Below are 224,347 nucleotides of genomic sequence, written 5' to 3' on the forward strand. Positions count from 1 at the left end.
CTCGGGCTGTTGCTGACCCGCTGCCCCGCCAATCGCGACGGCATGCCCGGGCAGCTCGCGTCGGCGATGGAGGAAACGGTTTCGGCGGCGCGAAGCGCAGCCATGGCACTCGACCTGCGGCAGCAGAACCGGTCCACACCGCAGTTGGCCAGCGTGCAGATCTCTGATGCGCGTAGCGATGTGGTCAAGGCATACCAGGGAATTGCCGAGCTGAAGGCCGATGACCCTGCCGATGTCGCGCGGCAGAAGTTCCTCACCGAGTCGATGACCACGATCATCAGCCGGCTCAACGCCGCTTCGGCGACACTGCGCGAAGTCTCCGCGACGCCCGACCTCGGGAGACTCCGCGCCGACCTGGTGGCGGCCGCCGATAAACTGGAAACCGGATACCGCTGATGAAGAGAGTGTTTGCGGTAGCCCTCGGCATCCTGACCGCCATCGGCGGATTCCTCGACATCGGTGACCTCGTCACCAACGCCGTCGTCGGATCCCGGTTCGGCCTCGCACTGGCTTGGGTGGTGGTCGTCGGAGTCGTCGGGATCTGCCTGTTCGCGCAGATGGCAGGCCGGGTGGCCGCGGTCAGTGGCCGGGCCACCTTCGAGATCATCCGCGAACGGCTGGGCCCGCGGACCGCGGCCGCCAATCTCAGCGCGTCGTTCCTCATCAACCTGATGACGTTGACCGCCGAGATCGGCGGCGTCGCGATCGCGCTCGAGCTCGCGACCGATGTGGGCCCGATGATGTGGATTCCGGTGGCCGCCTTCGCGGTGTGGGTCGTGATCTGGCGGGTGAAGTTCAGCATCATGGAGAATGTCGCCGGGATCATGGGGCTGTGCCTGATCGTTTTCGCGGTGAGTATCTTTCTGCTGCAACCCAATTGGTCCGACCTCGCCCATCAGGCGACACAGCCGGTCATCCCGCAGTCCGAGTCGTCGGCAACCTACTGGTATTACGCCATCGCGCTGTTCGGCGCGGCCATGACTCCCTACGAAGTTTTCTTCTTCTCGTCCGGAGCCGTCGAGGAGCACTGGAAGACAAAGGATCTCGGCGTCTCGCGGCTCAACGTGATGGTCGGTTTCCCATTGGGCGGCATCTTGTCGATCGCGATCGCGGCATGCGCCGCGGTGGTACTGCTGCCCAACGGGATCGAGGTGACGTCCCTGTCCCAGGTCGTGATGCCCGCGGTCGTCGCGGGCGGAAAGCTCGCGCTGGCCTTCGCGATCGTCGGCATCGTGGCGGCGACCTTCGGAGCGGCCTTGGAGACGACGTTGTCCAGCGGTTACACGCTCGCGCAGTTTCTCGGCTGGCCGTGGGGCAAGTTCCGTCGGCCCGCCGAAGCCGCGCGATTCCATGTGGTGATGTTCGTGAGCATCGTCGCCGGTGCCGCCGTCCTGTTCACCGGCGTCGACCCGATTCTGGTTACCGAGTATTCGGTGGTGTTCTCCGCCATCGCGCTTCCGTTGACCTATCTGCCGATTCTCATCGTGTCCAACGACCCGGAATACATGGGCGACAAGACGAACGGAAGGGTGACGAACGTGTTGGGATCGATCTATCTGGTGATCATCCTGGCGGCATCGCTGGCTGCCATTCCACTGATGATCGTGACGGGAGCGGGGCAATGACGAGACTGGACGCCCGCCTGCATCTGCTGGACCGCCAGTTGGTCGACCACAATGGCGATCCGGTCGGCATCGTCGACGATCTCGAGCTCGACGGTGTGGAGGTCGACGAGGAGATCGAGCCGGGAAGCCCGGCACCTCGCGTCACCGCACTGCTGTCCGGACAGGTCGTGGCGACTCGCATCTTCGGCGGTACCCCACCGAGATCGCGATTGCAGGAAATCCCCTGGAAGCTCGTCGCCTGCATTGGCGTGACGGTGCAACTGACACCCACTGACATGAAATTCGACGTGCAGTGGATGGAGAGATGGCTACGAGATCACATCGTGTCCCGAGTCCCGGGAGGTACCCATGCAGCTGAGTAGACTGCTGGGGCTGCAGGTGATCGACGCGGGGCACCACCCGGTGGGCATCGTGGTCGACGTGCGGCTCGGCTTTGCCGGGGACCGGGCCGATCATCCGCCCGCGCCGGAAGTCATCGGGCTGGTGATCAGCCCGCGCACCCGATCGTCCTATCTCGGTTATGAGAGAACCAGTCTCGATGCCCCCGCGCTCATCGCGGCCATCGCGCGCTGGCGCCACCGCGGTACATTCCTGGCGGCTTGGGAGGATGTGGGGCGCGCGGCGTCCGACCACGTGACGCTACGGCCCGGCTACCGCCGCCACTCCCCCCTGCTCCGTGACGGTGACGGATGACCGGGCCGGCTAGCGGCTGTCACGGCCGCTGTTCATGCACTTCCGGGTGAGCGGCATTCCATGCGCGTTCCTTGCGGCGCACTCGCCAATGCTCGATGCCGAACCACAAACCCGAACCCACGAACAACGCGGCGGCAACGCACGCCAGCACAATGCCGACACTGTGGTGGCTCGTAGCGAAGGCTGCCAGACATGCGACGAATGACGCCCCGCCCAGATACAGCATGATCAAAGCCGGAAAGTTCGCGGTGTCCTTCATCGTCTCGCCGGCGTGCGGACGCGTGGTCCTGGCATGGTCCACCGGGTCCTTTGCGTTGTCGCCCATCGCTACTCCTCTCGGCACGCTGCTGCTGCCGCCACTGCGGGGCAGGCGTTGCATAACAGGTACCCGTGCCGGGGATGGGCGAAACTCGACCGCCCGGCCTGCGGCTCGGCTTAGGACCGGTGGGGAACGGGCATAGGTGTAGCGACCCGATACCGACGACGGGAGCCGACATGACGATCTCGGCAGATGACGTCCGCCGACTACTGGCCTCAGACGCATCCGACGCAGTGCTGGTGCTCGTGCAAGGCCGAACGGAAGTGGTGCCTCAAGACCAGCTGGAGTCAGACCGATACCGCGGCGCGTTGCAGGTGGCGTCGCGCGCCGAACTGCTCAGCCGGACTGGCGACGCCCAGCTCTCCGAACACGAGATGGCCGAGGAAGCCGCCAAATTGGAGTCTACGATCGCCAATCTTGGCGGCTAGCGGTCATCGCCCGCGCCAGTCTCTTCCGGGTCGTCCGCGCCTTCGGCCTGATCGGGTTGGGTGCGCTTCGCTTGGAGCATTTCGGGGTCGGCGTCGGGATCGTAACCGGCGTCATCGCCTTCGCCCGGGCGTTTCGCATTCATGTGCCCTCCAAATGTCTTAGCGCGGTGCACTTGTCACGAGCCACGGTTCTCGCCGAGCTCCTCGACGATGGGGTTCGCGGCTGTCTCGGGCAATCGGAGCCACCATGCTCAGTTCTCCTTTGCGCTCGTTCTGGCACCGTCCAGCCCGGCTACCCGTTCAGCGCTCCCCCAATCCAGCTCGGGCGTCAGTTTCGGCCCGATGAGCCGTGGGTAGTGGCAACTCATGCCTGGTTCAACGAGGCCGCAGCCAAGAGTCGGCCTGGTGACCGATCCGGGTTTGTCCACAACGGTCGTCGAATCATTGACGGCGACCCTGCCCGCCTTGTTGGCCCGAACCGTGAGCGATGAGGTGTGCTGGACGGTCGCCGTCCACAGCTACGCCCTGCCGCTCGAAGCCGACGGGAACATCGAGATACGCAAGCACAGCGACGAGCTGAAGTCCCGTCACGGATGGGACTTCGTAGTGTGTGTGACGGAGTTGACCAGACGTCTCGACGAGACATTGGTGGTCTCCGAGGTGAACGTCGCGGAGGGCACGGCGTTGATATCCCTGCCTGCGCTCGGGCCGGTCCGGCTACACCGCCATGTCGCCAGAGCGATCGTGCACGTCGTCGGTGCGCTGACGATGGACACGACGAACCGTCACCGCATCGCCGTCGGCCCGCTCTTGGAGCCGACCAAGCGGGAAACCACCGACGGCGGGAAGAATGCGTACCTGGAGCTCACCCGCGTGCACGGCAGGCTGCGCCTGCTGCTCGGGATGGTGCGGGTCAATCGGCCGTGGCGGCTACTGCCCAGCCTGTCGAGCGCGATCGCGGCGGGTGTCGCTGCCGCGGCTTTCGGAGTGTTCTACTCCAGCATCTGGACCATGGCCGATTCGATGAGTACGACGCGGCTTGCCGGGGTCAGCATCGTTGCGATCCTGGCCATGATGATGTGGCTCATGCTCTACAACGGCCTGTGGGAACGGCCACGAGACCTCGATCAACGCAAGAACGCCGTGCTGTACAACAGCGCGACCGTGCTGACCCTGGGGGTGGGCATCGCGGCCATGTATGTCATGTTGTTCTGTGTGGTGTTGCTCGGAGCGCTGACGATAGTTCCGCCCGCCTATCTGGCCGCGACGTTGGAGCACGACGTCACGTGGCGCGACTACGCGGAGCTGGCGTGGCTCGCCAGTTCGCTGGGTACATTCGCCGGTGCCCTCGGATCCAGCTTCGAAAGCGACTACACGGTCCGCAATGCCACGTACGGGAAACGTGAGCAGGAGCGGCATGCGCGAGCCGCGGCGGCGAGCTGATCACGTGTCGGTCCGCGAATTGGTTGTGCTCGGTACTTCCAGCCAGGTGCCCACCCGTAATCGCAACCACAACGGATACCTGCTGCGGTGGGACGGCGAGGGATTTCTGTTCGACCCCGGCGAAGGGACGCAACGCCAGCTCTTGCTCGCCGGCCTGCCCGCAAGCACGGTCACCCGGTTGTGCCTGACCCATTTCCACGGTGACCACTGCCTCGGTGTACCCGGTGTGCTGCAACGCATGTCGTTGGATCAGACGCGCCATCCGCTACACGCGTACTTTCCGGAGTCCGGTCAGGAGTTCTTCAGCCGGCTGCGCAACGCGAGCATCTTTCATGACGTCACAGAGGTTCACGAGCATCCGACAGCGGCTGACGGCACGGTGGCCACCGGGCCGTTCGGCATCCTCGACGCTCGGCGGCTCGACCACTCGGTCGAGTCCATCGGCTATCGGCTGGTCGAACCAGACGGTCATCGTATGGTTCCTGAATTGTTGGCGCGCTTCGGTGTCAGCGGTCCAGCGGTCGGAGAAATACAACGGACCGGGTCGGTACGGGCGAACGGACACCTCGTGCGGCTCGCGGACGTCAGCGAGCCGCGACGTGGTCAGCGGTTCGCATTCGTGATGGACACCAGAATTTGTGAAGCCGTGTACGCGCTCGCCGACGGCGTCGACCTGCTGGTGATCGAGTCGACGTTCCTGGCCGAGGACGCCGATCTCGCGAGCCGCTATGGGCACCTGACGGCGGGTCAGGCCGCGCAGGTCGCGGTCGAGTGCAACGTCCGCCGGCTCGTACTCACTCATTTCTCACAGCGATACACCGACACGAGCGGGCACCGCGCCGAAGCTGCCGAGGTGTTCTCGGCAAAGGGTTTCGACGGTGACCTCGTGGTCGCCGAAGACCTGGCGCGGATCGCGGTCCCGAGGCGACGGTCAGCCTGAACTCACCGACCCGCCCGCCAGTGCCGGTTCGGCCGCACGGACCGAAAAGTCGAGATCCAGCTGGTTGAGCGTCATCGGTAACGGCGCGCCCGGCGCCGGGCGCGGCGTGGACCGAAGCTCGAAGTGCAACCGGCTCAACATATTCGCCGTAAGCATGCTGGTGGTGAACAGCACCAGGTTGCGGCCTGGACACTCAGCGGGGCCTGCCGAGAACGGCACCAGCTGTGGGTACCGCTCGGCTCGGCCGTCGAGCCAGATGTCGGGCGTGAACTCGTGTGCGAACGGCAGTAACGACTCGTCGCGATGAAAGGCCGGCGTCACGATCATCACGCCTGCACCTTGTTGGATCGTGAATCGATCGGAGCCGTCCCGCCAGTGGGTGTCCTCGGTGGTGTCGCGCAGGATCGTGGGCGTCGTGGGCCACAGCCGTACCGATTCCAGCACACAGCTTCGAAGGTAGGGCCGCGGCAGGGGGCGCTCGGGATCGGCACTGTCGTCGACGGCGCGATCCAAATGGGCGGGGTGGGTTGCCAGCACCGCGATCGCGCGGAACATCGCCATGCCGGCCGCGTCAAAGGCGAACAACCACTGCGGCATCTGGCCGACCGGGTCCACAGCGCCGCCGGCAGGCGTATCGGCGAGTGCACTGACCAAGGTGCCGGGTTCAGGGTCCTCGGCATAGCCGTACAGGCGCTCCGTGAATTGAGCCCTGGCCCGGTAGTGCGGAAGCGCCAGGAACGACCAATTGCCTGCCTTACGCAGCCTCAGCAGATCGTCGGTGATCGCCTCGTCGTCGCGGCCCCGTTCGCCCAGCGCCAGGCGACGGACCAGGCGCCACCACGCCGACATGAACGTCGACGAATTCAGATGCCCGAGCGATGTGGCTTCGGTGACCAGAACGCTTGCCTCGTCGGCGATTTTCGCCGCGAACGCATCGGCCAACCGGTGTAGTTCCGATCCGGAGTCGAGAGCGGACTCGTTGACGGCGCGCCGTCGAGATCTGATGGCTCCCTGCGAGATCAGCACACCGTGTGGCTGAAACCACTGCAGGGCCTTGCGCTTCTCGCGATTGGCCGGGTCGAACGGTTCGGGCGATCGGGTGAGCACCGCCGCGACATCATCCGGATCGAGTATCACGACAATGCGCCGACCGGGTATGACGAGTTCGACCGGACCTCGCCCGAACTGGCGGCGCAACCGTTGTAACCGCTTCACCGCGCGGCGGTCGGCCTGCATGCGTTCCAGCAGCCGAACCACCGGCCTACGCCGGGCGATCGCCCCGGCCGAGATGGAGGCGAAGCCGAGATCGCTCAACGTCATGAGAGCGGCAGCCCCGTGCAACCGGGGTCCATCGATAGGCATGCGAAGCATTTACCCGTCGCGGATCGCGCCAAACCTGACTACCCGCCGGCCGACACCACCTCGATATCGGCCGGTTCGATGTCGCACACCACCATCGCCTCAGGCCGCCGTATAGAGCCGGGCTCGTAATCGAGCAGCGCAACGACCTGTTGCCAGTAATCGCATGCGAGACGTCGGCATTCGTCATCGGCGTCGCCCGATTCCAGCGCCCGCTGCACGCGGTCGTATCGATCGAGATCCGAGACGAAGCACCGGGCCGGATCGACCGTGATCCGCAACAGAATCTGGGGGCGGTCCCGGTCGAAGGTCGCGACGTCGACGTCCGCACCCGTGCTGATGTCGACGATGCGGTTGCCTGCCGCCAAGAATCCGTAAACCACGCCCTGGCGGCTGAGTTGAGCCCGGACCGCGGCAGCCGGTCGATGCGCGTCCAGGTACGCGTCAGCCGTTTTCGTCTCGGGATCGCTCTTCTCGCCGTCATCGTTGCGTTTGAGACCGTTTCGCTCGACGTCGTCAAGCGTCTCGGGCTCGACTTCGTGATACAAGGTCGTCTTCATCTGGCAGCAGCCTTCGTCCGCAGCACCGCCGTCGCCGCATGGCGCGTGTCAGAGGAAATTTCCGGGGACCGCGGCCGGTAAACCTGCGGCCAGTATCCGTACGGCAAATTCCGGAGCCCGGCGGAGCGTGTGGTGTGGGGCCGTAGAGGGTAACCCGTCACGAGCGGGAGCGCTCGCGGCGCACCCGCAGATACGTTCGGTCACCCGGCGGCTATTTGCCGCGGCCGACATAGGAGAAATGAGGGTTGCATCATGACTACACCGAATCCCCGTAGTCGCGGCAAAGTGACGAGGTCGACACCCGTGCAGGTGGCCGCGCTTGTCGTCGGTGCGACGTTCTTGCTCGTCGGAATCCTCGGCTTCATCCCTGGGATCACGTCGGACTACGGCGACATGACCTTCGCCGGCCATCATTCCAACGCGATGCTCCTCGGAGTGTTCGCCGTTTCGGTGCTTCACAACATCGTCCACCTGCTGTTCGGCATTGCCGGCCTGTTGATGGCACGGACGGCGAACGCGGCGCGGGCCTTCCTCATCGGCGGCGGCGTCATCTACGCGGTGCTCTGGCTGTACGGTCTGGTGATCGATCGGGACAGCGCCGCGAATTTCGTCCCCGTCAACAACGCCGACAACTGGCTGCACTTCGTGCTGGCACTCGTCATGCTCCTGCTCGGAATCGCTTTGGGACGCCAGACCGCGAGTTCGACAGCGCGCGGCCTTGGCACCGGTGCGCCGGGGACGATCGAATGACCACCGGAAGCGGCCTCGACACGGCGCTGTGGGACGGATTCCACCGCGCCGCCGACCTGTCGTCGCGCGAACTGTCGGACTGGCTGCGATCCGAATCCGGCAGCGATCACGCCGCGGCATACCAATCGGCAGGCGCCGACCACACGAACTCGAAGGAGGCCGGCGATGGAACGCGAAAGCGCCAAACACAGCCCGCGTAAAGACGATCAGCTGAAGGACGAGCTGCGCGGGACGTTGCAGGGCAACCGGTCGAGCCGGGTCGAGGAGTGGCGCGACCCTGAGCCGCCCGCCGATGACGACCCAGACGTGGGCGTGCGTTAGGGCTTCGCTCCGCGACCGAGTTCACGCGTGGCCGCCGACCGGCCACGAGACGTTTGCCGTTTGCTTGGAAGGGAATTCACCGCGTGATATGACGACTCTTCCGCCGGCAATGGCACAGCCGCAGCTCCCCGACGCACAGGGCCGAGTCTCCGCGGCTGTCATCGAACAACTCAAGGGCAGGCCACCGCACAACCACCTCGAGCCGGTATGGGTCCCGTTGCGGGACTCAGATCCGTTCGGCATAGATGTGCAGCTGGCGCTCTACGTCTGCTACGAGTTGCACTATCGGGGGTTCGCCGGCGTCGACCCCAGCTGGGAGTGGAACGCCGGGCTTTTGCATTTGCGTTCGCAGTTCGAGCGGGTCTTTCTGGCCGCGGTCCGTAAAGAGGTCGGGGCGATACCGCCGGACGTCACCGCGGCACGTGAGTTGGACCGGCTCTCAACGGAACCGATCGACGGTTCGGGCCCCTCCCACCATCTGCGCGACGGCGGGACCTGGGAGCAGATGCGGGAGTACTTCGTCCATCGTTCGCTCTACCACCTCAAAGAAGGCGACCCGCATGCGTGGCTGATTCCCCGGCTGGCCGGGCAGGCCAAAGCGTCGTTGGTCGCGGTCGAATTCGACGAGTACGGCGCCGGGCGCGGCACCCATGGCCACCAACAGCTGTTCGTCGATCTCATGCAGGCAGCCGAGCTCGACAGCACCTACCTCGGGTATCTGGGCGCGGTCACGGCCGAATCGCTTGCCGTCGTGAACCTGATGTCGCTGTTCGGATTACACCGCCGCCTGCGGGGCGCGGCGGCCGGTCATTTCGCCGCGACCGAAATCACGTCGTCGCCGCGGTCTCGGCACATGGTGACGGCGCTGCAGCGGATGGCTGCGCCCGAGGCCTGCATACGCTTCTATCGCGAGCACGGGAAACACGACGCGGTGCGCGAGCAGGTGGTCCGATTCGACGTGATCGGTGATCTCGTGGCGCGCGAGCCCGCGTTGGAAGCCGACGTGGTGTTCGGTGTCCGCGCATTTGCCGCGCTGGAAGACCGGCTCGCCGACCACCTGCTGAAAAGCTGGTCAGCCGAACGCACTTCGTTGTGCCGGCCGCTCGGCTGATTTACTGAAACTCGCTGTTCGTCAGGTCACGTTTCGGCCTTGGCGCGGCCGGGAAAGCTACGGGTGCGCGCGAAGATGCGTGTGGAAAACCACTCCACTCGATGTAGCGGAAAGGTAGCCATGACCGAGAAGAACTCAGGACCTGAAGAAGGCATCAAGGGCGTCGTCGAGGACGTCAAGGGCAAGGCCAAGGAGGCTGTCGGTACAGTCACCGGCCGTGACGACCTGGTCCGCGAGGGCAAGGCCCAGCAGGACAAGGCAGACGCCCAGCAGGACGCCGCCAAGAAGGAAGCTGAAGCCGAATCGGCCCGTGCCGGTGCGAAAGCCGCCGAGCAGCGCCAGCAGGCCAGCCAGCGTCCGTAAGCCGCAAAGAAGATGACCCAGCCATGTCGGCTGGGTCATCTTTGTGTTGGCGCACTTGGCGCCGTCAACCGCTGTGTCCCTGGCGCACCGCGCTGGGATGGTCTTCATACCAACGATCTTCGACGCGCCGCACTCTCAGGTGCTCGACCCCCAACCAGACCGCGCCTGCACCGACGCCTGCGGCGGCCAGCGCCGCAAGCACCACACCGACTCCGGCATTGCCGGTCGCGAAAGCCACCAGGCAGCTGACGAACAACACCAGACCGATGCCGATGAGTACGAGTGCGGGCATCGCGAGATTGTCCTTCATCGACTCACCGGCATGCGGCCGGGTCGTTCGGGCATGGTCGACTGGATCGCGCGAATCGGTCACCACTTTCTCCTTCACTTGTTTACGTATTTCATTGTCCGCCATGGCTATTGGTAACGCGGATATTGGTCCGCCTTCAGCAGCCGGGCCAGATGCGCGGCGTTGCGCGCCGCCGCCGCGGTGGCGCTCGCGACCGGGTCGGGAACCTTGTCCAGATCCTTGTAGTCGACGCCCTGCATGGCCTCGCCGTTCCAGTAGGTGCACCCCTGCGCGGGGATGCTGAACCCAATGTCGTTGAGCCCCTGGAAGATATCGGCGACGGTCTTGTGCGCGCCGTCCTCGTTGCCAACGACGGACACCAGCGCGACCTTGCCTGTCACCACCGGACGGCCGGCGTCATCGGTGTTCGACAGTTCGGCGTCCAGCCGCTCCAGAACCCGCTGCGCGATGCTCGACGGGTGCCCGAGCCAGACCGGGGTCGACAGCACGAGAATGTCGGCATCGAGGATCTTGTGCCTGATGTCCGGCCACTGGTCGCCGCTGCCCATGTCCGCCTCGACGCCCGGATCGATCTTGAAATCGGCACACCGTAGGCACTCGGTACTGGCTCCGAGCGACCCGAGTTTGTCGAGCACCTGCTCGGCGAGCAGCTCACTGCTGGACTCCGCCGGGTTCGGCTTCAGACTGCACACCAGGGCCAGCGCGCTCAATGCCGGCGACGCGGTCATAGCGTCACCCCCGTTCCGCCGAAGGCGGGTAGCGACATGACGAGCACCAACAGCGTCAACAGCATCAGGAACCACCCGGCGCCGTGCCACGCCCACCAAGCATCCCGCCTCTTCCAGGCCTGGTAGGTCTTGGCGAATGCGCGGACCCCGGCGATGAACAGGATCATTGGGGCCCCGAGCGCCAACGCGGTGCGCTGGGGCACTCCGCACGCCGCCGTATCGACCGTGGCGCCCGCGCAGGTGCTCACCCACATGACAGCCATCAGGAGGAAGCCCAAGCCGGCCGCCGCGGCAACCAACCCGAACCGCGCCGCCCGCCAGGCGTCGACGTCGTCGTTACGTAAGTTTTGCGCCTCTTGTGCCTCGTGGTACATCGCAGCGCGGCCTACGTGGCCACCGCTTGGCGGTCGACGAGCTCGGAGTGCCCGGACTCACGGGCGCAGTGCGCACAGCAGTACATCGTGTCGCCGGCCTCGACACCATGGCCGAGAATCCGGCATCCGCAGTGCGCGCATTCGGGGGCGATCCGCACCGCTGCGCACTCAACACTGTCGAACGTCTCGGTGTGACCGCCCCAGCTCACCGTGAACGCCTTGTCGTAGTCGTTGCCGCACGTGGCGCACGTCGCCATTGCTCCATCTCCCGGTTCGCGTTTGATTCAGGCGACCCGAGCGTTCCCGGTACGGGGACCGGTTAAACCTCGCCGCCGACGCGCAGATGGGCGGTGAGCAGCAGACGGTCGAACACGACGCGGTTGGGAAGAATCTCGTTGTAGTCGAGATCCAGGAAGTCTTTCGCGATCTGCTCGGCGAGCAGGCGCAGCTTGGTGTTGGTCTCCTGCGAGCGCCATCTCAGCAGTTCGAACGCCGCGTCGGCGTCGATCCGGTAGATGAGCATGAGCATGCCCTTGGCCTGTTCGATACCGCTTCGGGCCTCGGCGATCTCGGCCACCGCTTCGGTGACGACCTGTTGCCGCGCTTCGGTCATCGAGGGCGTGACATCGACGTAGAAGCCGTGGGTGCCGATGACGCTGCCGTCGTCGCCGAACAGTTGATCGCCGACGACGACCACCTCATGGACGGCGCCGTAGGTGTCGACGATCCGGTGGCGCGTGCTGAACGCCCCCGACGTACGACGGATCTCGTCGAGCGTTGCCGCCACCTGCCCGTAGTCGTCAGGATGCTTGTGCGACAGCACCAACTCGGTGGTGGGTTGCGCGGTGCCCGGATCGTAGCCATGCATACGTTCGACCTGGGGCGACCACTCCCAGCGCTCGTCGGCGAAATAGAACCGGAATGACCCGACCCGCTGGGGCTCTCCCCCGGCCAGGGCGTGCTCGACGGAGGACTCCACGCCGAGCTGGACCGGTTCGTTCGTCATGGCAGAAGATTATCGCGCCGACCTGGGAATTGAGTGATCGTTTGTCGCACAGGCCATCTAGCATTCGGCCCGTGAACCGACTCCGGACCAAGTTGTACCTCGCGGCGGGCGCGTCCTCGGCATTCGCGGGTTACGCGGTCGGCGTCGACGTGCCGTGGAGCCTCGCGATCGGGGTTGCTGTACCACTCGTTCTCACGGCCGCGCCGCGCTTCCTCGCCGGGGCGTGGGACGGCGCCCGTACCCCGAGCCCGCGGGAGCAGGCCGGCGCCGACATGTCCGGGCTCGAGTTCGAGGATTACGTGGCGCGCATAGCCCGTTCGTGCGGGCTTCCGGTGATCATGACGCCGGTGACCGGCGACTGGGGCGTGGACCTGATCGTGGGCCGTCGCCCCAATCGGATTGCGATCCAATGCAAGCGGCAGTCCCGGCCGGTCGGCGCCGGAGCTGTCCAAGAGGTGGTGGCAGGCGCGCCGATGCAGGACTGCGCCAAGACGATGGTGGTGACCAACCACGAGTTCACGCCTGCCGCCCACAAACTCGCGGAGCTGCACGGTTGCGAACTGGTCGGCGGGACCCAGCTACCGCTGCTGAGATCGATCATCCGCCGAGTTATCTCCGACCCGTTGCAAGACCAGACGGTTTGACGTCGGCACACGTCGACGAGATCGATTGCTAGGCGCCAACCGGCGCTTTGCCACCTAAGAAACGGCGGTCACCGGGCCGCGAGGTCGCCGAAACCGCCATGATCGGTCACCATGCCGAGGTCAGCATGCCACGTCAGCCCGGCGCCATTGTTAGCTAGATTTACACATTCGGGCACGAAATACGCGCCCGGACACCTGGCCGGCGAGCGAGGGTTAGCTGGCTTTCTCAGGTTTCTACATAAGCGTCAGTTGTCGCGGGACGGCACCAGGCGCACCGAGAACGCGTCGGACCGTTATAGACACGCTTCTGGGCAAAATCCCAAACAGCGAACGGTCGCATCTCGCACGAGTGACACAAAATTGATTGCAGACTTCCCGACAGCATCCACGCACACCTGTCGACCCTTTGGATGCATATGTGGCGCTACGCGAAACTCGCAAAGCCCGATTCGAAAAACCATCGCCTGACAAGCGCGTTTTGCCCGTCAATCGATTGATTCAGCAAAATTTGTATGAGTTAACTAACCATGTCGAGGAGATGTCCAGCGCCGTCCGCCGCAAGATTCAGCAATCTCGCGCGGCATTTGCCAATTTCATATGTTCGACGCACACCCGCATTAATGGCAAAGCGACGAAACGGGTAATCACAAGCGGTACATCGGTTAACACAAAACTTCTTCGAGATTTTTTCTTAATAAGTTGGGCGCTAAGGTTCTTCTCAGGTACTGTTTGCCGCATTCGGGGGTTCTTGAATTCGTCTAGAGGGGAATGCAATGCACTTAGCTGTCCGCCCATACGCCACAGCGGGAATCGCGATGCTGGCTGCCGGTGCGATCATCGCCAGCCCGATCGCGCCGCCGCCGCCCGACATCAAGGTCGCAGCCGTGACGCCGGCCGCGTTCAGTTCGCCGACGACCAATCAGTTGTTCGCGGCGACGTTGGAGAACGCGCCGACCGCCGCTCTCGCGGCCGTGCCCGGGGCAGCCGCGACCAACGCCCAGCAAGCCTTCCGTGAGCTCGCGCTGGCGCTGTGGACCGCCACCGGCGGCACCCTCGACGCCTTCAAGAGCGGACTGGTGGTGTCCACCGCCGCAGGCGTGACCCTGGTCAACGGCGGCATCGACACGTTCAAGCAGGCCTTCGATCTGGTCGGCGGGACGATCCTCAACGTCATCGCGCCCGAACAGGTCGCAGGCAGCGGATTGTTCACCGGCGCCCAGCAGGCGTTCCGTGACCTGGCGCTGGCACTGTGGACCGCCACCGGCGGTACCCTCGACGCCTTCAAGAGCGGGCTGATCCTCGCGGCGACCACCGCGGTCACCCTGGTCAACGCGGGCATCGACACCTTCAAGCAGGCGTTCAGCCTCGTCGGTGGCACCATCCTCGACATCATCGCCCCGCCGCAGGAGGCGTCGGCCGCAACGGCTCTGCTGCCCTCGCCCTCGGACGCACAGCAGGCGTTCCGGGCGATCTCACTGGCGACGTGGACGGCGATCGCGGGCAGCCTCGACGCGTTCAAGAGCGGCCTCGTCCTCGCGACCGCCACCGGGCTCACGCTCGTCAACGGCACGATCGACACCTTCAAGCAAGCCGTCGACCTGGTCGGCGGGACGATCCTCAACATCATCGCTCCGCCGGCCGCGACCACGGCAGGCGGCGTGGTGTCCGGGGCACAGCAGGCCTTCCGGGCTGTCGCACTGGCACTGTGGACCGCCACCGGCGGCACCCTCGACGCCTTCAAGAGCGGGCTGACCCTCGCGACGGCGACGGCGGTTTCGCTGGTCAACGGCGGCATCGATGTGTTCAAGCAGTCGGTCGACCTGGTCGGCGGCACCATCCTCGACATCATCGCCCCGCCCGCGCCCGATCCCGAGGGCGCCTCCGTTGCGTCGACCGGATTGATTTCCGGTGCGCAACAGGCGTTCCGCGCCGTCGCACTGGCACTGTGGACCGCCACCGGCGGCACGCTCGACGCCTTCAAGAGCGGGCTGACCCTCGCCGCGGCCACCGCCGTCACCCTGGTCAACGCCACGATCGACGTCTTCAAGCAGGTCGTCGACACCGTGGGCGGGACGATCCTCGACATCGTCGCGCCGCCGGTCGAGCAGGAACCGGACGAGACCGGTACCGGCACCGAAACCGGGACCGTCACACCGGTGGCCGCGGTGGAGACCACGTCCGAGACCGACTCGACGACGGCGTCGCTGCCCACGACCACCGATCTCCAGCAGGCGTTCCGGTCGATCGCACTCGCGGTGTGGACGGCCACCGGTGGCACCCTCGACGCCTTCAAGAGCGGGCTGACCCTGGCCGCGGCCACCGCCGTCACCCTGGTCAACGCCAGCATCGACGTCTTCAAGCAGGTCGTCGAAACCGTCGGCGGCACCATTCTCGACATCGTCGCGCCGCCGCAGGAAGAAACCGAAACCGACTCGACCGCAGCCACTTTGGCCGCCGCGGCCAAGGCGGGCAAGTCGGGTTCCGGTCCGGCGTCGCTGCCGGACGGGGCCGCATCACTGGTCAAGGTGTCGGTGACCGACAAGGCCGCCGAGGAGACCGAGGTCGCCCCAGAGGAAACGGTCGTGACTGCGCCGGAAGCGGAAACCAAGCCCGCCAAGCCCGTCGTGAAGCCGGCCGAAGAGCTCAAGAAGACGATCGACGGCGTCGCCGACGCCGTCAAGAACGTCTTCTCGCCGAAGGAGCGCGACGCCGACAAGGGCGAGTCGGCCAAGCCGGCCAAGCCGTCGAAGCCGTCTTCGGACAGCGACACCAAGGATTCCGGCAACAGCTCGACCGGTTCGGACGCCAAGTCTGATTCGAAGGCGTCCACCGGAGCTTCGGATTCCAAGGGCTCCAAGGGCTCGGACTCCAAGGGTTCTGACTCGAAGTCGTCGGCTTCGAAGAGCTCGAAGTCGGATTCCGGCGACAAGTAAAACCAATGGCTGGCAACCGGCGGTGACGCGGTAGCCACGCTCAGTGGGGGGAAAGGCGGCCCCGCTTCCCGACGATTCGGGAAGCGGGGCCGACCATTTGTCGGCTAGTGCAATTCGGTCAGCACGTCACGGACCATGCCCACGCACGCATCGATCTCGTCACGTGTCACGGTGAGCGCCGGCCGAAACCGCACCGCGTGTGATCCGCAGGGCAACATGATGACGTGGCGATCCCACAGCCTGCGGATGAGCTCGTCGCGGTCAGCGGCCACGGGCATGCTGAAGGCACACATCAGTCCGCGGCCCCGCGGATCGAGCACAAGGTGCGGGAATTCCGTTGCCAGACGGTGCAGTTGATCGAGCAGGTAGCCGCCCATCGTGGCGGCGTTCTCCAGCAGCCCGTCGGCCTCGATCACCTCGAGGATGCGCCGTGACCGAACCATGTCGACGAGGTTGCCGCCCCACGTCGAGTTGATGCGCGAGCTGACGCTGAACACGTTGTCGGCGATCTCGTCGACGCGCCGTCCGGCCATCACGCCGCACACCTGCGTCTTCTTGCCGAACGACACGACATCCGGGGTGACGCCCAATTGCTGGTAAGCCCAAGCGGTTCCGGTTATCCCGCAACCGGTCTGCACCTCGTCGAAGATCAGCAATGCGTCGAACTCGTCGCACAGGTCGCGCATCGCCGCGAAGAACTCCGGCCGGAAGTGCCGGTCGCCGCCTTCGCCCTGGATCGGCTCGGCGATGAAACACGCGATGTCATGCGGGTCGGCCTCGAACGCCGCTCTCGCCTGACGCAGCGATTCGGCTTCTATCTCGGCCATGTTCGCCCCTGGCCGAATGTATGGCGCATCGATGCGCGGCCAGTCGAACTTCGGGAAGCGGGCCACTTTGACCGGGTCGGTGTTGGTCAGCGACAGCGTGTAGCCGCTGCGGCCGTGGAAGGCGCCACGCAGATGTAAGACCTTGGTGCCCAATGTGGGATCCACGCCGCGCGACTCGTTGAGCCGGCTCTTCCAGTCGAACGCCACCTTGAGTGCGTTCTCCACCGCGAGTGCCCCTCCGTCGACGAAGAAGAGATGCGGCAGCGCCGGGTCGCCGAGCACCCGGCGGAATGTGTCGACGAACCGGGCCATCGGGACGCTGTAGACGTCGGAGTTGCTCGGCTTGTTCACCGCGGCCTGCGCGAGCTCGGCAAGGAAGGCACGGTCGTCGACGAGCGCCGGGTGGTTCATGCCGAGCGCCGACGACGCGAAGAACGTGAACATGTCGAGGAACCGCTCACCGGTCCTGGCGTCGACAAGATGTGCGCCCGACGAGCGGTCCAGATCGAGGACGAAATCGAATCCGTCGGCCAGGATGCTGCGGGCCAGCACCTCGCGCACATGGTCGGGCGTGAGGGATCGCGACGGTGTCAGCATTGCGGTCATGCCGACACCTTATCGCAATTTTTACGGCATCTATGGTTGACAACCGTAACGATTACGGAATGTAGTCCCTACCTGTGTAAAATGTCTGCAAGATGACGGTGCTTCGCGTGCGGACATTGGCGGCGGTCCTGATCCGTTGCAGCAGGTCCTCCAAGGCCCGCGCGGAAGCGACCCGGACCTGCAGGATGTAGCTCTCCTCGCCGGCCACCGAGTGGCACGATTCGATTTCGGGGATGTGCTCCAGCCGCGCGGGCGCATCATCGGGTTGAGAAGGATCGAGAGGAGTGATGGCCACGAACGCCGACAGCATGCTGCCGAGTGCTTCCGGGTTGAGCCGCGCGGCATACCCGATCACCACACCACGCGACTCGAGCCGCCGTACCCGTGCTTGCACCGCCGACACCGACAGGCCCGCGATCGACGCGAGGTGCGCAAGGGTCGCGCGACCGTCGGTCACGAGTTCGCGAACCAGGATCCGGTCGATCCCGTCCAGCGGCTGTTCGTCCGGTTCACCCATGGCCCGCACTGTAGCCGTTCGATTTCTCCATACCGGGGTTGCCGACCAGAGAGGCGCGATATGACACGAACAGATCCGACGACCGAGCAGACCATGCTTCCCACCGCCGACGATTTGCGCGAGCAGGTACGACGAGCGTTCGATTCGATCGGCGCAAACGTCACATTGGGCGCACCCGGCCAGCACGGCTTGCCCGCGAGCACGCCGATCACCGGAGAAGTGTTGTTCACCATGCCGGAGGACACCGCGGAGCAGGCCGACTCCGCGATCGACGAAGCAGCACAGGCCTTTTCGACGTGGCGTACCACCCCGGCGCCGGTTCGGGGCGCCCTGGTCGCGCGCCTCGGCGAGTTGCTCGCCGAGCATAAGTCCGACCTCGCGACACTCGTGACGGTCGAGGCGGGCAAGATCACGTCCGAGGCCCTCGGTGAGGTGCAGGAGATGATCGACATCTGCCAGTTCGCCGTCGGGCTCTCCCGGCAGCTGTACGGCCGCACGATCGCCTCCGAGCGGCCCGGTCACCGCCTGATGGAGACGTGGCACCCGCTCGGCGTCGTCGGCGTCATCACCGCGTTCAACTTCCCGGTCGCGGTGTGGTCGTGGAATACCGCGATCGCGTTGGTGTGCGGCGACACCGTGGTGTGGAAACCCTCCGAGCTGACCCCGCTGACGGCGCTTGCCTGCCAGGCGCTGATCGAACGCGCCGCCGCCGACGTGGGTGCCCCCGCGGCGGTATGCCGTCTCGTGCAGGGCGGCCGCGAGCTAGGCGAACGACTCGTCGACGATCCACGCGTCGCGCTCGTGAGCGCGACCGGCTCGGTGCGGATGGGCCAACAGGTCGGCCCGCGCGTGGCCGCGCGGTTCGGCAAGGTCCTGCTGGAGCTGGGCGGTAACAACGCGGCGATCGTCACCCCGTCGGCCGATCTGGACCTGGCCGTACGCGCGATCGTGTTCTCGGCCGCGGGCACCGCCGGACAGCGTTGCACGACCCTGCGTCGATTGATCGCGCACTCCTCGGTGGCAGACGAATTGATCCAGCGGATCGTTTCGGCCTATCAGAGCCTCCCGATCGGCGCTCCGGCCTCCGAGGGCACCCTCGTCGGCCCGCTCATCCACGAGCGCGCCTACCGCGACATGGTCGGCGCACTCGAGCAGGCGCGGGCCGACGGCGGGAAGGTGTTCGGTGGTGACCGGCGCATGTTCGCCGGCGAGACCGGTGACACGTCGTTCTATGTCGCACCCGCGGTGGTCGTCATGCCCGCCCAGACCGCCGTGGTGCACACCGAGACGTTCGCCCCCATCCTCTACGTTCTGACCTACGACGACCTCGACGAGGCGATCGCGTTGAACAACGAGGTCCCGCAAGGTCTTTCGTCGGCGATCTTCACAACCGACGTCCGCGAGGCCGAACGCTTCATGGCTGCCGACGGCTCGGACTGCGGCATCGCCAACGTCAACATCGGGACGTCGGGCGCCGAGATCGGCGGGGCGTTCGGCGGCGAGAAGCACACCGGCGGCGGCCGCGAATCCGGCTCGGACGCGTGGAAGGCCTACATGCGCCGCGCCACCAACACTGTCAACTACTCATCGGAACTGCCACTGGCGCAAGGCGTTCACTTCGGGTAGGCACCGCGACCGACCGGCTGGTCCTGCTGACCGACGCCAGCCGTCCGCGGCGCAGCACGATGCGGTCGTGGGGTGCGCCGGCGACCGCTTCCTCCAGGCTGGCCGCGCGGATGGCCAGGAGCTCTGCCGCGGCCCCGCGCCGCACCCCGGCGACCGGAAGCCCCATGACGTCGCGCGCGCCGTCGCTGACGGCACGGTACGCCTCGCCGACTGACAGGTGCCCCGCCGTGACCATCAGCATCGCGGTCTCGAATGCGTCGCTGCGCCCGAGTGGGTTGTACGGGTCGCGCACGTTGTCGGCGCCGCCGGCCACTCGCACCCCGGCATCCAACAGCGCACGCAGGGCGGTCAACCCGCGGGGCGTCGCGACCGGATCGTTCCAGCCCTGCAGGTACAGGTTGGTGATCGGCAGGCTCACGATTCCGATGCCGCTCGCTCTCACGGCACCGATCACCCGGTCGAGCACATCGCGTTCGACCATGCCCAGGCTGACACAGTGCCCCGCGGTCACCGGCATCGACTCCGGCCAGTCCCGCACCGAGTGCGCCAGTTCTTCCAGCGTGAGCATCCGCGGGTTGAGTTGCTCATCGGTGTGCATGTCAACGCCGACGTTCCGGGTTTCGGCGATCGCCAGCAGTCGCTGCAGGTTTCCGCTCGGATCGGGGGTCTGGTGGGGATGGCCGCCGACGAGATCGGCGCCGACATCCAGCGCCGCGTGCACAGCCTCGTCGGTGGCGAAATACGGTGCCATGGCGACGATCTGGATGTCGATGACGTCGGCGAGTTCTTCGCGCACTGCCACCAGGGCACGAATACCGCGTAGCGGATCGTCGCCACGCAACAGGTTGACGTGGGTACGCACCGCCGTCGTTCCGTTGCCGAGCAGCAGCAGGGCCGCGCGACGGGCCCGCTCGGCGATACCCTCCACGGTCAGGGTCGGGGTGTGGCTTTCCCACGCGGCGATCGCCGCGTCGAGATTCCCCATGGGTGGCCGAATCTCGTCGAAGGACAGGGCCTTGTCCAGATGCGCGTGCGGTTCTGCCGGTGCGGTGAGCAGCAGATGGCCGGTGAGGTCGAGCTCGTCACCGACCGGTGACCGGCCCGCCGCGGGGACGATGTCACGCACGCGCCCACCGTCGAGGTGTACGTCGACCAGCCGCCTGTCCGGCAGCGTCGCATTGTGCAGTGTCGGTACGGCCCGACCGTGGGCGATCGTCGGCGATGGTTCAGACACGGCACTCCTGACGGAAATCGCTCTTGCGGATCGAGCAGTGCACGCCTTTGACGATGTCGACCACCTGGGTCACCGAAAAGTCGCCCGCGGCACTGAGATAGAGATACGCCTCACTCGGCGTCATGCCCGTCCGCGCGGACAGGAAGTCGACGGCCAACTGGGCGCACTCGCGCATCGCCTCGTCGAGGCTCTCGTTCATACCGAGGATAATCCAGTGGTCGTCGGTGTCGACGAACGGCATGGGTGCCCGCGCCGGGGTCAGGGCCTTGACCACACTCAACCGCGCCGTGACCCGCAACGACCCCTCCAGTGCGGTCAGCGCGATCTCGCCGTTGCCCTGCGCGAAATGCGGGTCACCGAGGTAGAAGCCGGCCCCGGCGACCTGTACGGGCAGATACAGCGAGCTGCCTGCGACGATTTCGCGCACATCCATGTTTCCGCCGAACGGGCCGGGCGGAATGGTGCTCAGTGGTTCGGGACCGGCCGGCGTGACGCCGCACAGTCCCATGAACGGCCGCACGGCGATCGTGGCCCGGCCGCCGGCGTACTCGAACACCGCGCGGGTGCCGGTGCCGTCGAGCCGGCAGAACTTGCTGAACACCGCGGGGGTGCTGCCGTCGGCCGCGCGCGGCAGCCGGTCGGGCAACGCGCCACGCTGGTGCCTGCTCGATACGACCCCGTACGGAACCCGCGGCCGCAGGTCCAGGAAATCGACCCGCAGCCAGTCCCCCGGCTCTGCGCCGCGCACGTCGACCGGCCCGAGGACGATGTGCGGCGCCTTCGGCGGTTCGGGTTTACGAAGATCCGATGCCGCGAGCTCGACCGCATCGTCCAGCACATCGGCGCGGCGGACTCCGTGCCTGCCGAAGTAGGCGATGGGGTCGCGGCCCTGATCCTCCATCAGCCCTTCCTGCGACACCGTGTCGAATGTGACGGTCGAACCGCTCTCGACGGCGAGCACTCGAACCGTGCCCGGCGTGGGAAGCGTTCCCCAACTGACGGTTTCGGGGGTGCACCGCAGATAGTGGTCGGTGGCAGGCGGGTCCGCGCAGGCCTGCAGAACCCGCGTCATCGCGACGCGGCGGGCTCGCCGAGATGCTCGCGCCAGCCCCCTGGCGCGGTGATCTCATGTGCGTGGGTGCCGTCGCCCGGATACGACCGGCACACCATGCTGAGTGCGCCGCGACCGTCTTCGAGTTCGATGACCGACAGCTCGAGTTCGGCGGGTTCGCGCGGCAGCAGCTTGTCGCGCAACTCGGCGTACGTCACTTCGTAGACCTCACCGGGCACCGACCAGCCACCGTCCCGCACGGGCGCAAGCCCGGGGAATACGTCGCCGAACGAGAAGAACCGGTATCCCGGCGCGGTTCGCACCGGGCCTACGAAGCGCGCTGATGCCAACGCGTCATTGAGCGGGCCACCGCTCATCGCCTGGCCGTTGACGAACATGAGGACAGTGTCGTGGGACATGAAAGACTCCGTGTCGTAGCGAAAAAGGGTCAGCTCAGCAGTCAGGAAAGCGTGGTGTTGCCATGACCGCGGAGCGCGTGCACGCGCATCGCGGTGGCGGCACGCTCAAGGTCGCCGCTGGCGAGATCGTCGAGCAGCGTGCGGTGCTGAGATATCGGCTCGTGGCCGGATTGCTGGACGTAGTCGTCCGTCGGATACAGAAACGCCTGGCGCTCGAGGAACGAAGACGTGATCGGGCAGAACGCGGCCCGGTTGATGGCCATGTGGAATTCCAGATGCGCCATCGCGTACTGCGGGCTGCTCACGCCGTACTCCCGTAACGCGGCTTCCAGCGGAATGAGCATCCCGTACAACGAATCCCAGTCCACCTCAGCACTTTTGGCCGTGATGAGTTTCGCCGCGACCTGGTCGAACGCGACACGCAGCTCGTGTAGTTCGGCACGGGCGGTCGCGTCGACCTCGACCACGATGAGCTGACCACGCCGAACCCGCTCGACGAGACCCTCGCTGGTGAGGCGTTGCAGCGCTTCGCGTATGGGCGTACGGCTCACTCCGAGATCTTCGGCGATCTCCTCCTCGGTCAGCCGGATGCCTCCGCCGTACTCGCCGGTGGTGATCTGCTGACGTAGATATCGGTACACGCGTTCACGAACGCTCAACGGCTCGCCGGTCGGCGTCGTGGTTGCCGCGGCACTGTCCAAGGGGCTCATGTCATCCTCGCTTTCGACAGTGCGGCGCGGCAGGCATTCGTGGCGCGCTGCATGAACGTGCCCGACATGACGTTCATACCCGCTTGCAGCGCCGAAGTCTGCAACGCGCTGACGCGATTGTTCAGGTCGAAGAACTGGTTGCCCGGTGAGATCAGCCGGTCGAAGTCGAACACGAACGGTGTTTCCTCGGATGCGTCGGTCTCACCCCATGTCGTGGTGTTGACGAGCAGCGACGGTGGTTCTGTCGCCAACAACCCGCCGAGTTCCTCCGGGCGGGCATGATCGGCGGCGAACCGCTGCGCCCAGGCCGTCAGCGCCTGCTCGTTGCGCGCCGAGCCGATCAATCGCGCACCGGGCCATGCCCGTCGGCACGCCAGCGCCACCGAGTTCGACGAGCCGCCAGACCCCAGTACCACCACCGAAGCGGGGGTCCGGCCACCCATCAGAGTCTCCATGGCCGCCTGCGCGGCCCAGCTGTTGGTGTTGACGCCGACCAGTTCGGCCGAGGCCCGGACAATGGTGTCGACCACGCCCGTGCGTGCGGCCGACGGCACCAATGCCTGCAACCGCGGGACGACGTCCTGCTTCCACGGGCTGAGCACGAGCGCCAGGGTCCATCGCGAATCGTCGAGAAGCTCGGCGGGACCGTCGAAATGGACGGTGTCGGCGAGTTCCACGTTTTGGACGGCCAGTGCATCGTGCAAAAGCCTGCCCTTGAGTGCATGTGCCGCAGTCGTACCGATTCCGGCGATCACTGCCGGACCGGACGACGCCAATTCGGATGTGACGCTTGCGACCTCGTCGATGCACTGCCCGACAGCCGCACGGATTGTCGCCGCGCCGTCGGTGCCCAGCAGCGTCATGTGGGTCATCTGGCTCCTGCCGATCCGCTGTGCCGGGCCGGCTTGACCTGGCGGCCGGTCGGCTCACCGATCACGTTGCCCTTCTCGTACACCAGCCCCCCGCGCAGGTATGTCGCCACCACACTTCCCGTGAGTTCCCAGCCGTCGTAGGGCGTGACGTTGTGCTTGGAGTGCAGGTCGCGCTGATCGAGCACCACCTCGGCCTCGGTGTCGACCAGGACGAAGTCGGCGTCGAAACCCGGTACCAGTTGCCCTTTTCCGGCCATCGACCACCGCTTGGCCGGCGTGTACGAGCACAGCCGAACGATGTCCTCCACGGTCAGCCTGCCCTGCGCAGCGGCCGTGAGCATCAACGGGAGCATGGTCTCCACGCCGATGAATCCGCCGTAGGCCTTCCACACGTCGGTCTCGGCTTGCTCGGTAGCGGTGTGCGGCGCGTGATCGGTTGCGACGACATCGACATCGCCCCGTTCGATGCCCACCCACAACGCGGCGACGTCGGCGGCAGGCCGGATCGGCGGGTTGAGCTTGATGAGATTCCCGTAGGTGTCATAGGCACTCTCGTCGAGGAAGAGGTGCGACACAAGCGTCTCGATGGTCACCCGATGGCCCTGCGCCCGCAGATCGACCACACGGCCAAGGCCGGCGGCCGTCGACAGGTGGTGGATGTGCAGTTTGGTGTTGGCCTCGGTTGCCATCGTGATGATCCGGGTGATGGCTTCGACCTCGACGAATGCCGGCCTGCCCTCCAGATGGGCGCGCGGGTCCCGGCGGCCCTGCGCCTGTAGCCGGTCACCGAACATGCGGAGCAGGTGGTCGTTCTCGGCGTGGACACCGACGACCAGATCCGCGTCGGCCGCGGCTTCCAGTCCACGAAAGATCGCGGCGTCGTTGGGGCAGCGGTTGTCACCGGTGGTCTGCCCCATGAACAACTTGAAACCCATGGCGCCGAGTTCCGCCATCGCACCGATCTCATCGGCGTTGTCGTGATCGAGCATGCCGTAGAGCCCGAAATCCACATACGCCTTGTTCTTCACGAGATCCAGCTTGTGCGCGTACCGCTCGGCCGTGGCGACCGGCGGCTTGGTGTTGGGCATGTCGACGACCGTCGTCACCCCGCCTGCCGCCGCGGCCGACGTGCCGCTGGCGAAGTCCTCTTTCTCGGTCATTCCCGGCTCACGCAGGTGCACGTGGACGTCGACCAGTCCGGGAAGAACCAGCAGACCGGTGGCGTCGACCGTCGGCACGCCCTCGGTCGCGAGGTTGTCGCCGACCGCGATGACACGGCCGTCTGCGACGGCGATGTCCTGGCGGCGACGGCCGTCGTGCGACACCACGGTTCCCCCGGTGACGACGATGTCCGGAGTGATCGGAGCGGTCATGTGAACCTTTCTGGTTGTGGGAAAAGCCGGCACGGATTCGGCGTCAGGTCAGCGCCAGGTCCGGGTTCTCTTCGTACACTTCGCGGATCGGTCCGAGCTCGAACAAGTCGCCGACCGAGAGGTTGAGACCGCCCGCGGCGATCGCCTCGATGTTGGCTGCCGCCGTCTCGTCCGAGATCGCGACGAGTTGTTGCGAGGCTTGGCCGTTGCGGATCAGATCGTTACCGGCCAGGCAGCAGTCGTAGGTGGCCTTGGGGTTCAGGTGCAGATCCTTGCCGTACTCGTTGACGGTCAGATCGGTTGCCATCTGCGGGTCGTCGAGAACCTCGCGCCAGCCCCGGATCTCGGCATGCAGGAAGGCCTTCAGCTTGTCGCGGTTCTTGTCGATGTTGTCCTGGGTGGTGATGTAGGTCTGCCCGACGAGCGGGAACCCGACGTCGGCGAGCAGCATCGTGTTGATGTCGAAACCCTTGTGCCGCAGGTCGACCACCTGGCTGTTGATGAATCCCAGGTATCCGTCGATCTCGCCGACAGTCATGCCGATCGGATCGCCCTGCACCGGAACGGTGTTGATCTTGGACTCGTCGAGCTTGAGCGCGGCGATGAAGTTGCGCCAGACCGGCTCGCTCGACGATGCGCAGCCGATGGTCTTGCCGTACAGGTCCTCGGGGGTGTTGACGGGCTTGTCTGCCATGGTCATGATGCAGCCGGCGTAACGGCTGTATACCGCTCCGACGATCTTGAGCGGCGCGCCCTTCGCGACCGCGGAACCGACGATCGGTACCTGGGACACTCCGGCGAACGTGCGCGACAGCACGTCCGACTCGATCGGCGGAGCGGTCGGACCGCCCGAAACCAGCTCGGACCCGCTGAAGCCGGCGTCGCGGTAGTAACCCTTCTTGTCTGCGATGTAGCTGCCTGCGAACTGGGTGTTCTTGATCCAGGCCAACCGCTGGGAGGCCACGCCGAATCCGTCGGCGGCGCCGCTGGATTCAGCTGATACGCACGCGGACAGGACGGCCGGGCCGGTCAGGGCGAGACCACCGAGTGCCAGTCCCCTGGTGATGAACTGCCGGCGATCGAGGTGCTTGCTCATTGGATGTCCGTTCAGATGGGAGGTGGGCGTACTCAGCGGGGAGCACTCATGCGGGCGGTGACAGCGGCTTCGATGACGCTGACGATCTGGTAGATGACGATGCAGGTGATGGTGAGAACCACGACGGAGGACCAGAGGCGCGCGAACTCGAATTCGTTGGCGTCGCGCAGCATCTGACCGCCCAGGCCCTGCCCGGTGGCCAGCCACTCGGCGAGCAGAGCGCCGACCACCGAGGTGGTCACCGCGACCCGCGCGGCCGCGAACCACGTGGGGATGGCATGGGGCAGTGCGACTTTCCAGAACGCCGTCAGCGTCGAGCCGCCGTATGCGACGACCATCTCGACATCGGTCCTCGGAGTACTGCGGATCCCGTGCAGCATGGTCAGCAGGGCCGGTACGACGACGATTGCTGCGCCGATGACCGCCGTGCCGACCACGCCGCGATCGAAGATCAGCACGAGGATGGGCGCGACCGTGACCATGGGAATCGCGTGCAGTGCGGTGACGGTCGGCAGGAACATGTTCTCGACGGTCCGTGAGAAGTAGAACAACAGCGAGACCCCGGCCGCCAGGATCAAACCCAGCACGAACCCATATGAGGCATCACCGAGCGTCCGCACGAGGTGCGACGCGATGTCGGCCCGGTTGGTTGCGGCGTCAGCATCGGCGACCAGGTAATTCCACACGTCGGCAGGAGATTTCGCGACGTAAGAGCTGACGTCGACAACGCCGATGAACACTGTCCAGACCACGAGGATCGCCACCACGGCACCGAACGTGGTGATCAAGCTACGCGCTGCACTGCGCATGGCGGGAGTGCGGGCCTGCAGGCTTGTCGTCATGCCTTGCCTCCCGCCACCGCGGCCGCCCATGGCGTTGTGACTTTCTCGACGATGTTGACCACCGCGAAGGCAAGGCCGGCAATGAGACTGGAAACCAGCGTGATGCCCCAGGTTCGAACGACGTCGCTCGAGGACTGGGCGACGACCAGCGCTGCGCCGAGTCCGCGTTCCTGCCCCATGAACTCGCCGATGATGGCACCCAGGATGGCTGCGGGCACCGCGACCTTGAGCGCGGTCAGGATGTTGGGTAATGCCGAGAGCAGCTCGACCTTGCGCAGCACGAGGTATTTGCCTCCGCCATATGCTCGTACGAGGTCCTTGCTGAGCGAATCCGCTTGGCGCAGGCCGTTGATGGACCCGACAAGGGTGGTGAAGAAGACCGAGACCGCCGCCATGATCGCCGAGGTGACCATGCCGTCGAAGCACGCGGCGAGGATGGGCGCAATGGCGATCAGCGGTATGCATGCCGAGGCTATTCCAGCCTGCAGCACCAGTTTCTCCAGCGCGGGGACCGTGGTGACCAGAGCCGCGCAACCGATCGCGACGAGATTGCCCCAGAAGTAGCCCACCGACGCAGAGGCCAGGGTGACCGGCACATGGATGCCATAGAACGCCGGTCCGTCAGACATCACACCCGCCAGAATCTCGGTCGGCGATGCGATTGCGGGGCCGAGAATTCCCGTCACCCCGACGAGTTGCCAGACAACCAGCACGAGAACTGAGCCGACGAGCCCGGTGAGGCGGCCCCGTTTCATCGCTGCCCGCTGTCGACGGGCACGCGTGGCTGCGAATCGTCCGCACGCGTGCCGAACAGGATGGACGACAGCAGATCGACATACTCGTGAAACTCGCTGGTGCGCATCATTTCCGGGAGCCGGGGTCGGGGCAGGTCGATCTGTACCGACTTCACCACCCGGCCGGGCCGGGGGCTCATGACCACGACGGTGTCGGAGAGAAAGACGGCCTCGGCAATGCCGTGGGTGACCATCAACGTGGTGGCGGGGCGCTCAGTCCAGATTCTGAGCAGTTCGATGTTGAGCATCTGGCGGGTCATGTCGTCGAGTGCTCCGAACGGCTCGTCGAGCAGCAGCACACGCGGCTTGACCACGAGAGCGCGGGCTATGGATACCCGCTGACGCATACCACCCGACAGCTGGGCGGGGCGGGCCGATTCGAAACCTGTCAGCCCGACGAGGTCGATGAGTTCTTGCACGAACTCATCGGGAACCGTCTGCTTCGACACCTCCAGCGGCAGCCGGATGTTGGACCGAACCGATCGCCACGGCAGCAGCGCGGAATCCTGGAATGCGATACCGAGGTGGTGGTGTCGCCGCATCTCCTGCGGGGTTTCGCCGTGCACCAGGGCGGTCCCCTCGTTCTGGACTTCGAGGCCGGCAAGGATCCGCAGCACCGTGCTCTTGCCGCATCCGGATGGTCCGAGAAGCGTGACGAACTCACCCTGCTCGGAGTGAATGTCGACCCCATCCAGTGCCGTGACCTGCGATCGGCCGACCTTGAACTGCTTAGTCAGCCCACCTATGTGAATTCCGGGTGCCGTCGGGGCGACCATGTGTTCTCCTCTGATCGGAAGGCCATCGCTTTCGGATCCAAACTTGGATCCATAACTTAGGGACGGTTTGTTTCCGCCCGATGAACTCCGGACACAGTCGGGTTACAAGTGCCTCGCGGACGTGTCGCGTGTCCACGCGCGGTCGCCGCCGAGATTCGGTAGGCACAGGACATGGACATCGAACAGCGGGTTGCAGTCGTCACCGGTGGCGGCTCAGGCATCGGGCGCGCACTGGCCGAGGCTTTCGCAGCGAATGGTGCACGCGTAGTGATCGGCGATCTGGACGAGGCAGGTGCGAACGAGACGGCAGCGCGGATCACCGCAACCGGTGGCTCGGCCGTCGCGCTGCGCGCCGACGCCGCAGATTCGGCCGATATCGAAGCGTTGGCCGACAGCCGGTTCGGGCCTGCGGACATCTACATTGCCAACGCCGGGATCATCGGCGCGAGCGGGCTCGGTACCGATGCCGACTGGGATCGGATACTCGACGTGAATCTGCGCGCGCATGTCCGGGCCGCGGAAGTGCTTGTCCCCCAGTGGTGCTCGCGCGGCAGCGGCTATTTTGTCTCGATCGCGTCGGCGGCCGGGCTACTGTCGCAGATCGGCGCGGCCGGCTACGCCGTGACCAAGCACGCCGCGGTCGGATTCGCCGAGTGGCTGGCGATCACCTACGGCGACGACGGGATCGGTGTCAGCTGTGTATGCCCGCTCGGAGTCGACACCCCGTTGCTGCATGCCGTGCGCAACGCGGATGAATCCGATGCACTGGTCGGCGCCGAATCGATCGTGCAATCCGGCGCCGTCATCAGCGCGGAGGAAGTTGCCACGGCGACCGTCGAGGCGGTGCGTTCGGAGCGGTTTCTCGTGCTGCCCCACCCCCACGTTCTCGACATGTATCGCCACAAGGGCGCCGACTACGACCGGTGGATTGCCGGTATGCGCCGCTACCAGCGATCTCTGCGAGAGGGTTAGCCCGCGGACGGATCGGGTAGCGCTGCAAGAGGGCGATAAACCGAAGGTGACCGCCCGCTAGGAGGGCGGCCGCCGCCCGAACGATTGGAGAAACCATGAAGTTCAGCAAGACGGCGGCAATGACTTCAGCAGTGCTCGCCACCACGGCCGCAGCGGTGTTCAGTGCGTCGCCGGCATCGGCTTACACCACTGTGCGCAGTTTCGGCATGCAGCAGAACCTGCCCGACGCCACCGGCGCCACCGTGACCGGTTGGACGGTCAGCGATCTGCGACCGAGCGATGATCAAATTCCGCACCCGGTTTCTGGGCAGCTATGGGAGGCCACGGCGACCGCAACGGCGGTGCAGGGCACCGCTACCCCGGTCGTCTCGGACTTCAATGCCAGGGCCGAGAACGGACAGAACTATCGCGCGATCTTCACTGCGCCCACCGCGAACGGGGTCAATCCCACGCCGCTGCCTCAGGGCAACGCGACCACCGGTGAGGTGTACTTCGACGTCGTCGGACCGGCCCCGGACACCGTGGTGTTCAACAACGGCGCACAGGATCTCCTGATCTGGAAGTAGACAACGCAACACTGTGTCCCCGCCGGTCGATCGCCCTCGGCGGGGATTCACGCGCGCGTCGACTTGTTACTCGCGCCCGGCAACGCCACCGGCCGCAGGTAGTCACCGAGCAGGGTCCGTTCCCACCACACGTGGTCGCGACGAAGTTCATGCCACGTGCTGAACCGATAGCGGTACAGGCGCGCCCGCACGTAACGCGGCGGCTGGTCCGGGAAGGGATTGTGCCGCAACAGCTTCAGAGTTTCCCGGTCATTCTCGAGCAGGCGGATCAGAAAGGTACGCAACCACTGCTGGGCGTATGCCGGCGAGATTGCCGCGAACCACATGAGCCAGTCCAGGCGAAGGTGGTATGGCGCGAATTGGCGGGGCCACCGGCGCACGTCCCCAGGTTTGCCCTTGAACTCGTACTCGCGCCACACGGTGCCGCCCGTCACCACGTCATCGTCGGTGCCCTCGATCACCACTTCGTCGCGGCTGCGCCCCACCGCTCCGAATGCTCCGTAGGAGTTCACCAGGTGATAGTTGTTGTAGGAGGCGTTCATTCGCTGCCGCCTCGACACCAGATTGCGCAACGGCCAGAAGCTCAGGACAACGGTGACTGCCGTGAACGCAAGGACCGCAACGACGAACCACAGCGGAGTGTCGGAGAACTCGGGTGCGGTCACGGGAAGAACCGTGGACACGGCGGAGTCGGATATGGCACTGGCGGCCAACACGATCGTCACCCAGTTCAGCCAGGCGAAGTTGCCGGACGCGACCAGCCACAGCTGCGTCACGATCACGATCGCGGCGGCACCGGATGCCACCGGCTGCGGAGCGAAGAGCGCGAAGGGCACGACGAGTTGGGCAAAGTGGTTGCCGGCGACCTCAATCCGGTGCAGTGGCCGCGGCAGATGGTGGAAGAACCAGCTCAGCGGCCCGGGCATCGGCTGCGTCTCGTGGTGGTAGTACAGGCACGTCAGATCACGCCAGCACCGGTCGCCACGCAGCTTGATCAGCCCCGCACCGAACTCGACGCGGAACAGCAACCACCGGCTCAGCCACAACACCAACACCGGCGGGGCGATGTGGTCGTTGCCGAGGAAGATCGCGAGGAATCCGGCTTCCAGCAGCAGCGATTCCCACCCGAACGAGTACCACGTCTGCCCCACGTTGACGATCGACAGATACAGCACCCACAGCAGCAGCCAAGCCAGCATCGCCGCCCACAACGGCACCAGGTCACCGGCTCCGGCCACGAGTGCGGCCGAGATGGCCGCGCCGGTCCAGCACACCGCGGCGAAGAAGCGGTCGGAATAGTGGAGGTGGAAGATGCTGGGGGCGCGGCGGAATGAGGTACGTGCCAGGAATCGGGGTATCGGCAGCAAGCCTCGCTCACCCATGAGCGGCCGGAACTGCCGGGCGGCGGCAATGAAGGCGACCAGATAGATCGCCGCGGTTCCCCGCTGCAACACCTGCCTGGCGAACCAGTATTCGGGTGCCGTGAACCACTCCATGTGCTGACCTTTGAAGACACCGGTCTGACGAGTTGAAGGTACCCCGTTTCGCGGTGTTTCACTCCGCCTCCGGCGGGGTACGCGGGCTGCATGTCAGGACGCAGTGGCGACAACACCGACGACAAGTCCGAATCCGACGTCGACGAGGACGACAAGGTGGCCGGATCCCGCGCGGGCGGGCGCTATGTCGGGCGAACCACCTCTGACGATGCGTTCGACGCAGGCGAGACGGGTGCCGAGGCGCGTAGCGAGGACGACAGCTAGCGCCGTCGTAGGCCGAGCCGAAAACCGAACGGCATCATCGTGAGCCGTTCCTGGATCTGCAACCGGTAGTCCGGGTCTGCGTCCATGTCGTAGCGGCGGATGATCACCGCCAGCAGCAAGACCGCCTCGTGCAGGGCGAACTGGCGTCCGATACAAGATCTTTCGCCTGTGCCGAAGGGCTTGTACAAGCCACCGGGCCGGGCCCGGACCTGCTCCGGCGCGAACCGGTCGGGATCGAAATCCTCCGGTTCGGCTCCCCATCGGGGATCGCGGTGCAGGGTCGAGGTCAGCGCCAATGCCCAGTCTCCCTTGTGCATCGGGTGAATCCCGGCCAGCACGGTGTCCTCGCGGGCGGCGCGGTAGTAGCCGGGCACCGTCGGCTGCAGCCGCAGCGACTCGTCGAGAACCCGCCGGACATAGCGCAGTTTCGCGATCTTCTCGAATTCGGGCCGCTCCTCGTCACCCCATACCTCGTCGACCTCGGCGCGGGCACGGGCGAACACCTCCGGGTGGCGAGACAGGAAGTACAGCGCGAAAGACAATGCGCCCGAGGTGGTCTCATGGCCGGCCACCAGGAAGTTGATCAGCTGGTAACGGATGTTGGCGGCGTCGAGATCTGAGGCCAGCATGATGTCGAGCAGGTCGCCGTGGTGCCCCGGGCCGAGTTTCCGGCGCTTGGCGACGATATCGTCGGCCAGGTCATGCAGGTACGCCGCGTCGCGGCGGACCCGGCGCTCGAAGATCCGGGCGACGAGGCCGGGCAGAAGCGTCTCCCTCAGCACGCCGGCCCGGTCGGCGCCTTTGAGCGCGGACACCATGTGCTCGACGAACGGATGGGTTTCGTCGGATTCGAAGCAGCCGAACGAGTATCCGGCCGCACAGCGTCCGATCGTCTCCAGCGTGACGCGCGTGGTGTCCGCGGAGACGTCGACCGTATCGCTGGCGTCCCAGCGGTCGGTCAATTCCCCCGCGACCTCGAACATCACCGCGTGGTAGCGGCGCATCGCGGCCTGGCTGAAAGCCGGCATCAGCAGCTGATGCGCCTTGAGCCAGTTCGGTTCATCGTTGTACGCGGTGAACAGGCCGTCCCCACCGATGATCCGTAGGGCCTCGATATCGGGGCCGACGTGCTTGCAGAAGCGGGTCTCGTCGTTGAGATCCATGACCGCGTCGGCTCCGGCCGCCACCACATACCGCGCGCCGAGAAACGTGAATTCGAAGACGGCCCCGAGGCGCGCGAGTTCCATCGCCGACTGCGAGGGAGAATCCGCGTCGAATCCGAACACGTCACCGAGCAGAGGGATCCGCCGTGGAGGATGCGGCAGTTTCGGGTAGCGATGCCGTTCGTCGAGGACGGTCATGCTGTCAGGCTGCCCCGTTATTCTACATGTGTCAAGTAATGTCGCGGCACGCCTTACCAGGTGCCGAACAACTGCCCGGTTAAGCTGGCCAGGTGGGTGCTGAGTCGAGACGACGACTCTCCCCCGCCGACCGGCGTAGTGAGCTGTTGGCGTTGGGGGCCGAGGTGTTCGGCCAGCGACCGTACGACGAGGTCCGCATCGACGAGATCGCCGAACGCGCCGGAGTCTCCCGCGCGCTCATGTACCACTATTTCCCGGACAAACGAGCATTCTTCGCGGCGGTCGTGCGCGCCGAGGGTGAGCGACTGTTCGAGGCGACCAACACGCCGCCCGATCCCGGCCAGAGCCTCTTCGGGCAGCTTCGCGCCGGAGTCCTGGCCTACCTGCGCTACGACGAGGAGCATCCGCACGGCGCCTGGGCCGCCTACATGGGCATGGGCCGCGCCGACCCGGTGTTGCGCGGTATCGACGACATCGACAACGACCGGCAGGCCAACCGGATCATGAGCCGCATCGGCGAGGCGGCCGCCGAACCCTTGGACCCCAAACTCGAGCGCGACCTGCGGGCCACGATTTACGGCTGGCTCGCGCTGACGTTCGAGATGTGCCGCCAACGTCTCGTCGACCCGTCGATCGACGCCGGCTTTGTCGCCGATACCTGCGCGCATGCCCTGCTCGACGCGGTCGGCCGGGTGCCGGGGCTGCCGCCCGAACTGGTGGATGCAGCCGCTCCCGAGCACCGCTGACCGGTGATCTGACCGACTTGTCGGTGGTGCGCGGCACTATGGGTGGATGGCCCGCACCGATCCGCTGGCCCGGTTCAGCACACTGACCCGGGAGTGGTTCACCGCTGCCTTCCCCGCGCCCACATCGGCCCAGGCGCAGGCCTGGTCAGCCATCGCCAAAGGCGACAACACCCTGGTCATCGCGCCGACCGGGTCGGGCAAGACACTCGCGGCGTTCCTGTGGGCCATCGATCAGCTCGCGGCCGAGCACCGGCCGGGCACCCGGGTGCTGTATGTGTCACCGCTGAAGGCGCTGGCCGTAGACGTCGAGCGCAACCTGCGCACGCCGCTCACGGGCATCACGCGCGTCGCCGAGCGCCACGGGCTGTCGCCGCCGGAGATCAGCGTCGGCGTGCGCTCCGGCGACACCCCGCCCAACCAGCGGCGCGCGATGATCAGCAAGCCACCCGACATCCTGATCACCACGCCGGAATCGCTGTTCTTGATGTTGACCTCGGCCGCCCGGGAAACACTCGCCACGGTGCAGACGGTCATCGTCGACGAAGTCCATGCGGTGGCCGCCACGAAACGCGGCGCGCACCTGGCGCTGTCCCTGGAGCGCCTCGACCAGCTCCTCGACAAGCCCGCACAGCGGATCGGGCTCTCGGCCACCGTGCGGCCCCCCGAGGAGGTGGCGCGCTTCCTGTCCGGGCAAGCCCCGACCACGATCGTGTCGCCGCCGGCCGCCAAGACCTTCGACCTTTCGGTCCAGGTACCCGTGCCGGACATGGCCAATCTCGACAACAACTCCATCTGGCCCGACGTCGAGGAGCGCATCGTCGATCTGGTCGAGGCGCACCAATCCTCGATCGTGTTCGCCAACTCACGCCGGCTGGCCGAGCGGCTCACGTCCCGGCTCAACGAGATTCACGCCGAGCGCAGCGGTACCGAGCTGCCGTCCACCCACAACCCTCGGGTCGGTGGCGGCGCACCCGCGCAATTGATGGCCAGCGGCCAAGCCAACGGCGCACCGCCACTGCTGGCCAGGGCGCACCACGGCTCGGTCAGTAAGGAACAGCGCGCGCAGGTCGAGGACGACCTCAAGAGCGGTCGGCTGCGGGCCGTGGTCGCGACCTCGAGCCTCGAACTCGGCATCGACATGGGCGCGGTGGACCTGGTGATTCAGGTCGAGGCACCGCCGTCGGTGGCCAGCGGGCTCCAACGCATCGGCCGCGCGGGACACCAGGTCGGTGAGATCTCGCAAGGTGTGCTGTTCCCCAAACACCGCACGGATCTGATCGGCTGCGCGGTCACGGTGCAGCGCATGCGTTCCGGCGACATCGAGAGCATGCGGGTGCCGGCCAACCCGCTCGATGTGCTCGCCCAGCACACCGTCGCGGCGGCCGCGCTCGAGCCGCTCGACGCCGACGCGTGGTTCCATGCGGTGCGCCGCAGTGCACCGTTTGCGACGTTGCCGCACAGCGCGTTCGAGGCGACGCTCGACCTGTTGTCCGGGAAGTACCCGTCCACCGAGTTCGCCGAGCTACGTCCCCGGCTGGTCTACGACCGCGACGCGGGCACCCTCACCGCCCGCCCCGGCGCGCAGCGCCTTGCGGTCACCTCGGGCGGAGCGATACCCGATCGCGGGCTGTTCACCGTGTACCTCGCGACCGACTCCGAAAAGCCTTCCCGGGTCGGCGAACTCGACGAGGAGATGGTGTACGAGTCACGGCCCGGCGACGTGATCTCGCTTGGCGCCACCAGCTGGCGCATCACCGAGATCACCCACGACCGGGTACTCGTCATTCCGGCACCCGGCCAGCCCGCACGGCTGCCGTTCTGGCGCGGCGACAGTGTGGGGCGTCCGGCCGAGTTGGGCGCGGCGGTCGGCGCGTTCACCGGGGAGCTGGCGAGCCTCGACCGTAAGGCGTTCGACGCGCGCTGCCAGGAAATGGGTTTCGCCGGCTACGCCACCGACAATCTGCACCAGCTGTTGCGCGAACAGCGTGAGGCCACCGGTGTGGTTCCCAGCGACACCACATTCCTGGTGGAGCGGTTCCGCGACGAACTGGGCGACTGGCGGGTGATTCTGCACTCGCCGTACGGCCTTCGCGTACACGGCCCGCTCGCGCTCGCGGTCGGGCGCCGGTTGCGCGACCGCTACGGCATCGACGAGAAACCCACGGCATCCGACGACGGCATCATCGTGCGCCTGCCCGATACCGGTGAAAACCCGCCCGGTGCCGACCTGTTCGTGTTCGACGCCGACGAGATCGAACCGATCGTCACGGCCGAGGTGGGCGGTTCGGCATTGTTCGCCTCCCGGTTCCGCGAATGCGCGGCCCGCGCGCTGCTGCTGCCCCGCCGCCATCCCGGTAAACGATCCCCGCTCTGGCATCAACGGCAGCGGGCCGCGCAACTGCTCGACATCGCCCGCAAGTATCCGGACTTCCCCATCGTGCTGGAAGCGGTACGCGAATGCCTGCAGGACGTCTACGACGTCCCCGCACTGACCGAGCTGATGCGCAAGGTGGCTCAGCGCCGGCTGCGGGTTGTCGACGTCGAGACCCCCACGCCATCGCCCTTCGCGGCCTCACTGTTGTTCGGCTACGTCGGCGCGTTCATGTACGAGGGCGACAGCCCGCTGGCCGAGCGTCGTGCCGCCGCACTCGCGCTCGACACCGTTCTGCTGTCCGAACTGCTGGGCCGCATCGAGCTTCGTGAACTGCTCGATCCGGCGATCGTCGCATCCACGGCGGCGCAATTGCAGCACCTCACCGAGGAACGCGCCGCGCGCGATGCCGAAGGTGTCGCCGACCTGCTGCGACTGCTCGGGCCGCTCACCGAGGCCGAACTCGCCCAACGGTCGACCGCCGACAACGTGGGCGGCTGGCTCGACGGTTTGCACGCCGCGAAGCGAGCCCTTCCGGTGACATTCGCCGGGCAGACATGGTGGGCCGCGGTCGAGGACATCGGCCTGCTGCGCGACGGTGTCGGGGCGCCCGTTCCGATCGGCGTCCCGGCGGCCTTCACCGAGTCGGTGGCCGATCCGCTCGGCGACCTCATCGGCCGTTATGCCCGCACCCGCGGCCCGTTCACCACCGAGGAAGCCGCCGCCCGGTTCGGCCTGGGTCTGCGGGTGACCGCCGACCTGCTGGGCCGCATGGCCGTCGACGGCCGGCTGGTACGGGGCGAATTCGTCGACGACCTGCCCGGCGATCAATGGTGTGACGCCGATGTACTCAAGATCCTGCGGCGCCGGTCCCTTGCCGCGTTGCGGGCCCAGGTGGAACCGGTCAGCACGGCGGCCTACGGTCGCTTCCTGCCGGAGTGGCAGCACATCGGCTCGGCGCACAGCACCGGCATCGACGGGCTGGCCGCCGTCATCGAACAATTGGCCGGGGTGCCGCTACCCGCGTCCGCGGTCGAGTCCCTGGTGTTCCCGCAACGCGTCGGCGACTATCAACCCGCGATGCTCGACGAACTGCTGGCATCCGGTGAGGTCACGTGGTCAGGGGCCGGACAGATCGGCGGTGGTGACGGGTGGATCGCGTTCCACCCGGCGGACTCGGCACCGCTCACGCTGGCCGCGCCGACCGAGATCGAGTTCACCGACACCCACCGCGCGATCATGGAAACCCTCGGTCACGGCGGAGCGTATTTCTTCCGTCAACTCACCGACGGCGCGCCTGTCGAAGAGCTCAAAGGTGCGCTGTGGGAACTCATTTGGGCCGGGTGGGTCACCGGGGACACGTTTGCGCCGGTGCGCGCGATCCTGTCGGGCACGCGGCGAACCCCGGCACACCGTCAGCAGAAGCGGCCGCCGCGGTTGAGCCGATACAGCGTCGCGCACGCCCAGACGCGATCCAGCGACCCCACCGTGTCGGGCCGATGGTCGGCACTGCCGGCGGCCGAGCCCGACTCCACGGTGCGGGCTCACTTCCAAGCCGAACTGCTGCTGAGCCGACACGGCGTCCTCACCAAGGGCGCCGCGGCGGCCGAAGGCGTACCAGGAGGGTTCGCGACGCTCTACAAGGTGCTGAGCGCGTTCGAGGACGCCGGCCGCTGCCAACGCGGCTACTTCGTGGAATCGCTCGGCGGGGCACAGTTCGCAGTGGCCTCGACCGTCGATCGGCTCCGCTCCTACATCGACGGTGTCGACCCGGAGCGGCCCGAGTACCACGCGGTCGTACTTGCCGCGACCGACCCGGCCAACCCGTACGGGGCCGCACTCCCCTGGCCCGAACGCGCGGGTGACGGTGAGGCGCACCGGCCCGGCCGCAAAGCCGGCGCCCTCGTGGCGTTGGTCGACGGCCAGTTGGTGTGGTTCCTGGAGCGCGGCGGACGGTCCCTGCTCAGCTTCGGGTTCGACGACGAGGCGCAGCGGGCCGCGGCCGGCGCGCTGGCCGACCTGGTGAGCGCCCGACGCATCCCGGCGCTGCTCGTGGAGCGAATCAATGGCGTTGCGGTCCTCGACCCCGATGTCGACGCCGCGCGGGCCGCCGTGCAGGACGCGTTGGCCGGTGCCGGCTTCACCCGTACGCCGCGTGGCTTGCGATTGCGCTGACTGCGGGGAACAGCGAAGGGCCGCGACCTGTTCGTGTGAGTCGTGACCACTCCCATCACAACACCCTTCAATTCCGAATCGACAGCCGCTGACGTGATCGACGGCGTCGACCTGTCCGGCAGTACGGCGATCGTCACCGGCGCCGCATCGGGCATCGGTGTCGAAACGGCCCGCGCGTTCGCCGCTGCCGGAGCGGCGGTGACATTGGCGGTCCGCGACGTCGCCGCGGGCGAACGCGTAGCTGCCGACCTTCGTACGTCGACCGGCAACGACGCCATCACTGTCGGTGCGCTCGACCTGACCGACCTCGCCAGTGTGGCGGCGTTCATCAGGGCATGGAGCGGGCCGCTGCACATCCTTGTCAACAACGCGGGTGTGATGGCGGTGCAGCAGCTGACCCGGTCAGCGGGCGGTCACGAACTACAGTTCGCCACCAACCACCTCGGCCACTTCGCCCTCACGACCGGTTTGCACCGGGCACTCGCCGCCGCAGGCGGTGCCCGCGTGGTCTCGGTCAGCTCATCCGGACACCTGCGCTCCCCCGTGGTGTTCGACGACATCGACTACGCATTCCGCGACTACGACCCCTTCGGCGCATACGGCCAGTCGAAGACCGCCAACGTGCTGTTCGCGGTCGAGGCCAGCCGACGCTGGCGAGACGACGGCATCACCGCCAACGCGCTGATGCCCGGCGGAATTCTCACCGCCCTGCAACGCCATCTCGATCCGGCGTACGGCGAACAAGCAGCCGAGCGATTCCGCCAGGCAGGCAGCAGACTGAAAACAGCCGAGCAGGGTGCGGCCACGTCGGTGCTGCTGGCCGCGTCACCGCTGTTGGAAGGCGTCGGCGGACGGTACTTCGACGACTGCAACGAAGCGGTCGTGGTCGATCACCGCGACGAGTTCGGGATCAGCGGTGTCGCTCCCTACGCCCTTGACCCAGGCAACGCGCTACGGCTGTGGGAACTTTCGCAACGGCTGGTTCAATAGGGCATGCCCGAAGGCGACACCGTCTTTCACACTGCCGCGGCGCTCCGCACGGCACTGGTGGGTAAGACGTTGACGCGCTGCGACATCAGGGTGCCGCGCTACGCCACGGTCGACCTCACCGGGCAGGTGGTCGACGAAGTTCTGAGCCGCGGCAAGCACCTGTTCATCCGGGTCGGGCCCGCCAGCATTCATTCCCATCTGAAGATGGAGGGCAGCTGGCGCATCGGCTGGTCTGCCGGCGCGGCACATCGCATCCGCATCGTGCTGGAGACGGCCGACAGCCGCGCAACCGGGATAGACCTCGGCGTGCTGGAGGTTTTGGATCGGGCCGCCGACATGGATGCCGTCGCACATCTCGGCCCCGACCTGCTCGGGCCCGACTGGCATGCCCGCACCGCGGCCGCCAATCTGACCGCCGATCCGGATCGGCCGCTTTCCGAGGCGCTGCTCGACCAACGCGTCATGGCCGGCGTCGGCAATGTCTACTGCAATGAACTGTGCTTCGTCTTCGGTCGCCGCCCCACGTCCCCGGTCAGCTCACTGAACGATCCACTGCGGGTCGTGCAACGTGCACGGGACATGCTGTGGCTCAACCGGTCCCGATGGAATCGAACGACAACCGGCGACACCCGCCGCGGGCGGCAGCTGTGGGTCTACGGCAGGGCAGGCGAACCGTGTCGCCGGTGCGGAACACCCATCGAGACCGACAACAGCGGCGAGCGGGTCACGTACTGGTGTCCGGCCTGTCAGACCTAGGGTGTGCCATGAGCAATGCCGCGAAGCAAGGGGCGGCGCCACGGACTTCAGAATCATTTCCCTATACGTATCGACGTCGCGTTGTTGATAAAAGTCCCGTTCTCTACCACAATTCCCCGCGGAAGCGTCATACGCGTCGGATCAATGTGGATGCCAGGACCAAGCAAACGCATACTCACTACGGCAAGCGTGATTGGGTAGATAGTTGGAGGCAGCGATCCGATCGGCGCCTGCGGAAACTTACCCAATAGATCTTGGGCCGAGCCGCATTCGCGAAACCGAATTTCGATCTGGTCACTATCATGGTAGTCAATCTTGAGATATGCCCCGTTAGGAGGACTTTCAACGTCGAAAGGCTCGCCCCTAACAAACCACTCGTTATTTACGAGCAATTCTCTCCGCCGACCGTTACGGTCCAAAGTCGAAATATTAAGAAGAAGATAGCCTTTGTCGTCGCGGTTGAACCAAATGAGACGATGGTCACCGTATGTGAGGATCGCGCCGTTTCCATAGTGATACCCTCCAGCTACTCCAAGTATCTCTTTTCGCATCCAATCGAATTTTCCTTGAACGACTCGATTCCGCATCGCACCATTTTCCTTGAATTCGCGGCATTGGGCGCGGGTAAAGGCACGCGCTTTCGCGTGATGCTCCCCGCAGATTGCCACCATGCGCGCGGGATCGTGATGGCGCTCGATATGCCATTCTGGGTCGAAATGATGGTACTGCAGGTAAGGGTTACCACATCCAGGCACGGGACAACCAAACGCCACCTCTTGGCGCAGAAATCGCTTCACAGCGGCTGGAGGGTCGCGTCGGAGCACCCGACTGGAGTGCGCCTTCTTTGCCCGCCGCTTGTCCCCACGCCCACTGCCCATTGTCACGCCTTGCCGATTGCGATTTGAGGCTAGGCTACTTGGACGGCTGGCTCGCCTTCAACCTGATCGGCGCCATGATTCGGTTCTTTCGCAGGAGTGACACTGACGATTCCTCTGCTAAACCATTCGAGCCGCACCCGTAACGTAAGCGGTCGGCCCGATTCTTCAACTCCCTAATACGACTCAGGAGATACCTTTCATCCACCCGAACAAGTTGAGACCTAGGGTGAATTCATGACCAACGCCGCCATCCGCCCCACGTCAGCGGATGACCTCGACGCGATCGCCGCGATCTACGCGCACCACGTCGAGAGCGGCGTCGCGACGTTCGAGCTGACCCCGCCGGACCGCGCGGAGTGGGACCGGCGCTTGACGACGGCGCGCGACCTCGGATTGCCTTTTCTCACTGCGACACTCGACGGCAGCGTCGTCGGCTATGCCTATTGCGCGCCGTGGAAGACCAGGCCCGCCTACCGGCACACCGTCGAGAACTCGATCTACCTCGTGCCACACGCGGCCGGCCGGGGTATCGGGGCACAGCTCATGGCGGCGCTGCTCGACGGCTGCGCGGCGGCGGGCATCCGCGAGGTGATCGCGGTCGTCGTGGACACCGACGACGCAGCCGCCTCGTTGGCCCTGCACCGCAGGCACGGTTTCGTCGAGGCCGGGCGGCTGCGTGCAGTCGGTTTCAAGCACGGCCGCTGGCTGGACACCGTACTGCTGCAACGCAGCCTGCCCGTCAGCAGTTGACGAGTTCGGGCTCACATATCGGCTGCGGAGCCGGTTCGCGCACGGGCTCCTTGACGTCCGCCGGCTCGGGGTCTTTCGGCTTGCCGCCCCACGGGAAAGCGAGCTTGACGATCTTGCGCACCACGGTGCCGAACTGCTTGTAGAGCGGGCCGGTGTTGTACGGCAGGCCGTAGCGCTCGCAGATCTCGCGGACCTCGACCGAGATTTCGGCGTGCCGGTGCGCGGGGATGTCGGGGAACAGATGGTGCTCGATCTGGAATGACAGGTTTCCGCTCAGGATGTGGAACCACTTGCCGCCGGTGAGATTTGCCGAACCGAGCAGCTGCCGGAAATACCACATGCCGCGCGTCTCGTTCTCGGTCTCCTCGATGGAGAACTCCTGGGTGCCGTCCGGGAAGTGACCGCAGAAGATGATCATGAACGACCACACGTTGCGGGTGAGGTTGGCAGTCAGGTTGCCGGCGAACACAAACGGTGCGAACGGACCGGCGAGGAGCGGAAAGGCGACGTAGTCTTTGAGGGTCTGCTTCTTGGTTTTGCGCCAGATACCTTGCAGCACTTCGCGTTTGTCGGCGATGCTGATCTCACCGGCGCGGATCCGCTCGGTTTCCATTTCGTGCAGCGCCACACCGTACTGAAAAAGCACCATGAGCAGGAATGCGTAGAGCGGGTTACCGAGGTAGTACGGCGACCACTTCTGGTCCTCGCTCATCCGCAGGATGCCGTAGCCGATGTCGCGGTCCATGTCGACGATGTTGGTGTAGGTGTGGTGCATGTAGTTGTGCGAGTGCCGCCACTGATCGGCCGGGCAGGCGGTGTCCCATTCGAACGCCTTGCTGGAGATGGCCGGATCACCCATCCAGTCGTATTGGCCGTGCATGACGTTGTGGCCGATCTCCATGTTGTCGAGGATCTTCGAGACCGCCAGCATGGCCGTTCCCGCGAGCCAGGTCGGCGGGAAGAACAGCAGGGCGCGGCCACCGACTTCGAGTGTCCGCTGGGCTTTGATGACTTTGCGGATGTAGGTGGCGTCGCGTTCGCCGAGGTCGGCGATCACGCGTGCGCGAATGGCGTCGAGTTCGCGGCCGAATGCCTCGGCCTGTTCGGGGGTCAGCGAGTACTTGGGTGCATTCATTACAGAGCCTTTCGGGTCAGAGTGCTCAAAGGTCGATGGCGACGTCACCGACGGGCGCGGTGACGCAGATCTGGATGTCTTCGCAGTCGGCGGTCGAGACCGCACCGGTGATCAGGTTGCGAACCGCGCCGCGGGTCTTGAAACGGGTGCAGCTGTGGCAGATCCCCATGCGGCATCCGCTCTCCGGCGTAAGCCCGGCCGCTTCGGCCTGCACGAGCAGCGGCCGGCCGTCGTCGACGACGTCGACGCCGCTGGTCCTGAATGTGACGGTGCCACCCGTCGATTCGGCCGGAACCGAAAACGTCGGCGGCACGAAACTCTCCGAGCTGACGTTGCGGCAGTGCGCGCGAACCGCGTCGACGAGTGCCGGCGGACCGCACGCGAACACCGCGTCCGGTTCGCCGTCGGGACACGCCGCGGCCAGATGCGCCGGCCCGAAGTGACCGTCGAGATCTGACCCGGCGGCGCTGCGGGTGTAGCCGTGCAGTACCCGCACTCCCGGTGTCGTGGCGAGCTCGTCGCGATAGCAGGCCTCATCGGCGCCGCGCGCGTAGTGCACGAATGAGATGTCACCGGTGAACGCCTGTGCACGCAGAGTGCGCAGCATCGACATCACCGGCGTGATGCCGCTGCCGCCGGAGACGAACAGGATGCGGCGCGGCCGGATCTCGGGCATGACGAACTCCCCGCCCACCGCGTCCAGACCGAGCACCATGCCCGGATAAGCGTGGTCGCACAGATAGTTCGACACCAGACCGCCGTCGTGGCGGCCGATGGTGAGCTCGATGTGGCGGGCGCCCTCGGCGCTGGCCGGCGAATAGCAGCGGGTCCGGCGTCTGCCGTTGATCTCCACGGACAGGTTGATGTGCTGGCCCGCCCGGAATCCGGTGAATGCCTCGTTGGGTTCCAGCGTCAGCGTCACGCTGCGTGGCGTCTGCCGCCGCACCGCGAGCACCTTTGCGCGGGCATCGCCGCGCGTCCAGGTCGGTTCGACCAGCTCGGTGTAGCGGTCGACGCCGTGCGGGCCCGTGAGCAGGTTCGCCAGCGCGCTCACCCGCCGACTGGCGAGTAGGCGTCGCCCGACACCTTCGGTCAGTGTTTGAGTGAACATGTGTACACAGTGCGCGCATACAGTTCGACCTGTCAACGATGAATTTGCTGCTTGTGGTACGGTTCACATCAGTGAACAGACGTACGCCCAATACCCGAACACGACGCGCCGAAACATCTCGATCGTCGCGTTCGCGGGACACCCTCTCCCGAGATGAACGCAAGGAAGCGACCCGTCGGGCGATCATCGCGGCCGCGCTCAAACTCCTGGAGGACCGCAGCTTCAGCGCGCTGAGTCTGCGTGAGGTGACCCGGGAGGCCGGCATCGTTCCCGCGGCGTTCTACCGCCACTTCGACTCGATGGACGCGCTCGGCCTCGTGCTGATCGACGAATCGTTTCGCTCACTGCGCGACATGTTGCGCGGTGCGCGCGCAGGCAAGCTCGATCCGCACCACGTCATCGAATCCTCGGCCGAGATTCTCATCGGCAGCTTCAACGAGCGCCGCGAACACTGGCGCTTCATCGCCAGGGAACGCTCCAGTGGGGTGTCGGTGTTGCGGTATGCGATTCGCACCGAGATCCGCCTGATCACCTCCGAGCTCGCGATCGATCTGGCCCGCTTCCCCGCACTCAAGGACTGGAGCAGTGAGGATCTCAACATCCTCGCCAATCTCTTCGTCAACGCGATGATCTCCATCGCCGAGTCCCTGGAAGACGCGGGGGACGCAGCGGCCATCGGCGCCATCCACCGCACCGCGGTCAAACAGCTGCGAATGATCGCTGTCGGCGTCCAGGGATGGCACAGCAGCGGTTAGGGTCCGGTCATGCCTCTCGAGCTGACCTTCCCGCGTCCCGACATCGCCGTCATCACGCTGAACCGGCCGGACAAGCTGAATGCGCTGTCGTACGAGCTCGTGGAGACCCTGCACGCGACGCTCGATGACATCGCCGCCAACAACGAGTGCCGCGTCGTCGTACTCACCGGTGCGGGCCGCGGGTTCTGCTCCGGGCTCGACCTGGGTGCCCCGAATCCACCGGAAGCGGCCGGCGGCACCGAGTTCCCGCGCTCCGGGATGCGTTGGCAGGAACGCATCGCCAATCTCACGGTCAAGCTCCACCGTCTCCGCCAGCCCGTGATCGCCGCCGTCAACGGCCCGGCATACGGCGGCGGGTTCGCACTCGCCGCGGCCAGCGACATCCGGCTGGCCTCGGAGTCCGCCCGATTCTGCACGCAATTCATCAAACTCGGCATCGGGGGCTGCGACATCGGGGTCAGCTACACCCTTCCGCGCATCATCGGCGCAGGCCCGGCATTCGACATGATCCTGACGGCACGCACGGTCGACGCAACCGAGGCGCTGCGGCTCGGCCTGGTGTCGCGGGTGTGCCGCAACGTCGTCGACGATGCGCTGGAAATCGCCGAAACATTATGCGGCTATGGCAAATTCGGCTTGGAGTCGACCAAGCAGGTGTTGTGGGCCAACCTCGACGCCGGCTGCCTCGAAACCGCACTTCAGGTGGAAAACCGCAGCCAGATCCTCGCATCGTCGGGCGGCGGCGTTACCGAGTTCAGCGAGGCGTTCCGCCACCGTCCACGATGACCACCTGACCGGTGATGTAACTGCCGGCATCCGAGCAGAGCAACAGCGCCGCACCGACCATCTCGTCCGGAGTGGCCAGCCGTTTCATCAGTGTGCCGCCGACCATCATGTCGATGGCCTCCTGCGGGTTGTTGCGCATCATGTCGGTGTCGACCGGTCCGGGTGCCAGCGCGTTGACGCGGATGCCGAACGGTGTGAACTCGGCAGCCATCGACCGCGTGACCGACATCAGCGCGGCCTTGCCCGAGGCGTAGATGGACAGCGCGGGTGCGAAGTTGAACGCGCCGACCGACACCATGTTCAGCACCGCGGCCTTGGGGCTCGCCTTCAGATGCGGCAGCGCGTGCTGGACGAGAAACACCGGGCCGCGCAGGTTCACGTCGTACGACTTGGCCCACGCTTCGGGAGTCATCTGGCCGAACGGCTGAGCCAACGCATTCGCGGCGTTGTTGACGACGACGTCGACGCCACCGAACTCCGACACCGTGCGCTCGACCAGCGCGCCGAGGTCGTCGATGTTGCCGCTGTGGGTCGGGACCCCGATCGCCTGGCCGCCGAGTTCACGCAAGTGCGCGGCCGCCGCCTCGCACGCGTCGGCCTTACGGCTTGCGACGACGACGCGCGCGCCGGCAAGCACAAAGCCCTCGGCAAGGGCGAGTCCTATGCCTCGGGTACCGCCGGTGACGACGACGGTTCGGTCGGTCATGTCGAAGAGGTGATCGAATTTCTGGCGGTCCACCCCGTCAGTAGAACACGTTCTAGCTGGATGTGACGTTGGCCTCCAAACCCCCTGCAAACTGGCATGTCCGGCGGCCGCGGTGCCAGCATGGATATGTAGCCGTAACACGAACGAAACAGGCTGGTAGAAAGTGTCCACGTTGAGCCGGCGTCGCTGGTGGGTCCTGCGGGCCCTCGGCCGCAATCCCTTGGTTCGGCGATTCGACCGCATCGAGGCGATGGCCGTGGTGCTCGCCACCGTGTTCGCAGTCCTCGTCATCCCCTATGCGGTGAGCGTCGGCGAAGACGTGTACGGGGAAAGCCTTCGCTCGGCGCGCGAACAGGCGCAGACGCGCATGCCAACCCAGGCGACCGTCGTCGCCGACAGTGCACCGGCCGCCGACAACGCCGCCGTCAGCATCGTCAGCGTCAAATGGACCGCCGCGGGTTCTGAGCACACCGGTGTCATCCGGCCGTCGCAGCCCGTCAGCGCCGGCGACCAGGTGCAGATCTGGGTGGACGGGAAAGGCCGCCGCGTCCCACCACCGACCAGCCCGGCAACCGCGACCGGGTACGGGACTGCGGCAGCGATCGGAATCTGGCTGAGCGCCGTCGCCCTTGGCGCGATGGCGGTCGCCGCCACCCGCAAAGTACTCAACCGTTATCGGCTGAACGCATGGTCCGATGAGCTGTACGTGCTGCTCGACCGCGGCGACGGCCGAACCAAGTGGCCGCGCTGATTACACGCAACCACTGATGTTGATGCGCCTGCCGACGTTCGCGCACACACTGACGTTCGGAGGCGGCGGCGGGGGCGGCACATAGCCCGGTGGAGGCGGCGGAGCCAGCGCGTCGTTGAGTTCAGACATCGGATCCGAGCAACCGGTGACGTCGACATGCCTGCCGCCGATCGATCCGCAGATGGTCGCCTGGGCGGTGGGCGGGCCGGTCACCGCGAGGCCGGCGACGAACATCCCCGCAACGGCTAGGGCTGGCCATAATTTACGCACGGGCTCATGCTGCGCCGTTCGCCGGGTCTTTGCCAGCCTTATCGAGAAGTTGCCGTCTCGGCATGCGTTCACAAAGTTTGCCACGCAACTGGCGCACACGATGCCGTCAGGTCCGGCTCTTCACCGCAGATTTGCCAGAACTCACGCCGCCTACGTCGCATGAGTGTGACGTATCACATTGTGATCATTGGATTTTCCTGCCGTTCGCGCCGGGGTCGTCGAATGCGGCCAGGATAGCGCGAGGCGCGTGTAACGATGCGGGGTGACCAGCCGATATGTTTGCTACATGCTGACAATTGGGGGGTGGTGACCATCGCGTGGCTTCGACGGTTCGCGATAGTGGCGCTGGTGCCGTTGATGGGTTTCGTGATGGTGAGTACGCCGGCCAAGGCCGTCGAGATCTGGCAACGTAAAAAGCCTCCGTTGTCCACGCCGTGGACGCACCTGGTGGGACCGGGAAACGCGCTGCCGGAGTACCCGCGTCCGCAGATGGTGCGGCAACGCTGGCTCAACCTCAACGGCGGCTGGAGTTACACGGGACGATCGCTGCAGGATGCCGAGAAGGAACCGCCATCGGCGAGCGAGTACACCGAACGGATCCTGGTCCCCTATCCCACGGAGTCGGCACTATCCGGCATCCAGCGCCACGACGATCAGATGTGGTACCGCAAGCTCGTCAAGGTGCCTGCCGATTGGCGGGGGCAACGCGTGCTGCTGCACTTCGGCGCGGTCGACCAGGTCGCAACCGTCTGGGTCAACGGCCAGCAGGTGGCCCACCACGAAGGCGGCTACACCGGGTTCAGTGCCGACATCACCGGCGCGCTGGTGCGGTCACCCGTCCAGGAGTTGACCGTGCGGGTCGAAGACCGCAACGAGGCCGGCGCGTTCCCGGTCGGCAAGCAACGCAACTCTCCCCGCGGGCTTGCCTACACCGGCGCGTCGGGCATTTGGCAGACGGTCTGGATGGAGCCGGTCAGCGCCGCGCACATCGAAAAGCTCGACATCACCCCGGACCAGACCGGTTTCACCGTCACGCCCAGGCTCTCGGGAACGACCTACCAGCGGGTCGAGGTCGTCGTCGCCGAGCCCGGCGGTGGCCCGGAAGTGGCGCGCGCATACGGGAAACCCGGTCAGCCCGTCCGTCTCCCGGTGGCGAATCCACACCTGTGGACACCGGACGACCCCTACCTCTACGACCTCAAAGTCCGCCTTGTCAGTCCGTCCCGACGCGTGATCGACGAGGTATCCAGCTACGGCGGGCTGCGCACCATCGGCACGGTCAGGGACGCGGCCGGCCGACCGCGCATCGCGTTGAACGGCAAGATCACGTTCCTGCACGGCCCGTTGGATCAGGGCTACTGGCCGGACGGGATCTACACCGCCCCCACCGACGATGCGCTCAAGTTCGACCTCGAGCGGACAAAGGAGCTGGGGTTCAACTTCGTTCGCAAGCACGCCAAGGTGGAACCGGACCGCTGGTACTACTGGGCCGACAAACTCGGGCTGATGGTGTGGCAGGACATGCCGTCGCTGGGCGAATCGATCAACGGCCCGATGACGGGCCCGTCCCCCGACCCGGCTCCCGTGGCGAAGGCACGCTTCGAGAAGGAACTCGCCGCGATGGTGGATCAGCTGCGTAGCTTCACCTCGATCATCGGCTGGGTGCCGTTCAACGAGGGCTGGGGCGAGTTCGACACGGCCCGCATCGCCGACAAGGTGAAAGCGCAGGACCCGTCGCGGATGGTGAACGCCAACAGCGGCGTCAACTGCTGCAAATCCCGTCCGGACAGCAGGGCCGGGGACGTCTACGACAATCACAACTACGTGGGCCCCGTCCGCAAGGAGGGCCCCGAACACCGCGTGATCGTGCAGGGCGAATACGGCGGCCTCGGCCTGACGCTCGCCGACAACCGGTGGCCGGGCCGGCCGGAGGCGTACGAGATGACCGACAGCCCGGCCCGGTTGACCCAGCGGTACGTCGAGGTCAGCCGCGATGTGGAGAACCTGGTGCGCAGCGACGGCCTGTCGGGCGCGGTCTACACCCAGACGACCGATGTCGAGAACGAGGTGAACGGATACCTCAGCTACGACCGGCGGTTGGTCAAGGTTGACCTGCCGATAGTCGCCGAACGCAACCGGGCGGTGATCGCCGCGGGCGCCGGCTGACTCGACGGCTCCGGAAAGGGCCGCACACAACAGCGTTTATGCCGCCTCACCCCGGGTAGTCTCCCGCGACGCCCAGCCGAGGAGGCCCTATGAACGTTGTCGACACCGCCAAACGGCAGGCCAAGCAGCTCGCGCATAAAGTCGTCGAGAAGGTCGGCGAGGCGGCCACCACCGACTCGCGCGTCCAAGCCATCACGATCGCCCGCCCGCGCGGCGAGGTCCTGGCCCTCTTCCAGGATTCCGGGCGCCTGTCGCAGATTTTCGGCGACATCGCGCAAGTTGCCGACGCGGGGCCCGAGCGTCTCCGCTGGACCTTCGCCGGCGACGACGGCCCCGTCTGGGACTGCGTCGTGTCCCGCGAAGGCGACAACCGCATCCGATACGTCGACGTCGATCCCGAGCGCTCCACGGGGATCACCTTCGACTTTTCCGAGGCCCCGGGGGACCGCGGCACCGAAGTCGTCGCCCGCGTCACCGCGCCAGGACCCGGCGCCCTCACCGGCCTGCTCACCTACAAGGCCCTCTATCGCGCCCGCGCTCTGCTGCAGACCGGCGAAGTGCCCACCATCGCACGCAACCCCAGCGCCCGCGACTCCTCACGCTGAAAGGCTCTCCATGAAAGCTCTCGTATGGAACGGCGTCAACGATCTCGCCGTCGAAACTGTCGACGACCCAGCGATTCTCAATCCTCATGACGTCATCGTGGCCGTGAGGCTCACCACCACGTGCGGCTCCGACCTGCACTTCATCGACGGCTACCTGCCCGGCATGCGTGCAGGCGACGTCTTCGGCCACGAGTTCATGGGCGAGGTGGTCGAAGTCGGCGCCGAGGTCACCGAGACCAAGGTCGGCGACCGCGTCGTCGTGCCGTCGTTCATCGCCTGCAACCGGTGCTGGTACTGCGACCACGACCTCTACTCGCTGTGCGACACCACCAACCCCAATGCCGAACTCCAGCGGCCCATCCTCGGCTCCCCCACCGCCGGGATCTACGGCTACACCCATCCGTTCGGCGGATACGCCGGCTCGCACGCCCAGTACATCCGCGTGCCGTTCGCCGACGCAAACTGCTTCGCCATACCGGATTTCGTCACCGACGAACAAGCCCTGTTCATGTCCGACGCCGTCCCCACCGGCTACATGGGCGCCGACTTCTGCGACATCGCCGGCGGCGACACCGTGGCCGTCTGGGGCGCGGGCGGCGTCGGTTTGATGGCCGCCCGCAGTGCCCTGCTCAACGGTGCCGGACGGGTCATCTCCATCGACCGCTACCCCGAACGCCTCACGCTCGCACAACAACTCGGGGCCGAGACGATCAACTACAGCGAGGTCGACAGCGTCCAGGAGGCCCTCGGCGAAGCGACCGGCGGCCGCGGGCCCGACGCCGTCATCGAAGCCGTCGGGATGGAAGGCCATTCCACCGGCGTCCAACAGGTCTACGACCGCGCCAAACAGGCCCTCCGCATGGAGACCGATCGCGCCGCCCCGCTGCGTGAAGCCATCCTGGCCTGCCGAAAGGGCGGCGTCGTCTCAGTTCTCGGCATCTACGGCCTCACCGACAAGTTCCCGATGGGCATGCTCACCAACAAAAGCCTCACCCTGCGCACCGCCCAACAGCACGGTCAGCGCTACATCCCGCAGTTCTTCGACTACGTCGCACAGGGCGACTTGGACCCGTCGATCCTGATCACTCACGACCTCCCCCTCCACGAGGGTGTCCGCGCCTACGACATGTTCAAGAACAAGACCGACGGCTGCATCCGCGCCGTCCTACGTCCCTGACCCGCCCGTCAGCTCGCGTGCACTGACGAATACGCGTGCCCGGCCCGTGATCGGGTCGTCGAACTCGAGGCGGTGGGCGAGCAACTGCAGCGGGTTGCTGAAGTCGTCGGGTGCCACGTCGAACACGTTCGGGTAGAACGGATCACCGGTGATCGGCACTCCGATCGCGGCCATGTGCACGCGCAGCTGGTGGGTGCGGCCGGTGCGCGGGGTGAGCCGGTAGCGGCCGTCTTTCAGCGGTTCCACGTAGGTTTCGGCGTTCGGTTCACCTGGCTCCTCGACCGCCTGTAAATGACCGCGGCGCTTGACGATACGGCTGCGCAGCGTGGTGGGCAGCGCGACGGCCGGCTCGCCGTGGGCATGGGCGAGGTACGTTTTGGCGACATGGCCCTGCGCGAACAGCGTTTGATACCGGCCGCGCAGCTCACGGCGAGTCGTGAACAACAACACCCCGGCGGTCAGCCGGTCCAGCCGATGGGCCGGGCTCAACTCGGGCAGATCCAGTTCCCGGCGCAGTCGCACCAGTGCGGTCTGCGCGACGTGATTGCCGCGGGGCATGGTGGCCAGGAAATGTGGCTTGTCCACCACGACGATGTCGTCGTCGCGGTACAGGACCGGAATGTCGAACGGCACGACAACTTCGTCGGGCAGCTCGCGGTACAGGTAGACGTGCGCACCCGCGGGCAGCACGGTCGATTCGTCGAGCACGGCGCCGTCGACCGAAAATACTTCTCCGGCACGCACTTTCGCACCCGCGCCGAAGCGGCGCTCGAACTCGTCGACCAATCGGCCGCCGTGCACCCGCACCCGCGCCGGTCCCAACCCGTCGCGCACCGGCAGCGGTGCGGGTTTTCTCAATTGAGCGGCACCGGCTCGAGGATCTCGGCACGGGCCTCCGGCGCGGCCTGGCGCAGCGCGTCGGCGGACTCGTCGTCGGGCTGCTGTTGCGAGCGCACCTCGGCATCGACCCTGGCGATATAGGTCGCCACCTCGCGGTCGACGTCCTCGGCACTCCAGCCGAGTACCGCCGCCACCACCTCGGCGACCTCGCGGGCACAGTCGACGCCGCGGTGCGGGTACTCGATCGAGATCCGCATCCGCCGGGCCAGGATGTCCTCGAGGTGCAGCGCGCCTTCGGCGGCGGCCGCGTACCAGGCCTCGACCTTCAGATAGACCGGCGCATCGGAGATCGGCGCCAGCAACTCGGGCTTGCCCTCAGCCATCGCGAGCACTTCACCGATCAACGCGCCGTAGCGGTCGAGCAGGTGCCGCACCCGGTACGGATGCAGTCCGTAATGCCTGCCCACATGTTCGGTCTGGTTGATCAGCGCGAAGTAACCGTCGGCGCCCATGAGCGGCACCTTCTCGGTGATGGACGTCGCCACCCTGGCCGGGACGAACTCCGCGGCGGCGTCGACCGCGTCGGCGGCCATCACCCGGTAGGTCGTGTACTTGCCGCCTGCGATCGCCACGAGCCCGGGAGCGGGGACCGCGACGGCATGCTCGCGCGACAGCTTGGACGTCTCCTCACTCTCACCGGCAAGCAGCGGCCGCAGCCCGGCATAGACGCCGTCGATGTCGTCGTGGGTCAGCGGCGTGGCCAGCACGGTGTTGACGTGGCCCAATATGTAGTCGATGTCGGCCTTGGTGGCCGCCGGATGCGCCAGGTCGAGGTTCCAGTCGGTGTCGGTCGTGCCGATGATCCAATGCGTCCCCCACGGGATGACGAACAGCACCGACTTCTCGGTGCGCAAGATGATCGCCACCTCGCTGACAATCCGGTCGCGCGGCACCACCACGTGCACGCCCTTCGACGCGCGTACCCGGAACCGGCCGCGTTCCTTGGACAGCGCCTGGATCTCGTCGGTCCACACCCCGGTGGCGTTGATCACGACGTGGCCGCGCACGTCGGTCGTGCTGCCGTCCTCGGAGTCACGGACCTGGACACCGGTGACGCGGTCGCCCTCACGCAGCAGCGCGACCACCTGCGTCGAAGTCCGGACCACGGCGCCGTAATGGGCCGCGGTGCGCGCGACGGTCATGGTGTGCCTGGCGTCGTCGACGACGGTGTCGTAATAGCGGATGCCGCCGATGAGTGAACTCCGCTTGAGCCCCGGGGCCAGCCGCAGCGCCCCAGCCTTGGTCAGATGCTTTTGCGCGGGAACGGATTTCGCGCCGCCGAGCTGGTCATAGAGGAAGATGCCCGCCGCCACATACGGCCGTTCCCACCACCGGTTGGTCAACGGGAACAGGAACGGCAGCGGCTTCACCAGATGCGGCGCGAGAGTCGTCAGGCTCAGCTCGCGTTCGTGCAGGGCCTCGCGCACCAGCCCGAACTCGAGCTGCTCGAGGTAGCGCAACCCGCCGTGGAACATCTTCGAGCTGCGGCTCGACGTGCCGGACGCGAAGTCGCGGGCCTCGACCAGAGCCACCTTGAGCCCGCGGGTCGCGGCGTCCAGCGCCGCGCCGGCTCCCACGACACCACCGCCGATGACCACGACGTCGAATTGTTCACTACCTAATTGCTGCCAGGCTTGCGCCCGTTGCTGGGGCCCGAGGAGGGTTTGCCCGTCGCCCGGTGCTGAGATCGGGACAGTCACGATCCCCAGGCTACGTGGCCCTCCGACCATTTGCCCGCCGCCGGGCCGGTGGTGGCTAGTCGAGGTCGTCGTGTTTCATCAACTGCCGAGCCGCCTCGGTGATCGATCCGGACAGCGACGGATAGACCGAGAACGTCTGCGCAAGATCGTCGACGGGGATGCCGTTCTGCACGGCCAGGGCGATGGGCAGGATCAGCTCGGAGGCGATCGGCGCGACCACCACGCCGCCGATCACCACACCGGTCGCCGGACGGCAGAAGATCTTGACGAAGCCGTGGCTCAGGCTCGACATCTTGGCGCGGGCGTTCGTGCTGAGCGGCAGCATCAGCGTGCGGGCCGGTACGGATCCGTCGTCGATCGCGGCCTGCGGAACACCGACGGCCGCGATCTCGGGACGCGTGAACACCGCCGCCGCCACGGTCCGCAACCGGATCGGTGCGACCGCCTCGCCGAGCGCGTGATACATCGCGATGCGGCCCTGCATCGCGGCCACCGAAGCCAGCGGCAGCAGGCCCGTACAGTCGCCGGCCGCGTAGATGCCGGGCACCGACGTGCGCGACACCCGGTCGACGGTCAGGTAGTTGCCTTGGCCGAGTTCGATGCCCACCCGTTCCAAACCCAGGCCCGTCGTGTTGGGCACCGAGCCGACGGTCATGAGGGCGTGGCTGCCTTCGACCGTGCGGCCGTCGGTCATCGTGACCAGCACACCGTTCTCGGTGCGGGTCACGGATTCGGCGCGGGCGTTCTTGACGAGCGTGACGCCGCGTTCGGCGAACACCTGCTCCAGCACCGCGGCGGCGTCGGAGTCCTCGTGCGGCAGGATCTGGTCACGGCTGGCCACGACGGTCACCGTCACGCCGAGTTCGGTGTAGGCGTTGACGAACTCGGCGCCCGTGACGCCCGAACCGACGACGACCAGATGATCGGGCACGCTGTCGAGGTCGTAGAGCTGGCGCCAGTTGAGGATGCGGTCGCCGTCGGGTGCGGCGTTGGGCAACACACGCGGGCTCGCGCCTGTGGCGATCAACACGACATCGGCCGTCAACTGGCGAATGCGTCCGTCCGCGCCGGTCACCTTGATGCGGTGCTGCGCCATGCCTGGCACGTCGTCGATCAGTTCGCCGCGGCCCTCGATCAGGTCGATGCCCTCACTGCGCATCCGCTGCGCGATGTCACTGGACTGCGCCGACGCGAGCGTCTTGACCCGCTCGTTGATCTGCGGCAGCGATATCTTGGCCTGCTCGAAGTCCAGCGAATACCCCAGGTTGGGGGCCCGGCGCAGCTCGGTCCGCACGCCCGTCGAGGCGATGAACGTCTTCGACGGCACGCAGTCCCACAGCACGCACGCCCCACCGATGCCGTCGCAGTCGACAACGGTGACTTGGGCGACCTTCGGGCCTCGGGCCGCAGCGACCAGGGCCGCCTCATATCCGGCGGGGCCGCCGCCGAGGATCACGATGCGGGTAACCACGGCACTAACCTAACGAACTTTGCGGATTAAGCTGTCTTACCGTGCCGCTTTACGCCGCGTATGGATCCAACATGCATCCGGAGCAAATGCTCCAGCGTGCTCCCCATTCGCCGATGGCGGGAACCGGGTGGCTGCACGGCTGGCGGCTGACCTTCGGCGGCGAGGACATCGGCTGGGAAGGCGCCCTCGCCACGGTCGTCGAGGACCCGCTGTCCAAGGTGTTCGTCGTGCTCTACGACATGACCCCGGCCGACGAGCAGTCCCTCGACCGCTGGGAAGGCTCCGAGCTCGGGTTCCACAAGAAGATCCGCTGCCGCGTGGACCGGCTGTCGTCCGACACGACGACCGACCCGGTACTGGCCTGGCTGTATGTCGTCGACGCCTGGGAAGGCGGCCTGCCGTCGGCCCGCTACATCGGCGTCATGGCTGACGCGGCCGAGATCGCCGGCGCCCCGCCCGAGTACGTCCACGATCTCCGCACCCGCCCGGCGCGCAACATCGGCCCGTAGCTTTCTGGCTTCTTCGCCCCGCGAGCGTGCGTGTCTGTTGCCCGACACGCCGCATTTCTCCGGCATTTTCGTCGCGCTCATGCCGCGCGAGCGTGACGCAACTGCGCGCTGATCCGCGCAACCATCTCCCCTTGCCGGTGCCGCACGTCGTCGAGCACGATCGCGATGACGCTCCACCCCACCGCCGTCAACGCCGCGGTACGTCGACGGTCATGCAGCAAGGCGTCGGGGTTGCTATGCCAGTCAGCGCTGTCGTACTCGACCGCGACCTGCTGCTCGGGCCAGGCGAAATCAAGGCGCCTGAGCTGACCGTTGCCATCGCGGACCTCATACTGCAGTTCGGGAACCAGGCCGCCGTCGAGCATCACCAGCCGCGCCTCGCTCTCCATCGGAGACTCGGCGCGCGGATCGGCCAACGGTATGAGGTTGCGCACATTGACGATGCCGCGCCGCCCGGCCTGCTCGAGGGCCGCGCGCCAGAGGTCTGCGCGACCGCATGTGCCACTGCGGAGTGCCGCGTCGAGAGTGGCGAGCGCGCGCGGACGTTTCAGACCGCGAGCAACCTCGATCGCCGTCCACGCCGGCGCGGTCACATATCTGCCGTCGACAACCGTCAACGGCGCACCGTCCCGCCGGTGGACCTTGAGTCCGTCGGCAGAACGTAGCTGGCCGCGCGGCGGGTTGAGCACATGCAAGTCCGGCGGGTACTCCGTATCGAACCCGTGGACCGCGGCAGCTGTGCCGAGACACACCGCGATCTTCTTGCCGGACGCGAGGTCAAGGCCACGCAGACGCAGTTCGTCGGTCGGCTCACCCAGACAGTAGATTCCCTGCCAAATCCGTTCCAGTACACCGGCATTCACCGCTCGGTCGAACGCATGCCGGGTGGTGAGATTGAGAATCTGCGCGGTCGTGGCCACGCCGTGCTGGTGGTCGAAGAGCTGCGTGAGCTGAGAGTCCATGCAGACGATCGTCTGTGGCGGGCAAGAGATTTGGAAGATGACGTTTACGGGCCTGTGGATGAACGACAGGTTGTGCACAGTCGGCGGTGGCGAACGTGCGTATTCTGCCGGCGTTTTGCAGCGTGTCGAGCAGCAGACCCGCACGGTCGCGCTACGTGCGGTGCAAAAGGTCTGCGCGCTCACCTTTCAGGGCGGCGAGTTCGTCGGCGGTGCCCTGCTCGCGCTGCCTGAGATCGTCGAGTATTCGCTTGACGCCGGCGATTGCCTTGTCGACGTTCTCCTGGGCCTCGATGATGCGGTCCCGCACCATGACGTCGGTGAAGAAGTTGTCGAACCATACATCGAAAACCCTTGTGAAAGAACTTAGTTCGACGGCTTGCACACCGGCCATATGGACATCGGCGAGCTCGGTCGTGAATCGCCGGAGCGCACTGTCGGCTGACCGTAGCAGCACCGCGACGTCGTCGAGGCGATTTTCCTTGACGATGCTGGCGATCATCCCGCCGTCGAACCACGTGTCGTAAGCCGACCATGACCGCGCACTGTCGAGTCGTTCGGCGGCCGAACGTAGATCACCGAGTGCCTGCTGACCGGCTTCCCGCGCCTGTTCGAGTTCGGTGCGCTCGGCGGTCAATTGCCCACGACGCTCGGCGATTTCGATGAGCCTTACCGAAGTGGGGTCACTGTGGTCGTGCAGCCATCGCTCCTTGACGGCCAGGGCCTGTTCGTAGCGGGCCGTGACATCGCCGAGGGCGTGGTGTTGACGGGTGAGATGGTCGACGAGGCGCTGATCGGCATCTGCGCGAGCCTGCTGCGTGCGGTACTCGTACTCTGCGGCGTGGTGTTCGGCCGTCTCGCGGGCCATCGCGTCGTCGTGCGAGCCCTTGAGATGCGACAGGATCATCGTCAGCGAGAACGATTCCAGCTTGTGCACGTCACGGGCCTCGGCCGCGACCTGCCGTTGTGCCGCCGAGGCCCGCTCGGCCGACTCCTTGGCCGCCGCTTCTGCGGCGTTGAGGCGCCGCTGCAGGGACTCCGCTTCCCGCATGGCCGCGGTTGCGGCTGACAGTTCGTCGTCGGGTGTATCCGTCACACCAACAGCCTATGGGCGCTCGTGGGCCGCGAGTGACGCCAAAATGTCGCTCAAATGCGGCGTGTCGGGGGACAGACACGGTCGCTCGCGGTGCAAAGCAACCCGGCCGGTGCGAGGCGAGGTGAAGCAATCAGCAGGCGGAGGCGGCGACGATGTTGACCATCGTGCGCACGCCGATGCCGAGGGCACGCTCATCGATGTCGAACGTGGGCTGGTGCAAGTCGAGCTGTGGGCCCTGTCCGCTCCACACGCCGAGCCGGGCCATGGCACCGGGCACCTCTTCCAGATACCAGGAGAAGTCCTCGCCGCCGCCGGACTGGTGGGTGTCGGCGAGGACGTCGGGGCCGACGGCTTCGATCGCGTGGGTGAGGATGCGGGTGGACACCTCTTCGTTGACGACGGGTGGCACACCGCGCCGGTAGTTGAGGCTGTGCTCGATGTTCAGCGGTGCCAGCAATGCCGTAACCGTCTCTTCCACAATGGATTCCAGCGTCAGCCAGGTGTCGCGACTGGCGGTCCGGATGGTGCCGGCCAGCGTGCCGATCTGCGGGATGGCATTGGCGGCCACACCCGCGTTGACCGCGCCCCACACCATGACGGTGTCATGCCGCGGATCGATGCGACGTGACAACACCCCGGGCAGTCCGGTGATCAGCGTGCCGAGCCCGTAGACGAGATCGCCGGTCAGGTGTGGGCGCGACGTGTGCCCGCCGGGCGAGTGCAGGGTGATCTCGATCGAGTCGGCGGCCGAGGTGATGGGCCCGGGCTTGGTCGCGACCCGGCCGACCCGAAGCCGGGGATCGCAGTGCAACGCGTAGATCCGGGACACGCCGTTGAGCACGCCGGCGTTGACGGCGTCGATCGCGCCGCCCGGCATCAGCTCCTCGGCGGCCTGGAAGATCAGCCGCACACCGACGGGCAGTTCGGAAGCCGACGCCAGCGCGAGCGCAGTCCCCAGCAGCACCGCGGTGTGCGCGTCGTGGCCGCACGCGTGGGCGACATTGGGCACGGTCGACGCGTATGACGCACCGGTCCGGTCGGCCATCGGCAGCGCATCCATGTCGGCGCGCAACGCGATCCGCGGCCCGTCCTCCGGCCCGAAGTCACAGGTCAGCCCGGTTCCGCCGGGCAGCACCTTCGGGTTGAGTCCGGCGTCGGCGAGGTGGCGTGCGACGAATTCCGTCGTGGCGAATTCCTGGCGACCCAGTTCGGGGTGGGCGTGGATGTGGCGACGCCACGACACCATCTCGTCGTAGTTCGCCGACAACCACCGCGCGGCGGCGTGCGGCAACACGCTCATCGCGCCCGCCTCCTCTCCTGCGCTTCGAGAACGCGGTCCCGCTCGACAGGTGTTTCGGCCAAGCGAACGACGGTGCGCGCCAACATGATTGCGCCTTCCACCACAGCCTTGTCCGCGCTCGGGCCGGCCGCGGCCGTCGCGAAGGCCGGCTGATGGATGGCCGCGCCACCCGAGTCGATGCCGATCACCGGATGGATACCCGGCATCACCTGCGTGATGTTGCCCATGTCGGTGCTGCCCAACGGCACGCTGGCTTCGACGCTCTCGGGCAGCGGTTCGCGGCCGAGCCGAACCATCTCGGCGCGGATGGTCTCCGAAAGCCAAGGATCCGGCAGCAGCTCGGCATAGGCGGGCGCGGTCTCGGTGACCTGGTGCTCACAGCCGGTCGCCAGCGCACCGGCCTCGAAGCACCCCGCCATGCGTCCTTCCAGTTCGCGCAACGCCGTCATATCGGTCGCCCGCATCGTGTAGCGCATCTCGGCGCGGCCGGGGATGACGTTGGTGGCCTGGCCGCCGTGGGTGACGATGCCGTGCACCATCTGTCCCGGCATCAGCTGCTGTCGCAGCAGGCCGATCGCGACCTGCGCGACGGTGACCGCGTCACCGGCGTTCACCCCCAGATACGGGGCGACGGCGGCGTGCGATTCACGGCCGGTGTACTCGACGGTCACCTCCGAGAGCGCCAGCGAACGGGCTGCGGCGATGTCGACCGGGCCGGGATGCAGCATGACCGAGGCCGCGATGTCGTCGAATGTTCCGGCGTTGAGCAACAACACCTTTCCGCCACCGAGCTCCTCTGCGGGCGTGCCGACGAGCACGACGGTCAGCCCGAGTTCGTCGGCGACGTCGGCCAGCGCGAGCGCGGTCCCGACCGCCGACGCCGCAATGATGTTGTGCCCGCACGCATGTCCGATCTCGGGCAGCGCGTCATATTCCGCGCACACGCCGACCACCAGCGGTCCGCTGCCGTACGACGCCCGAAACGCGGTGTCGAGCCCGCCGGGCGCCGCGGTGATCTCGAACCCGTACTCGGCGACCAGAGTTTGGGTCTTGGCGCAGCTGCGGTGTTCGGCGAAGGCCAACTCCGGCTCGGCGTGGATCGAGTGCGACAGTTCGACAAGGTCGCCACGACGCCGGTTGACGGCATCCTCGACGCATAGCGATGCGGTGGCGGTGGGCATCTTCGCAGTATCTCACCCACGCGAAGACGCGGTTAAGCTCGCCTATCGTGACCGACAGCCTCGCGTCCGCAGAGCCCGACTCGCCTCTCGCATCCGCCGAAGCGATCGCCGAGCGCACCGGCGCCGAACACCACGACGTGGCAGTGGTCCTCGGATCAGGTTGGGCCCCCGCGGTGGCCGAACTCGGCGATCCGGTGGCGGTGGTGCCGATGGCCGAGCTTCCCGGTTTCACGCCGCCGAGCGCGGCCGGTCACGGCGGCCAGGTGCTGTCGGTTCGCATCGGCGCACATCGGGTTCTGGTTCTGGTCGGCCGTATCCACGCGTATGAGGGGCATGACCTGCAGCACGTCGTCCACCCGGTCCGCACGGCCGCCGCGACCGGCGTGCGCACGGTCGTGCTGACCAACGCCGCCGGCGGTCTGCGCCCGGAGTACGAGGTGGGCCAACCCGTGCTGATCAGCGATCACCTCAACCTGACCGCGCGCTCACCCCTGGTCGGCGCGCAGTTCGTCGATCTGGTCGACGCCTACTCACCGCGCCTGCGTGCGGTGGCCCGCGAGATCGACCCCGACCTGGCCGAAGGCGTCTACGCGGGGTTGCCGGGACCGCACTACGAGACGCCAGCCGAGATCCGGATGCTGCGCACGCTCGGCGCCGATCTGGTCGGGATGTCGACCGTGCACGAGACGATCGCGGCCCGCGCGGCCGGCGCCGAGGTGTTCGCGGTGTCACTGGTGACGAACCTCGCCGCGGGTATGACGGGCCAACCGCTCAGCCACGCCGAGGTGCTGGAAGCCGGACGGCAGTCGGCGACGCGGATGGGCGCGCTGCTCGCCTCGGTGATCGCGCGCATCTAACCCACCAGATATCGCTGCAGCGTGGGCCCGATCCAGTCGACGATCTGCTGACGGTCCATATCCACCAGCGGCGGAAACGCCAGCACGTAGCGGCACAGCGCCATGCCGAGCACCTGCGAGGCCGCCAGGCTGGCCCGTTGCGGTGTGTCGGCGGCGTGGCCCGTGGTCTTGGCGATGACCGGGGCGAGCTGCGCGGCGAAGATCGTTCGCATCCGCTCGGCGACGGCTTCGTTGGTGACCCCCGCGCGCAGGAGGATCAGCAGTGCCTCGTCGCGCTCCCAGCGCTCCAGGAAATGAGCGGCCAAAGCCGTCCCGATCTGGTCACGCGGCACCTCGCCGAGGTTCGGTAGCTCCAGGTCGAATTCGGCCGCCGCGGCGAACAGCCCTTCCTTGTTGCCGAAATAGCGCATGACCATCGACGGGTCGATCGCCGCGTCGGCCGCGATGGCGCGAATGGTCGCGCGCTCGTAACCGTCGGCCGCGAATCGCTCGCGCGCCGCGGCCAGGATGACGGACTTCGTCTCTGCTGCCGGTCGCCTCATGCCAACAAGTGTAGGCCAACATCTGTTGACATCCCGCCACGACGCGCATAGCGTGATGCCAACAAGCGTTGACCAACAGTTGTTGACAAAATGGAAGCGAGGAACGGACATGAAAGACGTGCTGATCGTCGGGGCCGGACCGGTCGGACTGACCGCCGCCATCGTGCTGACCCAACTCGGACATGACGTCGTCGTCGTTGACGGTCAGCCCGAAGGGGCGAACACGTCGCGGGCCGCCGTCGTCCACTCACACACACTTGAGCTTCTTGAGCCCTACGGCGTGGCAGGCGATCTGGTCGCGCGTGGCGTGCACACACCGACGTTCACGATCCGCGACCGCGACGCCCTTCTCATCGCGGTTCCGTTCAACGACCTGCCCACGCGCTACCCCTACACGCTGATGATCTCGCAGGCCGACACCGAAGCATTCCTGCTCAACCGCCTCGAAGATCTCGGCGGAAAGGTCATTCGCCCGGCCACGGTCACCGCGATCGCACAGCACCCGACGCACGTCGTCGCCACGTTCGCCGACGGCGAGCAGATCACCGCTCGATACGTCGTCGGGGCGGACGGGATGCACAGCACGGTCCGGGAGCAAGCCGGCATCGCGTTCAGCGGAGGCACCTACGCGGAGTCGTTCGCACTGGCCGACGTCCGGCTCTCGGGCGGAGTGCCCGCCGACGAGGTCGTCCTCTATTTCTCACCGGCCGGCCTCGTGGTCGTCGCGCCGCTGCCCGACGGGATGTACCGCATCGTCGCGACCGCCGACGAGGCACCGCAGCATCCCGATGTCGCGTTCGTGCAGCGCCTGCTCGACGAGCGCGGACCGGTCGCCCGGCCCGCAGTCGTCGAAAGCGTCGTATGGGGATCGCGTTTCCGGGTCCACCATCGCATCGCAGACTCGTTCCGGCACAACCGCATCCTGCTGGCCGGAGACGCCGCACATGTGCATTCGCCCGCGGGCGGTCAGGGCATGAACCTCGGCATCGAGGACGCCGTCGCGGTCGCGCACAGCCTCGCGCAAGTGCTGACCGGCAGCCCCGACAGCGTGCTCGACGAGTACGCCGCAACCCGTCACCGCACCGCGGAAGGCGTGGTGTCGATGGCGAGCCGGCTCACCGATCTGGCGACCGCGCGCCGCCGCGCGATCCGCAACCGCGTGATGCGACTGGCCGGAAAGCTACCCGCCGTGCGCCGTGCGTTGGCCTGGCGACTGTCCGGTCTGGACCGTCGCTGACACCGAGGAAGAAGAAACTCATGGAACTCGTGAACGATCACCTCGCCGTCACGGCGCGCCTGACGGAACCCACGCCCAACGGATTTCTGGTCATCGCGGCCGAGGTCGGTCGCTGGGCCGGCCCGATCGCCGTGCCGTCGCGAGCACGGCACCAGCTGATCGCGCGGCTCGCCGCATCGGCCGACAAGCTCGCCCAGCGCGACGACGTCGTCGAAACCGTTGTGTTCCGAGGGACATTGCGACCGCCTGGCGAGGGTTCGGAGTTGTTGCGGCGCGCAGGTGTGCAGCCGGCCCGCTACGACGTCGTGGTCCTTGTGCGCACGGCCTCCCCGGACGCCGCCGACGCGGTCCGCGACGACGAGGCCTACCGCGCCATGGTGGCCGCGATCCAGCAGTGCGCACGGCATACGTATCAGGTCGCGGCAGGCAACGCCGCCCGCATCGCCGATGTCGACCACAGCAGCGACCGCTGGTTTCTGTTCAATTTCTTCCACTGCGACGACGCCGAAACCGTGTACGACGTGTGGGAGTACACCGCGGGCTGGTTCCAGCGCCACACCGCATTGGCCGACTCGACCCTGCTGCGCCCACTGCCCGGCGAGAAGAACGACTACAGCGTGGTGAACCACGCGAGCTGGCCCGCGCTGCGCGATTTTCTGCCGAGCCTGCTGTTCGCCCGCACGTTCCGCACATTCGTGCTCGCCAACTTCAAGGCGAACAGCGTTGCGGCCCAACCGATCATCTACGGCCGGGTGGCGACCGCGACCGGCTCGTCGACGACTTGACGACGGCTGAGGCGGGCCACGCCCCTGGCCATCAGCGGCGCCGCGAACAGCATCAGCAGCACCCGCAGCACCTGGGCGGCGATGATGAACGTGACGTTCGACCCGGTTTCCACCGCCGTGGCCAGCACCGCGTACACACCGCCGGGGCTGGTGGCGAGATATCCCTCCAGTTGCGTCACCCCGGTGACGTTCGCCAGCACCACACCGAGGCCGGCGGTGGCCACGCCGAGCACCACGATGAGAGCCAGGGCAAGCGGCAGGATGCGGCCGATGGCCCGCAGCGATTCACGCGTGAAGGCCACCCCGGCCTGCCAGCCGATCACCATGTAGGCGGCCTGCACCAGCACCGTCGGCACGGTCAGCCCGAACGAGAGGCCGGTCAACTGCAGCACAACGGTCAGCGCAAGCGGTCCGAGCAGCCCGGCGCCGGGCAACCGGATCAACTTGCCGCCCACCGCGCCGACGGCGACCAGCACGGCGATCATGGCCAGGCTGAAATACCAAGGCGCGGATTCGGTTTGGGGCGCCATCGGGGCCGGATGGGAGCGGTCGGCATGAAACACCAAGGTCACGACCAGCGGGATGGTTGCGGTGACAAGCGCGACCCGGAGATATTGCACGACGGAGACGACGCGGTCGTCGCCGCCGAGTTCGCGGGCGATGGCCACCAACCCCGACGCGCCGCCGGCCACCAGCGCCAGTGATCCCGTGAGCGGCGAAACATCGCGATGCAGACCGAGCAGCGCCCCCGCCACCACGCTGAGCAGCAACGTGGCCACCGCGATCACGAGCACGATCAACCAGTCGGAGTGCAGGGCGTCGACGGCGTCCTGATGAACCATGGTGCCGATGTAGACGCCGAGCACACCCTGGGCCACCACGCCGGCCCGGCGCGGCACCCGGTCGGGCGCGAGTGACGCCAGCGCCAGGGCAACACCGACCGCCAGCGCGGCGAACAAGGCAGCCGAAGGGACCCCGACGAGGGTGAGCGGAACCGTGACGGCGCTTGTCACCACCACAAGGAGAACCCACCGCAGGATCCGTCGCATTCAACCTCCAGTCCCCCACATTGTAAGCACAAACTTGACAATCAGCCACTTCTGCCTCGCTAGATACCCGTGACAGCGACGTAGTTACCAAGGTATAACTTGGTAATGATCGCAACGTCAGCCACGGAGCTGCGGGAGTCGATGATGGCGGTGACGCGGCAGATGCGGCGGCACCGGCCCGACCACGGCCTGACGCTGAGCCAGCTGGAACTTCTGGGCGAGGTCAGCCGGACCGGCACGACCACCCCGGCCGAGCTCGCGGCGCGCCTACACGTCCGGGTGCAATCGCTGACCGACAGCATCAACGAACTGCTCGGCCGGGGCCTGATCGCTCGGCGTCCCGACGACAACGACCGTCGTCGTCAACTCATCGACATCACCGCCGGAGGCACCGCGCTGTTACAGGCAGACCGCGCCGAACGCGACGCGTGGCTGCACGCGACGATGCGCGACAACCTCACCGATCTGGAGTTCGATCTGCTCATGCTCGTCGCGCCGGTGCTGCGCAAGCTTGCTTACTCGGAGGCTGCTGGGGGCACACTTGCCTCATGACGTCGATCGCGACAGCAGCTCACGACTGGATCGCCCACGACCCCGACCCGCGGACCGCAGCAGAATTGCGGGCCTGCAGTCCCGATGAACTCGACCGAAGGTTCAGCCATCCTCTGACATTCGGCACCGCGGGACTCCGCGGACCGATGCACGGCGGGCCCGATGGGATGAACCTCGCCGTGGTGCTGCGCACCACGTGGGCCGTGGCGCAGGTGCTCAAGGACAGGTGCCTGGGCGGCTCGCAGGTGGTCGTGGGCCGCGATGCGCGCCACCAGTCCGACGAGTTCGCCCTGGCTGCCGCCGAAGTCCTTGCCGCCGAAGGGTTCGAGGTGCTGCTGATGCTGGCGGCCGTCCCGACGCCCGTCGTCGCGTTCGCGGTGCGCCATATGCCGGCCGCGGCAGGCATCCAGATCACGGCATCGCACAATCCCGCGTCCGACAACGGGTACAAGGTGTTCTTCGACGGCGGCATGCAGATCATCTCCCCCACCGACCGGGAGATCGAAGACGCCGTAAGCCGCGCGCCGCATGCCGACGAGATCCGCCGGGTCCCGGTACGAACAGGTGGCCTGGCTCAGATCAAGTCCTATCTCGAGCGGGCGGCGCGGGTGCGCCGCGCCCCCGGCTCGGTGCGGGTGGCCGTCACACCGCTGCACGGTGTCGGTGGCGAGTTCATCTTGGACGCAATGGCGTTGGCGGGCCTCGACGACGTGTACATGGTCGAGTCCCAGTTCAACCCAGACCCGGACTTCCCCACGGTGACCTTCCCGAATCCGGAGGAGCCGGGTGCTGTCGACGAGCTGCTGAGCCTGGCCGCCGACGTTTCGGCCGACATCGCGATCGCACTCGACCCGGACGCCGACCGGTGCGCAGTCGGAGTGCCGACGCCCGACGGCTGGCGCATGCTGTCCGGCGACGAAACAGGTTGGTTACTGGGCGATTACATTCTGTCGCAGGTGGAGCCAGGGCCGGTCAGCGAGGCCACCGTGGTGGCCAGCACCGTCGTATCGTCGCGTATGCTCGCCGCCATCGCCGCCGCACACGGGGCTCATCACGCCGAAACCCTCACGGGCTTCAAATGGTTGGCGCGCGCAGGCTCACCGGGTAGCACTCTGATCTACGCCTACGAGGAAGCCATCGGACATTGCGTGGATCCGGCCGCTGTCCGGGACAAGGACGGAATCACCGCCGCGATCCTGGCGTGCGATCTGGTCGCGGCGCTGGGCGATCAGGGCCGCACCGTGCTCGACGCACTCGACGACCTCGCCCGTGTCCACGGTGTGCATGTCACCGATGCGGTCACTCGTCACCTCGACGATCCCGATGACGACGCCGAAGCGGCGATGATGCGACTGCGTTCCGATCTGCCGGCCGAACTCGCCGGATTCGCCGTCACCGTAGAAGATCTGCTCAACCGGCGCGGCCAACAGCGCACGGACGCCCTGATTTTCACGGGCGAGGAGTCCGGCACCAGCATCCGTGTGGTGGTCCGCCCGTCGGGAACCGAACCGAAACTCAAGTCTTACATCGAAGTTCGGTGTGCGCCCACCGAGGACCTGGCGACCACCAGGGAACGGGCACACAAGCTGAGCGCGGAACTGGCCGACTCCGCAAACCGCTGGTAGCCGAGACCCTCGATGCCCGACTGGACATACCAGCCGTTGCGCCCGGTCGCGGCTGCGGTGCTCGGCGAACGGCGCACCCAACGGTGGGCCCTGCACTTCCTTGCCACTTTGGTCGCCGCCGGCGGAGATCGCTGGATCCCACGGGTGTTCGATCACCCGCGGATACCGGACGGGTGGCTGGGCCGCTTCGGCGCGGTTGTCCCGCCCTCCGTTGCGCGGGACGCGATTCTCGTACTGCCGGTACAGGGTGCGAGCATCGTCGAGATCTCGCCCGTCACGGCGGCCGATGTCCACACCGTGCGCGACGCCGCGACCGGGCGGCGCTGTCACGTCGTCGCCCACGCGGAATCTTCCGACGTCGCCGACCTCGTCGCGCCGTACGTCGACGAGGTGATGGTCGACGTGCCGCCGCACCGCCGCTACCTCAACGACCCTGACATCGCCACGGCCGTTGCGGCCCTGGCCGAGCCGGTGACCGTCCTGGCGCGGCCGTCGGTGCTGCTCGACAGCGGGCCGGGCTGGTTCAACCGCGTCATCGAGGCGTCGATTCCAACTGCGGAGCCACCGACCCTGCGCAGCATCGGGCCGAATCCGCTGCGCTGGCCGTCGTGGGTATGGGGCATGCTGACCGGGATCGGGTTGACCGTCGCGGGCGTCGGCGCCGGCATCATCGCGGTCGGCCCCGTGCTGCTCGGCTACGACCGTGACTACCTCGGTCTCGGCATCGAGGATCTGCGCCGGATCAACGACAACCTCGTCCATTTCATCCGCCACGACCGGATCAGTATGGCGGGCAACATGATCGGCCTCGGCGCGCTGTATGTCGGATTGTCGTTGGGCGGCCTGCGGTGCGGTCGGGTGTGGGCCCGCAACGTCATGCTGATCTCCGGCCTCATCGCCTTTCTCACGCTGTTCTATTTCGTCGGAACCGGATTCGTCGACCCCCTGCACACCGTGGTGGTGATCGTGTTGTTCCCGATGCTGTTGGCCGCAGTGTGGAACAAGCCGCACCCGCCGCGGTGGAAGTCTTCGCCGGACGGGCCGGAATCGGAGCGCCGCCGCGCGCTGTTGGCGCAACTGATCGTCATCGGCCTCGGCGGCGGGCTGGCCGTCGCCGGGCTCGTCATCTCACTGGTGGGGCTCAGCGACGTGTTCGTGCCCACCGATCTGCAGTACATGCACACCCACGGGGACGCGCTGCGCGGCGCCGATCCTCAGCTCGTGCCGTTCATCGCCCACGACCGCGCGGGGTTCGGCGGCGCACTGATCGGTTCGGGGGTGGCCGTGGCGCTCATCGCCATGTGGGGATTTCGCCGCGGGGAGCGCTGGGTGTGGTGGACCTTGCTGGCCGGGTTCATCGCGGGCACGGTGCCGGCGCTTGCCGTGCATTACGCGATCGGCTACACGAGCTTCATCCACCTGCTGCCGGTTTACGTGCTGGTGGTCGCGACGGCCGTCGCGCTCATCCTGTCGCGACCGTATCTCGCCGCCCGTCAGCGAGGCCCGAACTGGCGATCCCCCGCATCACCGAGACCCGGCACGATGTAGGCGACCTCGTTGAGCCCCTCGTCGACGGTCGCGGTGATCAGTCGCATGTCGGGCGCGACGGCCTCAAGCGCGGCAATGCCTTCGGGCGCGCAGACCACACACACCGCGGTGATGTCGACGGCATTGCGTTCGCGCAGCAGGCCGATCGTGTGTGCCATGGACCCGCCGGTGGCCAGCATCGGGTCGAGGACGAACACCGACCGGCTGCTCAGATCGTCGGGTAGCGAGGCCAAATACGGTGTGGGCTGGTGCGTCTCCTCATTACGGGCGACGCCCACGAAACCCACCTGCGCCTCGGGTATGAGCGCGTGCGCCTGATCGACCATTCCCAACCCCGCCCGCAGCACCGGCACCAGCAACGGCGGATTGGCCAGCCGGGAGCCTGTGGTCTCCACGAGCGGCGTACGCACCGGGATCTGCTCACACGCGGCATCACGAGTGGCCTCGTACACCAGCATGAGGGTCAGATCCCGCAGCGCCGCGCGAAACGCCGCGTTGTCGGTGCGTTCGTCCCGCAGGGTGGTCAGCCGCGCGGCAGCCAAGGGGTGATCGACGACGCGTACATCCATGCGCCGACCTTAATCGGTACCCCGGCACCGGTCGCGAGAGTCCTCGCGGTGACGTCGGTCAGGCGGTGGGCACCGCGTCGCCGATCCAGTCCTCGAAGCGGGTGTCGAACAGGATCGCGCCGTCGCCCGGCACCAGCATGCGCTCGGACAACTCGGCGCCCCAGTACCGCGCGGCCGGGTCGGCGACGACCGTGCGGGGATCGCCCTGCAGGCCCAGCCCAGTGCGGATCAGTTCGTCGAGCCCGTACTGCTGCGGGCCGCCGACTTCGGTGATGCCGTTGGTCGGCGTTCCGACCGCGGCGATCGCGACGGCTTCGGCGACGTCGGCCGATGCCATGGGCTGGATCAGCGCCGGGGACAGCCGCACGGTATCGCCGTCTGTTGCCGACGCGGCGATGCTCTTGACGAACTCGAAGAACTGCGTCGCGCGCACAATCGAATACGGAATCGTCGACTCCCGAATAAGGCTCTCCTGCACCAGTTTTGCTTTGAAGTAGCCGCTCTCCTCGGCCAACCGGTCGGTGCCCACCACCGACAGTGCGACATGGTGGCCCACCCCGGCCTTGGCCTCGGCCGCGAGCACGTTCGTGGTCGACGTCCGGAAGAACTCCATCACCGCATCGTCGGCGAACGACGGGGAATTGGACACATCGACGACGACGTCGGCGCCCGTCAGGACCTCGGCAAGGCCCTCGCCGGTGAGGGTGTTGACGCCCGTCTGCGGTGCCGCGACGGCAGTCTCATGGCCGTGCTCGGTCAGCCCATGCACCACCTGTGAGCCCACCAGGCCGGTACCTCCGATGACGACAATTCGCATGATGAACCTTCCTTCGATGGGATGGAGCGGCCTGCGCCGAGCTCTCACATGCGAGAACGGATCGGCTCGCGGGAATTCATCCGGATGTATCGGCGGCGCACCCGGCGTTCGACCGAGTGTGAACGATTCTGGGCAGCAGATATCCACCTCCGTGCTCGTCATCGGGACCGGCGGGTCCGGGCTGCGAGCATCGATTGAACTGGCCGAGCGGGGAATCGATGTGCTCGCCGTCGGTAAGCGGCCCAAAGCCGACGCGCACACCACCCTGGCGGCAGGCGGCATCAACGCCGCGCTGGCCACGGTCGACCCCGAGGACAGCTGGCAGCAGCACGCCGCGGACACCATCACGGAGAGCTGTCTGCTCGCCGACCCCGTGACGGTGCAGACCGTGACCGAGCATGCCGCGGAGTCGATCGCGGATCTGGAACGCTGGGGCATGGCCTTCGCGCGCGAACAGGACGGCCGGATCTCCCAACGCTTCTTCGGCGCCCACACGTTCCGCCGCACCGCGTTCGCCGGTGACTACACGGGCCTGGAACTGCAGCGCACGCTGGTCGACCGGGCACAGCAACTCGCCGTGCCGATACTCGATTCGGTCTACATCACCCGACTCCTCGTTCGCGACAACGTCGTATTCGGCGCCTACGGCTTCGACTTGCGTGACGGCACGCGGTACACGATCCATGCCGACGCGGTGATCCTCGCCGCAGGCGGCCACACCCGCATCTGGCGGCACACATCGTCGCGCCGCGACGAGAACACCGGCGATTCCTTCCGGCTGGCGCTGGAGGCCGGCGGCCGCATCCGTGACCCCGAACTCGTCCAGTTCCACCCGTCGGGCCTGCTGGAGCCGGAAGACGCAGCCGGAACGCTGGTTTCGGAAGCCGCACGCGGTGAGGGCGGCATCCTTCGCAACAACCTCGGCGAGCGCTTCATGGAGCGCTACGACCCCGACCGCATGGAACTGTCGACGCGCGACCGGGTCGCCTTGGCCGCCTACACCGAGATCCGCGAGGGCCGCGGCACCCCACGCGGCGGCGTCTGGCTCGACGTGTCCCATCTGCCGCGCACACAAATCATGCATCGCCTGCCGCGCGTCTACCAGACGCTCATGGAACTGCAGTTGCTCGACATCACCACCACCCCCATCGAGATCGCGCCGACCGCGCATTATTCGATGGGCGGCGTCTGGGTGCGGGCCGAGGATCACAGCACCGACGTGGAGGGTCTGTATGCGATCGGCGAAGCGGCAAGCGGTCTGCACGGCGCCAACCGGCTGGGCGGCAACTCGCTCATCGAACTCTTGGTCTACGGCCGGATCGTCGGCCGGGCAGCAGCGGCGTACTCAACTCGGCTGACCGCGCAGCAGCGTTGTCCCGCAGCCATATCCAAGGCACGCGACGAGATCGACGCAACCTTGTCCGGCCGTGGGTCGCAGACCGTGCGTTACCTTCAGCGCGCCGTGCGCAACCTCATGACCGAGCACGCCGGGGTGGTACGTGACGAAATCGGGTTGCGGACCGGCTTACGCAAGCTCGACGACGTGGAGAGCCAGCTGACCGATATGGCCGTCCATCCCGACATCGCCGGCTTCCACGATCTGGCACATGCATTCGACCTCAAATCCGGGATCCTCGCCGCGCGGGCGACGCTCGAGGCGGCACTGGAACGTCGCGAAACCCGGGGCTGTCACAATCGCTCGGACTATCCGCAGATCGATGAGTCCCTACAGGTCAACCTGGTCTGGTCGGGTCCGAGCAAGCTCGCCCACGAACCGATCCCCGATATCCCACAAGATATTTCGGCACTCATGCGCAAGGTGTCGTCGCACGGCAAGCTGGTGGAGTAGCGCTCAGCCCCCGGTCTGCCCGAACCGCGACAACTTGTCCGGATTCAGCACCCAGAGCAACTCGTCGATGACGCCGGGCGACGCGGCGATCGTGAGGAACGCCACGACCGAGCCGTCGCGCAGCACGAGTGCCGAGGGCCGTCCGTTCGCCGTGACCCACCGCACCGTCGTGTCCACCCAGAACCGGTCCACGAACGCCCGGACGAACTTCGCCACGGTCTCGCGGCCGGCCACCGGGACGCGGGATGCGTTGCGCGCACCGTTTCCATCGGTGTAGCTCACGACATCGGCGGCCAGCACTTCCTGCAGGCCGGTGAGATCACCGGTCTGCGCAGCGGTGATGAAGGCCTTTAGCAACCGTTGTCGTTCGGCGTCGCTGACTGGTGTGGCGCGCCGTGCCGTCAGGTGCTTGCGGGCACGGCTGACCAGCTGACGGGCGTATGCCTCCGAGACGTCGATCGCCTCGGCGATCGAGTCGTACGGGTAGTCGAAGGCCTGCCGCAGGATGTAGGCGGCCCGTTCGGGCGGCGGCAGTTTCTCCATGAGCATCAGGGTCGCGAGTTCAAGGGCTTCGGCTCGCTCGGCGCCCACGGCCGGATCTGCACTCGTGTCCACCGGCTCGGGAAGCCACGGGCCGATGTACGTTTCGCGGCGGGCCCGGGCTGACTGCAACGCGTTGATACAGATCCGCGTCGCAATGGTCACCAGAAACGCCGCAGGCTCGCGTACCGCGGCACGGTCAGCCTCCTGCCAGCGCAGCCAAACGTCCTGAACGACGTCTTCGGCTTCGGTGACGGTTCCGAGCATCCGGTACGCGACACCGAACAGTTGGGGGCGGACCCCGGTGAAAACCGCGGCGGCATCGGCGAGGTCGGCGGCGGCCGGGTCGGGGTCAGCCATGGCGAAAGTCAAGCACACCCGCAGGCACCGCCATGGCCCAGCGACGTGACGCAGCGCACTGTCACAAATCCTCCCACTGCCTTGTCTATCTGGCGGGAGTGCTGAGATCCGCGGCCCGCATGAGGTCGCCCGCTGGCAGTGAGCGACCGATGAGGAGGGCCGAGCGTGGGCTGCCGTATCCGTGGTCGACCACGGACCACGGACCACGGACTCTCAAGGGTCCGCTCCGGGGCTCCTGGGACGAATCTGAGATGGCGTTGCTTCTACACCCACCAAATTTGGAGATCGGATCATGACGAAGGTCGTAGTCATCGGAGGCAGCGGCGCAGATGGCGACACCCGCCGGGTCATCGCCGACCCACAAGCCGGGTACTTCGGCGCGGTGCCCGACGAGCAATCACTCGTTCCCGGCCCCAACGCGGCGGTGTTCACCACCGGCTTCGCCAGCCGGCTCACCGAATCCGCCCCGGCGGCCGTCCGATAACCGAAATAACGACAAGAGCGGGGAATTCGATGACATCAGTACAGATCGCGCCGGCGGTAGACGCCGAGTCGGAGGCGGAGCTCGCGGCCCGCTTCGAACGCGAAGCCATGCCGTATCAACCGGTCTTGCTGCGTACCGCGCGGCGCCTGACCCACAGCGACGTCGACGCCGAGGACCTCGTGCAGGACGCCCTGATGAACGCCTATGTGGGGTTCCGGAAGTTCCGGCAGGGCACCAACCTGCGGGCATGGCTGTTCCGGATTCTGCACAACCGCTGGATCAGCACCTACCGGATGAAGCAGCGCCGCCCGGACACCTTCTGCGTCGACGAGATCACCGACAGCGACATCGCCAGCAGTGCGATCCACTCCGACACCGGTGGTCGGTCGGCCGAGGACGAGGCACTGGATGTGCTGGGCGACCACCAGATCCGCGTAGCGCTGCAGACCCTGCCCGAGGGATTCCAGATGGTGCTCTACTACGCCGACATCGAGGGTTACACCTACGCCGAGACGGCGGTGCTCATGGGAATCCCACTGGGCACGGTGATGTCCCGGATTTCGCGCGGGCGCGAACGGCTGCGCGCGGCACTGTCCGACCACGAGATGGTGCAGCCGCCCGTGGCGGCATGCGCTGCGTGATCCGACTCTCTCGTCAAATCACAAGAGGAAAAATGAAAGGAACCAATGGAACTCAGCGGATATCGCGCACTGGTCACCGGCGGAACGGCCGGCATCGGCCTGGCCTGTGCTGAATTGCTGGCCCGCGAGGGCGCAACGGTGACCATCACTGGCCGAGACGCAGAGCGGGGTGAAGCAGCCGCGGCCAAGCTCGGCGACAACGTCAACTTCGTGCAAGCCGACCTGTCCGACATCGAGTCGGTGAAATCTCTTGCCCGGCAATGTGATGGCGTCGACATCGTGGTCAACAACGCCGCGAGCTTTCCCGGCGCACTCACGGTCGATCAGGACATCGAGTCGTTCGAGCGCACATTCGACACCAACGTACGCGGCACCTACTTCCTGGTCGCAGCGCTCGTGCCGGCCATGCTCACGCGCGGGACCGGCAGCATCGTCAACGTCACGTCGATGGTCGCCTCGAAAGGCGTTCCCGGTGCGTCGACCTACAGCGCTTCCAAGGCCGCGGTCGAATCCCTCACCCGCACCTGGGCGGCCGAATTCGGCTCGCAGGGCGTTCGAGTCAACAGCGTCGCGCCCGGGCCCACCAAAACCGAAGGCGTCGAGGCGGAATGGGGGGACACGAACGAGGAACTCGGTCGCGCGCTGCCGCTCGGCCGCACCGCCCGACCCGAGGAGATCGCGCACGCCGTGCTGTTCTTCTGCTCGCCACGCTCCAGCTTCATCACCGGCTCGACCCTGCACGCCGACGGCGGCGGGGCGGCAATCTGAGAGGAAAGATCATGTCCGAGACCAAAAAGTACTGGTGGAGCGATGCCTGGCAATCGGCCCTCACCGTCGTGCAGGAAGCCCAGCCGCCATATGTCCCCGAGGGCGCGCACGCGATGACGATCGTCGTCGAGTTTCCGCCGGGAGATCCCGGCACCCCGCCGCACCGCCATTCTGGGCCGGCATTCGGGTACGTGCTGGAGGGCGAGATGCTGTTCGAACTCGAAGGCCAGCCGCCGCGCGTGGTGAAGGCAGGCGAAGCGTTCTGGGAACCCGGTGGCGACGCCATTCACTATCAGGACGGCAACAACCGCAGTGACATCCCGGTCCGGTTCACCGTCACGATGCTGTGCGCGCCCGGCAAGCCGATGCTCGCCTTCGTCGACGACGACGAACTGGAGGAACGCAAACACCTGCGCGTGTCCGCCTGACGCGATGGAACCGAACGGTGCCGGCGAGCGTCATAACGTCATGCTCGCCGACACCGCCACCATCCGCACCCTTGGCCGCGCATACGTCACCCACGCGGCCGGCCTCGCTGCCGTCGCGGCGGCGCTGCGGGCGACCCCGTCGCCGCCGGACGGACTCGGTCCGGTCGGTGACCGGTTCCTGGCGGTGTTCACCGAGGCCGTGATGAACCACTCCAATGCCGTTGCGGCACTTGGTGAACGCACACATGCCGCGTGCGTGGCCGCCGCGCGCAACGCGACGTCCTTCGATGCGGCGGGCGACCGTGCCGCCGGGCTGCTGCCGCAGGTCTGATCGTGCCGAGCGCACTGGTCAGCGCACTCGCCGCCCCATTGCACGAGGTTCGCGCCCTCGTCGGCCCAGGGTGGCCGGCCGGTGGCGCACCGGTCGCGCCGCTTGTCGCCGCACACACGACGCTGACCGAGATCGGTGCCGCGGCGGGCCGGTCCTGGGCCCAGGCCGCGGCAGGCTGGTCGGGCGCAGCCGCCGACGCAGCCGCCGACCTTGCCGCCACGACCGCTGCGACGATCACGGCCTTGGCCGACGAGGCCGATGCGCTCAGCGCGAGTGCGCAGCAGGCGGGCGGGGCCGTGTCCTCGGCCGGTGCCCGCCTACAGGCCATCGTCGACCGTTTCGAGGACCGCGCCGCTGCCCTGGAGCCGCGCCTCGACGAACCGGCCGTCGCCGAGGAACTGCTGGCCGAAGCGCAACGGTCACTGCGCGAGGCCATCGCCGTCGTCGACGAACTCCGGGCCGAACTGGACCGCCACGCCGTCGCCGTCATGCCCGCGAGCACGCCGGCGCCGACGGTTCCTGCCGGGTTCTCCGGTGGCTCGCCGGGCACCTCGCCGGGCGCCTTGTCGAGCGGCTGGGCCGGCGGCACCGGAAATCTCACCTCGTCCCTGCCTGCGTCGGGTGAGCTCGCGACGGCGTTACGCGACCCAGGCCTGTTCGGCGACGGCGTCGCGGTGCGCCTGCCCGATGGCAGCAGCGCGCTGGCTCCGAATGCGGTCGCGGCGACCGCGGTTCGGTACGCACTCACTCAGCTGGGCGTGCCCTACGACTGGGGCGGCACGACACCGGGCGTCGGCCTGGATTGCAGCGGTCTGACCCAGTGGGCATATCGCGAAGCGGGCTTGAACATCCCGCGCCTGGCTCAGGAGCAGGACATCGGCTCCGCCATCTCGGCGGATTCGCTGCGGCCCGGTGACCTGGCGGTATGGGACGGTCACGTCGCCATGATCGTCGGCGCCAACACGATGATCGAGGCGGGCGATCCTGTTCAGCTGTCGCCCATCCGGACCACCAACGCGGGTCAGGGGTTCCAGGGGTTCTGGCGGCCGACCGCATGAGCGCCCAGTTCGAGGACGCGATGACGAGGGCGCGGGCGCGGCTGATGGCGCTGGAACGCGCTGCCGACGCGCTGGCCGGTGTGCGCGATGCGGACGATGCAGCAACGCGTAGGCAACAGCTGCTGGACGGTCTTGTCGCCGAGCTCGGCCACGAACGGGAGGCAACCTGAATGCACGCCGAAGGCACGCCGTTAGGCTGTGCCGCATGGCTGCTGACATCGTGCCGGTCCGGCTCGGGCTGACCAAGGGCGACCTTTACACACTGTGGGCTCCGCGCTGGCGCGATGCCGGCGACGAGTGGGAGGCCTTCCTCGGCAAGGACGAGGACCTTTACGCCTTCGAATCGGTCGCTGACCTCGCCGCTTTCGTCCGCACCAACAGCGACAACGATCTGACGGATCACCCGGCGTGGGAGAAATTGACCACGGCGTCGGCGCATAAGTTCGACCCGTCCGAGGACCGCACGCACGACCTTGTCGGCGTTCCCGAGGTCGTCGCCGACAAGCCGACCGAGGAATCGGTAGAGGCGCTGCACCAGACCCTGGCGATCGTGTCGTCGATCGGCTCGGTGTGTGAGCTGCCGGCGATCAGCAAGTTCTTCAACGGCAACCCGGTGTTGGGCACGCTGGGCGGCGGGATCGAATCGTTCACCGGCCGCAGTGGACGCAAGCGCTGGGCCGAGGTGGAAGCGGTTATCGGGCGTGGCTGGGACGGCGTGCTCGACGCGATCGACGAGATCGTCACCGTTCCCGAGGGCATCGACGCCGACGCGGTCAAGAAGGCCGAAGCCGAACTCGAGGAGCCGGCCCCCGAGGAAGACGATGAGGACGGCGTCAGCGTCGAGACGGCTGCCGACGACAGCGATGCCGGCGACACCGACGAGGCCGAGAAATCCGAACGGAGCGCCGACGACCGGGCCGTGCTCGGTGGCGACGAGGATTTCTGGCTCAAGGTCGGCATCGACCCGGTACGGATCATGACGGGTTCGGGCACGGTGTACACGCTGCGCTGCTACCTCGATGACGAACCGGTCTTCCTGGGGCGCAACGGCCGCATCAGCGTGTTCAGCTCCGAGCGTGCGCTCGCCCGCTATCTGGCCGACGAGCACGACCACGACCTGTCGGATCTCGCGACCTACGACGACATCCGCACCGCGGCGACCGACGGATCACTGCGCGTCGACGTCTCGGACGAGAACGTCTACGTGCTGAGCGGTCTCGCCGACGACATCGCCGACGGTCCGGACGCGATCGATCGCGATCAGCTGGAGCTGGCCGTCGAACTGCTGCGCGATGTCAGCGACTACTCCGAGGACAAGACCGTCGACGAGACGCTGAGCACCGACAAACCGCTCGGTGCGTTCATCGCGTACGTGCTCGACCCGGAGACGGCCGACAAGCCGGCCGCTCCGTACGCCGATGCGGTCGAGCAGTGGGAGTCGCTGGAGCGCTTCGTGGAGTCGCGGTTGCGGGCGGAGTAGCCCCTACGTCGGTGGCCCACGCCAATACGTGGGCCCCGACGAAGCTGCGTGCCGCACCGGCGACAGTACGAGTTCACCTTCACGACAAGGCTTTTCCTGACGCCTGACCGTAGGACTCGATGGCGTGCCTCAAATTCCGGCATGCCGTGACGCTGTTTCATCACCTTGTCGGTGAGTGCGTGGCGGCCGCCGGTCGCGCCTGCGTGGCCGAGGCGCCTAGAAAGCGATTCAGCACAGCATCTGAATTTCAGAAAAACTACATCGATTACTTGTGTTTTACAGATCGATGCACCCTGGTTCATTGTGGTCCTCATCACCACCGCGGGCGGACGGATTCACCAGCCCACATCACGGAGGAACACATGGCTGACAATCCTGGCCAGACTGCCCCGATGCTGGAGCAGCACACGATCGGCTTCGTCCCGGCGTCCGACCGGCATGGCAAAGTGCGCGACCTTTTCACACTGTGGTTCGGCACCAACATCGCACCCCTGCCCATCGTCACCGGCGCGCTCGGGCCGAGCCTGTTCGGCCTCGATCTGTGGTGGAGCCTGATCGCGTTCGCCGTCGGACATGTCGTCGGCGGTGCGCTGATGGCGCTGCATTCGGCGCAGGGCCCGCAGATGGGCATCCCGCAGATGATTCAGAGCCGCGGGCAGTTCGGCACACTGGGCGCACTGATCATCGTCGTGATCGCGGCGGTCATGTACCTCGGCTTCTTCGCCTCGAACATCGTTCTTGCCGGCCAGTCAATCCACGGCATCGCCGGAACCGTACCGGTGAACGTCGGAATCATCCTCGGGGCGGTCGGCTCGGCGGTGATCTGCATCATCGGGTACCGGTTGATCCACTTCCTGAACCGAATCGGAACCTGGGTTCTCGGATTTGCCATCGCGGCAGGGTTTTTCGCCATCCTGACCTCCGATCTGCCGGCCGACTTCCTGAGCCGTGGCGGGTTCAACTTCGCCGGCTGGCTGGCCACCGTGTCCCTCGGCGCGCTCTGGCAGATCGCCTTCGCCCCATACGTGTCGGACTATTCGCGGTACCTGCCGAAGGATGTGGGTGTCGCATCGACGTTCTGGACCACCTATCTCGGCTGCGTGCTCGGGTCGTTCCTGGCTTTCGCCTTCGGCGCCGTCGTCGCGCTGGCCGCCCCGGTCGGCATGGACACCATGGACGGTGTCAAGGCAACCACCGGCGCCCTCGGCACCACGATGCTCGTGCTCTTCGTGCTCAGTGTCATCAGCCATAACGCGCTGAATCTCTATGGCGCAGTGCTGTCGATCATCACCAGTGTGCAAACCTTCCGGGCGCGTTGGATTCCCACGGCCCGGGCCAGAGTGATCCTGTCCGTGGTGATCCTGGTCGGCGCGTCGATCGTCGCCATCGCGCTGTCCGCCGACTTCGTCTCGCACTTCGTCAATCTGGTTGTGGCACTGCTCGTGGTACTCGTGCCGTGGACGGCCATCAACCTCATCGACTTCTACATCGTGCACAAAGGTGTCTACGACCTCGATTCGATCTTCCGCTTCGACGGCGGTATCTACGGCCGGTACAACCGCGCGGCGATCATCGCCTATGTGATCGGCATCGTTGTTCAGATCCCGTTCATGGCAACGTCGTTGTACACCGGACCGGTGGCCGATCACCTGGGCGGTGCCGATCTGTCATGGCTGGCCGGCCTGATCGTCACCGGTCCGATTTATCTGCTGCTGGTGCGGCGCGGCACCGATCCCGCAGTGGCCGGCGCGCTCACCGATGTCCATGACGCCAGCGAAAAAGACTGTCTCGCAGCGCAAGCCGAGGAATGACCAACATCGGCCCTGCCTGACCTCGGACTCGAAGGCTAAGCCGTCGGACGGCTCATCCATGGTGCCGTAGATCGCTTTTCACGATGAACTACATCGAATATGTGAGCTGTACAGATGCAGCGGCTAATTGAATCATGGAATAACGAACGACACTTGCTAACAGTGGAGGTTAGATGTCGAGCCAAGAGACCGAAGTTCTCGTGGTTGGCGCGGGACAGGCCGGTATCGCGATGAGCGAGCATCTCGGCCTGCACGGTGTGCCCCACCTCGTCGTCGAGCGTGATCGGATCGCTGAGCGCTGGCGCTCCTGGCGGTGGGATTCCTTGGTGGCCAACGGACCCGCATGGCATGACCGGTTCCCGGGCCAGGAGTTCAACATCGATCCCGACGCCTTCGCCGGCAAGGAGCAGGTCGCCGACTATCTCGTCTCGTACGCCGAGAAGATCGACGCACCGATCCGCACCGGCGTCGAGGTGAGATCGGTACGGAAGAACAACGGCCGCGCGGGATTCCACGTGGAGACGTCCGACGGTCCCATCGAGGCACGGTGCGTCGTGGCCGCGACCGGCGCGTTCCAGAAGCCGGTCATCCCGCCGGTCGTCCCCGACAGCGCGGGCATCCACCAGATTCACTCGAGTTCCTACCGCAACCCGCAGCAGCTGCCGGATGGCTCAGTCCTTGTGGTCGGGGCCGGGTCGTCGGGCGTGCAGATCGCCGACGAACTGCAGCAGTCGGGCCGCCAGGTCTACCTCGCGGTCGGACCGCACGACCGCCCGCCCCGCAGCTACCGCGGGCGCGACTTCTGCTGGTGGCTCGGTGTTCTCGGCAAGTGGGACATGGCGACGCCACCGCGCGGCGCCGAGCACGTCACGATCGCCGTGAGCGGCGCGCACGGCGGGCACACGGTCGACTTCCGCTCCCTGGCCGCCAGCGGCATCACGTTGCTCGGCATGGCAGGTCGGTTCGCCGACGGCGTCATGCGTATTGCGCCAGACCTGCGCAAGAACATCGAAAGCGGCGACGCGAACTACCTTTCCATGCTCGACGAGGCCGATGCCTACGTCGCCCGCAACGGTCTGGACCTGCCCGAGGAGCCACAGGCCCGCATACTCGGCCCGGACCCGGACTGCGTGGCCCACCCGATCCTCGAACTCGACACCGCCGCTGCGGGCATCACGTCCATCATCTGGGCTGTGGGTTTCGCGTTCGACTACGGCTGGCTCCAGGTCGACGCATTCGATGAGCAGGGCAGACCAAAACATCAACGCGGGGTCTCCTCGGAACCGGGCGTTTATTTCCTCGGCCTGCCCTGGCAGTCGCGACGCGGATCGAGCTTCATCTGGGGCGTGTGGCACGACGCCAAGTACCTTGCCGACCAGATCGCGATCCAGCGAAGCTATCTCGCCTACAAAGCCACCGTCTAGAAGAAGGAGCGCAGGCAATGCCCGATATCGAAGCACCCACCCACACGCGTATCCGACCCTTCAACACCAAGGTCACCTACCCCGAGCAGAACCTCGACAACGACCTGTGCCAGGCCGTCGTCGCGGGCGGCGTCGTCTATCTGCGCGGCCAGATCGGGCAAGACCTCGAAACCCGCGAGTCGGTGGGCATCGGCGATGTCGCCGCACAGACCGAGAAAGCCATGAGCAACATCGCCATGCTGCTCGACGAGGCCGGCAGCTCGCTGCGCGACATCGTCAAGGTCACCGTGTATCTCACCGACATCCGCTACCGCGAAACCGTGTACCGAATCATGGGCCGCTGGCTCAAGGGCGTCTATCCGGTATCCACCGGCCTGGTCGTGGAGGCGCTCGCGCGCCCCGAATGGCTCGTGGAGATCGACGCCACCGCAGTCATCAGCGAGGCAGCCAAATGACGTTCTCGCTTGTCGCCCGAGACCCCGCCACCGGCGCCTTCGGCATCGTGATCTGCTCATCGAGTCCCGCGGTCGCATCCCGATGTGCCCACAGCCGGGCAGGCATCGGGGTGGTCGCATCGCAGAACGTCACCAACCCGGCTCTTGGCCCGCTCGTGCTGGACTCGCTCGCCGCCGGGTCCGATGCCGAGGGCGCACTCAAAGCCGCACTGGCTCAAGAACGATTCCCCGCCTACCGGCAGCTGACCGTCGTCGACGCCAACGGCAACACCGCCGTGCACTCGGGCCCGAACAGCCTCGGCACACACACCCACATCGAAGGCGATCAAGCCGTTGCCGCCGGCAACCTTCTCGCGGACGAGAAGGTGATCTCGGAGCTCCTGGGGGGCTACGCGAACAGCGGGGCCGACGCATTCGAGGAGCGGTTGCTCGACGGTCTGCGGGCCGCGCTGGCCGCGGGTGGCGAAGCGGGTCCCGTGCATTCCGCCGGAATGCTTGTGGTGGAGGATGTTCCGTGGCCCGTGACGGATCTGCGGGTCGACTACTCCGACGACCCGATCGGCGATCTCGCCGCGCTGTGGCGGCTGTGGCAACCCCAGAAGAACGATTACCGCGTCCGCGGCATCGACCCGACGCAGGCCCCGTCATACGGAGTGCCAGGTGACCAGTAGCGATGCCGCCATCGCAGCGGGGGTCGCGACGGCTCATCCGGAGCTCATCAGGCTGTCCCGCGATCTCTACGACCACCCCGAGATCGCGTGGGAAGAGGTACGTTCCGCGCGCCGGGTGGCCGGAGCGCTTTCGGACGGCGGGTTCGATGTCACCGAACGTTACTGCGAGCTCGAAACCGCGTTCGCCGCGCGCATCGGCAGCGGTGACCTGCACGTCGCGCTGTGCGCCGAGTACGACGCACTGCCCGGCTTAGGGCATGCCTGCGGCCACAACCTGATCTCCGCCATCACGGTAGGCGCCGCGCTGGCTCTGGCGCCCGTCGTCGATGATCTCGGCCTGACACTGAGCGTGATCGGGACGCCCGCCGAAGAGGGCGGAGGAGGCAAGATCGAACTGCTCGAACGCGACGGGTTCAGCGGGCAGCACGCGGCCGCAATGGTGCATCCCGGGCCCGTCGACGTCGCGCGGGCCAAGCCGTTTGCCGTGTCGCACAGCCACATCGAGTACCACGGCAAATCGGCACATGCCGCCGCCTATCCGGAACGCGGCGTCAACGCGGCCGACGCGTTCACCATCGCCCAGGTTGCGATCGGGCTGCTGCGCCAGCAACTGCCATCGTCGGTGCGGGTTCACGGGATGATGACGCGTGGTGGCGAGGCTCCGAACGCGATCGCCGAACGCACCGAGGGCCGCTGGTACGTGCGCGCCGAGACGCTGGCTCAACTGGCCGAGATCGAACCGAAGGTGATGCGCTGCTTCGAAGCGGGCGCGCTGGCCTCGGGGGCGCAGCTCACCGTGACAGCGGAGTCCAAGCCGTATGCGGAGTTCCGAACCGATGACGAGCTTCTCGCGTGCTATGAACGGCGCGCGACGGCCGTCGGCCGGCACTTCGCGACCGGACCCGACACCATGATGGCACGGGCCTCCACCGACATGGGCAACGTCTCCCAGATCCTGCCCGCGATCCATCCCTACATCGGTATCGACTCGCTGCCCGCGGTCAACCACCAACCTGAATTCGCCTCGGCCACTGTCACTTCCGCGGCCGAGACCGCCATCGCACATGGCGCGCTCGCGCTGGCAGGCACAGTGGCCGACGGCGCATCCCAGACCCACATCCGGCAGCGACTGCTGAGCAGGCAATGACATCCGCGCAGCCGACCCGCACCGAGCATGATCTGCTCGGTGACCATGAGGTACCCGCCGGCGTCTACTACGGCGTCCACACGGCCCGTGCACTCGAGAACTTTCCCATCAGCGGTGTGCCGATATCCCGGCACCCTGACCTGGTGATCGCGCTGGCCGCGGTCAAACAGGCTGCCGCCGAGACCAATCGGCAACTCGGCCAACTCGACGACACAACCGCCGACGCGATCGCTCGGGCCTGCGTCGAGATCCGCGGCGGGGCGCTGCACGACCAGTTCGTGGTCGACCAGATCCAGGGTGGGGCGGGCACGTCGACCAACATGAACGCCAACGAGGTGATCGCAAACCGGGCGTGTGAGCTCTTGGGTCACCAGCGCGGCGACTACCACATTGTTCATCCCCTCGAACACGTCAACCTCGGGCAGAGCACCAACGACGTCTACCCGACCGCCGTGAAGATTGCGCTGGGAACGGCGACCCGCACGCTCGAGCAGGCGCTGCGAGATCTCGCCGATCACTGCGGCACCAAGTCTCTCGAGTTCGCCGACATGCTCAAGCTCGGCCGAACCCAGCTGCAGGATGCGGTGCCGATGACCCTCGGCCAGGAGTTCGGCGCGTTCGCGGTGACCATCATCGAAGACGCCGACCGGCTCCGCGAAGCGTCGGCTCTCATCGCCGAGATAAACCTGGGCGGCACCGCAATCGGCACGGGCCTCAACACACATCCGCAATATGCCGCGCTGGTCTGCGAACGGCTCCGCGCCCTCACGGGCCTACCGCTCACCACAGCGGGCGACCTCGTGGAGGCCACATCCGACGTGGGTGCGTTCGTGCAGTTGTCCGGCGTGGCCAAACGCAGCGCGGTGAAGCTGTCGAAGATCTGCAACGACCTGCGACTACTGTCCTCAGGGCCACGCGCCGGCTTCGGCGAGATCAATCTGCCGCCCGTGCAGGCCGGCTCGAGCATCATGCCAGGCAAGGTGAACCCGGTGATTCCGGAAGTCGTCAATCAGGTCGCCTTCGAGGTGATCGGCAACGATCTCACCGTCACGATCGCCGCCGAGGCGGGACAGTTGCAGCTCAACGCTTTCGAACCGATCATCGCCCGCGCGCTGCTGTCGTCACTCAACCACCTGACGGCGGCGGTGAACGTCCTCGGTGACCGCTGCATTGCGGGAATCACCGCCAACACCGACCATATGCGGCGAGCCGTTCTGCAGTCGGCGAGTATCGCCACCGCGCTCAACCCGGTGCTCGGCTACGAGGCTGCGACGGCTTTGGTCGCCGAAGCCATCGCCACCGGCGCGTCGATTCCCGAGTTGGTGCGGCGTTCCGCGCTCGTCGACGACGCGGTGCTCGACCGGGTTCTCAGCCCTGAGAATCTGTGCCGACCCACCGATCCCATGCGACGGTGAGCTTTTCAGCGGCGGTCGGCGAAGATCGCGCGGGCCGCCTCGGCGACTGCTCGCGCGCGGGCGGTGCTGCGTACCGACTGCAACCGGGCCAACACGATGGGTAAGCCCGGAAGGTCGTCACGAATGGGCACGACGCTCACCTCACCACCGTCGTAGGTACCCCGATGCGCCGGTATCTGGTTGAGAATCGAGAACCCATGGCCGCGCGCGACCAGCCCACGCACCGCCTCGTAACTGGCCGACCGATATCGAATGCGAGGCGTCACACCGGCTTTCGCGAGCATCGACTCGAAATAGTCTCGGCTGTCGGGCAAATCCAGCAGCACCATCGGTTCGTCGGCCAGTTCCGTCAGCCGAATGGATTTCCGGCTCGCCAACCGATGTTCGGGCGGTAGTGCCACGTACGGTGCGGCGACGCCCAGAGGTTCGGCGTCGACGCCACTTCCGAGCCCCAGGTCGTAAGTGAGTGCCAGTTCAGCGGTTCCGTTGCGGAGCACGGTGCGGATCGCGTCGGCGGAGGTTTCGATGACGTCGACCTCGAGATCTGGGTGGCGGTCCCCGAGGTCGGACAACAGCCGTGGCAACACAAATGGTGTCAATGTGATGAAACAGGCCAGCCGCACGGTTCCGTGCACCTGATCGACGCTGCCACTGGCGCTGTCGAGTACCTCGTCGAGGTGTGCCAGCAGTGCGCGAGTGTCGCGGAGCATTTCCTCGCCTGCCGCGGTCAGCGCCAAACCGCGTGCCCGGTGGCGGATGAACAGCTGCGTACCGATCTGCTGCTCGAGCTGACTGATGGCGGCCGAGACCGCCGACTGTGCGATGTGCAACTCGTCGGCGGCCTTGGTCATGGACAGGTAGGTGGCAGCTTTCACGAAGTACCGCAGCTGAGTCAGCGTGACGTCGGGACGTCTGCGCATGGTGGTACCCCTTACTCACTCCCCTTCTGGGTCGCGGCCTATCAGCATTACAGCTGCGCGGCTTCCTTACCAGCGACTGACCCGTCCAGCGGCGCGCCGGCAGGTCGCTCGGCCCGCACCGGCCGCGCCCGGAGATATCCCACCGCGCCGAGAATGCCCAGCACGGCCAAGGTGCCCAGCGTGAACACCTCGAACGTCAGCTGGCTGACACCCCAGGTCTCGACGAAGTCGTAGTCGAGCCCGAACAGCCGATCCAGCGTGCCGGGGAACACCGCCACCCAGGACCCCAGTGCCACCCACGCGAAGCACACCGCGCCGAGGGCACGGAAGCCCGCGTCGCCGGTCGGCACCCGGAACGGCCGTGGCACCTCAGGGAAGCGCGTGCGCAAGCGAACCGCCGCCGGGATCGTGATGACGTAGCTCAGCAGGAACGTGGAGATCGAAATGCTGAGTACCACACCGAAAATCGCCGCGGACGATCCGGTGACCTGCATGGCGACCAGGCAGAACACCGTCGCCACCACACCCGACAGCAGGTTGACGCGCACCGGGGTGCCCAGCTGCGGATGGAACCGGCCGAAGAACCCGCCGAAGAACGCGCCGTCTGCCGCGGCCATGGCCTGCATGCGGTCACTGATGATCATCCAGGCCGATCCTTGGGTCATGAGCACGACCGCGAAGACGATTCCGGTGATGGTCAGCATGGCCGGCGCAGCCGAGCCGTACACACTGAACACCGTCGACACGGCCTCCATGAGGCCGCCGATGCCGGTGATCTGGTCCGCCGGGAGCACGATGAGGATCGCGAAAATGGGCAGGAGGTAGGCCGCCGCCGCGATACCCGCCGAACGCGCGATCGCGAACGGCACGTCGCGGGCCGGGTTCTTCATCTCACCCGCGGCGCTGTTGCCGGACTCGAATCCGAGGTAGGAGAACAGCAACAGCGGGGTCACCCCGAGCAGACCACCCACCGTGGGGACGAAATCGCCGGCGGACAGTCCCGCGACCCCATTGCGGACGGCGTAGATCACCGTGGTCACGAGGAAAATGACCAGGAACAGGATCTTCAGGATCGCTCCGATGTTCGGGATCCACTTGCCGTGCCGGAGACTGATGATCGCAGCCAGCACGGTGAGCCAGATGAACACGAGCTTGAATCCGTAGTCGGCGAACGAGCCGTGCTCGAAGTGCATGACGTACGTGCTCCACGCCTCCGAGGCGATGAAGGCCATCGATCCGCCCACCCACACCGGTTGCGTGACCCACGTGAGCAGCGAGGCGATCGCTGCGACGGGTCTGCCGAAAGCCTTGCGGCACCAGACATATACGCCGCCCTCACCGGTGAAGGCCGCGCCCGTCTCGGCGAAGATCAGCCCGTACGGCACCAGGAAGAACACCGCGAGCACCAACGCCCAGGTGAAGGTTTCGGCGCCGAAGCCGGATACCTGCCCGAGCGCTTCGATCGAGACGACTGCCGCGACGATCAGGAACACGATGTCGAGGCGGCCCAAGGTCTTCTTGAGGTGTTTGACCTCGCGATCAGCCTGCGCAGTCTGTGTTTCCACATGTGATTCCACGGTGGACCCTCTGTTCTGGAGCGGGAATGTGATGGCCCCCACAGTGAGCCCACACCCCCGCAGCTGTAAAACATCGTTTTCTGTCAATTCGCATCAGAATTTCCGATGCGCAGGTCGACCCCTCCGCGCTGAGCAGACAGCGGAACAGGAAGGACATGTACCTTCCGGCGCACTGTGACGAACGTGCAGGGTTCTGTGCCGCGAAGGCGCAAACGCCGCAAAATGTTGCACGCTCGCCACAGCGCCTGAGCAGGGACACCGGGAAGGGCCGCGCGGCGAAATGCATCACCAAAACAGATGCAAAACCGCTGAAACCACTAGTTGACCGGGGTTTTGGGGCGCACCACGATAGCTGTAGCCCAGGCGTGAGCCACGTCACGAACTTTAGGAGTGACTCGATGCGAGACCCCCGGTACGACATCCTCTTCGAACCCGTACAGATCGGCCCGGTCACCGCGCGAAACCGCTTCTACCAGGTTCCGCACTGCAACGGCATGGGATACCGCGACCCGTCGGGCGAGGCGTACATGCGCCGAATCAAAGCCGAGGGTGGCTGGGCCGTCGTGTGCACCGAACAAGTCGAGATCCATCCCACCTCCGACATCGGCCCGTTCATCGAACTGCGGTTGTGGGACGACCAGGATCTGCCCGCCGTGGCTCGCATCGCCGAGAAAATCCACGAGGGCGGCGCGCTGGCCGGCATCGAACTGGCCCACAACGGATTGAACTCACCGAACCTCATCAGCCGCGAAGCCCCACTGGGACCGCAGAACCTGCCGGTCGTGTCGTGGAACTACGACCCCGTGCAAGCCCGCGAGATGACGAAGTCCGACATCGCCGACATGCGGTTCTGGCACCGCGAGGCAGTGCGCCGGTCTCTACAGGCCGAATACGACATCATCTACGTCTATGCCGGCCACGCCATCGGCGGCCTGCACCACTTCCTGTCCCGGCGCTACAACAACCGCACCGACGAGTACGGCGGCAACATAGAGAACCGGGCGCGCCTGCTGCGCGAGATCCTCGAGGACACCCGTGAGATGTGCGACGGCAGGGCCGCGGTGGCCTGCCGTATCTCGGTCGACGAGTTACTCGGCGACGAGGGCATCACGCGGGCCGAGATCGAAGACGTGATCGGCATGCTCGGCGAACACCCGGATCTGTGGGACTTCGTGCTGGGCAGCTGGGAGGACGATTCGGTCACGTCACGCTTCGGCCCCGAGGCCGAACAGGAGCCCTACGTGCGCGGGCTCAAGGCACTGACCACCAAACCCGTTGTGGGCGTAGGTCGTTTCACCTCACCGGACATGATGGTTCACCAGGTCAAGACCGGTGTGCTCGATCTCATCGGCGCGGCCCGTCCATCTATCGCCGATCCGTTCCTGCCCAGCAAGATCGAGAGCGGCAACCTCGAGGACATCCGAGAATGCATCGGCTGCAACATCTGCGTGTCCGGCGACTTCACCATGTCTCCCATCCGCTGCACGCAGAACCCCACCATGGGGGAGGAATTCCGCCGCGGCTGGCACCCCGAGAAGATCCGCGCGAGGGCGAGCGACTCGTCGGTACTCGTAGTGGGTGCAGGCCCGGCCGGGCTGGAAGCCGCCCGCTCGCTCGGCAACCGCGGCTACACCGTGAGCCTCGCCGAGGCCACCCGCACCCTGGGCGGCCGCGTCGCGCGCGAATCGAAGTTGCCGAGCCTGTCTGCGTGGATCCGCGTCGTGGACTACCGCGAGCAGCAACTGGCCAAACTCGACAACGTCGAGGTCTTCATGCAGAGCGAGATGACCGCCGACGACATCATCGACAACGACTTCAACCACGTCGTCGTCGCCACCGGTGCGCGCTGGCGCACCGACGGCGTCGGCCGCTGGCACACCAAGCCTCTCGAAATCACCGAAGGCGCAGACATTCTGAACCCCGACGCCATCATGGCCGGTACGCGCCCGCGCGGGCAGCGAGTTGTGGTGTTCGACGACGACCACTACTACATGGGCGGCGTGATCGCCGAGCTGCTCGCCAAGGAGGGCCTCGACGTCACCCTGATCACCCCCGCCGCGCACGTGTCCCAATGGACCACCAACACCCTCGAAGTCGCGCGCATCCGTAAGCGCGTGATCCGGGCCGGCATCGATGTGCGCACCAACACCGCCGTCACGGCCGTCACGGCCGACGGCGTGCAGACCGCGTGTGTGTACACGGGCGACCAGGGCGCGGTGAGCGCCGACTCGGTGGTCATCGTGACCGCGCGCCTGCCCTATGACGGCCTCTATCAGGAGCTGTTGAGCCGCGAGAGCGAATGGGCGGACGCCGGCCTGCTGAGCGTGCGGGCCATCGGCGACGTGTGGGCCCCGGCGACCATCGCGGCGGCCGTGTGGTCGGGCCACCGCTACGCCGAGGAGCTCGACGAACCGCAGTCCTTGGGCCCCGTGCCGTATCTCCGCGAGACTGCAGAGCTCGCACCTGAAAATCGGGGCACCCGTGCCTTTTTACCCATCACGCCGGCCCAGCCGGCCACCGTCTGAGGAGAATCCATGCCTGCGCTGATCCCCGCCGGCCCCGCGGCCATCGCGGCCATGACACCGAGCAACTATGTCACCGCCAATACCCTGCGCGAGGGAAACCCGGCTGAGCACGAGGCCGTGCACCTCGCCAGCTCCGACGCAAAGTTCACGGTCGGATCATGGCGCGCCGAGCCCTATGCCGAGTTCATCGAGAGCTACCCGGGCGACGAATACACCCGCGTGCTCGAAGGTTCGATCACGCTGACCGGTGACGACGGCGTCGCCCACACGTTCGGTCCCGGCGACTCGTTCACCCTGACCAAGGGCTGGCGCGGCGAATACCGCGTCACCGAGCCACTGATCAAGCAGTTCGCGATCTACGTCCCCTGAGAGGCAGGCATATGACCACGCTCGACGACTGGACCCGGCGTGCCGGTGAAATTACCCCGCGTACCGAGGTTTTCATCGACGGAAAGTACCGGGCTGCGCTGTCCGGCGCGACGTTCGACTCGGTGAACCCCGCCACCGGTGAACTGATCGCCCCTGTCGCCTCGGGCGACGTCGCGGACGTCGACGCGGCCGTGGCCTCGGCGCGCGCGGCCTTCGAATCGGGCGCCTGGTCGCGTACCTCGGCATCACACCGCAAACGCGTACTGCGGCAGTTGTCCGAACTGATCGTGGCGCACGGCGAGGAGCTCGCGCTGCTGGACTCGATCGACATGGGCAAGTTGGTCGTCGAGGCGCACACCGTCGATGTGCCCTCGGCCGCCGAGCTTTTCGCATTCTACGGTGAAGCTCTCGACAAGCAGTCGGGTGAGATCGCGCCCACCGAACCCGGAAATCTGGCACTGGTGACCCGCGAACCGCTCGGCGTCGTCGGAGCCGTCACGCCGTGGAACTTCCCGCTCGACCTCGCGGTCTGGAAAGTGGCACCCGCCCTGGCGGCCGGGAACTCCGTCGTACTGAAACCGGCAGAGCAGGCCCCACTTTCGTCCATCAGGCTCGCCGAACTGGCAGTGGAAGCCGGCCTGCCAGAGGGTGTGTTCAACGTCGTGCCGGGGCTCGGTCCGACCGCCGGGGCGGCCCTGGGCCGCCACCCGGATGTCGACGTCATCGCGTTCACCGGGTCGACCGAGACCGGCAAGCGGTTCCTGCGCTACGCGGCGGACTCCAATGCCAAACAGGTGTGGCTGGAATGCGGCGGGAAGAGTCCCAACCTGGTATTCGCCGACGCCGATCTGGACGCCGCGGTGGACAAGGCGATCTTCGGAGCGTTCTACAACCAGGGCGCGGTATGCTCGTCGAATTCCCGTCTGCTGCTGCAGGAGTCGATTGCGCAGGGGTTTCTGACCGAATTGGTGAAACGCACCGCGGATATGCGCCCCGGCAACCCGCTGGATCCCGCTTCCACCCTGGGGGCGCTCGTCGACGAGCAGCACACCCAGCGCGTCATCGGATTCATCGACCGCGCCCGCGCCGACGGCGAGGTTCTCACCGGTGGTACTCGTGAGACCGTAGGTGGCCGTGGCTGTTTCGTCTCACCAACGATTGTCGCGAACCTGCCGGCGACCGCCGAACTGATCACCGAAGAAGTCTTCGGACCGGTGCTGGCCGTGCAGACGTTCGCCGACGAGACCGAGGCGATCACGATGGCCAACGACACCGTCTACGGTCTGGCCGCGTCGGTGTGGACCCGTGATCTCTCACGCGCCCACCGGGTGTCCGCCGCGCTGCGGGCCGGCACCGTGTCGGTGAACACCGTCGACGCGCTGAGCCCGCAGACACCTTTCGGCGGTTTCAAGCAGTCCGGGTTCGGCCGAGACCTGTCTGTGCACGCACTCGACAAATACACCGGCCTCAAAACGACGTGGATAGCACTGTAAAACGTTATTCGCCAGTCGAATTCGAAACGTGACGACAATGCCTGCGTAACATTCTCGTCATCTTGAAAAGTGATGAATAAGGTCGGAAATGCGCATTTTGTGTTTATGGAATCTGTGCGAATACTGATTTGGCCGGAGTCGCGATCACCGGCATGATGCCGCACTGCCCGCACGAGAAAGCCGGTCACCACATGAACGAGCAAACATCGGCACCGCCACCCCTGGAACGCCGAACCATCGACCATGTCCCGGTCGACGAGCGGCACGGCCGCGCCCGTGATCTATTCACCGTCTGGTTCGGCTCAAACATCATGCTGCTCACCATCATCACCGGTGCGCTTGCCACCACGGTATTCGGTCTGCCGCTGTGGGCAGGTGCCTCGGCGATCGTGCTCGGCAACGTCATCGGCGGTGTGGTCATGGCGCTGCACGCCGCACAAGGACCACAGCTGGGCGTACCCCAGATGCTCCAGACGCGAGCCCAGTTCGGTTCGTACGAAAGCCTTCTCGTGGTCATCCTCGTGGTGTTAATGTACCTTGGCTTCTTCGCGTCAAATGCGGTTCTCGGCGGCCAGGCCCTGTCGAAGGTGACGGGGTTGCCGACCAACTGGTCCATCACCATCATCGGGTTGATCAGCGTGGTCGCCACCATCGTCGGGTACCGGCTCATCCACCGCGTGACCGCCTTCCTGTCGGTAGTCGCGGGCGGAGCATTGGTCGTCGCATTCGTCTGGATGATCGGGGTCAACGGAGTACCCACCGGCACGTGGCACACCACCGGATTCAGCTGGGCCGGATTCATGGCGACCCTGTCGGTCGCCGCCCTGTGGCAGATCGCCTATGCACCTTACGTTTCCGACTACACGCGGTACATGCCCAAGGACACCGGCCAGCGGGCCGCATTCTGGGGCACCTACGCCGGCTGTGTGCTGGGCTCCGTCCTGCCGATGCTGCTCGGCGTGTTGGTTGGCGCCGCGTTGCCGACCGATGACACACTCGTCGGGCTCTCCACGCTGACGCACGGGGTCAGTACAGGGGTGTTCGCGATCTTCGCGACCGGTATCGCCGCCACCAACGCCATGAATCTCTACTGTGGTTCGCTGTCGACGATCACCGTGTGCCAGAACCTGTTTCCAAACTGGCAGCCCGCAGCGATGAGTCGCGCGGTCACGGCGGTGATCCTGTTCGTCATCGCGCTCATCCCGGCATTGGTGAGTGCCGACGACTTCCTGGCCAACTATGCGAGCTTCCTCGCCCTGCTCCTGTGCGTGCTAATCCCTTGGACCGCAGTCAATCTCGTTGACTACTACCTCCTGCGTCACGGCGAATACGACATCGACTCGTTGTTCGAACGGGACGGAGGCCGCTACGGTACGTTCAACTGGGTCGCCATCGCCTGCTACTTCATCGGCATCGCGGTACAGATTCCGTTCCTGTCCACCACGCTGTTCACCGGTTTCGCAGCAGCGACTCTCGGCGGGGTGGACATCTCGTGGATCGTCGGACTCGCGATCATCTGCCCGTTGTATTACGCGCTCATGCGGTCGAAGGTGTCGGCTCCGGTGGCCCAGCCCGCGGTGGTGCGAGCATGAGCGAATATCTGGTCGTCGGCGGCGGGACTGCCGGATGCATTGTCGCAGCCCGGCTCTCGGAAGACCCCGGTATCACGGTCACGGTGCTGGAAGCCGGTCCCTCCGACCGGGACGAGCCCCGCGCCCGTGACATCCGCCGCTGGGCCCAGATGCTCGAGAGCGAATACGACCTCGACTACCGCAGCGTGCCGCAGGACCGCGGCAACTCCGGTATCCGGCAAGCCAGGATGCGCATACTCGGCGGCTGCTCAACGGCCAACACGATGATCACCTGGCGGCCACTCAAGGCTGATCTGGACGAATGGGCAGCCCTGGGCGTCACCGGATGGGATGCCGCGACACTGCATGGCGCGTTCGACCGGCTTCTGGTCCCGGTGCAGCCCGTCGCCGACAAGGACCGCAACGCGTATGTCAGCGACGTCGTCGACTCCGCCCAGCGCGCGTTGAACCTACCCGCCCGCCGGGCCTGGAACTCCGATCCCGAGTTCGCCGCGACCGGAATCGGCGCGGGCTTCTTCGAGATCGGCTATACCCCGGACAACCACCTGCGGTCCTCCACGTCGGTGCACTATCTGCACGACGCCATCGCCGACCGCGACAACCTCGTCGTCGAACACGGCAGGCAGGCCGAACGGCTCCTGATCGAGGACGGCACGGTCGTCGGCGTGATCACCCGCGACGCCGACGGCAACCGCCACGAATACCGGGCCGAGCGCGAGGTCATCGTGTGCTGCGGCGCCATCGACACCCCAAAGTTGCTGCAGCTCTCGGGGATCGGCCCCAGCGACGTACTCGAGGCCGCGGGAGTTCGAACCGTCGTGCCATCCCCTGGCGTCGGTGAAAACCTGATGGACCACGCCGAGGGCCTCATCGTGTGGGAGGCCGGTGCCGACGTCCCCGACACCTGCGCAACCGGCTGGGATGCCGGTGCCGCCGTGCGCTTGTCGGACGACGGCCCGGCCCGGCCCGACGTGCTGATGCACTTCCCGGTCGAAGCCGTGGCCGACCACGCCGTGGCGTACGGGGTCGCGATGCCGGAGCGCATCGTGTCGATCGCACCGAACGTGGCGAAGCCGAGCAGCCGCGGGCGGGTGTGGATCACCTCGGCGGAACCCGCCGACCGGCCGTCGATCGACTACCGCTACTTCACCGACCCAGACGGCCACGACGAGGCTGTCCTGATCGCCGGCATCCGGCTGGCCCGTCGCATCGCCGCGACCGAGCCGATGGCCGGCTGGCTGATCCGCGAGGTCTTCCCCGGCCCGGATGCCCAATCCGACGAAGACCTCTCCGAGGCGCTGCGGGCCACACATCAGACCGTGTACCACGTCTCCGGCACGTGTCGAATGGGCGCCGACGGCGATCCGATGGCGGTGTGCGACTCACAATTGCGCGTCCGCGGGGTTGACGGGCTGCGACTGGTCGATGCCTCGGTCTTCCCCACCATTCCCTCGGTCAACCCGGTCGGAACCATCATGGCGGTCGCCGAACGTGCCAGTGCACTCGTGCTCGCCGACCGGCAGCCCGTGAGCGTCGACCGAGCCTGAGGGATTTCGCATGATGGAACACGCTCCGCACGCAAGCGGGTTCGCCGACCGCATTTTCACCAACGCGGCAGTGTTCGAAGCCACGAGCTCCTCGTCTGCCGACACCGTCGCCGTCGCGGGCGATGTCATCGTTGGCGTGAGCCGCGGCGTAGACCGCAGCATGATCGGAAGGCACACGGAGGTCATCGACCTCGGCGGAGTGAGCCTGCTGCCCGGGTTCGTCGACGCGCATGCACATCCGGTCGCCGCGGGGATGGCGGCGCTTCGCTGCGACCTGTCTGGTCTGGCCCACCGCCGCGAGACCTATCTCACCGCTATCGCCGATTACGCGGCCGGCCATCCCGATGAGACGGTCATCGCCGGTGCCGGCTGGTACGGCGACGCGTTTGCGAACGGGTTCCCCACGCGCCACGATCTCGATTCCGTCGTCTCGGACCGCCCCGTGATCTTGACCAGCCACGACTACCACGGCGCCTGGGTCAACACCCGCTCTCTGGAATTGGCGGGCATCGACGCCGGAACTGTCGATCCGGCCGGCGGCAGGATCGTCCGCGACCATGACGGTGAACCCACCGGGGTGCTCTTGGACCGCGGCGGCGATGCGGTCAATGCCCTGATTCCGGAGGTCACGGCGGAGTTCATGCGCCGTGCATTGCTCGAGGCGCAACGGCGCATGCATTCCGTCGGTGTCACCGGATGGCAGGACGCCGCGGTCGGTGCAGAGTTCTTCGGGCTGAAGGACAACTTCACCACCTATGTCGACGCCGACGAGGCCGGCGAGCTGACTGCTCGGGTGGTCGGTGCGTTGTGGTGGGATGCGGAGCGCGGGGCCGAGCAGCTGGGCGACCTGTGTGTCCGCCGCGACCGCACCGGCCATTCGCGTTTCACGGCCCGCATGGTCAAGGTCATGCAGGACGGGATATGCGAGAACTGCACAGCCGCGATGCTCGCGCCCTATCGCGCCGTGTTCGGTGAGGACATTTCGAGTGGGCAGTCATTCATCGACCCTGAGAACCTGCGCAAGGTCACTGCCATGCTGGCGGCCGAGAACTTCGGCATCCACATGCACGCGATCGGCGACCGCGCGGTGCGCGAGTGTCTCGATGCGCTCGAACACGCGATGTCTCAGTTCCCGGAGCACGGCGGCCGTCACCAGATCGCGCACCTGGACGTGGTCGATCCAGATGACATTCCGCGTTTCGGGCGACTCGGAGTGATCGCCAACATTCAGGCCCTGTGGGCACGCCGGGACAAGGAGATCGTCGAACGCAAACTCCCGCTGCTCGGGCCGGAACGCGAACCGTGGCATTTTCCGTTCGCGTCGATCCAACGCCACGGGGCCATCCTGGCCATGGGCAGCGACTGGCCGGTCACCGATCCGAATCCGTTGTGGGCGATCCACACGGCCGTACATCGCACCGGCACGCCCGCCGACCCCCACGCGATCGGCGACGACGTCTTCGACACGCCGCTTCTCCCCGAGGAAGGCATCACGCTGCCATCGGCGATACACGCGTACACCGCGGGTTCTGCCTATGCCAATGGCCAGGACCGGACAGGCCGCATCGCCGAAGGCATGCTGGCCGACCTCGTGATCCTCGACCAGAACATTCTCACCACGGACGACATCGGCGCGGTCCGGCCTGTCGAGACCATCGTCGGCGGCCAGACCGTCTATCGCGCGGAGTGAGCCGAAGCCTCCACCTCAGCCGACCAGCACCGCGTACCGCGGCTTGATGACCTCATCGATGATGGCCAGGCGTTCGTCGAACGGTATGAAGGCCGATTTCATCGCATTGATGGTGAACCGCTCCAGGTCGCTCCAGCCGTACCCGAACACCTCGACCAGGCTCGCCATCTCCTGACTCATGGTGGTGTCGCTCATCAACCGGTTGTCGGTGTTCACCGTGACGCGGAACCGCAGTCGGGCCAGCCGGTCGAACGGGTGCTCGGCGATGCTCGGGGCCGCACCGGTCTGCACGTTGCTGCTGGGGCACATCTCCAGCGGAATGCGCTTGTCGCGCAGGATGGATGCCAGCCGCCCGAGCTGCTGCGTGCCGTCGTCGAGCTCGGTGATGTCGTCGACGATGCGCACCCCGTGCCCCAACCGGTCAGCGCCGCAGAACGCGATCGCCTCATGGATGGACGGCAGCCCGAACGCCTCACCGGCGTGAATGGTGAAGCGCGCGTTGTTGCCTCGCATGTACTCGAACGCATCGAGATGCCGGGTCGGAGGGTAGCCGGCCTCGGCTCCGGCGATGTCGAAACCCACTACCCCTTTGTCGCGGAACCGGATTGCCAACTCGGCGATCTCGCGTGACCGTGCGGCATGCCGCATCGCCGTCACCAGGCAGCGCACCTTGATCGACCGTCCTTCGGCAGCGGCCGCCTTCTCCCCGTCGGCAAAGCCTGCCAGCACCGAGTCGACAACGTCGTCGAGTGACAGGCCCCGGTCGATGTGCAGTTCGGGGGCGAACCGGATCTCGGCGTACACCACGTTGTCGCCGGCCAGATCCTCGACACATTCGTAGGCGACCCGGTGCAACGCCTCTGGTGTCTGCATGACGCCGACGGTGTGGGCAAACGGCTCCAGGTAACGCACGAGCGACCCGCTGTGCGCGGCCGTCCGGAAGAACGTCGCCAGCTCGTCGACATCGGTCGCGGGCAGATCGTCATAGCCGAACTTCCCGGCCAGATCGAGCACGGTGGCCGGCCGCAACCCACCGTCGAGATGGTCATGCAGGAGGGCCTTGGGGGCGTGGCGGATCTTGTCGAGGGTCAGCGGCGTGCTCATGTCACCATCATCCGCGACATCACCCGTCCCGGGCGGTTGATCTTCCAACAGTTATGCCGCCGTTCAACGGGTTCATCGCCGATAACAGTTGCCGACATTGGCGGGTGGGAGTAGTTTTTGCGACAAGGTTGAGCCCGAGCCTGCCGCGATAAATCACTGGCATGCTGAGGCACCTTCGCGTCGCCCCAGCGGCAACAATCATCGACTCAGGGGTCGTCGATGTCATGATCACCAAATCAGGATCACCGGTCCTCGGATCGGCCCAACCGGCTGCCGCCCGATTCACCACACACCAGGGCCGTACCGGAAGACTGCTCAGCGTTGCGGGCAATCTCGACGCCGCAAACGCGAACCGACTCCTCGATCACGTTCAGCACTCGATGTGTTGCGAATGGCTCGTGTTGGACTTGAGCGCAGTCGAATTCGTTGACGCCGCAAGCATCGACGCCCTGCACGTAGTCAACGCCCGATGCGCACATTTCGATGTGCGGTGGTCTCTGGTCGCAGGCCACGCGGTATCGCGACTGTTGAGTGGCTGTGATCGCGACGGCGTTCTCCCGGTAAGCGAATCTCTCACAGCGGCTTTGGCGTCGGTGCAGAAACTGCCCGACTGGCGAGCAACCACACACGGTGTGGCAGGGAGTCAGTGACGACGAGCCTGCCACTGCACGACAAGGTATTTCGAAACAGCAAAGGATACGAAACGTGCGTGTAGATGTTCTGACTGCGGCCGCAATGACCATGATGCCGATGTTGTTCGCCATCGGCACGCCGACGGCGTCGGCGGAGCCATGTCCCGATGTGGAGGTGGTATTCGCCCGCGGCACCGGCGAGCCACCGGGAGTCGGGCCGACGGGCCAGGCATTTGTCGACTCCCTGCGCCAGCGCGTCGGCGACAAGACGTTCGGGGTCTACCCGGTCAACTACCCTGCCACCGACCAATGGACCACCGGTGTCGACGGCATCCGGGACGCGGGCGCCCACGTCACGTCCATGGCAGCCACCTGCCCCGACACGAAGATGGTGCTAGGCGGGTATTCGCAGGGCGCGGCCGTGATGGGCTTCGTCACGTCGGCTGCCGTACCCGACGGGGTCGATCCCGCGACCGTACCGAAACCGCTGCAGCCGGACATCGCCGAGCACGTCGCCGCCGTCGTGCTCTACGGGACGCCGAATCTTCGGGCGATGAACTTCCTCGGCGAACCGCCGGTGATCATCGGACCCGAGTACGAGGCCAAGACCCTCAAGGTGTGCGCGCCCGATGACTTCGTCTGCTCGGACGGGCTGAACTTCGCCGCGCACACCTCGTACGGCTACGACGGCCTGATCCGACAAGGAGTCGATTTCGCAGCGGGGCGCCTCGGTCTGGAACCGGCCCCACCCGCGGCTCCGCCCGCGCAGTGGGACCAACTACCTGCACCACAGGCTCCGCCGGCGCCCGCACCCGCACCACCGGCGCCCGCACCACTCGCAACGCCCTAGTCGATCCGGTCGATAACTAGCGGCAGGTCCACGGGCCGGGACTCACCGACGGCCCACGCGCCGTCGAGTTCGGCGAGCGCCGCGGGGAGGCGGTCGGGGGTGTCGGTGTAGAGGGTGAACAGTGCCTCGCCCGCGGACACCGGCTCGCCCTGGCGGCGATGAATGCGGACTCCGGCACCGAACTGCACGGGCTCACCCGGTTGAGCCCGGCCCGCACCGAGCCGCCACGCAGCCATCGCCACACCCATGGCGTCGACGTCGCCCATGACACCGGCGCGCGGCGCGGTGACGGTCTCGGAAGCCGACCCGACGGGAAGAGGTTGGCTCAGGTCACCACCCTGGGCGGCGACGAGCGCGCGGAACCGGTCCATCGCCGATCCGTCACGCAATGTGTCGGCGGGGTCCACCCCGTCGATACCGGCGGCGTTCAGCATCTCGGTGGCCAGCGCCAGCGTGAGGGCGACGACGTCGTCCGGCCCCCCACCCGACAACACCTCCAGCGACTCGGCCACCTCCACCGCATTGCCGACCGCGCGCCCGAGCGGCCGGTTCATATCGGTCAGCAGAGCTCGCGTCGGCACGCCGTTCGCATTTCCGAGCTCGACCATCGTGCGGGCCAACTCGCGTGACTCGGGCTCGGTCTTGAGGAAGGCTCCCCGGCCCACCTTGACGTCGAGGACAAGGGCGCGCGCACCTTCGGCGAGCTTCTTGCTCATGATCGAGCTTGCGATGAGCGGCAGCGAGTCGACGGTCGACGTGATATCGCGCAGTGCATAGATCTTCCGGTCGGCAGGCGCGAGTTCGCCGGCCGCGAAAATCGCCGCGCCGATGTCGCGAAGTTGTTGACCTATCTGGGCTTTCGACAACTCGGCGGTGAACCCGGCAATCGACTCGAGCTTGTCCAGGGTTCCGCCGGTATGGCCGAGCCCGCGCCCGGACGCCTGCGGGACGGCGCCGCCGCACGCCATGATCACCGGCAGCAGCGGAATGGTGATCTTGTCGCCCACGCCTCCGGTGGAATGCTTGTCCACCAAGGCGAGTGGCCGGCCATCCCGCCGAAGGTCGGTGAAGTCGAAGCGCTCCCCCGACCCGATCATGGCCGCGGTCCACCGGACGATCTCGGCCGGCGTCATGCCCCGCAGGAAGATCGCCATCAGGAGCGCCGACATCTGTTCCTCGGCGACCCGACCATGGGTGTACGCGTCGATCACCCAGTCGATCGCCGCATCTGACAGCGCACCGCCGTCCCGTTTGGTTCGGATCACGGACGGCGCGTCGAACTGCGTTGTTGCCTTTGAGATCTCGATGGCAGGATCCTACTTTCTCAACTCGGCGGTAAGGCCCATCAGCACTGCCCGCACGGCCCATCGAAATCGTCGCCCGTGCGATCCGGCGACACGTCACCTCCGGCAGGCCTTCCGCCGCGTCGGTAGGACTCGATGGACGTCATCGCCAGCCAGCATGCCGCATCCACTCCGGCGCGTCACCGAACGGCGCACGTGCGGCCGCGGCGGTAGGTGTGGCAGGCCGGCGGCGGGTAGCTTCGCCGCGACCCTACTCGCCAGTAACCCAGCGTCGGAGCCGTTGAACCGCTTGGCCTTACCGTCGCGCCAGGTCGTCCGGACCGAAGGCATCGGGCAGCAGCTCGCGCAGCGGGCGCGGCCCCTGCGGATGGTCGATGAGCAACTCCGGCCCGCCGTGTTCGAGTAACACCTGCCTGCAGCGTCCGCATGGCATCAGCAGACCGCCGTCGGGGCCCACACACGTGAGCGCGAGGAGGCGGCCACCACCTCCGGAATGCAGGGCGCAGACCACAGCGCACTCGGCACAGAGACCTAGGCCATATGAGACATTCTCCACATTGCATCCGGTCACGATCCGGGAATTGTCGACGAGTGCCGCGGCACCGACCGGAAATCCCGAGTATGGCGCATAGGCGCTCGTAGATACCTCAATAGCCTTGCGTCGCAAGGTATTCCAGTCAATTTGGATGGTCATACCGGCACCGCCACCTCGGTTCTGAATGCATTCCGAAAATACCAATTTTCGACCCGCGCAGTAGGATAGGTAAGCCTAACTTTGCCCTGCTGAGCGGGCCGAACCGCTCCACCGTAGTTCGTTCGGTACTACAAATGGGTTTAGAGTCGCCCCGAGGTTTGGGGCTAGTCGACAGACCGGTCCCAGACGTCCACCGATGGCGTTGGAGGGACAAGTGAGTACGCAAACGGAGGTACCGGCTCCGCAACCCAGGAAACTACGCCGGCGCACCCTTTATCGCGGTGATCCGGGAATGTGGTCCTGGGTGCTGCACCGTATTACCGGTGCCACCATTTTCTTTTTCTTGTTCGTCCACGTCCTTGATACCGCACTTGTGCGGGTGAGCCCAGAGGCTTACAACGCGGTCATCGAGACATACAAGACGCCGATCGTCGGGCTTATGGAGATGGGCCTGGTCGGCGCGGTGCTCTTCCATGCGCTCAACGGCATCCGCGTCATCCTCATCGACTTCTGGCAGCAGGGCCCGCGCTACCAGCGGCACATGCTGGCCGTCGTCGCCGGCGTCTTCCTCGTCGTCCTCATCGCATCACTGGGAGTTATCGGCATGCACATGGTGGAGCGGTTCCTGTGAGCGCGCCAGGAGCCGGCGAATCCCGGCTGGGCCGCCCGGCCCCCGTCATGGAACGTGAGCACGACCGCCCGGCCGCGCTCGATCACCCTCGCGCCCCCCGCAAGCCGCGCGGCATTCCGTACTTCGAGAAGTACGCCTGGCTGTTCATGCGGTTCTCCGGTGTGGCACTGGTGTTTCTGGCGCTCGGCCACCTGTTCGTCATGCTGATGTGGCAGGACGGCGTGTACCGGATCGACTTCAATTACGTCGCGCAGCGGTGGGCATCGCCGTTCTGGCAGATCTGGGACATGGCTCTGCTGTGGTTGGCGAACCTGCACGGCGCCAACGGCATGCGCACCATCATCGGTGATTACGCCCGCAAGAACACCACCAAGTTCTGGCTGAACTCGCTCTTGTTGCTGGCGACCGGATTCACATTGGTGCTGGGCACCTACGTCCTGGTCACCTTCGACGCGAACATCGGGGGTTAGGCAAATGATTCAGGAACATCGCTACGACGTCGTCATCGTCGGTGCCGGCGGCGCGGGCATGCGCGCCGCGGTCGAGGCCGGACCGCGCGCCCGCACCGCGGTGCTGACCAAGCTCTACCCCACCCGCTCCCACACCGGCGCGGCGCAGGGCGGCATGTGTGCCGCACTGGCCAACGTCGAAGAGGACAACTGGGAGTGGCACACCTTCGACACCGTCAAGGGCGGCGACTACCTCGCCGACCAGGACGCCGTCGAGATCATGTGCCGAGAGGCCATCGACGCGGTCTATGACCTCGAGAAGATGGGGATGCCGTTCAACCGCACCCCCGAGGGCCGTATCGACCAGCGCCGCTTCGGCGGGCACACCCGCGACCACGGCAAGGCGCCGGTTCGCCGCGCCTGCTACGCCGCAGACCGCACGGGCCACATGATCCTGCAGACGCTGTACCAAAACTGCGTCAAGCACGACGTGCAGTTCTTCAACGAGTTCTACGCACTCGACATCGCGCTGACCGAGACCCCGGCGGGCCCGGTCGCCACCGGCGTCATCGCCTATGAACTGGCGACCGGTGACATCCACGTCTTCCACGCCAAGGCGATCGTGTTCGCCACCGGCGGGTCGGGCCGGATGTACAAGACCACGTCCAACGCCCACACCTTGACCGGTGACGGCCTCGGCATCATCTTCCGCAAGGGACTTCCCTTGGAAGACATGGAGTTTCACCAGTTCCACCCGACCGGTCTGGCCGGCCTGGGCATCCTGATCTCCGAAGCCGTGCGCGGTGAGGGCGGCCGGTTGCTCAACGGTGAGGGCGAGCGGTTCATGGAGCGCTACGCGCCCACGATCGTCGACCTCGCGCCACGCGACATCGTCGCCCGGTCGATGGTGCTTGAGGTCCTCGAGGGCCGCGGGGCTGGGCCCAACAAGGACTACGTCTACATCGACGTGCGCCACCTCGGCGAGGACGTGCTCGAGGCCAAGCTGCCCGACATCACCGAGTTCGCCCGCACCTACCTCGGTGTCGACCCGGTCACCGAACTGGTGCCGGTCTACCCGACCTGCCACTACGTCATGGGCGGTATCCCCACCACGGTCCACGGCCAGGTGCTGCGCGACAACACCAACGTCGTCGCCGGCCTGTACGCCGCCGGTGAATGCGCGTGTGTGTCGGTGCACGGATCCAACCGCCTCGGCACCAACTCGCTGCTCGACATCAACGTGTTCGGCCGTCGCGCCGGCATCGCCGCCGCCGAATACGCCCAGAACCACAACTTCGTCGACATGCCGGAGAACCCGGCCGAGATGGTGGTCGGCTGGGTCGGCGACATCCTGTCCGAGCACGGCAACGAGCGCGTCGCCGACATCCGCACCGCGCTGCAGCAGTCGATGGACAACAACGCGGCGGTGTTCCGCACCGAGGAGACGCTGAAGCAGGCGCTGACCGACATCCATGCGCTCAAGGAGCGGTACAGCCGAATCACCGTGCACGACAAGGGCAAGCGCTACAACAGCGACCTGCTCGAGGCCATCGAGCTCGGCTTCCTGCTCGAGCTGGCCGAGGTGACCGTCGTCGGTGCGCTCAACCGCAAGGAGTCCCGCGGCGGCCACGCCCGCGAGGACTACCCCAACCGCGACGACACCAACTACATGCGCCACACCATGGCCTACAAGCAGGGCACCGACCTGCTGTCCGACATCCGGCTGGACTACAAGCCCGTGGTCCAGACGCGCTACGAGCCGATGGAGCGTAAGTACTGATGAGCGCACCCGTCATAGACAAGCCCGAAGCCGGCGATCCCGAGCTGCCGCCCGTGCCCGATGGCGCGGTCATGGTCACGCTGAAGATCGCCCGCTTCAACCCCGACGATCCGGATGCCGCAGGCTGGCAGAGCTTCCGCGTGCCGTGCCTGCCCAGCGACCGGCTGCTCAACCTGCTGCACTACGTGAAGTGGTACCTGGACGGCACGCTGACTTTCCGGCGATCCTGTGCGCACGGCGTGTGCGGGTCGGACGCCATGCGGATCAACGGCGTCAACCGGCTGGCCTGCAAGGTGCTCATGCGCGACATGCTGCCCAAGAAGGCAGGCAAGCAGCTGACCATCACCATCGAGCCCATCCGCGGCCTGCCCGTGGAGAAGGACCTCGTGGTGGACATGGAGCCGTTCTTCGACGCCTACCGTGCGGTGAAGCCGTTCCTGGTGACCAGCGGCAACGCGCCAACCAAGGAGCGCATCCAGAGCCCGACCGACCGGGCCCGCTACGACGACACCACCAAGTGCATCCTGTGTGCGTGCTGCACCACGAGCTGCCCGGTGTACTGGAGCGAGGGGTCCTACTTCGGCCCGGCCGCGATCGTCAACGCGCACCGGTTCATCTTCGACTCGCGTGACGAGGCGGCCGCCGAGCGGCTCGACATCCTCAACGAGGTGGACGGTGTGTGGCGCTGCCGCACCACGTTCAACTGCACCGAGGCCTGCCCGCGTGGCATCCAGGTGACCCAGGCGATCCAGGAGGTCAAGCGCGCGTTGATGTTCGCGCGCTAGGTCTTTGTTCAGTGTTGGCTTGTGTTCGAAGTTCCGTCAAAATCTCGAACACAAGCCAACACTCGTCAGTAGGGGGCTCCAGCGCCTCGTAGAGCCGCGCGGGTACGGGCGATGATGGCGCGTTGGCGATAGCGCAACAGGTCATTGCCGACGCGGACGATGGTCCAGCCGAGCTCACGATATTCCGCGTCTTGGTCGATGTCCTTTGTCCGCTGTCTCGGGTCGGTCCAGTGCTGAATACCGTCGTACTGCACGCCGACCTTCCAGTCAGGCCACCCCATATCGATGCGCCCCACCAGTTCACCCCAGTGCCCGAACACTTCGATCTGGGTCTCGTCGGGTCGCATGCCCTGCTCGGTGAACAGCAACCGGAGCTTGGTCTCCTGCGGCGATTCGGCGCCGTAGTCAGCGAGGTCGAGCACCTGCCTTAACTGTGCGAGCCCGCGAACTCCCTTGTGGCGCTGTAGAAGTGGCTGTACATCAGCGATCTTCAGGTCGGTGGCCTGCAGCAGCGCATCCACTCGAATGACGGCCATGGTCAACCCGCGACGCCTGCCCAGATCGAACGCGGTCCGATGCGGTGTAGTCGTGGTGATGCCGCGGACCACGCAGGTCTCATCGCCCCAGAGCGCGTCACTGTGGATGCGGATGCCCGACGGCTGCGATCGGCTCGATTGGTTCAGCTCAGCGGGATGCTTGGCGTCGATCCACTTCGATCCAAGGAGCGCGGCAGCCGACAACCCGGCCACCGTTGCGCGTCGCCCCGACCACAGCCATGCCGCGACGGCCATGTCGACGGCTGTGAGCGTCGTCCCGCGCGGGGCATACACGTCGCGAAATACCTGGTCATATCGGGTGCGCAGCTGGTAGCGATTGAGCTTGCCCGCAGCCAACGCCTCCGAACCCAGAAACGGCATGCAATTAGGACGCGATGGGCTGCTCGCCGGTTCCCCGTCATCGAGTGTTGGCTTGTGTGCGAGATTCCGCCGAAATCTGGCACACAAGCCAACGCTCGGCTGTCACACATCGCGAGGCTGTCTCGTCAGAGAGGTATGACCCCAAGAATCGCACCCCTGCCCCCCAAACAAGCCGGCCTGATGACCCGCATGATGTACCGCTTCGCCAAGCGCAAGTTCGGTGAGGTGCCCGAACCGTTCACCGTGGCGGCCCACCACCCGCGGCTGCTGATCGCGAACGCCGCCCACGAAGGCCTGCTGCAGAGTGGCTCGAAGAAACTGCCGGCCAGCGTGCGTGAACTGGCGGTGTTCTGGACGGCCCGCACGGTCGGCTGCTCGTGGTGTGTGGACTTCGGGTCCATGCTCATGCGGCTCGACAATCTCGACGTCGACCGCTTGAAGTCGATCGACGACTACGCGACGTCTCCGTTGTTCAATGACGACGAGCGCGCTGCCATCGCCTACGCCGACGCCATGACGAAGGATCCGCACACGATCACCGACGAGCAGGTCGCTGATCTGCGCCGCCGGTTCGGCGACGACGGCGTGATCGAGCTGACCTATCAGATCGGTACCGAGAACATGCGGGCCCGGATGTACTCGGCGCTGGGCATCACCGAGCAGGGCTTCAACTCCGGGGATGCGTGCCGGGTTCCGTGGGCCAACCAGCCCGAGCAGGCGTGATCTCGATGAATGCCATTGTGACACCGAATCTTTGACTGCCCTGGTCGAGGCTCCGCTCGAACAGCTTCATGGGCAGGCTCCAGTTGGCGGCGATGACGGCGTCGGCGTGCGCGTGTTGGGCCTCGGGCAGGATGCGCGCGACGCCGGCGACCACCGGGCCACTGGGCTTGCCCCGTAGATTGCTGCCCACCACAAGCACATTGGGATTGTTACGGATGCGCTTGACCTTGGCGGTGGACGCGTCGGTGCGGACGTAGAGCTTGCCGTCGGCGACACCGTGGTTGATGGGGCTCGGGACGGCCTCGCCGGATTTCTTGTACGTCACCAACACGATCTGGCGGTAGCGGTCGAAGCCCGTGAAATCCTCCGCTGTCGGCGCACCGATGTCGAAGGCGTCGCGGTGACGCATCTTGTCCATGCCGCGGAACATGAACCTGCCGAACGTCTGGCCGAGATTGCCCGGATCGGTCGGCATCATGTCGATTCTCCGCGCAGCGGTGAGCCGGTGAACTTGTCGGGGTTGGCGATGTCCCATACGGCACAGACTTTTCCGTCGCGGACGGTCATCGCCGTGATGCGCGGCATCAGTTCCGGATAGCCGTCGACGGGCGGCGCGCCCGGTGTGTATGCGCCCAACTCGCCGTTGACCAGAACCATCTGAGTGCCGGCCAGCCAGTTGGGACCGTAGCGGCGGGCGAGCGAGAACAGGAACCGGGCGACCTTTTCGGGCCCGTTGATGACGCGTGGCGCCGTCGGCGCACGGCGGTTGGAGTCGCCGGTGAAGGTGACGTCCGGATGCAGAAGGCGCACAACGCCTTCCATGTCACCGGCAGCCAGGGCCGCCATGAGCGCGCCGGCTACTTCGTTGTGCGTGTCGTCGGTAACCGGCGGCGGGGTGTCGGCCGCCGCGCGGCGGGCCCGCGACGCCAGTTGCCGGGCGGATGCTGCGCTGACACCGAGCACGTCGGCGATCTCGGAGAACGGCACACCGAAGCCGTCGTGCAAGACGAACGCCACGCGCTGGTCGGGGGTCAGGCGTTCCAGCACCACCATGGCGGCGAAGCGGGCGTCCTCCCCGGCGACCACTGCCGCCAAGGGGTCATTGCCGTCGAACCCGGTGACGACCGGCTCGGGCAGCCACTCACCGACGTACGTTTCCCGCCGGTGCGTGGCCGACCTGAGCCGGTCCAAGCCGAGCCTGCTCACCACGGTCGTCAGCCAGGCGCGAAGATCGTTGATCTCCCCGCGGTTGGCCTCCCACCGGATCCAGGCATCTTGCACGATGTCCTCGGCGTCGGCGAATGTGCCGGTGAGCCGATAGGCCACGGCCAACAGATGCGGCCGTAGGTCTTCGAACTCACCGACCCGAGCGCTCGCGGTCATGGCGCAAGTCTAGGTAGCCCGTCTACCCCCGGCGGATGAGCTTCTTGTTGACGAACTCGTCGATGCCGAAGCGGCCGAGCTCGCGGCCGAAGCCGGAGCGCTTGACCCCGCCGAACGGCAGCTCGACACCGTCGGCACCGACGACGTTCACGAACACCATGCCGGCGTCGATACGATCGGCGACCCGCGCGGCCTGCTCGTCGTCGGTCGTGAACACGTAGGAACCGAGACCGAACGGGGTGTCGTTGGCCAGTTCGACGGCCTGCTCTTCGGACTCCACCTTGTAGACCGTCGCGACCGGGCCGAACAGTTCCTCGCGGTAGGACGGCGAGTCGGTGGAGACCTCGGTCAGCACGCCCGGCGGGAAGTAGGCGCCCTTGCGCTCCCCCGCTTTCACGAGCTTGGCGCCGTCGGCCACGGCGCGGTCGACCTGATCGGCCAGCCGTTCGGCGGCGGCCACCGACGACAGCGGCGCGAGTCCATCGGCCTGCGCGAGCACCTTGTCGGTGAACTTGGTCAGGAACTCGTCGTAGATGTCGGACGCGACGATGAACCGCTTGGCGGCGTTGCATGCCTGGCCCGTGTTCTCGAACCGGCCCGCGACAGCTGCCTCAACGGTGGCGTCGAGGTCGTCGGTGGACAACACGATGAACGGATCCGAACCGCCCAGCTCAAGAACGACCTTCTTGAGGTTGCGCCCGGCGATCTCGGCCACCGCCGCACCGGCCCGCTCCGAACCGGTGAGCGAAACGCCCTGCACGCGCGGGTCGGCGATCGCGTCGGCGATCTGCTCGTTGGTGGCGTACACGTTGACGTAGGCACCTTCGGGGAACCCGGCGTCGTCGAAGATCTGCTGGATCGCGGCGGCCGATTCGGGACACTGCGGGGCGTGCTTGAGCACGATGGTGTTGCCCAGCGTCAGGTTGGGCCCGGCGAACCGCGCCACCTGGTAGTACGGGTAGTTCCACGGCATGATGCCCAGCAGTACGCCGACCGAGCTGCGCCGGATCAACGCACTGCCTTCACCGTCGAGCAGGTCGATCGGCTCGTCGGCGAGGAACTTCTCGGCGTTGTCGGCGTAGTACTCGTAGATCGCTGCGCTGAAATCCACCTCGCCGAGCGCCTGCTCCAGCGGCTTGCCCATCTCACGCTGAATGATCGCGGCGAGCTCTTCCCTGCGCTCGACGTGAAGCTTGGCCACCTGCGTGATCAGTGCGGCGCGCTCGGTCACCGTCGAATTCTTCGACCATTCCCGGTGGGCCTTGGCGGCCGCGGCCAGCGCCTGCTCGATCTGCTCGTCGGTGGCCGTCGGGTACTCGCGCACCACGTCGCCGGTCGCCGGGTCGATTACTGCGTACAAACTCATACCTTGTCCTTGGTAGCTGTGTTTAATGCCACAAAACCCTCCCGGCAGTTATATACGGCTCAACTCCGGGCTGCAAGAGCGATCAGGACCGACGCGTGAACACCGTACGGTGCCAATCCTTTTCGGCCACGCCGGTGATATCGCTCATGACGTGCTTGATGGTGAGGTACTCCTCGAACGAGTAATCACTCATGTCTTTTCCGAACCCGGACGCGCCGACGCCGCCGTGCGGCATCTCGCTGATGATCGGGATGTGGTCGTTGATCCACACACAGCCGGCGTTGATCTCACGCGACGCCCGCTGCGCGCGGTACACATCGCGGGTCCAGGCCGAGGCCGCGAGACCGTACACGGTGTCATTGGCCTGGCGGATCGCGTCGTCGTCGTCGGTGAACGGACGCACCGTCAACACCGGACCGAAGATCTCGTCGCGGTACACCTCGGAGGATTCCCCAACATCGGCGATCAGGGTCGGCCGGTAGAACGACCCGGGCAGAGCCGGCGCCTCACCGCCGGTCACGATGCGCCCGCCCTCTTGCGGCGCGCGCGCCACCATGCCCGCTACCTTGTCGCGATGCGCGGCGGTGATCAACGGCCCGAGGTCGGTGTCGGGGTCATGCGGATCGCCGACCACGACCTTGCTCATCACTTCGGCGACGCCCGCGACGAAGTCGTCGTAGAGGTCGCGGGAGACGATGGCACGGGTGGCCGCCGTGCAGTCCTGGCCGGTGTTGATCAGCGCCCCGGCCACCGCGCCCTGGATCGCGGCATCGAGATCGGCGTCGTCGAACACGACGAACGGCGCCTTGCCGCCCAGCTCAAGCTGGGTGCGGTGCCCGTGCACGGCCGCAGCGGCCATGACCTTGCGGCCGACGGCCGTCGACCCGGTGAAGGTCACCACGTCGACGTCGCGGTGCCCGGCCAGGGCGGTTCCGACGTCGGAGCCGGCCCCGGCCACGACGTTGAAGACGCCATCGGGCAGCCCCGCCTCGGTGGCCAGCCGGGCCAGCGTGAGCGTGGTCAAGGGCGTGATCTCGGCCGGCTTGATCACCACCGAACAACCGGCCGCCAGCGCGGGGATGACCTTCCACACCGCCATCTGCAGCGGGTAGTTCCAGGGCGTGATGGTTGCGACGACGCCGACGGCCTCGCGCCGGATGCTCGACGTGTGGTCGCCCGAGTACTCCGCGGTCGCCTTGCCCTCCAGATGGCGGGCTGCGCCTGCGAAGAAATCGATGTTGTCGACGCTGCCAGGTACATCGAATTCCGATGCCAACCGCACGGGCTTACCGGTCTGGCTGACCTCTTCGGCGACCAGCTGGTCGGCGTTCTCGTCGGCGAGTTTGGCGAGTTTGGCCAGCACCGCCGACCGCTCGGCAGGCGTTGCAGACGACCATCCCGGCAATGCGGACCGGGCCGCGGCTACCGCACTGTCCACATCGGCAGGCGTACCCAACGCATATTCGGCAACCGTGTCACCGGTCGCCGGATCGATGATGGAATGGGTGGGCCCACTGGTCGACGCCGGGGCACCATTGATCCAACTGCTCGCAACATTCACCGCCACACTCATGGCCCAACGCTAACCGATACTTCAAGGGTTCGGCTACGTATTCCAACGGCGTAAGCGGCCTGAAACAAACGATTTCATCGATACGGTTGCCCTAAACGACGGATTCCGTGCACAATCGGTGCATGACCAACCCTGATGGTCACGAGCTGGCACCCGTCCCCTTGCGCGTGAACCACTCTCGACCGGGCGCCTTCCAGCTCGATGAGCTGTCGAAGTCGATCATCGAGAAGCTGCAGCAGGACGGCCGTCGTTCCTATGCCGGTATCGGCAAGGCCGTCGGCCTGTCCGAGGCCGCGGTGCGCCAACGCGTGCAGCGGATGGTGGACGCCGGTGTCATGCAGATCGTTGCCGTCACCGATCCGATGCAGTTGGGATTCGCGCGTCAGGCGATGATCGGCATCCGCTGCACCGGCGACACCACCAAGCTGGCCGAAAAGCTCGCTCACATCGATCAGGTCGATTACGTCGTGCTGACCGCGGGTTCCTTCGACGCTATCTGCGAAGTGGTCTGCGAAGACGACGACAGCCTGCTCGAGCTACTCAACACCGAAATACGTGCATTACCGGGAGTGATATCCACCGAAACCCTTGTTTACTTGAAACTTGTTAAGCAGCAATACAATTGGGGAACGCGATGACTAGCGTAGATATCACTGAAGCAACGTCCACAGATTTGGGCGCCAAGGCAAACCGCCACCTGTGGGGCCATTTCGCCCGGCACGGGGAAGGCATCACCCCGCCGATCATCACCCGCGGCGAGGGCGTACGGATTTTCGACGACAGGGGCAAGAGCTACATCGACGGCCTGTCCGGGCTGTTCGTCGTCCAGGTGGGTCACGGCCGCAAGGAACTCGCCGAGGCCGCCGCCAAGCAGGCCGAGACACTGTCCTTCTTCCCGCTGTGGTCCTATGCGACCCCGCCTGCCATCGAGTTGGCCGAGCGCGTCGCTTCATTCGCGCCGGGTGACCTCAACCGGGTCTTCTTCACCACCGGGGGCGGCGAGGCCGTCGAAAGTGCATGGAAGCTGGCCAAGCAGTACTTCAAGCTGACCGGCAAACCCGGTAAGCACAAGGTGGTTTCGCGCTCGATCGCCTATCACGGCACGCCGCAGGGCGCACTCGCCATCACCGGAATCCCGGCCTTCAAGGCCCCGTTCGAGCCGCTGACCCCCGGTGGGTTCCGGGCGCCGAACACCAACTTCTACCGCGCCCCTCAGGAATACGCGCACGACGAGAAGGCGTTCGGCCGCTACTGCGCCGACCGCATCGCCGAGGCCATCGAGTTCGAGGGGCCCGACACCGTCGCCGCGGTGTTCCTGGAGCCTGTGCAGAACGCCGGTGGCTGCTTCCCGCCGCCGCCCGGATACTTCGAGCGGGTCCGCGAGATCTGCGACGAGTACGACGTGCTGCTGGTGTCGGACGAGGTGATCTGCGCCTACGGCCGCATCGGTTCGATGTTCGCGTGCAACGACTTCGGCTATGTCCCCGACATCATCACCAGCGCCAAGGGCCTCACCTCTGGCTACTCGCCGCTCGGTGCGATGGTCGCCAGCGACCGGCTGTTCGAGCCGTTCAACGACGGCAAGACCACCTTCGGCCACGGCTACACCTTTGGCGGGCACCCGGTTTCGTCGGCGGTCGCGCTGGCCAACCTCGACATCTTCGAGCGTGAAGGCCTCAACGACCACGTCAAGACCATGGCGCCGGCGTTCAAGTCCACGCTGGAGAAGCTCTACGACCTGCCGATCGTCGGCGACGTGCGCGGCGAGGGCTTCTTCTACGGCATCGAGCTGGTCAAGGACAAAACCACCAAGGAGACGTTCAACGACGAAGAGTCCGAGCGGCTGCTGCGTGGCTTCCTCACGCCCGCGCTGTGGGAGGCCGGCTTGTATTGCCGCGCCGACGACCGTGGCGACCCAGTCGTGCAGCTCGCGCCGCCGCTGATCAGCGGGCAGGCCGAGTTCGACGCCATCTACGACATCCTGCACGGCGTGCTCAGCGAAGCGGGCAAGCTGTTGTAAGGACGAGATGTCAGGACGGCCGGGCGGGAATCCGCCCGGCCGTTCTCATTTCGTGTGCGTTTTTCGGGCGTAGCGTCATCGGCGTGTCACGCAAACCGCCGATCGACCCCGTCCGCTGGACGCCACCGCCCGTCGACGAACTTCCCTCGTTCGGGCCGGCCGAGCTGGCGATAGTGCCGATGCCAGGGGACGGACCCGAAGACGTCGTCGCCGATGCTGACGGGTACTTGTGGACGGGGTTGGTCGACGGACGCATTGTGCGGGTCGCCCCCGACGGTGCCGCCACCGTCGTCGCCGAAACCGGTGGCCGGCCGCTCGGCATGCACGTCGCCCGCGACTGGCGCGTGTTGATCTGCGACAGCCACCGCGGGCTGCTTGCGCTTGATCCCGCTGATGGCACGCTGTCCACACTGGTGGAATCTGTGCAGGGCCGCCCGCTGATGTTCTGCTCGAATGTGGCCGAAACATCGGACGGGACAATCTATTTCACCGAGTCGACGAGCCGTTTTCGCTACGAGCATTTCGCCGCCGCCGTCCTGGAGGCTCGCGGTAGCGGCAGCCTGTTCCGCCTTGGCGCCGACGGCACGGTGACCACGCTTGCCGACGGTCTGTACTTCACGAACGGCGTCACGGCGACCGCCGATGAATCGGCGCTCGTGTTCGCCGAGACCCAGGGCCGCCGGCTGTCCAAGTACTGGCTGGCCGGCCCGCAAGCCGGCACCATCACGCCCCTGGCGGTGAACCTGCCCGGCATGCCCGACAACATCTCCACCGGATCCGACGGCCGCATCTGGGTCGCCCTGGTGAGCCCGATCAATCCGGCCGCCGAGAAGCTCGCACCCCGCTCTCCCCTGCTGCGCCAGCTCATCTGGCGGCTGCCGGAAGCACTGCAGCCCCGAATCAAATCCCAGGTCTGGGTGGTCGCGTTCGACGCCGATACTGGTGCGGCGGTCAGCGGTATCCGATGCAAGCACCCGCAGTTCGGCGTCGTCACCGGCGTGTGCGAGGCGGCTGGCCGGCTGTGGATGTCGACGATCGAGTATCCGGCACTCGCGTATGCCGAATTGGACCGCTAGGGGCTCCGTCTTTCAGCGCATCTGCGACCCGCCTGGCACTGTCCCCCACTGCCGTCATCTGGTCTCGCGTCAACGGCCCGAGAAAGCGCTGGCGCACCAGCAGGGAGTACGTCCGCAGCACGGGTCCCAAGTGCTCCTGTCCTTGTCGCGTGATGCCGACCAGGACCACCCGCCTGTCTCTGCCGCTGCGAAACCTTCGCACCAGACCTCGCCCCTCCAACCGGCCGACCTGCCACGTCAGGCGGCTGGGGGCGACAACCAAAGCTTCTGCCAGAGCACCCATTCGGGCACACCGACGTGATTCTGAATGCAGCAGACTGAGTAGATGCACATCCGGAACCGAGAGGTCGTACTCGGCATTCAGCGCGGCGTTGATCTCCCGGTACAGCAGCTCGGCCGATTCGCCGAAGCGCTTCCAGTTCCGCCACTCGTCTTCAGTGAGATCCATCGAGAGCCATTCCGTGCGAACTGCGATTGGCAAGATTGATCGCAACGCACCGAGAAAATGTCGTCTATGCAGATTGGGACAGGCAGGCAAGGTTCTACACTTCGGCTTCATGGACGTGCCGCTCGTGCGCACGCGGATCACGCAGCTCGAGGATCTGAGCGACGCGGTCAACAATGCCGGGCTGAGCGCATTCCAGATGTCTCGTGAATCGCCCCGCGGCAGCCTGATTCACGCAGTCGACGGCGGAGTCGCGCTGAGTTCGGGACGCTTCGACAGCCGGGTGCAGATCCGCGGGCCGTTGTCCGACGAGGGTCTGTCGATCGCCGTCGGCCTGCAGATTCCGCCCAGGAATCGACTCCTGCTGCGGGAGATCGATTCGGGGGTCGTGACGATGTTTCGCCCCGGCGACGAGCAAGAGGCATTCCATGACGTCAACTCCCTCTACGCCGTCGTGACGCTGCCCGAGCAAACCCTGCACAGCGAGGCCGAACGTTTCGGAATCGATCTCTCGCTCAGCACTTTCCGGCGTACCGGTATTCACCCGGCACCTTTGGCGCGGGCTCACCTCACCACGATTTCCTCATTCCTGGCGCGCCTGCACCGCGGTGACGACCGCACCCAACTGGACTCCGCCGCGTTCGCCGACATCGTCGCCGCCTTCATCGGCCACTTCGCGCAGCACCCGGCGCCACTGGTTGCCTACACACTGCGGCATCGGCAGAGAATCGTTGAGTCGATACGGACGCACATCGACCAGAACCTCGACAACCGCCTCGATACCGAGGGCCTCGCACGGCTCGCGGGCGTGTCCCGACGGACCCTGGCACGGTCCTTCGTTGAAACCATCGGCGAGTCCCCGCACTCGTACATCGCCCGGATGCGTCTGCATCGCATCCGTTCGGACCTGCTCGCACATGGCCAGGGGGCCACCGTGGCCGAGATATCCAACCGGTGGGGTATCAGCGAGCTCGGCCGGATGGCGGCACGATACCGCGCCATGTTCGGCGAACTGCCATCGCAAACGCGATTGTCCGCGTCGCGGTCTTCATCCGTCTGAATCCGCGGATTCGTGGCCCTCGTCCAGCCGGCGCGAGGGGCCCATGCGTCGTACCCACTTTTAACATCAGCCACACCAGTCACAGCGTGGCAAACCGGAAAACTGCACCGGATCGCCTAACCTTCGGACACGATGGCGACCTTGCGGAGGACTTCACAGCGTGGACTGGGCGCGCTCGCGGCACTGGCGATGCTTGCCGGTCCGGCGTTGACGGGTGCCGGCGCGGCTGGTGCCGACCCGGCCCCCGACTGCCCGTACCGCGTGACCACTCCCCCCGCGGTCGACGCGTCCGAAGTGCCCAAACCGGGCGATCCCACTCCCGGGCCACTGCCGGTACCCGTCAAGACCGTTGGCGGCGAAGCACTGTCAGGTTGCGGCGTCATCACTGCGGCCGACACCCCGCCGCTACCCAACGACGTCTCCGCCGAAGCGTGGGTGGTCGCCGACCTCGACACCGGTGAAGTCATCGCCGCCAAGGATCCGCACGGCCGTCACCGCCCCGCCAGCGTCATCAAGGTCCTGGTGGCCATGGCGGCCCTCAACGAACTGAACCTCAACAAGCGCGTGGCCGGCACTCAGGACGACGCCAACTCCGAGGGCACCCGCGTGGGTGTCGGCCCGGGCGGCCAGTACACGATCAACGACCTGCTGCACGGTCTGCTGATGCACTCGGGCAACGACGCCGCCCACGCCCTGGCTGCCCAGCTCGGCGGCATGGACACCGCCATGCAGAAGATAAACGTCCTCGCGGGCAAGCTCGGCGGGCGCGACACCCGCGCCGCCACCCCTTCGGGTCTCGACGGTCCCGGGATGAGCACCTCGGCCTACGACATCGCGCTGTTCTACCGCTATGCCTGGCAGAACCCGGTGTTCGCCGACATCGTCGCCACGAAGTCGTTCGATTTCCCTGGGCGCGACGGCAATCCGCCGTATCCGGTCGAGAACGACGTCAAGCTGCTCTACAACTATCCGGGCGCACTGGGCGGCAAGACGGGTTACACCGACGATGCCGGGCAGACGTTCGTCGGGGCCGCCGAACGCGACGGCCGGCGCCTGGTCGCGGTGCTGCTGAGAGGCACCCGCGTGCCGATCGCGCCGTGGGAGCAGGCTGCCCGCCTTCTCGATTACGGTTTCGCGACCGCGCCGGGCACCAAGGTCGGCACGCTCGTCGACCCCGATCCGTCATTGAAACCGCCCGAACCCGAAGAGCCATCGGCAGCTCAGGCCGCCGGGGTGATCCCGCCTGCCGATGCGCTGCCGGTGCGGGTAGGCGTGGGCGTGGTCGGATCGATCATCGTGTTCATGCTGATCCTCGGTGCCCGGCAACTGAATCGCCGCGCCATCCGCTGAGTTTCACGAGACCCTTGCCAGAATCTGACCGATCGGTCTAATCTCGGACCATGCGGTCGGAACGCGCGAAGACTTTCACCGAACAAGCTCGGCGCCGCCAGATCATCGACGCGGCGACAGAGGTGATCGCGGAGTCGGGGTACGCCCAGACTTCGCTCGCCCGCATCGCCGCACACATCGGCGTGGCCAAAAGCGTTGTGCTGTATCACTTCACCACCAAAGCCGAGATCATCGAGGCGGTGTTCGTCGACATCTTCGAGCGCGGCGCGGCAGTGATCGTGCCCGCCGTCGTCGCCGAAACGTCCGCGTCGGCCAAGCTGACGGCCTACATCCGGGCCAACATCACCTTTATCGCTGCGAACCGATCGACCGCGGTCGCGATGCTCGAGCTGATGGCCGGATTTCGTGACGAGAACGGCCTACGGCTGGACCAAGCGGCCGCCAAGGCCGTACAAGACCATCCGCCGACCGGCGACCTCGCCGCACTGGATCCCCAGACGATCTTCGACGACGGCCTCACGAGCGGCGAATTCCGGGAATTCTCACCGCTGTTCATGAAGCACGCACTGCGCGGTGCGCTCGACAGCGCCGCGGCCGAATATGCCCGCGATCCCGACTATGACGTCGTCGGCTACGGCGAACATGTGGTCACCCTCTTCCAACGGGCAACCGCGCCATGAGCACGATCGTGATCGCGGCATTCGGCACCCGCGGCGACGTCGATCCGTTCACGGGCCTGGCTCGGCGGCTGACCGACGATGGCCACCGGGTCGTGATCGCCGCGCAGGAACCGTATCGCGCGCTGGTCACCGCAGCGGGATTCGAGTTCCGGCCGCTTCCGGGTGACACCGAGCAGGCCACCAGAAATTCCCCTGCGGCACAGGGTTTCGTGGACGGTGCCCGTATGCGTCCGTCACGGCAGCTACTCGATGAGATGCGCTCCGACATGCGCAACCTCGGCGCCGGCCTGGTCGACGCTGCACAGGACGCAGACCTGCTGCTGTTGCCCGCGGTTGCGGCCCTGCTCGGCTATCACGTCGCCGAGGGGCTCGGAATACCCAGTGCCGGTGTGTTCATGCAACCCACCGCCCCAACCGGCGACTTTCCCCCGGCGGTACTGGGCGACCGATCGTTCGGCCGCTGGGGCAATCGAGTCGTGGGCCTTCTCGGTGAGCTCGGTGAGAAGTCGTATGCGCCCGTCATCAACGATCTGCGCAAGAGTCTCGGGCTCACACCGAGCACGCGAGCGCGCTATCAACGCCGACGCCGGACCACCTGGCCGATCCTGCACGGATTCAGCAGGCATGTCGTACCGCGGCCATCCGACTGGCCGGCGCATCTACACGTCACCGGCTATTGGTGGCCTGAGCCAACCGGATGGCAGCCACCACAGCGCCTGGTGGATTTCCTGCAGTGCGGACCACCGCCGATCTTTGTCGGCCTGGGCAGCACCGCGACCGCCAATGGGCCACAACTCTCTGAAATCATCAGCGATGCAGTGCAATCAGCAGGCGTGCGGGCGGTCGTCCAGACCGGATGGGCAGGCTTACACTGCGACGGCGACGACGTTCTCACCATTGGCGACGCACCACATGCGTCGCTGTTTCCGCGAATGGCGGCAATCGTTCACCACTGCGGTGCCGGAACCACCGCTGCGGCGTTGCGGGCTGGTGTGCCGTCCATTGCGGTACCGGGGATCATGGACCAGCCGTTCTGGGCCAAGCGGTTGCACCGGCTCGGCGTGGCGCCGCCACCGATCCGGCGGACCGCGTTGAGCGCCGGCAAACTGGCGCACGCGATCGACCGGGCAACATCCGACCCTGCGTATACGGCTCGCGCCCATCATCTTTCGACGCTGATCTCAGACGAGAACGGTGCCACAGCCGCGGCCGGGATCGTCAGCCAACTGCTCGAAGGGGTACACCATGGCAAGTGAAGCATTGATGGGTAACGCATTACTGGCGGGCGCCATCATGGTGGCAGGAGGTGCGATCGGCGCGGGGATCGGCGACGGTCTGGCCGGCGCTCAGTTCATCTCGGGCGTGGCACGCCAGCCCGAGGCGCAGTCACGGTTGTTCACGCCGTTCTTCATCACCGTAAGCCTGGTCGAGGCAACCTTTTTCATCAACATCGCCTTCATGGCGCTGTTCGTATTCGCCACCCCGGGCGGCTAGATGGCAGCCATCGGCATCATCGCCATCGGGAGCCGCGGCGACGTCGCCCCACTGACCGGGCTGGGTGTGCGGCTGCAAGAGGCCGGGCATCGGGTCATCGTGGTCGCCTACGCGGCTTTCGCCGACCTTGTGACCACCTGCGGCCTGGAGTTTCGCGGACTGGACGACAGTGCCGCCGATCTGTCGGACGTCTCACCGCGGCAGGCCGCCAAGGCTATGGCAGCGTTTCTCGCGCCCAGCGGCATGCGCACGCTCGGCGAGGATGTGCTTGCCGCGTTGCGCGATGAGCCCCTCGACCTGCTGATGCTCTCGCCGTTCGCCGAACCGGTCGGCCATCCGCTCGCCGAGGCGCTCGACATACCGAGTGTCGGCGTTCGGCTGCAACCGATGTCTGCGACCGCGGACTATCCGCCTGCCGTGCTGGGAGCATGGAGCGCGGGGCGTTACGGGAACAGGTCGGCCGCGCGGCTCGGCGAGGTAGTGATCGACCGGTTATATAACAAGACGATCAACGGTTTTCGCGCCGAGGTCGGTCTGCCGAAGGCGTCGGCGAGAGCACTGCGCCGTCGCCGCACCGAAGCGCACTGGCCGATTCTCTACGGCTACTCGCCTACGGTCCTACCGCGGCCCGCGGACTGGCGGCCAGGCATCGACGTCGTCGGCTACTGGTGGCCTCCCCGCCCGGCCGGATGGCAACCACCCACAGAACTCTTCGACTTCCTGCAGGCGGGACCCGCTCCGGTGGCCATCGGGTTCGGCAGCACCGTCAACAGTAAAGCCGAGGCCGAGCGGCTGTCTGTGCTTGTCACGCAAGCAGTTCGGGCTGCCGGCGTTCGCGGCGTGATCCAGGCAGGCTGGGCCGGGCTGGACGTGTCTGGAGACGACGTGATCGCCGTCGGCGACGTGCCACACGACTGGCTCTTCCCGCACGCGACTGCCGTCGTCCACCACTGTGGCGCGGGAACCGCAGCGGCCGGGCTACGCGCCGGCGTCCCGACCGTCCCCGTACCCGCCGCTTACGGAGACCAACCGTTCTGGGCCAGGCGGCTTTACGAGCTTGGCGTGGGACCGGCCCCGATCTCGCAACGGCGACTCACGGTTGACGCACTGGCAGCCGCGATACATGAGGCGTTGTCGCAGAGCAGGTTCAAAGACAATGTGCGGCGCCTCGCCGATGCCCTGGACGCCGAAGACGGCGCGGGCAAGGTAGTACAGATCGTCGAGCTCACCATGGCCCGATGACGTATTCGAGCAGGGCCAAGGACAGCGCGCCGACTACGGCGATCGCAAGAGCCGCCGCGACGGCATGGCGCGTGGCCGACGCCGTCCTAGCCAACAACGCACCGGCCGCGGCGCCAAACGCACCGAGAACGACAAAGCCACCCAGCGCAAGGTAGAACACCGATGCCAGCGCCGCCGCGGGCATCCCGCTGACACCCGTCGCGTACTCGGCGAACGGGATCGGAAACCGGTACACCGCAGCGACAATGGCGGCGGCCAGGGGTGCGAAGCCGACGGCGGCGACGGCGCCCACCAGAGCCAGCCGAAGTCTGGACGGCGACCTCCCCGACATAGTCCTCCTCGCCCAGTGTTGGCTTATGTACGAATTTTCCGCGAGATCTCGAACACAAGCCAACGTTCGGCAAGTGTCTAGTGCCACCGCCGCAACAAAGCTTCCGCGCCCCAACAGAGTCGGTCGATCGTGTCCGCCGCCGACAGTGCCTGGTTCACCATCCCGATACCCTGCCCGGCGTTGACCGATGAACCGCGCAGTACCCGCTCGGGAATTGTTGGCGGCCAACGGCATCCGGCCGCGACGTCGAACTCGCGGGTGAGCTCGGTCTCGGTACCGGCCAGCAGCGCGTCGCGGGCGACGTCCGGCGTCAACGCCTCGGCACACGTGGTGAAGACGGTGCCCAGCCAGGCGGCAGCGGCGCCGGCCGCCAGCACCGCGGCCACGCTGCGCGGTGACGTGATCCCGCCGGCGGCCAGCACCGGTAACTCGACCGCGTCGAGTACCTCGGCCAGCAGCGGCAACGTGCCGACCGTCGGTTCACCGTGACCGCCACCCTCGGCCCCGCGGGCCACGAGGACGTCGACTCCGGCGTCGACAGCACGACGCGCCGCGTCGACCGTGGGCACCTGGGTGGCGACCTTGAGTCCGGCGTCATGGGCGCGCCGCACCCAGTCCCAGTCGTCGCCGAAGCTCACACTCAGCAGGCTTGGCTGCGCGGCCAGCGCGGTCTCAAACAGATCCGGCCGGTCCACCATCACCCAGTGCACGAGGCCGATGCCGAAGGGGCGGTCGAGGCCCTGCAGAATCGCAAGTTCTCGCCGGAGTTGGTCGGCGGTCGCGGAACTGCCCATCCCGACCATGCCCAAACCGCCTGCGGCCGAGACCGCGGCGGCCAGTCGGCCACCCGCTGCTCCACCCATTGGTGCGTTGACGATCGGAACGTCGAGGCCGATGGCCGTCGACCAACTGGTTGCCAAGGTCACAGCCAGGCATGTTACGTCGTTGTTACAATCGATATCGCCAGCACATGGCACCGGACGAGGCGGCACCGTACCCGGCCAGCGACAAGACGGGCCTTGGAGGTGCGTCATGGCATGGCTGATTCTCGTCATCTCAGGCGTTCTGGAAGCGGTCTGGGCAACTGCGCTCAGCAAGACCGAGGGCTTCACCCGACTCGGACCATCCGTGGTGTTCGGCGTTGCACTGGTTCTCTCGATGATCGGCCTGGCCATCGCGATGCGAACCCTGCCTCCGGGCACGAGCTACGCGGTCTGGGTCGGCATCGGCGCGGTGTTGACCGTGACCTACGCGATGGTGACCGGCGGAGAGTCCGCGTCAGTGATCAAGGTATTGCTCATGCTCGGCGTGGTCGGCTGCATCGTCGGCCTCAAGGTCGTCAGCCACTAGCTTTCGCGCCGTCAGCGCCCCATTGTCACGCCAGAGTGGCTCCCGAACGCCAGAGTCACTCTGGCGTGACAATGGCGGGAAATCGCGCAATAGCTAGCGCCGGATGAACCGCGAAAAGCCCAGTGCTCCAACCGCCCCCGCAGCGGCCGCAGCCAGCACCCCGGGGATACCGACACCTTCGCGTACCTGCACGCGGGTGGTGATCATGGCGGGGTCGGGCGGCTCGACCGGTGCGGCCTCCAGGCTTTCGCGGGAGGTCGCGGCCCATGCGGTGGCGAACAGGATCAACCGCGCAGTGACATAGGCGAACACCATGAGCCCGAGCACCGGACCGAACGTCGCTCCGGCTGGCCCGTTCAGCACGGATTGCAGATAGATGGACGCGACCTGCTTGAAGATCTCGAAGCCCACCGCCGCAAGCAGTCCCGCGCGGATCGAACTGCGGAACGGCACTGACTCGCGCGGCAACCGGGCGATGATCCACGTGAACAGCAGCCAGGAGATCCCGATCGAGACGAACAGTGACACGATCCGCAGGCCGCCCGTGATGCCGGCGAGACTGCCGAGGCCGACCCATTCCAGGACCCGGCGCATCAGGGCGGGATCGCCGAGTGCGGTGAGTGCGATGGTGACCACCATGGCGAGGAACGCGCTCACCAGCGCGAGCAGATCCGAGAGCTTGTTTCCGACGAAGCCGCCCTCGGGGTGGTGTTGCTCCCACATCTGGCTGAGTGCTTGGCGCAGGTTCGCCATCCAGCCCAGGCCGGCCCATGCCGCTGTCGCGAGCCCGATCACGCCGACGGTGCCTCGCGAGTCGATGGCCGAGTTCATGAGTGTCACCAGCTGCTGACCGAGGTCGCCGGACACCGCGCCCCGGATGCGGTCCTCGATCTCGGCGAGCAGTTGGGGGCGGCGGGACAACAGGAAACCGGCGACGGCGAAGCCGACCATCAGCAACGGGAACAGGGCAAAGATCGTGAAGTAGGTGATCCCGGCGGCGTAGAAGTTGCCGTTGCAGTCGGTGTACCGCTGCTGCGCACGCATCACATGGTCGAACCACGGATAGCGGGCGCGCAGCCGATCAAGAATCCCCGGCTTCTCCTGCTCGTCCATCGCCGCCCCTCCCCTGGCGCTTACGACGTTTGCTGAAGAAACCCTATCTTGTCGTAGACGCGCGCGAGAGTCTTGCCCGACACCTGTTTTGCGCGGTCCGCGCCCGCCGCCAGAACCGACTCCAATTCGGCCCGGTCAGCCAGCAGTTCGTCGACCCGTGTCTTGATGGGTGTGACGAACTCAACGACCACCTCAGCGGTGTCTTTCTTGAGATCGCCGTACCCGCGGCCGGCGTAGCCTTCGACGAGCTTGTCGATATCGGTTCCTGTGATTGCGGACTGGATCGTCAGCAAGTTGGAGATACCCGGCTTGGCCTGCGGGTCAAACCTGATCTCGCGTTCGCTGTCGGTCACCGCGGATCGGATCTTCTTCGCCGTTGCCTTCGGATCGTCGAGCAGGCTGATCAAGCCGGCGTCCGTTGCCGCGGACTTGCTCATCTTCGCCGTCGGGTCCTGCAGGTCATAGATCTTGGCGGTTGCCTTGGGGATCATCGCCTCGGGCACCACGAATGTGTCGGGGAACCTGGCATTGATCCGCTGGGCGACGTCGCGGGCAAGTTCGAGGTGTTGCCGCTGATCCTCGCCGACCGGAACGACGTCGGTGTCGTAGAGCAACACGTCGGCGGCCATCAGCACCGGGTAGGTGAACAGCCCGACGGTGGTGGCGTCAGCGCCCTGCTTCTGCGACTTGTCCTTGAACTGCGTCATGCGCGACGCCTGACCGAAGCCGGTGAAACAGCCCAGCACCCATGCGAGCTGGGTGTGCTCGGGCACATGGCTCTGCACGAATACGGTGCTGCGAGCCGGGTCGATGCCGAGCGCCAGGTACTGCGCGGCGGTTACCAGGGTGCGGCGGCGCAGCGTTTCGGGATCCTGCGGAATGGTGATCGCGTGCAGGTCGACGACGCAGAAGAAGGCGTCGTAGCCGTCCTGCAATTGCGCCCAATGCGTCACCGCGCCCAATGCGTTGCCGAGGTGAAGTGAGTCCGAGGTGGGTTGGGCGCCGGAGAAGACGACCTGTTTGCTTCCGCTAGTCATGGTGCCTTCGATTTTCGCACTGGCGTCATCCGGTTTCTTCGGGGGTCAGCTGTGCCAACACCCGCAGGAACACCTTCCGGTCGCCGGCAGACAGCTCGCCGAGCCACCGTTCCTCCCCGCGCTGGATCTCGGCCTGCACCGCATCCTTGAGTTCACGGCCGGCCGCGGTGATCGCCAACAGCCGTACGCGCCGATCGTCGGGGTCGGGCTGGCGGTCGATGAGCCCGCGCTGCTGAAGTTCGTCGAGCGTGCGGATGATGCGTGTCTTGTCGGCGCCGATCGCCTCGGCGAGCGCGGCCTGCGTGCGCATCGAGGACCGATCGAGCGCGCACAGAACGACGTAGCCCCACATCGTGACGTCATGCGCCTCGAGCACCGGCATCTCGGCATCGATCAGCTCACGCAGAAGCGGGGCGAGCATGGCTGCCAGGTCGGGGCGTCGCGGCACCACGTCATGGTAGGCATTGCACAATTATACGCTTACGCTTATCATAAGCGAATGCACACTATTGAAGCTGACATCCGCCCCCAGCACCGCATCGCCGTCCTGCGATCCGTCGACCTGGTCGATACCGTCCAAACCGCCGATCTCGACCGCCCCACCCCCTGCGCGGAGTGGAGCCTCGCCGAACTGCTTGCCCACATGACCGTCCAGCACCGCGGGTTCGCCGCAGCATCACGCGGCAACGGTTCCGATGAAGCCGTCTGGCGGCCCGAGACCGTCGCCGACGCGGTGCGCGCAGACCCGAGTGGCACATACGCGTCCGCCGCCCACGACGTTCTCGACGCGTTCGCCGCCGACGGAGTCACCGAAGCGACATTCGCCCTACCCGAGTTCGGACCCAACGCGACGTTTCCCGGCGCGCTCGCGATCGGATTTCATTTCGTGGACTACGTCGTGCACGGCTGGGATGTCGCCGCGGCGTTGGGCGTCGCCTACGACCTGCCCGACGACGTCATCGCCGCCGTGCTGCCGCTTGTGGAGGCGATCCCCGACGGCGACTTCCGCGAAGCCGCGGGCGCACCGTTCGGTCGCGCTGTGAGCGCTTCGGCGACAACCGATTTCGCGCGGATCCTCGCCCACCTCGGCCGCCGCCCCGACTGGCGTCAGCCGTAGATGACCGTCACCGGCGAATGGTCCGACCAGCGAAGCGCGTAGGCCTCGGCCCGGTCGACGCGAGCCGCCGTTGCCCGAGCCGCGAGGGTGGGGCTGGCCAGGTGGTAGTCGATGCGCCAGCCGGCGTCGTTGTCGAATGCCTTGCCGCGCCATGACCACCAGCTGTAGGGCCCGGCGACATCGGGGTGCAGCAGGCGTACGACGTCGACCCAGCCGGTGGCCAACAGATCGGTCAGCCAGGCCCGTTCGGCAGGCAGAAAGCCCGCCTTCTTGACGTTGCCTTTCCAGTTCTTGATGTCGTTCTCGGTGTGGGCGATGTTCCAATCCCCGCACACCACAGCATCATTGGCGAGTAGCAAAGCCATCCGCGTTGCGACCGTGGCCATGAACCGCTCCTTCTCGAGCTGGCGGTCGGTCTCGGCCTCCCCCGTCGGGAAATACACGCTCACCACCGTGGTGCCCGCGGTGTCGACCTCGAGATAGCGGCCATGCGCCTCGAACTCATCGGACACCAACAGTCGTGAGGCGTCGATCGGATGGCGTGACAGCACCGCGACGCCGTTGCGGCCCTTCAGATGCGGATCGGCCGACGCGAGATTCCAGCCGTCGGCCAGGGCCGGCGCCAACGCGTCGGCGAGTTGTTCGTCATCGGCCCGGGTCTCCTGCAGGCACACCACGTCGGCGTCGGTTTCCTTCAACCACGGCAGCAGGCCGAGATTTTCGGTCGAGCGCTGCTTGACCGCAGCGCGGATGCCGTTGACGTTGATGGTGCTGACGGTCAGCGAACCCGGAGAAGCCACGGCGCAGACCCTACCGATCCGCCCCGACAGGCCACTTGCGGTACCGGCGGTATCACCTTAATCTCGGGCGTCATGGCCGAACGTCGTGCACCCATCCATCTCGGGTCGGGAGAACCGATCCTGCTGCTGCACCCCTTTCTCCTGTCGCAGAGCGTGTGGAAGTACGTCGCTCCACAGCTGGCCAACACGGGCCGCTACGAGGTGTTCGCCCCCACCATGGCCGGCCACAACGGCGGTGCGTCCGCGCCATTTCTGCTCGACGTCAGGACGCTGGCCGACGATGTCGAGCGCCAGCTCGACGAACTGGGCTGGACGACAGCCCACATCGTCGGCAACTCGCTTGGCGGCTGGGTCGCATTCGAACTGGAGCGCCGCGGCCGGGCACGCACGTTGACCGGCATCGCGCCCGCGGGCGGCTGGACCCGATTCACCCTGGCGAAGTACGAGATCATCGGGAAGTTCCTGGCCGGCTTGCCGGTCGTGCTCGCGACGTCGCTGCTGGGCCAGCGGCTCCAGCGGTTGCCGTTCACGCGCCAGATCTCCTATCTGGCTGTCAGCGCGACGCCGGACGTGCTCAACGACAGCGACCGGGCCGATCTGATCGAGGACCTGGCGCACTGCCCGGCCTACTACAAACTGATGATCAAGGCCTTGACCACCGCGGGCCTGATGGAACTGCCGAACTCGTGCACACCCACTCATCTGGTGATCTGCGAGAAGGACCGGGTGCTGCCCGAACCACGGTTCACCCGCCACTTCATCGAGCACTTGCCGAAGGGATCGGTCGTCACCCGGCTCGACGGCGTCGGGCACGTGCCGATGTTCGAGGCACCGGATCGGATCACGAACCTGATCACCGATTTCATCGAGCTTCACACCGATCCGGCCCGGGCTACGGGCTAGTTCGGAAGCCCTGCCCCCGTGCTGCGGGGGCAGGGCGCCGCAGACCTCAGCCCTGCGCGGACGCGAGTGCCTCGTTGAAGGTCTTGCTCGGCCGCATCACCGCGGCGGTCTTCTCGCGGTCCGGGTAGTAGTAGCCGCCGATGTCGACCGGCTGGCCCTGCGCCTCGTTGAGTTCGGAGACGATGGTCTCCTCGTTCTCGGCGAGGGACTTGGCCAGCGGTGCGAAGTGCTCGGCCAGTTCCTTGTCGTCGGTCTGGTCGGCGAGCTCCTGCGCCCAGTAGAGCGCGAGGTAGAACTGGCTGCCCCGGTTGTCGAGTTCACCCGTCTTGCGGGACGGGCCCTTGTTCTCGTCCAGCAGCTTTCCGGTCGCGGCGTCGAGCGTCTTGGCGAGAACCTTGGCCTTGTCGTTGCCGGACTTGTTGCCGAGGTCTTCGAAACTCGCCCCAAGTGCGAGGAATTCGCCGAGCGAGTCCCACCGCAGGTGGTTCTCCTCCACGAGCTGATGGACGTGCTTGGGTGCCGAACCACCGGCGCCCGTCTCGTACATGCCACCACCGGCCATGAGCGGCACGATCGACAGCATCTTGGCGCTGGTGCCGAGTTCGAGGATCGGGAACAGGTCGGTGAGGTAGTCGCGCAGGATGTTGCCGGTGACGGCGATGGTGTCCTTGCCGCGGATCACGCGCTCCAGGGTGTACCGCATGGCCCACACCTGCGGCATGATCTGGATCTCGAGTCCCTCGGTGTCGTGGTCCTTCAGGTACTCCTTGACCTTCTTGCGCAGCTCGGCCTCGTGCGGGCGCTCGGTGTCGAGCCAGAACACCGCGGTCATGCCGGACAGCCGGGCGCGCGTGACGGCGAGCTTCACCCAGTCCCGGATGGCGGCGTCCTTGACGATCGGCATGCGCCAGATGTCGCCGGTCTCGACGTTCTGGGTCAGCAGAACCTCGCCGGTCTCGTTGTCGACGATGTTGGCCACACCGTCCTCGGGAATCTCGAACGTCTTGTCGTGGCTGCCGTACTCCTCGGCCTTCTGCGCCATCAGGCCGACGTTGGGGACGGTGCCCATCGTCGTCGGGTCGAACTGGCCGTGGGTCTTACAGAAGTTGATCATCTCCTGGTAGATCCGGCTGAACGTGGACTCGGGATTGACCGCCTTGGTGTCCTTCGTCCGGCCGTCGGCGCCGTACATCTTGCCGCCGAGCCGGATCATGGCGGGCATCGAGGCGTCGACGATCACGTCGCTGGGCGAGTGGAAGTTCGTGATGCCCTTGGCCGAATCCACCATGGCGAGCTCGGGGCGGTGCTCATGGCAGGCATGGATGTCGCGGATGATCTCCTCGCGCTGCGAGGCGGGCAGCGCCTCGATCTTGTCGTAGAGATCCGACATGCCGTTGTTGACGTTGACGCCCAGCTCGTCGAACACCTTCTGGTGCTTGGCGAACGCGTCCTTGTAGAAGACCTTGACCGCGTGGCCGAACACGATCGGGTGGCTGACCTTCATCATGGTCGCCTTGACGTGCAGCGAGAACATCACGCCCGTCTTGTAGGCGTCTTCGATCTCGGCCTCGTAGAAGTCGCACAGCGCCTTCTTGCTCATATACATGCTGTCGATGACGTCGCCCTTGTCGAGCGCGACCTCGGGCTTCAGCACGATCGTCTCGCCACGCTCGGTGACGAGTTCCATGCGGACCTTGCGGTCCTTGTCGAGCGTCATCGACTTCTCACCGTGGTAGAAGTCGCCGGTCTTCATGGTCGCGACGTGGGTGCGCGAAGCCTGCGACCACTCGCCCATGCTGTGCGGATGCTTGCGGGCGTACTCCTTGACCGCCTTGGGCGCCCTGCGGTCCGAGTTGCCTTGGCGCAAGACCGGGTTCACGGCACTGCCGAGGACCTTAGCGTACCGATCCTTGATCGCCTTCTCTTCGTCGGTCTTCGGCTCGCCGGGATAATCGGGCAGGTTGTAGCCCTTGCCCTTGAGCTCCTTGATCGCGGCGAGCAGCTGCGGCACCGAGGCGCTGATGTTGGGCAGCTTGATGATGTTGGCCGAGGGATCCTGAGTCAGCTCCCCGAGCTCGGCCAGGTTGTCGGGAACCTTCTGCTCGTCGGTCAGGTAGTCGCTGAACTCGGCCAGGATTCGCGCCGCGACGGAGATGTCGCTGGTTTTGACGTCGATACCGGCCGCTTCGGCGAAGGTGCTGATCACCGGCAGGAAGGCGTACGTCGCAAGCAGCGGCGCCTCGTCGGTCAGCGTGTAGATGATGGTCGGTTGCTGGGCGCTCATTGATGTTCTCCCGACGTCACTTTCGGTCAGATCTTGCCGAACTTCGCTTCGCGCGCCTTGTGGGCGCGCGTCAAGCAGTGCTGAGCGTTCGCTCGCGAACGCAACACTACAAGGGGCGAAAGGCGTGCGAGCATCCAACATTGGCTACTCGCCAGTAACCAGAACGGACACGCCGCGACGCCCCCGCAGGTATCCCACTGGCACCCGGCAAGGCGCGTGAGATAAGCTGCAGGCCGGTCATGAGCGCCAGCGTCAAGCCCCGGCTTGCTGGCCGGCAACCCTCCAACCGCGGTGGGGTGCCCCGGGTGATGACCAGGTTGAGTAGCCGTAGCGGCTGCAAGGCAAGCGCGGGTCCGTAGGTTCGGGCCCCCAGAGAGACAGGGAAACCTGATGGAGGCCATCCATGTGCTGTTGTCCGTGACCTGTTCGCGTCCGCCTGCTGCCATGTGCAGGCACGACGCCCGGTAATCGACTTCCCCTTCATCTCGCAGGAGACAACACACCCATGAGCACCCCGGACAACGCCGCAGAGTGGTCGTTCGAGACCAAGCAGATCCACGCCGGCCAGACCCCCGACAGCGCCACCAACGCCCGCGCGCTGCCGATCTACCAGACGACGTCCTACACGTTCAACGACACCGCGCACGCCGCGGCGCTGTTCGGCCTGGAGCAACCGGGCAACATCTACACCCGCATCATGAACCCGACCACCGACGTGGTCGAGCAGCGCATCGCGGCGCTCGAAGGCGGCGTCGCAGCGCTGTTCCTGGCCTCCGGGCAGGCCGCCGAGACCTTTGCCATCCTCAACATCGCCGCCGCGGGCGATCACATCGTGTCGAGCCCGCGGCTCTACGGCGGCACATACAACCTGTTCCACTACACGCTGCCCAAGCTCGGCATCGAGGTCAGCTTCGTGGCAGACCCCGACGACCTGGACTCCTGGCGCGCGGCGGTGCAGCCCAACACCAAGGCGTTCTTCGCCGAGACCATCTCCAACCCGCAGATCGACATTCTCGACATTCCCAACGTCGCGGCCGTCGCGCACGACAACGGTGTGCCGCTGATCGTCGACAACACCATCGCCACGCCCTATCTGATCCAGCCACTGGCGCACGGCGCCGACATCGTCGTGCACTCGGCGACGAAGTACCTCGGCGGGCACGGGTCCGCGATCGCAGGCGTGCTCGTCGACGGCGGCACGTTCGACTGGACCAACGGCAAGTTCCCCGGTTTCACCGAGCCCGACCCGAGCTACCACGGCGTGGTGTTCTCCCAGCTCGGAGCGCCCGCATATGCGCTGAAAGCGCGTGTGCAGCTGTTGCGCGACCTGGGTTCGGCGGCCGCACCGTTCAACGCGTTCCTGATCGCGCAGGGATTAGAGACGCTGTCGCTGCGTGTTGAACGCCATGTGGCCAACGCTCAGAAGGTGGCGGAGTACCTGGCGGGTCACCCCGATGTCACGTCGGTGAACTACGCCGGGCTGCCCACCTCGCCGTGGTACGAACTCGGTCGCAAGATCGCGCCCAAGGGGACCGGCGCCGTCCTGGCGTTCGAACTGGCCGGCGGCATCGAAGCCGGCAAGGCGTTCGTCAACGCGCTCACGCTGCACAGCCACGTCGCCAACATCGGCGATGTCCGCTCGCTGGTCATCCACCCGGCCTCGACGACGCACCAGCAGCTCAGCGCCGAAGAGCAGCTGTCCACCGGCGTCACACCCGGCCTAGTCCGGCTGGCCGTGGGCCTCGAGGGGATCGACGACATCCTGGCCGACCTCGAGCAGGGATTCGCCGCGGCCCGTCCGTTCAGTGGTGCCTCGCAGACGGCGTCCACGGTGTGAGTTGCGTGAGACGAGCCCAGTGACGATCACCGAAGAACCTCCCGTGCAGACCCAGCCCTTGCCCGCAGAAGGCGAAATCGGCTTGGTCAACATCGGTGCACTGACCCTGGAGAACGGCACCGTACTCCCCGACGTCACGATCGCCGTACAGCGGTGGGGCGAACTGTCGCCCAACCGCGACAACGTGGTGATGGTGCTGCACGCACTGACCGGCGACTCTCACGTCACCGGCCCCGCCGACGACGATCACCCGACACCCGGCTGGTGGGACGGGGTGGCCGGGCCCGACGCCCCGATCGACACCGACCGCTGGTGCGCGATCGCGACGAACGTGCTCGGCGGCTGCCGCGGCTCCACCGGCCCGGGTTCCCTCGCGCCAGACGGAAAGCCCTGGGGCTCAAGGTTTCCCCAAATCACCATCCGCGACCAGGTGGCGGCCGATCGGGCCGCGCTGGCGGCGCTCGGCATCACCGAGGTTGCCGCGGTGGTCGGTGGGTCCATGGGCGGAGCCCGGGCCCTCGAATGGATCGTGGGATATCCCGACGACGTGCGCGCCGCGCTGGTCCTCGCCGTCGGCGCACGTGCGACCGCCGATCAGATCGGCACCCAGGCCACCCAGGTCGCGGCGATCAAGGCCGACCCCGACTGGCAGGGCGGTGACTATTACGGCACCGGCCAGGCACCGACAGCGGGGATGGAGATCGCCCGGCGATTCGCGCACCTCACCTATCGCGGCGAAGAGGAACTGGACACCAGGTTCCGCAACGAGGCCCAAGGTGGCGAGGATCCGGTCGCCGGCGGCCGTTACGCGGTGCAGAGCTATCTGGAATACCAGGGCGGCAAGCTGGCCGCCCGGTTCGATCCCGGCACCTATGTCGTCCTGAGCGACGCGTTGTCCAGCCACGATGTCGGGCGCGGACGCGGCGGCGTTCGGGCCGCATTGCGAAGCTGCCCGGTGCCGACCGTGGTCGGCGGGATCACCTCCGACCGCCTATACCCGATCCGCCTGCAAGAAGAGCTCGCCGACCTACTGCCCGGGTGTAGCGGCCTGGACGTGGTCGACTCGGCCTATGGCCACGATGGCTTCCTGGTCGAGACCGAACTGGTCGGCAAGCTGATCCGCCGGACATTGGAGTTAGCGCAGCCGTGACCGGTACTGGGCCCTCCAGGCAGCAGCGTTCCCTGTCATTCGGCTCGGAGGCCGCCGCTTACGAACGCGGCCGCCCGTCGTATCCGCCCGAAGCCATCGACTGGCTGCTTCCGGCCCACGCCCACGATGTGCTCGATCTGGGGGCGGGCACCGGGAAGCTGACCACGCGACTGGTGGAACGCGGACTCGACGTGGTGGCCGTCGACCCGATCGCCGAGATGCTGGAACTACTGTCGAACTCGCTGCCGGACACTCCGGCGCTGCTGGGGACGGCAGAAGAAATTCCGTTGCCGGACAACAGCGTTGACGCCGTTCTTGTGGCTCAGGCCTGGCATTGGTTCGACCCCGAGCTCGCGGTCAAGGAAGTCAGCCGGGTGCTTCGGCCGGGCGGCCGGTTGGGGCTCGTGTGGAACACGCGCGACGAGCGGCTCGGCTGGGTCAAGGATCTGGGCCGCATCATCGGCCACGAAGACGATCCGTTCAACCATCAGGTGACGCTGCCCGATCCGTTCGCCGACACCGAGCGGCACCAGGTGGAGTGGACGAGTTACCTGACGCCACAAGCCCTCATCGATCTCGTGGCGTCGCGCAGTTACTGCATCACCTCACCCGAGCAGGTCCGCACGCGCACGCTGGGCCAGGTGCGCGAACTGCTCGCCACCCATCCGGCGCTGGCCAACACGACCGGCTTGGCGCTGCCGTATGTCACCGTGTGTATTCGCGCGACTCTGGCTTGAGTGTCGGCTTGTGTGCCAAGTTTCGAGAAAAGTTGGCACACAAGCCAACTTTCGCCGCTTCAGGCGCTGAGCTCCTCGACCGAAGGGACACCGAACCAGCGGCGCAGGGCGGACTGCAGACCGACACGTTCGATATCGTCAGCGGCCCAGGCGATGTAGCCGTCGGGACGGATCAGCAGGGCTGCCACCGGCGCGTCGTCCTTGCTCGCCACCTCCACGTCGACCCGGTCCCGCCAGCCTTCCGCCGCATCGGCGACCGTGCCGCCGGCCAGGTCGAGCAGCAGCGGCCGGCCGGAATGCATGAGCTCGGCCACGCGCCGGCCGTCATCGAGCACCAGATCCGGCATGAACCGCCCGGACAGCCGATGATCGTCGCCCACGTCGTAGCGCACATCGGATCCGGCGAGCAGATTCGCGACATGTGACGCGCCGTCCGTCGTTGCCAGCAACTCGCCGAAAAGCCTTCGCAGCGCTGCCACTTCGGGGCCGGCAGCCATCAGGGCGGCCTGTGCCATCGAGTGCATCATCACTCGCTCGCCGGCTGGATACCGCTCGGTGTGATAGGTGTCGAGCAGACCGGGCGGCGCCCACCCGCGCACCGTGGCGGCGAGTTTCCACCCGAGGTTCATCGCGTCCTGCATACCGAGGTTCAGCCCGGGGCCACCCATCGCGGAATGCACGTGCGCGGCGTCGCCCACCAGGAACACGTTGCCTGCGCGGTACCGGTCGGCCTGCCGGGTGTTCTGGCCGTTGATGCGCCGCAACGCGTGCGGGCCCGGTCCGGTCGGGGGTTGCATGGGCAGATCTGCGCCAAGCACGCGGGCTGCGCTGTCCCGCAATTCGGCGATCGTCAGCGGCGGGGCATCGTCGGGCAGCAACGCGCCGTACTCGATCGTGCCGACCATGGACCGGCCCGGCTCGAACTCGGCATAGATCAGGACACCACTGTCGAATCTGTTGTGGCCGAAGGGCAGGCGCCCGACTCCGGGGATGCGCAGGCCGCCGTCTCCGGTCCGCAGCTCATCGGGCACGGTGACGTGACCGACGCGCGCGACGAGGTCGGTGGTGATTCCCGGGAACCCGATACCGGCGCTCTTTCTGACGGGGCTGCGCCCGCCGTCGGCACCGACCAGATAACTGGTGTCGATCTGGTAACTTCCGTGCGGCGACGCCACTGTCGCCACCACACCGTCCGGCCCGGACAGCATGCCGGTCAACTCATGGCCCCACCGGATCTCGGCGCCCAAATCGCGCACCCAGTCCGCCAGCTCACGCACGACACGCGGCTGCTGGATCAGCATGCCGTACATCGGGTTTGCGGCCAGATCGGTGAACGGCATGTGCATACCGGCGAAGATGTAGCCGTGCATGGGCTGCGGCGGTTGCGATGACCCGCTCAACTTTTGGTAGAGACCACGCAGATCGAGCGCCCGGTTCGCCTGACCGACAATGCCGTTGGCCTTGAGTTCCTGGCTCGGTTCGGGCAGCTGCTCGAGCACGACCGGCCGGACGCCGGCCAGCGCCAGCTCACCGGCGAGCAGCAGGCCGTTGGGCCCCGCTCCGGAGATGACGACGTCGGTTTTCTCTGTCATGGCTTCCTTCCGGGTTCAGGCAGTCCCGCGGCGACCGCCGCGAAACCCTTACGTAGCAACGACGTGAACGACACCGGTGGATCAGCGGCCGCATACTCGTCCATTGCGACATCGCCGACCGCCCGCACCACGGCAGCGGCCAGGCGTGGGTACATGTCCTGCGGTTCGGTGCCGGTACGTTCGGCGATCACCGCGACCCATTCATCGAACATGCCCCGAAACGTCGCGTCACGGATCTCGGGGATCATGAGCAGTTTTCGGATCTCGACGAGTTGCTGACGCGTCGGAACCGCGTTTTCGGCACCGCCCACGTCCTCGAGTTCGCTCTCCAGCGGCGCGATCACCGATTCGGCGATAGACGTCCACAACGGTTCGCCGGCGGGACGCTCCCGCAGCAGATCGATGCTGCGCCTGAAGCGTTCGGTCTGGCGGTACGCGAGCGCTTCGTACTTGCCGGTGAAGTAGTTGTTGAAGGTCCGCAACGAGACACCGGCCAGCTTGGCGATGTCCTCGCGGCTCACGTTCTCCAGGCCGCGTTCGAACGTGAGCGTCAGCGCGGCGTCGCTCAGCGCTCGCCGGGTGTCGAGTTTCTTACGTTCACGTAGTCCCACGGCCGCCACCGTACCGAAATATTGCATGGTGGGCAATATTGCCTTCCGTGCATCATTTCCGGAAATTCAGTTGCCCCCTCGCGAACACGTCTCTACGGTGGCAGCCATGTCAGCAGCGACGTTCTTCATCCGCATTCGCATCGCCTAGCGGCGGATCTGCTCTCTCGACACATCCGCCGCAGTAGCTTTGTCCCTGCGTCTGCGGAGAAACCGTGTCTTCCCCATCTCACGGCCGGCATGAGTTCGGCCAGAATTTCCTGTGCGATCGTCGCGTGGTCGCCCATATCGTCGAAATCGTCTCGCGTACAACGGGCCCCATCGTCGAAGTCGGTGCAGGTGACGGCGCGCTGACCGTGCCCCTCCAGGCGCTCGGGCGCCCGTTGACCGCAATAGAGATCGACAGCCGTCGCGCCGAACGGCTGGCCGGCCATACCTCGGCGAAGGTGGTGGCCACCGATTTTCTGCGCTTTCGATTGCCGCGCACGCCGCACGTGATCGTCGGCAACCTGCCCTTCCACCTCACCACCGCGATGCTGCGGCGCCTGCTGCACGGGCCGGGCTGGACCGACGCTGTGCTGCTCGTCCAATGGGAGGTGGCCCGCCGCCGCGCCGGGGTAGGCGGCGCCACGATGATGACGGCACAGTGGTGGCCGTGGTTCGAATTCGATTTGGCAGGAAAGGTTTCGGCGGAGGCCTTCCGGCCACGGCCCACCGTGGACGGCGGCCTGTTGACCATCACGCGGCGCGCCGAACCGATGATCGACACCCCCGATCGCCGGCGATATCAGGCGTTGGTGCACCAGGTGTTCACCGGGCGGGGCCGCGGCATGGCGCAGATCATCGGCCGCCGCGTGCCACGACACTGGTTACGGGACAACGGAATCAACCCGGCGGCGCTGCCCAAGGATTTGACCGCGACGCAGTGGGCGGCGTTGTTCGCGGTGGTCGGCTGATCTCGAATGGGAAGTTATGGCACGGATTTCGATGATTGCCGCGCCTCAACTGGCCACTCGGCGAAACGGGCTAGCTCGTGCCCAGCGGATCGATGGTCCACGCGATGTAGAGTACGGCCGCGCTGACGGTCGCTGTGGTGACAAAGTCGATGCCTCGGCTGCGCACCACCAGCAGACCGGCGCGGTCGTCGGTCAGTGCCAGCCGCAACGCGGCGGCAACGCCGACGCCGATCCCGATCACCAGGGCGCCACGGCGCCAGTAACCCGCCACCACAAGAGCGAACGCCGCGATGAAGATCACGCCGACCACCAGGATCGGCCACTGACCGGCGAACACTTTGCGGGCGAATTCCTTGGGGGTCACGCCAGTTTCGACTCTTCGAGCTCAACGACATTGGTCAGCAGGAACGCGCGGGTCAGCGGTCCGACGCCGCCGGGGTTCGGCGAGACGTGACCGGCCACGTCCCACACGTCGGGCGCGACGTCACCGGTCAGCTTGCCGTCGACCCGGCTGACCCCGACATCGACGACGGCCGCGCCCGGCTTGACCATGTCGGCGGTCACCATGTGCGGCACCCCGACGGCAGCGATGATGATGTCGGCCTGGCGGGTGAGCGCGGGCAGATCGCGCGTGCCGGTGTGGCACAGGGTCACGGTGGCGTTCTCGGAGCGGCGGGTCAGCAGCAAGCCCATGGGCCGGCCTACAGTCACACCTCGTCCGATCACCACCACGTGCGCGCCCGCGATCGGCACGTCGAACCGGCGCAGCAGGTGCACGATGCCGCGCGGGGTGCAGGGCAACGGGGCCTCCTTGCCGAGCACGAGCCGGCCGAGGTTGGTCGGGTGCAGCCCATCGGCGTCCTTGGACGGATCGATGCGCTCGAGCGCGGCGTTCTCGTTCAAGTGCTTGGGCAGCGGCAGCTGCACGATGTAGCCCGTGCAGTCCGGGTTGGCGTTGAGCTCGTCGATGGTCTCGTCGAGCTGGGCCTGAGAGATGTCGGCGGGCAGGTCGCGGCGGATGGAGTTGATGCCGACCTTCGCGCAGTCGGCGTGTTTACCGCGCACATAGGCCTGCGATCCCGGGTCGTCACCGACCAGCACCGTGCCGAGCCCGGGCGTGCGGCCCGATTCGGTCAACTTCGCAACGCGCTGCTTGAGATCGACGAAAATCTCGTCGCGTGTGGCCTTACCGTCCAGAGTCATCGCACCCACGCCTGACATTGTGGCAGGCTCAGCTGCCATGAACACTCAGCCCAATGTGTTCACTGACGTATTCAGTGAGGCCAAGCTCGGCCCGGTGACCTTGCGCAACCGCATCATCAAGGCCGCCACCTTCGAGGCGTCGACGCCAGACGCGCTGGTCACCGACGATTTGATCAACTACCACCGGCTCCCCGCCGCAGGCGGCGTCGGGATGACGACCGTTGCGTACTGCGCGGTGTCGCCGGGCGGCCGCACCGACGGATGGCAGATCTGGATGCGCCCGGACGCCATACCCGGCCTGCTCAAGCTCACCGACGCCGTCCATGCCGAGGGTGCGGCGATCAGCGCTCAGATCGGGCATGCCGGACCGGTCGCCAACGCTCGGACCAACAAGGCGCAGGCGCTTGCCCCGGTCCGGTTCTTCAATCCGCTGTCGATGCGGTTCGCCAAGAAGGCCAGCCGCGACGACATCCGCGACGTGATGGAGGCGCACGCCAATGCCGCGCGGCTTGCGATCGACGCCGGATTCGATGCCGTCGAGGTGCACCTCGGCCACAACTACCTGGCCAGTTCGTTCCTCAGCCCACTGATCAATCGCCGCACCGACGAGTTCGGCGGATCGTTGGAGAACCGGGCGAAGGTGGCTCGGGGTGTGGTTCGCGCGGTCCGCCAGGCCGTCGACGCGTATGCGCCGGGCCAGATCGCGGTCACCGCCAAACTCAACATGAGCGACGGCGTGCGCGGCGGTATCTCCACCGAGGAGTCGTTGCAGACCGCGAAGTGGCTCGAAGAGGACGGTGCGCTCGACGCAATCGAACTGACCGCGGGCAGTTCACTGGTCAACCCGATGTACCTGTTCCGCGGCGACGCCCCGGTCAAGGAATTCGCCGGCGCGTTCAAACCGCCGATCCGCTGGGGCGTGCGGATGATGGGCAAGAACTTCCTGCGGCAATATCCCTACCGGGAGGCCTACCTGTTGCGCGATGCCAAGTTGTTCCGCGCCGAACTCAAGATGCCGCTGATCCTGTTGGGCGGGATCACCAACCGCGACACCATGGACCTCGCCATGGCCGAGGGTTTCGAGTTCGTCGCGATGGGCCGCGCACTGCTGGCCGAACCCGATCTGATCAACCGCATCAAGGCCGACGGCGAGGCGCACTCGATCAAATCGCTGTGTACGCACTGCAACCGGTGCATGCCGACGATCTATAGCCATACCCACTGCGTGGTGACTGGAGCCCCGGACGCGCTCGTGGGATAACCGATGCATGACCGCCAGCGACATCATGGTCACCTACCGCTACGTCCGGGTGAGCCTGGTCGCGCTGGTGGTGTTCCTTCTGGTCTCGGTCGGCCTGACCTGGCGGCAGAGCTGTCTACAGGGGTCGATCAGCGCGTTCTACTACACCCGTACGCATGCGGTGTTCCTCGCCGCGGTCTGTGCGATCGGAATCTGCCTTGTCGCCTACAAGGGCAGCCGCACCGGCGAGGAGGCCCTGTTGAACTTCTCCGGGTTCATGGCCTTTCTCGTCGCATTGATCCCGACCGGCGCCGCCGACCTGTGCGAGCCGTGGCTGCCGACCGAGACCGATCCGTTCGGCGGCGTCGCCAACAACGTCACGGCGCTGTTCGTGGCCGCCGCGGCAGGCGCGGCGCTGTACCTCGCGCTGGACCGCTGGCGCCCCTCCCAATCGCCGCCCACCGCATCGCAACCAGCCTGCGCCGAGGCGGCCACGCTGTGGAAGCGCGTGGCCACCGCGCTGTTGCGGATCGAGAAGTGGCTGCCGGCAGCACTTTTGGCGATCACCTTCGCCGGCGCGGTTCTGATGCTGTGGGACTGGTTCGCCGACCACGCACACGCCATCGCCGCCGTCGCGATGTTCTTGGCCATCACGCTCGTCGCGGTCTATCACGCGTGCTACGCCAGAGCTGCTGTGCGCCAGCGTCTTGCGCGGTTCTACGCGACGATCGCGGCGCTCATGCTTGGCACCGTGGTGGTGGCCGTCGTGCTCCTGATCCGCGACGTGCACTTCGGCGTGTTCGTGGTCGAGATCGTCCTCATTCTGTTGTTCGCGGTGTTCTGGGCCGTGCAGACCTGGGATGTCTGGGAGCCGCAAGACCGCTACCCCGACGAGGCGGTGCCCAACCTCGCCTACGCCGACTAATCGGCTCGGTAGCCGTCGATCTGCAGCGTGCGGCCGTCGCGCCGCAGCACCAGGACGGCGCCCGGGACCGGTACGAAACCCTCGACGGATTCGGCAGGCACCGATCCGGTCTGAGCACACGTCGTGCTGTCGAAGGTGCGCAGAGCGCCGTCGCCGCGGTAATCCTCGATGAGGAAGCTGGTCAGCATGGCGACGTAGGCCAGGCCGAAACCGTCGTCCTGCCCCGGCACCGCGGTGCCACCGGCATTGACCACACCGGGAACCTGACACCGTTGACGTCCGTCGGGGCCGAACAGCGTCAGCTTTCGTGCGGCGTCTTCGGCGCGCCACATGATGAAGTCGTCGCTGGGCCCGTGTGACTCGGTGACGTGGCCGAGCTGCGGCAGCGGAGTGACGGTCTTGTCGACGACGTTGACATACATCGGTGTGGCCGGCGCACCCAGCCCGGTGAACTGGAGCAGCAGCCCGAGACTGTTGACCGGGGTTGCCAACATGTCGAAATAACCTTGCTGCGGCCGTTCCGCCGGCCGCGGGATGTCGTGCAGAACCGCGTTGTCCCACAGCGTTTCACCGGTCTGCGGATCGAGGACCGTCAGCCTCACGTCGGTCGTATTGCCATCGTGGCAATAGGAGATCGAGACCAACCGTGACGAGGTACCCAGCGGTCGGCCGCCTCCGCACCCGCCATGCGGCGCCGGGCCCGTCCACAGTTCGCGTCCGGTGCGCATGTCGAAACGGGTGAAGCTGTCGTCGAGTTGGTTCCTGTCGACCACGAACGGTCCGGGTGCGCTGTACCGCGTTTTCTCCATCGCGGTTTGGACCAGTTGGCCGTCGGCGCTCGCCCACAGCTGCTCGCCGGTGACGGCGTCAAGGCCGGCGAGTGTGTCGTCGACGAATGCCACCACGGTCGCGCCGTTGTCGAACACCGCCATGCCGTTGACCGAGACGTCGCCGGGACCGCTCCTGGCGAAATGCCAGCGTTCCTTGCCGTCGGCGCCGTACGCCGTGATCCGCCGATTCTGGTACACGACGAAACCGGCTCCCGCGGAGGCGATGTCATAGTCGGGGCGATAGCCGTCCTCGTGAAACGCGTCGGCAAGCGCCACCGTGAACGTACGCGCCCCCAACTCGGCTGGCGGTGCCGGTACATCCACGCCGCCAGCCGTCGTGGCGTCGAGGTAGCGGCTGTCATCGCCGGCACGGAACGCGGCGACGGTCACCGCCGAGGCCGCCACCACCGCAACCGCCGCACCGATCGCGACCAACCGCAGACTGCTGCGCGTCAACCGCGGGAAGGCACTCGCGGCGAGCAGCGTCGCGATCGCGCCGGCAATGCTCAGCACCCACGCCGCCGCCGCGGTCGGCAACGCAGGCGTGACCGGCGCGCTGACCATCGCCATGCGGTAGAACGCGGGGATGCCCGGCGTGACGTAGGCAAAGAACAGCAGCGCCGCGATCGCCGCCCACGCGGCGGGCCCGCCGGGCAGGTAAGTATCGGGGCGGCGGCCGCGCCACACCGCGAAGGCCATCGCGGCCAGCAGCACCAGCGCCACGATCACCACCGCGATCCCGATTCCGCTCGGCAGCCCGTTGCCCCACCGGTGCAGGCCGCTGAGGTACCAGTCATCTGCACCGAGGCTGCGAGGCGCCGCCAAACGGCTCCAGGTTCCGAACACCGCGGCCCACACCAGCAACACCGCAGCCAGCCCGGCCAACACCATCGCTGCCGGACGCAGCGCGGTACGGACGCGTCCGGCTATCTCTTCCCGACCCACGCCGGCCATCGTCACATGACGCGACACCTTCGCGGCACAGCGGTCCCGGTGACAAGTACCGATAGAGTTGACCGCGATGAGCCGACCAGCCCCACCTGCGCTGACCGTTCGGTACGAGGGGTCGACCCGTACCTTCGCCCCCGGCAACGATGTTGTCATCGGCCGGGACCTGCGTGCTGATGTCCGCATCGCGCACCCGTTGATCTCGCGTGCCCACCTCGTGCTGCGGTTCGACCAGGGCCGATGGGTCGCGATCGACAACGGCAGCCTCAACGGCATGTACGTCAACGGCCGCCGGGTGCCCTCGGTGGACATCCAGGACGGTCAGGTCGTCAACATCGGCAACCCGGACGGCCCGCAGTTGACGTTCGAGGTGGGCCGCCACCAGGGTTCGGCCGGCCGCACCCCGACGGCCGCGGTCCCCGTCGCGAGCCGCCCCAGCACGTCGTGGCCCACCCAGGCGCCGACCGGCGGAGGCTGGCAGCAGCCCCATACGCAGCCGCCGAGCCCGCCACGGCCCGGCTACCAATCGGGTCCGCAGCGGTACCCCGCCGGTCCCCCTGCCGGATACCCGAACGGTCCGCAGACCGGCTATCCCAGCGGCCCCCACACGGGGTACCCGAGTGGACCGCAGACGGGCTATCCGAGCGGGCCGCAGTCATACCAGTCACAGCCGGTCCGTACGCCACCCCCGGCGGCACCCAACTCGTCGCAGGTACCGACCACGATGAGTCCGGCCGCCCGGCGCGGCAGTGAGCCGGTCGGCAATCTGGCGACCAGCATGCTCAAGATCCTGCGGCCCGGTAAGACCACGCCGGCCCCCGCGGGTGCGGTCAAGATCGGCCGCGCGACCGACAACGACATCGTCATCCCCGACGTGCTGGCCTCGCGCCATCACGCGACATTGATCCCGATGCCCGGCGGCACCGAGATCCGCGACGAACGCAGCATCAACGGCACCTTCGTCAACGGCACCCGGGTGGAGTCGGCCGTGCTGCACGAGGGCGACGTCGTCACGATCGGCAACGTCGACCTGGTGTTCAGCGGCGGCACGCTGGCCCGCGGCACCGAAACCGAGGCCGACACGCGCACCGGCGGACTCGAGGTGCGTGGCCTGACGTGGACGATCGAGGGCAACAAGACCCTGCTCGACAACATCTCGCTGGACGCGCGCCCGGGTACGCTGACCGCCGTCATCGGGCCGTCGGGCGCGGGCAAGTCGACGTTCGCGCGCCAGGTCGCGGGCTACACGCACCCGACAAGCGGCACGATCACGTTCGAAGGCCACGACGTCCACGCCGAGTACGCGTCGCTGCGGTCCCGTATCGGCATGGTGCCGCAGGACGACGTCGTGCACGGGCAGCTGACGGTCCGGCAGGCCTTGATGTACGCCGCCGAGCTGCGACTGCCACCGGACACCACCAAGGAAGACCGCGAACAGGTCGTCATGCAGGTGCTCGAGGAACTCGAGATGACCAAGCACCTCGACACCCGCGTCGACAAGCTGTCCGGCGGACAGCGCAAGCGCGCATCGGTCGCCCTCGAACTGCTGACCGGTCCGTCGCTGCTCATCCTCGACGAACCGACGTCAGGTCTTGACCCGGCGCTCGACCGCCAGGTGATGACGATGCTGCGCCAGCTCGCCGACGCGGGCCGTGTGGTGCTGGTCGTCACGCACTCACTGACCTATCTCGACGTGTGCGATCAGGTGTTGCTCCTGGCGCCGGGCGGCAAGACGGCGTTCTGCGGTCCGCCCAGCCAGATCGGCCCGGAGCTCGGCACCACGAACTGGGCCGACATCTTCAGCACCGTCGCGGGTGACCCGGCAGAAGCCAACCGCCGCTACCTCGCGCGTACACCTCCGGCACCGCCCGCGCCGGCGTCGTCGAAGCCGGCCGATCTCGGCAAGCCCGCGAAAACCAGTCTGAAACGCCAGTTCTCGACCATTGCGCGAAGACAGATGCGGCTCATCGTGTCCGACCGCGGGTACTTCATCTTCCTGGCGCTGCTGCCGTTCATCATGGGCACGCTGTCGCTGTCGGTGCCGGGCACCGTCGGATTCGGCGTACCCAACCCGATGGGCGACGCACCCAACGAACCGGGCCAGATCCTGGTGCTGCTCAACGTCGGCGCCATCTTCATGGGCACCGCGCTGACGATCCGCGACCTCATCGGCGAGCGCGCGATATTCCTGCGCGAGCAGGCAGTCGGCTTGTCGACAACGGCCTACCTGCTGGCCAAGGTCTGCGTGTACTCGATCTTCGCGATCATCCAGTCGGCGATCGTCACTGGCATCACCATCGCAGGTAAGGGCTGGGGTGAAGGTGCCGTGGAGCGCGGCGTGTTCATCGGCAACCGGTCGCTGGAACTGTTCCTCAGCATGGCCGCCACCACGGTGACCGCGGCCATGGTCGGCCTCGCACTGTCGGCGATGGCCAAGACCAGCGAGCAGATCATGCCGCTGCTCGTGGTCGCGATCATGAGCCAGCTGGTGTTCTCCGGCGGCATGATCCCGGTGACCGGGCGCGTCGGGCTCGACCAGCTGTCGTGGATCACCCCGGCCCGGTGGGGCTTCGCGGCGTCGGCGTCGACGGTTGACCTGATCCGGCTCGTGCCGGGGCCGCTCACCCCCAAGGACTCACACTGGGAACACACTTCGAGCACGTGGCTGTTCGACATGGCCATGCTGGCCGCGCTGTCGGTGTTCTATGTGAGCTTCGTGCGCTGGAAGATCCGCCTCAAGGGCGGCTGAGCCTTCTTCTTTGTCGTTTCCCCTTTGTCACGCTGGAGTGGCTCTCGGACTCGAGAGCCACTCCAGCGTGACATTCGGGGGGCGGCGAGGTCGGCAAGGAAGGTTGCGGGGGCTCAGGCCCTCGACAACTTCGGCAGCTTGAGCAGTGCCTCGGTTTCGTCGACCGACGCGACGGGCCGGTCGAGATCGCGGGCGAGCTGCACAGCGCGCTGAACCAAGGGCAGATTGCCCGGGCTCAACTCCCCCTTGCGAACGTGCAGCGTGTCCTCCAGGCCGGCGCGGGCGTTGCCGCCGAGTGCCAGCCCCACGGCCGTCAATTGCAGATTGGTTCTGCCGATGGCGATCACCTGCCAGATCGCGTCCTCGGGCAACCGGTGGACCATCGTCACCAGATTGGCGGCGGTGGCCGCCATTCCGCCTGCCACGCCGAGCACGATCGAGAACTGCAGCGGCCCGTCGCCGAGCAGACCGGCATCGCGCAGCCGCAGGCACGCGTCGAGGTGCCCCGTGTCGTAGATTTCCAATTCCGGTTTGACGCCCAATTCCCGCATGCGCCCGGCCAACCGATGCACCTCGACCGGCGGGTTGCGGAACTCACCGGAGCCGAAGCTCATGCTGCACGGGTTGAGGGTCGCCATGCGCGGCCGCAGCTCCACGAGTGCGGCGCGATGCTCGAACGGCACATCGAGGCCGACGCCGGTGGACAGCTGGATGAGAATGGGGCACCGCTCGGCGATGAGATCCATGGTGTGGCGGGCGATGGTCAGATCCGCCGTGGGCCGGTCGTGTGCGTCCCGCACGTGGATGTGCGCGACGGCCGCACCCGCGCCGTACGCTTGCGCGACCGCGTCGGCGATCTCCTGAGGTTGGGTCGGCAGATGCGGATTGTCGGCCTTGCTCGCGATGGGTCCCGTTGGGGCAACGGTGATGACGACGCTCATGATGACTCCGATCTATCGGGCACGATCGCGACGGCGCGGGTCCAACCCGCCGACGCCGCATGGATTTTCACGGGGAAGCACGCGATCTCGAACCCGCTGGCCGGGAGGCTTTCCAGGTTGTGCAGCTTCTCGATGTGGCAATAGCCGATCCGGCGGCCGGCCCGGTGCCCCTCCCAGATGACCGAAGGATCGTGCTCGCGGGCATACCGCTTGGCGGTGTGTACGAACGGCGCGTCCCAGCTCCAGGCGTCGGTTCCGGTCAGCCGCACCCCCCGCTCAAGCAGATACAGGGTGGCCTCGGCGCCCATGCCACAGCCCGATGACACGTAAGCGTCGGTGCCGTAGCGCATTCCGGCAGACGTGTTGACCACGACGATGTCCAACGGCCGCAGCTCGTATCCGATCCTGTCGAGTTCGCGGGACACATCGTCGGCGGTCGCGACATAGCCGTCCGGAAGATGACGGAAGTCCAGTTTCACCGCCGGTTGCAAGCACCACTCGAGCGGTACCTCGTCGATGGTGATGGCACGTGCACCGCCGTCCATCACCGACGAATAGTGGTAGGGCGCATCGAGATGCGTTCCGTTGTGGGTCGTGATGCGAACCCGCTCGATGGCCCATCCTTCCCCGTCGGGCAGGTCGTCGCGAGTCGCGCCGGGGAAGAACGACAGGATGTCACCAGCGGTGTCGTCATGGGTGTAGTAGTCGATCTCGGGCAGCAGACCCGGCGGATCGGATGCGATGCCGGCTTGCAGAGGTACCGAGATGTCGATGAGCGTGCGCATGGCGATGTCTCCTCTCACCGGGCCAGCCGCTTTCCGCTGGTTTCGCTCGTGCGCACCAGTACCAGCAGACCGAGCACCGCACACGCCGTACCCCAAAGCCCTGGGGCGGCATTCCATCCGGTGGCCGCGATCAGTTGACCGCACAGGTAGGGACCGAACCCTGCCGCGACGATGGTGCCCAGGTTGAAACCGATGGATGTGCCGGTGTAGCGATTGCGCCCAGGGAACAACTCGGCGAACGTGGTGTAGACCGCGGCTGAGACGAACGGTTCGATCGCACTGAACAGCAAAACAATTGGGACCAGTACCCATATGCCGGACGCGTGGTCGACCACCAAGAAGAGCGGCAGCGAAAGCAGTGCTGATGCCACGAACCCGATGGCCGCGATCGGCCTGCGGCCGCGCCTGTCGCTGACATGACCCATGAGCGGAAACAATCCGGCACTGATCAGGAGCACGATGCCGAGCATCGAGTACACCGCCACCGGCTCGAAACCCTGCGCCTGCACCAGGTGGATGCCGAGGTAGAGCTTGACCAGAAATCCGGGGCCCAGCACGGCGATGGTCAGGCCGGCCACTCGTAGTACGTCACCTAGATGGCGGCTCAGCACGTCCCGCACCGGTGTGCGGCTCACGTCGGCATTCTCGACGATCGCGACAAACTCCGGGCTGTCCTCCAGGCGCAGCCGCAGAAACAGGCACCCGACGGTCATTGGCAGACACAACAGGAACGGCAGCCGCCAACCCCAGTCCGCCATCTGGCGCTGATCGAGTGCCGCAGTGGTCGCGGCCACGACCACCGCGGCCGAGGCGAACCCGAGCCCGATGCCGAGCGCGGGAAGGGATCCGAACAGACCACGCCGGTGAGGCGGCGCCATCTCCACGATGTAGGTCTGAGCGCCGGTGAACTCACCACCCGCCGATACGCCCTGCAGCAGCCGCAACACCAAAAGCAGTACCGGCGCGGCGAGCCCGACGCTCGCGTACGTCGGCAGTACGCCGATCAGCGTCGACGCCACGCCCATCAGGAATATCGTGGCCATCAGCACACTGCGCCGGCCCAACCGATCTCCCAACGCGCCGAACAGAATTCCCCCGGCAGGCCGGGCCAGGTATCCGCCACCGAACACCGCGAGTGCGGCCAATGTCGACGCCGCCGGATCGTCGGCCGGAAAGAACTGCGGCGCAAATACCACCGCGAGAAAACCGTAGATCGTGAACTCATAGAACTCGGCGGCGCTGCCGACCGAGCTCGCGACGGCAGCGCGGCGCAGGGTCGGCGAGACCGCGACTGATGTTGGCATGAAGCTTCCTTCCTCGTTGAAGGATGGGTGGGGTGATGTCAGGATTCGCACACGGTGACCGAAGGTGCCCAGCGCGGGATCGGCGCTGCGCCGGACGGCATGCGAAGGCTTTTGCTGTAACCGAATTCGTGCAGTGTCTCCATGGCGTGTTCGCGCCCGTAGCCGCTGTGGCCGACACCGCCGAACGGTGTTCCGATGAACGCGCGATGGTAGTGGTTGACGAACACCATGCCGGCGCGGATGGCTCGCGACACCCTCATCGCCCGCTCGGCGTCAGCGGTGAATACGCCTGCCACCAAGCCGAATTCGGTACCGTTGGCGATTTCGACGGCTTCATCCTCGGTTCGGAACGGGATCAGGCACGTCACCGGACCGAAAATCTCCTCGGTGGCGATCCGCATGTCGGGCCGCACCCCCGTGAACAGGGTAGGGGCAACGAAATGGCCTTCGGCCAACCGCGGGTCACTTGGCAGAGCGGCCTCGGCACGCAGCGTGGCGCCCTCCGATCGCCCGACGGCGATGTACTCCTCGACGCGGCGCCGCTGCTGCGCGGTGACCAACGGGCCCACATGGGTGTCCGGGTCGGCGCCGTCGCCGACGCGCAGGCGGGTCACCGCCGCGGCCAGCCGGTCGGCAACCTCGTCGTGAATGTCGTTGTGCACCAGGATGCGGGAGGCTGCGGTGCAGGCCTCACCCTGGTTGAAGAACGCGGCTTCGACCGCCCATGGGATGGCCGAGCCGAGATCGGCGTCGCCGAATACCACGAACGGGTTCTTGCCGCCCAACTCCATCAGCGTGGGCGTGAGGTTGTCGGCTGCGGTCTTCAGCACGGCCGCCCCGGTGGACGGCGCACCGGTGAAGGAGATCTTGCCGACGAGCGGATGTCCGGCCAGCGCCGCGCCGGTCTCCCCTCCGCCGGGCACGACGTGCACGACGTCGTCAGGCAGGATCGATTGGGCGATCTCGATCATCCGCAGCACCGAAAGTGGCGCCTGCTCAGGCGGTTTGAGGACGACCGCGTTGCCGGCGGCCAGCGCGGGCGCCAGTTTGCCCGCGGTGTGCAGCGGCGGCCAGTTGAACGGCACGATCGCCGCGACGACACCGAACGGCTCCAGCATGGTGATGTCGATCGTGGGCCCGGCGTCGCGCACGGCACCGGGCAGGCTTTCACACAACGCTCCGAACAACTCGAAGATCGCGACGGCCGCCTCGAGATCGAATTGGCGAGCCTGCGTGAACGGTTTTCCGTTGTCGGTGGATTCGAGCCGGGCTATCTCATCGGCGTTGTCACGGACCGCGGCGGCGATTCGGCGCAACCACCCCCCGCGTTCGCGTCGGCTGCGAACCTTCCAACCGTGATGGGCGTCGAACGCTGCACGCACGGCGGCGTCGACCTCGCCTGCTCCGCTCCCCTGGATCGTGGCCACCGTCGTGCCGGTCGCCGGGTTCTCGACGGCGAACCGCTGCGCGGGGTCGTCCGATGACCAACGCACGCGGGTCAATTGAGCTGTTGTCATCACTGTTCCTTCCTGACCAGGTGCACCCGGTCGACAGGTATGAGGTGGAGATCGGCCGCGTTGCCGCACGCGATGGCAGCCACGTCGACGGGGTCGAGGCCACCGGCTCGTAGGGCTCCCAGGGGATCGGGCTCGCCCATGTCGAATGGGAAGTCCGATCCAAGCAGGACGCGCTCGGCACCTGCGACGTGGACGAGCCGGCGTAGCGCTTCGGGGGTGTGTACGAGCGAGTCGAACCACATCCGCCGCAGGTAGGCACTGGGTGGGGCGAGGCATTCGCGGGCATCGCGCCGGTTGTGCCACGCGTGATCGGCGCGTGCGGCGAAGGCGGGGAGATATCCCCCGCCGTGCGCGGCGATGAACCGCAAGCCCGGATACCGGTCGAGCACGCCGCCGAAGATCAGGTGCGAGAGGGCGACCGCGTGCTCGACGGGCTGACCGACGGAGTTTGCCAGGTACCAGCGGTCGAGCCGCTCGTCGAGCGTGCACCCCCACGGGTGCAGCAACACCACCGCACCGAGGTCACATGCGGTGCGCCAGAGCGGTTCGAACCGGGGATCGGAAAGTTCGACGGTGCCGCCACCGGAAGCGACTGCGTGCGAACTCATCTCGACGCCTTTCAAACCGTGATCGAGCACTGCGCTTTCCAGCGCGGCCACCGCGAGGTCGGGATGCTGCATAGGCACCACGCCAAGGCCGGCGAGCCGGTCGGGCGCGAGCGCGCAGTGTGCGGCCACGCCGGCGTTGGTCGCCTCAGTGAGCTGTGCGGCCAGGTCTCGGCCGGCCCAGCCGTGATACTGCGTCGGCACCACGGACACCAGTTGCACATCGATCCCGGTCGAGTCCATCGCCGCCAGCCGTGCGGTCACGTCGGTAAGCAATTCGCGCAGCTGGGCCGACTGTTCGATGTTGACCGCCGCGGACCGGGTGCCCAGCCGTCGCTGTTCGAGCTCGGCGGACTCCTGGTACCCGCGATGCGCACGGGCGAGTTCCTCGACCTCGTCGAGCCACACGTGCGCGTGGACATCCAGCGTCGACGTTGCCATCGATAGACCTCCCGGAGAGTTGGGATGTGAGAAGCGGAAATTTCGCTGTCATCGATTCTCAAATCGCCAACACAAGAAAGGAAGCCAATTCTGGCTATGGCATGTATAGATGCCGTCTATATCAAAGGGTGAGCTCGGAAAGACACTGTCGCAGCCACGCATGCGCGGGATCCGCGTCGTGCATCGGATGCCACCAGAACGCCTCCACGAGTGGGAGCGCTTCGAACGGGCATGGCAGCACACGGAATTCGGGACCCGCCGCGCTGAGCGCGGCGACCCTGGACTGCACCAGCGCGATCGCGTCCGATCCGCGCAGCAGCTGAGGAAGCGCGAGGAACGACTCGGCGACCGCGCAGACACGTGGGACGACCCCGAGAAGTTCCATCTGCCGCCAAGCCGCGGCTCTGCCGAGCGGATCGACAAATGTCGTCACCCACGGCAGCGCCTGCAGGTCCTGCATCGTCAGCTGCTCACCGACGCGTGTGTTGTCGGCCGACAACACACACACCCATTCGTCGGTGTAGAGGTCGAGGCGACGCGGGAGATCCAGATAGCCGTGCGGCATGAACACCCCGTCGACCGTGCGATAGAACTCGTCGTCGCGGCTCAGCGCCGATGCCGTCACCGGGGTGAAGCGGATACGCGCACCGGCTGCCTCCCGCGACAACCGCGCCACCAGTGGTCCACCGGCGACGCTCATCCCGTGGTCGGACGACACGATCGTGAACTCGCGCCGTGTCTGCGCCGGATCGAATTCGGCCTCGGCACCGAACACCCGCTCAACGGCGGCGATCGCCACGCTCGTCAACGGCACGAGCTGCTCGGCGAAATGCGTGAGCACGTAACGGTTGCCGGATCTCGTCAGGAGCGCATCGCCGAAATGCCTGCGCAGCCGCGCGAGCGAACTCGACAGCGTGGGCTGGCTACGACCGAGCCGCGTCGCCGCACCGCTCACACTGCGCTCGGTGAGCAACGCGTGTAGCGCATACAACTGCGGGAGGTCGAGACCGGACAGCGCGGGGTCCATTCACGACCTCCGATGCGGGACGGCCACGCCGATCACCCGCCGTGCACGTCCAGGCCGTGCGCGGCCGAGTACGCCAGCGCCTGGGCGATGTCGATCTTGGCGCCACGCAGTTTCGCGGTGGTCCAGAACGTGGGATCGACGCGGGCGCCACGGAGATCGGCCTCGTCGAACTTGGCGTCCTGCACCCGCGCACCGGTCAGGTCGGCCTGGCGCAACACCGCCTTGCGCAGATCCGCGCCGACGAGACTGACCTCCCGCAGCCGGCAATCCGACAGATCGACATTGCGCAGATCGCAGCCGCCGAGCACAGCCAGGGTCAGATCGGACTCGATGAGCTTGACGGGCCGCAGCCGACATTCGGTGAACACCGAGCCGAGCAGACTGCAGTTCGTGAAAGTGCTGTGCCACAGCGTGGCCCGGCGGAACGTGCAGTTGCGGAATGCCGACCCGAAATGCTCGGACTCCGACATGTCGACGCCACTGAAGTCGCACTCGGTGAAGACGACGCGCTCGGTGCGCAACCGGCTCAAATCCTCCTCGCGGAAGTCCACACCGGTGAGCTCGCGATCCTCCCAAGCCTGTTCGCCAGTAGCCACGCCTCAGCCGGGCAGTGCGGTGAGCGTGTTGAGCGAGTACTCGGTGACCGCGATCAGGGCGGCCTTCGCCGAGTTGCGGTCGCGCGCGTCGACGCTGATCACCGGAATGTGGTCGGCCAGCGCCAAGGCTTTACGCACCGCCTGCGTGGGATGCTTTGGGGCGCCGTCGAACTCGTTGACCGCGACGATGAAGGGCAGTTTGCGGGCTTCGAAGAAGTCGACCGCAGCAAAGCTGTCCTGCAGCCTGCGCACGTCGACCAGGATGATCGCGCCGATCGCCCCGCGCACCAGGTCGTCCCACATGAACCAGAACCGGCGTTGCCCTGGCGTGCCGAACAGGTACAGCACCAGGTCCTCGTCGAGGGTGATGCGGCCGAAGTCCATCGCGACTGTCGTGGTGCGCTTGTCGGGTGTTCCGTCGAGCGCGTCGACACCCTCGGAGACGTTGGTGACCAACGCTTCCGTGCGCAGCGGCATGATTTCCGAGACGGCACCTACGAACGTCGTCTTGCCTGCGCCGAATCCGCCGGAGATGACGATTTTCGTAGAGGATGAGCGCTTGCGCGAAGACCCTGGGGAGGATGAGCGCCTATCAGAGTGCTCGTAGGCCACGCAGGGTCCTTCCTATCAGTTCACGGCGTTCGTCGAAGGTCGCCGAATCGTCGAGGGTGGTATGCACCCGTAGATAACCCTGCGTCACCAAGTCCCCGATCAGCACGCGCGCCACGCCGAGCGGTAGGGACAAATGTGCTGCGATTTCCGCCACCGACGGGCTGTCGGTGCACAACTCTACGATCTGGCCGCGCACATCGCGCCCAGGCCACCGTGGATCGCTCGGCGTGTCGAGCGTTTCCACCGGCGCTTCCAACGGCAGATGGATGCGCGTGTCGGTGCGACCGGCTGTCAGCGTGTAAGGACGCACCAAGCTCGGTCGATCGGCGGGTTCAAGTTGGTCCACTGGCCGCTCACGAAGGTTGGGGGGTACGCCGTGACGACTGCACCACGGCGCCCACACGTTCCACCAGGATTGCCATCTCGTAGCCGATCTGGCCGATGTCGCACGACCGGCTCGCGAGCGTCGCGAGATTCGAGCCGTCACCCACCCGCATCAAAAGCAGGTAGCCGTTTTCCATCTCGACCACTGACTGCATCACATAGCCGCCGTCGAACAGCTGCGCGGCGCCGGTGGCCAGGCTCGCGAGCCCCGACGCCACCGCGGCGAGCTGATCGGCGCGCTCGATCGGCATGTGCTCACTGGCCGCCATCAGCAGGCCGTCGGCCGAAACCAGCACCGCGTGGGACACCCCGGAGACCTCGCGGGCGAACTTGGACACCAGCCAGTCCAGGGAATCGCGCTGCGTCGGACGGGTCATTCGTTATCGGTTCCTCTGGTCTCTCGGGCATGCAATCGGCCGGCGTGGACCCCGCTGAAATGGTTGCTCATGCTCGCACGGACAGCCTCGGGATCGCGTGGCTGAAACACCGCAAAAATGCCGCTGTCAGGTTCGTCCGCCGATGCTACCGCCTCGACACCGTTGTCGTTTCGGTGAGCACCACCGTTGCGGTGACGGCCGTTCGGCTCATCTGACACACCGGTAACTGCGGCCACGCCACCGGGCACCAAGCGGGCACCCGGCGTACGCATCGGCAGCCCCTCTTCGGTGTGCTGTTCGACGGGTGCGTCCTGGGCCGCCGCGGCGACCGACCAGCCCTTCTCCCACACCGTCTTCCAGTCCAGATCGGAGCTACGCACATGGGTGGCCGGATCGATCGCGAACTCCGACAGCATCGACTGGTAGATCGCGTCACCGTCGCCGGTGGTCGACGCAGCCTCTTCCGCGGGCTGTTCTGGTTCGTACGATTCGACCGGCTCGGCCGGCGGATGCACGCCATTGGTGGCTGCGGTGCGGGACGCGAAGAACGACGCCGTGTTGGTGGGCACCGCGTTGGTAGGTGCCGGGCGATCGGCTTCGTTCGGGTCGACGGGCCATTGCTGCGGCCATTCGGTGACCGGTTCTTCGGCGGCCGCGGAGGTATCTGCCGCCGCATCGGATTCGACCGGCGCGAGGCTGCCCGGCATCTCCGAGATACCGCTGGCTCCGGGGTTGCGTTGCGGTAGGAGTCCGAACGGCACGTCGGCCGCGTGCCCGTTGAGGTGGTACTCGGACTGCTCGGCCGCGCCGCTCGGCTCGGCGTCGAGTGAGAGGGCCGCCGCGATCCCGGCATGTGCGTCGACCGGGGTGCCGTACGAACGATCGCCCGTCGCTCCACCCGTCACGCCGTCACGCACCAGCAGCTCGGCAGGCACATAGACGCCCGCGGTCGTGCCCGAACTCGGCTCTTCGGCGATTGTGCTGCGCAGGCGCACCACCAGACCATGCTGGGTGGCCAGCCGGCCGACCACGAACAGGCCCATATGCCGCGCGGTGTACGGGTTGACCTCGCCGCCGGACTGCAGGCGGATGTTGGCGACCCGCAGATCGGACTCGGTCATGCCGAGGCCGACGTCGCTGACCTCGACGACGAGTGCGCCGTTGCCCGCGAACACCGCCGAGACCCGTACCTGGGAGATCGGCGGTGAGTAACGCAGCGCGTTGTCGAGCAGCTCGGCGAGCAGGTGGATGAGGTCGCCGGCCACCGATCCGACGATCTCGGCATCGGCGACAGTCGCGGTGACGACGCGGGTGTAGTCCTCGACCTCGGACGCCGCGGCATTGATGATCGTGTCGATCGCCACGGGTTCGGTGTGTTCGCGCGCGACCTTGGAACCGGACAGCACCAGCAGGTTGGCGCCGTTGCGTCGCATACGCGCAGCCAGGTGGTCCAGCCGGAACAGGCTCTCCAGGCGATCGGGGTCGTCCTCGTTGCGTTCCAGCTGGTCGATGAGGTTCAACTGCTGATCGACCAGAGATCGGCTGCGCCGCGACAACGTCTCGAACATGTCGGAGACCTGCAGCTGCAGCTGAGCCTGCTCACCGGCGAGGAACACCGCCTGCTCATGGAGCTCGTCGACGGCGTGGGCGACCTGGCCGACCTCTTCGGTGGTGTGTACCGGCAGCGGCGTGATGGGCGCGGGCTCGCCGCCCGCACGCACCCGTTCGATCTCCTTGGCGAGGTCCTCGTGCGCGACCTTGAGCGCGCTGTCGCGCAGGGTGCGCAACGGCCGGACCAGCGACCGCGCGACCAGCAACACGATCACGAGCGCGCTGATCACGGCCGCGGCAACGAGAACCGCGTCGCGGATGGCGTCGTTGCGGGCGTCGGCGGCTTCAGCCTCGACGGCACCCGGAATGTCCGTCGTGGTGTCGGCGATGATCTGCTCGGCGATCGCGTTGGTCGTCTGCAGCGATGCCAGCAGCTCCTGATTGCCGACGAGCGGGATTCCCGGATTCGACATCATGGCCATGCGCTTGACCATCTCGGCGCGCAGCGTCGCTGCCTCTTCGGAGGCACCGCCCAGCAACTTCGTCAAGGCCGCGACCGTCGACGGCTCCGTGCCCGCCATCGTGATCATCGAGGTGCGCAGGACCGGCTCCGGTTCATCGGCGCCCCGGTTGACCATCATCTGCTGGATGGCCATCTGCCCGCGGGCGCCGATCGCCCGGGCCAACGCCTCGACCTGCGCCTGCACCTGCTGGTCGTCGCTGTGGGCCGATCCGGTGACCGCGGCCTCGGCGGTGAGCAGCAGGGGCGCGTAATTGATGATGCGCTGACGCAGATCGATGGAGTTCGACATCACGGCGTCGACAAGTTCCTGGCCCTTGCCGAGAAGATTGCCGACCGCCTGATCGACGTCCTCGACGACCTCGGTCGAGTCGAGCCGCTGCTGAAGATCGGATTTGCGCGCGCCGAACGTGGCCAACGCATCCTGGCCGTCGCCGCCCTCGGTCGCCGCGACGAGTGCGTCCTCCATCGCGGCCATGTAGTTACTGATGTCGGGGATCAATTCGGCGCGGTCGGCGGCCAGCCGGAGGTCGGCGGCCTCGGTGGCACTGGAGTAGATCCGCAATCCACCGAACGTGGCAGCCAGAATGAGCGGAACCAAAACGATCGCGATAACTTTGCGTCGAACCGGCCAATTCGCCGGCGACCAGCGAGCGGGACGCTTGGCCGGCGCGGTTGGTGTCGGGTTGAATTCGACGAGCGTGCCATCCGCCTGTTTCAGCTGGGTGAAGGCGGTCATCGGCGCCCAACCGTGCTATCGGCGGCGCGGCCGCATTTCAGTCCTGGGGCGTGATTCATAAGGCTTCCTGCTGTTTCCGCCCACGCTCGGGCGGGCGTCAAACGCCTGGCAATTGCACGAGTATGACAGCCAGGCGCGAGCGTTTCCACAATTCTTACTGAACAGACAGAGTTCGTGACCGAGCCGTAGCGCAGTTGTGTGGTAATCGAGCAAACATTGACGTGATCGCTGTTGTATATAGGCATTCACCGACCCCGGCGAGCGCGCTTCCCTCCACTCACAACGACAATCGGCCGGCACGCCGATCACCGTGTCGAATCCGGGCATGGATGGGCGGATCGGCGATACCGCGAACGGCGAATGCTGACCTGTGCGCCGCTGGCCGTAATCTGCCGATCACGCGGACGAACCAGGAGGGCGCTTGTTCAGGCTGATGTTCTATTCACCGCGGATCGCGCCCAATACGGGCAATGCGATCCGCATGGTGGCGGCCACGGGGTGCGAACTACACCTCGTGCAGCCGCTCGGCTTCGACCTGTCCGAGCCGAAACTGCGCCGCGCCGGCCTGGACTATCACGATCTCGCGTCGGTGACCGTGCATGACGACCTGCCCGCGGCCTGGGAAGCCGTGATGCCGGCCCGGGTGTACGCGTTCACCGCGCACGCGTCGGCGTCCTTCGCAGATGTCGCCTATGAGCCGGGCGATGTGTTGATGTTCGGCCCCGAACCCACCGGTCTCGACGACGAAACCCTCGCCGATCCGCACATCACCGCGCGGGTGCGGATCCCGATGCTGGCGGGCAGGCGGTCGTTGAACCTGTCCAACGCCGCCGCCGTCGCCGCGTATGAGGCATGGCGCCAGCACGGGTTCACCGGCGCCGTGTAAGAGTCAGCTCACCAGGTGTCCCAGTGCGCGAACTGCTCGGCAGGCAGCCGCTTGGCCTTCTTGAAGTCGGTGCCCTTGGTGTAGGCGATGGGGAACAACCCCGCCTGCGCGTACTGATCGAACGGAATGCCGAGCACCTCGGCGGCCTGCTTCTCGCCGTCGCCGAGCAGATGCAGCGTCGTCCACGCCGAACCGAGGCCCCGCGACCGCAACGCGAGCATGAAACTCCATACCGCGGGCAGCAGCGAACCCCAATACGAGGCGCTCATGCCTGCGGGCGCACCGTCCGGGCGGCCTTCCAGGCACGGCACCAGAAGCACCGGCGCATTCTCGAAGTTCTCGTTGAGGTATTTGGCCGAACTCGTCACCGCATCCATCTGCTCGTCGCGGATGTCACCCCGCTCTGGCTTGGGCAGGTCCAGATACGGGTTGGCGTTGGTCCGGTAGATGTCGGCCAACGCCTTCTTCTTTGCGGGATCCTCGACGAAAACCCATTGCCAGCCTTGCGCATTCGATCCAGTCGGCGCCTGCAGGGCCAGGTCGAGGCACTCCATGAGCACCTCGCGCGACACCGGCTTTTCGAAGTCGAGTCGTTTGCGCACCGATCGGGTCGTGGTGAGAAGTTCGTCAACGGTCAAGTCGAGGGTCATGTCGCGAGACTACATTCGCGACATGAGTGCTGAGCTGACACCGGAAGTGTCCCAACGCCTGACCTCCGACCACTACGGCTGGCTGACGACGGTCGCCAAATCCGGCCAGCCGGTTCCCCGGCTGGTGTGGTTCTACTTCGACGGCACCGACATCGTCGTGTACACGATGCCGGGGGCAGCCAAGGTCCGCCACGTGACCGCGCACCCGCGCGTGAGCCTCAACCTGGACTCCGATGGGCACGGCGCGGGGATCATCGCGATCGGCGGCACCGCATCCGTCGACGCCACCGACACCGATCCACGTGGAGACGAACCGTACTGGGCCAAGTACTCGGCCGACGCCGAGACGTTCGGGCTGACCGAGGCGATGGCGGCCTACAACACGCGGCTACGGATCAGCATCGACAAGGTCTGGACGACACCGACCGAGGGCTGAGCACACTTCTGTTTGCTGCGAAGCCCGAAACCCGCTGTGGCGCAGGGTTTGCCGGTCAGCTCGCGTTCTCGGCGAGAAGCGCGTCGTCCCAATCGTTGACGTGCGAGTCGTCATGCTGCCCGAACTCGACCACTGGAGCCATCTCATGAGTGCCGTGATCGGAACCGGGCAATCCGCCAAGGGCGGCGATGGTTTCCCGGATCTTCGCAGCCTCGTCGTCGGTCGGCGTGGCACCGGCCTCGAGTTCGTCGAGCAGACCATCGCGCAGGCCCGCGCCGTTGGCGACTTCCTGAGCCGACAGCTTGGCGTGGATGCGCGTGACGTAGATCTGCTGACCGAGGGTCGAGCCAGGCGCCGCGGCGGCGTGCGCCATGAGCGAGTCGTAGCGTTGCCGAACTCCGCTGAGCGCCACGATGACAGCGGGTGAGGGACGGTTGCTGCTCGCCGCTTCAGTCAGCGCCGCACGCAACTTGCGCATGCCCGAGAGGACGACATCGGCGCGCTTGTGGAACTTTTTGTCCTCCGGGAACGGCAGTGCGTCGATCGCGGCCGAGTACATGTGCATCGCCGCCTCGGAGAGACTGACGATGACTGACGAATCACCTTCCAGCGAGGCGTTCTGACCCATGGGCCCTCAATTCTCCAGGCAATCAAATGCATTGACTCCTCAGGTGAGGACGCGTTCGAAGTAGCGCCGCTCACACCGAGCACGGGATGACATTAGCGGGTCCGGCGCGTCTCGTCATCGGTAGGGGCGATGTGACCCCTGGTGCTGCTCGACGACGGTGGCCATAATCTGAACGCTGCACCGTGGGAGGCTCGGTCGATGGGAGGTCAGATGACCGGAGTTACTGAATCGACAAGGGCCGCCGAATCTTCGGAGCTCGACGAGGTGAGTGACCGCACCGAACCGATACCGCTCGTGACACCCGACCGCGAACACCCGAGCAAGCGCAGTCCTGCCGAGGGCCTGCCCGGTATCGGGTGGTTGGTCTGCGGCGTCGTCGGCAGCATGGCCATTGCGTGGTTCATTTTCCTGGGGCCTGGCGAACTCGGCAGCAAGTCGGAATGGTTCTTCGGTGCGGTCGTCTTCGTCGTCGTCATGGTGACGATGTGGCAGACCCTCAACATCGCGCGCCAGGCCCGGCAGGACGCTGCCGACGCGGCCGACCGCCTGCGCCGCGAGCTCGCCGCCGCCGACGAACGATCCGCACTCGAGCTCGCGCTGACCCAGAAATGGCACCGGGCCGCGATGGAGTCTCAGCAGAAGCTGCACCGCGCTGAACTTGCCGCGCAGCAGGAACTCGCCCGCGTCGAACGCGGCCATCTCCTTGAGCAGTTGCAGAAGCAGGCGATGATCGAGGTGTCGCGCAGCGTGGGCGCGCATACGCGGATGCTGGCCACGCTGTGGAGCGAGGGTGCCCGCTGCCTGCACCTCGACGACCGCGATGAGCGCGAGAAGGCGATGAACGTCATCTTCGAGCAGATCAGCCACGTCGTCACGGATGTCTCGGTCGAGCTCGACAACGCGCACCTGCTCAGCCAGGACGACCGCTTGCATCACGCCTTGGACCGCGTCAACGAGGCCGTCCTCATGGCGATCGGCGTCGCCGAGGAAATCCATGCCAACGTGGTCGATGGGCGCAAGCCGGAGTCGAATCCCATTCCCGCCGTTCAGCGTCTGCTGCACGAGCGGGCCACGGAAGCCCGCCGCCTCGCGTGGTCGTTGCTGCGGACGGGCCTGGAGGACAGCAAGGCCGGGTTCACCGGAAGTCGCGAGACCGTGAACCCACCCGCAACCTGAGCGGCTCCATCCGGTCGGCGACGACGGTGACCGCACCGGTCGCGTTCTGCACGATGCCGCGCACCAACAGAGCCGCCGCCGTCTGGGCCAGTTTGCGGTGGCGCGCCCACACCCCCGGCGCGCACAGCACGTTGACCATGCCGGTCTCGTCCTCCAGGTTCACGAACGTCACGCCCTGCGCTGTCGCGGGCCGCTGCCGGTGAGTTACCGCACCGGCGATCAGGATTCGGGTGCCGTCGGCGACCTCCAGCAACTTGTCCGCGGGTATCACGCCCAACTCGTCGAGGTCGGCGCGCAGGAACTCGGTGGGATAGCTGTCCGGGGATATGCCGGTGGCCCACACGTCGGACGCGGCCAGTTCGAGCGCGCTCATCCCGGGTAAGGCCGGGATGTGCGATGACGACCCCACCCCCGGCAGCCGGTCCGGGCGTTGCGTGGCGGCCGCGCCCGCGGCCCACAACGCTTCCCGACGGGTGATCCCGAAACACCCCAGCGCACCCGCGGTGGCCAGCGCCTCGGTCTGCGGGACGGACAGCTGCACCCGGCCGGTCAGATCGAGCAGGGTTGCGAACTGCCCGTTGGCCTTTCGTTCGTCGACCATGCGCTGAGCCAGATCGTCACCGATGTGGCGGACACTGCCAAGCCCCAGCCGCACGTCCATACCGTGGTTCTCCAGGGTGGCGTAGGCCAGGCTGGCGTTGACGTCGGGCCCGTGCACTGTCACGCCGTGCCGCCGGGCATCGGCGACCAGCGACTGCGGCGAGTAGAACCCCATCGGCTGTGCGCGCAACAACGCGGCGCAGAACGCTGCGGGGTGGTGCAGCTTGAACCACGACGAGTAGAACACCAGCGACGCGAAGCTCAGCGAATGACTTTCGGGGAAGCCGAAATTGGCGAATGCTTCCAGCTTCTCGTAGATCCGGTCGGCCACCTCGCCGGTGATGCCGTGCCGGTCGCGCATACCGTCGTAGAACCGGCCGCGCAGCCTGCGCATCTTCTGGGTCGAACGTTTGGAGCCCATTGCCCGGCGCAGCTGATCGGCCTCGGCCGCGGTGAAACCCGCGCAATCGACCGCCAGCTGCATGAGCTGCTCCTGGAACAGCGGCACGCCAAGCGTCTTCTTCAGCGCGGGCTCCATCGACGGATGCTCGTAGGTGACGCGCTCCAAACCGTTGCGGCGCTTGATATAAGGGTGCACCGAACCACCCTGGATGGGCCCGGGGCGAATCAGCGCCACCTCGACCACCAGGTCGTAGAACTCGCGGGGTTTGAGCCGCGGCAGGGTGGCCATCTGCGCCCGGGACTCCACCTGGAACACCCCGACCGAGTCGGCCTTCTGCAGCATCTCGTAGACCGCGGGCTCGGACAGGTCCAGTTTGGCCAGGTCGACTTTGATGCCCTTGTGCTCGTCGAGCAGATCGATGGCGTAGTGCAGCGCCGAGAGCATGCCGAGCCCGAGCAGGTCGAACTTCACCAAACCTATTGCCGCACAGTCATCTTTGTCCCACTGCAGTACACTGCGGTTTTCCATCCGCGCCCACTCCACCGGACACACGTCGGCGATGGGACGGTCACAGATCACCATGCCGCCCGAGTGGATGCCCATGTGGCGGGGCAGGTTGGCGATCTGCGTGGCGAGGTCGATCACCGGCTCGGGGATCTCGGCGACATCCGGCGAATCGGGAAGCCCGTTCCACCGGCTGAGCTGTTTACTCCAGGCGTCCTGCTGCCCTTGCGAAAATCCCAGCGCGCGGGCCATGTCGCGGACCGCACTGCGGCCGCGATAGGTGATGACGTTGGCGACCTGGGCCGCGTAGTCGCGGCCGTAACGCTCGTAGACGTACTGGATGACGTTCTCGCGCAAGTCCGATTCGATGTCGATGTCGATGTCGGGCGGCCCGTCGCGAGCCGGAGACAAGAACCGCTCGAACAGTAGCTCGTTGGCGATCGGGTCGACGTTGGTGACCTTGAGTGCGTAACAGACCGCCGAGTTGGCCGCCGATCCCCTGCCCTGACACAGGATGTGGTTGTCCCGGCAGAACCGCGTGATGTCGTGCACCACCAGGAAGTAGCCGGGAAACTCCAGCTGCTCGATGATCCTCAACTCGTGCTCGATCTGCGCGTACGCCTTGGGAGCCCGCTCCGGCGGCCCATAGCGCTCAGCCGCACCCGCCATGACGAGATGGCGCAACCAACTGTCCTCGGTGTGCCCGGCAGGCACATCGAACGGCGGCAGCTGCGGGGCGATGAGGGCCAGGCCGAACGCGCACTGCTCGCCGAGATCAGCTGCGGCGGAGACGATGCCAGGACCGAACAGCTGCGCCATCTCCTCCCCCGACCGCAGGTGCGCTCCGCCGAGCGGGGCCAGCCACCCCGCCGCGGAGTCCATCGAATTCCTGGCCCGGATCGCAGCCATGGCCATGGCCAGCCGGCCGCGATCGGGCGCCGCGAAATGCGCGCCGGTGGTGGCGACGACATCGAGGCCGAAACGGGGCGCGAGATCGGCCAGTGCGGCGTTGCGCTCGTCGTCGCATGGCTGCCCGTGGTGGGTGAGTTCGACACTGACCCGGTCAGCCCCGAACCGATCGACCAGATCGGCGAGCGCCTTGCTCGCCGTTTCCGGGCCGCCTTGCGAAAGCGCCTGGCGGACATGTCCTTTGCGGCATCCGGTGAGGATGTGCCAGTGCCCGCCTGCGGCCTCGGTCAACGCATCGAAGTCGTAGCGGGGCTTGCCTTTTTCGCCCCCGGCCAGATGCGCCTTGGCGATTTCGCGCGACAGCCGACGATACCCTTCCGGACCGCGGGCCAGCACCAGCAGGTGCGGCCCGGGCGGATCGGGCTCTTCGGTGCGCGCGACGTTACTCAGCGACAACTCGGCGCCGAACACCGTGGCCACGTCGAGCTCCCTGGCCGCCTCGGCGAAGCGCACCACGCCGTAGAGCCCGTCATGGTCGGTCAGCGCGATGGCCCGCAGGTTGAGCCGGGCCGCCTCCTCGACGAGCTCCTCCGGCGTGCTTGCCCCGTCGAGGAAGCTGTAGGCCGAATGCGCGTGCAGTTCGGCGTAAGGGATCGCCGATCCCCGTGATCGGGACCGCTCGGGCGGCTCATAGGCGCCCCGCTTACGCGACCAGGCCGGGCTGTCTCCGCCGTCACCGGCTTGGTCTTCCAGCGGCAGGCCGGAGCGACGCGGCTTGCCGGTAAGTACGCGCTCCATCTCGGTCCAGCTCGGCGGCCCGTTGTGCCAACCCACCGCACCAGTCTATCGAACACACGTTCGACATGGCCACTTCGTGCGGAAATCAAGTAGTCGACTACGCGCGATCTTGAGCATCGGCTGTTCCTACCGTCGTCCTATCCGGATAGCCCGGTGACCAGCGAGAAAGGCATCATCATGGCCGAATTGAATCCCCAGCCCCTGCCGCCGCGCGACCGGATCCGGATCAGCGCCCCCGACTCGGTGCTGTTCGATCTCAAGAAGTTCCAGAAGGCCCAGGCCGAGGTGCTCGGCAAGGCAGGTTGCCCCGGCTGCCACTCCGGATTGGACCTGCAGTGGCAGACGTTCGCCGACTTCGTCGTCGACGAAGAGGGCTTCGCCTCACCCAACATGGGATGAAGCCGTCATGTCGCGGCCCCGACCTCGGCGTCGGCGTCATCGCCACCACCGGGCTGGATCTGGTGTGGGACGACATCGCCCACCTGATCGACGTGGTCGAGGTCGAGCCGCAGACCATGTGGCACCCGTGCGACGAAAAAGGCTGGGACATAAGTGAGCCCGCCTTCAGGTGGGTCGAAAGCCGTGACCGTCCCACGCTGGTGCACGGCGTGGGATTTCCCGTCGGCGGCTGCGAAGCACCCGATCCGCAGGGGCTCGCGCTGACCGCCGCGTGCGCCCAGCGTCTCGGCGCCCCGCACTGGAGCGAGCACCTGTCGTTCAATCGCGTCCGGCACGCGGGCCGCGATCTCGACGCCGGATTTCTGCTGCCGCCTGCCCAAACCCCGGCTGGGGTCGACGCTGCGGTCGAGCACATCCGCGGTTACCAAAACTGTTCCACCCGACCGTTTCTCATCGAGACGGGGGTGAACTATCTACGTCCGCGGCCCGGCGAGCTGCCTGACGGGGTGTTCATCGCCGAGATCGCAGAACGTGCCGACTGCGGCATCCTGCTCGACCTGCACAATCTGCTGACCAACCAGCGCAACCGCCGCCAGTCCGTCGACGAGGTGCTCGCCGCCTTGCCACTGGATCGGGTACTGGAGATCCACGTCGCGGGCGGTATCGAACTCAACGGCTACTACCTCGACGCTCACATCGGCGGCCCCGATCTCGAACTGCTGACGATGCTCAGAAACGTGATCGGCCAACTACCGCAGTTGCGGGCAGTGGTGTTCGAAGCGGTGCCCTCGTCGATGGTGATGCTCGGTGCCGCAGGCCTGAAGACAGTCCTCGAAGAACTGCACCGCGTCTGCGCGGGCGCTGCCGTCTCACAAGAGTTCCGACGCGCCCGGAAACCTCTCGCCCGCAGCGGCTTCGACGGTGGCGACGATCTCACCGCAACCCGGAAGTGGGAGCGGCACCTGGCCGCCTACACGGCGCGCGCCGCTACCGATCCGCCCAGCGACGATCCCGGCATGCCACTCTTGCGGAGCTTGACCGACCGGGCCCGGCTCGGTCAGCTCACGCTGGCCCGCCCAGGCCCGCTGCGGGAGTTGATCACGACGCGCGGCATCGCCGAAACCGAAAAGCTGTTGGAGCACTACCTCGACGCGTCATCGCCGCAGCGTTGGGCGATCGACGAAGGACGACAGTTCGACGACTGGCTCGAGGCCACTCAGCCCGGCACATCCATGCGTTGGGTGCCGAGCACCGCCAACAGCCGCATGGCCTCCTCGGACGGCGAGCCCGGCTCCGGGGTGTAGATCACCACCCGCTGGTCCCGGTCGGCGATGTCGAGCACATCGCAGTTGACGGCCACCGGGCCGACCACGGGATGTGCGAACGTCTTGCACAACGCGGGTTGGGCGATCACGTCGTGGGCGTCCCACAACTGCCTGAATTCCTCACTGCCGGCGCGCAATTCGGCGATAAGCTCAGCGGTTTCGGGATCGTCCGGATAGCGCGCCGCAGTGGCCCGCAGGTGCTGGGCGCATGTGCGGCCGAACTCGTCGGCGTCGGATACGCCGTAGAGCCGCTGCCCGTCCGGCGGCCGGGGACCGACAAACGCCCGTCGCACGAGGTTGCGATCGCGACGCGACAGCGCCGAGAAGTCCTCCATGAGTGCACACGCCAAGTCGTTCCAGGCGATCACCTCGTAGGTGGCGGACAACACGATTGCGGCGGCCTGCGGCAGACGCTGCAACAGGTCGTGGATGCTCTGCCGGACGGCGCGCGGTGGGCCCGGCGGGGCTTCGGGTTCGACACCGGCCAGCACATAGAGGTGGGCGCGTTCGGCGTCGGACAGTCTCAGCGCACGCGTCAATCCCGCAAGCACTTCACGCGACGGGTGTGGAGCACGAGCCTGCTCCAGCCGCGTGTAGTACTCGGTGGAGATGAAGGCCAGATGCGCGACCTCGTCGCGGCGCAGCCCCGGGGTGCGACGACGCGGGCCGACCGGCAGACCCACGTCGGTGGGGCTGATCCGCTCGCGCCTGCTGCGCAGGAACGTCCCGAACTCGCGCTTGTCCACGCCTTCCATTGTCCGGAGGACGGCGGCGCTAGCCAGGTATCGCTGGTACCTGGATGCGCTGCGCGGTCGCCAGCACGCTCGGTCTCATGACTCAGACAACACACATCGGCATGCTCACCGGCAAGGTCGCGTTCATCTCCGGCGCGGGGCGAGGCATCGGCGCGGCGGCTGCGCGGCTGTTCGCACGTGAGGGCGCGACCGTGCTGCTCGCCGCCCGCACCGAGCGGGAGCTCAAGACGGTCACCGCGGAAATTCGGGACGCCGGCGGCACCGCGGACTACGTGGTGTGCGACCTCGCCGACGGCGCCAGCGTGGATGCCGCGGTTCAGCACACCGTCGAGTTGTGGGGCCGCCTCGACATCGCCTTCAACAACGGAGCGACGATCCAGCCGCCCGGACCGCTCGACGAGTTGGCCGAGGCCGACTTCGACCACGTCTACACCGTCAACCTCAAAGGCGTGTGGCAGGCCATGGCCGCCGAGGTCGCCGCGATCCGCGCCACCGCAAAGACCGGTGCGATCGTCAACACCTCGAGCGTCGGCAGTTTGCACAGCAACCCCGAACTGCCGGCGTACGGAGCGATGAAGCGGGCCGTCAACAGCCTCACCGAATCCGCGGCCGCCACATATGGACCCGAGGGCATCCGGGTCAACGCCATCGCGCCGGGCGCCACCCTCACCGAGATGATCCAGCAGTGGGAGGACGTGACCCCCGGCGTCGTCGAGCGGATCGTCGCAGAAACCCCGCTAGGCCGCGCTGCCCAGCCCGACGAGGTCGCCGAGGCCGCGGCATGGCTGCTGAGCGACCGGGCCTCGTACATCACCGGGGTGACGCTTCGCGTCGACGGCGGCACCTGGGTGTGACGCCCTCGCGCTGCCAGATCCGGACCGACCCCCTACGATGCCTCTGGGCTGGGGATCGGCTGTGAAAGGACGGCGATGACGTCAACGAAGTACATCGGCTACGTCGGCGGTGTTGCGGTAGCGATGGGTGTCGGGGCGGCCATCGCCGCGGCGGGGCAAGGCACCGCGCACGCGGAATCCACCGACAGCGGCTCGAAGGACACCTCCTCCAGCAGCAGTTCCAGCCCCAACACCGGGCCCAAGAAGCCGGCCGCCAACGCGGGCTCCAAGACTGATTCGAAGTCGGATTCGAAGTCGGGTTCGAAGCCCGACCGCCCCAAGCCGTTGTCGAAGCTCAACGACAACCTCGAAAAGGCCGGAGAGAAGCTCAACGAGCAGGTCACCAAGACCGTCAGCACGGTGTCGAAGTCGATCTCCGACTCACTGGCCAAACCCACGACCAAGCCGGGGACCAAGCCTGCCGCCAAGCCGAGTGCCGAGGAGTTCGAGGCCGAGCAGGTCGCGAAACTCAAGAACCTGTTCACGCCCAAGCAGGCCGCCGCTCCCAAGCCGGACAGCTCACTTGAGACCGAACCGGTTGCCGAGCCGGCTAGTTCGACCGTGGTCGGCTCGCCGAAGGTGGCCGCTGCCGTCGAGACGCAGGCCGATGCGAATCCCCAACCGTGGAACCCCCTACGACCTAACGACCAGGAGCCGGAACCCACGGATATCCCCGACGAGATCATCGAACTTCGCAATTCGTTGATGGACCTCACGCCCGAAGCGCTCGACGCATTCGACCCGTTCATTCGCGAAGCGACCGAGCAGATCTACCGCGGCAGCCAGATCGTGCCGTGGGTCAACGCCGTCATTCCGATCAGCAAGATCCTGCCGAGCCTGGCTCCCGCGCTGGGTGATACCGATGAGGCCAGGGATGCCCGGCAGATCATCATCAACGAGCTGATCAAGACGACTCCGCCGGGATCGTTCCTGTACTACGGGTGGGACATCGCCGCGGACCTGCTCAACCAGGAAGTCGCGGGCGACGAACTCAAGCAGCAGTTCTTCATCACCGCGTGGAACATTCTCGACCCCTTCAACCTGGCCCACAACGACGGCAAGTCAGGTATCGGGAACGCAGTCGCCAGCTGACGTTCTGAGTACTTCTCCTCGATGCCGACGGAATGGCTGCAAAACCTCTGCGGTAGCAGCCATTTCGTCGGTCTCGGCGTTGCCGCACCTACTCCACGAGTGACGGGGTGTCATGCCGCAGCGTCTCGCCGCGGAAGAACTCCGGGCTGCGTGAGCGCCAGATCAGCATGAGCACGGCACCGAGCAGCAGGATGCCGAAGCCCATGAAGAACACCAGGCCGATACCGCCGATCGCGGCGCCGCTGCCGTTCTCCGGGTTCATGCTCTCGCCGATGGCGATCACGAACACCGCAGCCAGCATGATGCCGCCGAGCAACGGGAACACGAGCTTGAACACCACGTTGTGGACGTTCGCGAACAGCTCGCGGCGGAAGTACCAGACACACGCGAACGCGGTGATGCCGTAGTACCAGCAGATCATGATGCCAAGGGCCGCAATGGTATCCAGCAGCGCGCTCTCCGAGAGCACGCTCACCACGGTGTAGAACACGCCCGTGACCACACCGGCCGTGATCGTCGCGAAACTGGGCACCAGATAGCGCGGGCTGACTTCGGCGAACCGAGCCGGGAAGGCCTTGTAGGCACCCATCGCCAGCATCGCCCGCGCGGCAGGCAGGAACGTGGTCTGCAGGCTGGCCACCGAAGAGGCCAGGATGGCCAGGAACAGCAGCGGCCCGGCCACGGTGCCAAGCACCGGGTCGGCCAGTGCGGCGAACACGTTGTCGGCGTTGTCGGGATTGCCGAGCCCGAGGTCGGCTTCGCCGACCCCGGCGTACATCATCACCGCGACGGCGATGAGCAGATAGGTCGCCAAAATCGACAGCACGCACAACAGCCCCGCGCGGCCCGGGACCTTCGTCGGATCCTTCGACTCCTCCCCCAGGGTCAGGCAGGTATCCCAGCCCCAGAACGCGAATATCGATCCCGTCACGCCGATCGCGAAGGCACTCAAGGCAAGTCCGGTAAACGGGTTCAGCCAGTCGAAGTCGAACGACAGCCCGGCCGGTGCATCACCGCGGCCGACATGGACGAACGCCATGATCGCGAACGCCAACAGCACCACCATCTGGAATCCGACCAGCACGTATTGCACGCGCTCGCTGGTCGTGATGCCCCGGCTCGCGATCGCGGTCGCGATCGCCAGGAACACGAGAGTCGTGATGATGTTGACGGCCTTGTTGCCGGCGAGGTCGGCGATCGACGGGTTGTTGGTAACCCTGGCGATGAACAGATAGAAGAACTCGACGGCTATCGCGGCAAGGTTGGACAGCACGATGATGGTTGCCATCACCATGCCCCAGCCGCACATCCACCCGACGTATGGCCCGAATGCCTTGGTGGACCACGTGAATGAGGCACCGCAGTCGGGGGCGCGAGAATTCAGCTCCCGGTAGGCGTATGCCGTCAGGAACATCGGGATGAAGCCCGCGATCAGGATCGCAGGCATCTTCAGGCCGACGGCCGCGACGATCAGGCCGATGCTGGCGGTAAGGGTGTAGCCCGGCGCGACCGACGAGATGCCAAGGATGGCACCCGAAAACGTGCCGACCTTACCCGATGCCAGTCCTTTGGAGACCAGCCCGGCAGACTGCTCCGCGGTCTCCAGTTCGCGATGCGACGCAGACTCTGATGCGGATTCCGTCATTGCCGCTCCTCGCCGTCCTTCAACTCGTCCCTTGGCACAACAACCATCGGCACATCCAACACCCGCAGCATCTTCGCCGCGGTGGATCCGAGGAAGATCCGCCGGGGCGCGCTCAGCCGACTCGACCCGACCATGATGACGTCACCGTCGTGCCATTCCAGCTGGTTCACCGCGGCCTCGACGGTGGGACCGTTCACGATAGTCGAGGTCACGGGGAACCCCTCCGGGAGCTCACTCTTGGCGGCCTCCAGCGTTTCCTCTGCGTGCGCGAGCGCATGTCCGCGGACCGCGTCGTCGTCGGAACGCAGTGAACCGAAGGTCGGATCGAGTGCGACGAGCGACACCAGCCGCAGCGGTGTGCCCGCGGCCCGGCTCGCGCGGACAGCCGTGTCCAGCAACAGATCCGAACCTTTGCGCTGGCCGATCGCACAGGTGACCTCCCTGACCCGCTCGACCTTGGAATCCCGGGTTCCGCGGGGCGCCACCGCGACCGGCAGCGGCGACGAGTGCAACAGTTCGTTGACCACCGACCCCAACGAGTAGCTGCCGGCCAGACCACCACCTGATCCACCGACCACGATGGCTCGTGCCTCCAGCCGCAACGCCTCGCGAATCAGGCCGTCGGTGAACGACTCGTCGAAACTCAGATGACCATGAGCCACAACGTCATCGGGCACGTTGGCCAGCGCCTCGTCGAGCCAGCCCTTCGCCTGGTCGGCCAGCACATCCTCGTAGCCGCCCTTCGGCACGAGACCCGGCAGCCGCGTATCGGGCGGCAGCACGATGCAGATCTCGACCTCGGCATCCAGCGTTCTCGCGAACCGGACAGCAAGGGCCAACGCGTCAGCACCACCCGGGGTGGCGAGATATCCGACGACCAACTTCAGCTTTGCCACGTGTCACCCACCATTCCCGCACGGGGCCGTGCGACCGAGTGAAACCGATCCTGTCAACGTAGGGTCCTGCTCAGCAGCGCTTCAGTGAAATTCGGCGGCGCCGTCCTCAAGAACCAGCCGGGCCCCCGACCCGTCCGGACTTGCCGCCTCGGTCTGAAACACCGCCCGGCCCGGTTCGGTGCGCCAGATCGACGTCGTCAGCGTCTCGCCCGGGAACACCGGCGAGGTAAACCGCGCCGCCACCGCACTCACCTTCGTCGCGTCCCCGCCACCTAGTTCGGCCACCAGAGCCCGCCCGGCCACCCCATAGGTGCACAGCCCGTGCAGGATCGGCTTCGGAAAGCCCGCGAGATTCTTGGCGAACCAAGGGTCGCTGTGCAACGGATTGCGGTCGCCGGACAACCGGTAGATGAGTGCCTGATCCTCGCGCGTGGGCAGCGCCACCCGGGCATCGGGTCCGCGGTCGGGGATCTCCGGAGCGGCAGGCCGCTGGCCGGGCTGACCGCCGAATCCGCCCTCGCCGCGGATCACGACCGTCGTGAGCGTTTCGGCGATGACCTCGCCACTGTCGGGGTCGGTGCCGATGCCCTTGAGCATCACGACCGCGTTCTTGCCCTCCCCCTTGTCCTGGATGTCGGCAACCTCGGACACCACGGTCATCTTTCCGGCCGGTGGAAGCGGTTTGAACAGCCGGATCTCCTGCGAACCGTGCAACAGCATGCCGAAGTTGAAGGTGCCGATCTTGAGCGCCGCGGCGAACGGGGAGCACGCGATCACCGCATACGTCGGCAATACCTGCTGCTCGATTTCGTGACTGTTCTCGGTGGTGAACGCCAGATCGTCGGTGCCGGCACCGACGCCCAGCGCATACAGCAGGGTGTCCCGGTCGGTCCATGCGAAGTGTTGCGGGTCAGTCTTTTCACCGATGGCATTCGGGTTGATGGGCATGCGTCGGACGATAGCCGCTCGGCTGTCAGCCCCAGTTGACGTTTGCCCGATATGGGGCCACCATGTCTCGCATGCGCTATGTCGTTACCGGCGGTACCGGGTTTATTGGTCGCCGTGTGGTGTCGCGGATTCTGACGCAGCAGCCGGACGCCGAGGTCTGGGTGCTCGTTCGCCGGGAATCGCTGACCCGGTTCGAGAACTTGGCCCAGGACTGGGATGAGCGAGTGAAACCGCTGGTCGGCGACCTGACAGCGGCCGATCTCGGACTCACCGACGCCGACATCGCCGAGCTCGGCAACGTCGCCCACGTGGTGCATTGCGCGGCGATCTACGACATCACCGTCGGCGAATCCGAGCAGCGGGCCGCCAACGTGGATGGCACGCGTGCGGTGATTTCTTTGGCCAGCCGCCTGGATGCGACGTTGCACCACGTGTCGTCCATCGCGGTCGCAGGCACCTATCGGGGCGTGTTCACCGAAGAAGATTTCGATGTCGCGCAGGACTTGCCGACGCCGTATCACCAGACCAAGTTCGAGGCCGAGATGCTCGTGCGGTCCGCGAAGGGATTGCGCTACCGCGTGTACCGGCCCGCGGTGGTGGTCGGCGACTCGATGACCGGTGAGATGGACAAGATCGACGGCCCGTATTACTTCTTCGGCGTTCTGTCCGCCCTCTCCGGCCTTCCCAAGTTCACCCCGATGATGCTGCCCGACACCGGCCGCACCAATATCGTGCCGGTCGACTACGTCGTCAATGCCATGGTCCATCTGATGCATGCCGAGAACCGTGACGGTCAGACGTTCCACCTGACGGCGCCGAAAACCATTGGCCTTCGCGGAATCTACCGCGGTGTTGCCGAAGCGGCCGGGCTGCCGCCGCTGCGCGGGTCGCTGCCGCGGGCAACCGCGGCACCGGTGGTGAAGGCACGAGGCCGGGTCAAGGCACTGCGCAACATCGTGGCCACCCAGCTCGGCATCCCCGGAGAGGTGCTCGATGTCGTGGATCTGATGCCGACGTTCACCGCCGACGACACCGTCGAGGCGTTGCGCGGCACCGGAATCGAGGTTCCCGAGTTCGCTTCCTACGCACCGAGGCTGTGGGAGTACTGGGCGCGACACCTCGACCCCGACCGGGCTCGGCGCGACGATCCGGCCGGGCCGCTGGTCGGCAAGCACGTCATCATCACCGGGGCCTCCAGCGGCATCGGCCGGGCTTCGGCGATCGCGGTGGCCGAGCGGGGTGGGTGCGTGTTCGCGCTGGCCCGCAACGCCGAGGCGCTCGACGATCTGGTGGCCGAGATCCGCGCACGCGGCGGCCAGGCGTACGCATTCACGTGTGACGTAACCGATTCCGCGTCGGTCGAGCACACTGTCAAGGACATCCTCGGCCGATTCGGTCATGTCGACTACCTGGTGAACAACGCCGGCCGGTCGATCCGCCGGTCGGTGGTGAACTCGACCGACCGCCTGCACGACTACGAAAGAGTCATGGCGGTCAACTACTTCGGCGCGGTTCGTATGGTGCTTGCCCTGCTGCCGCACTGGCGCGAACGCCGCTTCGGCCATGTGGTGAATGTGTCGAGTGCCGGCGTGCAGGCGCACACCCCCAAGTACAGCTCGTATCTGCCCAGCAAGGCCGCACTGGATGCGTTCTCCGACGTGGTATCGACCGAAACCCTGTCCGATCACATCACGTTCACCAACATCCACATGCCGTTGGTCAAGACGCCGATGATCGCGCCGTCGCGCCGGCTCAACCCGGTGCCGCCGATCTCGGCCGAGCACGCCGCGGCGATGGTGGTGCGGGGCCTGGTCGAAAAGCCGCCCCGCATCGACACCCCGCTGGGCACACTCGCCGATTTCGGCAATTACCTGACCCCGAAGCTGTCCCGTCGGGTGCTGCATCAGCTCTACCTCGGCTACCCCGATTCGGCGGCGGCGCGCGGACTGACCCCCTCCGAAACCACAAGCAGCGCAACGGCTCCGGCACGCAGGCCGAAACGGCCCACTCGGTCGGGCCGATCGTTGCGCGTGCCGCGTTCGGTAGCCCGCCCGGTCAAGCGCGCGGCACGGATGGTGCCGGGCCTGCACTGGTAGCGCGCCCGGCGGCGGCGTCGACGGTGCGGTCCCACGCCAGCATTGCCATGTCCACCGCCGCTTCCATGTCGGCGCGCGAGGCGCCGTCGCGCGCCTGGATGGACAGCCCGTGCAGCACCGTCATGAGGAACGAGGCGAGCCGCTGCGCGTCCAGATCGGCGGGTAGCTCACCTGCCGTGATTCCGCCCTGGATTCGGCCGAGCAGCCGGGCGCGGTCTTCGTCTCGACAGCTTCTGAGCAGGTCGCGCAACACCTCGGTCTCGGCCGAGTAGGCGATCCCGGCCAGGACGATCAGACAGCCCGGCGGGGTGTCGGGGTCGGCGTACTCGCGCACGTTGTCGCGCAGCATCGCCTCGACCGCGTCACGGACGGGCCCCGGCCGCTGCAGCGCGATCGTGGTCGGCGAGCGGTCGGGCGCGTTGTAATGCGCGACGGCCTCCCGGAACAGGTCCTCCTTGGAGCCGAACGTGGCGTAGAGGCTCGGGGCGTTCAGGCCCATCGCCTTCGTCAGATCGCTCACTCGCGTGCCCTCGTAGCCCCGCTCCCAGAACACGTCCATCGCCGCCTCGAGTGCGGTGCCGCGGTCGAATGCGCGGGGCCGGCCGCGGCGAGCCGTGGGTTGACGGGACATATGAAGAGTCTATATTTGTAGTGTCCATTACAAAATTGATGGGAGACGGTCATGTCGCTGGAGTCGAAAGCCGCATTGGTCACCGGAGGCAGCCGCGGGATCGGCGCAGCGATCGCCCGGCGACTGGCGGCCGAGGGCGCCGATGTCGCCATCACCTACCACTCCTCGCCCGAGCGGGCCGCCACCGTGGTCGACGAGATCACCGCGGCAGGTTCGAAAGCTATTGCGCTGCAGGCAAACAGCGCCGCGCCCGAGGCAGCGCGGCAGGCGGTCGACGCCGTCATCGAGGCGTTCGGGCGCCTCGACATCCTCGTGAACAACGCCGGGGTGTTTCCGAACGGTCCCCTCGATCAGGTCAGCGCCGCCGAGGTGGACCAGGCCATCGATCTGCACATTCGCGCGCCGTTCTTGTTCAGCCAGGCCGCCGCGGCCGTTATGGGCGAGGGCGGCCGGATCATCACGATCGGCAGCACCCTTGCCGATCACGTGCCCTATCCCGGTGTGACGCTGTACTCGGCAACGAAGGCCGCGGTGGCCGGGCTGGCCCGCGGCCTGGCCCGCGATCTCGGGCCCCGAGGTATCACCGCCAACGTCGTTCACCCAGGCAACACCGACACCGAGATGAACCCGGCCGACAGTGACGACGCCATCGCCGACCTGCCCAACATTCCCCTCGGCCGCTACGGGCGCGCCGACGAGATCGCCGCTGCGGTCGCCTATCTCGCCGGACCCGACGCGCAGTACGTCAACGGCACCACCTTGACCGTCGACGGCGGTTACAACGCCTGACACGAGGGAGACCCACGATGGCATGGGCATTGCTCATCTTCGCCGGACTACTGGAAATCGTCTGGGCGCTGGCCATCAAACAGTCGGACGGCTTCACGAGGCTGTGGCCGAGCGTGGTGTGCGTGACCGCCGCGGCGGCCAGCTTCGTAATCCTCGCGATTGCCGTCAAGCAGTTGCCGGTGGGAACCGCCTACGCCGTATGGGCCGGAATCGGCGCGGTGGGCGTGACGATCGCGGGCGTGGTGCTGTTCAGCGACGCACTGAGCCCGTTACGGATGACGTTCATCGCGCTGATCGTGGTGGGCCTGATCGGCCTGCGGCTTGTCGAGCAGTGAGGCTCAGGACTGTGCGGCGGTCTCCCACAGACCCAGGACGTTGCCCTCGGTGTCTTTGAAGTAGGCCGCAAACCCCATCTCTCCCACCGCGGTCTTCTCGCCGACCTGCTCGCCGCCGAGCGACCGGATCTTCTCCAGCGCGGCATCGATACTCGGCACGTCGATGGTGATCACCGGCCCCTGCGGATACGCCGGTTCACGTTCGAACATGCCACCACCGATGTATCCGGGCTCGGCGGGCATTCCCGATTCGGCCACCGGGCCGGTCGCGACACCCGTGTAGTTCATCTCGGGATATTCGTTAACCTGCCAGCCGAACACCTGCTGGTAGAAGTCTTTCGCACGCTTGCCGTCACTGAAGGGCACCTCGAAGTGCACAACCCGACCAGTCATCGTCGTCGCCTCCTCGGTGGAGAATTTTAGTCTCGCTCTAGGCTGGGCGAAGTGAATACTCCGTTACCCGTCTTCGCCGATGTGGACACCGGCGTCGACGATGCGATGGCCCTGGTGTACCTGCTGGCCAGCCCCGAGGCCGAGCTCGTCGGCATCGCGTCGACCGCGGGAAACGTTCCGGTGCAACAGGTCTGCGTCAACAACCTCGGGCTGCTGGAGCTGTGCGGGGCAACGGGAATTCCGGTGTCCAAAGGCGCCGAACAGCCGTTGAAGGCGCCGCTGCGCACGGCCGAGGACACCCACGGCCCGCAAGGCCTCGGCTACGCGCGCTTGCCTGCCAGCGATCTGCCGCTCACCGACTACGACGCCGCCGAAGCGTGGGTGCGCGCGGCGCGCGCGTATCCGGGTGAGCTGATCGGACTGGCGACCGGACCGCTGACCAATCTCGCGCTGGCCATGCGGATCGAGCCGGGCCTGCCCAAACTGCTGCGCCGGCTCGTGATCATGGGCGGTGCATTCGACTACCGCGGCAACACCACACCGGTCTCGGAATGGAACATCAGCGTCGACCCGGAGTCGGCGGCCGAGGTTTTCGGCGGCTGGGGCACCGCCTGGGGGCTCGACGACCCGGGCCACGTGCCGATCGTGCTTGGCCTCAACCTCACCGAGAACATCGCGATGACGCCCGCACTGCTGAATCGGCTGGCGGCAGCCGGTGGGGCCACGTCCGCGACGATGAGCGTGCTCGACGAGCGAGGCACGCTTTCGACCTCGGCCAACCCGCTGATCTGCGTGTTCGAGGATTCCATGCGGTTCTACTTCGAGTTCCACTTCGACACCGGCGACGGGTATCTCGCCCACCTGCATGATCCGCTGGCCGCGGCGGTCGCACTCGATCCCGACCTCGTGCAGTACCGCCAGACCACTGTCGACGTCGAACTGACCGGGACACTGACCCGCGGTATGACGGTGGCCGACTGGCGCGGGCACTGGGCACGCAAACCCAACGCGCTGATTGGCGTTGACGTGGACCCGGCGGCGTTCTTCGACCGGTTCATCGACCGGGTGGGTACGTTCGCTGGTTCTCTTCGTCCAACGTGAACTTGTTGTCGACACCCGGCCCGGAAAGTCGCACACAGGTTCACGTTCGGCGTTCCCGATTACTCGTAGACCCCCTCCAAGTACCACCTCCTCTGCCGGTAGCACAGCAGCATCGCCAAACCGGCCTCGCCGTCGCCCATGAGCACCTGGGCGCGGGCGGTGCGGCCCACACCCCGGTTCTCGGGATCCCACCACCGCTCGTCGACCGGCCACGGCCCAGCCCACCAGCGCAGCCTGCCACCGCGTTTGCCTGCGCCTGACAGCCGCGCCGGATCGGCAGAGAACATCCCCCGGCTGGTGACGCGAATCGGATTACCTTGCGCGTCAAGCAGTTCCACCGGATCATCGAGCAGTACGGTCGGCGAGGGCTCGGGCAGCTGACCCGGCCAGGGCTGCCGTGGGTCTGCGCGCGGCACCGGCTCATCCCCCAACGGAGTGAAGGTGATGCGTTCGGCGGGCCCGCGCCCACCGCTGAGCACCGGTACCTGCACGGCCTCCGGACCGAGCAGCCCCTGAACCCGCACCAGTGCGCGTCGGGCCCGCAACCGGTCCTCCTCACCTACACCACCCCACAGCGGCAGTTGCAGCGCACCCGCCGACACCACCTCGACCGGACGCAGCCGCAACACCGTGATCGGGGCGCTGGGCCGCTCGGAGGTGCGCCGATTCAGCCAGCCGTCGAGCTGCCAGCGCACGCGGTCGGCGGTGGCGTCCTCGGTCAGCGGTTCGGCACAGCGCCAAACCCGTTCCAGCTCTTCACCATTGGCGGTGACGGCGTGGATGGCCAGGCGGGTGCATCCGACGCCTGCCGACTCCAGGCTGCGGTGCAGGGCACTGGCCAGCGAGCGGCCGGCGAAGGCAGCGGCATCCACCCGCTCGATCGGCGGGTCGCAGTTCATCACCGCGTCGAGTTCGGCCGCCGGATCCCGGCCCGACGGACCCCGCGCCGGCTCACCGCGAACGAACCGGTGCGCCGCCACCGCGTCCGTACCGAACCGGGAGGCGACATCGGTGCGGGACAACGCCGCGAACTTGCCGAAGGTCCGGATGCCCATCCGCCACAGCAGATCTGCCAGATCCTCTCGGCCGGGAGCCGCCAGGGCCGGTTCGGTGGCCAGCTGCCGGATGGACAGGTCGGACAGAAACGGCGCATCCTGCCCCGGTTCGACGATGCGGCCCGCCCTGGCCGCGAAGACGGCAGTGGACAACTGGTCGGCGATACCGACCTGGCACTCCGCCCCCACCGCGGCGACCGCGTCGACAAGCCGTTCGGCTGCCGCCGGTTCGGATCCGAAATACCTGGCAGCCCCGCGCACCGACAGCACCAGCAGACCCGGCCGCAGTACTTCCGCGCGCGGGACGAGCTCGTCGACGGCAGCCGTCACACCCTCGAAATGGCGGGCATCCCGCGCCGGATCGGCGGTGACGACGTGCAACTCCGGGCAGCGGGCCTGGGCTTCGCGTCGGCGCAGCCTGCGCCGCACACCTGCCGCCCGCGCCGATGCCGAACAGGCGATGACCCGGTTGGCCAACGTCACCGCGATCGGGGCGGTGGGCGAAAGGCCCGCCGCGGTGGCCGCGCCCACCGCAGGCCAGTCCATGCACCACAAGGCCAGCACCCTGGAACCCGCGGGCATGGTCTATCCGCCTGCCGCGCGCGCCGATCCGAAGGACCGGCCTCTACCTTGCATGGCCAGCCGGACCCGCCCGATCCGGCCGCGCCCGGGAGTGGGCGCGCCCCGGCCCGCACCGGTCACCTCATAACCGCAGACCCTGGCCTCCAATCGGGTGGACGCGCCATGCCAGTCCCCGTCGGTCACCACCAGCGTGCAGCCCTTCTGCCGGGCCCGCGCCACCATTACGCGCGCCCGGCTCGGCGGCACCGAGCGTCCGCCTAGCCCGAGCACCACCAGATCCATCCCGTCCATGAGCACCGCGGCGACTTCAACCGGGTCGGCGCCGGGATCCGGGATGACCGCAAGCCTGCTCAGATCGGCACCCATCTCCACCGCCGCCAGCAGCCCGACATCGGGCTGACCGACGATCACGGCATGCCCACCCGCAGCCGTCACCGCCGCAACGATGCCCAGCGTCAACGACCGCGCCCCCGCCGCAACCGCGACCGTCCCGCGCGGCAACGCCGTCGGCAACGGCACCGGCAAAGTTCCCGCCAGCGCATCGGGTGCCTGCAGCAAAGACTCTTGATCGTCGAGAAGGTCATCGGAGCCCGAGACCCCGCGGTGCGCCTGGCCGACCTTCCCCGACACCGACGCAATCTTGCGGCGAAGGTGTTCTACCTGTTCAGCACGGGTGCGCAGGCGTTCATCAAGGCTTGTCGCAGCCGTCACACCAACACCTCCCGCACCATCAGACCCGGCCCATGTTCGAATATATGTTCGATGGCTCGAGTAAACACCGGGCGTCCGACACCGTCAAGCCGCGGACGGCCCGGACGTCACCGATTGGTAATGCCCGCGGTAATGCCTCTGCGGCCAACCCGCCATTAAGTTAGAGTTCGTTCGCCAGAACCTGCTCGGGATGGGTTTTGGTGCATGCGTGCGTTGCAGATATTGGGAATCGCAAAGCGATTCGCATGGCCAGCTTTTGTAACTTCGGGGGACAGTGAGGACAAGATGAAGTCAGGGCAGTTGAGGCGTCGGCTCACCGTCATCGCAGGCGGTGCCGCAGTCATGGGCATGATCGCGTTCACCGCGGCGTGCGGTACCGAAGAAGAGGCACCCGAGACGACGACGCCGACCACCACTACCACCACCACGACTACGACGACGCCGGCCGCTCCGCCGCCGCCGGTCGAGCCGACCGAGAAGGCCCCGCGCCTCGATCCCGGCGGCCCGAACCCGTTCTCGCCCACGGTGATCGCGCCCCCGGCCCCCACCGCGCCTCCCGGCGACAACTAAGCCCGCACGGTCGCGGGACAACGCGACGTGCGCGCAGTATCCAACCACTGGCTACTGGCTCTGATCACGGCCGGCGTACTGGTGTTGGCGTCTGACCTTCGGGCAGCGCAGACACCTGGCACGTCGGCCGTGATCGACGGGCCGTATGCCCATCTACTCGCGGCCTCAACCGATCTCGGCCCGACCCACCGCGGTCCGGTGCAGCTCACCGCCGCACTGCACCGCGCCAACCGGCCAGACGCCCTGATCAGGTGGGCCGACGAGCACGGAATGTCCGTCCGCTGGCGTCCCGGCCACACCTGGGCGATCGTCGAGGGTGCACCGGATCGCGTCGCCGACGCCTTCGACGTGGCCATCCACGACTATCGAGGCCAGCAAGGCCAGGTGTTCTACGCCTCACCGCACCAGCCGGCCGTGCCGAATGTGTTGCAGGGCGAGGTCAACGAGCTCGGCCGCATACTCGGCTACACGCCACACAAGATGTCGCTGCCGTGGATCCTGCCGCTCGATGTTCCGGATCGCGGCTTGACGCCCAGCGGGCTGCTCAAGACCTACAACGCCGACGGGCTGGCGGCCCAGGGCTACACCGGCAAGGGCACCACCATCGTGATCTTCGCGTTCGATGGGTACGACCAAGCCGATCTCGACAGCTTCACGACGCTGTGGAATCTGCCCCCGCTGAATCCCGTCCTCGTGGGCGGTCAGCCGGGCGAACCGCGCGGTGAAACCACGATGGATCTCGAAGTCGCCCATGCCATCGCGCCCGACGCACGGAAAGTGGTCATCAACGCGCGGCCGACCGTCCAAGGCGACGGAGCCTACGAGAAGATCGGCCAGATGCTCGAATCGGCCGATCAGCAGTTTCCCGGTGCGGTGTGGAGTTTCTCGATCGGCTGGGGCTGCGACAAACTGCTGACCGCTGCCGATCTCGCCCCGGTACGGTCCGCACTATCCGCCGCCCATGCGCGCGGGACCACGGCGTTCAACGCCAGCGGTGACCTCGCCGGCCTGGAATGCAAAGGCGGACAAGACTGGTCCTCACCGCCGGGCGCGGATGACATCGGCCTTGACTCGGTGGCGTCGCTGCCGGAGATGACCGATGTCGGCGGCACCACGCTGTCCACCACCGCCGACGGCGCGTGGCTCGGTGAGCAGGCCTGGTTCGACGTGCCGCTGTCGCTTGGCACCGGCGGTGGTGCGTCCGCATTGTTCGATCGCCCGGAATGGCAACGCGCCGTTTCCGGTCCGGGTGTGACGGACGAAAACGCCGGGCGCCGCTTGACTCCCGACATCGCCGCGGTGGCCGATCCGTTCACCGGTGTGCGGATCGTGTTCAACCAGAAGAACCTCGTAGGTGGCGGCACCTCGCAGTCGGCCCCCATCTGGGCGGGCCTGGCCGCGGTCATGAACCAGTACCTGACCCAGAACGGCGGCCGGTTGATCGGTGATCTCAACCCGCAGCTCTACCGCATCGCCGCGGGCGCTCCGTTCCCGGCGTTCCGGGATGTCACGCTCGGTGGCAACGCGGTGGCCAGCGCCGGGCCAGGCTATGACATGGCCACCGGGCTGGGTACGCCGGACGTGGAGAATCTGGCCAAGAACCTTCTCGCGCTCCAAAGGGCGAACCGATGACCGAAACACCCGATACCCCCGAAGAAGACGCCGTCCCCACCACCGAGTGCCGGGTCTGCAAGGTCGACGTTCCCGCGGGCAAGTATTGCGGCCTGTGCGGCGTGCACCTCAACGAAGAGCCGGGCGACGGGCCGGAATGGTTGCGCGTCACCGCATCCTGCGTCGCGCCCGAGGAACACCTGCTGAAGCCGTCGATCACCAGCTCGCTGTTTCCGCACCTGTCGCATCGGGCCCGGACGCCGTTCCGGGTGCTACTCGCCGTCCTGCTGGCGGGCCTGGTCGTCTGCGCACTACTGCGGTTGCCCGCGGCCCTGATCGCCGTCGCCGCACTGGGTCTGCCTCTGTTGTTCCTGATCTACCTGTGGGAGTCCGACGCGTTCAGCGATCTCCCCAGAAGCACGCTCGCGCTCACCGCGGTCCTGGGTATCGCGCTCGGTGTCGGTTGGGTGATTCTCACCGGCGCGATGATGGCCCGGTCCTATGGTGTCCCGCTGGGTTCGGGCATAACGGGATACCGGATACTCCGCAACGGCCTCGGCGTACCGCTTGGCGGTCTGATCCTCATGCTGGTGCCCGCCGTGGTGATCCGGCTGCTGCGGCCGCCGACCCGGGAGTCGTTGGACGGGTTCATGATCGGTGCCCTCGGCGCGACCGCGTTCACCGCGGCGGCCACGCTGACGCGACTGGCCCCCCAACTCACCACCGGGATGGTGGCCCGTAACCGTCCGATGTCCGGCCTGCTGGTGGAGGCCGGCATCCGCGGTGTCGCAATGCCGTTGACCGCGGCCGCCGTCGGCGGTCTGATCGGTGCGGCACTGTGGTTCACCCGGCCGCCGAGCAAGGTCAACCAACACCCCGGCTATGTGCGGGCGGTCCTGCTCGGCTGCGGTATCGCCGTGCTCGCCGTCTATGCCGGAATCGGACTGGTAGACGTCGCACGCGTGCCCCAATGGCTGCAGCTGACAGTGCATCTCGCGGTCGCGCTGGTGGCCCTGTTCACCTTGCGGGTCGGCCTGCATCTGGCCCTGCTGCACGAGGCCCACGACGAGATCGCGTCCGATCAACCCATCCTGTGTCCGCGGTGCGGCCATGTCGTACCCGACATGGCGTTCTGCGCCCACTGCGGCGCGGCCACCCGCGCGTCGTCGCGCTCCTCGCGTACCGAACGCCGCGAGAACCGGCCGGTGCGTGACCGGCGCCCGGAGACACCGTGAGCACACCGGCATTCTTTCCCGGGTATGCGGTACCGGTAGGGACATACCAGGCGAAACCGACGCGACGGGCCTCGGCGCTCAAGCTGCTGGCCATCTGGGGCACCGGAATCGCGGTGGTCGCCGGACTCCTCGTATGGGTGTCCGGCTCGATTAGCAAGCCACCGGCGCGGTACATGTGTCCCCCGGACTGCGGACAGCCTCCGACCGGGGAACCCGTCGCGATCAACCCGGTGTTCACCGCGCAGGACGGCAGCTTCTCGGTGTCCTATCCCGTCTCCGGCGCGGCATACAACGTCACCACCGCGGCCTCCGGTGTGACGGCGGAGTTCACCGGCGGCGACGGCGGCATGATGCAGTTGTTCAGCGAGCCCGCAGGCAACCGGACGCCGCAGGAAATCGCCAATTCGCTTGTCGAGAAAACGTTCCCGGACACCAAGACCGCGTACGAGATCCCCAACGCGATGGTCGGATACCAGCCGGGTTACGGCCTGGTCGCGGACTGCTGGCCGCAGGGCGCCACGAGCAACTACATGCGCATGCGGGTGATCGTCATGGTGGCGATCAAGAACAACCTTGCGCTCATCGCCTCGGCCGTTGGCCCGTACCACGAGTTCGGGCCGCAGTCCGGCATCGGCAAGCCCTCGGGCGCCAATCTGCAGCTGGCCCTGGATATGGGCAAGTACGTCAACAGTTTTCGCTGGCGCGGGGATCCGACCCGCTGACCGGCCATCGTCCGGTCGGCATACAAGCACTCCCGAATGCTGACATTGACAAATGTCACCAATTGCTGATGTACTCGTTGCACGCATCGACGAGGAGGTCGGCATGCCGGAAGTGCCCCGACGGGGATCGGTCCGGTCCCGTAGCGCTCGATTAAGGCCCGAGGCCGGATGAACATCTTCGGCAGCGGTCCCAAACGCAGCCGTGAGGCGAACGCCGTCGTCACCGGTGCGGGCAGCGGTATCGGGGCGGCGTTCGCGTCCGAACTAACCTCCCGCGGCAGCCGCGTGGTGTGCAGCGACATCGACGAGGAGGCCGCGCGAACGACGGCCGAGGCGCTAGTCGCCGACGGCGGGCAAGCCACGGCGATGCACTGCGACGTGTCGCTGATCGACAACGTGGTCAAACTTGCCAATGACGCCCAGGACTGGTTCGGCGGCCCACCGTCGCTTGTCATCAACAACGCCGGGGTCGGTGCGGGCGGAATGCCGATCGGCAGCATCGAACTCGATGACTGGAAATGGGTTCTCGGCATCAACTTGTGGGGCCCGATCCACGGCTGCCACGTGTTCACCCCGATCCTGCGCGCAGCCGACACCGGACAACCGCGCGGCATCATCAACGTCGCATCGGCCGCCGCGTTCGGCGCCGCACCCGGGATGGCCGCCTACAACGTGAGCAAGGCCGGCACGTTGTCGCTGTCCGAGACACTGGCCGCCGAACTCGCCGGCACGGGCATCAACGTCACCGTGCTGTGCCCGACTTTCGTCAAGACCAACATCGTGCAATCAGGCCGGATCACAAAGCAATCCAGCGATCTGGCCGACCGACTCATGCGCTGGACCGGATTCTCGGCACCGCGCGTAGCCCGCATGTGCCTGGATACCAACGACCGCGGCGGGCTGTACTGCATGCCACAACCCGATGCCCGAATCGGTTGGGGCATCAAACGACTCACGCCGACGGTATACACCCGCGCCGTCGGCCTCACCAACCGCATCACCGGCTCTCAGGAGGTTTAGCGATGGCCATGGACATGGACCGAATGCTGGCGAAGATCAAGGACCGCCAGTGGGCATTGGCCGACATCGACTGGGACGCACCGGGCGCGGAGACCATCAGTGACGAATTCCGGCCGAAGCTCAAGGCTTTCATGGCCGATCTGTGCTGGATCGAAAATGTCGGCGCCCGCGGGTTCGCCGCGCTGGCCAAGAAGGCACCCACACCGACCATTGCGGAGATCTACCGCTACTTCCACGCCGAGGAGCAACGCCACGCCAACGCCGAACTCGCGCTCATGAAGCGCTGGGGCATGCTCGACGGCGACGAGATGCCCGAGCCGAACGTCAATATCCGCCTGGCCATCGAGTGGCTGGACACCTACGCCGATGACATGCCGCTGTCCGTCCTCGGCACCGTCATCCCGATGCTCGAGGTGGCACTCGACGGCGCCCTGCTCAAGTTCCTGCTCGAAGAGGTGCATGATCCGGTCTGCCATCAGGTCTTCGAGAAGATCAACAATGACGAATCCCGGCACATCGCTGTCGATTTCGAGGTGCTCAACATGATCGGCCACGCCAACGTGCGCCGGCTGGCCGTCGAGTTCGTCGGCAACATCGCCTCGCCGGGTGTGATCATCGGCGCGCTGATGTACGTGCCGCTGCTCAACCGCATGCGCAACAACATCGTCGACATGGGCCTGCAACCCGAGAAGCTCTACAAGGCGATGATGCGGTTCAAGGAACTCGGCGGCCGCGCCGAGTACACCTGGCGAGTCCCGAGCTATCAGCTGCTGAAGCTGCACTCGCGCATGGTGGTCAACCCGCGAAATCCCTATCACTGGGTCGCCAATCCGATGGTGTGGGCCTCCGACCGGTATCCCACGAAACTGCTGAAACCGATCCCATCATGGTTCAAGGAGCTGACCCACGAGCCGGCGGCCTGACATGCACACGTACGACACCCTGATCGTCGGCGCCGGGTTCACCGGGATCGGCACGGCCATCAAGCTCACCGAGGCCGGAGTCGACGATTTCGTCATCCTCGACCGCTCGGATCGCGTCGGCGGCACCTGGCGCGACAACACCTATCCCGGTGCGGCATGCGACATTCCATCGCTGCTGTACTCGTTCTCGTTCGTCAAGAACCCGGACTGGTCGCGGGCCTATTCTCCGGCCGACGAGATCTGCCGGCATATCGAGGACATGGTCGACACCTTCGACCTGCGCAGGCGCATCCAGTTCGGCGTCGAGGTCAGCGGCCTGGCCTTCGACGAAGCCGACGGGGTGTGGACCGTGAAGACGACGGGCCGCAAGAGTTTTCGGGCCCGCACCGTCGTGCTGGCGTCCGGCCCCCTGCCGGATCACAAATGGCCCGACATCCGCGGTCTCGACACTTACGAGGGTCACAAGATCCATAGCGCCCGTTGGGATCACGACTACGATTTCACGGGCAAGCGGGTCGCCGTGATCGGTACGGGCGCCAGCGCCGTCCAGATAATCCCGGAGCTGGTCAAGACCGCGGGCTTCGTCAAGGTGTTCCAGCGCACGCCAGGCTGGGTGATCCCGCGGCTGGACATCGCGACGCCACCCGCCGCGCGCACGTTGTTCTCGAAAGTCCCTGCGGTTCAACACCTGGCCCGCCAAATCCTGTTCTGGGGTCATGAGGCCAGCGCCACCGCGATGGTTTGGGATACTCCGCTCACCGGGCTGGTCGCCCGGCTCGGCAAGGCGCACTTGAATCGACAGGTCTCCGATCCGTGGCTGCGCAGGCAGCTCACCCCGGACTTCACCCCGGGCTGCAAGCGCATGCTGGTCTCCAGCGACTACTACCCGGCGCTGCAGCGCGACAACTGCAAGCTCATCGACTGGCCGATCGCGACCATGAGCCCGGTGGGCATCCGCACGAGCGACGGCATCGAGCACCACCTCGACGCCGTGGTGTTCGCGACCGGCTACGACGTGCACCTGACCGGCCCGCCGTACCCGGTGACCGGCCTGGGTGGACGCTCACTGGCCGACGAATGGTCCGGTGGCGCACAGGCCTACAAGAGCATCAATGCGCACGGCTATCCCAACCTGTTCCTGATGACCGGACCAAATTCCGGGCCTGGCCACAACTCGCTGCTGGTCTACGTCGAGGGCCAGATCGACTACGCCGTCACGGCCATCACGACGATCCTGCGCAACAATCTGCGCTACCTCGACGTGCGTGCCGAGGTGCAGCAGCGGTACAACGCCAAGCTGCAGAAGCGCTTGACCAAGACCACGTGGATGTCGGGCTGCAACAGCTGGTACCTGACCGCCGACGGATTCAACGCCTCGATGTACCCCGGATTCGCCACGCAGTATCTTCGACAGATGCGGGATTTCCGGTTCGGCGACTACGACGCAGTGGTACGGGACGCGTCAGACCTGGCATCCGCGCACAGCACACCGGCCGCGATCACCTCATCGCCCTGATGCCTGCCGCCAAGCAGCCTCGGCAACAGGCAGGTGCGATCTCGCAGATCCTGCGGCGGGTACGCCGCGGCTCCCGAGATGTCATCGACAGTGCGGTGTCGCAGCTGTTCGACGCCGCGGTCCATCCGGACGGTGTCGCGGCTTCCGGCGAATACCGGATCGACGAGCTCGCGCAGCTCGCCGGGACCACCACCCGCAACATCCGGGTGTACCGCGATCGCGGCTTGTTGCACCCGCCGCTGCGGGTGGGCCGTATCGCGCTGTTCAACGACACCCACCTGACGCGGCTGCGCCTGATCACGTCGATGCTGGATCGCGGCTACAACATCGCCCATGTCCACGAGATGCTGTCGGCCTGGGAGCAGGGCAAGGACATCGGCGATGTGCTCGGGCTCGAGGACGCGATCGCGGGCAGCTGGGCAACCGAGAAGTCGCAGCGGATGCCGCTCGCCGAGGGCAAGCGGCTGATCGACGACGACGCCGCCTTCGACCGGCTGGTCGGCAACGGGGTCATCAAGCTCGACGACGGCGACGCGATCATCGTGCGTCCCAAGCTGATCGAGTCATTCAACGAGATCCGGCAGTACGGCGTCGGGATCGACACCCTGATCGACATTCACGAGCAGGTCGTGCCGCACCTCGACGAGATCAGCTCGATCCTGGTGCGGGCCGGCGTCGACCAGGTGGCCGAGAAGATCAAGCCCGGCGCTTCGTTGCCTGCCGACACCGAAGTGGCCGAACTGATCACGATGCTGGTGCGGTTTCGCACGCAGGCCGTCGCGGCGGTCAGCGCGACCCTCGCGTCTTCGATCGAATCGACCATCGAGTCGGTGGTCAGTCAGATGTTGACCGAGTACGTCGAGAAAGCGGCCGAGCAGTAGCAGAACGCCGGGATTCACTCCCACTCGATCGTGCCAGGCGGCTTGCTGGTGATGTCGAGCACCACGCGGTTGACCTCGGGAACCTCGTTGGTGATCCGGGTCGAAATCCGTTCCAGCACTTCGTAAGGCACGCGGGTCCAATCAGCGGTCATCGCGTCCTCGCTCGACACCGGCCGCAGGACGATCGGATGGCCGTAGGTCCGCCCGTCGCCCTGCACCCCGACCGATCGGACGTCGGCCAGCAGCACCACCGGGCACTGCCAGATCTGGTGGTCGAGGCCGGCGGCGGTGAGTTCTTCACGGGCGATGGCATCCGCGCGGCGGAGCGTGTCCAACCGCTGCGCGGTCACCTCGCCGACGATGCGAATGCCGAGCCCGGGACCCGGGAAAGGCTGACGCCCAACGATTTCCTCGGGCAACCCGAGTTCGCGGCCGACGGCACGCACCTCGTCCTTGAAGAGCAGCCGCAGGGGTTCGACGAGCTTGAACTTCAGGTCATCGGGCAGCCCGCCGACGTTGTGGTGGCTCTTGATGTTGGCGGTTCCGCTGCCGCCGCCGGATTCGACGACGTCGGGATAGAGCGTGCCCTGCACCAGGTACTCGACGTCACCGTCGTTGGCTCCCACCGCATCTCGCACCGCACGCTCGAACGACCGGATGAACTCACGGCCGATGATCTTGCGCTTGCCTTCCGGGTTGGTCACCCCGGTCAGAGCCTCCAGGAAGCGATCGGCGGCGTCGTACGTGACGAGGTTGGCGCCGGTGGCGGCGACGAAATCGCGCTGCACCTGCGCCCGCTCCCCCGCCCGCAGCAGGCCGTGGTCGACGAACACACAGGTGAGCCGATCACCGATGGCACGCTGCACCAGCGCGGCCGCCACGGCGGAGTCGACGCCACCCGACAGCCCACAGATGGCGCGGCCGTCACCGATCTGTGCGCGCACCGCTTCGATGAGCTGTTCGGCGATGTTGGCCGCGGTCCAGGTGGCCCCGATGCCCGCGAACTCGTGCAGGAACCGGCTGAGGACCTGCTGACCGTGCGGGGAATGCAACACCTCGGGGTGATACTGCACGCCGGCAAGCCGGCGGGCGCGGTTCTCGAACCCCGCAACCGGCGCACCCGCGCTGGACGCGATGACGTTGAAGCCCTCCGGCGCGGCGGTGACCGCGTCGCCATGGCTCATCCACACCGGCTGGATCTCGGGCAGCTCCGAGTGCAGGTCGCCACCGGAGACCCTCAGCTCGGTCCGCCCGTATTCGCTGGTCCCCGTGTGTTCGACGGTGCCGCCCAGCGCCTGGGCCATGGCCTGGAAGCCGTAGCAGATGCCGAAAACCGGAACGTCGAGGTCGAACAACGCGGGATCGAGTTGCGGCGCGCCTTCGGCGTACACGCTGGCCGGCCCGCCGGACAGCACGATGGCCTGCGGGTCCTTGGCCTTGATGTCTTCGACGCTGGCGGTGTGCGGGACAACCTCGGAATACACCCGCGCCTCACGGACCCGCCGCGCGATCAGTTGGGCGTACTGGGCGCCGAAGTCGACGACGAGGACCGGGCGGGGAGATTCTGCTGCCACCGGTTCAGTCTAAGAGCTGCGGATATTGCGTTCACGCCACCCGCATGGACCCGGTCACAAATCGCAATGCCGGTATGGGACCGCCAGAAAATGGGCATGGTGGAGTAGACCCGTCCCCAACCGAAAGTGAGGACGCCTGTGCTTGGGCTGCCCGAGCAGATCACGGCTTGCCTGTTCGATCTCGACGGTGTGCTGACCGATACGGCGAGCGTGCACAAGAAGGCCTGGAAGGCCATGTTCGACGACTATCTCCGGGTGCGCTCCGAACGCACGGGCGAGCAGTTCGTCGCGTTCGACATCGCAGGCGACTACCTGAGCTACGTCGACGGAAAGCGGCGGGAAGACGGGGTCCGGTCGTTTCTGGCGAGCCGCGACATCACCCTGCCCGAGGGCGGCCCGGACGACGACGCCGGCGCCGAAACCGTGCACGGCCTCGGCAACCGCAAGAACGAGATGTTCCACAAGACCCTGCGGGAGGATGGTGTCGAAGTGTTCGACGGCTCAAGGCGATATCTGGAGGCTGCCGCCGCCGCCGGGCTTCGGCGGGCGGTGGTGTCCTCCAGCGCCAACACCCGCGAGGTGCTCGAGATCACCGGGCTGGCCCAGTTCGTCGAACATCGGGTGGACGGTGTCACCCTGCGCGAGGAACACATCGCAGGCAAGCCGGCCCCCGACAGTTTCCTGCGAGCCGCCGAACTGCTCGACGTCACCCCCGCCCAAGCCGCGGTCTTCGAGGACGCGCTGTCCGGCGTCGCCGCCGGACGTGCGGGCGAATTCGGGTTCGTGGTGGGCGTGGACCGGGTCGGGCAGGCGCAGCAGCTGCGCGAAAGCGGCGCCGACATCGTGGTCACCGACCTGACCGAGCTGCTGTAGCCCATGATGATCACCCACGACGCCTACCCAGTCGAACCTTGGCAGATCCGCGAAACCCGGTTGGATCTCAATCTCCTGGCACAGTCGGAATCGCTGTTCGCGTTGTCGAACGGCCACATCGGTCTGCGCGGCAATCTCGACGAGGGCGAACCCTACGGTCTGCCCGGCACCTACCTCGCCGGGTTCTTCGAGGTGCGGCCGCTTCCCTACGCCGAAGCCGGGTTCGGCTATCCCGAGGCAGGCCAGACCATCGTCGACGTCACCAACGGCAAGATCCTGCGTCTCCTCGTCGACGACGAGCCGTTCGACGTCCGCTACGGCGACCTGATCGACCACGAGCGGACACTCGATCTGCGGGCGGGGACCCTGACCCGCCACGCCCGGTGGCGATCGCCCGCGGGCAAGCAGGTGCGCGTCGTCTCGACACGCCTGGTGTCGCTCGCCCAGCGCGGCGTCGCAGCGATCGAATACGTCGTCGAGGCGATCGACGAATTCGTCCGCGTGACAGTGCAATCCGAACTCGTCACCAACGAGGACCAACCGGAGACGACGGGCGATCCACGCGTCTCAGCGGTGCTCAAGCATCCGCTGCAGGCCGTCCATCACGAGAACACCGACCACGGCGCGCTTCTCGTGCACCGCACGCGCGGCAGCGGGTTGATGATGGCGGCCGCGATGGATCACGACGTCGAGGTGCCGGGCCGTGTCGAGGTCAGCACCGACGCCCGCGAGGACCTGGCCCGCACCACCGTCATCTGCGGGCTGCGGGCCGGCCAGAAACTGCGGATCGTGAAGTACCTCGCGTACGGCTGGTCGAGCCTGCGGTCGCGACCGGCGCTGCGGGATCAGGCGGCCGCGGCCATCACCGGTGCGCGCTACAGCGGATGGCAGGGTCTGCTCGACTCGCAGCGGGCCTACCTCGACGAGTTCTGGGACTGCGCCGACGTCGAGGTCGAAGGCGACCCGGACTGTCAGCAGGCCGTGCGCTTCGGGCTGTTCCATGTACTGCAGGCCAGTGCGCGCGCCGAGCGCCGTGCCATCGCGGGCAAGGGGCTCACCGGCACCGGTTACGACGGCCACGCGTTCTGGGACACCGAGGGTTTCGTGCTGCCGGTCCTGACCTACACCAAACCGCAGGCCGCGGCCGACGCCCTGCGGTGGCGCGCGTCGACGCTCGAGATGGCGCGCGAGCGTGCGGCGCTCCTCGACCTCAAGGGCGCCAGTTTCCCGTGGCGGACGATACGTGGCGAGGAATGCTCGGCGTACTGGCCGGCAGGCACAGCGGCCTGGCACATCAACGCCGATATCGCGATGGCGTTCGAGCGCTATCGCATTGTGACGGGCGACGATTCGCTGGAGAAGGAGTGTGGTCTTGCGGTGCTCGTCGACACCGCCCGCCTCTGGATGTCGCTCGGCCACCACGACCGCCACGGCGTGTGGCATCTCGACGGGGTGACGGGACCCGACGAGTACACCGCGGTGGTCCGCGACAACGTGTTCACCAATCTGATGGCCGCCCACAACCTCCGGGTCGCGGCCGACGCGTGCACCCGCCATCCCGACGCGTCATACGCGATGGGTGTGACGACCGAGGAGACCGCGGCCTGGCGCGACGCCGCCGATGCCGCCCACATTCCCTACGACGAGGAACTGGGCGTGCATCCGCAGTGCCAGGGGTTCACCACGTTGGCCGAATGGGATTTCAACGCGAACACGACCTATCCGCTGCTGCTCAATGAGCCCTACGTTCGACTCTATCCGGCGCAGGTTCTCAAGCAGGCCGACCTGGTGCTCGCGATGCAGTGGCAGAGCCACGCTTTCACCCCGGAACAGAAGGCCCGCAACGTCGACTACTACGAGCGGCGCACGACGCGCGACTCGTCGCTGTCGGCCTGCACGCAGGCCGTGATGTGCGCCGAGGTCGGGCACCTCGAACTCGCACACGACTACACCTATGAAGCGGCGATGATCGACCTGCGCGATCTGCACAACAACACGCGCGACGGGTTGCACATGGCATCACTGGCCGGTTCCTGGACCGCGCTGGTCGCCGGATTCGGCGGTCTGCGTGACGACGAGGGCATCCTGTCGATCGACCCGCACCTACCCGACGGAATCTCGTGCCTGCGTTTCCGATTGCGCTGGAAAGGATTTCGCGTGACGGTACACGCCGACCACGAACAGGTCACCTACACGGTCCGCGACGGGCCCGATCACACGTTGGCGATCCGGCACGCCGGGAAAGACCTCGTGATCAACACCAACGCGCCGACCACCGTCGCGGTGCAACCCGTGCGGCCGCTGCTCCCGGCGCCGCCGCAGCCGGTGGGACGTGAGCCTTTGCGCCGCCGCGGCGGCTAGTTATCACGGCGCGAGTATTCGCGCGATGTCGGCACCGACGCTTTGTTGTATGTCGGCGCGGCTGACCTCCTCGATGCCGGTCGCCGAGCGCAGGAACGGTTCGAACAGACGCCAACCCAATTGCAGGGCAACGGCATTGGCCACCGCGAGGCGGGCTTTGCTCTCGTCGTCGAATCTCGGCACCACCTCGTGGAGCAGGAGTGCGACGCCAGGGAACCGGGTCTGCAACTGGCCCACCGGATAGCCGTCGAGCAGTGCGCGTGCCATCACGCGCGTGTGCTGGTCGAGGGTCCGCTCGATCTCGTCGGCCGGAGCGCCGTCGCCCAACAGCGCCGTCAGGCGCGTCCCGAGATGTTCGAGCACGGCACCGACCAGGCGTTCCTTGGTGCCGAAGTGCCGGTAGACCAGCCCATGGTTCACGTTGGCCCGGGTGGCGATGTCGCGGATCGAGGTGCCCGCCGGACCCCGCTCGGCGAACAGTTCCGCGGCGGCGGCCAGCGTCGCCGCCACCACTTCGTCGCGACCGACGGGGCTTGCCGCGCGCTTTGCCGGTGGCGTGGGTGTAGTCACGCGGCTACACTAGCGGACGTGAGCGTGTAGTCATTTGACTACACCAGGCCCGACCAGCAGAGGACACGCCGATGACCGCCCCGACCACCGTTCCCGTTTCCGTGACAAAGCTCGGCAGCCGTATCGGCGCGAGGATCGACGGCGTCCGGCTCGCCGGAAGTCTCGATGACGCCACCGTCACCGAGATCCGTGCCGCACTGCTGCGGCACAAGGTGATCTTCTTCCGCGATCAGCACCACCTGACCGACGACGAGCAGTACGCGTTCGCCTGCCTGCTGGGCACGCCCGTCGGCCATCCCACGATCACGCAGGCGATGGGCCAGGAATCGATCATCACGCCGATCGACTCGGAGTACGCCAAGGCCACGCGCTGGCACACCGACGTCACCTTCGTGCCCAACTACCCCGCCGCCTCGATCCTGCGCGCGATCACCCTGCCCAGCTACGGCGGTTCGACGCTGTGGGCGTCGACGGCTGCGGCCTATGACGCGCTGCCCGAGGCGTTCAAACACCTCGCCGACAACCTGTGGGCCGTGCACAGCAACCGCTACGACTACGCCGCGGCAACGATCCCGTTGACCGAGGAACAGCAGCTCATGCGCGCCGCGTTCGAGAAGCCGGACTTCCGCACCGAGCACCCGGTGGTCCGCGTGCATCCCGAGACCGGTGAGCGGACCTTGTTGGCCGGAGATTTCGTGCGCGGATTCCTCGGCCTCGATCCCCACGAGTCGCAGACGCTGTTTGAGCTGCTTCAGCGGCGAATCACCATGCCGGAGAACACAATCCGCTGGAACTGGCTGCCCGGTGACGTCGCGATCTGGGACAACCGTGCGACGCAGCACCGTGCGGTCGACGACTACGACGACCAGCACCGCGTCATGCACCGGGTGACGCTGACCGGCGATGTCCCGGTCGACGTGCACGGACGGCACAGCCGCGGCCTGGCCGACGCGGCCCGGCTGGTCACATCTTGATCGCCGGCATGAGCCTGATCAGGTTCCACGTCCGGTTGCGTCGGGCCGACAGCGACGAGATCGCCAGCGCGCCCGCCCAGATGAGGAGCAGCGTGATGATGGCCTGCCAGAGCCGGTAGTCGATGCCGCCGAGGATGAGCTGACGTAAACCGTTGACGCCGTATGTCATCGGGTCGTAATTGTGCAGCACCTGGAACGGCCGTGAGGTGGTCTCCACCGGGTACATCCCACCTGCGCTCACCAGCTGCAGCATGAGCAACGCCATGATCAGGACACGACCCACCGCGGGGCCGACGAGTGCGTTGACCGCCTGCGTCGCCGCGACGAACGCACACGACACCAGCATCATGAACGCCAGCATCGCCACCGGGTGCACGACATGCATGCCGAGGGCGAAGCGCACCACGCAGTACAGGATGAGCGCCTGGAACAGTCCGATCACCGCCGCGGGCAGGTAGCTGGCGAGCACAACGCGTATCGCGAGCACCTCCGCGGCGATCGGCCGGGTCTGCAACGGCCGCAACACCATCCACAGCACGAGTGCGCCGAAGAACAGGGCCAGCGTGATGAAGAACGGGGCCATGCCGGTACCGAAATTCGGCGCGGCGTTCTCATGGGAGTTCTCCAGGTGAACGGGGCCGCCGATGGTGTCGGCGATCGCGTCCTTCTGCTGGGTGGTCCAGTTCGGTACCTGGTTCGCGCCGTCGGCGAGCTTGGCGGCCAGTTCGGACGAACCCGTCTTGAGTTGCGCCGTGCCGGACGTCAGCTCACCGGCACCGTTATCGAGTTTGGCGATGCCGCTTGCCAATTCGGCGTTCCCGGACGCGAGTTGCTGGGCGCCGCTTCGCAGTTGGGTCAGCTTGTCGGTCAGCTCCTGGCCTTTCGAGCCGACCTGGCCGAGCGCGGAGTTCAGTGGACTGCCCGGCGTGCGCAGATTCGTCGTCATCGAGATGGCGGCGTTCTCAGCGTCGGTGAGTTGCCTGCGGATCTCCGGCGTGAACTGGTGGCCGCGAAGCTGATCCTCGATGCCGCGCAGCGCGCCTACGGCGTTGACGGCCACCGGATCCTGGCTCGCCGACAGCTGGTCGATCACCGTGGACAGCGATGCGGCGGCGGCGTCCTGCGCATCGGCGATCATGCCGAGCTGGTCGTTGGCCTGCTGCAGCGCCGTCGCGCCCTGCTGCAGCTGTTCGGTGTCACCGCCGATCTGGGACAGCGCCTTGCTCACCGTCAGCAGCGGATCGGTCGCCTTGGTGATGCCGTCGGAAAGCTGCTTGGCCCCGGTGGACAGTTTCACCGAACCGGACCGCGCGGTGTCCAGTCCCGATGCCAGTTGGCCGGCACCATCGTCGACCTTCGCCGCACCGTCGGCGAGTCGGCCCGCGCCGTCGGCGGCCTGTTTGATGCCCGAGCCGGAGGTCACGACCACCGACAGCACCTGATTGATCGCCTGGCCCGATATCCGCGTCGACACCGCGTTGAGCACCTGATCGATCGCGGTGCGGCCGATGTTCGACGAGATGTAATTGTTCGCGTCGTTGTAGACCGCAATCAGGTTGGCCTGCTTCGGTTTCCCGGTCAGCGGCGACGCGATCGCCTCGCTGAAGTCGGGGGGCAACTCGAGCATGAAGTAGTACTTGCCGTGGTCGACTCCGCTGCGGGCCTCGTCGGCGTCCACGACGTGCCAGTCCATACTCGCGTCGTCGGTCAGACTCTTGGCGATCTCGGCCCCGGCGTTCACGTGCTGCCCCGACACCTCGGCACCCCGGTCGGAGTTGACCAGCGCGACCGGCATCTTGTCCACCTGGCCGAACGGGTCCCAATACGCCCACAGATACAACGCCCCGTACACCAGCGGCAGCAACATCAGCACGACGATGGCCGCGCGGGTCATCCGGCTACGGCCGAAGCGTTTGATTTCGGAGCCGAAGGCAAGTGCAGCCGGCATCAGTTGTCCTTCCCGATCAGAATGCGGTGATCGTGTAGGCCGTGGTCGGGAGCGTCGGAGCCGAGCGGGTTGGTGACCCCGACGACGACGGTGCGTTGCTCGGCGATGGCGCCGAGCCGCTCGATGGCAATCGCCCGCCGGGTGTTGTCGCGTACCTGCTCCAGGTCGCCGACGACGAGGATCGGGCGGTCCGAGAACCGCGCGAGTGTGACGCGCAGCAGAAACAGCTCCAGGTCGGACAGTTCGCTGATGTAGGTCTTGGCCGACGGCGCGGGCACGTCGCCGAACACCTCGGCGAGCGCGGCCTCTCCGGATTCGGCAGGCACCCGCGCGTACCACGGCGCGAGCCACCGGCGCTGCTCGGCGAGCACCGTCCGCACGGTCACCGACTCCTCCAGGTCGTCGATATCGGGAAAGGCCGCGATCGAGCAGTGGCGTCGGATGCCCTTGGGGTGGGTGTCACCCGCCACGGTCACCGTGCCGTAGGTCGGCTTGAGCCGGCCCGCGAGCGTCAGCAGCAGCGCCGTCTGGCCCCACCCGCCCGGCATCTGGATCGCGTGAAATCCCGGTGTCAGCTCAAGGTCGACATCGGAGAACAACGGCCCGTGTTCGCCGTCCACGCCGAGGCCGGATGCGCTGATCAGGGCCGGGATCACGTCGGCTTCGTCGCCCTCGTCGTCGGGATCCTCCGGCGGGACGGGGTCATCAACGTCCGTCATTCTCACACCTTTCGATACTCGCTAGTATCCATTCAATACTCACGAGTATGCTGTCAGGTATGTCGCCGGTCAAACCCGCACGTATCCGCCCCACGCGCGGCGAGGTCCGCGACCGCATCCTGGACGCGGCGCTTGAGGTGTTCGCGGCCGAAGGGTTCGCCGGCGCCACCATCGACGCGATCGGTCAAGCCGCGGGATTCACCAAGGGAGCGGTGTACTCCAACTTCGAATCCAAGGACGAGCTGTTCCTGGCACTCCTCGACCGCCAGTTCGAGACTCGCGGCGAGCTGATCGCGACCGCGTTCGACAGCGGCGGCGGCGATACCGCTGCCACTGCCGTCGCGTTGAGTCGATCAATGCTCGACTCGATTCACGAGCAGCACGAGTACCACATCGTGCTCATCGAGTACTGGCTTCGTGCGATGCGCGATCCGCAACTGCGCGAACGCCTGATCGCGCGCCGCCGCGCCGCCGCAGAGCAGGCACTGCACGTCGTCGAACAAGCGGGCACCACCCTGCCGCGTCACCAGCTCGACGGGCTCGCCCAGCTGGTCGTCACCATCAGCGCAGGCATCGCGATGGAAGAGGTCCTCCAACCAGGGACGATCGACACCGAGACGCTCGCGCGCCTCATCTCGGCGCTGCTCGAATCGGCGCCCGCCGGCGACTAGCGGTCAGGCCAGCTTCTTGTGCATCGGCATCCCGCCGGTCGCCTCGAAGATGACGCGCTTGCCGATCTCCACGGCATGGTCGGCGAAACGCTCGTAATAGCGGCCGAGCAGGGCGACATCGACAGCCGAGCACACCCCGGTCTGCCACTTGTGATCGATCAGCAGCGTGAACAGGTGCCGGTGCTCGGCATCGACGGCGTCGTCCTCGGCACGCAGCCGCGCGGCCGTGTCGGGATCGCGCGACAGCAAGACTTCCTGGGCGGTGCCGGCCAGCTGCACAGCCCTGGCGCCCATCTCGGCGAAGCTCGCGCGCACGTCGTCCGGCAACGCGCACTGCGGATGCCGCAGCCGCGAGATGTTGGCGACGTGCACGGCAAGCGCGCCCATGCGGTCGATGTCGGCGGCGATGTGCATCGAGCCGACGACCATCCGGAGTTCGCCGGCAACGGGCTGTTGCAGTGCGAGCAGTTTGAATGCCATGTGCTCGATCTCGCGGTTGAAGGCGGCGATGTGTTCGTGATCGGCGATGACTTCTTCGGCCAACACCAGATCGGCATCGAGCAAGGATCGTGTCGCGCGCTCCATCGCACTCTTGGCGAGGCCGCACATGTCGCTCAATTGCGCACCGAGCGCCGACAGCTCCTCGTGAAACACATCCCGCATGCCGAATCCTCCCAGCCGGGAGCCACTCCGCCCCCAAAGTTGGGGCTTATGTACCCAAACTAGCGGTGCCCTAATCCGGTTTGAAGTATCGATTGCGGGTGACAGCCCAGAACGCACCGTCAGCCGGCTGAGGTAACCGGCTCGATCGGCAACCGACGTAGCGCCGCGGGCGCCTCAACAGGCACGACCGGACGCTCGGGCGCGATCGGCGCCAGCCGGCGGTACGGCGCGCCCTGCGCCGGACGCTGATCCTGCTCACCCTTGTTGGGCCACAACGCTGCCGCCCGCTCGGCCTGTGCAGTGATCGAAAGCGATGGATTCACACCGAGGTTCGCCGAGATCGCGGCGCCGTCCATGACGTAGAGGGTCGGGTAGTTGTAGACCCGTTGGTACGGGTCGATGACACCGTGTTCCGGACTGTCGCCGATTGCCGCGCCACCCAGGAAGTGCGCGGTCAGCGGGATGTTGAACAGCTCGCCCCAGGTTCCGCCCGCGACACCGTCGATCTTCTTGGCGATCCGCCGGGTCACCTCGTTGCCGACCGGGATCCACGTCGGGTTCGGCTCACCGTGGCCCTGCTTGGAAGACATGATCCGGACGCCCAGCCGAGTCCGTTTGGTGAACGTGGTGATGGAGTTGTCCAGATGCTGCATCACCAGCGCGATCACGGTGCGCTCGCTCCAGCGGCTGGGGTTGAGCAGCCGAATGAGTTCGCGGGGGTTCTCGCCGGCCTGATTGAAGAACTGTCGCCAGCGTGGCACATCGGTGCCCTGCGGCCCCGCGCCGTCGGTCATCAGGGTCTGCAGCAGACCCATCGCGTTGGAGCCCTTGCCGTATCGCACCGGTTCGATGTGCGTGTCGGCGGTCGGGTGGATCGACGACGTGATCGCCACGCCGTGGGTCAGGTCGAGATCCGGCGCGACCGTGAGCCGTCCAGCGCCCACGATCGACTCCGAGTTGGTACGGGTCAGGACGCCGAGTTTGGCGGACAGCTTGTTCAGTTTCCCCGAGTCGCGCATCTTGAACAGCAGCTTCTGGGTGTTGTAAGTGCCCGCCGCCAGGATCAGATGCGTCGCGGTGAACTTCTTGCCCTTGCGGCGCAGCTTGCGTCCGGTCGACACCGTGGTGACCTCCCACAGCCCGTCGGGGCGCTGCTCGAAGCTCGTCACCGTCGTCATCGGATGTACGTGCGCGCCAGCGGTTTCCGCAAGTCCGAGGTAGTTCTTGACGAGCGTGTTCTTGGCTCCGTGCCGGCATCCCGTCATACATTCGCCGCACTCCAGGCAACCGGTGCGCGACGGCCCGGCCCCGCCGAAGTACGGGTCGGGCACCGTTTTGCCTGGGGTCTTCTGCCCGTCCGGGCCGAAGAACACGCCGACGGGCGTCGCCACGAACGTATCGCCGCACCCCATGTCGTCGGCCACTTCCTTCATGACCCGGTCGGCGTCGGTGAACGTCGGATTGGTCACCACGCCGAGCATGCGCTTGGCCTGGTCGTAATGCGGCATGAGCTCGGCACGCCAGTCGGTGATGTCCTTCCACTGCGGGTCGTTGAAGAACGGCTCCGGCGGCACATAGAGCGTGTTGGCGTAGTTGAGCGATCCGCCGCCGACCCCGGCGCCGGCCAGGATCATGCAGTTACGCAGCAGGTGGATGCGCTGGATCCCGTACATGCCGAACTTCGGCGCCCACAGAAACTTGCGCAGATCCCACGAGGTCTTGGCAAAGTCAGCGTCGGCAAACCGCTGCCCGGCTTCGAGCACGCCAACCCGATAGCCCTTCTCGGTGAGCCGCAGCGCACTGACGCTGCCACCGAATCCGGAACCGATAACCAAGACGTCGTAGTCAGGCTTCATGTGATCAGTATGACGCTACCGGCAGGTAACTTCTAGACAGGAGGCCCTAACTTGTAAAGGAGATGGCCGTTCCAGTCGCTCCACCTGGGCCCATTGTCACGCCAGCGCAACGCTCGAGGGCGACAGCCACTCCGGCGTGACAAAGGCGGGCGTGGGCCGGCGGACGGGCGCGCCGAGTAGCTCGGCGTCAAGAGCCGACCGTGAGCCCGACCTTCTGGAATTCCTTGAGGTCGCAGTAGCCCGCCTTGGCCATCGACCGGCGCAAGCCGCCGACCAGGTTCAGCGAACCGAACGGATCGTCGGACGGGCCCGTGAGCACCTGTTCCAGCGACGGCCGCTCACCCAGTGCCACCTGCAGCAGCGCACCGCGCGGCAGCGACGGATGCGCCGCGGCCGCCGGCCAGAACCAGCCGCCGCCCAGTGCCTCGGCCGAGGTCGCCAGCGGCGTGCCCAACACGACGGCGTCGGCCCCGCACGCAATGGCCTTGGCCAGATCGCCCGAAGAGTGGATGTCGCCGTCGGCGAGCACATGCACATACCGGCCGCCGGTCTCGTCCAGGTACTCACGACGGGCCGCGGCGGCGTCGGCGATCGCGGTCGCCATCGGGACGCTGATGCCGAGCACCTCGTCGCTCGTGGTCACGCCGCTCGTCGAGCCGTAACCGACGATGACGCCCGCCGCGCCGGTGCGCATGAGGTGCAGCGCCGTGCGGTGGTCGAGCACGCCGCCGGCCACCACCGGCACGTCGAGCTCGGAAATGAAGGTCTTTAGGTTGAGTGGCTCGCCGTCCTGCGCGACACGCTCGGCCGAGATGATGGTGCCCTGGATCACCAATAGGTCGATGCCGGCCTGGACCAACGTCGGTGTGAGCGCCTGGGCGTTCTGCGGGCTGACCCGCACCGCCGTCGTCACCCCCGCTTCGCGGATCCGGGCCACCGCCGCGCCGAGCAGATCGGGATCCAACGGAGCCGAATGCAGTTGCTGCAGCAGCCGGATCGCCGCCGAGGGTTCGGGCTCCTTTGCCGCGGCCTGGATGACCTGAGCGATCTTCTCCTCGACATCGGCATGCCGACCGATCAGGCCTTCGCCGTTGAGGACGCCGAGCCCGCCGAGCCGGCCCATTTCGATCGCGAACTCCGGCGACACCAGCGCATCGGTGGGATGCGAGACCACGGGGATCTCGAACCGGTAGGCATCGAGCTGCCACGCCGTCGACACATCCTTCGACGAGCGCGTGCGCCGCGACGGCACGATCGTGATGTCGTCGAGTTCGTAGGTGCGGCGGGCGGTTCTGCCCATGCCGATTTCAACCATGTCACGCATGACCTGAAGACTCCCCTTGTCAGCGGGTGTAGTAGTTGGGTGCCTCGACAGTCATCGTGATGTCGTGCGGGTGGCTTTCCTTGAGCCCGGCCGCCGTGATCTGCACGAACTGCGCCTGCTGCAGCTGCTCGATGGTGGCCGAGCCGGTGTAGCCCATCGCGGCGCGCAGCCCGCCGGTCAGCTGGTGGATGACCGTCGACAGCGGCCCGCGGAACGGCACACGCCCCTCGATGCCTTCCGGCACCAGCTTGTCCTCGGAGAGCACATCGTCCTGGAAGTAGCGGTCCTTCGAGTAGCTCTTCTGCGGGCCACGCGTCTGCATGGCGCCGAGCGAGCCCATGCCGCGGTAGCTCTTGAACTGCTTGCCGTTGACGAAGATCAGCTCGCCGGGCGACTCGGCGGTGCCCGCCAGCAGTGAACCGAGCATCGCGGTCGAAGCACCGGCCGCCAGCGCCTTGGCGATGTCACCCGAGTACTGCAGACCGCCGTCGGCGATCACCGGGACGCCATAGGGCTTGCACGCCGCGACCGCCTCCAGGATCGCGGTGATCTGCGGTGCGCCGACACCGGCGACCACACGCGTCGTGCAGATCGAGCCGGGACCCACACCGACCTTCACCGCGTCGGCACCGGCCTCGACCAGTGCGGCCGCGGCGGCGCGGGTCGCGACGTTGCCGCCGACCACCTCGACGCGGTCGCCGACCACCGTCTTGAGCCGGTGCACCATGTCGAGCACCCCGCGGTTGTGGGCATGTGCGGTATCGACGATCAGCACGTCGACCCCGGCGTCGACCAGTGTCATGGCCCGGGTCCAGGCGTCATCGCCGACGCCGACGGCTGCCCCGACCAAAAGCCGGCCGTCGCTGTCCTTGGTGGACAACGGGAACTGCTCGGTCTTGACGAAGTCCTTGACGGTGATGAGACCCGTGAGCTTGCCGTGCCCGTCGACAATGGGCAGCTTCTCGATCTTGTGCCGGCGCAACAGCCCGAGCGCGGCCTCGGCCGAAACGCCTTCCTGGGCCGTGATCAACGGTGCCTTGGTCATCACCTCGGAGACCGGCTTGTTCTGGTCCACCTCGAAGCGCATGTCGCGGTTGGTGATGATGCCGACGAGTTCACCGGTGTCGTCGACGACCGGCAGTCCGGAAATACGGAAGCGCGCGCACATCGCGTCGACCTCGGCGAGCGTGTTGTCCGGCGAGCACGTCACCGGATCGGTGACCATGCCGGCCTCCGACCGCTTGACCGTCTCGACCTGCCCCGCCTGCTCGCCGACCGGAAGGTTGCGGTGCAACACGCCCATGCCACCGGCGCGGGCCATCGCGATGGCCATGCGCGCCTCGGTGACGGTGTCCATGGCGGAGCTGACAAGCGGCACCCGCAGCCGGATCTTGCGGGTCAGCTGGCTGGAGGTGTCCGCGGTAGCGGGCACCACATCCGATGCGGCAGGCAACAGCAGCACGTCGTCGAACGTCAGGCCGAGCATGGCGATCTTGGTCGGATCGTCGCCGCCGGTCGGCACCGGTACGGCGATGGGAACGCTGCTTTCAGCGATCGACATGGGCGGGGCCCTCCAGTGAGCAGACGCGGGCGCGGACTTCTCACCTAATCTTATCGGCTCATCTATCGGCCGCGATGTTGCCGCTTCGTTGCACATCGGGACGGCTGGCGCGATACCTGTGGGGCTGCGTAGTGTGGAACACGTGCGTGACCACCTTCCACCTGGTTTGCCACCCGATCCCTTCGCCGACGATCCGTGTGACCCTTCGGCTGCGCTCGACGCGATCGAGCCGGGCCAGCCACTGGACCCTCAGGAGCGGACGGCTGTCGAGGCTGACCTCGCCGACCTCGCGGTGTATGAGGCGTTGTTGGCGCACAAGGGGATTCGCGGTCTGGTGGTGTGCTGCGACGAATGCCAGCAGGACCACTACCACGATTGGGACATGCTGCGCGCCAACCTGCTGCAGCTGTTGGTCGACGGAACCGTGCGCCCGCACGAACCCGCCTACGACCCCGAGCCCGACGCGTATGTGACGTGGGACTACTGCCGGGGTTATGCCGACGCCTCACTCAACGAGGCCACGTCGGATTCCGACGGCTACCGCTGACCGTTCCCGTTTCCGTGCCCGCCCATCCCCGGTAGCAGGGGCAATTCGATCATCGGCGCGGATTGCTCGTTCTGATTGTCGTCGGCGGCCCCGCCCTGCGCAGGTTCGGGTTCTTCCGCAGGCGGGATCGCCACCTGGGGCAACGTGGTCGTCGTGGTGCGGGTAACCGGCGGCAACGACGGCGCGCTCGTCGGCTCGACGGTGGGTTCCGGCTCCGTCGTGACGGCCGGTGCGGGAACCGTGGTGACAGTGCTGGGCGCCGGCGTGGTCACCACAGTGGTTTGTGAGGTCGGCGGCAATTCGACCGCCGGGCTCGACGGCGTGACGGTCGGCGACGACGGCGGCGTCGATGGCTCACTCGTGTTCGTCGGCGATGACGTCTCCGTCGACGGCGCGGTCGTCGACGTGGTCGGGCTGGTCGGTTCCGACGACGGCGTCGTCGACTCCCCCGGCGACGAGGTTTCCGAAGGCGAACTCGTCGGGCTCGTCGACTCGGACGGGGCCGTGCCCGGCGTGGTCGTCACAGTCACCTCGGGCAGCACCGGCGGCGGCGCGTCCGGCGGAACGGTCGCGTTCGGATCGCGGCTTTCCACCTTGACCGACAGCTCCTGCCACTGGGTGACGAGTTCCTGCTTCTGCTCGGCGTCACCGACGGTTGCGACCGTGGTCGTCAGCGTCTGCAGTTTCTGCTGGGCCTCCTGCCACTGGCCCTGATCGATCAGCTGCTGCACCTGCTGCAGTTCGCTCGAAGCGAGCTCCACTTGAACGTCGCGCCGAACCTGCTCGCCGAACAATGCGCTGCGCATGCCGTACAGGGCGTCTCCCGGGCCCGCGCCGTAGACCGCCGCGCCGAAGCCGCCCAGGCACAGCATCGCGGCCGCGACCGAACCGACGAGCGCCAACGGCGCGCGGGTGCGGTTACGCGAAGTCGCCCGGTTGAGCGCGGCGACAGCGTCGCGCGGGGCGACGATGCCGGTCATGGGTTTTTGCCGCGCCTCGTCTCGCCAGCCGGCCAGCAGATAGGCCAGTTCAGCCTCTTCGGGGTCGGTCGAGTAGACCGGCCGCTCGAGTGAGAGCGCTTCGATGAACCGGTCGGTGCGGTTGATCTCGTTGAGTGACGGATCACCGCCGTTGGAAGTCCAGCGTCCGAAGTCAGGCATGGTCACGCCCCGTCGCCATGATCTCCGTCTTGAGCCGCGCCAGCGCCCGGTGTTGGGCCACCCGCACCGCACCAGCAGTGCTGCCGACGGCCTCGGCGGTCTCCTCGGCGCTCATGCCCACCACGACGCGCAGGATCAGGATCTCGCGCTGCTTCTCCGGCAGCACCGACAGCAGCTTCGCCATGCGTGCCGACGATTCGGAGTCGAGCGCGGATTGCTCGGGGCCCGCGTCAAGCGAGAACCGCTCGGGCACCACGTCTGTGGGCTCGGCGCGGTTCCTGGCCGCCGCGCGATGCGCGTCGGCGACCTTGTGCGCAGCGATGCCATACACAAAGGCCAGGAACGGGCGTCCCTGATCTTTGTATCGCGGCAGCGCCGTTATGGCGGCCAAGCAAACCTCCTGCGCAACGTCATCTGCTGAGAGACCACTTCGCTCGGTTGACCCGACCCTCGCCCGGACATACCTGACGATGATCGGCCGAATGATCTCCAGCACTTCCCGGAGCGCGTTCCGATCGCCAGCCACTGCCTCAGCAACGACAGCGTCGAGACGGTCTCCCGAACTTGTCATCGTGGGCGATATCTCCAGCGTTACGTAGCACCGACACCCGTGGGTCGGTTGGTTCAGCTAAACAATAACGATCGGCTACGGGTGGCCCGGCTCAATATGGGTCAGTGCCCGGACCACACTCCTCCTCTGCGACGCACTGTATCTGCGCTGACGTCGCGGATATCGCAGACTTGCGCGGCCGTGTACGCGGTGCTGCCGATGCCGGCGAGCAGACAGGCCAACGCCCACCGCAGCGGGATCATTCCGGACTTGTCGGCGCTGAGCAGCGCCGCGTCGGCCACCGCACGCGCGGCGTCGAGCCGACCGGCCGTGCACAACGCGGCCGCGAGCACCACATCAGATTTGATCGCGTGGCGCGTCGAGCCATAGATGGCCGCCGCGGCGACCCCGCGCTCGGCATGGCCGACGGCGGTGTCGCCGTCGCCGCGAGCCATCGCGAGCTCCGCGCTGACCCACTCGAGCCGTACGGCCGTCCGCGACCGCTCGCCGCCGTCGATCAGATGTGCGCGCTCCAGAAGCCGGGCCGAAACCCCGAATCTGCCGACGCCGAGCGCATCGGCAGCCAACCCGACGAGCGCATCCGATGCGGCCTCCACGTCACCGCCGCAGTGTGCCCATGCCATCCCGTCGGCGCCACGGGCGCGCGTATGCCATCCGGTCTGGCGCAAAAACGACGCGCGGGTGCTGTGCGCCAGCGACAGCAACGAACCCGACGCCGTTCGGCTGAGCTCGGCCAGTTCAGCGAGCGCGCATCCGTAGCGACCTTGTCCCCCAGCGGCGACCGCGCGCAGCCACCTCTCCTTCGGCGATGTCGCACTGGGCAACGGCCAGCATCCCGGGTCGTCGCCGAACGCGACGTTAGCCAGCACCGCGGCGGCTTCTCCTGTTGCGGTCATCGATGGGCGACGCTATCAATAGGCCATCAAATGTGGGTCCGCGGGAACCGGGTACCGCCGGATACAGGTATTTAACATTCCGCGATCAGCATTAGTTAACAATTGATGGCCCTCATGTTAATGCCAAGTCAACTATCTACCGGGCGCTAGGAAATCTTTTCGACTGCTCGACCAGCACGAACAGCGGAAACAGGTTAACCTCTCCTCACGCCCTAACACGGTTGTCGCGGCCAGCGCATCACAACGATGAACGTGATGTAAATTCTCGACCTGCGGTTATGTCATTGAGCACACGTTCAGGCTATTGACGGGAATTATTGAGCGCCCCTAGTTTGTGTGCACGAGAGGTCATCGGCGACACGTGCTCAGTTCGGTTCCACCGACTCACGCCCACTCCGCAACAGCGAATTGGGCGCGCAGAGAGGGGTTTTCCTAATGCCGCAGCCGCAGCAGCTACCCGGACCCAATGCGGACATCTGGGATTGGCAGATGCAGGGCCTTTGCCGTGGCGTCGACTCGTCAATGTTCTTCCACCCCGACGGTGAGCGCGGACGCGCCCGAGCTCAGCGCGAGATGCGCGCCAAGGAGATGTGCCGCAGCTGCCCCGTGATCGCCCAATGCCGGTCGCACGCACTGGCCGTCGGTGAGCCCTACGGCATCTGGGGCGGGCTGTCCGAATCCGAGCGCGAGCTACTGCTCAAACGCGGCATTCGTCGCAGCGCCTGAGCCGGCCAGCAAATGCGATAAGACCCCTATTCCACCGTCGAATGGGGGCCTTATTGCTAGTGCGGCCCGTTCAGCTAGCGCGCCGCGGCCGTGGGAATCTCACAACTGAGCATCGTCCCGCGCCCTGGCCGACTGTCGAGCTCAAAGGTACCGCCCAGCGCCTCGATGCGATCCCGTAGTCCCCTGAGCCCGGTTCCGCGCATCGGATCGGCCCCACCCACCCCATCGTCCCGAACGCGCAGCCGCAACACGCGTTGCCCGGTCTCGGCACTCACCCACATCTCGGAAGCCTGGGCATGTTTCGCGGCGTTCGTCAGCATCTCGGCCACCGTGTAGTACACGGCCACCTCCACCTCCTCGGCGAGTCGTCGCGGTATCCGTACGTCGACGTCGACCGGGACGACCGAACGACGACCAAGGTCACGAAGCGCCGAGGGTAGCCCGCCCAGCGACAGTGTCGCCGGATGGACGCCGCGCGAAATCTCGCGTAGATCGTTCATCACATCGGTCAACTCGATGGCAGCCGCAGCCGCTTCCTCGCGCAGTTGCTCGGTCGATCCCGTTTCCGACGCCGTCCGGAGTCTCAACACCAATGCGACGAGGCGCTGCTGCACACCGTCATGCAGGTCGCGCTCGATGCGTCGGCTCACCTCATATGACGTGGTCGCCATCCGGTGGCGCAGAAACTCGAGTTCAGCACGGCTCTGCGCGCTGGCCACCGCGGTCGCGACGAGATCGGTGAATTCACTCATTCGCTGCTCGGTGTCGCCCGGCAGCGGGCCGGCGCCGGAGCCGACGGCGATCATGCCCCAGAGTCGGCCATGAACATGGATGGGCATGCCCACCGCAGACAGCAGGCCCTCTCGGACATACGGTTCGCCGCCGGGCACATGCCGGTAGTCGTCGACACGTGCGGGCCGACCGGTCGTCCGCACGACTTCGGTGAGCCCGGTCGGCGGATAACCCTCCCAGCGCTCACCGACCCGCACGTGCGGCCCCGCAGTCCCCTCGTTTGCCAAAACCGTTGCAGAACCGTCGAGTTCGTACCTGATGAGCCGTGCCGTACCGCGGCCGAAGTGATGAAGGACTTCCCTCGTGACCGCGCTGAACACGACATCGGGATGTACGCCCTGCGCAATCAACGTCGCCAACCGCCGCAACGACGATTGGATGGCGGCAAGGTCGCGCACCTCACCACCCTCGCGCCCGGTGATCGGACCGATCCTGTGCACGCCGGTGGCGCCCGGCCGACATGACAACTACACCGTGCATTTCAAGATCAACGATGGGTGGCGTTCGTTCGTTCACCGCCGTTGCGCACTAGGGACGCCGGCACGGCGGGCGCCAGATCTCAGCGCCGCAGGCGCGGCAGTAATACGTGCGGTGGCCGCCATGGCCGGGCGTGCACAGGCACGGGAACCAGCCGACCAACACCTCGTTGGGGCCCAGCCGATGACCGTTCGGACAGCGCGGCGGCGCCGGTTCGGTCGTGCGCACCCGTCGATATTACTCGAACATATTTTCGAATGCCGTTGCCTCGAGCGTGCGCCTTATGCACGGTTTTCAGCCGGTTTGCGTGCACAGCCCCCACAGTCGGCCAACGCGCGGCCACGCATTGACAACGCTTCGATGCTGCGCCAACGTGGGCCCGAAGTACCCCCACGAAATGCGTGCCTTATGACAGCTTTCGACTACATCATCGTCGGTGCCGGTTCGGCGGGCTGCGTTCTCGCCAACCGACTCTCCGAACATCCCCGGACCAGCGTCCTTCTGATCGAGGCAGGCGGACGGGACCGAAGCCCGATGATCGCGACTCCCAAAGGAGTCGGCAAAATACTGGGAAACCCAAAGATCACGTGGCAGTACCCGGTCCGGCCTATCGGCCCTTCCCGGGTCGCCGAACACTGGGTGCGCGGAAAGACCCTGGGCGGATCGAGTTCCGTGAACGGAATGGTTTACAACCGTGGCAGCGCCGCCGACTACGACGCGATCGCGGCACTGGGCAATCCCGGCTGGGGCTGGAGTGACATCCTCCCCATCTTCCGCGCCATGGAGAATCACGAGCTCGGTGCCGGACCGATGCGCGGATCGGAAGGGCCACTGGGCATTTCGATCGACACCCACCGGCCGCAAATCTGCGATGACGTCGTTTCCGCAGGCACGAATCTAGGCTGGTCATCAACCGACGACATCAACACCAGCGACGCCGAACGGATCGGCCCCGCACCCCGAACCATCAAGAACGGTCGTCGGGTCAGCGCCGCGCACGCGTTTCTCCACCCGGTCACCCACCGCGCGAACCTCGTCGTCGCCACCGACACCACCGTCAATCGCGTGCTGTTCGAAGGGCACAGGGCGATCGGCGTGGATGGCGTCACGTCGCGGGGTACCACGGTCAGCTACACCGCCCGGCGTGAAGTCATCCTGTCCCTCGGCAGCATCTCGACGCCGAAACTACTGCAATTGTCCGGTGTGGGCGATCGTTCGTCGCTCCGAAGCCTTGGTATCGACACGATCGCCGACAGCCCCAACGTCGGACGCCGCATGCGCGAACACCGTTGCTTTGCCATCCAGTTCCGGCTCGACCGGCCCATCGGTTACAACCGGGATCTCAGCACGCCGCTGCGTCAGGCGATTACCACCGCCAAATACCTGGCGACCAAGCGCGGTCCACTCGCGGGTGCCGCATTTGACGTCGCCGCATTCTTCAAGACCTCACCCGAACTCGCGCGCCCAGATGCCCAAATACTCATGGCCCCATTCTCTTTGGCGCCACTTCAGCCGGGGAAAGCACCAACGGTCGAGCGTGAGCCCGGGATTCAGGCCATCGGGTACATCCTGCGTCCTGATAGCAAAGGATCGGTCGCCATCACATCCTCCGATCCGGGCGCGCCGTTGGACATCGACCCGTGCTTCTTCGCCACCGCGCATGACCGCACGACGGGCGCGGCGCTGTTCCGCACCATGCGCCAGTTGTTCACACAGCCACCTATCGCTGACCACCTCGTCGCCGAAACCCGGCCGGGCCCCGCAGTCGTCACCGACCAGGCCATCCTCGATGCCGCGCTCGACGAGGGCTATTGCGGCTACCACGCCGTCGGAACTTGTGCGATGGGCCCCGCGGACGATGACGTCGTGGACTCCGCACTGCGCGTACGCGGAGTTGACAATCTACGAGTCGTCGATTGCTCAGTGATGCCCACGATGGTGTCGGGCAACCTCAACGGTCCGGCGATGGCGATGGCTTGGCGCGCAGCCGATCTCATCCTTGAGTGAGTTGGGCACGCCGAAAACGCCAGGAGCAGAACACCGCCACCGTGAGCCCTATGCACGGTTTTCGAGCCGATGCTGTGCATAGGGCCCACGCTCGGCGATCCCCCGTCAACAACTGAGTTGCGAGCAAGAGCGAAGGCATCGACTATGACGGCATGTGCAGCAGGGATTCGACTCCGTCGGAACTGGAGTTCGAAACGGAGCTCGAAGCGTTGGTTCCCGGATTGGACTATTGGCTACGCGAGGACGACGACTGCACTCCGTGGCTGTGCGTATCGCGCGACTTCTGTGAAGGGCCTTGGATCGTCGACACCCTGCGGCTGGACGTCGATACTGCGGGCCTCCGCGGTGGCTGGAGCCCGAGGTGTCTGAACGGCGATGACGGGATGCGGGCTGAAGCAGCCGGCGTCGACGTCGCTGGCCCTGACGGCATCTGTCTGTCTGCTGCGAACCGATCAGGCGCCGAACTTGCGCGGCTCGCCGCTGAGTGGTTCCTCGAACATGAACGCCGGTGGCCGAAAAGCGGCCGAGCAGGCATCTAGAGCTGACGGAGACGCAACGGCATCTACGCGCCGCCCGTTGCTTGTGCCAGTTCGTGACGCAACCGCCTGATCTCAGCGACCAGCCGAGGCACATCCTGTCGCGCCGCTGCGATGAAGTTGAGGTCGGCATCGCTCGCGGCGGCCTTGTCACGAGATACGTACATGTCCTCTTCATCGTCGTCGAAACCGCCGACACGGATGAAGCTCGAGAAGCTGTCACCGGGACCTTCGATGAACGCTTCCCAGGGTGCTTTGCTCGCCGAGTCCGCGCGGTCAAGCATTGCGCTGAGTTCGGCGTCGCTGATCGGCTCGTCCTCGCTCACGCGGCCAACATACGGGAGCCCCACCGCTATTTCACGAAAACACCCCCGGCCCAATCGGACCGGGGGTGTCTCGTCAGCGGAACCTAGTGCGCGTGGCCGTGATGGCCGTGGCCGTGATCCTCTTCTTCGGCCGGCTTGTCGACGACAGCCGTCTCGGTGGTGAGAACCATGCGGGCGACCGACGCGGCGTTGAGGACCGCGGAGCGGGTCACCTTGGCCGGGTCGACGATGCCTGCGGCGACCAGGTCACCGAATTCCAGCGTCGCGGCGTTGAAGCCCTGCCCATCGGGCAGCTCGCTGACCTTGTTCACCACGACCGAACCGTCGAGCCCGGCGTTCGTGGCGATCCAGTACAGCGGAGCCGAGAGTGCCGAGGCGAACACCCCGACGCCCAGCGCCTCGTCGCCCGAGAGCTCACCGCGCAGCTTGTCGAGCCCCGCACGAGCCTGCACGAGCGCGGCGCCGCCGCCGGTGACGATGCCCTCCTCGACAGCGGCCTTGGCCGCCGCGACCGCATCCTCGACCGCTTCCTTGCGCTTCTTGAGATCGGTCTCGGTGGCGGCACCGACCTTGATCACCGCAACGCCGCCGGCGAGCTTCGCCAGCCGCTCCTGCAGCTTCTCGCGATCCCAGTCGGAGTCGGTGGTCTCGATCTCGGACTTCAGCTGCTTGACGCGATCGGTGACGGCATCGGCGGAGCCGCCGCCGTCGACGATCACGGTGCTGTCCTTGGTGACCACCACGCGGCGGGCCGAGCCCAGCACGTCGAGGCCGACCTCACGCAGCAGCAAGCCGACGTCGGGGTTGACGACCTGACCGCCGGTCACGACGGCGAGGTCTTCGAGGAACGCCTTGCGGCGGTCACCGAAGAACGGCGCCTTGACGGCGACGGCCTTGAGCGTCTTGCGGATGGAGTTGACCACCAGGGTCGAGAGCGCTTCGCCCTCGACGTCCTCGGCGATGATCAGCAGCGGCTTGCCGGACTCGGCCACCTTCTCCAGCAGCGGCAGCACGTCGGGCAGCGAGCTGATCTTGTCGCGGTGCAGCAGCACCAGCGCGTCTTCGAGCACCGCTTCCTGCGAATCGAAGTCGGTGACGAAGTAGGCCGACAGGAAGCCCTTGTCGAAGCCGACGCCCTCGGTGATCTCCAGCTCGGTGTTGAGGGTCGAGGACTCCTCGACCGTCACGACGCCGTCGTGGCCGACCTTGGTCATGGCCTCGCCGACCAGTTCACCGATCTGCTCGTCACGCGAGGAGACCGTGGCGACCTGGGCGATGGCGGTCTTGTCCGAGACCGGGGTCGCGGCAGCGATCAGTGCCTCGCTGACCGCGTCGGCGGCCTTGCTGATACCCGAACCGAGCGCGATCGGGTTGGCACCGGCAGCGACGTTGCGCAGGCCCGCCTTGACGAGCGCCTGTGCGAGCACCGTTGCGGTGGTGGTGCCGTCACCGGCGACGTCGTTGGTCTTGGTGGCCACCGACTTCACCAGCTGCGCGCCGAGGTTCTCGAACGGATCCTCGAGATCGATCTCGCGGGCGATGGTGACACCGTCGTTGGTGATCTGCGGACCGCCGAAGGCCTTGGCCAGCACCACGTGCCGGCCGCGCGGGCCAAGGGTCACCTTGACCGCGTCGGCGAGCTTGTCGACACCAGCCTCCATGGCACGCCGCGCAGTTTCGTTGAACTCAATCTGCTTGCTCATAGATGTCTTTCCTTGATACGCATACCGCCCCGGAAACCACCCGTGTTGGCACGGGGATCTCCGGGGCGGGACACGGGTGCTTTTACTTGGAGACGACAGCCAGCACGTCGCGGGCCGACAGGATCAGGTACTCCTCGCCGTTGTACTTGATCTCGGTGCCGCCGTACTTGCTGTAGATGACGGTGTCGCCCTCAGCAACGTCCAGGGGGATCCGCTTCTCGCCGTCCTCATCCCAGCGGCCGGGGCCAACTGCGACGACGGTGCCTTCCTGCGGCTTCTCCTTGGCGGTGTCGGGGATGACCAGACCGGAAGCGGTCGTGGTCTCGGCCTCGTTGGCCTGAACGAGGATCTTGTCCTCGAGTGGCTTGATGTTCACGCTCGCCACGATGGAGCCCTCCACTTGTTGGGGTGTGGATCCGGGGAGTTTCCCAGATGCCGGTTACCAGGTGTTCGGCATGCGCCCGTGCCCTCGCTCCGTCGTCGCGGGTGCCGGCGCTGGGGTTGGCCGCGTGCCACCTAGCACTCTATACATGCGAGTGCTAGCACTCAAGGTTGGCCCGTGATTACCCGCCGAACGCGCTCGGATCAAGCGTGAGGTGCGCCGATACATCCCCGACCATCTCGACGTCCACCTTGCGTTCGGTGAAAAACCAGCCCTGCTCGTCGCGGGTGAACGCGTCGAAGTATCGGCCCACCACGATCGGCTGTAGCGGCACGGTATCGGCGTTCTGCACCACTACGAACGTCGAGCGAGCCCGTGCCTGTGCACCGTCGACATCGACGATCGGATTCAGCACGAGGTGCCGGGTCCGCGGGGTGTTCCCGTGGTCGGGATAGCGCCGGGTGGTCGCGGCGAACAGTTTCGCGATGGCCTGCTCCCCCGACGTCGAGTGCGACGCCGTGCCGGCGAACGTGGCGCGGCTCAGCAGCTTGCCGACGCCGTCGAAGTCGCCGGCATCGATCAGCTCGGCATAGCGATACAGCAGCTCGGTGATCGCCAGCTTGTCCGCAATCGTCATCTCACGCCACCTGGCCCTTGACCACCGGCAGTCCCGGATCGCTGGCCGCGTCCAGGGGCGACGGCTTCGCGCCCGCGGCGATCAGGTGTGCGGCGAACGACGCGATCATCGCACCGTTGTCGGTGCACAACCGGGGCCTCGGGACGCGCAGTGTCAAACCTGCTGCCGCACATCGCTCTTCGGCAAGCTGACGCAGACGCGAGTTCGCCGCCACGCCTCCGGCGATCAGCAGGGTGGAGACGCCGAGATCGGTCGCGGCGCGGACGGCCTTGGCGGTGAGCACATCGGCGACCGCCTCCTGGAAGCCGGCCGCCACATCGGCCTGCGCCGCATCGGGATTGGCCTCGACATACCGTGCGACGGCGGTCTTGAGACCCGAGAAGCTGAATGCGTACGGATCGTCGCGCGGCCCGGTCATCCCGCGCGGGAACACGATGGCATCGCGATCACCCGTGCGGGCCAGATCGTCGAGGACCTTGCCGCCCGGGTAGCCGAGCCCGAGCAGCCGCGCCACCTTGTCGTAGGCCTCCCCGGCCGCGTCGTCGACCGTGCTGCCCAACTCGACGATGGGCTCCCCCAGCGACCGCACATGCAACAGATGCGTGTGCCCGCCCGACACCAGCAGGCCCACGCTCTCCGGCAGTTGGCCGTGGTCGTACACGTCGGCAGCCAGATGCCCGCCGAGGTGGTTGACGGCATAGAACGGCACGTTCCAGCCAGCGGCGTAGGCCTTGGCCGCGGCCACACCTACGAGCAGCGCACCGGCGAGCCCCGGCCCGATGGTCGCGGCGACGACGTCGGGTTTGTCGATGCCCGCGGCGTCGAGGGCGCGGCGCATGGTGGGGCCGAGCGCTTCGAGATGGGCGCGGGACGCGATCTCCGGCACGACGCCGCCGAACCGGGCGTGTTCGTCGACGCTGGAGGCGACCTCGTCGGCAAGCAGGCTGACCGTGCCGTCGTCGGCGAGATCGGCGATGCCGACTCCCGTTTCGTCACACGAGCTTTCGATGGCCAGGATGATCATGTCGAGCCCTCCTGGGGCAGGCGTTGCATGGTGTAGGCGTCGGCTCCGCTGGCCCGGTAGTACCGCTTGCGCAGGCCGATGTTGACGAATCCGGCGCTCTCGTACAGTTTGATCGCCGGTTCGTTGTCTGTGCGGACTTCGAGGAAAACCGTTCCTCCGGAAGCGAATTCGAGCATGTCGTCGAGCAGGCGGCGGCCGATTCCCTGGCCCTGGAAGTCCGGGTCGACGCCGATGGTATGGATCTCGTACTCGTACGGGCGCATCCGGCCCAGCCGCGCGATGCCGGCGTAGCCGACAAGCCTGCCGTCACTGCGCGCGGCGATGTAGCGCGTGTGATTGGCGGCCAACTCGGCCAGGAACGCCCGCGCCGGCCACGGATCGTCACCGGCGAACAGCTGCGACTCCAACTCCGCGCAGCGGTCGGCGTCGGAGCGGGTGAGCGCGTCATACACGATCGTCATTTCCGCACCGCGGCCGAGGGTTTGGCGTCGGGCCGGCGAAGATACAGCGGCACCAGCGGCGCGGGCGCGCCCCAATCAGCCACGGCTGCGACCAAACCGGCAGGCGTCGGGTACACCGCCTCCAGCACGGGCAGTTCGAACAGCACGGTGTGCTCGGGCGATCCGGCGACTGCCGCCGCATCGGCACGGACGTCGGCCGGCGAGTTGACCGCGGGACCGTCGACGCGCACGCCGTCGCGGTAACGGGCCCAATACACCTCGCGGCGGCGCGCATCGGTGACCACCAGTACGTCGCCGGTCGTGCGCCCGCCGATCGCGTCGAGACTGCACACGCCGTGCACCGGGACGCCAAGGGCGTGACCGAAAGCCGCCGCACTTGCCATACCGACCCGCAGCCCGGTGAATGGTCCTGGCCCGCAGCCGACGACGACCGCGTCGAGGTCCTCGACACTGACCCCGGCGTCGGACAACGCGCCGAGCACATTGGGGGTGAGTTGTTCGGCGTGTGCGCGGGCGTCGACGGTCACCCGCTCGGCGAGTGCGGTCACCGAACCGTCGCCGGCCCGACGGACCACGCCTGCGGTGACAGCCGGGGTGGCTGTGTCGATGGTCAGGATCAGCTGAGTCATGGCGTGCTCCACTGCCAGATCGCGGTGCGCACGTCGGTCGCAGAATCGCGTTCGATGCGGATGTCGAGGTGATGTTCGGAGAGCCGCTCGGCCAGGCCTTCGCCCCATTCGACGACCACCACCGCGTCGTCGAGATCGGTGTCGAGGTCGAGCGCGTCGAGTTCACCGAGCAGGTCGGCGCCGGGATGGTCGAGCAGCCGGTACATGTCGACGTGCACCATGGCCGGGCGGCCGGCCTGCCGCGCGCGGTGCACCCGGGCCAGCACGAATGTCGGTGACACGACGGGCCCGTCCACGTCCATCGCCTGGGCGATTCCCTTGGCCAGCACCGTTTTTCCCGCACCAAGCGGTCCGGACAACACGACCACGTCACCGGCTTGCAGCCCATCGCCGAGGCTCGCCCCTAGCGCGATGGTGTCCTCGGCGGTGGGCAGTTCGGCGCTGCCGCCTGTGCGCTCAGCCATTGGGCCGGACCCGATCTCGCACGCGCCGGGCGAGCGTCACCAGTTTGGACGGGGTGGCCCGCTCGACGAGACGGACGAGCGCGTCGTCGATCACCTCGGGCTCCTCAAGCTGCACCAGATGGCCGGCTCCCCCGACGATCACCAGCTCCGACTTTGGTAGCTGCTCTGCCATGGCCTTCGAGTATTCCATCGGAGTGAGCAGATCCCGGTCACCGCAGGCGATCAGCGTGGGAATTCTGGCCAGGACCTTCAGGGCAGCCGTTTCGTCGTGCACCTCGAGCGCATGCAGGAACTCCACCAGGGTCGTGATCGGGGTGTCGTGCATCATCCGCCCGGAGAACGCCACCACACTCGGGCTGATCTTCTCGTCGCCGAACGAGGCCGCCTGCAGGATGGGGGCGATCAGCGATCGCGCGGCGCCCCGCGTGCGGTGCACAAGCCCAGGTGCGTACCGGGCGGCGAACCGTACCGCCTCCAGGGCCGGATTGCGCAGAATCTCGCCGAGCGGTGACCGGTTGACGCCCTCGGCGGCCGACGCGATGAGTGCCGCACCGACGATCCGCGACCCGTAGCGCCGCGGGTGCTGGCGGGCGTGAGACAGCACGGTCATGCCACCCATCGAGTGGCCGACCAGTACGACCGGACCCTTCGGAACGGTTACCGCCAGAACGGTTTCCAAGTCGCGGCCCAGCTGCTCGACGGTGTACGTGTCCGGCGGCGCCTCACCGGACTGGCCGTGGCCACGCTGGTCGTAGAACACCATGCGGACCTGCGGGCCCCACTGCTCGGCCAGCCGGGCGCGTTGAAAGTGGAAGGCTCCCATGCGCAGACAGAACCCGTGGGCGAACACGACGGTCAGCGGGGCATCGGCAGGCCCGACCTCACGCACCGCGAGCGGCACGCCGTCCGACGTCGTCACCACCGAACTGCGGTCCGCGTCGAGCAGCTCGAAATCCTCACCGGCGTACGGGTCCTCGAGGCCGACACGGCGGGCGAGGGAGCGCGCGACCGACACGCCTGCCACCGTGCCGACAGCCGTCAGCCCGGCCGCGCCCGCGAGCCAGCGTGCGTTGCCGCTCAACGGTTGTGACCTGCCGGCAGATAGGTGCGGGTGACGCGGCCGCGTGGGCTCGTGACGACCTCGTAATGAATGGTGTCGAGCAGCTCGGCCCAGTCTTGCGCGGTCGGTTCCCCCTGGGTGCCGGGACCGAACAGGATCGCCTCGTCACCCTCGGTGACATCGGCGGCGTCCGGCCCGAGGTCGACGACGAACTGGTCCATGCATATCCGCCCGACCGCGCGGCGACGCCTGCCGTTGATCAGCACGTCGATCCGCCCGCTCAACGAGCGGTAGACGCCGTCGGCATACCCGATCGGCAGCAACGCGAGCGTGGTGTCGCGATCGGCCACCCACACATGCCCATAGGAGACCCCGTCGCCGGCCCGCACCGAACGCACAAGGGCCACCGGGCATTTCAGCGTCATCGCGGGCCGCAATCCCATGTCACCGCGCTCGGGGATCGGGCTCAGGCCGTAGACGGCGATGCCCGGTCGCACCATGTCGTACGTCAGGTCCGGCCGGGTCATCGCGGCAGGCGAGTTGCACAGATGCGCGACCTCGAACGCCACGCCCTGATCGCGGGCATATGCGCGCATCTCGGTCAGGCGCTGTCCCTGCAGATCGTTGAACGGGTTCTCCGGGTCGTCGCCGTGCACAAGGTGGCTCATCAGGCCACGCAGCCGGATGGCACCATCGGCCTGCGCACGGCGCAGCCCGGTCAGCATCGCCGGATAGTCGGCCGCGCTGACCCCGTTGCGGCTCAGCCCGGTGTCGGCCTTCACCGTCACCGTCGCTGTCCGGCCGGTGTGCTTAACCGCCGCAAGGAGCTCGTTCAGCTGCCGCAGCGACGACAGGGCCACCTCGACGTCCGCCGCGACGGCCGGGGTGAAGTCGGTCCCAGGCGGGTGCAGCCAGGCCAGTACCGGCGCCGTAAGGCCGCCGTTGCGCAGCGCCAGCGCCTCCGGGATGGTCGCGACGCCGATTTCGGCCGCTCCCGCGGCGAGCGCGGCCTGCGCGACCTGCATGGCCCCGTGGCCGTAACCATCGGCCTTGACCACCGCCATCACCCGCGCGGTGCCTGCGTGTTCGCGCAAGACTCGCACGTTGTGCTCGATGGCACCAAGATCGACGACTGCCTGCGCCGATGCGTGCGGCGTGAGCGCGGTCGTGAGTTCGGTCGTCTGCATCGTCATATCACCGTCGCCCATTGTCCCAGAGCGGTGTGGCAGGGCGGTTCGGCGCTCGGTCTCAGAGCCGGATGTGGCGCAGAGTGACGGCGACGCGACGCAGCCGCGCCCGCACCGCACCCTCGGTGTTCGGTGCCAACGACACCCCGGCGATCCCCGCGATGCGCTCGGCCACCTCGGGTATCCCCAGGTTGTCGGTCCAGATCTGGTCGGCGAACTCGGGGCGCGTCAGATTCTGCAGGCCGCGGTCCAGCCGTTCGACCGCGAATGCTTCCCGGCGGAGCATGGCGTCCTGCTTGCCGGCGTGGCGCAGCAGTCCCCCGAAGCCGAGGCCACGATCGCTCAACCGGTTCAACACCGTCTCGCGCCTCGCCAGCAGCGCGAAATGGAACACGTCGTGGCCGACGTCGCGCAGGCGGCCCACGGTCTCGGCGAAGTAGCGCGGTTCGATGACGGTCATCGGCGCGATCACCGGCCCGTCGTACTGCCGCAGGGTGCTGTCGAGTACCTCGAACACGCCTTGCCGCCACGCCGGCAGATCCTGGAAGTCACGCCGCAACTGCCGCGGCATCGTGCGGTTCAGCCCGTACCCGACGAATTCGGGATCGCAGACGACGCTGCCGCTCAGCCGGCGGTGCAGTTCGAACGCCGTCTGGGTCTTGCCGACACCGAACGGCCCGTTGATCCACAGCAGCACGCCGCCCAGGCTAGTGCGCGAACGGCTGCACCTCGTCGAACTGCCCACCCGGCTTGAGTTCGTCGAGGTGCTTGAGCACCGTGATGGTGTCGTCCTTGAGCGCACGGGCCAGATCCGCCGAGAAGCCTTCTCGCACCACCACACGCAGTACGACGACGTCGGTGGCGCCCTCGGGCATGGTGTAGGCCGGTACCTGCCAGCCGTAGGCGCGCAGGGCCTGGGACACGTCGAATTCGGTGTAGCCCGGGTTGCCCTTGAGCCGGAAGCTGACGACGGGGATCGCCGAACCGTCGGTGATCAGCTCGAAATGCTCGCTGTCTCGCAGTTCGTCACCCAGCCACCGCGCGGTCTGCGACAGGCACTGCATCACCTGGGTGTATCCGGCCCGGCCGAGCCGCAGGAAGTTGTAGTACTGGCCCACCACCTGGTTGCCCGGCCGCGAGAAGTTCAGTGTGAACGTCGGCATGTCACCGCCGAGATAGTTCACCCGGAAGACCAGGTCTTCGGGCAGGTGTTCCTTGTTGCGCCACACCACGAACCCGATGCCGGGATAGGTCAGCCCGTATTTGTGGCCGCTGACGTTGATCGACACCACCCGCGGGAGCCGGAAGTCCCACTCGAGATCGGGGTGGATGAAGGGGACGACGAATCCGCCGCTGGCCGCATCGACGTGCACGGGCACGTCATGGCCGCCGTCATCAGCGGATTTGTCCAGGGCTGCGCAGATTTCGGCAATCGGCTCCAGCTCGCCGGTGTAGGTGGTGCCGAGTATCGCGACGACGCCGATCGTGTCCTCGTCGACCGCCTCGAGCACCTGTTCGGGTGTGATGACGTAGCGGCCCTCGGCCATCGGCAGATACCGCGGCTCGACGTCGAAGTACCGGCAGAACTTCTCCCACACCACCTGAACGTTGGCGCCCATCACGAGGTTCGGCGTGCGGCCCTTCCACGCATCGCCCTTCTCGCCGCCCACCTTGGCGCGCCAGCGCCACTTCATCGCGAGCCCGGCCAGCATCACGGCCTCACTCGACCCGATGGTCGACACTCCGACGGCGCTGGCGGGATCGTCGTCGCGCAGATCTTCGGCGTGGAACAGATCGGCGACCATCGACACACACCTGGCCTCGATCGCGGCGGTGGCGGGGTACTCGTCCTTGTCGATCATGTTCTTGTCGAACGTCTCGGCCATCAGCTTCTCGGCCTCGGGGTCCATCCACGTGGTGACGAAGGTCGCGAGGTTCAGGCGCGAGCTGCCGTCGAGCATCAGCTCGTCATGGATGAAGCGGTATGCCGCCGCCGGATCCATGGCTTCATCCGGCAGGCGTAGTGACGGAACCGGGGCCATGGCCAACCGTCCGGTGTAAGCCGGCGAGACATGCGGACCGCGAGAGTGCTTGTGCGACATGACAACCTTTCGGACTTCGTTACAGGGCCGCGATCGCGCCGCGGACGTGGGCGAGGATGCGTGATGCCGAGGTCGGCGCCGGATTCGGACCGGGGTCGGCAGCCGACAGATTGGCCGCGCGGGCATGTACGAACGCCGCGGCCGCGGCGGCCTCTCCGGACGGCAGGCCGGCCGCCAGCAGCGCGCCGATCATTCCGGACAGCACGTCGCCGGAGCCCGCAGTCGCGGCCCACGACTGTCCGGCCGGGTTGAGATACGTTGCCGCACCGGGCTGCGCGATGACGGTGACGTTGCCCTTGAGCAGCACCGTCACGCCGAGCCGCGCGGCGAGGTCACGCGTCGCGGCGACGCGGTCGTCGCCGACGGGCTTGCCGGCCAGCCGCTGGTATTCCCCGGCGTGCGGCGTCAGGACGGTCGGCGCGCTGCGGCCCGCGACCGGGCCGGAATCGGCTGCCAGCAAGGTCAGTGCGTCGGCGTCGGCGATCACCGGCAGGTCGGATTCCAACGCGAACCGCAGCGCGGCCTTCGCGGTGTCGTCGGTGCCGAGCCCGGGCCCGACGACCCAGGCCTGCACCCGGCCGGCTTCCTGCGGACTCGGTGCGGCGACCACCTCGGGCCAGTGTGAAAGCACTTGCGCGGCAGCGCTTCCGGCATAGCGCACCATGCCGGACGTGGCGGCGACGGCGGCGCCGGTGCTCAGTACCGCCGCTCCCGGATATGTCGCCGAACCGGACAGCACGCCGGTGACACCCTGGGTGTATTTGTCGTCGCGCGGCCCTGGCACCGGCCAGCGGGCCTTGACGTCGGCCGCCTCGAATCCGATGAGGTCGGTGCGCGCCAGGTCGAGTCCGATGTCGACGAGTTCGATGCGGCCGCATTCGCCCAGCGCGTGTACGGGTTTGAGCCCGCCGAAGGTGACGGTGACAGCCGCGTGCACGTACGGGCCGTCGGCCGCGCCGGTGTGCACGTCGATGCCGCTGGGGATGTCGACCGCGACGACCGGTGCGGTGTTGGTGGCGAACACCGCCTCCGCGTTCGGGCGCAACGGGCCGCGCCCGGAGATACCCACCACGCCGTCGATTACCAGATCGGTTGCCGCATCGATGTTTTGTACGATGCGGCCGCCGGCGGACCGAAACGCCGCGAGCGATTCGGGGTGGGTGCGATCCGGGTTGAGCAGCACGGCGTCGGCCGCCGCTCCCCTGCGGCGCAGGAAGGTGGCTGCCCACAGCGCGTCACCACCGTTGTCGCCAGAGCCCACCACGGCACAGATTCGCCGGCCCGCGATCCCGCCCGTACGCGTCCTCAGCTCGCGCCCGATCGCGGTCGCGAGACCGTAGGCAGCGCGGCGCATCAGGGCTCCGTCGGGCAGCGATGCCAACAGTGGCGCCTCGGCTTCACGGATCGCGTCGGCGGAGTAGTAGTGCCGCATCAGCTCCCATTCCGCTCGTCGTGTCCGCGCGTCAACAGGTTACGTGCGTTTGCTCGGTGGGGTCAGGATTTGATGGCCGATCAACCCACGATCCGCGCGATGATCGCGCCTGCCTCACGCAACCGGTCCGGCGGATGCGAGGCGTAGCCGAGAACCAACCCCGGCGCTCCGGGCAGCCGCCGGTGCCACGACAGCGGATGGACGAACACACCGGCGTCGCGCAGTTCGTCGGCCAGCGCAACGTCGTCGACATTGTCGGGCAGGACGGCCAACAAGTGCAGGCCCGCGGCGACCCCGGTCACCCTGGCCGCCGGTAGCGCGGCCAAGGCTTCGAGCAACGCATCACGCCGGGCACGGTGTCGTGCGCGGACCAGGCGGATGTGGCGGTCGTACTCGCCGGACTCCAACAACCGCGCCAGTACGAGCTGCGGCACGGTCGGGCTGCCGAGATCGGTGGCGTGCTTGGCGGCCACCAGGTCGGCGTAGCGTCGCCGCGGTGGAACCAGCCAGCCGAGCCGTAGCGCGGGCGCCAGGCTCTTGGACGTGCTGCCCGCGTAGGCGATACGGTCCGGCGCGGAGGGGTGCAGTGCCGGGACCGGCGCCCGGTCGTAGCGGTACTCGGCGTCGTAGTCGTCTTCGATCACCAATTCGCCATCCCACGCGAGCAGCTCACGGCGCCGCCGCGGGCCGAGCACGACACCGGTCGGGAACTGGTGAGCCGGCGTGAGAAATACTGCGGAGGAACTACTTTCGGCCAGCGCGTGCACCTGGATGCCGTCATCGTCGACGGGCACCGGGACGGCCCGCAGGCCCCAGTACTCCAGTTCGTCGACGGCACCGCGCGAGCCCGGATCCTCGACCGCGATGGTGTCGATACCTTCACGCTGCAACTGCTGCGCCAAGAGCGCGGCGGCCTGTGCCACCCCGGCGACGATCAGGATGTCATCGGGATCGATGCGCAGCCCACGGGTGCGGCCCAGCCACGGCGCGAGCGCCGACCGCAACCGCGGATGCCCCCGCGGATCGCCGTAGCCCAGGTCTTCCTGCGACGTCTCCGCGAGCACGGCCCGTTCGGCCCGCAACCACGTACTGCGCGGGAACGCCGACAGGTCGGGCACGCCGGGTGAGAGGTCGATGCCCGCGCCGACGGGCAGCCGTGGCCGCGGGAGGCGGGGCCGACCTGAGGGAGAGACGGTGCGTGCGGGTCGCGGTGGCTGGACGGGTCGCGCCAGCACGCGGGTGCCGCCGCCCGTGCGCCCGCTCACCAGGCCTTCGTCGGCCAGCCTGCGATACGCCTCGACGACCACCCCGCGGGACACCGCGAGCTCGTCGGCCAGGATCCGGGTGGCCGGCAGCCGAACGCCCGGGGTGAGCAGGCCGTCGGCGATCGCGCCGCGTAGTGCATCCACGAGCCAGCCCGTGAGGCCACGTGCCGGCGCGGAAGCGGGGTCGAGCTGCAGAAAATCCGCGCCCGGAGCCATTTGGTCCATTACATATGTCCAAACTTGGTGCTGTCTGATGAACCATGCTGCGCCGAACATGGGGTGATGTCCAGCCCTATCCGCGCCGGCCTGTTCGGTGCACTCGGCATGACGTTCGTCGGCGGCAGCGTCGCGGTGTCCGGCGCACTTGCCGACGCGCCGCTGCACACCGCCCAAGCGCTGCGCTACGCCATCGCCTGCCTGTTGTTGCTCGCCTGGGTCCGCCTCACCGGCCGTCCACTGCGGCGCCCTCGTGGCGCGGAGTGGCTCTGGCTGCTCGGCGTCACCGCGACGGGCCTGGTGTTGTTCAACGTGGCGCTCGTGCACGGCTCGCGGCACGCCGAGCCAGCCGTGCTGGCCGTCGCCGTCGCGTGCGTGCCCGTTGCGCTGGCCACGGTCGGCCCCCTGCTGGAAGGCCACCGGCCGCGCACGCGAATCCTCGTGGCGGCGCTGGTGGTGAGCGCGGGTGCCGTTGTGGTCGAAGGTCTCGGCCGCGCCGATGCGATCGGTCTGGCCTGGGCCGTAGTGGTGTTCGCCTGCGAGGCCGGCTTCACACTGCTGGCCGTCCCGGTTCTGGCCTCACACGGCCCGGCAGGCGTTTCGGTGCACACCACCTGGTTGGCGGCGGCCATATTCGGCGTGCTCGCACTGACGACCGAGGGTTGGTTCGCAGCAGCACATTTCGACGTCGGTGAAGTGCTGGCGATCGGCTATCTCGCCATCGGCGTCACCGCGATCGCGTTCATCCTCTGGTACACGTGTGTCCGCTGGTTGGGCGCCGGGCGGGCCGGCCTGTTGACGGGCGTGGCACCGGTCGCGGCCGCGGTCATCGGCATCCCGCTGACGGGAGATATCCCCGGTGTGGCGGTGTGGTGCGGTGTCGGGTTGATCGCGTGCGGGCTGGCGATGGGCTTGGGCGACAACGCCGAGCGTGAGCTTGTTGGTCAGATTCCGGCGAAAACCCGCAATTAAGTTCACATTCGGCGGCGGCTCGCCGTCACGCCCCCGGGTCCAGGCCGAATCGGATGCCCGAAACCAGCAGATTCAGGCCGAATTCGAACCGTCCGTCGAAGTCGAGTAATTGCTCGACGGGGCTGGACGCAAGGTGCGGATAGTTACCGGCGTGCAACACGCCCTCGAGCGTCTCCAACTCACCACCGGTGGCACCCTGCTGCTCAAGCACCTCCCCCAATACGTAACAGAAGACCGCACCGGCGGCCCACAACGCGGAGTCGCCGACCAACCCGATCGCCTGCATACAGCCGACGAGCGTGTCGATGTAGGTCAGGTTCGCACTCTTGGCAGCATAGTTTCCGCCGACGATCCGGGCTCCGTCACGTTGCGCCAATAACGCCGAACGCAGCCCTGCGGCAAGACTTTTGACCCGAGTCGCCCAGTCAGTGCTGTCCGGCGGGAAATCTGACATAGCGTTCGCGAGAATCGTCTCCGCCATCTCGTCCATCAGCGCGTCTTTACCGTCGACGAGCCGGTAGATGGTCGGCAGATGCGCGTTCAGCCGGTCAGCCAGCCGCCGCATCGTCAGCGATTCCAACCCGCCCTCGTTGATGAGCGACAGAGCTTCGGCCACGACTCGTTCCGGACTGAGGTTCACCAGTGCGACCCGATGCCCAGTTGACACGTTAACAATGTTAACACTACGCTCTGACCTGCAATTAACATTGTTAATGGAACGGAGGACGTCACGTGACCGAAGGGATCGGCGTCGCCGTGCGCCAGCTCCGGTGGGAGGCTGACGGCGTCGTGTCCGTGCAGTTGCAGCCGTCCGCCGGTGGCCTTCTTCCGCCCTGGAATCCCGGCGCCCACATCGACCTGGTGCTGCCGACCGGCATCCGACGCCAGTACTCGTTGTGCGGCCCGGTCGGCGAGCGGTCTTACTACCGGATCGGAGTTCGGCGCGAACGTGCCAGCCGCGGCGGCTCGGAGTATGTGCACGCGTTCCTGCGGCCGGGTCAGCGCCTGATGATTGCCGGTCCGCGAAACACGTTCGAACTGCGACGCGCCGATTCATACGTGTTCGTAGCCGGCGGCATCGGCATCACGCCGATCATTCCGATGATCCGTCAGGCCGAATCCTGGGGTCTCGACTGGAAGCTTCTCTATGGCGGGCACACCGCTGCCTCGATGCCGTTCCTCGACGAACTT

At 66.7% G+C, this 224,347-nt stretch carries 224 protein-coding genes and 2 riboswitches (2 of these 226 only partly in view); of the genes, 112 read left to right on the top strand and 112 right to left on the bottom strand.

Features of this window, described 5'->3' with window-relative positions; translation table 11 throughout:
- The 4 genes in view from ACRCUN_RS03495 to ACRCUN_RS03510 are tightly spaced (each overlapping or abutting the next) and all read left to right on the top strand, a layout consistent with a single transcriptional unit that may run on beyond the window.
- Positions 1–396 carry the 3' portion of a hypothetical protein gene (locus ACRCUN_RS03495; RefSeq protein WP_462140271.1) on the top strand. It extends 69 nt beyond the left edge of the window, so 396 of the gene's 465 nt are visible here — the last part of the coding sequence; the start codon falls outside the window, past its left edge; its stop codon occupies positions 394–396.
- A complete protein-coding gene (locus ACRCUN_RS03500) occupies positions 396–1,625 on the top strand; it encodes an NRAMP family divalent metal transporter (protein WP_462140272.1) in 1,230 nt (409 codons plus the stop codon). The genes ACRCUN_RS03495 and ACRCUN_RS03500 overlap by 1 nt, the downstream gene beginning before the upstream one ends.
- Positions 1,622–1,987 (top strand): type 2 periplasmic-binding domain-containing protein, encoded by a 366-nt coding sequence (locus tag ACRCUN_RS03505; protein ID WP_462140273.1) that lies wholly within the window; start codon positions 1,622–1,624, stop codon positions 1,985–1,987. Before ACRCUN_RS03500 ends, ACRCUN_RS03505 begins: the two co-directional genes overlap by 4 nt.
- A complete protein-coding gene (locus ACRCUN_RS03510; RefSeq protein ID WP_462140274.1) occupies positions 1,974–2,318 on the top strand; it encodes a hypothetical protein in 345 nt (114 codons plus the stop codon). The genes ACRCUN_RS03505 and ACRCUN_RS03510 overlap by 14 nt, the downstream gene beginning before the upstream one ends.
- 19 nt (positions 2,319–2,337) lie before the next feature.
- Here ACRCUN_RS03510 and usfY (ACRCUN_RS03515) read toward each other — a convergent pair whose 3' ends face one another.
- Positions 2,338–2,643 carry a protein UsfY gene (gene usfY, locus ACRCUN_RS03515; RefSeq protein WP_462140275.1) on the bottom strand — a complete coding sequence of 102 codons (306 nt, stop codon included), beginning with the start codon at positions 2,641–2,643 and terminating at the stop codon, positions 2,338–2,340.
- A gap of 170 nt (positions 2,644–2,813) precedes the next feature.
- Between usfY (ACRCUN_RS03515) and ACRCUN_RS03520 the strand changes: the two genes are divergently transcribed.
- Positions 2,814–3,065, top strand: coding sequence for a hypothetical protein (locus ACRCUN_RS03520; protein WP_462140276.1), 252 nt, complete (start codon positions 2,814–2,816; stop codon positions 3,063–3,065).
- Here the strand turns inward: ACRCUN_RS03520 and ACRCUN_RS03525 are convergent.
- Complete coding sequence (locus ACRCUN_RS03525; RefSeq protein ID WP_462140277.1) at positions 3,062–3,208, bottom strand: hypothetical protein; 147 nt, start codon at positions 3,206–3,208, stop codon at positions 3,062–3,064. The genes ACRCUN_RS03520 and ACRCUN_RS03525 overlap by 4 nt on opposite strands.
- A gap of 262 nt (positions 3,209–3,470) precedes the next feature.
- On the opposite strand from ACRCUN_RS03525, the gene ACRCUN_RS03530 reads away from it, so the two are divergent.
- Positions 3,471–4,508: a hypothetical protein gene (locus ACRCUN_RS03530; protein WP_462140278.1), complete on the top strand. Its 1,038-nt coding sequence runs from the start codon at positions 3,471–3,473 to the stop codon at positions 4,506–4,508.
- 4 nt (positions 4,509–4,512) lie between these two features.
- Positions 4,513–5,448, top strand: a complete 936-nt coding sequence (locus ACRCUN_RS03535; protein WP_462140575.1) for a ribonuclease Z — start codon at positions 4,513–4,515, stop codon at positions 5,446–5,448.
- Here the strand turns inward: ACRCUN_RS03535 and ACRCUN_RS03540 are convergent.
- Both ACRCUN_RS03540 and ACRCUN_RS03545 read right to left on the bottom strand, forming a co-directional pair.
- Positions 5,440–6,810, bottom strand: a complete 1,371-nt coding sequence (locus ACRCUN_RS03540; RefSeq protein ID WP_462140279.1) for a cytochrome P450 — start codon at positions 6,808–6,810, stop codon at positions 5,440–5,442. The genes ACRCUN_RS03535 and ACRCUN_RS03540 overlap by 9 nt on opposite strands.
- Positions 6,811–6,848: 38 nt before the next feature.
- The gene (locus tag ACRCUN_RS03545; RefSeq protein ID WP_462140280.1) at positions 6,849–7,367 is read right to left on the bottom strand and encodes a hypothetical protein; all 519 of its coding nucleotides are present in this window, start codon (positions 7,365–7,367) and stop codon (positions 6,849–6,851) included.
- Positions 7,368–7,619: 252 nt separating this feature from the next.
- Between ACRCUN_RS03545 and ACRCUN_RS03550 the strand changes: the two genes are divergently transcribed.
- The 5 genes from ACRCUN_RS03550 (at position 7,620) to mbp1 (ending at position 9,912) form a co-directional block, all read left to right on the top strand.
- On the top strand, positions 7,620–8,117 hold the full coding sequence (locus ACRCUN_RS03550) for a DUF4383 domain-containing protein (protein ID WP_462140281.1): 498 nt from the start codon (positions 7,620–7,622) through the stop codon (positions 8,115–8,117).
- Entirely contained in the window at positions 8,114–8,317 is a 204-nt protein-coding gene (locus ACRCUN_RS03555; protein WP_462140282.1) for a hypothetical protein, read from the top strand. The genes ACRCUN_RS03550 and ACRCUN_RS03555 overlap by 4 nt, the downstream gene beginning before the upstream one ends.
- Complete coding sequence (locus ACRCUN_RS03560; protein ID WP_462140283.1) at positions 8,283–8,438, top strand: hypothetical protein; 156 nt, start codon at positions 8,283–8,285, stop codon at positions 8,436–8,438. Before ACRCUN_RS03555 ends, ACRCUN_RS03560 begins: the two co-directional genes overlap by 35 nt.
- A 109-nt stretch (positions 8,439–8,547) precedes the next feature.
- Positions 8,548–9,549, top strand: a complete 1,002-nt coding sequence (locus ACRCUN_RS03565) for an iron-containing redox enzyme family protein (RefSeq protein WP_462140284.1) — start codon at positions 8,548–8,550, stop codon at positions 9,547–9,549.
- 120 nt (positions 9,550–9,669) lie between these two features.
- Positions 9,670–9,912 carry a microaggregate-binding protein 1 gene (gene mbp1 / locus ACRCUN_RS03570; RefSeq protein WP_065462571.1) on the top strand — a complete coding sequence of 81 codons (243 nt, stop codon included), beginning with the start codon at positions 9,670–9,672 and terminating at the stop codon, positions 9,910–9,912.
- A 64-nt stretch (positions 9,913–9,976) separates the two neighbouring features.
- On the opposite strand, the gene usfY (ACRCUN_RS03575) is transcribed toward mbp1, so the two are convergent.
- The 5 genes from usfY (ACRCUN_RS03575) to ACRCUN_RS03595 all read right to left on the bottom strand — a co-directional run bounded on the left by usfY (ACRCUN_RS03575) (position 9,977) and on the right by ACRCUN_RS03595 (position 12,330).
- A complete protein-coding gene (gene usfY / locus ACRCUN_RS03575) occupies positions 9,977–10,285 on the bottom strand; it encodes a protein UsfY (RefSeq protein ID WP_462140285.1) in 309 nt (102 codons plus the stop codon).
- Between the two features lie 44 nt (positions 10,286–10,329).
- Positions 10,330–10,950 (bottom strand): flavodoxin family protein, encoded by a 621-nt coding sequence (locus ACRCUN_RS03580; RefSeq protein WP_462140286.1) that lies wholly within the window; start codon positions 10,948–10,950, stop codon positions 10,330–10,332.
- Positions 10,947–11,324: a hypothetical protein gene (locus ACRCUN_RS03585; protein ID WP_462140287.1), complete on the bottom strand. Its 378-nt coding sequence runs from the start codon at positions 11,322–11,324 to the stop codon at positions 10,947–10,949. Before ACRCUN_RS03585 ends, ACRCUN_RS03580 begins: the two co-directional genes overlap by 4 nt.
- A gap of 11 nt (positions 11,325–11,335) precedes the next feature.
- Positions 11,336–11,581, bottom strand: a complete 246-nt coding sequence (locus ACRCUN_RS03590) for a metallothionein (protein WP_462140288.1) — start codon at positions 11,579–11,581, stop codon at positions 11,336–11,338.
- Between the two features lie 62 nt (positions 11,582–11,643).
- The gene (locus tag ACRCUN_RS03595) at positions 11,644–12,330 is read right to left on the bottom strand and encodes a PAS and ANTAR domain-containing protein (protein WP_462140289.1); all 687 of its coding nucleotides are present in this window, start codon (positions 12,328–12,330) and stop codon (positions 11,644–11,646) included.
- A 71-nt stretch (positions 12,331–12,401) separates the two neighbouring features.
- Between ACRCUN_RS03595 and ACRCUN_RS03600 the strand changes: the two genes are divergently transcribed.
- Both ACRCUN_RS03600 and ACRCUN_RS03605 read left to right on the top strand, forming a co-directional pair.
- Positions 12,402–12,974 (top strand): restriction endonuclease, encoded by a 573-nt coding sequence (locus ACRCUN_RS03600; RefSeq protein ID WP_462140290.1) that lies wholly within the window; start codon positions 12,402–12,404, stop codon positions 12,972–12,974.
- A 773-nt stretch (positions 12,975–13,747) separates the two neighbouring features.
- A complete protein-coding gene (locus ACRCUN_RS03605; RefSeq protein WP_462140291.1) occupies positions 13,748–15,907 on the top strand; it encodes a hypothetical protein in 2,160 nt (719 codons plus the stop codon).
- A 104-nt stretch (positions 15,908–16,011) separates the two neighbouring features.
- Here the strand turns inward: ACRCUN_RS03605 and lat are convergent, their stop codons facing one another.
- Both lat and ACRCUN_RS03615 read right to left on the bottom strand, forming a co-directional pair.
- On the bottom strand, positions 16,012–17,340 hold the full coding sequence (lat, locus tag ACRCUN_RS03610) for an L-lysine 6-transaminase (RefSeq protein ID WP_462140292.1): 1,329 nt from the start codon (positions 17,338–17,340) through the stop codon (positions 16,012–16,014).
- Between the two features lie 52 nt (positions 17,341–17,392).
- Entirely contained in the window at positions 17,393–17,857 is a 465-nt protein-coding gene (locus ACRCUN_RS03615; RefSeq protein ID WP_462140293.1) for an Lrp/AsnC family transcriptional regulator, read from the bottom strand.
- A gap of 60 nt (positions 17,858–17,917) precedes the next feature.
- Between ACRCUN_RS03615 and amaB the strand changes: the two genes are divergently transcribed.
- On the top strand, positions 17,918–19,483 hold the full coding sequence (amaB, locus tag ACRCUN_RS03620; protein WP_462140294.1) for an L-piperidine-6-carboxylate dehydrogenase: 1,566 nt from the start codon (positions 17,918–17,920) through the stop codon (positions 19,481–19,483).
- Here the strand turns inward: amaB and ACRCUN_RS03625 are convergent.
- Genes ACRCUN_RS03625 through ACRCUN_RS03670 form a run of 10 tightly spaced genes read right to left on the bottom strand, consistent with a single transcriptional unit; the run spans position 19,434 to position 28,650 of the window.
- Positions 19,434–20,717 (bottom strand): amidohydrolase family protein, encoded by a 1,284-nt coding sequence (locus ACRCUN_RS03625; RefSeq protein WP_462140295.1) that lies wholly within the window; start codon positions 20,715–20,717, stop codon positions 19,434–19,436. The two genes, amaB and ACRCUN_RS03625, sit on opposite strands and share 50 nt — an antisense overlap.
- Positions 20,710–21,789, bottom strand: a complete 1,080-nt coding sequence (locus tag ACRCUN_RS03630; protein WP_462140296.1) for an acetamidase/formamidase family protein — start codon at positions 21,787–21,789, stop codon at positions 20,710–20,712. The genes ACRCUN_RS03625 and ACRCUN_RS03630 overlap by 8 nt, the downstream gene beginning before the upstream one ends.
- Complete coding sequence (locus tag ACRCUN_RS03635) at positions 21,786–22,187, bottom strand: allophanate hydrolase-related protein (protein ID WP_462140297.1); 402 nt, start codon at positions 22,185–22,187, stop codon at positions 21,786–21,788. The genes ACRCUN_RS03630 and ACRCUN_RS03635 overlap by 4 nt, the downstream gene beginning before the upstream one ends.
- 41 nt (positions 22,188–22,228) lie before the next feature.
- Positions 22,229–22,897, bottom strand: coding sequence for a GntR family transcriptional regulator (locus tag ACRCUN_RS03640; RefSeq protein ID WP_462140298.1), 669 nt, complete (start codon positions 22,895–22,897; stop codon positions 22,229–22,231).
- A complete protein-coding gene (locus ACRCUN_RS03645) occupies positions 22,894–23,769 on the bottom strand; it encodes a hypothetical protein (protein WP_462140299.1) in 876 nt (291 codons plus the stop codon). The genes ACRCUN_RS03640 and ACRCUN_RS03645 overlap by 4 nt, the downstream gene beginning before the upstream one ends.
- On the bottom strand, positions 23,766–25,142 hold the full coding sequence (gene allB / locus ACRCUN_RS03650; protein WP_462140300.1) for an allantoinase AllB: 1,377 nt from the start codon (positions 25,140–25,142) through the stop codon (positions 23,766–23,768). Before allB ends, ACRCUN_RS03645 begins: the two co-directional genes overlap by 4 nt.
- Positions 25,143–25,185: 43 nt before the next feature.
- Entirely contained in the window at positions 25,186–26,238 is a 1,053-nt protein-coding gene (locus ACRCUN_RS03655; RefSeq protein ID WP_462140301.1) for an ABC transporter substrate-binding protein, read from the bottom strand.
- Between the two features lie 32 nt (positions 26,239–26,270).
- Positions 26,271–27,080 (bottom strand): ABC transporter permease, encoded by an 810-nt coding sequence (locus tag ACRCUN_RS03660; protein ID WP_462140302.1) that lies wholly within the window; start codon positions 27,078–27,080, stop codon positions 26,271–26,273.
- Positions 27,077–27,835, bottom strand: a complete 759-nt coding sequence (locus ACRCUN_RS03665; protein ID WP_462140303.1) for an ABC transporter permease — start codon at positions 27,833–27,835, stop codon at positions 27,077–27,079. The genes ACRCUN_RS03660 and ACRCUN_RS03665 overlap by 4 nt, the downstream gene beginning before the upstream one ends.
- On the bottom strand, positions 27,832–28,650 hold the full coding sequence (locus ACRCUN_RS03670) for an ABC transporter ATP-binding protein (protein WP_462140304.1): 819 nt from the start codon (positions 28,648–28,650) through the stop codon (positions 27,832–27,834). The genes ACRCUN_RS03665 and ACRCUN_RS03670 overlap by 4 nt, the downstream gene beginning before the upstream one ends.
- Positions 28,651–28,821: 171 nt before the next feature.
- Here ACRCUN_RS03670 and ACRCUN_RS03675 point away from each other — a divergent pair, with 171 nt between their 5' ends.
- Positions 28,822–29,622, top strand: coding sequence for an SDR family oxidoreductase (locus ACRCUN_RS03675; protein WP_462140305.1), 801 nt, complete (start codon positions 28,822–28,824; stop codon positions 29,620–29,622).
- Between the two features lie 95 nt (positions 29,623–29,717).
- Positions 29,718–30,188, top strand: coding sequence for an MPT63 family protein (locus tag ACRCUN_RS03680; protein WP_462140306.1), 471 nt, complete (start codon positions 29,718–29,720; stop codon positions 30,186–30,188).
- 47 nt (positions 30,189–30,235) lie between these two features.
- Here the strand turns inward: ACRCUN_RS03680 and ACRCUN_RS03685 are convergent, their stop codons facing one another.
- Complete coding sequence (locus ACRCUN_RS03685) at positions 30,236–31,684, bottom strand: lipase maturation factor family protein (protein ID WP_462140307.1); 1,449 nt, start codon at positions 31,682–31,684, stop codon at positions 30,236–30,238.
- Positions 31,685–31,774: 90 nt separating this feature from the next.
- On the opposite strand from ACRCUN_RS03685, the gene ACRCUN_RS03690 reads away from it, so the two are divergent.
- Entirely contained in the window at positions 31,775–31,948 is a 174-nt protein-coding gene (locus tag ACRCUN_RS03690; RefSeq protein ID WP_462140308.1) for a hypothetical protein, read from the top strand.
- Here the strand turns inward: ACRCUN_RS03690 and ACRCUN_RS03695 are convergent.
- Positions 31,945–33,309, bottom strand: a complete 1,365-nt coding sequence (locus ACRCUN_RS03695) for a cytochrome P450 (RefSeq protein WP_462140309.1) — start codon at positions 33,307–33,309, stop codon at positions 31,945–31,947. The two genes, ACRCUN_RS03690 and ACRCUN_RS03695, sit on opposite strands and share 4 nt — an antisense overlap.
- A 92-nt stretch (positions 33,310–33,401) precedes the next feature.
- Between ACRCUN_RS03695 and ACRCUN_RS03700 the strand changes: the two genes are divergently transcribed.
- From ACRCUN_RS03700 to nei2, 4 genes are read left to right on the top strand one after another with little or no spacing between them, the layout of a single operon-like run.
- Positions 33,402–34,055 (top strand): TetR/AcrR family transcriptional regulator, encoded by a 654-nt coding sequence (locus ACRCUN_RS03700; protein WP_462140310.1) that lies wholly within the window; start codon positions 33,402–33,404, stop codon positions 34,053–34,055.
- Positions 34,056–34,101: 46 nt separating this feature from the next.
- Positions 34,102–38,601 (top strand): ATP-dependent helicase, encoded by a 4,500-nt coding sequence (locus tag ACRCUN_RS03705; RefSeq protein WP_462140311.1) that lies wholly within the window; start codon positions 34,102–34,104, stop codon positions 38,599–38,601.
- Between the two features lie 42 nt (positions 38,602–38,643).
- Entirely contained in the window at positions 38,644–39,591 is a 948-nt protein-coding gene (locus tag ACRCUN_RS03710; RefSeq protein ID WP_462140312.1) for an SDR family NAD(P)-dependent oxidoreductase, read from the top strand.
- 3 nt (positions 39,592–39,594) lie between these two features.
- Positions 39,595–40,347 (top strand): endonuclease VIII Nei2, encoded by a 753-nt coding sequence (nei2, locus tag ACRCUN_RS03715; protein ID WP_462140313.1) that lies wholly within the window; start codon positions 39,595–39,597, stop codon positions 40,345–40,347.
- Between the two features lie 53 nt (positions 40,348–40,400).
- Here the strand turns inward: nei2 and ACRCUN_RS03720 are convergent, their stop codons facing one another.
- Positions 40,401–41,144: a hypothetical protein gene (locus ACRCUN_RS03720; RefSeq protein ID WP_462140314.1), complete on the bottom strand. Its 744-nt coding sequence runs from the start codon at positions 41,142–41,144 to the stop codon at positions 40,401–40,403.
- A gap of 315 nt (positions 41,145–41,459) precedes the next feature.
- Here ACRCUN_RS03720 and ACRCUN_RS03725 point away from each other — a divergent pair, with 315 nt between their 5' ends.
- Positions 41,460–41,975, top strand: a complete 516-nt coding sequence (locus ACRCUN_RS03725) for a GNAT family N-acetyltransferase (protein ID WP_462140315.1) — start codon at positions 41,460–41,462, stop codon at positions 41,973–41,975.
- On the opposite strand, the gene ACRCUN_RS03730 is transcribed toward ACRCUN_RS03725, so the two are convergent.
- Together ACRCUN_RS03730 and ACRCUN_RS03735 are read right to left on the bottom strand one after the other, a co-directional pair.
- Positions 41,965–43,110, bottom strand: a complete 1,146-nt coding sequence (locus ACRCUN_RS03730) for a fatty acid desaturase family protein (protein WP_462140316.1) — start codon at positions 43,108–43,110, stop codon at positions 41,965–41,967. The genes ACRCUN_RS03725 and ACRCUN_RS03730 overlap by 11 nt on opposite strands.
- A 25-nt stretch (positions 43,111–43,135) precedes the next feature.
- Positions 43,136–44,221 carry a ferredoxin reductase gene (locus tag ACRCUN_RS03735; protein WP_462140317.1) on the bottom strand — a complete coding sequence of 362 codons (1,086 nt, stop codon included), beginning with the start codon at positions 44,219–44,221 and terminating at the stop codon, positions 43,136–43,138.
- 71 nt (positions 44,222–44,292) lie between these two features.
- Between ACRCUN_RS03735 and ACRCUN_RS03740 the strand changes: the two genes are divergently transcribed.
- Both ACRCUN_RS03740 and ACRCUN_RS03745 read left to right on the top strand, forming a co-directional pair.
- Positions 44,293–44,976, top strand: coding sequence for a TetR family transcriptional regulator (locus ACRCUN_RS03740; protein WP_462140318.1), 684 nt, complete (start codon positions 44,293–44,295; stop codon positions 44,974–44,976).
- Positions 44,977–44,985: 9 nt separating this feature from the next.
- Positions 44,986–45,762 (top strand): enoyl-CoA hydratase/isomerase family protein, encoded by a 777-nt coding sequence (locus ACRCUN_RS03745; protein WP_462140319.1) that lies wholly within the window; start codon positions 44,986–44,988, stop codon positions 45,760–45,762.
- Here the strand turns inward: ACRCUN_RS03745 and ACRCUN_RS03750 are convergent.
- Complete coding sequence (locus tag ACRCUN_RS03750) at positions 45,731–46,501, bottom strand: SDR family NAD(P)-dependent oxidoreductase (RefSeq protein ID WP_462140320.1); 771 nt, start codon at positions 46,499–46,501, stop codon at positions 45,731–45,733. The genes ACRCUN_RS03745 and ACRCUN_RS03750 overlap by 32 nt on opposite strands.
- Before the next feature lie 130 nt (positions 46,502–46,631).
- On the opposite strand from ACRCUN_RS03750, the gene ACRCUN_RS03755 reads away from it, so the two are divergent.
- Entirely contained in the window at positions 46,632–47,219 is a 588-nt protein-coding gene (locus tag ACRCUN_RS03755; RefSeq protein ID WP_462140321.1) for an Rv1733c family protein, read from the top strand.
- Here ACRCUN_RS03755 and ACRCUN_RS03760 read toward each other — a convergent pair whose 3' ends face one another.
- The gene (locus ACRCUN_RS03760) at positions 47,220–47,489 is read right to left on the bottom strand and encodes an RNA-binding protein (protein WP_462140322.1); all 270 of its coding nucleotides are present in this window, start codon (positions 47,487–47,489) and stop codon (positions 47,220–47,222) included.
- A gap of 369 nt (positions 47,490–47,858) precedes the next feature.
- On the opposite strand from ACRCUN_RS03760, the gene ACRCUN_RS03765 reads away from it, so the two are divergent.
- From ACRCUN_RS03765 to ACRCUN_RS03775, 3 genes are all read left to right on the top strand, one after another.
- Positions 47,859–49,655 (top strand): glycoside hydrolase family 2 protein, encoded by a 1,797-nt coding sequence (locus ACRCUN_RS03765; RefSeq protein ID WP_462140576.1) that lies wholly within the window; start codon positions 47,859–47,861, stop codon positions 49,653–49,655.
- 89 nt (positions 49,656–49,744) lie between these two features.
- The gene (locus ACRCUN_RS03770; protein ID WP_462140323.1) at positions 49,745–50,260 is read left to right on the top strand and encodes a hypothetical protein; all 516 of its coding nucleotides are present in this window, start codon (positions 49,745–49,747) and stop codon (positions 50,258–50,260) included.
- 10 nt (positions 50,261–50,270) lie between these two features.
- On the top strand, positions 50,271–51,437 hold the full coding sequence (locus ACRCUN_RS03775; RefSeq protein ID WP_462140324.1) for a zinc-dependent alcohol dehydrogenase: 1,167 nt from the start codon (positions 50,271–50,273) through the stop codon (positions 51,435–51,437).
- Here ACRCUN_RS03775 and ACRCUN_RS03780 read toward each other — a convergent pair.
- From ACRCUN_RS03780 to ACRCUN_RS03790, 3 genes are read right to left on the bottom strand one after another with little or no spacing between them, the layout of a single operon-like run.
- Positions 51,426–52,295 carry a pseudouridine synthase gene (locus ACRCUN_RS03780; RefSeq protein ID WP_462140325.1) on the bottom strand — a complete coding sequence of 290 codons (870 nt, stop codon included), beginning with the start codon at positions 52,293–52,295 and terminating at the stop codon, positions 51,426–51,428. The two genes, ACRCUN_RS03775 and ACRCUN_RS03780, sit on opposite strands and share 12 nt — an antisense overlap.
- On the bottom strand, positions 52,292–54,037 hold the full coding sequence (locus tag ACRCUN_RS03785) for a glycerol-3-phosphate dehydrogenase/oxidase (RefSeq protein ID WP_462140326.1): 1,746 nt from the start codon (positions 54,035–54,037) through the stop codon (positions 52,292–52,294). Before ACRCUN_RS03785 ends, ACRCUN_RS03780 begins: the two co-directional genes overlap by 4 nt.
- Before the next feature lie 55 nt (positions 54,038–54,092).
- Entirely contained in the window at positions 54,093–55,508 is a 1,416-nt protein-coding gene (locus ACRCUN_RS03790) for an NAD(P)H-quinone dehydrogenase (RefSeq protein ID WP_462140327.1), read from the bottom strand.
- Positions 55,509–55,549: 41 nt separating this feature from the next.
- Between ACRCUN_RS03790 and ACRCUN_RS03795 the strand changes: the two genes are divergently transcribed.
- Entirely contained in the window at positions 55,550–56,017 is a 468-nt protein-coding gene (locus ACRCUN_RS03795) for a gamma-glutamylcyclotransferase family protein (protein WP_067843146.1), read from the top strand.
- Between the two features lie 77 nt (positions 56,018–56,094).
- On the opposite strand, the gene ACRCUN_RS03800 is transcribed toward ACRCUN_RS03795, so the two are convergent.
- The 4 genes from ACRCUN_RS03800 to ACRCUN_RS03815 all read right to left on the bottom strand — a co-directional run bounded on the left by ACRCUN_RS03800 (position 56,095) and on the right by ACRCUN_RS03815 (position 60,553).
- Positions 56,095–56,979 carry a type IV toxin-antitoxin system AbiEi family antitoxin gene (locus tag ACRCUN_RS03800; RefSeq protein ID WP_462140328.1) on the bottom strand — a complete coding sequence of 295 codons (885 nt, stop codon included), beginning with the start codon at positions 56,977–56,979 and terminating at the stop codon, positions 56,095–56,097.
- Positions 56,980–57,130: 151 nt separating this feature from the next.
- On the bottom strand, positions 57,131–58,072 hold the full coding sequence (locus tag ACRCUN_RS03805; RefSeq protein WP_462140329.1) for an AAA family ATPase: 942 nt from the start codon (positions 58,070–58,072) through the stop codon (positions 57,131–57,133).
- Positions 58,073–58,202: 130 nt separating this feature from the next.
- Positions 58,203–59,372, bottom strand: coding sequence for a M20 family metallopeptidase (locus ACRCUN_RS03810; RefSeq protein WP_462140330.1), 1,170 nt, complete (start codon positions 59,370–59,372; stop codon positions 58,203–58,205).
- Entirely contained in the window at positions 59,369–60,553 is a 1,185-nt protein-coding gene (locus tag ACRCUN_RS03815) for a M20 family metallopeptidase (protein WP_462140331.1), read from the bottom strand. The genes ACRCUN_RS03810 and ACRCUN_RS03815 overlap by 4 nt, the downstream gene beginning before the upstream one ends.
- A 47-nt stretch (positions 60,554–60,600) precedes the next feature.
- Here ACRCUN_RS03815 and ACRCUN_RS03820 point away from each other — a divergent pair, with 47 nt between their 5' ends.
- Complete coding sequence (locus tag ACRCUN_RS03820; RefSeq protein ID WP_462140332.1) at positions 60,601–61,410, top strand: purine-nucleoside phosphorylase; 810 nt, start codon at positions 60,601–60,603, stop codon at positions 61,408–61,410.
- On the opposite strand, the gene ACRCUN_RS03825 is transcribed toward ACRCUN_RS03820, so the two are convergent.
- Positions 61,407–61,952 (bottom strand): TetR/AcrR family transcriptional regulator, encoded by a 546-nt coding sequence (locus ACRCUN_RS03825; RefSeq protein ID WP_462140333.1) that lies wholly within the window; start codon positions 61,950–61,952, stop codon positions 61,407–61,409. The genes ACRCUN_RS03820 and ACRCUN_RS03825 overlap by 4 nt on opposite strands.
- A gap of 109 nt (positions 61,953–62,061) precedes the next feature.
- On the opposite strand from ACRCUN_RS03825, the gene ACRCUN_RS03830 reads away from it, so the two are divergent.
- Both ACRCUN_RS03830 and ACRCUN_RS03835 read left to right on the top strand, forming a co-directional pair.
- Entirely contained in the window at positions 62,062–63,189 is a 1,128-nt protein-coding gene (locus ACRCUN_RS03830) for an FAD-dependent oxidoreductase (protein WP_462140334.1), read from the top strand.
- Positions 63,190–63,209: 20 nt separating this feature from the next.
- Complete coding sequence (locus tag ACRCUN_RS03835; protein WP_462140335.1) at positions 63,210–63,974, top strand: tRNA lysidine(34) synthetase; 765 nt, start codon at positions 63,210–63,212, stop codon at positions 63,972–63,974.
- Here ACRCUN_RS03835 and ACRCUN_RS03840 read toward each other — a convergent pair.
- Positions 63,932–65,023, bottom strand: a complete 1,092-nt coding sequence (locus ACRCUN_RS03840) for an AbrB family protein (RefSeq protein ID WP_462140336.1) — start codon at positions 65,021–65,023, stop codon at positions 63,932–63,934. The two genes, ACRCUN_RS03835 and ACRCUN_RS03840, sit on opposite strands and share 43 nt — an antisense overlap.
- 105 nt (positions 65,024–65,128) lie before the next feature.
- Between ACRCUN_RS03840 and ACRCUN_RS03845 the strand changes: the two genes are divergently transcribed.
- The 3 genes from ACRCUN_RS03845 to ACRCUN_RS03855 are packed head-to-tail and all read left to right on the top strand — an operon-like array spanning position 65,129 to position 68,748.
- Positions 65,129–65,575, top strand: coding sequence for a MarR family winged helix-turn-helix transcriptional regulator (locus tag ACRCUN_RS03845; RefSeq protein WP_462140337.1), 447 nt, complete (start codon positions 65,129–65,131; stop codon positions 65,573–65,575).
- Positions 65,572–67,200: a phospho-sugar mutase gene (locus tag ACRCUN_RS03850; RefSeq protein WP_462140338.1), complete on the top strand. Its 1,629-nt coding sequence runs from the start codon at positions 65,572–65,574 to the stop codon at positions 67,198–67,200. Before ACRCUN_RS03845 ends, ACRCUN_RS03850 begins: the two co-directional genes overlap by 4 nt.
- A gap of 12 nt (positions 67,201–67,212) precedes the next feature.
- On the top strand, positions 67,213–68,748 hold the full coding sequence (locus ACRCUN_RS03855; protein ID WP_462140339.1) for a hypothetical protein: 1,536 nt from the start codon (positions 67,213–67,215) through the stop codon (positions 68,746–68,748).
- Here ACRCUN_RS03855 and upp read toward each other — a convergent pair.
- Together upp and ACRCUN_RS03865 are read right to left on the bottom strand one after the other, a co-directional pair.
- Positions 68,694–69,317, bottom strand: a complete 624-nt coding sequence (upp, locus tag ACRCUN_RS03860) for a uracil phosphoribosyltransferase (RefSeq protein ID WP_462140340.1) — start codon at positions 69,315–69,317, stop codon at positions 68,694–68,696. The genes ACRCUN_RS03855 and upp overlap by 55 nt on opposite strands.
- A gap of 58 nt (positions 69,318–69,375) precedes the next feature.
- Positions 69,376–70,134, bottom strand: a complete 759-nt coding sequence (locus tag ACRCUN_RS03865) for an SDR family oxidoreductase (protein WP_462140341.1) — start codon at positions 70,132–70,134, stop codon at positions 69,376–69,378.
- Between the two features lie 118 nt (positions 70,135–70,252).
- Between ACRCUN_RS03865 and ACRCUN_RS03870 the strand changes: the two genes are divergently transcribed.
- Complete coding sequence (locus tag ACRCUN_RS03870) at positions 70,253–71,983, top strand: L-aspartate oxidase (protein WP_462140342.1); 1,731 nt, start codon at positions 70,253–70,255, stop codon at positions 71,981–71,983.
- 3 nt (positions 71,984–71,986) lie between these two features.
- Here ACRCUN_RS03870 and ACRCUN_RS03875 read toward each other — a convergent pair whose 3' ends face one another.
- Complete coding sequence (locus ACRCUN_RS03875) at positions 71,987–72,883, bottom strand: RNA polymerase sigma-70 factor (protein ID WP_462140343.1); 897 nt, start codon at positions 72,881–72,883, stop codon at positions 71,987–71,989.
- 292 nt (positions 72,884–73,175) lie between these two features.
- On the opposite strand from ACRCUN_RS03875, the gene ACRCUN_RS03880 reads away from it, so the two are divergent.
- The 14 genes from ACRCUN_RS03880 (at position 73,176) to ACRCUN_RS03945 (ending at position 84,996) form a co-directional block, all read left to right on the top strand.
- On the top strand, positions 73,176–73,367 hold the full coding sequence (locus ACRCUN_RS03880) for a hypothetical protein (protein WP_462140344.1): 192 nt from the start codon (positions 73,176–73,178) through the stop codon (positions 73,365–73,367).
- A 29-nt stretch (positions 73,368–73,396) separates the two neighbouring features.
- Positions 73,397–74,008, top strand: coding sequence for a sigma-70 family RNA polymerase sigma factor (locus tag ACRCUN_RS03885; RefSeq protein WP_462140345.1), 612 nt, complete (start codon positions 73,397–73,399; stop codon positions 74,006–74,008).
- Between the two features lie 45 nt (positions 74,009–74,053).
- Positions 74,054–74,776: an SDR family NAD(P)-dependent oxidoreductase gene (locus tag ACRCUN_RS03890; protein ID WP_462140346.1), complete on the top strand. Its 723-nt coding sequence runs from the start codon at positions 74,054–74,056 to the stop codon at positions 74,774–74,776.
- An 11-nt stretch (positions 74,777–74,787) separates the two neighbouring features.
- A complete protein-coding gene (locus ACRCUN_RS03895) occupies positions 74,788–75,204 on the top strand; it encodes a cupin domain-containing protein (RefSeq protein WP_462140347.1) in 417 nt (138 codons plus the stop codon).
- Positions 75,205–75,208: 4 nt separating this feature from the next.
- On the top strand, positions 75,209–75,535 hold the full coding sequence (locus ACRCUN_RS03900; protein ID WP_462140348.1) for a hypothetical protein: 327 nt from the start codon (positions 75,209–75,211) through the stop codon (positions 75,533–75,535).
- Between the two features lie 2 nt (positions 75,536–75,537).
- Positions 75,538–76,593: a C40 family peptidase gene (locus ACRCUN_RS03905; RefSeq protein ID WP_462140349.1), complete on the top strand. Its 1,056-nt coding sequence runs from the start codon at positions 75,538–75,540 to the stop codon at positions 76,591–76,593.
- Positions 76,590–76,763, top strand: coding sequence for a hypothetical protein (locus ACRCUN_RS03910; protein WP_462140350.1), 174 nt, complete (start codon positions 76,590–76,592; stop codon positions 76,761–76,763). Before ACRCUN_RS03905 ends, ACRCUN_RS03910 begins: the two co-directional genes overlap by 4 nt.
- A 35-nt stretch (positions 76,764–76,798) precedes the next feature.
- Positions 76,799–78,073 carry a protein export chaperone SatS gene (satS, locus tag ACRCUN_RS03915; RefSeq protein WP_462140351.1) on the top strand — a complete coding sequence of 425 codons (1,275 nt, stop codon included), beginning with the start codon at positions 76,799–76,801 and terminating at the stop codon, positions 78,071–78,073.
- A 362-nt stretch (positions 78,074–78,435) separates the two neighbouring features.
- Complete coding sequence (locus ACRCUN_RS03920) at positions 78,436–79,884, top strand: purine-cytosine permease family protein (RefSeq protein ID WP_462140352.1); 1,449 nt, start codon at positions 78,436–78,438, stop codon at positions 79,882–79,884.
- A gap of 173 nt (positions 79,885–80,057) precedes the next feature.
- Positions 80,058–81,308 (top strand): flavin-containing monooxygenase, encoded by a 1,251-nt coding sequence (locus tag ACRCUN_RS03925; protein ID WP_462140353.1) that lies wholly within the window; start codon positions 80,058–80,060, stop codon positions 81,306–81,308.
- A 17-nt stretch (positions 81,309–81,325) separates the two neighbouring features.
- Positions 81,326–81,763 (top strand): RidA family protein, encoded by a 438-nt coding sequence (locus tag ACRCUN_RS03930; RefSeq protein WP_462140354.1) that lies wholly within the window; start codon positions 81,326–81,328, stop codon positions 81,761–81,763.
- Positions 81,760–82,434 carry a DUF1028 domain-containing protein gene (locus ACRCUN_RS03935; RefSeq protein WP_462140355.1) on the top strand — a complete coding sequence of 225 codons (675 nt, stop codon included), beginning with the start codon at positions 81,760–81,762 and terminating at the stop codon, positions 82,432–82,434. The genes ACRCUN_RS03930 and ACRCUN_RS03935 overlap by 4 nt, the downstream gene beginning before the upstream one ends.
- Positions 82,424–83,581: a M20 family metallopeptidase gene (locus tag ACRCUN_RS03940; RefSeq protein ID WP_462140356.1), complete on the top strand. Its 1,158-nt coding sequence runs from the start codon at positions 82,424–82,426 to the stop codon at positions 83,579–83,581. Before ACRCUN_RS03935 ends, ACRCUN_RS03940 begins: the two co-directional genes overlap by 11 nt.
- The gene (locus ACRCUN_RS03945; RefSeq protein WP_462140357.1) at positions 83,578–84,996 is read left to right on the top strand and encodes an aspartate ammonia-lyase; all 1,419 of its coding nucleotides are present in this window, start codon (positions 83,578–83,580) and stop codon (positions 84,994–84,996) included. The genes ACRCUN_RS03940 and ACRCUN_RS03945 overlap by 4 nt, the downstream gene beginning before the upstream one ends.
- A gap of 5 nt (positions 84,997–85,001) precedes the next feature.
- On the opposite strand, the gene ACRCUN_RS03950 is transcribed toward ACRCUN_RS03945, so the two are convergent.
- Positions 85,002–85,916 carry a LysR family transcriptional regulator gene (locus ACRCUN_RS03950; RefSeq protein ID WP_462140358.1) on the bottom strand — a complete coding sequence of 305 codons (915 nt, stop codon included), beginning with the start codon at positions 85,914–85,916 and terminating at the stop codon, positions 85,002–85,004.
- Between the two features lie 47 nt (positions 85,917–85,963).
- Positions 85,964–87,481: an APC family permease gene (locus ACRCUN_RS03955; RefSeq protein ID WP_462140359.1), complete on the bottom strand. Its 1,518-nt coding sequence runs from the start codon at positions 87,479–87,481 to the stop codon at positions 85,964–85,966.
- A gap of 410 nt (positions 87,482–87,891) precedes the next feature.
- Here ACRCUN_RS03955 and ACRCUN_RS03960 point away from each other — a divergent pair, with 410 nt between their 5' ends.
- The 6 genes from ACRCUN_RS03960 (at position 87,892) to ACRCUN_RS03985 (ending at position 96,709) form a co-directional block, all read left to right on the top strand.
- Positions 87,892–90,018 (top strand): oxidoreductase, encoded by a 2,127-nt coding sequence (locus ACRCUN_RS03960; protein ID WP_462140360.1) that lies wholly within the window; start codon positions 87,892–87,894, stop codon positions 90,016–90,018.
- Between the two features lie 9 nt (positions 90,019–90,027).
- Positions 90,028–90,387 carry a cupin domain-containing protein gene (locus ACRCUN_RS03965; RefSeq protein ID WP_462140361.1) on the top strand — a complete coding sequence of 120 codons (360 nt, stop codon included), beginning with the start codon at positions 90,028–90,030 and terminating at the stop codon, positions 90,385–90,387.
- A gap of 11 nt (positions 90,388–90,398) precedes the next feature.
- Positions 90,399–91,880, top strand: a complete 1,482-nt coding sequence (locus ACRCUN_RS03970; protein WP_462140362.1) for an aldehyde dehydrogenase — start codon at positions 90,399–90,401, stop codon at positions 91,878–91,880.
- A 191-nt stretch (positions 91,881–92,071) separates the two neighbouring features.
- Positions 92,072–93,472: a purine-cytosine permease family protein gene (locus tag ACRCUN_RS03975; RefSeq protein ID WP_462140363.1), complete on the top strand. Its 1,401-nt coding sequence runs from the start codon at positions 92,072–92,074 to the stop codon at positions 93,470–93,472.
- Complete coding sequence (locus ACRCUN_RS03980; protein ID WP_462140364.1) at positions 93,469–95,019, top strand: GMC family oxidoreductase; 1,551 nt, start codon at positions 93,469–93,471, stop codon at positions 95,017–95,019. The genes ACRCUN_RS03975 and ACRCUN_RS03980 overlap by 4 nt, the downstream gene beginning before the upstream one ends.
- Before the next feature lie 10 nt (positions 95,020–95,029).
- Positions 95,030–96,709, top strand: a complete 1,680-nt coding sequence (locus ACRCUN_RS03985) for an amidohydrolase (RefSeq protein WP_462140365.1) — start codon at positions 95,030–95,032, stop codon at positions 96,707–96,709.
- A 15-nt stretch (positions 96,710–96,724) separates the two neighbouring features.
- Here ACRCUN_RS03985 and ACRCUN_RS03990 read toward each other — a convergent pair whose 3' ends face one another.
- Positions 96,725–97,813, bottom strand: coding sequence for an adenosine deaminase (locus tag ACRCUN_RS03990; RefSeq protein WP_462140366.1), 1,089 nt, complete (start codon positions 97,811–97,813; stop codon positions 96,725–96,727).
- Positions 97,814–98,037: 224 nt separating this feature from the next.
- Between ACRCUN_RS03990 and ACRCUN_RS03995 the strand changes: the two genes are divergently transcribed.
- Entirely contained in the window at positions 98,038–98,463 is a 426-nt protein-coding gene (locus ACRCUN_RS03995; RefSeq protein ID WP_462140367.1) for an STAS domain-containing protein, read from the top strand.
- Positions 98,464–98,548: 85 nt separating this feature from the next.
- Positions 98,549–99,295 (top strand): cutinase family protein, encoded by a 747-nt coding sequence (locus ACRCUN_RS04000; RefSeq protein ID WP_462140577.1) that lies wholly within the window; start codon positions 98,549–98,551, stop codon positions 99,293–99,295.
- Here ACRCUN_RS04000 and ACRCUN_RS04005 read toward each other — a convergent pair.
- Positions 99,292–100,596, bottom strand: coding sequence for a thymidine phosphorylase (locus tag ACRCUN_RS04005; RefSeq protein WP_462140578.1), 1,305 nt, complete (start codon positions 100,594–100,596; stop codon positions 99,292–99,294). The two genes, ACRCUN_RS04000 and ACRCUN_RS04005, sit on opposite strands and share 4 nt — an antisense overlap.
- Positions 100,597–100,894: 298 nt before the next feature.
- Positions 100,895–101,293: a cytidine deaminase gene (locus ACRCUN_RS04010; protein ID WP_462140368.1), complete on the bottom strand. Its 399-nt coding sequence runs from the start codon at positions 101,291–101,293 to the stop codon at positions 100,895–100,897.
- Positions 101,294–101,585: 292 nt separating this feature from the next.
- On the opposite strand from ACRCUN_RS04010, the gene sdhC reads away from it, so the two are divergent.
- Genes sdhC through ACRCUN_RS04030 form a run of 4 tightly spaced genes read left to right on the top strand, consistent with a single transcriptional unit; the run spans position 101,586 to position 104,938 of the window.
- Positions 101,586–101,924: a succinate dehydrogenase, cytochrome b556 subunit gene (sdhC, locus tag ACRCUN_RS04015; RefSeq protein ID WP_067843028.1), complete on the top strand. Its 339-nt coding sequence runs from the start codon at positions 101,586–101,588 to the stop codon at positions 101,922–101,924.
- 47 nt (positions 101,925–101,971) lie between these two features.
- Entirely contained in the window at positions 101,972–102,394 is a 423-nt protein-coding gene (locus ACRCUN_RS04020) for a succinate dehydrogenase hydrophobic membrane anchor subunit (RefSeq protein WP_275082853.1), read from the top strand.
- A 4-nt stretch (positions 102,395–102,398) separates the two neighbouring features.
- Complete coding sequence (sdhA, locus tag ACRCUN_RS04025; protein WP_462140369.1) at positions 102,399–104,153, top strand: succinate dehydrogenase flavoprotein subunit; 1,755 nt, start codon at positions 102,399–102,401, stop codon at positions 104,151–104,153.
- The gene (locus tag ACRCUN_RS04030; RefSeq protein WP_462140370.1) at positions 104,153–104,938 is read left to right on the top strand and encodes a succinate dehydrogenase iron-sulfur subunit; all 786 of its coding nucleotides are present in this window, start codon (positions 104,153–104,155) and stop codon (positions 104,936–104,938) included. Before sdhA ends, ACRCUN_RS04030 begins: the two co-directional genes overlap by 1 nt.
- A 65-nt stretch (positions 104,939–105,003) precedes the next feature.
- Here ACRCUN_RS04030 and ACRCUN_RS04035 read toward each other — a convergent pair whose 3' ends face one another.
- Entirely contained in the window at positions 105,004–105,855 is an 852-nt protein-coding gene (locus ACRCUN_RS04035) for a putative endonuclease domain-containing protein (protein WP_462140371.1), read from the bottom strand.
- Positions 105,856–105,990: 135 nt separating this feature from the next.
- On the opposite strand from ACRCUN_RS04035, the gene ACRCUN_RS04040 reads away from it, so the two are divergent.
- Positions 105,991–106,578 (top strand): carboxymuconolactone decarboxylase family protein, encoded by a 588-nt coding sequence (locus ACRCUN_RS04040; protein ID WP_462140372.1) that lies wholly within the window; start codon positions 105,991–105,993, stop codon positions 106,576–106,578.
- Here the strand turns inward: ACRCUN_RS04040 and ACRCUN_RS04045 are convergent.
- The 4 genes from ACRCUN_RS04045 to ACRCUN_RS04060 all read right to left on the bottom strand — a co-directional run bounded on the left by ACRCUN_RS04045 (position 106,523) and on the right by ACRCUN_RS04060 (position 110,900).
- Entirely contained in the window at positions 106,523–107,053 is a 531-nt protein-coding gene (locus ACRCUN_RS04045; RefSeq protein ID WP_462140373.1) for a PPOX class F420-dependent oxidoreductase, read from the bottom strand. The two genes, ACRCUN_RS04040 and ACRCUN_RS04045, sit on opposite strands and share 56 nt — an antisense overlap.
- The gene (locus tag ACRCUN_RS04050; protein ID WP_462140374.1) at positions 107,053–107,961 is read right to left on the bottom strand and encodes a sigma-70 family RNA polymerase sigma factor; all 909 of its coding nucleotides are present in this window, start codon (positions 107,959–107,961) and stop codon (positions 107,053–107,055) included. Before ACRCUN_RS04050 ends, ACRCUN_RS04045 begins: the two co-directional genes overlap by 1 nt.
- Before the next feature lie 22 nt (positions 107,962–107,983).
- Positions 107,984–109,327 (bottom strand): NAD-dependent succinate-semialdehyde dehydrogenase, encoded by a 1,344-nt coding sequence (locus ACRCUN_RS04055; RefSeq protein ID WP_462140375.1) that lies wholly within the window; start codon positions 109,325–109,327, stop codon positions 107,984–107,986.
- An 82-nt stretch (positions 109,328–109,409) separates the two neighbouring features.
- Entirely contained in the window at positions 109,410–110,900 is a 1,491-nt protein-coding gene (locus tag ACRCUN_RS04060; RefSeq protein ID WP_462140376.1) for a gamma-aminobutyraldehyde dehydrogenase, read from the bottom strand.
- 122 nt (positions 110,901–111,022) lie between these two features.
- Between ACRCUN_RS04060 and ACRCUN_RS04065 the strand changes: the two genes are divergently transcribed.
- From ACRCUN_RS04065 to ACRCUN_RS04075, 3 genes are all read left to right on the top strand, one after another.
- A complete protein-coding gene (locus tag ACRCUN_RS04065) occupies positions 111,023–111,538 on the top strand; it encodes an Lrp/AsnC family transcriptional regulator (protein WP_462140377.1) in 516 nt (171 codons plus the stop codon).
- Complete coding sequence (locus tag ACRCUN_RS04070) at positions 111,535–112,920, top strand: aspartate aminotransferase family protein (protein WP_462140378.1); 1,386 nt, start codon at positions 111,535–111,537, stop codon at positions 112,918–112,920. Before ACRCUN_RS04065 ends, ACRCUN_RS04070 begins: the two co-directional genes overlap by 4 nt.
- Before the next feature lie 83 nt (positions 112,921–113,003).
- Positions 113,004–113,996 carry an SMP-30/gluconolactonase/LRE family protein gene (locus tag ACRCUN_RS04075; protein WP_462140379.1) on the top strand — a complete coding sequence of 331 codons (993 nt, stop codon included), beginning with the start codon at positions 113,004–113,006 and terminating at the stop codon, positions 113,994–113,996.
- On the opposite strand, the gene ACRCUN_RS04080 is transcribed toward ACRCUN_RS04075, so the two are convergent.
- Positions 113,911–114,444, bottom strand: a complete 534-nt coding sequence (locus ACRCUN_RS04080) for a MarR family winged helix-turn-helix transcriptional regulator (RefSeq protein ID WP_462140380.1) — start codon at positions 114,442–114,444, stop codon at positions 113,911–113,913. The genes ACRCUN_RS04075 and ACRCUN_RS04080 overlap by 86 nt on opposite strands.
- Between ACRCUN_RS04080 and ACRCUN_RS04085 the strand changes: the two genes are divergently transcribed.
- The 6 genes from ACRCUN_RS04085 (at position 114,368) to ACRCUN_RS04110 (ending at position 120,267) form a co-directional block, all read left to right on the top strand.
- Entirely contained in the window at positions 114,368–115,501 is a 1,134-nt protein-coding gene (locus ACRCUN_RS04085; RefSeq protein WP_462140381.1) for an AraC family transcriptional regulator, read from the top strand. The two genes, ACRCUN_RS04080 and ACRCUN_RS04085, sit on opposite strands and share 77 nt — an antisense overlap.
- Before the next feature lie 132 nt (positions 115,502–115,633).
- A complete protein-coding gene (locus ACRCUN_RS04090) occupies positions 115,634–116,851 on the top strand; it encodes a D-alanyl-D-alanine carboxypeptidase family protein (RefSeq protein WP_462140382.1) in 1,218 nt (405 codons plus the stop codon).
- 50 nt (positions 116,852–116,901) lie between these two features.
- A complete protein-coding gene (locus tag ACRCUN_RS04095; protein WP_462140383.1) occupies positions 116,902–117,531 on the top strand; it encodes a TetR/AcrR family transcriptional regulator in 630 nt (209 codons plus the stop codon).
- A complete protein-coding gene (locus ACRCUN_RS04100) occupies positions 117,528–118,787 on the top strand; it encodes a glycosyltransferase (protein WP_462140384.1) in 1,260 nt (419 codons plus the stop codon). The genes ACRCUN_RS04095 and ACRCUN_RS04100 overlap by 4 nt, the downstream gene beginning before the upstream one ends.
- Positions 118,788–118,794: 7 nt before the next feature.
- A complete protein-coding gene (locus ACRCUN_RS04105) occupies positions 118,795–119,025 on the top strand; it encodes a F0F1 ATP synthase subunit C (protein WP_462140579.1) in 231 nt (76 codons plus the stop codon).
- Positions 119,026–120,267 (top strand): glycosyltransferase, encoded by a 1,242-nt coding sequence (locus ACRCUN_RS04110; protein ID WP_462140385.1) that lies wholly within the window; start codon positions 119,026–119,028, stop codon positions 120,265–120,267. It abuts the gene before it with no gap.
- Here the strand turns inward: ACRCUN_RS04110 and ACRCUN_RS04115 are convergent.
- The gene (locus ACRCUN_RS04115; RefSeq protein ID WP_462140386.1) at positions 120,251–120,598 is read right to left on the bottom strand and encodes a hypothetical protein; all 348 of its coding nucleotides are present in this window, start codon (positions 120,596–120,598) and stop codon (positions 120,251–120,253) included. The two genes, ACRCUN_RS04110 and ACRCUN_RS04115, sit on opposite strands and share 17 nt — an antisense overlap.
- 77 nt (positions 120,599–120,675) lie before the next feature.
- A complete protein-coding gene (locus ACRCUN_RS04120; protein WP_462140387.1) occupies positions 120,676–121,524 on the bottom strand; it encodes a nitronate monooxygenase in 849 nt (282 codons plus the stop codon).
- 31 nt (positions 121,525–121,555) lie between these two features.
- Positions 121,556–121,619, top strand: a riboswitch (guanidine-III (ykkC-III) riboswitch).
- 11 nt (positions 121,620–121,630) lie between these two features.
- On the opposite strand from ACRCUN_RS04120, the gene ACRCUN_RS04125 reads away from it, so the two are divergent.
- A complete protein-coding gene (locus ACRCUN_RS04125) occupies positions 121,631–121,948 on the top strand; it encodes a DMT family transporter (protein WP_462140388.1) in 318 nt (105 codons plus the stop codon).
- Positions 121,949–122,041: 93 nt separating this feature from the next.
- On the opposite strand, the gene yhjD is transcribed toward ACRCUN_RS04125, so the two are convergent.
- From yhjD to ACRCUN_RS04140, 3 genes are read right to left on the bottom strand one after another with little or no spacing between them, the layout of a single operon-like run.
- Positions 122,042–123,061, bottom strand: a complete 1,020-nt coding sequence (yhjD, locus tag ACRCUN_RS04130) for an inner membrane protein YhjD (RefSeq protein WP_462140389.1) — start codon at positions 123,059–123,061, stop codon at positions 122,042–122,044.
- Between the two features lie 20 nt (positions 123,062–123,081).
- Positions 123,082–124,098, bottom strand: coding sequence for a tryptophan--tRNA ligase (trpS, locus tag ACRCUN_RS04135; RefSeq protein ID WP_462140390.1), 1,017 nt, complete (start codon positions 124,096–124,098; stop codon positions 123,082–123,084).
- 25 nt (positions 124,099–124,123) lie between these two features.
- Positions 124,124–124,519 (bottom strand): MarR family winged helix-turn-helix transcriptional regulator, encoded by a 396-nt coding sequence (locus tag ACRCUN_RS04140; RefSeq protein ID WP_462140580.1) that lies wholly within the window; start codon positions 124,517–124,519, stop codon positions 124,124–124,126.
- A gap of 78 nt (positions 124,520–124,597) precedes the next feature.
- On the opposite strand from ACRCUN_RS04140, the gene ACRCUN_RS04145 reads away from it, so the two are divergent.
- Positions 124,598–125,215 carry a TIGR03086 family metal-binding protein gene (locus tag ACRCUN_RS04145; RefSeq protein ID WP_462140391.1) on the top strand — a complete coding sequence of 206 codons (618 nt, stop codon included), beginning with the start codon at positions 124,598–124,600 and terminating at the stop codon, positions 125,213–125,215.
- Here ACRCUN_RS04145 and ACRCUN_RS04150 read toward each other — a convergent pair.
- Positions 125,206–125,997 (bottom strand): exodeoxyribonuclease III, encoded by a 792-nt coding sequence (locus ACRCUN_RS04150; RefSeq protein WP_462140581.1) that lies wholly within the window; start codon positions 125,995–125,997, stop codon positions 125,206–125,208. The two genes, ACRCUN_RS04145 and ACRCUN_RS04150, sit on opposite strands and share 10 nt — an antisense overlap.
- A gap of 90 nt (positions 125,998–126,087) precedes the next feature.
- On the opposite strand from ACRCUN_RS04150, the gene ACRCUN_RS04155 reads away from it, so the two are divergent.
- Positions 126,088–126,918 (top strand): epoxide hydrolase EphH, encoded by an 831-nt coding sequence (locus ACRCUN_RS04155; RefSeq protein WP_462140392.1) that lies wholly within the window; start codon positions 126,088–126,090, stop codon positions 126,916–126,918.
- 46 nt (positions 126,919–126,964) lie between these two features.
- Here the strand turns inward: ACRCUN_RS04155 and ACRCUN_RS04160 are convergent, their stop codons facing one another.
- On the bottom strand, positions 126,965–129,202 hold the full coding sequence (locus tag ACRCUN_RS04160) for an NADP-dependent isocitrate dehydrogenase (RefSeq protein ID WP_462140393.1): 2,238 nt from the start codon (positions 129,200–129,202) through the stop codon (positions 126,965–126,967).
- A 235-nt stretch (positions 129,203–129,437) separates the two neighbouring features.
- Positions 129,438–129,556, top strand: a riboswitch (SAM riboswitch).
- 151 nt (positions 129,557–129,707) lie between these two features.
- On the opposite strand from ACRCUN_RS04160, the gene ACRCUN_RS04165 reads away from it, so the two are divergent.
- The 3 genes from ACRCUN_RS04165 to ACRCUN_RS04175 are packed head-to-tail and all read left to right on the top strand — an operon-like array spanning position 129,708 to position 132,926.
- Positions 129,708–131,039: a bifunctional o-acetylhomoserine/o-acetylserine sulfhydrylase gene (locus tag ACRCUN_RS04165; protein ID WP_462140394.1), complete on the top strand. Its 1,332-nt coding sequence runs from the start codon at positions 129,708–129,710 to the stop codon at positions 131,037–131,039.
- A gap of 43 nt (positions 131,040–131,082) precedes the next feature.
- Entirely contained in the window at positions 131,083–132,189 is a 1,107-nt protein-coding gene (metX, locus tag ACRCUN_RS04170) for a homoserine O-acetyltransferase MetX (protein WP_462140582.1), read from the top strand.
- Positions 132,186–132,926 (top strand): class I SAM-dependent methyltransferase, encoded by a 741-nt coding sequence (locus ACRCUN_RS04175; protein WP_462140395.1) that lies wholly within the window; start codon positions 132,186–132,188, stop codon positions 132,924–132,926. The genes metX and ACRCUN_RS04175 overlap by 4 nt, the downstream gene beginning before the upstream one ends.
- A 59-nt stretch (positions 132,927–132,985) precedes the next feature.
- On the opposite strand, the gene ACRCUN_RS04180 is transcribed toward ACRCUN_RS04175, so the two are convergent.
- Positions 132,986–134,518, bottom strand: a complete 1,533-nt coding sequence (locus tag ACRCUN_RS04180) for an FAD-dependent monooxygenase (protein WP_462140396.1) — start codon at positions 134,516–134,518, stop codon at positions 132,986–132,988.
- On the bottom strand, positions 134,515–135,156 hold the full coding sequence (locus tag ACRCUN_RS04185) for a TetR/AcrR family transcriptional regulator (RefSeq protein ID WP_462140397.1): 642 nt from the start codon (positions 135,154–135,156) through the stop codon (positions 134,515–134,517). The genes ACRCUN_RS04180 and ACRCUN_RS04185 overlap by 4 nt, the downstream gene beginning before the upstream one ends.
- Before the next feature lie 185 nt (positions 135,157–135,341).
- On the opposite strand from ACRCUN_RS04185, the gene erm reads away from it, so the two are divergent.
- Positions 135,342–136,082: a 23S ribosomal RNA methyltransferase Erm gene (gene erm, locus ACRCUN_RS04190; protein ID WP_462140398.1), complete on the top strand. Its 741-nt coding sequence runs from the start codon at positions 135,342–135,344 to the stop codon at positions 136,080–136,082.
- A gap of 70 nt (positions 136,083–136,152) precedes the next feature.
- On the opposite strand, the gene ACRCUN_RS04195 is transcribed toward erm, so the two are convergent.
- Together ACRCUN_RS04195 and ACRCUN_RS04200 are read right to left on the bottom strand one after the other, a co-directional pair.
- Positions 136,153–136,446: a DUF3017 domain-containing protein gene (locus ACRCUN_RS04195; protein ID WP_462140399.1), complete on the bottom strand. Its 294-nt coding sequence runs from the start codon at positions 136,444–136,446 to the stop codon at positions 136,153–136,155.
- The gene (locus ACRCUN_RS04200) at positions 136,443–137,294 is read right to left on the bottom strand and encodes a bifunctional methylenetetrahydrofolate dehydrogenase/methenyltetrahydrofolate cyclohydrolase (protein WP_462140400.1); all 852 of its coding nucleotides are present in this window, start codon (positions 137,292–137,294) and stop codon (positions 136,443–136,445) included. Before ACRCUN_RS04200 ends, ACRCUN_RS04195 begins: the two co-directional genes overlap by 4 nt.
- Positions 137,295–137,322: 28 nt before the next feature.
- Between ACRCUN_RS04200 and ACRCUN_RS04205 the strand changes: the two genes are divergently transcribed.
- Entirely contained in the window at positions 137,323–138,546 is a 1,224-nt protein-coding gene (locus tag ACRCUN_RS04205) for an NADH:flavin oxidoreductase (RefSeq protein WP_462140401.1), read from the top strand.
- Between the two features lie 7 nt (positions 138,547–138,553).
- Complete coding sequence (locus ACRCUN_RS04210) at positions 138,554–139,450, top strand: diphosphate--fructose-6-phosphate 1-phosphotransferase (RefSeq protein ID WP_462140402.1); 897 nt, start codon at positions 138,554–138,556, stop codon at positions 139,448–139,450.
- On the opposite strand, the gene ACRCUN_RS04215 is transcribed toward ACRCUN_RS04210, so the two are convergent.
- Positions 139,447–141,234: a BamB-related PQQ repeat family beta-propellar protein gene (locus ACRCUN_RS04215; RefSeq protein WP_462140583.1), complete on the bottom strand. Its 1,788-nt coding sequence runs from the start codon at positions 141,232–141,234 to the stop codon at positions 139,447–139,449. The genes ACRCUN_RS04210 and ACRCUN_RS04215 overlap by 4 nt on opposite strands.
- A 67-nt stretch (positions 141,235–141,301) precedes the next feature.
- Between ACRCUN_RS04215 and ACRCUN_RS04220 the strand changes: the two genes are divergently transcribed.
- Positions 141,302–143,977 carry an FHA domain-containing protein gene (locus tag ACRCUN_RS04220; protein WP_462140403.1) on the top strand — a complete coding sequence of 892 codons (2,676 nt, stop codon included), beginning with the start codon at positions 141,302–141,304 and terminating at the stop codon, positions 143,975–143,977.
- A 113-nt stretch (positions 143,978–144,090) separates the two neighbouring features.
- On the opposite strand, the gene ACRCUN_RS04225 is transcribed toward ACRCUN_RS04220, so the two are convergent.
- From ACRCUN_RS04225 to ACRCUN_RS04275, 11 genes are all read right to left on the bottom strand, one after another.
- Entirely contained in the window at positions 144,091–144,918 is an 828-nt protein-coding gene (locus ACRCUN_RS04225) for a beta-keto acid cleavage family enzyme (RefSeq protein ID WP_462140404.1), read from the bottom strand.
- Positions 144,915–145,703: a cyclase family protein gene (locus tag ACRCUN_RS04230; RefSeq protein ID WP_462140405.1), complete on the bottom strand. Its 789-nt coding sequence runs from the start codon at positions 145,701–145,703 to the stop codon at positions 144,915–144,917. The genes ACRCUN_RS04225 and ACRCUN_RS04230 overlap by 4 nt, the downstream gene beginning before the upstream one ends.
- 14 nt (positions 145,704–145,717) lie before the next feature.
- Positions 145,718–147,007, bottom strand: a complete 1,290-nt coding sequence (locus ACRCUN_RS04235) for an MFS transporter (protein WP_462140406.1) — start codon at positions 147,005–147,007, stop codon at positions 145,718–145,720.
- Positions 147,008–147,045: 38 nt separating this feature from the next.
- Positions 147,046–148,524, bottom strand: a complete 1,479-nt coding sequence (locus ACRCUN_RS04240) for an aldehyde dehydrogenase family protein (protein WP_462140407.1) — start codon at positions 148,522–148,524, stop codon at positions 147,046–147,048.
- Complete coding sequence (locus ACRCUN_RS04245; RefSeq protein WP_462140408.1) at positions 148,524–149,570, bottom strand: amidohydrolase family protein; 1,047 nt, start codon at positions 149,568–149,570, stop codon at positions 148,524–148,526. The genes ACRCUN_RS04240 and ACRCUN_RS04245 overlap by 1 nt, the downstream gene beginning before the upstream one ends.
- Before the next feature lie 121 nt (positions 149,571–149,691).
- The gene (locus ACRCUN_RS04250; RefSeq protein ID WP_462140409.1) at positions 149,692–150,597 is read right to left on the bottom strand and encodes a LysR family transcriptional regulator; all 906 of its coding nucleotides are present in this window, start codon (positions 150,595–150,597) and stop codon (positions 149,692–149,694) included.
- A 32-nt stretch (positions 150,598–150,629) separates the two neighbouring features.
- Positions 150,630–151,193, bottom strand: a complete 564-nt coding sequence (locus tag ACRCUN_RS04255) for a pentapeptide repeat-containing protein (protein WP_462140410.1) — start codon at positions 151,191–151,193, stop codon at positions 150,630–150,632.
- Between the two features lie 3 nt (positions 151,194–151,196).
- Complete coding sequence (locus ACRCUN_RS04260; RefSeq protein ID WP_462140411.1) at positions 151,197–151,805, bottom strand: GTP-binding protein; 609 nt, start codon at positions 151,803–151,805, stop codon at positions 151,197–151,199.
- On the bottom strand, positions 151,786–152,151 hold the full coding sequence (locus ACRCUN_RS04265; RefSeq protein ID WP_462140412.1) for a DUF742 domain-containing protein: 366 nt from the start codon (positions 152,149–152,151) through the stop codon (positions 151,786–151,788). The genes ACRCUN_RS04260 and ACRCUN_RS04265 overlap by 20 nt, the downstream gene beginning before the upstream one ends.
- 7 nt (positions 152,152–152,158) lie before the next feature.
- On the bottom strand, positions 152,159–152,566 hold the full coding sequence (locus ACRCUN_RS04270; protein ID WP_085146770.1) for a roadblock/LC7 domain-containing protein: 408 nt from the start codon (positions 152,564–152,566) through the stop codon (positions 152,159–152,161).
- Positions 152,563–155,376: a HAMP domain-containing sensor histidine kinase gene (locus tag ACRCUN_RS04275; protein WP_462140413.1), complete on the bottom strand. Its 2,814-nt coding sequence runs from the start codon at positions 155,374–155,376 to the stop codon at positions 152,563–152,565. Before ACRCUN_RS04275 ends, ACRCUN_RS04270 begins: the two co-directional genes overlap by 4 nt.
- A 421-nt stretch (positions 155,377–155,797) precedes the next feature.
- Here ACRCUN_RS04275 and ACRCUN_RS04280 point away from each other — a divergent pair, with 421 nt between their 5' ends.
- Positions 155,798–156,262 (top strand): tRNA (cytidine(34)-2'-O)-methyltransferase, encoded by a 465-nt coding sequence (locus ACRCUN_RS04280; protein WP_462140414.1) that lies wholly within the window; start codon positions 155,798–155,800, stop codon positions 156,260–156,262.
- Positions 156,263–156,270: 8 nt separating this feature from the next.
- Here ACRCUN_RS04280 and ACRCUN_RS04285 read toward each other — a convergent pair whose 3' ends face one another.
- The gene (locus ACRCUN_RS04285) at positions 156,271–156,912 is read right to left on the bottom strand and encodes a nitroreductase family protein (RefSeq protein WP_462140415.1); all 642 of its coding nucleotides are present in this window, start codon (positions 156,910–156,912) and stop codon (positions 156,271–156,273) included.
- A gap of 22 nt (positions 156,913–156,934) precedes the next feature.
- Here ACRCUN_RS04285 and ACRCUN_RS04290 point away from each other — a divergent pair, with 22 nt between their 5' ends.
- Positions 156,935–157,348: a TIGR03667 family PPOX class F420-dependent oxidoreductase gene (locus tag ACRCUN_RS04290; RefSeq protein WP_462140416.1), complete on the top strand. Its 414-nt coding sequence runs from the start codon at positions 156,935–156,937 to the stop codon at positions 157,346–157,348.
- A 55-nt stretch (positions 157,349–157,403) separates the two neighbouring features.
- Here ACRCUN_RS04290 and ACRCUN_RS04295 read toward each other — a convergent pair whose 3' ends face one another.
- Positions 157,404–157,976 carry an XRE family transcriptional regulator gene (locus tag ACRCUN_RS04295; RefSeq protein WP_462140417.1) on the bottom strand — a complete coding sequence of 191 codons (573 nt, stop codon included), beginning with the start codon at positions 157,974–157,976 and terminating at the stop codon, positions 157,404–157,406.
- Between the two features lie 210 nt (positions 157,977–158,186).
- On the opposite strand from ACRCUN_RS04295, the gene ACRCUN_RS04300 reads away from it, so the two are divergent.
- Positions 158,187–159,152: a hypothetical protein gene (locus tag ACRCUN_RS04300; protein WP_462140418.1), complete on the top strand. Its 966-nt coding sequence runs from the start codon at positions 158,187–158,189 to the stop codon at positions 159,150–159,152.
- Here the strand turns inward: ACRCUN_RS04300 and ACRCUN_RS04305 are convergent.
- A complete protein-coding gene (locus ACRCUN_RS04305) occupies positions 159,112–162,402 on the bottom strand; it encodes an error-prone DNA polymerase (RefSeq protein WP_462140419.1) in 3,291 nt (1,096 codons plus the stop codon). The genes ACRCUN_RS04300 and ACRCUN_RS04305 overlap by 41 nt on opposite strands.
- A gap of 117 nt (positions 162,403–162,519) precedes the next feature.
- Between ACRCUN_RS04305 and ACRCUN_RS04310 the strand changes: the two genes are divergently transcribed.
- Together ACRCUN_RS04310 and ACRCUN_RS04315 are read left to right on the top strand one after the other, a co-directional pair.
- Positions 162,520–162,765 (top strand): hypothetical protein, encoded by a 246-nt coding sequence (locus tag ACRCUN_RS04310; RefSeq protein WP_462140420.1) that lies wholly within the window; start codon positions 162,520–162,522, stop codon positions 162,763–162,765.
- A complete protein-coding gene (locus ACRCUN_RS04315; RefSeq protein WP_462140421.1) occupies positions 162,762–164,069 on the top strand; it encodes an MbnB/TglH/ChrH family RiPP precursor modification enzyme in 1,308 nt (435 codons plus the stop codon). The genes ACRCUN_RS04310 and ACRCUN_RS04315 overlap by 4 nt, the downstream gene beginning before the upstream one ends.
- Here the strand turns inward: ACRCUN_RS04315 and ACRCUN_RS04320 are convergent.
- On the bottom strand, positions 163,982–164,836 hold the full coding sequence (locus ACRCUN_RS04320; RefSeq protein WP_462140422.1) for a helix-turn-helix transcriptional regulator: 855 nt from the start codon (positions 164,834–164,836) through the stop codon (positions 163,982–163,984). The two genes, ACRCUN_RS04315 and ACRCUN_RS04320, sit on opposite strands and share 88 nt — an antisense overlap.
- Before the next feature lie 86 nt (positions 164,837–164,922).
- Here ACRCUN_RS04320 and ACRCUN_RS04325 point away from each other — a divergent pair, with 86 nt between their 5' ends.
- Together ACRCUN_RS04325 and ACRCUN_RS04330 are read left to right on the top strand one after the other, a co-directional pair.
- Entirely contained in the window at positions 164,923–165,699 is a 777-nt protein-coding gene (locus ACRCUN_RS04325; protein WP_462140423.1) for an SDR family NAD(P)-dependent oxidoreductase, read from the top strand.
- 75 nt (positions 165,700–165,774) lie between these two features.
- Positions 165,775–166,830 (top strand): hypothetical protein, encoded by a 1,056-nt coding sequence (locus tag ACRCUN_RS04330; RefSeq protein ID WP_462140424.1) that lies wholly within the window; start codon positions 165,775–165,777, stop codon positions 166,828–166,830.
- A gap of 88 nt (positions 166,831–166,918) precedes the next feature.
- Here ACRCUN_RS04330 and ACRCUN_RS04335 read toward each other — a convergent pair whose 3' ends face one another.
- The 3 genes from ACRCUN_RS04335 to ACRCUN_RS04345 all read right to left on the bottom strand — a co-directional run bounded on the left by ACRCUN_RS04335 (position 166,919) and on the right by ACRCUN_RS04345 (position 170,319).
- A complete protein-coding gene (locus ACRCUN_RS04335) occupies positions 166,919–168,475 on the bottom strand; it encodes an APC family permease (protein WP_462140425.1) in 1,557 nt (518 codons plus the stop codon).
- Positions 168,472–169,362, bottom strand: a complete 891-nt coding sequence (locus ACRCUN_RS04340) for a universal stress protein (RefSeq protein WP_462140584.1) — start codon at positions 169,360–169,362, stop codon at positions 168,472–168,474. Before ACRCUN_RS04340 ends, ACRCUN_RS04335 begins: the two co-directional genes overlap by 4 nt.
- A gap of 90 nt (positions 169,363–169,452) precedes the next feature.
- Positions 169,453–170,319: a MaoC/PaaZ C-terminal domain-containing protein gene (locus tag ACRCUN_RS04345; protein ID WP_462140426.1), complete on the bottom strand. Its 867-nt coding sequence runs from the start codon at positions 170,317–170,319 to the stop codon at positions 169,453–169,455.
- Positions 170,320–170,390: 71 nt separating this feature from the next.
- On the opposite strand from ACRCUN_RS04345, the gene ACRCUN_RS04350 reads away from it, so the two are divergent.
- On the top strand, positions 170,391–172,415 hold the full coding sequence (locus ACRCUN_RS04350; protein WP_462140427.1) for an SDR family oxidoreductase: 2,025 nt from the start codon (positions 170,391–170,393) through the stop codon (positions 172,413–172,415).
- Here ACRCUN_RS04350 and ACRCUN_RS04355 read toward each other — a convergent pair.
- On the bottom strand, positions 172,375–173,046 hold the full coding sequence (locus ACRCUN_RS04355) for a TetR/AcrR family transcriptional regulator (RefSeq protein WP_462140428.1): 672 nt from the start codon (positions 173,044–173,046) through the stop codon (positions 172,375–172,377). The genes ACRCUN_RS04350 and ACRCUN_RS04355 overlap by 41 nt on opposite strands.
- A gap of 51 nt (positions 173,047–173,097) precedes the next feature.
- On the opposite strand from ACRCUN_RS04355, the gene ACRCUN_RS04360 reads away from it, so the two are divergent.
- On the top strand, positions 173,098–173,835 hold the full coding sequence (locus ACRCUN_RS04360) for an SDR family NAD(P)-dependent oxidoreductase (protein WP_462140429.1): 738 nt from the start codon (positions 173,098–173,100) through the stop codon (positions 173,833–173,835).
- A gap of 17 nt (positions 173,836–173,852) precedes the next feature.
- The gene (locus ACRCUN_RS04365) at positions 173,853–174,170 is read left to right on the top strand and encodes a DMT family transporter (protein ID WP_462140430.1); all 318 of its coding nucleotides are present in this window, start codon (positions 173,853–173,855) and stop codon (positions 174,168–174,170) included.
- A 3-nt stretch (positions 174,171–174,173) separates the two neighbouring features.
- On the opposite strand, the gene ACRCUN_RS04370 is transcribed toward ACRCUN_RS04365, so the two are convergent.
- Entirely contained in the window at positions 174,174–174,563 is a 390-nt protein-coding gene (locus tag ACRCUN_RS04370; protein ID WP_067842766.1) for a VOC family protein, read from the bottom strand.
- A gap of 51 nt (positions 174,564–174,614) precedes the next feature.
- On the opposite strand from ACRCUN_RS04370, the gene ACRCUN_RS04375 reads away from it, so the two are divergent.
- Positions 174,615–175,664, top strand: a complete 1,050-nt coding sequence (locus tag ACRCUN_RS04375) for a nucleoside hydrolase (RefSeq protein WP_462140431.1) — start codon at positions 174,615–174,617, stop codon at positions 175,662–175,664.
- 59 nt (positions 175,665–175,723) lie between these two features.
- Here the strand turns inward: ACRCUN_RS04375 and ACRCUN_RS04380 are convergent, their stop codons facing one another.
- Positions 175,724–177,301 carry a DNA polymerase Y family protein gene (locus ACRCUN_RS04380; RefSeq protein ID WP_462140432.1) on the bottom strand — a complete coding sequence of 526 codons (1,578 nt, stop codon included), beginning with the start codon at positions 177,299–177,301 and terminating at the stop codon, positions 175,724–175,726.
- Positions 177,302–177,304: 3 nt separating this feature from the next.
- On the bottom strand, positions 177,305–178,012 hold the full coding sequence (locus ACRCUN_RS04385) for a DnaE2-dependent mutagenesis accessory factor ImuA' (RefSeq protein ID WP_462140433.1): 708 nt from the start codon (positions 178,010–178,012) through the stop codon (positions 177,305–177,307).
- Between the two features lie 285 nt (positions 178,013–178,297).
- Between ACRCUN_RS04385 and ACRCUN_RS04390 the strand changes: the two genes are divergently transcribed.
- From ACRCUN_RS04390 to ACRCUN_RS04425, 8 genes are all read left to right on the top strand, one after another.
- Positions 178,298–178,582, top strand: coding sequence for a hypothetical protein (locus ACRCUN_RS04390; RefSeq protein WP_462140434.1), 285 nt, complete (start codon positions 178,298–178,300; stop codon positions 178,580–178,582).
- A 27-nt stretch (positions 178,583–178,609) separates the two neighbouring features.
- Positions 178,610–180,214, top strand: coding sequence for a S53 family peptidase (locus tag ACRCUN_RS04395; protein ID WP_462140435.1), 1,605 nt, complete (start codon positions 178,610–178,612; stop codon positions 180,212–180,214).
- Positions 180,211–181,428 carry a zinc ribbon domain-containing protein gene (locus tag ACRCUN_RS04400; RefSeq protein ID WP_462140436.1) on the top strand — a complete coding sequence of 406 codons (1,218 nt, stop codon included), beginning with the start codon at positions 180,211–180,213 and terminating at the stop codon, positions 181,426–181,428. The genes ACRCUN_RS04395 and ACRCUN_RS04400 overlap by 4 nt, the downstream gene beginning before the upstream one ends.
- Positions 181,425–182,150 (top strand): hypothetical protein, encoded by a 726-nt coding sequence (locus tag ACRCUN_RS04405; RefSeq protein ID WP_462140437.1) that lies wholly within the window; start codon positions 181,425–181,427, stop codon positions 182,148–182,150. The genes ACRCUN_RS04400 and ACRCUN_RS04405 overlap by 4 nt, the downstream gene beginning before the upstream one ends.
- Before the next feature lie 168 nt (positions 182,151–182,318).
- Positions 182,319–183,170, top strand: coding sequence for an SDR family NAD(P)-dependent oxidoreductase (locus ACRCUN_RS04410; protein ID WP_462140438.1), 852 nt, complete (start codon positions 182,319–182,321; stop codon positions 183,168–183,170).
- Positions 183,171–183,172: 2 nt separating this feature from the next.
- Positions 183,173–184,093 (top strand): ferritin-like domain-containing protein, encoded by a 921-nt coding sequence (locus ACRCUN_RS04415; RefSeq protein WP_462140439.1) that lies wholly within the window; start codon positions 183,173–183,175, stop codon positions 184,091–184,093.
- A gap of 1 nt (position 184,094) precedes the next feature.
- Positions 184,095–185,609, top strand: a complete 1,515-nt coding sequence (locus ACRCUN_RS04420; protein WP_462140440.1) for a flavin-containing monooxygenase — start codon at positions 184,095–184,097, stop codon at positions 185,607–185,609.
- Positions 185,609–186,490 carry a MerR family transcriptional regulator gene (locus tag ACRCUN_RS04425; protein WP_462140441.1) on the top strand — a complete coding sequence of 294 codons (882 nt, stop codon included), beginning with the start codon at positions 185,609–185,611 and terminating at the stop codon, positions 186,488–186,490. The genes ACRCUN_RS04420 and ACRCUN_RS04425 overlap by 1 nt, the downstream gene beginning before the upstream one ends.
- Before the next feature lie 14 nt (positions 186,491–186,504).
- On the opposite strand, the gene guaA is transcribed toward ACRCUN_RS04425, so the two are convergent.
- Positions 186,505–188,064, bottom strand: a complete 1,560-nt coding sequence (guaA, locus tag ACRCUN_RS04430) for a glutamine-hydrolyzing GMP synthase (protein ID WP_462140442.1) — start codon at positions 188,062–188,064, stop codon at positions 186,505–186,507.
- A 138-nt stretch (positions 188,065–188,202) separates the two neighbouring features.
- On the opposite strand from guaA, the gene ACRCUN_RS04435 reads away from it, so the two are divergent.
- Together ACRCUN_RS04435 and ACRCUN_RS04440 are read left to right on the top strand one after the other, a co-directional pair.
- Positions 188,203–188,937 carry a beta-phosphoglucomutase family hydrolase gene (locus tag ACRCUN_RS04435; RefSeq protein WP_462140443.1) on the top strand — a complete coding sequence of 245 codons (735 nt, stop codon included), beginning with the start codon at positions 188,203–188,205 and terminating at the stop codon, positions 188,935–188,937.
- Between the two features lie 6 nt (positions 188,938–188,943).
- On the top strand, positions 188,944–191,298 hold the full coding sequence (locus ACRCUN_RS04440) for a glycoside hydrolase family 65 protein (RefSeq protein WP_462140585.1): 2,355 nt from the start codon (positions 188,944–188,946) through the stop codon (positions 191,296–191,298).
- A gap of 3 nt (positions 191,299–191,301) precedes the next feature.
- Here ACRCUN_RS04440 and ACRCUN_RS04445 read toward each other — a convergent pair whose 3' ends face one another.
- Entirely contained in the window at positions 191,302–191,868 is a 567-nt protein-coding gene (locus ACRCUN_RS04445) for a TetR/AcrR family transcriptional regulator (RefSeq protein ID WP_462140444.1), read from the bottom strand.
- A gap of 71 nt (positions 191,869–191,939) precedes the next feature.
- Here ACRCUN_RS04445 and ACRCUN_RS04450 point away from each other — a divergent pair, with 71 nt between their 5' ends.
- Positions 191,940–192,842 carry a TauD/TfdA dioxygenase family protein gene (locus ACRCUN_RS04450; RefSeq protein WP_462140445.1) on the top strand — a complete coding sequence of 301 codons (903 nt, stop codon included), beginning with the start codon at positions 191,940–191,942 and terminating at the stop codon, positions 192,840–192,842.
- Here the strand turns inward: ACRCUN_RS04450 and ACRCUN_RS04455 are convergent.
- Together ACRCUN_RS04455 and ACRCUN_RS04460 are read right to left on the bottom strand one after the other, a co-directional pair.
- Positions 192,832–194,790, bottom strand: coding sequence for a YhgE/Pip family protein (locus tag ACRCUN_RS04455; protein ID WP_462140446.1), 1,959 nt, complete (start codon positions 194,788–194,790; stop codon positions 192,832–192,834). The genes ACRCUN_RS04450 and ACRCUN_RS04455 overlap by 11 nt on opposite strands.
- Complete coding sequence (locus ACRCUN_RS04460; RefSeq protein ID WP_462140447.1) at positions 194,790–195,509, bottom strand: P-loop NTPase family protein; 720 nt, start codon at positions 195,507–195,509, stop codon at positions 194,790–194,792. The genes ACRCUN_RS04455 and ACRCUN_RS04460 overlap by 1 nt, the downstream gene beginning before the upstream one ends.
- Positions 195,510–195,556: 47 nt before the next feature.
- On the opposite strand from ACRCUN_RS04460, the gene ACRCUN_RS04465 reads away from it, so the two are divergent.
- Positions 195,557–196,180: a TetR/AcrR family transcriptional regulator gene (locus ACRCUN_RS04465; protein WP_462140448.1), complete on the top strand. Its 624-nt coding sequence runs from the start codon at positions 195,557–195,559 to the stop codon at positions 196,178–196,180.
- Between the two features lie 3 nt (positions 196,181–196,183).
- Here the strand turns inward: ACRCUN_RS04465 and phoU are convergent, their stop codons facing one another.
- The 4 genes from phoU to guaB all read right to left on the bottom strand — a co-directional run bounded on the left by phoU (position 196,184) and on the right by guaB (position 201,584).
- A complete protein-coding gene (gene phoU, locus ACRCUN_RS04470) occupies positions 196,184–196,843 on the bottom strand; it encodes a phosphate signaling complex protein PhoU (RefSeq protein WP_462140449.1) in 660 nt (219 codons plus the stop codon).
- A gap of 119 nt (positions 196,844–196,962) precedes the next feature.
- The gene (locus ACRCUN_RS04475) at positions 196,963–198,699 is read right to left on the bottom strand and encodes a GMC oxidoreductase (RefSeq protein WP_462140450.1); all 1,737 of its coding nucleotides are present in this window, start codon (positions 198,697–198,699) and stop codon (positions 196,963–196,965) included.
- Between the two features lie 187 nt (positions 198,700–198,886).
- Positions 198,887–200,014, bottom strand: coding sequence for a GuaB3 family IMP dehydrogenase-related protein (locus tag ACRCUN_RS04480; RefSeq protein WP_462140586.1), 1,128 nt, complete (start codon positions 200,012–200,014; stop codon positions 198,887–198,889).
- 28 nt (positions 200,015–200,042) lie between these two features.
- On the bottom strand, positions 200,043–201,584 hold the full coding sequence (guaB, locus tag ACRCUN_RS04485) for an IMP dehydrogenase (protein ID WP_462140451.1): 1,542 nt from the start codon (positions 201,582–201,584) through the stop codon (positions 200,043–200,045).
- A gap of 142 nt (positions 201,585–201,726) precedes the next feature.
- Here guaB and ACRCUN_RS04490 point away from each other — a divergent pair, with 142 nt between their 5' ends.
- Positions 201,727–202,131 carry a DUF5319 domain-containing protein gene (locus ACRCUN_RS04490; protein WP_067843610.1) on the top strand — a complete coding sequence of 135 codons (405 nt, stop codon included), beginning with the start codon at positions 201,727–201,729 and terminating at the stop codon, positions 202,129–202,131.
- On the opposite strand, the gene ACRCUN_RS04495 is transcribed toward ACRCUN_RS04490, so the two are convergent.
- The 3 genes from ACRCUN_RS04495 to ACRCUN_RS04505 form a co-directional block, all read right to left on the bottom strand.
- Positions 202,122–203,291 (bottom strand): anti-sigma-D factor RsdA, encoded by a 1,170-nt coding sequence (locus ACRCUN_RS04495; protein ID WP_462140452.1) that lies wholly within the window; start codon positions 203,289–203,291, stop codon positions 202,122–202,124. The genes ACRCUN_RS04490 and ACRCUN_RS04495 overlap by 10 nt on opposite strands.
- Positions 203,284–203,862 carry a sigma-70 family RNA polymerase sigma factor gene (locus tag ACRCUN_RS04500; RefSeq protein WP_067842651.1) on the bottom strand — a complete coding sequence of 193 codons (579 nt, stop codon included), beginning with the start codon at positions 203,860–203,862 and terminating at the stop codon, positions 203,284–203,286. The genes ACRCUN_RS04495 and ACRCUN_RS04500 overlap by 8 nt, the downstream gene beginning before the upstream one ends.
- Before the next feature lie 101 nt (positions 203,863–203,963).
- Complete coding sequence (locus ACRCUN_RS04505; protein WP_462140453.1) at positions 203,964–204,758, bottom strand: hypothetical protein; 795 nt, start codon at positions 204,756–204,758, stop codon at positions 203,964–203,966.
- Positions 204,759–205,193: 435 nt separating this feature from the next.
- Between ACRCUN_RS04505 and ACRCUN_RS04510 the strand changes: the two genes are divergently transcribed.
- Positions 205,194–205,484 carry a WhiB family transcriptional regulator gene (locus ACRCUN_RS04510; protein WP_067843608.1) on the top strand — a complete coding sequence of 97 codons (291 nt, stop codon included), beginning with the start codon at positions 205,194–205,196 and terminating at the stop codon, positions 205,482–205,484.
- A 74-nt stretch (positions 205,485–205,558) separates the two neighbouring features.
- Here the strand turns inward: ACRCUN_RS04510 and ACRCUN_RS04515 are convergent, their stop codons facing one another.
- Positions 205,559–206,716, bottom strand: coding sequence for a GAF domain-containing sensor histidine kinase (locus ACRCUN_RS04515; protein WP_462140454.1), 1,158 nt, complete (start codon positions 206,714–206,716; stop codon positions 205,559–205,561).
- A 445-nt stretch (positions 206,717–207,161) separates the two neighbouring features.
- Between ACRCUN_RS04515 and ACRCUN_RS04520 the strand changes: the two genes are divergently transcribed.
- Both ACRCUN_RS04520 and ACRCUN_RS04525 read left to right on the top strand, forming a co-directional pair.
- The gene (locus ACRCUN_RS04520; RefSeq protein WP_462140455.1) at positions 207,162–208,760 is read left to right on the top strand and encodes a GMC family oxidoreductase; all 1,599 of its coding nucleotides are present in this window, start codon (positions 207,162–207,164) and stop codon (positions 208,758–208,760) included.
- A 152-nt stretch (positions 208,761–208,912) separates the two neighbouring features.
- Complete coding sequence (locus ACRCUN_RS04525) at positions 208,913–209,299, top strand: hypothetical protein (RefSeq protein WP_462140456.1); 387 nt, start codon at positions 208,913–208,915, stop codon at positions 209,297–209,299.
- Positions 209,300–209,322: 23 nt separating this feature from the next.
- Here ACRCUN_RS04525 and ACRCUN_RS04530 read toward each other — a convergent pair whose 3' ends face one another.
- From ACRCUN_RS04530 to pdxR, 14 genes are all read right to left on the bottom strand, one after another.
- Positions 209,323–209,622: a hypothetical protein gene (locus ACRCUN_RS04530; protein ID WP_462140457.1), complete on the bottom strand. Its 300-nt coding sequence runs from the start codon at positions 209,620–209,622 to the stop codon at positions 209,323–209,325.
- Positions 209,623–209,705: 83 nt separating this feature from the next.
- Complete coding sequence (gene groL, locus ACRCUN_RS04535; protein WP_462140458.1) at positions 209,706–211,325, bottom strand: chaperonin GroEL; 1,620 nt, start codon at positions 211,323–211,325, stop codon at positions 209,706–209,708.
- A gap of 82 nt (positions 211,326–211,407) precedes the next feature.
- Positions 211,408–211,710, bottom strand: coding sequence for a co-chaperone GroES (groES, locus tag ACRCUN_RS04540; protein ID WP_003892970.1), 303 nt, complete (start codon positions 211,708–211,710; stop codon positions 211,408–211,410).
- A gap of 178 nt (positions 211,711–211,888) precedes the next feature.
- Entirely contained in the window at positions 211,889–212,344 is a 456-nt protein-coding gene (locus tag ACRCUN_RS04545; RefSeq protein WP_462140459.1) for a nuclear transport factor 2 family protein, read from the bottom strand.
- A gap of 1 nt (position 212,345) precedes the next feature.
- Positions 212,346–213,368 carry a tRNA (adenosine(37)-N6)-threonylcarbamoyltransferase complex transferase subunit TsaD gene (gene tsaD / locus ACRCUN_RS04550; protein WP_462140460.1) on the bottom strand — a complete coding sequence of 341 codons (1,023 nt, stop codon included), beginning with the start codon at positions 213,366–213,368 and terminating at the stop codon, positions 212,346–212,348.
- The gene (rimI, locus tag ACRCUN_RS04555) at positions 213,365–213,829 is read right to left on the bottom strand and encodes a ribosomal protein S18-alanine N-acetyltransferase (RefSeq protein WP_462140461.1); all 465 of its coding nucleotides are present in this window, start codon (positions 213,827–213,829) and stop codon (positions 213,365–213,367) included. Before rimI ends, tsaD begins: the two co-directional genes overlap by 4 nt.
- A complete protein-coding gene (tsaB, locus tag ACRCUN_RS04560; RefSeq protein WP_462140462.1) occupies positions 213,826–214,458 on the bottom strand; it encodes a tRNA (adenosine(37)-N6)-threonylcarbamoyltransferase complex dimerization subunit type 1 TsaB in 633 nt (210 codons plus the stop codon). The genes rimI and tsaB overlap by 4 nt, the downstream gene beginning before the upstream one ends.
- Positions 214,455–214,922 (bottom strand): tRNA (adenosine(37)-N6)-threonylcarbamoyltransferase complex ATPase subunit type 1 TsaE, encoded by a 468-nt coding sequence (gene tsaE, locus ACRCUN_RS04565; RefSeq protein ID WP_462140463.1) that lies wholly within the window; start codon positions 214,920–214,922, stop codon positions 214,455–214,457. Before tsaE ends, tsaB begins: the two co-directional genes overlap by 4 nt.
- Complete coding sequence (locus ACRCUN_RS04570) at positions 214,915–216,003, bottom strand: alpha/beta fold hydrolase (protein ID WP_462140464.1); 1,089 nt, start codon at positions 216,001–216,003, stop codon at positions 214,915–214,917. The genes tsaE and ACRCUN_RS04570 overlap by 8 nt, the downstream gene beginning before the upstream one ends.
- Entirely contained in the window at positions 216,000–217,169 is a 1,170-nt protein-coding gene (alr, locus tag ACRCUN_RS04575; RefSeq protein WP_462140587.1) for an alanine racemase, read from the bottom strand. The genes ACRCUN_RS04570 and alr overlap by 4 nt, the downstream gene beginning before the upstream one ends.
- A gap of 61 nt (positions 217,170–217,230) precedes the next feature.
- Entirely contained in the window at positions 217,231–217,866 is a 636-nt protein-coding gene (locus ACRCUN_RS04580) for an AAA family ATPase (protein ID WP_462140465.1), read from the bottom strand.
- Positions 217,867–217,876: 10 nt separating this feature from the next.
- A complete protein-coding gene (locus ACRCUN_RS04585; protein ID WP_462140466.1) occupies positions 217,877–219,271 on the bottom strand; it encodes a glutamate decarboxylase in 1,395 nt (464 codons plus the stop codon).
- Between the two features lie 19 nt (positions 219,272–219,290).
- On the bottom strand, positions 219,291–220,703 hold the full coding sequence (locus ACRCUN_RS04590; RefSeq protein WP_462140467.1) for an NAD(P)H-hydrate dehydratase: 1,413 nt from the start codon (positions 220,701–220,703) through the stop codon (positions 219,291–219,293).
- Positions 220,704–220,783: 80 nt separating this feature from the next.
- The gene (gene pdxR, locus ACRCUN_RS04595; protein ID WP_462140468.1) at positions 220,784–222,184 is read right to left on the bottom strand and encodes a MocR-like pyridoxine biosynthesis transcription factor PdxR; all 1,401 of its coding nucleotides are present in this window, start codon (positions 222,182–222,184) and stop codon (positions 220,784–220,786) included.
- Positions 222,185–222,250: 66 nt separating this feature from the next.
- Between pdxR and ACRCUN_RS04600 the strand changes: the two genes are divergently transcribed.
- Entirely contained in the window at positions 222,251–223,156 is a 906-nt protein-coding gene (locus ACRCUN_RS04600; protein WP_462140469.1) for a DMT family transporter, read from the top strand.
- A gap of 25 nt (positions 223,157–223,181) precedes the next feature.
- Here ACRCUN_RS04600 and ACRCUN_RS04605 read toward each other — a convergent pair whose 3' ends face one another.
- On the bottom strand, positions 223,182–223,823 hold the full coding sequence (locus ACRCUN_RS04605) for a TetR/AcrR family transcriptional regulator C-terminal domain-containing protein (protein WP_462140470.1): 642 nt from the start codon (positions 223,821–223,823) through the stop codon (positions 223,182–223,184).
- Positions 223,824–223,888: 65 nt separating this feature from the next.
- On the opposite strand from ACRCUN_RS04605, the gene ACRCUN_RS04610 reads away from it, so the two are divergent.
- Positions 223,889–224,347, top strand: partial view of a PDR/VanB family oxidoreductase gene (locus ACRCUN_RS04610; protein WP_462140471.1) — the 5' end (the start) only. 483 nt of this gene lie beyond the right edge of the window; 459 of the gene's 942 nt are visible here — the first part of the coding sequence; it begins with the start codon at positions 223,889–223,891; the stop codon falls past the right edge of the window.

Source organism: Mycobacterium venezuelense, assembly GCF_054919535.1.

Coding starts and splice junctions, on each gene's coding strand:
- ACRCUN_RS04045 (WP_462140373.1), bottom strand. CDS start 107,053: ATGCCGACCGATCCGGGCAATCTCGGCCAGACGTTCGGCAGGTTCATG.
- allB (WP_462140300.1), bottom strand. CDS start 25,142: ATGACCGCTCCGATCACTCCGGACATCGTCGTCACCGGGGGAACCGTG.
- ACRCUN_RS03965 (WP_462140361.1), top strand. CDS start 90,028: ATGCCTGCGCTGATCCCCGCCGGCCCCGCGGCCATCGCGGCCATGACA.
- ACRCUN_RS04000 (WP_462140577.1), top strand. CDS start 98,549: ATGACCATGATGCCGATGTTGTTCGCCATCGGCACGCCGACGGCGTCG.
- ACRCUN_RS03975 (WP_462140363.1), top strand. CDS start 92,072: ATGAACGAGCAAACATCGGCACCGCCACCCCTGGAACGCCGAACCATC.
- ACRCUN_RS04180 (WP_462140396.1), bottom strand. CDS start 134,518: ATGACAGAGAAAACCGACGTCGTCATCTCCGGAGCGGGGCCCAACGGC.
- sdhA (WP_462140369.1), top strand. CDS start 102,399: ATGATTCAGGAACATCGCTACGACGTCGTCATCGTCGGTGCCGGCGGC.
- ACRCUN_RS04480 (WP_462140586.1), bottom strand. CDS start 200,014: ATGGTTGAAATCGGCATGGGCAGAACCGCCCGCCGCACCTACGAACTC.
- ACRCUN_RS04230 (WP_462140405.1), bottom strand. CDS start 145,703: ATGCGCACGCTCATCGACATCTCGGTACCTCTGCAAGCCGGCATCGCA.
- ACRCUN_RS04095 (WP_462140383.1), top strand. CDS start 116,902: ATGCGGTCGGAACGCGCGAAGACTTTCACCGAACAAGCTCGGCGCCGC.
- usfY (WP_462140275.1), bottom strand. CDS start 2,643: ATGGGCGACAACGCAAAGGACCCGGTGGACCATGCCAGGACCACGCGT.
- ACRCUN_RS04600 (WP_462140469.1), top strand. CDS start 222,251: ATGTCCAGCCCTATCCGCGCCGGCCTGTTCGGTGCACTCGGCATGACG.
- ACRCUN_RS04205 (WP_462140401.1), top strand. CDS start 137,323: ATGAACACTCAGCCCAATGTGTTCACTGACGTATTCAGTGAGGCCAAG.
- ACRCUN_RS04270 (WP_085146770.1), bottom strand. CDS start 152,566: ATGACCCGTCCGACGCAGCGCGATTCCCTGGACTGGCTGGTGTCCAAG.
- ACRCUN_RS03510 (WP_462140274.1), top strand. CDS start 1,974: ATGCAGCTGAGTAGACTGCTGGGGCTGCAGGTGATCGACGCGGGGCAC.
- tsaE (WP_462140463.1), bottom strand. CDS start 214,922: ATGGCTGAGCGCACAGGCGGCAGCGCCGAACTGCCCACCGCCGAGGAC.
- ACRCUN_RS03930 (WP_462140354.1), top strand. CDS start 81,326: ATGCCCGATATCGAAGCACCCACCCACACGCGTATCCGACCCTTCAAC.
- ACRCUN_RS04240 (WP_462140407.1), bottom strand. CDS start 148,524: ATGACAACAGCTCAATTGACCCGCGTGCGTTGGTCATCGGACGACCCC.
- ACRCUN_RS03605 (WP_462140291.1), top strand. CDS start 13,748: ATGCACTTAGCTGTCCGCCCATACGCCACAGCGGGAATCGCGATGCTG.
- ACRCUN_RS04295 (WP_462140417.1), bottom strand. CDS start 157,976: ATGGGTCAGAACGCCTCGCTGGAAGGTGATTCGTCAGTCATCGTCAGT.
- ACRCUN_RS04355 (WP_462140428.1), bottom strand. CDS start 173,046: ATGTCCCGTCAACCCACGGCTCGCCGCGGCCGGCCCCGCGCATTCGAC.
- ACRCUN_RS04590 (WP_462140467.1), bottom strand. CDS start 220,703: ATGCGGCACTACTACTCCGCCGACGCGATCCGTGAAGCCGAGGCGCCA.
- phoU (WP_462140449.1), bottom strand. CDS start 196,843: ATGCGGGATGTGTTTCACGAGGAGCTGTCGGCGCTCGGTGCGCAATTG.
- ACRCUN_RS04100 (WP_462140384.1), top strand. CDS start 117,528: ATGAGCACGATCGTGATCGCGGCATTCGGCACCCGCGGCGACGTCGAT.
- ACRCUN_RS03880 (WP_462140344.1), top strand. CDS start 73,176: ATGACGAAGGTCGTAGTCATCGGAGGCAGCGGCGCAGATGGCGACACC.
- ACRCUN_RS04325 (WP_462140423.1), top strand. CDS start 164,923: ATGACTCAGACAACACACATCGGCATGCTCACCGGCAAGGTCGCGTTC.
- lat (WP_462140292.1), bottom strand. CDS start 17,340: ATGACCGCAATGCTGACACCGTCGCGATCCCTCACGCCCGACCATGTG.
- ACRCUN_RS03660 (WP_462140302.1), bottom strand. CDS start 27,080: ATGACGACAAGCCTGCAGGCCCGCACTCCCGCCATGCGCAGTGCAGCG.
- ACRCUN_RS03985 (WP_462140365.1), top strand. CDS start 95,030: ATGATGGAACACGCTCCGCACGCAAGCGGGTTCGCCGACCGCATTTTC.
- ACRCUN_RS03635 (WP_462140297.1), bottom strand. CDS start 22,187: ATGTCCCACGACACTGTCCTCATGTTCGTCAACGGCCAGGCGATGAGC.
- upp (WP_462140340.1), bottom strand. CDS start 69,317: ATGGATGTACGCGTCGTCGATCACCCCTTGGCTGCCGCGCGGCTGACC.
- ACRCUN_RS04070 (WP_462140378.1), top strand. CDS start 111,535: ATGACTAGCGTAGATATCACTGAAGCAACGTCCACAGATTTGGGCGCC.
- ACRCUN_RS04505 (WP_462140453.1), bottom strand. CDS start 204,758: ATGACCGCAACAGGAGAAGCCGCCGCGGTGCTGGCTAACGTCGCGTTC.
- ACRCUN_RS03925 (WP_462140353.1), top strand. CDS start 80,058: ATGTCGAGCCAAGAGACCGAAGTTCTCGTGGTTGGCGCGGGACAGGCC.
- ACRCUN_RS03995 (WP_462140367.1), top strand. CDS start 98,038: ATGATCACCAAATCAGGATCACCGGTCCTCGGATCGGCCCAACCGGCT.
- ACRCUN_RS03580 (WP_462140286.1), bottom strand. CDS start 10,950: ATGACCGCGTCGCCGGCATTGAGCGCGCTGGCCCTGGTGTGCAGTCTG.
- ACRCUN_RS03565 (WP_462140284.1), top strand. CDS start 8,548: ATGGCACAGCCGCAGCTCCCCGACGCACAGGGCCGAGTCTCCGCGGCT.
- ACRCUN_RS04350 (WP_462140427.1), top strand. CDS start 170,391: ATGCGCTATGTCGTTACCGGCGGTACCGGGTTTATTGGTCGCCGTGTG.
- ACRCUN_RS04165 (WP_462140394.1), top strand. CDS start 129,708: ATGAGCACCCCGGACAACGCCGCAGAGTGGTCGTTCGAGACCAAGCAG.
- ACRCUN_RS03800 (WP_462140328.1), bottom strand. CDS start 56,979: ATGGACTCTCAGCTCACGCAGCTCTTCGACCACCAGCACGGCGTGGCC.
- ACRCUN_RS03555 (WP_462140282.1), top strand. CDS start 8,114: ATGACCACCGGAAGCGGCCTCGACACGGCGCTGTGGGACGGATTCCAC.
- ACRCUN_RS03505 (WP_462140273.1), top strand. CDS start 1,622: ATGACGAGACTGGACGCCCGCCTGCATCTGCTGGACCGCCAGTTGGTC.
- ACRCUN_RS03990 (WP_462140366.1), bottom strand. CDS start 97,813: ATGAGCACGCCGCTGACCCTCGACAAGATCCGCCACGCCCCCAAGGCC.
- ACRCUN_RS04245 (WP_462140408.1), bottom strand. CDS start 149,570: ATGGCAACGTCGACGCTGGATGTCCACGCGCACGTGTGGCTCGACGAG.
- ACRCUN_RS04210 (WP_462140402.1), top strand. CDS start 138,554: ATGACCGCCAGCGACATCATGGTCACCTACCGCTACGTCCGGGTGAGC.
- ACRCUN_RS03980 (WP_462140364.1), top strand. CDS start 93,469: ATGAGCGAATATCTGGTCGTCGGCGGCGGGACTGCCGGATGCATTGTC.
- tsaD (WP_462140460.1), bottom strand. CDS start 213,368: ATGATCATCCTGGCCATCGAAAGCTCGTGTGACGAAACGGGAGTCGGC.
- ACRCUN_RS04105 (WP_462140579.1), top strand. CDS start 118,795: ATGGGTAACGCATTACTGGCGGGCGCCATCATGGTGGCAGGAGGTGCG.
- ACRCUN_RS03810 (WP_462140330.1), bottom strand. CDS start 59,372: ATGAGCGTGTTGCCGCACGCCGCCGCGCGGTGGTTGTCGGCGAACTAC.
- ACRCUN_RS04040 (WP_462140372.1), top strand. CDS start 105,991: ATGACCCCAAGAATCGCACCCCTGCCCCCCAAACAAGCCGGCCTGATG.
- ACRCUN_RS04460 (WP_462140447.1), bottom strand. CDS start 195,509: ATGACGGACGTTGATGACCCCGTCCCGCCGGAGGATCCCGACGACGAG.
- ACRCUN_RS03590 (WP_462140288.1), bottom strand. CDS start 11,581: ATGGCGACGTGCGCCACGTGCGGCAACGACTACGACAAGGCGTTCACG.
- ACRCUN_RS03900 (WP_462140348.1), top strand. CDS start 75,209: ATGGAACCGAACGGTGCCGGCGAGCGTCATAACGTCATGCTCGCCGAC.
- ACRCUN_RS04465 (WP_462140448.1), top strand. CDS start 195,557: ATGCTGTCAGGTATGTCGCCGGTCAAACCCGCACGTATCCGCCCCACG.
- ACRCUN_RS03540 (WP_462140279.1), bottom strand. CDS start 6,810: ATGCCTATCGATGGACCCCGGTTGCACGGGGCTGCCGCTCTCATGACG.
- ACRCUN_RS04080 (WP_462140380.1), bottom strand. CDS start 114,444: ATGGATCTCACTGAAGACGAGTGGCGGAACTGGAAGCGCTTCGGCGAA.
- ACRCUN_RS04185 (WP_462140397.1), bottom strand. CDS start 135,156: ATGCAATATTTCGGTACGGTGGCGGCCGTGGGACTACGTGAACGTAAG.
- ACRCUN_RS03735 (WP_462140317.1), bottom strand. CDS start 44,221: ATGTTCACTCAAACACTGACCGAAGGTGTCGGGCGACGCCTACTCGCC.
- ACRCUN_RS03910 (WP_462140350.1), top strand. CDS start 76,590: ATGAGCGCCCAGTTCGAGGACGCGATGACGAGGGCGCGGGCGCGGCTG.
- sdhC (WP_067843028.1), top strand. CDS start 101,586: ATGTGGTCCTGGGTGCTGCACCGTATTACCGGTGCCACCATTTTCTTT.
- ACRCUN_RS03855 (WP_462140339.1), top strand. CDS start 67,213: ATGCCCGACTGGACATACCAGCCGTTGCGCCCGGTCGCGGCTGCGGTG.
- ACRCUN_RS03950 (WP_462140358.1), bottom strand. CDS start 85,916: ATGCGCAGACGTCCCGACGTCACGCTGACTCAGCTGCGGTACTTCGTG.
- ACRCUN_RS04510 (WP_067843608.1), top strand. CDS start 205,194: ATGCCGCAGCCGCAGCAGCTACCCGGACCCAATGCGGACATCTGGGAT.
- ACRCUN_RS03680 (WP_462140306.1), top strand. CDS start 29,718: ATGAAGTTCAGCAAGACGGCGGCAATGACTTCAGCAGTGCTCGCCACC.
- ACRCUN_RS03960 (WP_462140360.1), top strand. CDS start 87,892: ATGCGAGACCCCCGGTACGACATCCTCTTCGAACCCGTACAGATCGGC.
- ACRCUN_RS04140 (WP_462140580.1), bottom strand. CDS start 124,519: ATGCTCGCCCCGCTTCTGCGTGAGCTGATCGATGCCGAGATGCCGGTG.
- ACRCUN_RS04420 (WP_462140440.1), top strand. CDS start 184,095: ATGCACACGTACGACACCCTGATCGTCGGCGCCGGGTTCACCGGGATC.
- ACRCUN_RS04035 (WP_462140371.1), bottom strand. CDS start 105,855: ATGCCGTTTCTGGGTTCGGAGGCGTTGGCTGCGGGCAAGCTCAATCGC.
- ACRCUN_RS04160 (WP_462140393.1), bottom strand. CDS start 129,202: ATGAGCGCCCAGCAACCGACCATCATCTACACGCTGACCGACGAGGCG.
- ACRCUN_RS04390 (WP_462140434.1), top strand. CDS start 178,298: ATGAAGTCAGGGCAGTTGAGGCGTCGGCTCACCGTCATCGCAGGCGGT.
- ACRCUN_RS03850 (WP_462140338.1), top strand. CDS start 65,572: ATGACGTCGATCGCGACAGCAGCTCACGACTGGATCGCCCACGACCCC.
- ACRCUN_RS03765 (WP_462140576.1), top strand. CDS start 47,859: ATGGTGAGTACGCCGGCCAAGGCCGTCGAGATCTGGCAACGTAAAAAG.
- ACRCUN_RS04545 (WP_462140459.1), bottom strand. CDS start 212,344: ATGACGATTGCGGACAAGCTGGCGATCACCGAGCTGCTGTATCGCTAT.
- ACRCUN_RS04290 (WP_462140416.1), top strand. CDS start 156,935: ATGAGTGCTGAGCTGACACCGGAAGTGTCCCAACGCCTGACCTCCGAC.
- ACRCUN_RS03970 (WP_462140362.1), top strand. CDS start 90,399: ATGACCACGCTCGACGACTGGACCCGGCGTGCCGGTGAAATTACCCCG.
- ACRCUN_RS03520 (WP_462140276.1), top strand. CDS start 2,814: ATGACGATCTCGGCAGATGACGTCCGCCGACTACTGGCCTCAGACGCA.
- ACRCUN_RS03775 (WP_462140324.1), top strand. CDS start 50,271: ATGAAAGCTCTCGTATGGAACGGCGTCAACGATCTCGCCGTCGAAACT.
- ACRCUN_RS03585 (WP_462140287.1), bottom strand. CDS start 11,324: ATGTACCACGAGGCACAAGAGGCGCAAAACTTACGTAACGACGACGTC.
- ACRCUN_RS04020 (WP_275082853.1), top strand. CDS start 101,972: ATGGAACGTGAGCACGACCGCCCGGCCGCGCTCGATCACCCTCGCGCC.
- ACRCUN_RS03945 (WP_462140357.1), top strand. CDS start 83,578: ATGACATCCGCGCAGCCGACCCGCACCGAGCATGATCTGCTCGGTGAC.
- ACRCUN_RS04050 (WP_462140374.1), bottom strand. CDS start 107,961: ATGACCGCGAGCGCTCGGGTCGGTGAGTTCGAAGACCTACGGCCGCAT.
- ACRCUN_RS03545 (WP_462140280.1), bottom strand. CDS start 7,367: ATGAAGACGACCTTGTATCACGAAGTCGAGCCCGAGACGCTTGACGAC.
- yhjD (WP_462140389.1), bottom strand. CDS start 123,061: ATGGACGAGCAGGAGAAGCCGGGGATTCTTGATCGGCTGCGCGCCCGC.
- ACRCUN_RS04450 (WP_462140445.1), top strand. CDS start 191,940: ATGACCGCCCCGACCACCGTTCCCGTTTCCGTGACAAAGCTCGGCAGC.
- ACRCUN_RS03770 (WP_462140323.1), top strand. CDS start 49,745: ATGAACGTTGTCGACACCGCCAAACGGCAGGCCAAGCAGCTCGCGCAT.
- alr (WP_462140587.1), bottom strand. CDS start 217,169: ATGCAGACGACCGAACTCACGACCGCGCTCACGCCGCACGCATCGGCG.
- ACRCUN_RS04055 (WP_462140375.1), bottom strand. CDS start 109,327: ATGAGTTTGTACGCAGTAATCGACCCGGCGACCGGCGACGTGGTGCGC.
- ACRCUN_RS04365 (WP_462140430.1), top strand. CDS start 173,853: ATGGCATGGGCATTGCTCATCTTCGCCGGACTACTGGAAATCGTCTGG.
- ACRCUN_RS03705 (WP_462140311.1), top strand. CDS start 34,102: ATGGCCCGCACCGATCCGCTGGCCCGGTTCAGCACACTGACCCGGGAG.
- ACRCUN_RS03725 (WP_462140315.1), top strand. CDS start 41,460: ATGACCAACGCCGCCATCCGCCCCACGTCAGCGGATGACCTCGACGCG.
- ACRCUN_RS04455 (WP_462140446.1), bottom strand. CDS start 194,790: ATGCCGGCTGCACTTGCCTTCGGCTCCGAAATCAAACGCTTCGGCCGT.
- ACRCUN_RS04475 (WP_462140450.1), bottom strand. CDS start 198,699: ATGAAGCCTGACTACGACGTCTTGGTTATCGGTTCCGGATTCGGTGGC.
- ACRCUN_RS03875 (WP_462140343.1), bottom strand. CDS start 72,883: ATGGCTGACCCCGACCCGGCCGCCGCCGACCTCGCCGATGCCGCCGCG.
- pdxR (WP_462140468.1), bottom strand. CDS start 222,184: ATGGCTCCGGGCGCGGATTTTCTGCAGCTCGACCCCGCTTCCGCGCCG.
- ACRCUN_RS03885 (WP_462140345.1), top strand. CDS start 73,397: ATGACATCAGTACAGATCGCGCCGGCGGTAGACGCCGAGTCGGAGGCG.
- nei2 (WP_462140313.1), top strand. CDS start 39,595: ATGCCCGAAGGCGACACCGTCTTTCACACTGCCGCGGCGCTCCGCACG.
- ACRCUN_RS04370 (WP_067842766.1), bottom strand. CDS start 174,563: ATGACTGGTCGGGTTGTGCACTTCGAGGTGCCCTTCAGTGACGGCAAG.
- ACRCUN_RS03830 (WP_462140334.1), top strand. CDS start 62,062: ATGAAAGACGTGCTGATCGTCGGGGCCGGACCGGTCGGACTGACCGCC.
- ACRCUN_RS04065 (WP_462140377.1), top strand. CDS start 111,023: ATGACCAACCCTGATGGTCACGAGCTGGCACCCGTCCCCTTGCGCGTG.
- ACRCUN_RS04235 (WP_462140406.1), bottom strand. CDS start 147,007: ATGCCAACATCAGTCGCGGTCTCGCCGACCCTGCGCCGCGCTGCCGTC.
- ACRCUN_RS04090 (WP_462140382.1), top strand. CDS start 115,634: ATGGCGACCTTGCGGAGGACTTCACAGCGTGGACTGGGCGCGCTCGCG.
- ACRCUN_RS04145 (WP_462140391.1), top strand. CDS start 124,598: ATGCACACTATTGAAGCTGACATCCGCCCCCAGCACCGCATCGCCGTC.
- ACRCUN_RS04300 (WP_462140418.1), top strand. CDS start 158,187: ATGACCGGAGTTACTGAATCGACAAGGGCCGCCGAATCTTCGGAGCTC.
- ACRCUN_RS03935 (WP_462140355.1), top strand. CDS start 81,760: ATGACGTTCTCGCTTGTCGCCCGAGACCCCGCCACCGGCGCCTTCGGC.
- ACRCUN_RS04010 (WP_462140368.1), bottom strand. CDS start 101,293: ATGACCATCCAAATTGACTGGAATACCTTGCGACGCAAGGCTATTGAG.
- ACRCUN_RS04345 (WP_462140426.1), bottom strand. CDS start 170,319: ATGCCCATCAACCCGAATGCCATCGGTGAAAAGACTGACCCGCAACAC.
- ACRCUN_RS04400 (WP_462140436.1), top strand. CDS start 180,211: ATGACCGAAACACCCGATACCCCCGAAGAAGACGCCGTCCCCACCACC.
- ACRCUN_RS04030 (WP_462140370.1), top strand. CDS start 104,153: ATGAGCGCACCCGTCATAGACAAGCCCGAAGCCGGCGATCCCGAGCTG.
- ACRCUN_RS03865 (WP_462140341.1), bottom strand. CDS start 70,134: ATGCGAATTGTCGTCATCGGAGGTACCGGCCTGGTGGGCTCACAGGTG.
- amaB (WP_462140294.1), top strand. CDS start 17,918: ATGACACGAACAGATCCGACGACCGAGCAGACCATGCTTCCCACCGCC.
- ACRCUN_RS03665 (WP_462140303.1), bottom strand. CDS start 27,835: ATGAAACGGGGCCGCCTCACCGGGCTCGTCGGCTCAGTTCTCGTGCTG.
- ACRCUN_RS03655 (WP_462140301.1), bottom strand. CDS start 26,238: ATGAGCAAGCACCTCGATCGCCGGCAGTTCATCACCAGGGGACTGGCA.
- ACRCUN_RS04525 (WP_462140456.1), top strand. CDS start 208,913: ATGTGCAGCAGGGATTCGACTCCGTCGGAACTGGAGTTCGAAACGGAG.
- ACRCUN_RS03550 (WP_462140281.1), top strand. CDS start 7,620: ATGACTACACCGAATCCCCGTAGTCGCGGCAAAGTGACGAGGTCGACA.
- ACRCUN_RS03690 (WP_462140308.1), top strand. CDS start 31,775: ATGTCAGGACGCAGTGGCGACAACACCGACGACAAGTCCGAATCCGAC.
- ACRCUN_RS03920 (WP_462140352.1), top strand. CDS start 78,436: ATGGCTGACAATCCTGGCCAGACTGCCCCGATGCTGGAGCAGCACACG.
- ACRCUN_RS03640 (WP_462140298.1), bottom strand. CDS start 22,897: ATGAGCCCCTTGGACAGTGCCGCGGCAACCACGACGCCGACCGGCGAG.
- ACRCUN_RS04225 (WP_462140404.1), bottom strand. CDS start 144,918: ATGAGCGTCGTCATCACCGTTGCCCCAACGGGACCCATCGCGAGCAAG.
- ACRCUN_RS03695 (WP_462140309.1), bottom strand. CDS start 33,309: ATGACCGTCCTCGACGAACGGCATCGCTACCCGAAACTGCCGCATCCT.
- ACRCUN_RS03670 (WP_462140304.1), bottom strand. CDS start 28,650: ATGGTCGCCCCGACGGCACCCGGAATTCACATAGGTGGGCTGACTAAG.
- ACRCUN_RS04315 (WP_462140421.1), top strand. CDS start 162,762: ATGAAGCCGTCATGTCGCGGCCCCGACCTCGGCGTCGGCGTCATCGCC.
- ACRCUN_RS04220 (WP_462140403.1), top strand. CDS start 141,302: ATGAGCCGACCAGCCCCACCTGCGCTGACCGTTCGGTACGAGGGGTCG.
- satS (WP_462140351.1), top strand. CDS start 76,799: ATGGCTGCTGACATCGTGCCGGTCCGGCTCGGGCTGACCAAGGGCGAC.
- ACRCUN_RS03730 (WP_462140316.1), bottom strand. CDS start 43,110: ATGAATGCACCCAAGTACTCGCTGACCCCCGAACAGGCCGAGGCATTC.
- ACRCUN_RS03675 (WP_462140305.1), top strand. CDS start 28,822: ATGGACATCGAACAGCGGGTTGCAGTCGTCACCGGTGGCGGCTCAGGC.
- ACRCUN_RS04425 (WP_462140441.1), top strand. CDS start 185,609: ATGCCTGCCGCCAAGCAGCCTCGGCAACAGGCAGGTGCGATCTCGCAG.
- ACRCUN_RS04275 (WP_462140413.1), bottom strand. CDS start 155,376: ATGACCGCCTTCACCCAGCTGAAACAGGCGGATGGCACGCTCGTCGAA.
- ACRCUN_RS03645 (WP_462140299.1), bottom strand. CDS start 23,769: ATGACCCACATGACGCTGCTGGGCACCGACGGCGCGGCGACAATCCGT.
- ACRCUN_RS03825 (WP_462140333.1), bottom strand. CDS start 61,952: ATGAGGCGACCGGCAGCAGAGACGAAGTCCGTCATCCTGGCCGCGGCG.
- ACRCUN_RS03835 (WP_462140335.1), top strand. CDS start 63,210: ATGGAACTCGTGAACGATCACCTCGCCGTCACGGCGCGCCTGACGGAA.
- ACRCUN_RS04335 (WP_462140425.1), bottom strand. CDS start 168,475: ATGACGGAATCCGCATCAGAGTCTGCGTCGCATCGCGAACTGGAGACC.
- ACRCUN_RS04330 (WP_462140424.1), top strand. CDS start 165,775: ATGACGTCAACGAAGTACATCGGCTACGTCGGCGGTGTTGCGGTAGCG.
- ACRCUN_RS03890 (WP_462140346.1), top strand. CDS start 74,054: ATGGAACTCAGCGGATATCGCGCACTGGTCACCGGCGGAACGGCCGGC.
- ACRCUN_RS03845 (WP_462140337.1), top strand. CDS start 65,129: ATGATCGCAACGTCAGCCACGGAGCTGCGGGAGTCGATGATGGCGGTG.
- ACRCUN_RS03615 (WP_462140293.1), bottom strand. CDS start 17,857: ATGGGTGAACCGGACGAACAGCCGCTGGACGGGATCGACCGGATCCTG.
- ACRCUN_RS04410 (WP_462140438.1), top strand. CDS start 182,319: ATGAACATCTTCGGCAGCGGTCCCAAACGCAGCCGTGAGGCGAACGCC.
- ACRCUN_RS04440 (WP_462140585.1), top strand. CDS start 188,944: ATGATCACCCACGACGCCTACCCAGTCGAACCTTGGCAGATCCGCGAA.
- ACRCUN_RS03560 (WP_462140283.1), top strand. CDS start 8,283: ATGGAACGCGAAAGCGCCAAACACAGCCCGCGTAAAGACGATCAGCTG.
- ACRCUN_RS04060 (WP_462140376.1), bottom strand. CDS start 110,900: ATGAGTGTGGCGGTGAATGTTGCGAGCAGTTGGATCAATGGTGCCCCG.
- ACRCUN_RS03525 (WP_462140277.1), bottom strand. CDS start 3,208: ATGAATGCGAAACGCCCGGGCGAAGGCGATGACGCCGGTTACGATCCC.
- guaB (WP_462140451.1), bottom strand. CDS start 201,584: ATGTCGATCGCTGAAAGCAGCGTTCCCATCGCCGTACCGGTGCCGACC.
- ACRCUN_RS04360 (WP_462140429.1), top strand. CDS start 173,098: ATGTCGCTGGAGTCGAAAGCCGCATTGGTCACCGGAGGCAGCCGCGGG.
- ACRCUN_RS04115 (WP_462140386.1), bottom strand. CDS start 120,598: ATGTCGGGGAGGTCGCCGTCCAGACTTCGGCTGGCTCTGGTGGGCGCC.
- tsaB (WP_462140462.1), bottom strand. CDS start 214,458: ATGACTCAGCTGATCCTGACCATCGACACAGCCACCCCGGCTGTCACC.
- ACRCUN_RS04215 (WP_462140583.1), bottom strand. CDS start 141,234: ATGGCCGGCGTGGGTCGGGAAGAGATAGCCGGACGCGTCCGTACCGCG.
- ACRCUN_RS03840 (WP_462140336.1), bottom strand. CDS start 65,023: ATGCGACGGATCCTGCGGTGGGTTCTCCTTGTGGTGGTGACAAGCGCC.
- ACRCUN_RS04500 (WP_067842651.1), bottom strand. CDS start 203,862: ATGACAAGTTCGGGAGACCGTCTCGACGCTGTCGTTGCTGAGGCAGTG.
- ACRCUN_RS04110 (WP_462140385.1), top strand. CDS start 119,026: ATGGCAGCCATCGGCATCATCGCCATCGGGAGCCGCGGCGACGTCGCC.
- ACRCUN_RS03595 (WP_462140289.1), bottom strand. CDS start 12,330: ATGACGAACGAACCGGTCCAGCTCGGCGTGGAGTCCTCCGTCGAGCAC.
- ACRCUN_RS04520 (WP_462140455.1), top strand. CDS start 207,162: ATGACAGCTTTCGACTACATCATCGTCGGTGCCGGTTCGGCGGGCTGC.
- ACRCUN_RS04125 (WP_462140388.1), top strand. CDS start 121,631: ATGGCATGGCTGATTCTCGTCATCTCAGGCGTTCTGGAAGCGGTCTGG.
- ACRCUN_RS04250 (WP_462140409.1), bottom strand. CDS start 150,597: ATGGACCCCGCGCTGTCCGGTCTCGACCTCCCGCAGTTGTATGCGCTA.
- ACRCUN_RS04380 (WP_462140432.1), bottom strand. CDS start 177,301: ATGCCCGCGGGTTCCAGGGTGCTGGCCTTGTGGTGCATGGACTGGCCT.
- ACRCUN_RS04285 (WP_462140415.1), bottom strand. CDS start 156,912: ATGACCCTCGACTTGACCGTTGACGAACTTCTCACCACGACCCGATCG.
- trpS (WP_462140390.1), bottom strand. CDS start 124,098: ATGACTAGCGGAAGCAAACAGGTCGTCTTCTCCGGCGCCCAACCCACC.
- ACRCUN_RS04585 (WP_462140466.1), bottom strand. CDS start 219,271: ATGTCGCACAAGCACTCTCGCGGTCCGCATGTCTCGCCGGCTTACACC.
- ACRCUN_RS03895 (WP_462140347.1), top strand. CDS start 74,788: ATGTCCGAGACCAAAAAGTACTGGTGGAGCGATGCCTGGCAATCGGCC.
- ACRCUN_RS04155 (WP_462140392.1), top strand. CDS start 126,088: ATGGCCGAACGTCGTGCACCCATCCATCTCGGGTCGGGAGAACCGATC.
- ACRCUN_RS03685 (WP_462140307.1), bottom strand. CDS start 31,684: ATGGAGTGGTTCACGGCACCCGAATACTGGTTCGCCAGGCAGGTGTTG.
- ACRCUN_RS03745 (WP_462140319.1), top strand. CDS start 44,986: ATGCCTCTCGAGCTGACCTTCCCGCGTCCCGACATCGCCGTCATCACG.
- groL (WP_462140458.1), bottom strand. CDS start 211,325: ATGAGCAAGCAGATTGAGTTCAACGAAACTGCGCGGCGTGCCATGGAG.
- ACRCUN_RS03815 (WP_462140331.1), bottom strand. CDS start 60,553: ATGCCCACCGCCACCGCATCGCTATGCGTCGAGGATGCCGTCAACCGG.
- mbp1 (WP_065462571.1), top strand. CDS start 9,670: ATGACCGAGAAGAACTCAGGACCTGAAGAAGGCATCAAGGGCGTCGTC.
- ACRCUN_RS04415 (WP_462140439.1), top strand. CDS start 183,173: ATGGCCATGGACATGGACCGAATGCTGGCGAAGATCAAGGACCGCCAG.
- ACRCUN_RS03630 (WP_462140296.1), bottom strand. CDS start 21,789: ATGACGCGGGTTCTGCAGGCCTGCGCGGACCCGCCTGCCACCGACCAC.
- rimI (WP_462140461.1), bottom strand. CDS start 213,829: ATGACGATCGTGTATGACGCGCTCACCCGCTCCGACGCCGACCGCTGC.
- ACRCUN_RS03500 (WP_462140272.1), top strand. CDS start 396: ATGAAGAGAGTGTTTGCGGTAGCCCTCGGCATCCTGACCGCCATCGGC.
- ACRCUN_RS04495 (WP_462140452.1), bottom strand. CDS start 203,291: ATGCCTGACTTCGGACGCTGGACTTCCAACGGCGGTGATCCGTCACTC.